Source organism: Paenibacillus sp. FSL K6-0276, assembly GCF_037977235.1.
Taxonomy (GTDB): domain Bacteria; phylum Bacillota; class Bacilli; order Paenibacillales; family Paenibacillaceae; genus Paenibacillus_AQ.
Genome location: NZ_CP150276.1, coordinates 2,420,978 through 2,651,663, shown reverse-complemented (window position 1 = coordinate 2,651,663; position 230,686 = coordinate 2,420,978). Strand labels below are relative to the sequence as shown.

Here is a 230,686-nt window from a genome sequence, read left to right as displayed (position 1 = left end):
AAATCGCGTTCGCACGATCTCTACAGATTCGCGCCATAGCTTTTCTCCATTTTTGATATCGGGGTTCGTAAGTACGATATTCGAGACATAGTTCCGGTCAACCTCAGAAGCAAGCACGATCGGCTTTGACCCGTTGACGGTCAATGCCAAGCGGCTGAGAAACCGCGTATCTTTCGTATATAAACCGAAGCCTTCCTTGGAATCGGTCGATATATCGCCGGACAAATCCGTTATGAGAAACAAATCGTTTTCTTTGATTACGCTGTATGCCACTGCTACACCTCGTTCATTTTCGTTAACTATCCTTTAACCCCGGAAGAAGCCACGCTTTGCTGCACTTGCTCCTGAACAAGCACGTAAATCAAAATCCCCGGGAGAATCACCATCATTAGCGCAGCGAACATTCTTGTATAATTATAGGAGAACGCCTCGTTAAAAAATTCCAGTGCCACCGGCAACGTTCTGTTCTTCTCACTGGTCGTCAATATCAGCGCGTAGAAGTATTCATTCCAATTGTTCAAGAACATTAAAATGCCGGCTGTCGATATGCCCGATTTGGCCAACGGCATATTCACGTTCCAGAAAATTCGCCAGAAGCCCGCGCCGTCGATTAAAGCTGATTCGTCAAGATCTTTGGGAATTGCGATAAACGATAACCGCAGGATGAACAATGCCAGAGCCATTCCGAACGACGCATACACGAGGATCAATGCGGCCTTCGTATCATAGAGATCGAGATTCATGATGATCGTGAAGATAGGCTGTGCGCGGGCGTATCCCGGGATCAGCAACGTAATGGTACAAAGGATAAATAGGAACGATTTGCCGCGAAAATTGAATTTCCCGAAAATATAACCGGCCATCGTGTAAATGAACAGCGCAATCAAAGTCGAGGCTATCGCAATGAACATAGAATTCATAAAGTAACCCAAAAAGTTGTACTGTGTGAAAACATCCATGTACGCTTGAAAGTCGATTTTTTTCGGCAGCGAAAAAGGATCATTCAATATTTCTTTGTTTGATTTGAAGGAAGACAACAGAATCCATACAATCGGGAATATCGACACCAAGACCGTAAACGTCATGACGCTGTAAGAGACAATGAGTTCAGGCCATTTTCGGATGTTTATTATCACTTTTACACCCCCCTCAATAAGTACTCTCGTTCATCTTGAACACCCTGTTGATCAGCAGAAGGACCAGGATGCCAAGCAGAATCATGATCGTCGCTGCCGCGTTGGCGTAACCATAGTTGTAATTAACGATGCCGTCATAGAGCATCAGCGTTATGTTATAGGTATCGTTGCCCGGCCCTCCTCGGGAGGTAAGTGCCACTTCCTCGAAGCCGGCGATCCGCGCAGTGACAGACAATATGATGCCTGTTCCGATCGCTTTTTTGACAAGCGGCAGGTTTATGTGCCGGATCATACCCCACTCGCTCGCTCCGTCCAACAGCGCAGCTTCATGAACTTCCTTGGGAATGGCCATCAAATCGTTATAGACGATCAAGGTAACGTACACGGCATAAAACAACCAAGTGAGCGTAATAGCGAAAAAAGACGCAGGGGAATCGAAAAACCAATTGACATGAAAATCCGAAAAGCCGATGCTTCTGATCATATGGTTCAAAATGCCGATTTCATCGTTGAAGAACAGTTTGTAAATGATCGCCCAAGCAGCGGCGGAGATGACCATCGGCACCATGAACACGCCCCGAACGAATCTCCATCCGATATGTTTCTTGTACAATACAAACGCAACCAGTGTGCCGAATCCGACGTGCAGCGTAGCCGCCATAAGCGACCACAGCAGAATATTACGCAAGGCAATGAAAAAGGTGTTGTCATACGTAATGAGATGGATATAATTATCTAAACCGTTAAATTGGGGGGCGCGTAGACCATCCCACTCCATAAATCCCGTCACGAGCACCGTTCCAATCGGGACGATGTAAAACAAAGCCAGCACGAGAACCGTTGGCGCCAAGAACGCCGCAATCCATACATTCAACCACTTGATTTTCATTCTTTCACCTCTTTTTCTGCAATGAGCCCTCTCACTGCGAGTGGAGGGCTCATCCGTTGCGGCTTATTTTTTGAATTGTTGCGCTTTCTTCGTTAAATGTTCGGCGAATTGCTCCGGCGTCATTTTGTCTTGTGCCAGCAGCGGTAGATAACCGCTAAACTCTTTGGACGAAATCTGATCCGGCCACACATCCGCCATGGATTGAGCGATCATCTTCAGATCACTGGTCACGGACCGGTTCATCTCGGCCAAAATCGGATTCAGCTTGGAAGTGAACTCGGCGGAAGTCTGAATATTAGGAGCTTGCCCGCCTTCGGCAACCATATATGCTTCGATTTCCTCAGGAGAACGGATGAATTCGATGAACGCAAGCGCCGCTTCCGTCTCCTCCTGCTTCAGCCCTTTCGGAATCCACCAAGAGTACTCGGCTGTCGTGGCCAGCCCAATGCCGCCGGGATACAGAGAAACGCCGACCTTCTTGTCAAAGCCTTCCGGCGCTTTCGTCGTATCCGAGAAGTCGCCGACCATCCAAGTCCCGTTCGCGATAATCGCCGTTTTTTCGTTCAGGAAGTTGTTGGCGGAATCGGCGTAAGCGGCGCCGAGCGCATTGTCCGTCGTGTATTCCTTGAGCCATTTTTGTACTTCACCGAATGCCTTGACCCACATCTGGCTCGTATAATCGAATTCCTTGTCTGCGCGGTTGCTCTTCAGCACTTCTTCAGCTCCTGGCTCGTTAGCCATGAAAGCGGATGCAAGAAGCATCGTGGTCCAGGCGTTTTCCCCTGTCATTAGGGAAAGCGGTGTGATGCCTTTGTCCTTAAGTGCTTTGAGCGCCTGATCGAATTCTTCGAAATTCATTTGCGCGATTGGTTTCGTAATTCCCGCATCTGCAAACATTTCTTTATTGTAGAACAAGCCGATCGGACGAACTACGGAAGACGGCATGGTGTAAATCTTACCATTTCTTGTATTGAATGCGACGGAATCCTCGATCAGAGTTGCTTTCAATTCCGGCTTCGAATCCAAAAATGGCTTCAGATCGTAAATCTCGTCTTTCTCGATCAGAGTCTCGACAAGCTCATTGGCTCCTTTTTCGATGAGTGCTGGCAGCTCTTTTTGCTGCCAAAGAAGCTTGATTTTGTCATTATAGTCATCGTTCGGCACTTCTTCGATTTGAATTTCATATTTGTCGGCATACTTTGTGTTGAAGCGCTCTACTTGCGGCAGGAAAAATTTTGCCCCTACGTTCTGACCTGACTTATAATGCGGAATTTTAAGTACAACTTTTTCTTGTACAGCGGTTTCCGCCGGTTTGTCGGTGCTTTCCCCCGACGAGCTTGGCGTACCCGATGCGTTCCCTCCCCCGTTGTTGGACCCACATCCTGTTAAACCCAGTGCCATGGTCAAACACAGCATCGATACGATTTTGAATCTCTTCATAAGCCCATTTCTCCCCTTTTAGTCAGTAGTTTTTATTTAAAGATTTCCGAAGGAAATCCTTAAAACGGTGTCTGACGAAGTTTTCCGAAACGTTTCGGAAAAAGGCTGCAAAAAGGTCGTTAGCCTTTTTGCAAACGATCCGCGCTTTCACGGATAATGAGCTGGTTGTCAAGCACGATTTTATGCTTGACATTGCGCCCTTCTATCATGTCGATGAGCATTTGCGCCGCTTGATAGCCCATCTCGTATTTCTCCTGGCGTACAGTGGTCAGTTTGGGCGTGGTGTAGGAGGCTATTGAGATGTCGTCAAAGCCGATCACCGAAATGGAATCAGGTATTACCCTGCCCATCTGCTCCAATTCTTTCATCACACCCAGCGCCATGATATCGCTAGAGCAAACGACGGCTGTTGTTTCGGGGTGGCGCGACAGGATTTTGCTAATGGCATCCGCCCCGCCCTCTTCCGAAAAGCGGCCGTCTTCAACTCTGCTGACATCGTAGGCGATGTCAGCCTCCTGCAAACCCAGCATGTAGCCTGACAAGCGATCAGCACAGATAGCCGCTTCTTTATAACCATTGATGAAAGCAATGTTACGGTGTCCCAGCTGGATCAAATGCCGGATAGCATCCCTGACTCCGCTTACATTATCGGTCGTGACGTGTCCGACCCCCTCGCCAGCGACAGGGATGTCTATTAACACGGAGGGGAACGATGATTGATCGATGACCTCTCTTAAATAGGGATCGGTCGTCTTTAAACCCTTCAGGATGACGCCGTCAACATTGCGCTCCCGACAAAGGTCCGAATAGGTTTTATTCATTTGTTTGTTAGGGTTGGTACTGAACAAAATGATATCGTAATTCAGTTCGCTGGTCCGGTCGCTAATGCCGCACAGCACCTCGAACGAAAAAGCGGCTTTGACGCTGTCGCGCGTAAGCTCCGATATGATGACGCCGATCGTATTCGTTTTTTTCAGTACCAGACTTTGTGCCTGCGAATTCGGATGGTAGGACATTTTTTCGGCCAGCTTCTTGATCCTGCTTCTTGTTTTTTCATTGACGTCGGGGTAGCCGTTCAGCGCGCGTGATACGGTTGTAATGGATACGCCCGCCGCTTTGGCGATATCTTTGATTGTGGGAGACATATAAAAACCTCAAACTTTCCAAAACGTTTTGGTAGTGCTACAATCAATATAGCATCTCGTGAAAGCGATTGCAATCCTTTATTGGCACTTTTTGGATGGACGCATTTACGACAAAATAACCGGAGGTTGAACGGATTGGCAAAACTAGAAATTTACCTAATCACGCAAGGTGACGATTTGGGAGGAAGCTATTCTGCCAACAAAGCCATCCACCAGGCATGGCAGAACGGCCAGCTGCGCAATGGTTCATTGATGGCCAACGGCATAGCGGTACAGGACGCCGCGAAGCATTTTGCCCGAGAGGATGGATTTTGCATTGGTCTTCATTGTACCCTACATGCGGAGTGGGACCACTTCCGCTGGGGTCCGATACTGTCTCCGGACCAGGTTCCGAGCTTGGTGCTCAAAGACGGCACTCTTCATCGGTCTCCTGCGGATTGGAAGACGTCGGGATTTGAAATCACGGAAGTGATGGCCGAATTGCAAGCTCAACTGGAAGCGGTCAGAAATCTGGGCTTCAAGCCTTTTTACGCCGATACGCATATGGGCTTCGAACGAATCGATGAACGGCTCACTCACCTATTCGACGATTGGTGTGAAAGCGAAGGACTGATGTCTTACCGAAATGTTTGCACAGATATCAGGTATAACGGGCCGGACCTGGGAGAGGATCCCGTATTGAACGTCATTCAAGCATTGGAATCCGTCAACCCCGGCATTTATCGCCTAGTCACGCACCCTACGTTTATGGATGAGGAAATCCTAAAGTTCGGAAACGCGCAGCATTCCGGCGAACAAATCGCCAGGGAGAGAGACGCCGACCGCAGGCTGTTCCAAGACGAACGGCTCAAGCAGTACTTTGCCCAGAACGGGATTCGCGCAATTCGTTACGACGAGCTCTGGAAATACCGCTAAACGCATCAAGACCCAGTTACGGCGAATTTGCTGCCACCAAATGTTAAAACTGATACATAGCAAAGGACTTGACTTCCGGTTGGAGCTCCCTTACATACTTCCTAACCTTGCCGGTACAAACTACTTTAGCGTTAATAAGAGAATGCGGGTCGTCCAGTATAATCAAGGTTATAGGGGCTATCGGATTAGCTTCAAGTTCAATCGCCAAGATTTGAAGGGCTTTAACAGGTTGCCGTGTGGCAGGCTATTAAAGCCCGTTTTGTGCTTGAAATTTCATCAGACATCGGAGAGTTCCATTCCTTCTTCTGATTTTATACGTCCAACATGGGATGAACATAGTTTCGAACAAGATACGATTCGATTGGAAAATTACTGCACCATTTTTTGTCGGAGGAAGGTTAACCTGTATCGTTTGGCGGCAGAGAAGTTTTTGACTTACCTATCAAAACTGAAAAGAACTCTCAAAATTCCGGATTAATTCATGCGGATTCCATATCGGTTGATTTAGCGCATTTATTTATGGGAGGGCTCTTCCCAATACATCGGCAGATTGTATTTCAAGGATACGAAAGCATCAAAAAATATGAGCTGCCGCTTGCAGAATGAAAAAGGATTAATTAATATTCCTTTACGGGAATATTCCCTGTGTGGTATATTCTGATCAAGAATAGGAAATACCAGAAAGGAGGCGCTATAGAGTCGTAGTGTACGTCTTAAGAGAAAATGAATGAATTAAATGAATCGAAGTGATGTTATTTATGAATGCTAACGTTATGAGTGCCTTAGCTGAGCCTAACCGCCTGCAGATTATTGAACTATTGCGCGAGAGTCCCCTAACTGTTGGAGAAATCGCCGATAGACTCCAGCTTCGTCAACCTCAAACGTCTAAGCATTTGCGCGTTCTTAGTGAGGCCGGCATGATTGAGGTAGAGGCCGTAGCTAACCGGCGCATTTGCAAGTTACGTTCTGAGCCATTTAAGGAATTAGACGCTTGGTTAGAATCGTACCGGCATTTGTGGGAGGAACGATACGATCGACTGGATGATTATTTGCTAGAGCTGCAAAGCAAGGAAAAAGATACAGAAAATGTAATCGAGGAGGATATATCAAATGACAAGTTCTAACCAAACTAACAAATTGGTTTCCAAAGTTGAAGGCAGTACACTAGTATTAGAGCGTATATTCCAAGCTCCACGCGAGCTAGTATTCAAGGCTTTTTCTGAGGCGGAGCATTTGAAGCATTGGTGGGGACCAAAAGGTTGGACTCTCCCCGTTTGCAATGTTGATTTCCGTCCAGGTGGTATATGGCATTATTGCATGAAATGCGAGGATAAGAATCAAGGTGATTTCTATGGCATGGAGTCTTGGGGCAAGGCGCTTTATCGGGAAATTACGATTCCGGAGCAAATTATTTACACAGACTGCTTCTCAGATGCAGAGGGCAATATTTCAGAAGATCTGCCTGAAACGCTAGTCCAACTAGATTTTATCGAGCTGGATGGTCAAACGAAGCTGGTTAACACCGGGAAATACGCATCTCCAGAAGCGGTACAACAAGTGATCGATATGGGTATGCTACCGGGTATTTCACAAACATTTGATAATCTGGACGTACATCTTGAGAATTTACAGAAGAGCAACTAAAGATATTAGCAAAAGCGAAAGATCCCGCGTCTAATACGGGTTCTTTCGCTTTATATTCTACTTCATCGCATTCACTTTCACGAAAGCTTCCGGCACATATTTCTCAGCTATGCTGGTGACATATCCGTCTTTTGTAGTTATCACACACGGTGGTACAAAATCAGTATATTGCTTGAAATATTCAATAAACTCCTGTTTACTTACCTCTTTTTGAGCACCCGCATTAGCGGTATCCACTATAGAATATCTCGTTTCATCTGTAACCTCTAATGGATCGGTATACGTATATTTGTTGAGAATATAAACTCCATTGGGCATATCCTCGTCTGGATTAATATTCAACCCCTTAAAACGAGCGGAATCCTCCATCGTTAACCATTCTATGTTATCAAAATCAAAGGAATGATTATCCATATTAAGATTTAAAACGTATCCCATTAACGTACTTTCGGGGGTGGATGCAAAGTCCTCAGCTGTAGCCTTTTTGTTGACAACAAGCTGATCCAGCTTTACATGTTGACCCATCCCAATATTATTGCTTATATAATTCATGGCGACCTGTAAAGGATCAAGAAGAGCTGGCTCCTCCCCTTGATCAGCCAACGTCTGCTGACGGGCATAATATTCGGCTATCGTAACATCGGTTTGGGGTGTATTGTAATATTCATTTCCATTCGTATCCTTCCAACGTTCAACGCACCAAATTCCTGAATCTCCTTGAACAACTGGCTGGGATAACAACAATTGACTTGTTTCGCCTGTCGTTAAGGGGAATTTCACTAGCATGTGATTCCCACTATAAGTTTCATGTGGAAGCTGATGGTTTGACTCAAGAAATACACGTACTGCCATTTCCTGACCGGCTGGTGTTGACATATCATTCTCTCCGCTCCTGATTACGCCCAAATAGTGCGGTGTCGAATTTATAATGGAGAATAATAGCATTGGCTTTCCCATGCTTCCTTCTTCGGTAATGAAACCATCGACCACATTTTCCGTCATCGTCAGCTTACTTGGATCATCCGGTTTCAAGCGATATTCAAGGCTCCAAATTTCCAAAGGTGTGGCAAGCAGATCGTCGAACGACGCTATTTTTTCAAGCTTAGTAATTTGACTGTTAATTATTTTAATATCAGAACCGTTCTCATAGCTCGTAATGTTCTGGTTCATGAATTGCTCGGCGTAATCCTTTACCGTTAATGAATCATTTTTCGGATTGCTTATGAGTCCCACACACAGCGCTAACACGACAATGATTGCGACTAGAACAACCCAAAAGGTAGGCTTTTTGTAATTTAAAACATTCTTAATTCGCCCTTTTGTGTTGCTCTCGCCAAAGGCAAGTGGTGAACCACCCATAAATCGTTTTCCGGTAGATAATGACAAAAGCGAGGTCGAATATTCCTTTTTGATTCCACTGCCCATCTGTCTTATGACTCTTTCGTCACAGGACTTCTCCATATCATCACTCATCAGATAAAAAGCAAGCCACACCACTGGATTAAACCAATGTATACACAAAACAGTGAACGCGAGAGGTTTTATGATGTGATCGTACCTGTGGATATGCACTTGCTCGTGTTTGATGATATAAGCTTTTTCATTATCGGAAAGACCGCTCGGAAGGTAAATTCTAGGCTTAAGGAAGCCGAATACAAAAGGTGTGGTAATGCCAATGCGCTCATAAACATTTTCGAAAAGAGGTGTTGCAGCTCTTAAGTTTCGTAAAAGTCGAACAGTGGCAACAATGCTGTAGATGAGCAGCAATGCAATTCCAATTAACCATATATATTGGCCTATGATCATCCAAGTGTCCGTAGAATTTACAGGGGGCATACCAACTGAGGTAGCAGATGTAGCGGGTATAAGTACGGTTGATATATTATTTACGGCTTGATCAGATGTATTTATTACATTTTGAATTTGAGGCGTTTGTATATATTGCTTGTTCAGAGGTGAGTTCTGCACTTCAGATGGAATAAAACTAAATATACTCTCAATTGAGTACGGACACAGGAGTCGGAACAAAACCACAGACCATAAAGCATAGGAGAATATTTTGGGAACTTTTCTTAAGAACAGCCGTGCCACGATGATAAACACAATCACATAACTTCCCGTAATGCTCATGTTTAAAATATGTCCAAACAGCTGTTCCACCGTTACTCCTCCTTATGCTCATGGATTAGTCTTAGAACATCATCTATTTCGCTATCGCTTAATTTCCGACTCTTTGTGAAGGCAGCTAAAAATTTGGGTAACGAACCGCCGAAGGTTTCCTGCACGAACTCCTTGCTCTGCTCCGCATAAAAGTCATCCTTTTTGATAAGAGAACCTATCACACCATTGTCATTGATAAAAATCTCTTTAGCTTCAAGTCGTTTTAACATCGTGTATGTCGTTGATTTCTTCCAGTTCAGCTCGGATTCACATAACTTCACCAGATTCCCAGACGGGATCGGTTCATGGTCCCATATTAATTCCGCAAATTTCTCTTCCATTTCGGTCAGTCTGAGATTCTTCAACCTTGCACCTCCCGTTGGTCTACAATTTCTAGACCTTCCATTTGAATTAGAGTTTACAACTTGTAGACCATTTTGTCTATAATAGAATTTTCAGGACAAAAAAAGAGACCCTGTCTTTTCAAACATCGTCTCTTTGTTATCTTTATTAAGGATAATACACAGATAAGTCACGGAACAATAGTCCGCTCTCTTCTAGTCTGTTAAGCTCCTCCTCTACATCAGTTACAATATGGCTTTCTCGCTCATGGGCTGTATTGATTAACCACGGTTGCCCCTGTCTTAAAAAACAAAGATCATCGGGCACTCTAGTCTGCACCCATGAGTACAAGCTCGTGGAATAGGATAGTAGAATATCGACTGCATCCGGTGAACAATGAAAAAAATAAACATCTGCATAATGCCCCATAAGCCGAGTCCCCGGCCAATAATCATCTTTGACGATCTCTTTGAGAAAAGGCTGTAACCGTTCCAATAGTTCATATCCTTCTGGCTCTAACTCCATCTGATCACGTTTTACCAAAATAAATTCATCACACACTTCCATGGCTACCTGTACCAGCGTCTTGTAGGCCTGACCCGTTGGGTCCTGCAAAATAGTATTTATAATAATGTCCGCCCTCCTACTTATTTGTATTATTTAAATACTCCTGATGCATCTTTACCCAGCCACACATGCTATCCAAAACAGTAATTAATGATTTACCATGTTCTGAAATACTATATTCCACCCTCAGTGGAAGCTCATGAAAAATCACTCGATCGATAAGTTGATCCTCTTCAAGCTCCCGTAATTGCTTAGTTAATGTCCCTTGAGAGACATCTGGAATGATCCGTCGCAGTTCACCAAATCGTTTGGTGCCATCTATCAATAAAATAAATAAAATGAGCGGCTTCCACTTCCCACCGATCTTTTCAAGCGTTGTAAGAACTCCCGTCAATCTGGGCTCCAGCAAATCCATTTGATCCCCTCTTTCGAAAGTTATTCTATATCACAGCTAGTACGAACAATCGTACCTAGTACGAAAAAAGTGCGAACTGTGCAGAAATTCTTTTATAGCTAATAATAAAAAACAGAAATAATAAGTCCATTCCACTATGAACGGAGAAGATACACATGTCTACTATTTCATTAAAAAATCAACGCATCGTCATCATCGGTGGAAGTTCGGGGATCGGTCTAGCTACTGCCAAACAAGCGGTTGAACAAGGCGCGTATGTCATAATCGCTGGGCGTTCACAAGATAAATTAGAGAAAGCTCAACAATTTCTAGGGATCGAATCTGTCGAAATTCATTCACTAGATAATCAAAATGAAGAAGACTTGAAGTCTTTTACGAGAAGATCGGAAAATTCGATCATTTATTTACTCCGGGTGCCTCCTATGTTAGAGGACCGATTACTTCAAGCTTAGAGATTGCTCATAGCTGCTTTAATGCAAAGTTTTGGCCTCAATATAATGCTGTGAAATATGCGATCTCATATATAAACCCAACAGGCTCTATTGTTCTGATGTCTGGCGCGTTCGGTCAACGACCTCTTGCGGAAGGTGCCTCCTATGCAGCTTGTAATGGCGCGATTGAGAGTCTAGGAAAAGCATTGGCTGTAGAATTGGCTCCGATTCGAGTAAATGTCATCTCCCCAGGCACCATTCATACCAACTTTAATTGGGTAGGAGCAGAACAAGTAACTAGAGACAAGGCTTACGATGAATATACGAATATGAATATCCTTGGCAGAGTTGGCCATGCGGACGAAGCAGCACATACAACCATTTATTTGATGACTAATAACTATACAACAGGAAGTACTTTGTTTCCGGATGGGGGTTATATTTTACGATGAAAAATAAAAAAGCCAATATTTGTGGGCTTTTTTTAATAAACTTACTTTTTATTAAAGACTATAAGTATTGAATCTTCCTGAACTTCCTTAATTTTATAGATACCCAGATTTTCTGCGGATTCTAGCAGTTGTGTGAAATACTTCGTTGTTGTTTTCAATTTTTCAGCGGAAGACTTCAGGTGGATTAGGATCCCATCCCCTTGCTCCTCTGTTACCATAGATTTCAGATAGTATTTCAACACTTTTACATAATACTCATAGTTTACTTGATGCTCTACGGTGACACCTTCAAAGATAACATTTACATTCAATGATTCCGGCTTTAGGAAGCTCACCCTACCGGTCTTATCTACCTGCCCCACTTCAGGATTAAGCACTTGATATTCAACACCTTCAAAAACTGTATAATCCATACCATTATCCATCGTTATTACTGGATTCAGACGAATATTGGCAGCATCTGGACTGAATAAGTTCAGATAGTCACTTATTTCAAGCTTTGTCGGTTGTCCTGCCTCTTTCCCTGCGAACATGAGTAACGGACTATGTACACGTCTGTTCCAGGACTTCTCATCATGTGTACCTAGAGGATCCATCTGAAAAAATAAGTCTTTCCCAAGTACAAATCCCTTCGATTGCAATATATCCAGAAGTGGATCGATAGGCATACCTTCGGTAACACCCATGTCGATCCAGATTTTCATTACAGGTTTTCCGGACACGCTCACCAATGTTCTAAATAGAAGACCATTTCCCACTATCGTGGTAGGAGATAAAACCCCAATTGATGAAAATACCTCAGGATGCTTATATCCCATCCATAACGCTTGTATTGCACCATATGATGATCCCATGATCATACGATGATCTCGATCAGGAATGGTCCGGTATGTACTATCAGCATAGGGAATAACCGTATCAATAAAATAATGAATAAATTCCTCTGCAGTCGAACCATCCGTAGGAATGGACTCTTCCGGAAATGGAACATACTCCTTTCCTCGTTCTGAGCCATCACTTGATGCGACTGCCACTACAATAACCTTCTCCATTTTCTTATCCGCAACTAGCTGGTCAATATTCTCCTCTACTAACCATTCTTTTCCGAAGGAGCTGGTATTTGTATTGAAAACATTCTGCCCATCATGCATATACACTACAGAATAACGCTCACCGTCGATTTCATACCCTGCAGGCAAATAAACAAATATTCTCCGCTCACCTAGTTTATCTATGTGCACAGTACCTTTTGCCGCAACCCCATGGGTTGGGCTCTCCGATGCCTGAGAAGTATTGCTTATCGTTGGATTGGTGGTTGGTGATGTAGCACCATTTACATTTCCTTTCGTACTACAGCTCGAGAGCGCTACCACAATTAACGCGACAAGTCCCCAAATGCTCCATTTTATTAATCCATTTGGATGCATATAACCCCTCCTGTTCAATAGTTCAAACGTTTTCACATCTACCATTATATAGGTTTAATATGGGATTATAAACATTTTTTCACAAGTAAGAATCCACTATTAGACATCATTTATGGCTTAGGGATATTAGTCTGTAAAATTCCACGTAATCCTTCGTCCAAGACATGATACTATAGCTTATATAGCAAGCCTTTATTGTAAAAGCGACACCCTTTCTACATTTTAGAATAGCCTATTCAATAACCAACCAAAGGTGGTACGAAAATGAACCAGAAACTAGAAACAACAAATTCTAAGCATCGCGTTCTCCCCTTTAAAGGCATCCTCAATTTCCGAGATATGGGCGGATACGCCACCACAGATGGTCGTAGAGTCAAATACGGTTTGTTTTTTCGATCAGCCGAATTAACAGGAATGACCGATCAAGATATAAAACTTTTTAAATCCCTTGGAATTAAGACCATATTTGATTATCGAGGAATAGAAGAAGTTCGTATAAAACCAGATCCAGTCATTCCAGGAGTAAAAAACATTTGTGTACCTGCTCTAAAGCAAGAGGTTCCTGGAGACATGAGAGATGTGGTTCGTTCTGGATTTCTCGAACATTTTACGACAGACTTCCTAGTTAATATGTATTTGGACATGGCATTTAATAACCCTTCCTTTAAACGACTTATGGCAACAATTATGCTTCCAGATGAATTCAGTATCCTGCATCATTGTGCCGGTGGAAGAGATCGCACTGGAGTTGGATCGGCGTTCATCTTCCTAGCACTTGGAGTTCCGAAAGAAACGATTATAGAAGACTATCTGCTCTCCAATCAGACACTTGGTCCTATGAATGAACAAATAAAAAAGCAAGCCTCACAACATCTATCACCGAAGGAAGTAGATACTGTTATGGCTGCGCTTATATTACGTCGAGAATTCATGGAAGCCATTTTCTCTGCCATCGACGAGCGATATAAAAGTGTTGAGGCTTTCCTCGAACAGGAATTCGGCATGACAGCTGATAAGCGCAAGCAGTTACAAGCATACTGTTTAGAAGCTTAATAACTTGTTGAGCGATGAACTAATTCATTCAAATAGAGATAAAAATGGAAAAAAGCGCAGCTCTCAAAGAGCTACGCTTTTTTTCCATTTAATACTGACGTTCTTCCTCGTAGGATACAAACAACATTCTACGCTGTACATCCATCAGCATTCGAATCACCCAATTTGCGATCAGGGCGAAGACAAGTCCCGCTACAACATAAGATATATATTGCTGTGATAAAGTCCAGTCGATATTAAATAAAGCAAATACACTATTCTCCAAAATGTTCAAATCCATCGTTTGCAGGAAAATCTGATGGAGCACAGGTAGTGTAATCAGACCCAGCGCAGCCGCTACGACGGTTATCGTTAGTGAAAAGAAGATGATGCTTGATACGAATCGTCCCATAATCAGCATGATGTTACGTGCAAACTTTGCACCATCAAAGCCTAACTTCATCCGTTGCAGAAAACCTGCTCCCTCTTGCTTCATATCCGCTCTACGCTCTTCACTCGGTCTAGGGATATCCAGCAATGATCTTACTAACTCTTGCTCAAATTGTACGATGTAATCCAATCCTTTGGCTACTGCGAAAAATAAGGGAATACCGATGAAAATGGGTGTTAACCCAATGGATAACGCTAGCCCCGTCACCATAAAGACGAAATATACAATCGTAATCGGTAAAGAGATTATAAAATACAAAATACTCCGATAGGTCTTGGGACTTGTTCGACGTTTGCCGGGTTTAGATTGTGATTTCGATTCTACGGGAATCTGCATGGAATCTAACCCTCCGATCGGCATTGTATACAATTTATCGTTCATTTCTTATGTCCTTCCTCTCACGTTATCAATTAATCTCATTATACGTGGTTAAGAGAAGGCTCAAAACAGTCTTAAGACCGGAGTCTTACCAGACTAAAGGCTAGGATTGATTTACCGAGAAATAGCTACAGCCCTAGTTTATTCCCCCCTTCTCTACCATTCGAAGCAACTCATCTACAACAACTTCCGGCTGATAACTATGAATATAGTGAGAACTGCCCTGTACGATGATTTTCTTCCCAGAGGTGGACCAAGCGGGAAACTCCGCTTGACTGTCCTTCCATGATCGATCTTCATCCAGCTTGCCAAAATAGTCAGCCGTCAAAATGGTAATGGGGATATGGAGTGGCTTTCTACCAGTCATAACGACTTCGGCATTCTCTCGACTTAGTTGTAACTCATCCACCATGTTCCTGTTTCCAATCTTGAGTAATGTACCTTTACGATTTAGTGCCTTTAGCCCCTCAGGCAAAAGCTTATCACCGTTACTTTGGTCAGATACCCATGCCGCGAATCCATCGAAATGATATAACATCCGCAGAATACCTGTCGTTCGGAGTCCCTTATATATCCAAGGAATAACCGTTAGCTCTGGGCTTTTTTTATAATATTCTGGACTTCCACCATCAATAAACACAATCCCCTTCACTTCCTCCGGGAAGCGCTGTGCGTACCGAATCGTTTCTAGAGCGCCGAGTGAGTGACCGACAAATAAATAAGGTGGCTTCTGTTTGGAGACTTTAAGGAGCTCATGAATTTCGTCTGTAATCGTATCGATATCTCGTGGTCTGTCCGTCGCATCGCTGTAGCCGTAACCGAAGCGATCATACACTGCAATCTTTACGTGCTGCTTTAGTCCTTCATACAAAGGATAAAAATCAGCATACGGATTTACCGTTCCCCATCCAGAAGCGAAGACTACTGTAATATTGCCTTCGCCTTCCGTATAAAGGTGCATCTTGTTGCCCTCTACCTCATACAGTTTTCCAACAGGTCTATAAGCTTTTCTGTCTTGTGTTGAACCATACCATTGATACAAGGCTCCAATCCCTATTAGCACCACCAGTACGAGGAGAATACCTAACACCATTTTACGAAACCGCCTCCACATGTTCTTCACCTCCCCTTCAGCTATTCCACAAAAAACTTTCATGAGCCTCGGTTCACATCCCAGAATGAAAATGTTATTTGCTCGTTGCCACCTATGTCTTAATCCAACCATTTCTGTCTATTCTATGAATAGAGGGACAGAAGAAACACGAGGTCTTTAATGGTGGTATAACCCCGTACAAAAAACCGTCTACGGCTGGTCATGAGCACAACCCATTGTCGCCATCTTCGGATGAGCACGTGTAAAAAAATCCTTACTTTCTCAGCAGCCTACTCTGTCCCTCCACACATTTCGTTTGGAGGGTTATTTCATGGAAGCAATTTTAGAACACTGTTGTGGACTCGACGTCCACCGGGATACGGTCGTGGCTTGTCTCTTAAGCGGCAACCTCCAAGATCGTCCCCACAAAGAAATTCGCACCTTTTCAACAATGTCCAAGGGCTTGCATGAGCTTGAGGCCTGGATTCAAGCTGCTTCCTGCACCCACGTGGCTATGGAAAGTACAGGGGTTTATTGGAAGCCTGTTTATCATGTGCTCGAACAGTCTTGTGAGATTAGACTCGCCAATGCTCAGCGTATCAAGAATGTTCCTGGACGTAAAACAGATATCTCCGACGCGGAATGGATCGCCAAACTCCTTCGCTCCGGCCTTATTGAAGGCAGCTTCGTTCCGCCTCAAGCCGGGAACTTCGCGAACTTACGCGCCATCGGAAGAAGTTGGTTCATCACATGACCGCAGAAAAAAATCGTATCCAGAAGGTACTGGAATCTGCTGGCATCAAACTTGCTTCCGTAATCTCCGACGTGTTTGGTGTGACGGGACGCGCCTTGCTCCGCCAACTCATGGACAATGGCAGACTGGATAAGGAATCCGTACGTTCCCTCGTCAAGGGACAAATCAAGAACAAAGTCCCCCAACTCATGGATGCACTGCAAGGTAAACTTTCTTCCCATCATCGTTTTCTTCTCGCTCAATCCTGGCAGCATCTTACTCACCTGGAGCATTCCATTCAGGACTTCGATGAAACCATAGACTCACATTTAGCACCCTATCGTGTCGAAATCGAAATTCTCCGAACTCTTCCAGGCGTGGATGTGACTGCCGCTTCCGCCATTTTAGCTGAGATCGGTGCGGACATGCTTCAGTTTCATTCCGAGCGCCACTTGGCTTCTTGGGCCGGTTTATCCCCTGGCAACTACGAAAGTGCTGGAAAAAAAAGTCCTCACGTATCCTCCATGGCAACCCACACCTAAAATCCATCCTTGCCGAGTCCGCGTGGGCGGCATCCCGAACGAAAAAAACGTATTTAGCTTCGAAGTACTGGAAGTTAGCTGCCCGTCGTGGTAAGAAAAAGGCGCTGATTGCAACGGCACACAAGATGCTCACCATGATTTATCACATGCTCCTTCGACAGCAACCTTATGTAGAACTAGGTGTAGATTACTTGGATCATCTGAATCAGCACGTCAGAGCAAGACGGTTAGTCAAACAATTAGCATCTTTGGGCTACAATGTGCAGCTTGATTCGGAGCCAGAAGGCTCTTAATTCTTGTCACTCAAGCTTTAAATTTTTTTCAATAAGTCCCGGGCATCCTATTGCCTTTTTTCCATCCTCTCTTCATACTCTTGTTCGTGTGCATCCTTACATTTACGTAAAAAAAGTGCGTAAGTTCTACGCACTCCATTGTTCAAACTATTCTACAACCCCAGCTTATTCCCCTTCTCCAGCCGCACGATCTGCTGTTCTCCGCTATCTGCCAGCTCTATGAACTGGTTAATGGTTTCGCGCATTTTAGGGAGTGCTTCCTGCTTATACGTGCTAATTGAATCTAAAGCCGATAATACATCAGTGAATGCCTGTTTTAGTGTATCTACCGAGATACTAGATTCAAGAGATTGCTTATGGATTGCCGCCCCCTGATCTTTCAACATTTTTGAAGTGCCGCTTATTAGCGTGTTGGTCGTTTGATTTAGGAGTTCAATCTTTTTCAGAACGATTCGTTGATTATAGAGTGCACTTGCTACAGTAACGGAAATTTTCAGAGCTGAAACCGTAACATTTCTAGCTCTGTCCACCCCTCTAATTAGCTCTTTATTATTTCTTATAACCACTTCAATGGCCATGATTCCTTGCTGATTCACTACCAGCATCTGTTGCAGATCCATCACACGCTGACGCAGAGGAAACAACACCTCCTCTGTTATGAACCTTACCCTTTCTTCGGACTCATTCCGAAGCTTGGCTGCTTCTAGTTGAGCCTCAATCTCCTGATCCATCAGCATACCGAGTTGAATTTCCTTCTGCAGTTTTTTAGTGAGCTCTCTAAGCGATTGCTGCTCAAACTCTAATGTAGTGTTATCATTTTTCAATACGGTTTTGCCTTTATCTAAAGAAATGATAATATCTGAGATTACAGCATCTGCTTTTTGATACTTCGCAAAATAACTCCGCAATGGGTTAAAGAACTTCCCTAGAAGACCACTTTTGGCAAAATCCACTGCACTTGGGTCCAGATCTTTCAACTGAAGGTTGAGTTCTGTTAAACCCTTGGCTACTTGACCCCCTTCATCCCCAGTCTTTGATAAATTCCCTACCGAAACTTGCAAAAGGGAGTTCTTATCTGAAGATGATCTCATGGTGCTCATCCCGAAGCTATCGATGGATTGAAGGACCTCTTTTCGTTTATCCAAAGATTCTAAATCAAGCTCCAAGATCGTCGAGACATTAGTTATCGCCATTTCCTTCAGTTGCGTTACTTCCTCTGGCTCAGGTTTAACCTGTTCTTCAATCGCCGATTTCAATTTCTCCGGACTTACCACTTCCATAGTAAAAGACATAGAACCCCTCCTAAAAGTTGTAACTTACATTTGAACATTAAGCAGGTTTCCGATTTTATAGACTACGTCGTCTGTATCCGCGTTGATGTTAGCCGCTTCATTAATACTTGAAATGCTCTCCAGTGCTTTAATATTTGCGTTGTAGCCAATGGTGTAAATCGGAATTTTGTAGGTTTCAATTAAGCCTCTGATATCATTCAGTGAATGACCTTCATTCGTCTCTCCATCGCTTAATACAAAGATTAAAGGTTTGATTTCCGGGTTTATCTTCATTTCGTCTTGAAGCATTTTGAGTGCCACCACAATTCCATCAAAAGTCGCTGTCCCCCCATTCGCCTGAAGACTATCTATCGCCCCTACAAACATCGACTGCTGATTCGTGTCGTACTTACCAATAGGAAGGTTTATCGTAACGTTGTCGGAATAGGAAACAAAACCAATACTATTATCCTTGCCCAAGTACTTCTGTCCCGTTAATAATGATTGCTTTAAGCGATTTAAAGGCTCCCCGTTCATGCTACCTGAGACATCAGCTACAAATACTGCCGCAATTGGCTTATTGCCGTTTTTCTTCTCCTTCCACAACTTTTGTGCCGAGGATAATAGACTGCCATCCACTGGATTAACCTCCGAATGATAGTCATTTAGTCCGTTAAAACCTTTTTCCTCACCCAAACGCTGATATTTATCCTGTTCAACAAACTCCGCAAATTTCTTAATAATGTCCAGCTTCTCTTGTGGTAGATCACCTAATGCGTAAAGGGGGCTGTCATGCCTTACACCAAAAGGAGTAAATACATAACTACCCTTTAGTTCGGGCGCATTTGCGTAAATTTGGTACTCTAAGACAAAAGCATCCAGCTTCCCAGTTTTAGCCGCATCACGCATTTGTAAAGTAGTCGACGCGATAAAAGGTACATTCGCTTGGAATTTCTCAAAGCCCTGAACCGCTTGTTCTCCAAGCAAATCAGAGCTGTCAAACGTCCCAAGGGCAGTCACAAGAAAGTTCAAACCTGTTGAGCTAGCAAAAGGATCTGTATAGCCCATAGATAATTCATTATTTGCTATCGCATCTGTAATCGTCTTGACGTTTAAAGAACCGTACTTCTCGACTAACTCATCATATTTCGTTTTATTCGTAACAATACCGGCTACATTGCCAATAAGACGATTAGTTATAAGCTGCGTGTTAATTCCGTTCGCTTTTACCATCTCGCCCCATAACTCATTGGATGGTGTGAAAGCATCTGGTATATATTTACCAGACCTTATGTAATCCGTCGCTGTACCTGAAGCAATATTGCGAATCTTAACCGAAGCAGGTATTCCGTTCACCTCAATATTGGAATTATTGAAATCTGTCGCCACTTCATTCAACCATCCATCATTACCTGTACCAGATTTCTCTGTGGATGAGAAGATTTCGACAAAGCTATCCGTTGTATTGGTTACTGATATAGGAAACTTAGAAATATCCGGTAAGGAATCACCAATCGCTACAGGATCGAGGTCGATTTGACCTTTGACTTGCTCCGCGGTATCTACTTTAATCTTTTTATAAAGTTTATCCAGTCGTTTCCCTGCATCTTCTGACGAGACCTCACTAGTGGTTTTGCCTAAATTAGAGGTTAAAGTGATCCCAAAATAAACAAGAGCAAAAACGACTACTGTTATAATCCCAAGTGCTACAAATGTTCTCCCTTTCCTAGCCATACACATCTTCCTTTCATTGCTTATAGAATTTCGTCTGTTTGATCAATTCATCGATCTCCTTCATACATGGCATATCTTCAACATCTTTATAATTCGTACTGTCCAGTAGCGATATTTCGAGTAGTAATTGATCTAACTTCAGCAGAATTTCTTCGTTTGCTCCGAGATACCCTGTTACATAAGCCAAGTATTCATTGTATAGCGCCGTTTTTTTCTGCACCAATTTATCCGAGAACTGCGCAGGTCTCTGCTGACTGGCAAAAAGGGAGAATTCCGAAGCATCAAAAACACTTAACTTATTAAGTATTCCTCGGATATTCAGATAGAAAAGCTTCTCTACTTCATAACTGACCGCACCAAACTTCTTGAAGCTTAGCTCCGTCTGCTCAAATCTCTGACTAAGGACAACCACTAACGTATTTTTCTTCTTCTCCATCCGAGTTACCTGATCCAAAGCCAGACTAATGTCCTTCTTCAGCACCTTTACATTTCTGTATTGCGTGAGTGCTGATATATAATCCTCATGCGTCTTTATCTCTTTTACAGGTGGAACCACCGAAGATTTAAACAACAAATTATAACTTCCATAAAGGACAACAAGAAGACTAATCACTACTAATGTCACGCCAAAGGAAGTCTCTAAAACACTTACTCCCCCAATTTCGACCCCTAATAACCCTGGTGACAAGACTATAATATTCAGTAACACCACGCTAACTATAAGCCCCAGCAGCTTTATGAATTTTGCACCTTTCAACATACACACCTCCTAACGCATACGAAAAACAAATTATATACGTTGGACTTAAAACATTCTAAAAAGAAAGGGTGGCGGAGGGGAAGGTTGGAACTGTAGGAGCGATAGCGCCCGCCTGAAAGCTTTCTGTAGGAAAGCTCGCTTCGGAAGCATAGGTTGTCACCGGATTTCAACCGTGAAACAGGGTATATGATCAAGAAATCTGGGGACAACAGCGGTCGGAAGTCCAAACATTCACCGCAGTCACGTACTTACCTTAATAGAAAAATCTTAAGTTCAACTAATATTGCGTAGATCATATATACAGCAGCTCTAATTCACTTCTATATATATGGAAGTTTTTCTGTTATTACGTCCGTAATCACAAAAAAACCTTAACAGGCGCAAAGCCCATTAAGGTAAAAAAACTTATTTATACCCAAGCGTCATTCGAATATCCACGTTGCTCCCAGTATCCCGTATGCTCTCCCTCGATCAATTCGATCCGATTCAGCCACTTCACTGACTTGTAAGCGAACATTTTCGGTACAATTAGCCGAACGGGTCCGCCGAGATCGCTAGGTATCGGTTTCCCATCATGCATGACCGCGACCATAACATCGTCCATATCCGCTTGCTCCAGCGTAAGAGTATCTGTATATACCCCATCCCCTGAGTAGAATTTCACCGTCTTTGCTGTGGACTTCACACCAGCCTGTTGTAGAAGATCCTTCAGCTTGATGCCCTCCCAGGTATTCTTGTAGACGGACCAACCTGTCACACAGTGAAAATCACTCACTTGAACCGTCCGTTGTAATTGAACGAATTGCTCCCAATTCCACGTAAAGCTCTGATCAACAAGTCCATCTACCTTAAAGGACCAATTATCGTTCGTGAACTCCGGAATGGGGGTTACTGTATAGACTCGGAATTGCCCCTGCGCCCCACCTCCAAGTGGCGGTGACGATGCAGATAGCGGCTGGGGTGCAGGTAACAATTGATTGCGATTATTCTCGATTAATTTATCGATCGTTTCACTACCACCGATATTTCCAATCGAGCCGCCGAGCCATTTTATAAATGACGGACCGATTGTAATGGCAAGCCCTACGCCGATCGTCCCCCGAATGAACGCTCTACGTGTATAGACCGGCTGTGGTGTATCCTGATGTGTCGAATTGGTGCTCAACTCACTCCCATTCTTTATAGTCCGGCGATTCGGCTCCTTCAGCCATTTCACACGAGTCAGCGAGTGATAGATAATGTAAGGCAGACCCGCCCATGTCAATACATCATGAATGATCAAAGCAAAGTTAGATACATGCGGTCCCACCCTACGGAACTGCCACAACAACACTCCTGAAACGAACCAACCGAGCAACAAGAAGAGCACGACAAGTACATTGAAACGCTGCCAAGGTTTCTCCTTTAGCTGTTTCCAATGTTTACTTGCCAGCAGAAGATAATAGATAACTGGAAAGATAGATGCGATTCCTATCACAATATGCAAGCCTTTAATCCATACTCTGCCTTCACCAAGGAAACCTCGCCAGAAACCACCTACTAGCACAAGCCCCGTCAAGGCCAATATCACGACGATCCAGCCGTTCCAGGTGTGAAGTGATCGCAGCTTTTTCCCATATCCCTTGCGTAGCCGACCAAGCATACCACTCATAGCTTAGCCTCCTCCTCATGTGTATGTTTCTGCACCTGATTTTGTTTTAATCCAATAAGGTTAGAAAGGACTTTGATGCAGCAGAGAGTGGAACCCCCCGAAGAGTCGCTATCCCTATATTACGCTCTGGAAACGGCGGATCTAAAGGGATTTCTACAAGTTCGCCACTTTTTAATTCTTCCGTAACATAATCACGAATAACAAAAGCAAGGCCAAAGCCACGCAAAGCGAACTGAACAAGAAGATCTACACTGCCTAGTTCAAACTCTGGTGTTATTGTCACATGATTGGAGGCAAGAAACCCATCAATATACTTTCTTGTGCTGCCTCCCGGTTCTAGGAATAACAATGGGTACTGCTGAATGTCTGAAATCGGCATTGTCTTGTCCGCCAGATGACGGAAACCTTTGCCACCTACAAGGCAATCTTGGAGCCGTGTACTCTTGCGAAATTCGATCTGTTTGTCAGATGCCGGTAAGCTTACGATGCCGAAATCGATTTTTCCTTCTTTTAATAGGGCGAGCGTTTCCGGTGTTGTTCGATTCGTAATATGAATACGGACATTGGGGTATTGTTCGTGATATTGCTCAAGATAAGACAACAAGTAATATTTGCAGAGGGTATCACTAGCTCCGATATGAATCTCCCCGCTATTCAAGTTGTTCATTTCAGCAATTGCTCGCTCACCCATCTCCACATTCTGAAAGGCTTGCTCAATAAACCGAAGCAGTACTTTGCCTTCCGTCGTTAGATCCACCCCTCTAGAGGTGCGAAAAAATAAGGGGCCGCCCATCTTTTCTTCCAATTGCTTAATCGTGTGACTCACTGCTGGTTGTGTGATATTCAGTCGTTCTGCTGCCGCAGTTAAGCTGCCTGTTTGTGCTACCCAATAAAAAGAGCGATACCATTCCAAATTGATGTCCATTCCCAAGTCATTACCTCACCTTATAATAGATATTACATATATCAATTTTTCTAATGTTATATCTAGCATTATACTTAGATCTGTAGCCAATCACAAGCTTGGGAGGTAATCGTGTGACCGTAATCGCAATTGTAGGAGCTAACTGGGGAGACGAAGGCAAAGGAAAGATGACAGATGTACTAGCCGCTCAATCATCCTATGTAGTTCGTTTTCAAGGTGGAAGTAATGCTGGGCATACCATCATTAACCAGTATGGAAAATTCTCACTTCATATGCTGCCTTCTGGTGTGTTTTACCCTTCAGTTACAAACATTATTGGACCAGGAACAGCTCTTGATACAGAAGTATTAGTAAAAGAATTACAAGCATTAGCAGATAGAGGGGTTCCAAAGCCGAAGTTGTACGTATCTGAGCGTGCTCAAATCGTACTCTCGATCCATCGTTTGTTTGATGAGCTGGAAGAGGAACGACTTGGGTCACAAGGGTTCGGTTCAACCAAGCGAGGTATAGCACCATTCTACTCGGATAAATATGCGAAGCTCGGCATACAGGTAGCGGATTTGTTTGATCCCGTCCAACTTGAGAAACGTCTCGAACAATTACTTGCTTCAAAAAATGTATTGCTGGAGCATTTATATAAGAAAGCCCCTATCCAAGTCTCGGAATTAATGGCTCAGTTGCAAAAGGAAGCTGCACAATTGGTACCATACGTAGCCAATACAACAGAAATACTGCAAGAGGCTTATGCAAAAGGAGAAACGATTTTGCTTGAAGGACAATTAGGCGCTTTGCGTGATCCTGATCACGGTATTTATCCTTACTCTACCTCATCATCGACACTTGCCGGATATGCACCTGTCGGCGCAGGTCTTCCTGCGGCTGCCATCACGAATGTCATTACTGTAACGAAGGCATATTCCAGCTGTGTAGGTGCCGGACCTTTTGTATCTGAATTAGAAGGCCCTATAGCGGATGAACTTCGTACACGAGGTGGCGATGCTGGGGAATTTGGAGCAACAACCGGTCGTCCTAGACGTATGGGCTGGTTTGATGCGGTAGCTACACGTTATGGTTGCTTGATGCAAGGTGCAACGGAAGTTGTGTTAACCAATCTGGATGTTCTTGGCTATTTAGATGAGATTCCGGTTTGCGTTGCCTATGAGCTTGAAAATGGGGAAATCACCGACAAGTTTCCAGCAACAAATAAGCTAAACGCAGCAAAACCGATATTAACGCATTTATCTGGCTGGAACTGCGATATCTCACATATCACTAACTTCGACGAGCTACCAGAGCAAGCTAAAAGTTACGTGGATTTTATTGAAACGTCTATTGAAATACGTGTTTCTACTGTTTCTGTGGGACCTAGACGTGATCAGGTCATTCATCGTACGCTAAAATAATCTCATTACAAGCATAAACGCCTTCGGCGTCCTTATAAGGACGGTAAGTGTTTAAGCGAGAAATATAAGGATAAAATATAGTGTGAAACTTATACTTTCTTATATTTCAAAATAAGGATGCCTAGTTGTACTACATGCAATATGCATATAGCTGCAACTAGGCATCCTTGCGTTACTCTTTACACCAATACTGCATCCACTTTCGTCTGTGGTGCCTTGTCACAACGCTTACAGACCTTGATGACTGCTCCGTCCGTTTTTTTCTTGGGATAAAGCAGTTTAATACGCGTGTTCTGACAAATCGGGCAAGTTCCTCTTCCTTTGGATGGTAAATTCCAAAGTGCATGTCCACGTTTTGACTTTGCCATGAATAAACCCCTCATTTCGGTCAACAAATAGTCAACACTTCGTTCTGAAAGTGCTTCTCCCAAAAGATATGCTTCAGAGACAGGCTCTATGACTAAAACAATGCCGAAGAGGTCGAATATATGAAAAGGACGCCTGGTGATTAACCTGAAGGCGTCCTTTGATTAATATGAAGTTATAGTTCCCTTACATTAATTCGTATAAATCATAGAAACAACACCATTTGTAAAGGTAACGTAATTATAATTTCTATACTGCCAAGTTTCCACTTTAATCCCACTGCCGGATAGACTGGATTTATTAATTGGAGTGCCCCAGCTTAATTCTACTTGCTGCTTCGTCATCCCTGTCGAAATTGTACCCGCCTTGATCTTCGCCCAAATCGCATTAGACCATTTATAGATTTTGGTAGGATCAGACGTAAAGAAATACTCTTTGGTTCCCAGAACAGAAGTAACCTGATCGTATGCCATATAATAAGTATTCACAACTTTACCTGATGACAATTGAAAAGAAATTGCAAACTCATTATCGTCGTTCACTAGAATATCAACAATCGTTGCTTTTTGGAATTTATAGCCGGAGTCAAACTGGTTGAACCAATAGGTCTTCCCAATCAGCTTAGCGAGATCTCCTTGAGACTGTTTTTTGAGTATATTAAACGTATTTTTCGTGTGTGCAAATAACTCTGCTTTGCCGAAATAGATATTCATAGTCTCATAAGGACCAGTGAAGTCCAGCACTGCTCCCAATGCAGTTTTTAACAGGGTCGAAGGGAATACTGCAACTCCATCCACAGTCTGCACTTTACCATTCATTTTCACCTTATTACCATTCACCATAGCAATATCGCTTCCTAGTTGAAGCTGAATCGGCAAATCTCCCAGACGAATACTAAATGTCTTAGTGGCTGTATTAGCCTGAACAGAAGCGCCCAAGCTCTTGAATACGGATTGTACAGGCAAATACATCGTGCCACTTATTATTACAGCTTTATCGATGTACTTGTCAGCACTGATAGAGACACTTAAAGTTTTGGAAGCTGATCCTGAACGTACTGTTACTTTTGTTTCACCAACGGCTAATGCTTTTATTGTACCGTCCGCTTGCTTTTGCAATAGGTAAGGCTTCTCAATCACCATATCTGCTTGCGCAAGTGGTACGCGTTCGGATGAGCCATCAGGCCCTTTTGCATAAATTTGCACTGGAACCTTATCCCCAACGTTCATTTCCGTATAATCCATTTGAAAAATCAAATCATCCGTGCTTGAAATCGACTGTTCGTTCACTACATTTGTGCTATTCGCATCTGCTGCCTTCGCTGTATGAATTGGACCATACATAGATACTGCTAGTACTGCTGCAATACTCCATTTAATAGCTTTCATTTTCCAAAATCCCCCTCTAGTAAATAAACCACTATTACTGTATCACAATTCCACTATTTTAGTAGATAAAAATGGAAGGATAGTGATCTTATATTTTTATAATGTGTAATTATTATGAAAAATAAAGGGAATCACATGGATCTACAAGAAGTACAGAGTAAGCATTACAGAGTCTACCATTTATAATATTGAATTGGGAGTGATCGACCGAGATAACCATTAACAATGCCTTACAGGTGAGATTAGTGATCGATATGGAAAAAGCGTTATCCCGTGGACTGGAAAGGTCCGACATTTAGCTGGGATACTTACAGTTATTCAGACTTTGATGGAGTGGAGTCTTTATATGAAGAGTTTTTATCCAAAGGCGCCTTCATTGTATATGAACCACAAATCGAAGAAATGGGTAACAAAAAGTGGAAAGAGTTTGCCATCAAGGATGTAGACGGTTATGTAGTCGTATTTCGAGGTAGCAACTGAAGACCAATCAAAATCTTAGACTAGGAGTGTTATATTCGTGGAAATAATAACCGACAGATTAATTTTAAGAGATTATACAAGCGGTGATAATTCTTTTTATAATGAACTAGAACAAAATCCTTTATCCCATAAATATGAGAACACTGCACCTGATGCACAACAAATTAAAGATGACTTCCTTTCGATTTTGTCTCACATTACAAGCGATCCACGTGAACATTATGATCTTGCAGTATGTACAAAACAGGATATGAAGCCCATCGGTAATGTGAGTATAAAGTTAAACTGGGAAGAAATCAGAGAATGGGAAATTGGTTGGGTCCTACTCCCGGAATATTGGAAAATGGGATATGCAACTGAAGCCGTAAAGAATCTGATAGGATACGCCTTTAAATCCCTTAATGCACATAGGGTTGTTGCTTATGCCAACGCAGAGAATGTGCAATCTGAGAAAGTAATGATTAGAGCAGGGATGTGTAAGGACGGGGTTCTTAGGGAGACTAGATTCTGTAATCAACAATGGTGCAACGAGATCATCTATTCCTCTTTGGAGCAAGAGTGGACTAATTTATAAAGGGAGGTGCCTCAATAGTAGTGAATGCTACTTATGAGGCAGCTTCTTTTTTATAGAATATTCCATAATAGGTTCTCACTTAAGCATTAGACTTTTGAGGTTGGGTGTGGCAGTGGGTGATGTGCTGTATGCGGAGTGGGATTAACACTAATTAAGGAAAAGCTCCCTATAAATAGTCGATATTAGCTAATAATGAATGAAATTAGGGAATTTCTCCCTATATATCAGGCTAATCCCTTTGATTTTCATCAAATCAGACGAATTTAAGGGATATTTTCCCTAATTATAAGTCTGGCGACCAATAATCTCATAATTACAGGGAGAAATTCCCTAATTATTCAATTAGAGCTTCACTTGGATCATCAATTGGAGCATCATTTACAGGATAACAAGAATAGAGCCGCTCCCAAGTAGTTAAAAAACACTTTTGGAACGGCCCTTTTCTTTTTACACTACCAACTCTCGTACAACTTCAACCTCATCCCTGCTTACTTCAACGAATCCAAGGGATGTATATAAGTTCGAAGCACGTTCGTTCTCTATTCGATGCCCAATAACGATTTTGTCGCAGTGATGTTCGGCTTTAATATATCGAATCAAGGCATCCATCCCGGTTCTACCGAATCCTCTATTCTGATTTTTGTGATCAATCATATAAGCCATAATCCAATAGCTTCCATCCTCAGGATCTACGGCATATACTGAGAAGCCTACCAATTCTTCATCTGCGTATAAAGCTAATGGAGTCATTCCACAATAAGCCGATTCTGCCAACCAATAGACTACCGGTACAGGAAAAATAGATTTTTGCTCTTCCGATACCTCTAATTGAGTACAGGCATACCAGTTATTCTCCTTGATTGTCTTCAGCACGACATGAGGATGAAAGCCATCCCGAATACGATCACAGATGCCTTCCAATTTAGATTTAAGCTGTAGTGCCCATTCAGGGCTTATAGAAACGTCAAACTCCTCTAAACTCCGAAGCAACCTGGCGAAACTATATAAGTCAGAAAACCTTTGAAATTCAGGTAATAGCCTGATATATTCATCATCCAGCCGTTTTACGGATCTATAACCACTAATAAAAAGATCGATGTTCCTCTTGCTCTCCTCATCATTCTGCTTGGATAGATCTCTTAAGGCTGACGTGATATCCATCGCAAACCAGTGATACATAGAGTCATCGAAGTCAATCGCACTAAATCGTGATTTTTCTTTCATATAAAAGATATTGTCTGTCTCAAAGTCAAAATGGATTAGCCCCGTATGTCCTACGCCAAAAGTGAGCTCACTTAGCCATGTCTCAATGCGTTCGTATTCCTTAAGCGCTTTATGCTCCTCTGGGTGCCTTCTTAATACGGATAAAATAAATTGAAGCGAATCGACCCAGCTTTTACGCGCGGGCGTGCTCGGAGCATAAGTTTCGGATAAATTATGCAATCGCGCGAGTGTTTGACCCCAATGTTGGAACTGCAGCTCCGACATCTCTTCAAGTGGAACGTACTCCCCTTGGGCTTGTTCAAAAACAACCCCGTGATATTTGCCTTTTTCAGTTGAAAGGGTCTCAATCCAATTCCCTTGCTTGGAGCGTACTGGCGCTACGGTCTCATAGCCCTGTTCCAATAAATACATCATAAAATCTAGTTCAGCTTGGATATTCTCTGCGGTATTATCCTCTTCGTGAGTAAACCTTAAATAATAATGCTTACTATTCCATTGAAACGTATAAATAAAATTACTGCTAGCCCTCACTAACTTCATAGTTCCAGGCTCATGATTCCAATACTTGATCATCTCTTTGGCGGGTAGATCGTTCTCTGTTCCCCGTACCATGTTCATTAAATTCATCATTTCCGATAGTGCCTCCCGTAGTCATTGAGAGGTGTTCTTCCCTTACGAATACTGACCTCTCTCGGACTTCAATGTGGTGTTGTTCGTACTCAAACATCATCACTCCTTATAAACGGATTAGGAACCCAAAAGAAAAGACGTTGTCGTCTTTTTACTCTCATCCCCTTTAACATTATCGGTAAAATATTCTATTTAATCAAGAGATTTCGATGGATCCTTCAGTGTAAGAAGAAATGACTGAGACACCGTACTCCCAGATCTGTAACCCTGCACCGATCATTCCACATGAATTGCCACGATAGGCTGCTTCAATCCGAACGTTGCTCTGTATCGAGGGCATCGTTCTCGTAGTCACTTCTCTTCTTATTCCTTCGAATAATAACCCACCTGCTTCAGCTACTCCACCACCAATAACAATAACCAGATCCAAGTGCAGCGATTGTTTCTTCCATTACTTCTATAGCTAGAGGGTCTCCTTCCCTCCATCTCGCGATTACGTCTCGTGAGTCTAAGTTATCAAATGGCAGCTTGTTTAAAATTAGTTTCTCCTGCATTCGACGAGCAATGCTTGTGCCTGACGCATAATGTTCTACGCAGCCTTTTCCTCCACAAACGCAAATAGGTCCTTTGAAATCTACAGACATATGCCCTAACTCTCCAGCACACCCCAAGTTCCATGAACAAGGCGTCCATCTACGACAATTGCCCCTCCCACACCCGTTCCAAGCGCAACACAAATAAAGTCATTCACATCTTTGCATGAACCTAGATATTTCTCCGTCAATGCTAATACATTCACGTCGTTATCTACGATCCCGACTCTAAGCGACCTTCCCGATTTGTAACATCTAATGCAACAATGTCCGCATTTGCAGAGACAATTGCTTTCACTTCATCTAGGGTTGGCGTAATAAATATAGCTGATCCAGGAATATCCCGTTTAATAAGTCCATAACCGGTACATTTACTTGCCGGAAGGTCAAGCTGGTGGGGATGGAGAAACTTTGATGTGGATTTGTATAGTGATCGTCAAGATGAGTTTGGTGTTCTGTATAATGGAATCCGTAAAAATGGTGAAAGACCTCCAAAATTATATTGAGAGATCTTCAATGGCCAAAGCACAGCAAAAAGTAGCCCAGTACGGCGCCCTCAAAAGCCAAATCAATCCGCATTTCCTTGCGAATGTACTTGAATCTATTCAGATGAAAGCCATCATCAATGGACAGCGTGAGATTGGCGAAATGGTGGGGATTGTAGGTAGATTGTTTCGGATTCATATCCAGACCGGAAAGATAACCGTAACCCTGCGAAAAGAACTTGAGCACGTCCGGCTGTATGTAAAGATCCAATAATTACGTTTCGGGGACAAAATTCAATATGTTGAACAGCTAGAACCTCATAGCGAAATGGTTAAAGTCATGCACTTTTCCCTTCAACCCAACGTTGAGAATCTATTGTCCATGGACTGGAGTGTCGAAGTGAACCAGGTCTCCTTGAAGTATCCTCAATGATATCGGGGGATGACATGCTAATTATCGTTATGGATAACGGGATTGGCATCGATGAAGAGAAACTTAAACAGCTACGTTTCCGTCTCTCTCAACCATCAGACACCCTAGATGAAGCTCATATTGGTATAAAAAATGTTCATGATCGTATTCAATTTCATTTTGGTGAACAGTTTGGGATTGAAATCACCAGTCAAGTAGGGAAGGGACGACCGTGGTCATCCGACTCCCAGCATAATCCTAGACATTCTGCTCTGTGATCCCTACTTCAGGGTCAAAGGTAAGCATTTTGGTAGCTATTTTATCGATGAAGAAGCGGTCATGACTGACGGTAACTACGGCTCCAGGGAAATGAATGAGCGCCTGCTCCATCACCTGAATACTCGTCAAATCCAAATGATTCGTTGGCTCATCCAAAATAATGACAGCCGCGCCAGAGAGAAGGCATTTTGCTAACGCTACTCTGGCCTGTTGTCCTCCTGACAGACTGCCGATCGTTTTGCTTAAATCCATTTCTGAGAATTGCAGCATGGATAGAAATTTGTTCACTTTTTTCCGTGGAGCGTCGAGTCCCAGCCCATACACATTTACAGCATGACTGACAGTATCCTTAACATCCAGTTCGTCCCACATCTGATTGAAATAAGCATAGCTAACCCCGCGTTCCCAAGTTACTTCACCCGTTTCAGGCTCTTCTTGCCCAGTCAATACCTTAATAAGTGTCGATTTCCCGCTGCCGTTAGGCCCCACGATAGCTATCCGATCTTCCTTTTGAATATCGAAGCTGATGTTCTGGAATATCGTCCGACCATCATAGCTTTGTCCAATTCCTTTCACTTCACCCAGCTTGTCCGGAAAACGTAAATTACTGTAGATATCGGTGATCAGTACGTTCACTGGATGAGGCTCCACACGCTTTTTCATATCTGTTAGCTTACGTGATAGTCGATCCTTAGAAGACTTTTTATTACCACGGGTTTCAATTGCCTCCGACTCCATAAGCAGAAGCTCTTCTTCCCACTCAAACTGACGGTCGAGCACCTTTTTGCGCATCTTCTTTTTACGAACATAATCGGTATAATTGCCTTCATATTCCTGAAAATGATAATTCTCAATTTCAATCGTCCGCGTGACTACCCTGTCAATAAATTGCCGATCATGTGAGACCAGTATCATTGCCCCATTAAAACGGTGCAGCCACTGCTCCAACCATACGATCCCATCTATATCCAAAAAGTTAGTTGGCTCATCGAGCAATACGACGTCGGGCATTTCAATTAAGACTTTAGCCAGTGCTGCACGGTTCCTCCAGCCTCCAGATAACTCATCGACTGGTTGATGCCGTGATCTTTCATTGAAGCCCAACTTGGTCAGGACAGTGTTGATTTCGACGGATACATTCCAGCCATCCAAATGATCCATTTGTTCAAAAAGCGCCGCTTGCCGCTCTAAAAGTGTATTCATCTGTACATCATCCGTCACTAGTCCAAGCTGTTCCCCGATTTGGTTAAGCTCCTGTTCGATAAGCGCTACCTGCTCAAAGCACAATTCTAACTCTTGCTGTACAGACAAGGAGCCGGAAAGCTCCGAGAATTGAGAGAAATAACTGATCTTCACATTGGGATCTAACTCTACTTTCCCTGCTGTTGGCTCCTCTTTACCCATCATCAGTTTAAAAACAGTAGACTTCCCCGCACCATTTCGTCCGATTAACCCAATCCGTTCGCCCTTACTAACTCGAAAATAAATATCTCGAAAAATCAATGTATTCTCATATTTCTTAGTTACGTTCTCCATACGGATTACGCTCAAATCTATCACCCCTAGTTCATATAGATCAGAATTCAGCTCAGCACACTCAAAGAGTTATTATAGCATTATTTAAAAAAAGGACATTTAATAGGCGCAACAGAATTCGCAGCGATAATGCGCTTCTTTCTGTGACCCTCCATCACAACTACTATAAAGATATTCAAGATCGTATGCCTCGTCTTCGGAGCGGTAATGCACATGCCTATAATATTGTAATAGGTTACACTACAGAAGATCTAGCGAATCAAACAGGTGCCTCAGACGGCGGTAACTCTGCACTCTACGGGCAAGCATTCAATGAATCGGACTCAGGAGCCCTTATTTCGAAGATTCGCGGCAATTCGTTGTGCGAACGGACTCAGATGCAGCTATTCATCCAAATTTGCTCAATTCCAGTGTGAATATAGACTAATAAGCGCTATACAGTCCGATAGATCAGCAAAATGGTCTAAAAAACACAAATAGCTGCAATACGGTCCGCAAGGTTCGTAAGGTTTAGTGATAGAGTATTATCAAAATTGCATTCTGTTTCAAAATACACAAAAGGCCGCTATTAGCGGCCTTACGTCTGTATTCCGAATTCTGATACAGTTTTTGCACATTCAGCTCGAAGCTCTTACTTCTCATTTTTTCAGAATATCAATATACTCATCATTCTCGCGATCAGATCCCGCATCAAGCTTCAATCGAATGGATTTCGGGTGATCCAATACGTTGCTACTAAAGTAGCTTTTAAATCCATCCTCACTACCCCTTCCACCAATCGAATTATTTTCCACTTCGTGCTTCCCAACCCGCGATGTAAGCTCACTCGGGGTCTTTCCAAATAATTCATTCCTGATCTCCCAATTAGTTTTTAAATCCTCACTTAGCGTATATTTGACTACTATACTTAACGGAGAAAGCTCCACTTGTGCAAGATTCACTTCATGCCCATCCATCATAAAAGGTTGATTTAGAACTAGTGTCTCTGTCTTCTGCTCCCAAAATTTCGAATCAATCGTGAAGTTTATCTTTAAACGATCAGAATATCGTATGTCCGCTAGATTAGTTCCCGTTTTCGGTTTTGCTAGCATTCCTGGGTCCACTGACGCAATCTGAAAATTAGCAACCACCTCTTTTGGAAATGCTTTATTCTTATCTAGTGGATATATTGTTTTTCCGAGCCATGTATAAATACTATCCTCAGCATGTGATCCCATTCCATTTCTATAGCCATTTTCATCTATTATGCTCTGCCCTGATACAGCATCTGTCAGCCACACACTATTCACGCTGTAAATTTCCTGCCCATCGCTTGTAGTCCCTGTATACAGCATTATGATTTTATTTTCATCAGCGATCACAGCATTCAGAGTGATTTTATACCCATTTTTCTCAGTACTTTTATTCACGATCTGCACGTAATCATTACGGATCGCTGACTCTAAAGTAAGAGCATCTATATCAGACGAAGCTACTTTCTTAAAAGATTCCAGCTCGCCCCAGTCACTGAATTCATTACTTGTTGTGGCTTGCTGTGGTAGCAATTGGGATGGATTGAAGAATAGTAATCCTGCGACCATAACTGCAGCAGTCAATACAGCCATCGCGCTTTTTGCGAATATTAGCTTTTTGCCACGTTTCTTACCTAGTTCGAGTCCTGCTTGTATGGCATAGATTTGTGCGGCCGCACTCTCCATTTTTTGCTCCTGCGGGATCCGTTCAGCATCGATTAACAAGGCAAGCTCCTCCTGACTACTCATGGTTCCAATCACCCCGATTCTTAATGATGGTTCTTAACTGCTTTAGTCCTTTATGCTGCCATGTCTTAACCGTACCCTCGGGTTTATTCATAATGTTAGCGATCTCGCTCAAAGTCATATCATTGTAGTATTTTAACAGCAGCACATGGCGATACTTGGGCTTAACCTGCTCGAGTGCCCACAGCATTTCCATTCGATGATGGCCAATGTGCGTAATCTGCTCTCCTATTCTTTCATCTACCAGCGGCATGGAACGTTTTCTTCGTCTTTGTTCATCTATACAGACATAGATCAGAATCCGAATAATCCATGATTTGAACGCTTTGGGGTCCTTTAATGTTTTTCTTTTAATCCAGGCCCGGCAGGTCATTTCCTGCATTGCTTCCAGCGCATCGTTTCGGTTACGCAAGTAGCTATAGGCAATACTGTATAATTGTTCTCTATGTATCAATAAAGAATCGTAAAAATCCGTCTCGCACCGAGTATCAAGAATCGTTACTTTCTTCATTTCTGCATTAGTCATCGTCATTTCCTTCCTTAGCCCCCTCTCCTCAACCTTTCATAGATTAAGACGGGGAGGGTATAGAAACGGTTTTTATTTGTATTAACTTTTTTGGAGCTGAGCACTTTAAGATTATAACATTCTATAAAAAATGAATGATAAATGTTATGATAGTTAAAATTGGACATAATCAATAGTACGCACTTAAAAGTACCATAGGCACTAAAAAGTACCTATAGATTGGAGGATATCATGACAACCATCAAGAAAAAATACAATATTTCCGTTGAGGCCACACTCGAAGTCATTGGAGGGAAATGGAAATGTGTGATTCTCTGTCACTTAACACATGGCAAAAAACGCACTTCGGAACTAAAACAGTTGATGCCCGGGATTACTCAAAAAATGTTAACACAGCAGCTGCGAGAGTTAGAGGCCGATGGAATCATCAACCGAATCGTATACAATCAGGTTCCACCAAAAGTGGAATATGAACTTAGTGAGTATGGTGATAGTTTAAGCGACATTTTGACTTCTCTATGTAATTGGGGAGAACAACATATCATTAAGCAGTATGGCGATAAATATGCTGTGTTAGAGGACAATATTTTAAATAAATAACAAGAGGAGCCATAAGTTCACTCTTTTAAGAACCCCTTCCTTAATGGTTGGGGTTTGTTTGGAGATTTATGCCGCGAGAGTTGAGGTTTTAATTATACGCCCATGAAAAAAAGGACAGTTAAATCAGATCGATTCAACTGTCCCATAACTTAAATTACGCCATCTCCCCCAATAGCAGTTGCTGTGAATGATATGGGTCCAAATAGATTTATAGGTAAGTTGCTATCATTTTGAATGACCAATTCATAGTTGTGGACTCCAATATAAGGGCCATCCACCCACAGAACATTTAATTGAATATCATTAGTTGCAGTAAAACTAAAAAAGGATCTATAAATATCGACTCCAGCACGTCGGATTAAAACAAAAAATTGACTATTAGCAAGTGCAGTAAGACTAAAACTACCATTTAACTCGACTCTACTGGAGAAAGAGGCTGGATTAGCCGGACTAATATTTACTTGCGCTGTGGCTAGTCCCGCTCCAGCTCCAGGAATCCCTGCAACCGTTGTAACAGTAGTAAACGGGTCTAAGGGGATTTTTGCCTGTGAACCATAACTTATAATTGTCGCCATTTATCATCACTCCATTTCAAGGTTATACAGTATTATATTGAAAACCCGAAGTGATAGATTGGACTTAATTCCTGATGATTATATACAATTTAAGTTATACCTTGCTAGATCATATAAACCTAGATACTTCGTCTATCACTATCTAGTTTCCACCTATTGACAGAATCCTTCTTCAGAATTATAATAATCCAAATATCATGAACAACGCTGACAAAGGGTAAGTAGACAACCGAACATGGACTTCAGAGAGCCGGTGGTTGCTGCGAACCGGTGTCCAGCGCTTGATCGAATGGCCTTTAGAGTTGCTCTTCCGAACCATCTTGTTAGGATGTTGTAGGGATAGCCGGGATTCCCGCCGTTATCAAGGGACCTGTATCCGAGATCATTTATAACCCTCTTTCGTACAGGTAAGAGAAGATCGTAAAGCCAACGAAACGTATGGTGGTGACGCGATCATTTAAGGTGGTACCACGACAACTTCGTCCTTATTGGATGAGGTTTTTTTGTCATTTAAAGGAGGTGATGGCCATGGATGATGGCTGGTGGTGGCGACTCAATGTTAATCAGAAGCAACAAAACAGGAGGAATTTAAATGATAAAAGAACGTGTATTAACTGGAGATCGAGTGACTGGAAAGCTTCACCTTGGCCATTACGTGGGCAGCTTACAGAACCGAGTGGCGCTACAGGAGCAATATGATACTTTTGTGTTTCTAGCAGATATTCAAGCGCTAACGACTCACTTTGATCGGCCTCAACTCCTTGGTCAAAACTTGAATGAAATCACATTAGACTATTTATCAGCGGGTATAAATCCGGATAAAGCTACAATATTTATTCAATCCATGATCCCAGAGATCGCTGAGCTGACCGTCCTATTCTCCATGTTTGTCACTGTGAATTCGTTGCGGCACAATCCTACAATTAAAGCCGAATCGAAGAATTCCAGCTTAGATGAGCTGTACTACGGTTTTCTTGGTTATCCAGTTAGTCAGGCTGCGGATATAACATTTTGTAAAGCGACGATTATTCCTGTAGGAGAAGACCAGCTCCCCCATCTGGAGTTAACTCGCAAAATCGTACGTAGATTCAACGAGTTGTACAGCCCCATCCTTGTGGAGCCCAGAGCGCTCATCAGCGAGACGCCAAGACTAGTGGGAACAGATGGAAACGCTAAAATGAGTAAAAGCCTTGGCAATGCCATCGAGCTGGACTCCACGAAGGAAGAGATCACCTTCAAGATCCGTAAAGCCACAACCGACCCAGCCCGTGTTCATAAAAATGATCCTGGGCATCCAGATATTTGTCCCATTTATGCTTATCACCGCGCTTTCCGTTCACATAGCGCCCCAGAAATTCGCGAAGGTTGCGAAAGCGGCAGTATAAGTTGTTCTGCCTGCAAGCAGCTTATCACGACGGCTCTAGACCAGCTAATTGAACCTATGCGTGAGCGTCGCTCCTATTATGCTGCTAGACCCAAGGTTGTTGAGGATATCTTATTATCCGGAACTAAACGTGCCCGCGACATCGCACAAGAAACGATGAAAGAAGTACGTGAGGCCATGTGCCTTAATTATTTTTCAAAATAAAAGTGATCAGTATAAACAATAAAAACGCCGGACTCTCTATTGAAGAGCGCTCCGGCTGTTTTTTTGAGAAAGTATTATTTAATTAGAGCATCCTCTGACATCAACCGCTTCAGGGTATTAAATTGCTTCGCATCACCTGCAGCTACAAGCGTCGATCCCTCCTTGAAGCAATACTCTGGACCAGGGTTTAGGACTTTACGTTTGTCCGCTTCTACAACAGCGATGATCGCTGCGCCCGTACGTTCTCTGATCTCAAGTTCCCCTATGGTTCTACCAATCAAAGGACAAGAAGGATTAATCCTGAGCCAGTCTACAATCAGGTCCTCAAACAAACTCTCCTCGACTTCGACTGCCTTAGGCTTATAAGTAATACCAGCAAGTATTGCCGATACAGTTCTTGACTCTTCATCATCCAACGTCACATTGGACAGGGTTTCGTTACCTCCATCGGTCACATGATACAATTCACGCCGTTCATCATTATGAATCACAATGGTTAAGCTCTCTCCCGAGCGTGTGTTTATGCAGTATTTACGACCAATACCAGGCAAATCCACTTCTCTAATATCCATTTTACTTCCCCTTTCTCCTCGACCTGTTCCAAAAAAGCTATGGCTCATAGTAGATTTCCCTCCCATCAGCAATCCGTCCATCTCTAACAACTAGTAAAGGCATATGATTCATGGCTGAAGTCTCCTTTGCATAACAATATAGGCCTTCTAGAAAGAAGGTCTACTATAAGCTTACCAGTTTATAAAAAGGACACAACCCTAACCGATAATACATGGCAATTAAAATACTTTCTATTACATAAATCCTTTCACCAAAGAAAAAGGCCGCAACCTCCTAAAGCGAGATTACGACCTTAAATTTATACCTTACAGCACCCAATTTCCCATACGGAATACCGGTTCAATCGTGCCATCTGCTAACTCTCCATCAATATCCAGCTCAGCAGAGCCAATCATAAAATCGACATGCGTTAAGCTGACATTAGCACCTCGTGCCACAAGCTCTTCATTCGTAAGCTTTGTGCCGCCTTCAATATTGACAGGATAGGCACTTCCCAACGCGAAATGGCAGGAGGCATTCTCATCAATCCCGGTATTATAGAAAATCCGGTTCAGACGTGAGATGGGAGAATCATGCTGTACCAGGGCCACTTCTCCTAAATAGGACGCGCCTTCATCCGTTTCCAGCAGCGAGGTCAGATGCTCACGTCCGGATTCAGCTTCATATGCTACTACTTTTCCATCTTTAAAAGTAAATGAAAGTCCTTCGACCAGACGTCCGTTCAGATTCAGTGGGAGTGTGCTTCTTACCGTACCGTTAACTCCTGTACGATGGGGCATAGAATAAATCTCTTCTGTTGGCATATTAGCCACGAAATAGACGCCCTGATCATTCTCTCCGCCGCCTCCACGCCATAGATGGCCTTCCGGAAGTTCCACATGTAGATCCGTTCCCGGAGCGCGGTAATGCAGGCTTTGATAACGCTTAGCGTTCATTCTATCCTGACTTTCTTTCAATTGACCGATATGTTCTCTCCAAGCGGCTACCGGATCATCGCTACCTACACGATTCATCTGGAATACCGCTTCCCACATTGCCTCCACTCGCTCTTCCTCTGGAAGATCGGCAAACACCTTGTTCGCCCAAGCACGCGTTGGAGCCTTGACGAGGGACCAGCTGATTTTACTATTACGAGTATATTTGGAGTAGTTCTTACGAGCAACAGCTGCCGCTTTAACCGCTCTTGATACTTTGGAAGAATCAATACCATTGAACAATTCCGGATCTGGTACTTTAATATGTAAGATGGCGCCGTTCTCTTCCGCAAACTTCTCCATCATTTCTGCTTGCCACTGTGGATAGTAATCAAAGGAATCTTCTGGAGCTTTTTCGTAACGAATACGTGTAGTCGCTTCATCGTCCCAATCAACAATTACATATTTTGCTCCTGCTTCATAGGCTTTACCTACAATCAAGCGAGTAAGCTCTGCAGTTTCAATAGGTGCATGCACCATTAAGACTTGTCCAGGCTGTACATTTACCCCTACTTTTACAACCAGGTTCGCATATTTCTCTAACATTACATCAAAATCTTTCATGATTTCTTTTCCTCCATCTCTATGGTCGCTTTACTGTCGCACCAAAGCACCGGAGCTCCTTAATTAGCAGACGGTCAGCTTCACTTCTTATTTTAACGCAAAATGCTAAGAGTTGCGATTCGATAAAATAAAGCGGCCCCCATTAAGGGACCGCTCATGTAAACCCTTATTTTTTATCCACCTGCAGCAAAGTTACGGTCTTTAAAGAATAGGTATGCATAATCTTGTCCTCTGAGATTACGTTTAGCTTGGTCAAACTTGCCACCTTCGCCGGGTCTGATTTCGAGAGCATACGCCACACTTCGGGGTCTGACAAGGTTTCATATAACTTCAGATCATCATATTCTTTGCGATTTTGCAGCACTAGCTTCACTTTGTAGCTTCCGATTTCAGCCTCAGTTGCCCCTTGCTCACTACAATAACTTAGAATGTCTTGACGAAGATCCGCCAATTCTTTTTCGATTTCCTTTTGCTTTTGCTTCAGTCGATAATACTGCTGCACCTTTTTCTCCATCATCTTCACGCTCCTCTATAGACATGTGTATGCCGGATGCGTGGAATAAATAAGTTGAGTTCCCTATCATAAAATTTTATAATGAGCCGGTAAAGCTAATTTACTAGTGACAATCAATTCTTTTTACAAAAAAAAATTCTACGGCAGGTGACCTATGTTTCATTCGTATGTATTCCCTATTTCTTATGCGTTCATGATGTTTCCTATAGCAGCGCTGATCTTCACACTACCTTTTCTCATCGTTCAATACCGTAGACACGGCTATATCCATAAGCTTAGAGCCTTAATCCTATACTTACTGCTGCTCTATCTGATGAACGCTTATTTTCTCGTTTTGCTGCCATTACCTTCATCCCGGCACAATGTGGCACCTTCTGGAAGTATCTTTCAGCTCAACCCTCTACAATTCATACAAGATATAGTGGATGGTTCATCGATCATACCTGATCAGATCTCAACTTACTGGTCGATACTGCGTGAACCCGCTTTTTTACAAGTTATATTTAACATCGCTATGACTGTGCCGTTTGGAATGTTTCTGGGCTATTATTTTCGAACGCGTTGGGGCGTGTGTATTCTATTGTCCTTTTTTCTTTCGTTATCCTTTGAGATCACTCAGGTTACAGGTATCTACGGATTCTTTGACCATCCCTACCGTCTATTTGATGTCGATGATCTAATTACCAACACTCTGGGAGGTATCTTTGGATTTCGAATTGCCATTTGGATCAACGGGTTGCTGCCACGTATAGAACAACTGGATACGAATATCGATCGATCTGCCAAAAGAGTCTCCTACACCCGCAGAGGGATTGCTTTTCTCATCGATAGTATGGTGTGGATCATTGGATTCGGTGTACTTTATGGATTCGATATAAGAAGTGCTTTCTGGATTGCAACAGGTATTTACTTCATGCTAATTCCATCTCTCACAGGTGGGCGGACTTTAGGCAAATGGATTGTACGTATTCGGGTAACGAACAGCTGTAATCGGGCATCTTTCTGGGCTCTTTTGATCAGATATGGTCTGCTATATTGGGTGATGCTTGGAGTTCACGTTCTCCTCATCAATTCTGCCGTGACGGGACACCTGTCATCCATATGGAATATGATTGTTCATCTCCTTGTTCTACTGGTAGACCTAGCTTTCTTTATTCATTTGGTCATTAAGATATTCAAAAAAGACGATCAGCTAATTTATGAGAAATTGAGCCGAACCTCGCATGTTATTTCATGGCCAGAGAAAAGACGTATCTCCGATGCCTCAAACAGCAGCCCTATAGAAGATTAAAAATGCTCTCTTTTATATGGTGTTTATAGATTGGAATTTATAATAGAATAGGAAGGTAAGGATTCTCAAAATTTAGGAGATGAATGAATGGAAACTACAAGTAGCTTGCAGTTAACTAGAAGTCTTCCAGAAGAGCAGGGCATTTCATCAGCCGCAATATCCAACTTTATTAGTGCAGTAGAGAATCAAAATTTAGGTCTGCACAGCTTTATGTTCCTTCGGCATGGTTATGTGATCTCTGAAGGTTGGTGGTCTCCTTATAAGTCTGACCTTCCACATATGTTATTTTCCCTTAGCAAAAGCTTCACCTCAACCGCTATCGGACTTGCGGTTACAGAAAAGTTAATCACGCTCGACGATTCGGTCATTTCATTTTTCCCGGAAGATGTACCTGAAGAGATTACGGACAATTTATCCAAGATGAGCATTAAGCATCTATTGATGATGGGAACAGGGCAAGTCGTGGATACTATGGATTCACTTCATCAAAGTGCAGATGGAAATTGGGTGAAAGCCTTCTTCACGGTCCCTGTGGAAAAAGAACCTGGAACGCACTTTCTCTATAATACCGGCGCTACTTACATGTTATCCGCAATTCTTCAAAAGGTCACCGGCGAAACGCTGCTAAAATATTTAGAACCACGACTCTTCACGCCTCTTGGCATCCGTGGTGCAACTTGGGAATCATGTCCACGTGGAATCAACACAGGCGGATTCGGTTTAAACATAACCACAGAGGATATCGCTAAATTCGGTCAGCTATACTTGCAGAAAGGCATCTGGAATCATCAGCGTCTTCTGCCTGAGGAGTGGATCTATGAAGCCACTTCTAAACGCATTTCAAATGGCGAAGGCGATCATGACTGGACGATGGGCTATGGATATCAATTCTGGCAATGCCAGCACGGAGCTTACCGGGCAGACGGTGCATTCGGTCAAATCTGTATCGTGCTTCCAGAAAAAGATGCTGTAGTTGCTATCACTGCCGGAACAAATAGTATTCAGGGTATATTGAATGAAGTGTGGGAGCATCTACTACCCAACATGAAGGAAGCCCCCCTTCAGGAAGATCAAACATCAACAGCCAATTTGATTGACAAATTACAGAATTTATCCATTGATCCTCCACAATTGCAACTGTCATCTATTCTAGAAGAGCAAATCAACGGCCAAACATTTAAGTTCGAAAACAACCAATTTTCACTAGCTACCTTATCCATATCTTTTAACAACAACGAAGCTGAACTTACTTTAGTAGATGAGCATGGTGAGCAAAAAGTTATTCGTCTTGGCCGAGGGCAATGGGTCGAAAGCTTTGCACATATCCTTGAGTCTTCTACGAACCGGATCATGTCCAGCTTTACTTGGTCTGCAGAAGATCAGCTTCTATTATCCTTGCTGTTTGTTGAAATGCCTTTCTTGATTACACTTGATATTAAAATTCTAGAGAACATGCTAATCCTTAAGCAGCGGCTAAATGTAAATATGGGCCCGCTTGAATTCGTTGAGATCGTTGGCAGAATTTAATACACAATAGGTTTACTTTCATAAAATAAAGGCCGCTTCGTCCTCTCTCAGGAACTTAGCGGCCTTAACTCTCTTTATTTAGTTCGTAAAATCAGCAAGTTTCAAGATTACTGGGCAATGATCACTGCCCATGATATGACAATCGATTTGAGCATCAAGTACATTAGGCGCAAGTCTAGAAGAAGCTAAGAAATAATCAATCCGCCAGCCTACATTCCGCTCTCTCACCTTCGGCATATAAGACCACCACGAGTATACTCCTTCTAGTTCTGGGTGAAGATATCTAAACGTATCTATGAAGCCGGACTCTAGCAGCGTATTCATTTTCCCTCTCTCTTCATCGGTAAAACCGGAGTTACCTCGGTTAGCCTTTGCATTCTTGATATCAATATCCTCATGGGCTACGTTTAGGTCTCCGCAGACAACAACTGGTTTACGCTTGTCCAGCTCTAAGAGATAATTGCGGAAGCGGTCTTCCCATTCCATTCTATATTCCAATCGAGTCAGATCTCGTTTGGCATTAGGTGTATAGACATTGACCAGATAAAAATGTTCGAACTCTAATGTAATGATCCGACCTTCCGCTTCTTCATCTTCTTCCATCCCATATCTCACAGAGATCGGTTTGATTTTGGTGAACACTGCCGTGCCTGAATAGCCCTTTTTCACTGCGTAATTCCAATATTGATCATATTCCTCGGCATGCTCTAAAGTAATTTGCCCTTCTTGCAACTTCGTCTCTTGAACACAGAAAATATCTGCTTCTGCTTCTTTGAAATAGTCATTAAACCCTTTTTTGACACATGCCCGAAGGCCATTAACATTCCAAGATACCAGCTTTATCATTGACTTTTCTCCTTGCATTTTGCTTTAATTATTTTCAGTTTATCATAGATTTATATCCTAATCATTCAACATCCATGATACAATAACCAAATTGACTCTAAACAAATTTTATTTAATATGTGAGGTAAAGAGACTTATGAATGCACCAACACTATTACGAGGGTTTAACTTTTTGTATTTTGCGCTACTGGCTATGTTTATTCCTTTTCTGCCAGTCTATCTAGGTGAGCAGGGTCTAAACCCGGCGCAAATTGGATTCATTATTGGTACTGGAGGTTTTGTTACCATTATCGCTCAACCCTTATGGGGGATGATCAGTGACAAAACAAGAACGATCCGCAAAGTACTACTAGTTCTACTGTTATGTTCTGCGGTGACGGGATACTTTCTATTCGATTCCAGCAGCTATGTGGGACTTATTCTTTTTACTATGCTGCTCTATTTCTTCTTGATGCCTATCGATCCGCTAGCTGAAAGCTTGAATTTCCAGATCTCCGAGGCAGCTGGAATCAGCTACGGGTCCATACGTACATACGGTGCGCTGGGGTACGGTGTAATGGCCTTGCTCACAGGTTATGTGATGAGTTTTTTCGGCTCCCATGGGATGGCCATGTTGTTCGTTGCGATTAGCCTTACAAGCTTTATAGTCAGCTGGTTCATGCCAGATGCTCCAGTCACCGGTAAACCGGTTACACTTGACAGCCTGAAGCATTTTCTTAGTAACAAAGAAACACTGCTGTTTCTAGTGCTCATATTTATTAGCTCCGTTCCTGCACGAATGAACGATACGTTTCTTGGTGTTTATATCCGCGAGCTTGGTGGCAGTCCTGAATTAGTAGGTCAATCTTTCTTTATCGCCGCAATGAGTGAAATTATTGTTTTTGCCCTAAGCTTTTGGTGGTTGCGAAAAGGAAAAGAGTTAATCATTATTTCGATTTCCGGTGCCTTTTATTTTCTTCGATTCTTTATTTCAGCTTGGATTACTGATCCGCATTTGCTAGCTTATCTACAGATTCTTCAAATCCTTACCTTCCCGGTATTCTACTCCGCAGCTATTCAATATCTGTATAGTATTGTGCCTGAGGAATGGCGTGCTACGGGTCAAACTGTACTGGCGCTGCTGTTCTTCGGTGTATCAGGCATTCTCGCTTCTTATGCTGGCGGAGCATTATATGAAGCCTTTGGTGGTAAGGCCCTATACTTAACGATATCCGTAATGTCATTTATCGGTATGCTGTTCGGATTGATATTGTGCCGGATTTATAGCAAAAAGACCCATGCTTAGCTTGGATTATTATATAACTACAAATAAAAAAACACGGGAACATCACAAAATGTGAGGCCTCGTGTTTTTTTATCTATTACTAATTAGCCTCCGATAGCAATCGCAGTGAAGGTAATCGGACCAATCACTCGTGCTGTAGATGCTGCATTACGATTCTCTACTATTAATTGATAGTTTTGCGTGCCAAAAGGAGCTTGCTCTATCATTTGCAGAGAAACAAGTGAATACTCGTCATCACCATTAAATGCATCTCCTGCTAGTGCATAATAAATTTCGGTGCCTGCACGCCATAGACGAATAATGATTTCTGGATCCCCCACGATCGAACGATATCCGAATGTTGCAGTCAATTCCACTCTATTCGTTGCAGAAGCTGGGTTAGCAGGATCAATAAAGACCGAAGTGGTCGCAATGGATACACCTGCAGGACTGGTTGGAACAAGGATATTCACACCATTCGCAATAGGTGTTACTACGGTTGCATTATAATCAATAATTGTTTTGGCCAATAATCTCATCTCCTTAATTGTGATACTCTATTTTATGAGATCTATAAGAAGATGCTTGGACGAATAGATTGACCAAAAACACATAATATTTAATTTTACTATCTTTGTTACTTTATCGTATGTTCCATAAGCTGCTGCAGCTTAAGTTCAGTATTCGAATCTGGGGCAGGAGTATAAATACTACAACGTAAATCGGCACTGCCATGAACCTGTAGCGAGGTTAAATGAAATAACATCTTTCCTGCCTTGGCATGTCTAAATTCGAGTAGAACATCTGGAGCAGAACTTACCCGACTTTGTTCCCACATTTCATTAAAATCCGGATGCAGCCCTTTTAATTCCTCAATGAATTCATCGTACCAACGATCCTCTACATATTGTCCGTAATAAGCTCTGAAAATGGAAAGATAACCACTTACGAATTGTGCCCAATTTACGGCTAAACGTCTGAACTCCTTGCGAACAAATAATAAACGAATCATGTTTCTCTCTTCGATTGGTAGCTTAGAGAAATCGAGAAACACATGTGCTGCAGCCTCATTCCAACCTACAATCCCGCAGCGTCGGTCCGAAATAATCGTAGGACAAGTCTTAAGCTCTTGTAATATTTTCTGAAGAGAAGGACTGATTACAGAGGATTCATCTTGCTGAAATAGAACGTTTCCCGTTCCTGTTTCTAGTGCTAGTGCAAAAAGATACTTCCGCTCATCCGGAGTCAGCCTGAGTGAAGTCGCAATACAGTCCAGAACCGATGACGAAACTTTTATATCCCTACCCTGTTCTAGCCACGTATACCAGGTGCTGCTTACCCCCGCTAGCTGTGCAACTTCTTCCCTGCGAAGTCCAGGCGTTCTCCTGCGTGTGCCTTCTGGCAGTCCAACAGAGCTGGGTGAGATCGCTGCACGGCGTGCTTTTAAGAAATCTGATAATGCCTGTAGTCTCATCTGATTAGCCATAGGCTCACTCTCCTCCCTGTTACATTTCTTAGTATAGTACAAATTATACTAGGATAAACGATAACTTGTAATAGGATAAAATAAGTGGAAAAATACTAATATACACAAGTCGAGGAGGATCATTATGGAACGCGTAGTTATTACAGGCATGGGCTTAATCTCGCCTCTTGGAAATACAATAGATCAATTCTGGGATCGTCTGGTTTCTGGTGAGTCGGGTATATCCCCAATCACTTCATTTGATACTTCTAACTTTAAGTCAAAGATTGCAGGAATTGTGCATGATTTCGATGCGGAGGCCAGATTTGGCCGTAAAGAGGCACGCAGAATGGATAGATTTAGTCAGTTCGCACTCGCAGCCGCTGAAGATGCGTGGACACATTCCGGTCTACAGCTTGATCAGATTGACAAGGAACGAGTCGGTGTATATGTAGGCTCAGGCGTTGGAGGGATTCAAACCTTGATAGAGCAAGGGAGTGTGCTAAAGGGCCGTGGACCGGATCGGGTCAGCCCCACTTTAATTCCCATGATGATCTCCAATATGGCTGCGGCGATGATCAGCATTAAATTAGGAGCTTTAGGTCCTACGATGTCTCCAGTAACTGCCTGCTCTATTGGGAATACGGCGATCGGTGAAGCCTTCCGGTTGATCCGTCATGGTGGTGCCGACATAGTAATTGCTGGTGGATCAGAAGCAGCCATTACTGAAATCTCCTTAGCCAGTTTCGGCAATGCCACCTCCTTATCCTCTCGAAATGAGGAGCCTATTAAGGCGAGTCGACCTTTTGACGGGGGGCGGGACGGATTTGTCATCGGGGAAGGAGGAGGCATTGTCATTCTGGAGTCACTCTCTCACGCGCAGCGTAGAAATGCCAAGATTCACGAAGAGGTCATCGGCTATGGTGCCAGCTCTGATGCCTATCATATGGTCGCTACCCATCCGGAAGGAATCGGTGCTTATCAGGCAATGAAGCTTGCACTGAATGAAGCTAATCTCCAACCTAATGATGTGGATGTAATCAGCGCTCATGCCACAAGTACAGTAGTAGGTGACCGCTCCGAAACTCTTGCGATAAAGAAGTTATTCGGCGATCAAGCGCATCGGATTCCTATAACAGCTAATAAGTCTATGATCGGACACGCTTTAGGGGCGGCTGGTGGCCTAGAGGCCATAGCCCTGATTAAGAGTATACAAGAAGGAATCATTCCCCCTACTATTAATCAAGAGATCAAGGATTCCATCTGTGATCTAGATTATGTCCCGAACATTGCGCGAAAAACTGATCTTAATATAGGAATGTCTAACTCCTTTGGTTTCGGTGGGCATAATGCTGTCATTGTAATTCGGAAGTTTGAAGACTGACCGTTCATAAATAAAATGAGGTTCCAGCTTAGTCATTCTCAGGACTAATTGGAACCCCATTACTTGCTGTAGCTTCATTCCACTCTTTCTGGAACACACCTTTATAAGTAGAACCGTCAATAGTAAGCTCTGAAGTAGGATCATCGATAAGCTTCCACTTCCCCTTTACAGCGCCCTTGATCTTACCACTCTTCGTCAATTGAATCAGATAATACTTGCCATTCTCTTCATCATAAAATGCTGAGTTATTACCTGGTGATACATATCCTTCACCACTCACTGGCAGCTCGTCATCCGTATTCAGGAATTCGAATTCCCCATTAGTTTAACTCCGTAAGGAGCATATGCTGGATCATCGAACAATACGGTAGGCGATCCTTGTGCATTAATCATATCCTGACCCTCTGAATCTTCGAAAGGTCCATCCGGCGTCTTTGAACGAGCTACACAGATGTTATATCCACCATCTGCAGTCAGACCACCATATGATAGGAACAGATAGTAGTAATCCGTTTCAGGACTATACAACATATATGGGGCTTCTATCCGAGCATGATTCGCACCAAGAAGCTTTTTGCCATAACCTTGATCTGGTAGTGGGAATCCTGTATTAGCATCTAGTTCCATAATGAAAATACCACCGGAATAAGAACCGTAAACCATCCACAATTTTCCTTCTTTATCAAAAAACACATCAGGATCCACTACATTCGGCTTTTGAGTGGCATCGTAAATTTCTCCGTCATCACCAATACCTGCCATACCTGACTTCAGAATGACACCCTTATTCTTGTAGGTCCCTTCAATATTGTTCGATACGGCTTTTCTCATTGTTATACCCCCTATGTATGCCTTTTCATCTTGAAACGAAAAAAAAGTCTATCCTTTCATTTAATTAAGTTCGTATTATTTCACATCCATTTAAATCGTAGTGAATTTTTTCCCATAAAAAAAACGCCAAGCCATCGAAATGGCCTGACGTTATTAATTTGAATTTCACATAAGTTAAGCAGCTTATTTAGCGTTATTTTCCACTAAAACAGGCTCTGGATAAGTGTTCTTAAGCACGCGTTGTCTCTTCTTAACGACTTCCGGCGGCTCAACCTTAGGAGCCATCGGATGCAACAGCCAAGACTTCACCATATGTGTATCCGAAACTTTATACATAGGTGGCTCTTTTTCCATGTCGATCTGCATAGCATAAGTGCTACGTAGTGCAAAGGCATCACCCTTTGGCGGTTTGATCAGATCGGGTGGTGTACCTGGAATCGCTGTGAGCAAAGATCCTTTGCTTTCCAAACTTGGCATGGAAGCTAGCAAGCCCCAAGTGTATGGGTGTCTTGGATCATAGAAGATCTCTTCCGCTGTTCCCATTTCAACAATTTGTCCGGCATACATTACTGCTACGCGATCTGCCATTCTTGCTACAACCCCGAGATCATGGGTGATAAAAATAATAGCCGTATCAATCTTCTTCTGCAATTCTTTCATCAAATCAAGGATTTGTGCCTGAATGGTTACGTCGAGCGCTGTAGTCGGCTCATCCGCAATCAGAAGTTTAGGGTTCGCAGCAAGCGCCATTGCTATAACTACACGTTGACGCATACCACCACTAAATTCATGTGGATATTGATTAAAGCGACGTTCTGGTGAAGGAATACCCACAAGATTAAGAAGCTCAATCCCACGTTTATTCGCATCAGCCTTGGAAATATTCTCATGTTTGAGCAGCACTTCAGTAATTTGTCTACCGACCTTCATCATCGGATTCAGTGAGGTCATCGGATCTTGGAAGATCATACCGATCTCTTTACCACGAATTTTCTGCATCTGCTTCTCAGTCTTGCCAATCAAATCTTGTCCATCGAAAAGAATCTGTCCGCGTTTATATTCACCTGGTGGAGTAGGAACTAGCTTCATAACTGCTTGTGAGGTTACACTTTTACCGGAACCTGACTCCCCAACAATCGCTAGAGTTTCACCTTTATCTACATGGAAGCTAACACCACGGATTGCTTGCACTTCTCCGCCGTGTGTTTTGAATGATATCGCTAAGTCTTTTACCTCTAAAAGGCGCTCCATCTTGTCACCCTCTCATTTCCTCGTCAATTATGATAATGATTCTCAGCATGTTGTAAGCAATAAGTATTATTTTATCTAGTTTTAAGGGTTCTAGTCAAGATTTTTCTGAAAAAATATGGCTAGCAGCAGACTTTAGTACTAGTTCTGTTTATTGCGTGCTTATTATTCACTAGCTGCGACTGATACCACGCTGTCATCCAATAGTCGATAATACGCATAAATAGAATAAGGAAGAACTCCTAGTACTATTGTAACAACGCTAGGTGTATACATTTCCAAATAAATAGTCTGTCCAAGATGAGTAAATAAATGGAAGAAGAACCCTGCAAGTACTGCTAAATACAATAAATGGTATGAAAAGAATACTGCGATGCAGGTTACTGCCACTATCAAAATATACACGAATAACACATCCAAAGCAAAATTACGTGTAGTCATGTGCATCATCGAGCGATACATTTTTCGCATAAATGATCGTGAAACATAAATAGTAACGGCAACAGCCACAGTAAATTTACCTCATTTATATGTACACTCAGCCATTCAAACATGAGCGTCCCCTTCCTCCTGTTCTTCCTCCTAATCTTCTATATTGTAGTTGTGCCAAAAATGTGTTAAGCCATGAACCGATCCCAGCCCTCTAGCAGATTATCATGTGCCCACTTAAGGTGGTCTTGGCTGTCGTACTTGCGCGAATAACACTCGATGAAGTAAATTAAGTCGATATATAAATCGTAGAGTTTTTTGCGAGCACATTCATTAGGGTTGTCGAAGCTATTCCCGTAACCTCTGCAGAAATGCTCGGAATTCTCAATATAGCGAAAATAATATTCCATAAGCGGATCGCCCCACAGTGCCCGTTCCCAATCAATCAATGCGACAATGCTGCCCTCTCGCACAAACACATTGCCGTCCCATAAATCCCAGTGTACTAAACGAGGCTCAGTGACCACATCCATAACATGTAGGCGACTTATGATCTCTGCCTCAACGGTTTCTAACGGAATGGGCATCTTTGCCTTTAAACGACGTGCATCGTCAAGCAAGTTCATCATTAAATGCTTAAATGTTTCCCGCCACGAAGTCCCTTTTATCTGTGTGGACGCATTGAATAATCCGAAACGCTCACCATGAATCTCATTAATTAACTGGCAATAACGACCTAACTCTGCCTCAATACTTATTCTCTGCTGCGGACTCAGTTCTTCCTTAATTTCATTATAGGGCTGGCCGATTATTTTCTCCATGAAAAAAAACTCACTCGAAATCAAATTTTTACTGTTATCATAAGCGTATACCTCAGGCACGGGTACTGTCCCTTTAGACTTCATCAGTTGCATCGCTGCAACCTCAGTAGCCATGATATCGTGCTCGTAACTAAGGGTGTCTGTCTCATCTGATGGCGCTATCTTTAGGATCATGGCTCTACCATCTGACAATAGAAGGTCATATGCTGCGTTAAAATAACCTCCCGTCAGTTCCGTACTTCGAATAATGTTCACATGACTTCCAAAAGCAGCACCTACTAGAATGCTCTGCTGATCTGTCGTTAATTTCGTTTTAGTAAAACTTTCCAAGCTCTCACCACCATTAAGATTTAGTATTAACGATAAACAATCCTTCTCCAATTGAATGAAAATTGTTAAAATTAGAACTAACGAGTATCATTAGCCTGCTTTTTATGAAAGAGAGGAAACCATTATCATGATTATCAAACCTAGAACACGCGGCTTTATCTGTACTACCGCCCATCCGCAAGGTTGCGCTCGTCAAGTAGAACGGCAAATCGAATATATCCAGACACAACCCGAGATCAAAGGACCACGCAAGGTGCTTGTCATTGGCGCCTCTACAGGATATGGCCTCGCCTCACGGATTACAGCCGCCTTTGGGGCTGGAGCCAGCACGGTGGGTGTCTACCGCCAGAGCAGCAGCAATGGAACCCGTACAGCCTCTGCTGGGTGGTACAATTCAGCAGCTTTTGAAGAGCTTGCAGAGAAATCTGGTCTTCAATCCTTCAGCGTAACCGGTGATGCCTTCTCCAAGGAGACCAAGGATAGAACCATACAACTGATTCTCAGTGAGTTGGGACAAGTTGATCTAGTCATATACAGTGTGGCTTCTGCTCGCCGAACAGATCCTGTGACGGGTGAAATTTATAACTCCGTAATTAAACCTATAGGAGATACCTACACGAATAAAACCGTAAACTTTCATACAGGTGAGGTAAGCCAAATCTCCATCGAACACGCTACCGACAAGGAAATCGATGATACCATTCGAGTCATGGGTGGTGACGATTGGCAGCTTTGGATTGAAGCACTCCTGGAAGCTGGAGCATTAGCTGATCATGCCACCACAATCGCTTTCTCTTATATTGGACCAGAACTCACCCAATCCGTATATCGCAAAGGCACGATTGGGCGTGCAAAAGATCATCTCGAATCAACAGCACATACGCTTAACGAAGAACTTTCTATTATAGATGGTCGGGCATATGTAGCGGTTACGAAAGGTCTCGTCACACAGTCTAGCTCGGCGATTCCTGTCGTACCCCTGTACACTTCTGCGCTATACAAAGTCATGAAAGAGAAAGGACTTCATGAAGGCTGTATTGAGCAAACCTATCGGTTGTTTGCAGAGCGTCTCTATGCATTAGAAGGGACTCCAGTGGATGAAGAAGGCCGTATCCGAATAGATGACTGGGAGATGTCCCCAGCTGTACAGAATCAAGTGACTCAGATCTGGGATGAACTCACTACAGACAACATCTATGAACTGACAGATCTACAAAGCTACAAACTGGAGTTCTTCCAGTTATTTGGTTTCAAGACGGATGGTGTAGATTATGAAGTCGAGACTGATCCAGAAGAAGTTACGATTACAAATCTGCGATAAATATTAAATCGTGTCGCGGGTTATCTTTTCCCTAATGTTAATGGTTGCTCGAGAGCATACATTTCTTCTTCTATGGAAATCATCTTTTGCTCAATCACTTTACGGGCGTCTGCCAGTGCCTGATTATAAATATAAGGCGAGAGTTCTTTGAGCATAAAATCGAGAAGATTCTCACTTGCTAATTGGCCAATTTCGCTAGATAACTCCGTATCAAAATAATCCTGAATACTGGATGTAATCTGAAGTTTGTGTTCTCTCTGTATTTTTATCGGCTGCATGATCGTCCTCCAATTTGTATGGTTTAAGATTCAGATTATCGATACAGGAAAATGACGTGCTTGCGCACGTCATTTCTTATATCTATATAATTGATTCACTACTGCTTTCACCAGAAATTACAGCTGTTCATCAATTAATTTAAACCCACCACATTTCTGTCAGTGGCTCCTCAATCAACACTTGTTGAAGATTACTTACAGCTTTGGAGAAGCCTTCTTCCACAGACATCAATCCATCTTCATGCTCAATACTGACTACATAATCATAACCCACCAAACGAAGAGCGCTCATAATGTCAGCCCAAGTCTTAAGATCATGTCCAAAGCCAACCGAACGGAACTGCCATGCACGGTCAAGCATTTTGGTATAGGATTGCATATCTGTTAAGCCATGCATATTGACATTGACTGGATCAATGACTGTATCTTTAGCGTGGAAGTGATGGATTGCGCCTTGGCGCCCCAAAATATGAATCGCTTGCACCGGATCAATCCCTTGCCACCACATATGACTCGGATCTAGGTTAGCGCCGATCACTTCACCCGCAGCTTCTCTGAGTCGCAGCAGCGTACCTGGTGTGTGGACGGAGAATCCACCGTGCAGCTCAAGACCAACCTTCACATCATGCTTTGCGGCAAATGCTCCCCATTCGGTCCAGTAAGGAATCACTTTATTCTCCCATTGCCAATCCAGAATTTCTTGATAATCATTTGGCCATGGAGCTACCGGCCAGTTCGGATACTTGGCACCCTCATGATCACCTGGACATCCAGAGAACGTATTAACGACTGGAACACCTAGCTTTTGCGCCAATTTGACCGAGTTCACAAAGTCCTCATGATCCTTTTGGGCAAGCTCTTTTTGTGGGTGTAGCGGATTTCCGTGACAACTCAGTGCACTGATCGTCAATCCACGGGATTCCACGGCATGTTTGAATTCTTTCAATGCTGTCTCATTCTCGAGAAGCATCTTAGGATCACAATGACTGTTACCAGGATTGCCTCCTGTACCGACCTCTACCGCCCTTAGACCTTTGGATGCTACATAATCAAGAGCATCCTCCAGCTTGCGACCACCAAACAAGACCATAAATACTCCAAGTTTCATTGTAAGTCACCTCTTTTGCAAATAGTTTACTTACCTTCACCATACATATCGAAGTCTTTCAGCACTTGATTCTTCTCAGCAGATTCAAAAATAGCTTCAATCAAATTCTGAACACGTATTACTTCAGCATTCTTAACGATTGGTTCGGCTGTTCCCTCAATAACGGCTGCGAAATTGTCATAGAAGCTAGAGCGTAGTTCCGCTGGTTGAGGTAAAGCTTCTGTAATGGTAGCCCCTTCCGAAGGAGGCGCCATAGTTTTGGTTAATCCTACACCTGCACGAATAGGCTTCGGCTCGATTTTTTCACCTTCATTGTTTCTAGTTACTAATCGTCCAGTTAAAGACCAATCTTCAATAATTCCAGTACCTTCAATACCCTTCACATACCATCTAGGTAGCGTAATAAAGTTGGTTGTGCCAACCTCAACGATAGCTTTAATCCCATTCTCAAATTGCAGAATGGCTTCAAAACCATCATCTACATCATTGCCTAGAATAAAGCTCAGACTGCTACTCACACTGGTGACTTTGCTGTCGATCATAAATAAGAGCTGATCCAATAAATGAACGCCCCAATCCAGCAGCATTCCTCCACCTTGCGCCTTGACATGGCGCCAGTCTCCTGGAATACCATTCGCCCCGTGTACGCGAGATTCGATCTGGAACAAAGAACCGATGGTCTCTTGATCATACATTTTTTTGATAGTTAAGAAATCCTCATCCCAACGTCTGTTCTGGTGAACCATGAACACACGTCCTGCTGCATCTGCAGCGGCCAGCATTTCTTGAAGCTCTTGCTTCGACATAGCGACCGGCTTCTCACAAATAACATGTTTGCCAGCTTGGAGCGCACGTATAGCAATTTCTTTGTGCACATCATTTGGTGTAGCAATAAGAACAATCTCAACTGCAGGATCTGCTAATACTTCTTCATAACTCTCATAAGCCTTGTAACCAGCTTTGATGGAGTCCGTACGACGTGCTTCAAGCACGTCATATGTTCCAACCACTTCTAGGGAGTTTGTCTCCTTAATCAATTTTGCGTGATAACTTCCCATTCCTCCAAAGCCAACGATGACTACGGAATGTATGTTTGAGCTCATGACGTCCACTCCTGTTTCCATATTAATTATCTGATGTGCCTTCAAAATACACAGCGCGACCTGTACGTGAAGATTCATAAATAGCTTCTAAAATTTGAGTAACGACGAGGGCCTGTTCAGGTTTAACTACAGGTTCCTTGTCTTCTCTAACCGCTTCAAGCCAAAGGCGAGCTTCACGATCGGATTCGCTCTCTTGACCTCCGTCATAGAAAGCTACACCGCCAGCAGACAAATCTACTTTGGTCTCATACAGACGTCCACCACGGTCACCGTTTAGGCGCAGACCATCCTTCATATCTGCACCACCTTCTGTACCTGCAAGAAGCGTCTGAGCTTCTCGAAACTCAGATACATTAAGCGCCCAGCTGGATTCAAGTACAATTGTAGCACCATTTTCCATGGTAATAAATCCAAAAGCCGAATCTTCTACTTTAAATTGCTCAGGATCCCAAGGACCAAAAGCGTTTCCAGCGTTCTTTCGGTTACTCAGCTTATGGAATGACGAACCCATAACACTGCGTGGTTTGTAATTATCCATCATCCATAAGGTGAGATCAAGCGCATGCGTACCGATATCGATCAGTGGACCGCCACCTTGCTTTTCTTCATCCAGGAACACGCCCCAAGTAGGAACCGCACGACGACGTAGGGCAATTGCTTTTGCATAATAGATCTCACCAAGTTCGCCATTTTCGCAGATCGCTTTAAGGTACTCACTATCCGAACGATAACGGTTCTGGTAAGCGACAGACAACTTCATACCCGTACGCTTGGCAGCATCCAACATTTCTTGTGCTTGGGCTGTGGTTTTAGCCATTGGTTTCTCGCACATTACATGTTTACCAGCTTCCAATGCTGCAATAGTAATCACGGAGTGACTGTCATTTGGTGTACATACATGAACAATATCGAATCCTCCAGCTTTCAATAGCTCAAGGTAATCTGTGTAAACAGCCGCGCCTTCAGCACCATAGGTTTTTGCTGCTTCCTGTGCACGTTCTTCAACGGTATCGCAGAAGGCTACCATTTCAGCATCTTTTTGACGTGACAAACTTGGCATATGTTTTCCATTCGCGATACCACCGCAACCTACAATAGCAATTCTCAACTTATTAGACATGAACTTTTCCTCCTTGATTTGCGTATGCTTTTACCCAATTCAAACTATCTTCTACACTTTCTAATGGTGAACGACTGCAGAAATCCTGCTCTACTACCGCCCACTCCACATTTGCCTGTACAGCTGCATCTAAAATTGCAGTAAGGTTCACTTCACCTTCACCTAGCACAACAGTTTCCGGTGTGCCGTCTTCATGTTTCTTCAAATCCTTCAGATGGATGATCGGCAGTCTACCTGCGTATTTATGGATATATTCAACCGGATCATAGCCTGCATGATGGACCCAGCAAGTATCCATTTCCACTTGCAGTAGATCAGCCGGCACCTCTTCAAACAACCCATCAAAAGCAGTGCGGTCACTATCACCATATTTATCCGTTAATTCGAAATCATGATTGTGATACAGAAGAACCGCTCCGCCTGCTTTGCACTTTTCTCCAATGATCTTCAGATTCACTGCAATCTCTTCATAGTTACGTTGTTCTTCTGACAGATAAGGAACAATCAAATTAGGATTTCCAATTTCAAGATTGTATGAGATCTCTGCCTCTGTGTCATTCAACAATGCGTCATAGGGACGATGTGCGCCGAGCGCGACCAGTTCAAGCTCATTTAGCAATTGTTTAACTTCTGATGCGGTACGACCGAAAAAGTGAAAAAACTCTACGCCTTTATATCCAAGGGCTGCTACCTTGCGCAGTGTTCCTTCAAAATCCTGTTCTAGTTCTTCTCTAAGCGTGTACAATTGCAGACCTATCTTCAGCATTTCTAATCACTCCAATGGGTTTAGGTTAGCTTACTAATTCATTCAAACTTCACTTCGCTGCTCGTCCCCTAAGAGATCAATAGCAGCAATCACTTGAACAATAATGCTGTTTCAGAATTGATTAATCTGATTCTCATCAGTTTCCTTAAACTGTCATTCTTGTATGCATAGCTTATATCGACTCCGTATAGCGTAGATGGTCGATTTCTTTCTTTATTGCTTAGGTACATAGTAATATGAAAGCGTATATAATAAAATGAATAATATGATTAAAACATGAACAATCTGATTATCATTTCAAGACATCAAGGAGGACCTATGACTCAATCAACTACCTGTTACGTATTATCAGCTGGATTTTCATTTCATCGTAAACCTTTTCATATGTCTCATAGTCATGGAAATCAGAACTATTTAATTCGTCTGCAAACGGAGGGCCGAAGCCGAGCTATGATCGACGGTGTGATGACTCCAGTGGAGAGCGGCGATATCATGCTGTTTGCTCCTAACGATCCTTACTATTTAATAATAGATAAGGAAGACTATCCTGTAGGTAAACCGCGGATCGAAAGCGGAGATTATCATATTTTTTGTGAAGGAACTTGGATTGTTGAATGGTGGCAACGCGCTCAGAGACCCTCTCTCTTAAGCGTGCCATTAAGCGAGAATTTCCTCGGCTTGTTTCGTCAGCTCATTCTTGAGCACAGACGTCTTTCGGATTTCTCACCAGCGATATCCGCCTGTTATCTGCAAATCCTATGTATGGAAATCGACAGACTCATTACAGATCAGCCAGCAATTACTCCAAAAGGTTATCTGGCCTACCGAATGAAGCAATATGTTGAAGAGCATGCAACCTTACCTTTTCTGTTGGAGGATGTTGCAGCTCATGTAGATATTTCTGTCTCCCGTGCCGTTCATTTATTCAAGGAAGCCTTCGGTACTAGTATTATTAAATATGTAAATGATGTCCGACTAGAGATGGCGAGAGAACGGATAACCTTCAGTCCCATGCCGCTGGAGCAAGTAGCAGAAACCTGCGGTTTCGCGAATTATACTTATTTTCACCGCGTATTCCGAAGTCATTTCGGCATGTCACCTAGACAGTACCGTGTACACAGCAGAACACAAGTATGAATAAGGATAAGGCGTATAAATGAAAATAGGGCTGTCCCTTTAGCAGAAAACCTACTTCTAGGACAACCCCTGTTTCTATATTCAAACAAAACTCATGTTAATGAGATGATTATTCTTTTACAGCTGAAATGATTAGGAACATCGGTCTTCGATCCTCGTCCTTCATCCATGGATCATTTTTCATTTCATCGGAAGGCATAGGCTCCCTTACAGCTTTTATTGCAAATCCCTCTTCAATCAGGTCATTGAAATAAGTTGAGATCGTGCGATGATATTTAATCACATTTTCTGTTAAGAATGTGGTTTCACGCAATCCCTCAGACTGATAATGATCTACAGGCCAATGGAGACGATTTCCTTGTTCATCCACGTACCAGTCCTGTTCATTTCGAGAAGTAAAGATGGGATGTTCTACTGAAAATATAAAGCTGCCACCTGGCTTAAGGTAGGCATGAACCTTGCTACAGATGGCTTCAAAGGACTCGATATAATGTAAGGCCAATGGACTAATGACCACATCAAATTGCGAGTCGGCGAATTCAATGTCCTCAATAGGCATTTGGATATAGGTAATGGCAGGGTCGTCTGTTTTTTCACGCGCTTCTTGAAGCATTTTTTCAGAGATATCTACACCAATGACTGAACTCGCCTGCTGCTCACGTGCATACAGACAATGCCATCCGAATCCGCATCCTAAGTCAAGTACACTTTTATTATGTAAGTCTGGGAGAAGTGACTTTAATACATGCCATTCCCCTGCAGCTTCAAGTCCACCAATGGAACGAGGCATTTGTTTATAGGCTGAGAAGAAATTCGTATCATCGTACTTATTTTGTTTCATCAGATATACATCTCCAATCCATTATGTCTTCAAACACTATACTCTTAGTGACATATTCTTTTCAAATGGCCAATAGAAAAGGAGCATCATCTTGGAAGATCCGCTCCTTGTGTTTACTCTTATTCAGTTGCTCCTGCTTGCTCGGCGTTAACCGTACATGCTGTGAAATGGCGCCGTAATCCCCATTGGATCTTCGACTTTGAGCTGCGCACCAGGTTCCTGAGCGCTCTGCCTTTAGCAAGGCTTTTTGTGTCTTGGTTCGTGCCATGTGCACCACTCTCCTATTAATTGGTGAATAATTCTTAATCTTATATACATGAGACTTTGAGACAACTATATTTTAACATAATACAGACTATGAACACAGCCAGAATTCCGGTACACTTATAAAAAAGCTAGTATTCTATCCTATCTAAAAAGATTCGGAGGTTTAAGTTATGAATTACGAGGTTTTGTATGAGGGTGCTTTTGCTATGTTGAAGGTACACCTGAACCCAGGTGAGAGCGTGAAAGCTGAGATGGGCGCAATGGTCGCAATGTCACCTAACGTAGAATTAAAAGGAACCGCTGATGGTGGTATAATGCGAGGTCTGGGCAGAATGCTAAGCGGAGAAAAGTTTTTCTTTCAGGAACTCAGAGCTACACGTGGTCAAAGCGAGGTACTGCTATCTCCTGGCTCATTAGGTGATATCCAAGCTATCGAATTAGACGGATCATATAAGCTGTTAGTTCAGAAGGACGGATTCTTAGCTGGAACTGAAGGCATTCAAGTGAATACCAAAATGCAAAATTTGACGCGAGGTCTCTTCTCCGGTGAGGGCTTCTTTATTGTTGAAATCAGTGGTAAAGGAACTGTGTTCTTGTCCTCCTTCGGAGCTATCCACGCCATTAATTTAGCACCTGGTGAAGAGATGATTATCGATAACGGGCATCTCGTCGCATGGCCAGATTATATGGACTACAAGGTAGAAAAAGCGGCCGCCGGCTGGTTAAACAGTTTAACCAGTGGTGAAGCACTCGTCTGCCGATTCCGCGGAGAAGGGGTAATCCTTGTTCAGAGCCGTAACCCTGGCAGCTTCGGGACGTGGATTAAATCCTTCGTACCTACTCGAAGCTAAGAAAAAAGACGCAGGCTATTCCATAAGTGGATTTCCTTTAACAATCTAAAACGTATCGTAGCGCTTCTCACGTTATTTAAGAAGCTGCTTTGCGTGAAGATTAAGGAATATCTCCCTATAATTCAGAGATTTCTGCGCATTTGACTACTAACTAGGGAATATCTCCCTATAATTCAACTGATTTGTTGTGAAATATAGCTATTTCGCCGACTTATAGGGAGGATTTCCCCATTTCCACTCATAAAGGTCAATTATCAGTTATTTTTAGGGAGTTTTTCCCTATTTACTTTTCCGAAAAAGAAGCTGCCCCATAAGTAGCATTTACTACTTTTGAGACAGCTTCTTTTTTAGTTAGAAAGTGGACCTTACGAAACCGCTTTGTTTGCTTTTTCTTTTTTGCATCCAGTACGTTTACATGTGCCATAAGTGCCCTTAAAATCAAGGCGGTGATCCGTGACGTTAAAGCCATATTCACGTTCCACTCTCTTCTCCAGCTCCACCAGCCAGTCATCCTTAATTTCCTCCAACCTGCCGCACACGCTGCATATCAAATGATGATGCATGTGAGAATGATCATTCCCGCGCAGATCGTAACGAGCAACTCCATCTCCGAAGTTCATCTTTTCTACAATGTGAAGCTCGCATAAGAGCTCAAGTGTACGGTATACCGTTGCCAATCCAAGATGCGGATAGCTGAGCTTAACTAGCATATATACTTCTTCTACACTTAGATGATCTTTCTCATTGTCCAGCAATATGTTCACTATGGCCTCACGCTGGGGCGTTAATTTATATTTTTGCGCCGCAAACAGCTGACTGATATTTGAAATTTGATTCATTTGATCTCCTACCTTCCCGGAATGCTTTAACATCCTTACCCACTGAGATGCACCCATTTATGCATCAGAATATAAAACGTAAATAGTAATCGTTACGATATAATCACAACAAAATTAACCACGAATGAATAGAGCCTGACATTATTATAACATCTCAGCCCATTTATCCAAAGTTACTTCACCCAATCAAGCCCATATTTCTACCGAAATCTACTTTTCCGTGAAATAATGTATGTTTGAGCGCAACCTTTCCATATTTTTCTGCGTTAAAGGAATTGATAGCGGCCACGAGGCCTATCCATACAACGAGGTGAAATGAACATGAATATGAAAAAAAGAACGTTAGCAGCGATTACAACAGTAACCATTCTCTCCTTCTCTTTGGGTGGCCATATGTTTGCAGCTGGAAACACCTTTAAGGATATTGACAACATAAACGGCAAAGAAAAAATCATTTCTTTAAAAAACCAAGGCTTAATCAAAGGGGTTAGTGAATCCCAATTCCTACCCAGCTCCAAAGTAACAACAGCACAAGGCATCCAGTTCATTTCAGGTGGTCTCCAGCTTAGCCTCGCGGCAATTGATTTCAACAAAGCTCCCGTTGCTAGCGGTTTGTTCACGAAAGTCACAGATAAAGCATGGTACGCTGAAGCCTTCATCAATGCTTACTACAATCGTGTTGAGCTTCCCAAGGATATCGATCCTACCAAAACAATGACCAAAGAAGAGTTCACTAACTACCTAGTGCAAGGGGTAGAAGGCATTGGTAATCTGCCGATGATCAAATTAGTGCCAGTAGACATCACTGACGATGCTGCGCTTAATCCCTCTTATCAAGGAAGTGTTCAACGTTCGCTTAAATACAAGATCAATAGTTTAGACGCAAACGGGAAGTTTAATCCGAAAAGTGAACTCACCCGCGCCGAAGCCGCAATAATGCTCTATAACGCTTTGGAATTTCTGAAGACTGGTATTATATCCTAACTTATAAGAGGCACTCCACTGTTCTGAATGATGTACACGAAAAAGCAGCCCAGGCATAGTCCTGAACTGCTTTTTTTTGCGTGTTGATCGTCTTCTATACTTCTTCACCACTAATTCTGTTCAGAAATTGCAGAGCACGAGGATGCTTTGGATGCTCAAGAACTTCTTGTGGAGTCCCTTGCTCTAGAATATGGCCTCCATCCATCAGAATGATCCGATCAGCCACATCAGCAGCAAATTTCATCTCATGGGTCACAATCACCATCGTCATTCCCTCTGCCGCTAACTGTTTAATAACCTTAAGCACTTCCCCCACAAGCTCAGGATCAAGCGCAGAAGTAGGCTCATCGAACAACAGCACCTCTGGATCAACTGCCATAGCACGAGCGATGGCAACCCGTTGCTGCTGACCACCAGACAGTTGGTGCGGATAAGCATCCGTTTTGTCCGCCAAACCTACTTTAGCTAACAACTGAAGGGCACGTTCGCGTGCTTCGTCCTTAGATCGTTTCTGAACAGTCACCTGCCCCTCCATCACGTTGCCAAGTGCAGTCATATGGGGAAAAAGATTATAGGATTGAAAGACCATCCCTGTTTTTTGACGTAACGCCAAAACGGACTTCTGCGGGATTTTCTTATTATCCGTAAAATTAATTTTAATATTACTGAGCGATAAGCTTCCTTGATCAGGGATTTCAAGCAGATTAAAGCAGCGTAATAGTGTAGTTTTACCTGAACCCGATGGACCAATAATAACAAGCACCTTGCCATGCTCCATTTTGAGATCAATGCCCTTTAATACCTGTAGCTCACCGAAGGATTTATGCATATTAAGGATTTCAATCATAACTGTCTCTCCTTTAGCTCGCAGAGTAACGACTCAGTCGTTTCTCCAAGTAATTTTGCAGTGCTGACAACACAGAGCAGAATAGTAAATAGAACAATCCTGCTTCGCAATAGATCAGCAGTGGCTCATAGGAGGTGGAAGCAACCTGCTGTGCTGTTCTGAACATCTCCGTATAGGTAATGGTCGCTGCTAGTGAAGTGTCTTTGACCAAGCTAATAAAGGAATTCGATAACGGCGGTACAGAAACACGGGCAGCTTGTGGCAGTATAACACGGCGCAGTGCTTGCGCACGAGTCATCCCAACGGAGAAGGCCGCTTCCCACTGACCTTTATGTATCGACAGGATAGCAGCACGTACAATTTCTGATGAATAAGCTCCTACACTAAGCGTAAATCCAATGGTCGCGGCTATGAATGGGTCGAGTACAATTCCAACTGCGGGCAAACCATAGAAAATAATGAATAGTTGTACCAATAAAGGGGTTCCACGAATGACCCATACATAAAAGCGGGCGATTAGCTTCGGAAGCACCCATGGGGAGAGACGAGCTAGTGCAGTCAATATCGCTAAAATCAGTCCCAATACAAATGAGATCAATGCTAAAGGAATGGTAAAAGCCACCCCAGCTTTTAGCAGAGGTAGCAGTGAATCCAAGAAAATTTGTATTTTGCGGTCATCCATTTTCAGGCATCCTTTTTTGGCTCCAAGCTAGGTTAGCTTCCGAAACCTTGTATTATTTTGAAACGTCAGCACCAAAGTATTTCTCAGAAATCTTTAAGTACGTTCCATTGCTCTTCATTTCAACAATCGCATCACTGACTGCTTTCACCAACTCGTCGTTGCCTTTCAGGAACACAGCGGCACTTTGCGAACCGTCAGGAATCTCATCTACCACTTTAATTTTCACATCAGGTTTCTGTTTTTTCAGATCCAGATAAGACAAGCCATCATTGACAGTCGCATCTATTCGGCCTGAGGTCAGTAGGTCCATCGCTTGATTAAAGCCGTCTGTAGCTACAATTTCAGCGCCGTTCTCACGGGCGATATCGGACAGGTTGCTGGTTAGAGATTGTCCAGCTTTTTTCCCCTTAAGATCTGCAAAAGTCTTGATATCCTCATTGTTTTCACTTACAATCAATACCGCTTTAGATACGATATACGGTTCAGAGAAATCATATTTCACTTTACGATCTTCATTTATGGATACTTCGTTAAAAATAACATCAAACCGTTTCGCGTCCATTCCGGCAAAAATACCATCCCACTGTGTCTCAAAAAATTCAGGCTCAACACCCAAACGCTTTGCTACTTCCTCAGCAATTTCTACGTCAAAACCTGTCAGTTTACCCGATGCATCATGGTAAGTAAAAGGTGCATAGGTCCCTTCCGTTCCTATCCGCAATTTGCCGCTAGCTTTAACAGCTTCCAGGCTGTTTTTAGCTGAAGATGTACCGCCATTAGTTACAGCTGAAGAGTTCCTAGAAGTATCGGTATTCGAATGATTGCCGCACGCCGCTACAAACACCACGGTTAACGCCAACAGAATAGTTAAACTTATTTTTCTCATTATTAATTCCCCTCTCTTTACCCGGAATATATCCGGTAAATTGTATACTACACTGGCATCAGGTTACCGTCAATGGTTTTTTCCGATTATATACATCGGAATTGTAATATTAGGTAAATCTCTACCCTTATATTACCCATTCTTAGAATAATCCTTCACAAGATCCTCTCTTTACATCTCAGAAAGTTATGGTATATTTATAAACAAATTAAATATGGATCTGTTATTTCACTAGGGGAGTCGGCCGACTGAGACGGAGCTTCAAGCTCCGGACCCTTGGAACCTGATCTGGATCATACCAGCGGAGGGAAGTGGAGCAGAATTTTCATCCCATGCATTTTTAGTGTTCCTATGCTGAATGAACTTTTTGACCCATTTGTTTCCCACCGGAAATGAATGGGTCTTTATTTGTTTACATTCAATCACAAAACTTAAGCACATGCTTACGAAGCGAGTTTTGTACGAAGCTTCTCAGGTAGCCTATGCTATACAAAACTTTTAGCGTATGCTTCCGAAGCTAGTTTTGTTTGAAGCTACACAAGAAGTATATCTATCACAAAACTTTTAGGAGGTTAGATCATTACAACAATCCTATCCATTCAGGAACTAACCTACTCTTTTCCCGAATCTAAACAGCCCCCTATATTTGCAAACATAAACATGGATATCAGGCAAGGGGAGTTTGTCTCTGTCATCGGGGCTAGCGGATGCGGGAAAAGCACACTTTTCAAAACTATAGCAGGCTTGCTCGATCCCACTCATGGGAAAATAATGATTCATTCGAGCCCATCAGCATCTATACGCTTAGGTCAGATCGCTTACATGCCGCAGCAGGACTTGTTACTGCCGTGGAGAACAGTGCTCGACAACTGTCTATTGCCCTGGGAAATCAAGCCAAGGTTCAGTAAACAACAGACGATCTCTCATATTCGGGAAATGCTGTCACGCTTCGGTTTAGCCGATGTAGAGAAGGCATACCCCCATGAGCTATCGGGTGGCATGAAACAGCGAGTCGCATTTCTGCGAACGCTTGTGGCTGGTGGCGGGGGTGGTCTTATGCTGTTAGATGAGCCATTTGGAGCGCTCGACGCTATGACCAAACGAGAGATACACCGTTGGCTATTAGAGCTTTGGGATGAACTAAGTCAACCGGTGATGCTCATCACCCATGATCTGGAAGAGGCGGTATTGCTAAGCGATCGAATTTATTTATTGTCTGGAGGCGCGCATAGCGAATTACAGGAGATCATTGTTGATTTACCGAGGCCAAGACATTACAAAATGAACTATGAACCCCAGTTTATAGCATTGCGGGAAGAGTTGGAGCGGAGACTTTATGCAGCCCATACCTTTTAAAAAACATCTAGATAACTATGGTCCCTTTATTCTACTGGTGTTGTTCATTCTTGTGATCTGGGAGTCAGCTGTTCGTCTTCACTTGATTCCAGCCTTTATCCTCCCTGCACCTTCTTCAATATGTATCGCTTTGATTGAGCACAGACAATTACTACTCGGACAGCATCTATTGGCGACGCTGCAGGAAATATTGGTAGGTTTTGTACTTTCAGTTATCTGTGGTGCACTGCTGGGCACCGGAATGTTCTTGTTTCGACCGCTTGAAAAGGCCATCTATCCCTTCCTTATTATCAGTCAGACGATCCCGTTAATCGCGCTATCCCCCATTTTTATTATGTGGTTCGGATATACGCTGTGGAGCAAAGTGGCGGTTGTGTTTCTAACTGCATTTTTCCCAGTCGTCGTGAGTACATATGATGGACTTCGTACAAGTGGTCAGGCATACAAGGATTTATTGTTAACATTTGGTGCAAACCGCTGGCAACTGCTTGCTAAAACTCAAATTCCGCTGGCGCTGCCCACATTTTTCTCAGGACTAAAGCTATCCATTGTGTACTGCGTGATTGGAGCAACCATCGGCGAATGGCTCGGCGGCAGCAAAGGACTCGGTTACTTTAGCCGAAGGATGGCAGGAAATATACAAAGTGCTGAAATGTTCGCCGCAGTATTTCTGTTGTCCGCGCTCGGTATGGTGCTGTTTCTGATGATAGCTCTGCTCGAAGCACTATTTTTAAAGAAAAGAGGATCTAAGCGATGAATGATTTGAATACCAAAAGAAAATGGCTTATTCCCGTGTTTCTTATCTGTTCAGTTCTAATCTTCACCAGCTGCGGAAAGGCATCCAACGTAAGTAATCCTTCTGCTAATTCTTCTAATAACGAAAATAAACAAACGCATAAGCTGACGATTATGCTCGATTGGTATCCCAATGCCGTTCACTCTTTTTTATATGCTGCTGAGCAAAATGGGTATTTCAAAGATGAAGGTATGGACGTAGAGATCCAAATGCCCGCAGACAGCAATGATGCACTGAAACTTGTGGCAGCGAATCAAATCGATTTAGCGCTTAGTTATCAGCCTCAGGTGCTCATGGCACGTAGTGAGAACATTCCAGTACGTTCGATTGCAGCGATTGTGAGGCATCCACTTAATCATTTAATGGTACCTCAAGCTGGAGACATACGAAGTCCCAAAGATCTCACTGGTAAACAGATTGGGTATTCTTCCATCCCTCTTTATGAGGCCATGATTCGTACGATGATTCATAACGATGGGGGTGACTCTAACGCCAGCAAATTAATCGACGTAGGCTTTGACCTTATTCCAGCGATTGCAACCGGGCAAGTAGATGCCATTATGGGTGGGTTCATTAACCACGAACAATTAATCCTAGAAAAAGAAGGTCATCCCGTTAACTCGTTCAATCCCACGGACTACGGAGTACCCGATTATTACGAGCTAGTACTTGTCGCCAGCGATCAGGGAGTACAAAATTCTGAGTCCTACTTCAAAAAGTTTCTAAACGCCATTACTAAAGGACAGCATTATGTGCAGGAGAATCCGGAAAAAGCATTAAATTTACTGCTTGCACACGAAGATGCGACCTCTCCACTCGATAAGCAAATTGAAGAGAAGAGTCTGGAGATTCTACTACCGCTAATGAATGCGGGTGACCATGAATTTGGATATCAAGAGCCCGCGTCTTGGGAAAAGGTACGACAATGGCTATCGGACAATGATTTACTGTCTACTGACATCAAAGCTGAGGATGCTTTTATCAATCTTTAAACATTAGCTATTCGCTCATAAAACTTGAGGAGGAATTATCATGAGTTATCTATCCAAAGTACGGGAATCCAATCCACTGGTCCACAATATCACCAACATCGTGGTAGCCAATTTCTCAGCAAACGGTCTTTTGGCGCTCGGTGCCTCCCCCTTTATGGCGGATGCTCACGAGGAAGTGGTAGATATCGCCGCATTTTCGGCTGCCGTTGTTCTAAATATCGGCACACTGAATGACTACGCCATTCAATCCATGGTGCTCGCAGGACAATCTGCGAATAAACATGGCGTTCCCTTAGTTCTTGATCCAGTAGGTGCGGGAGCAACTTCTTATCGAACCTCTGTCACACAAAAGCTCGTAAATGAGATGCAAATTACCGCTCTACGTGGCAACGTGGCTGAAGTCGCGAATGTAATTGGTGAGAGCTGGTCTATTAAAGGTGTGGATGCTGGCGAAGGGGATGGCGATGTAGTCGTCTTGGCTGAGACTGCCGCGCGGAAGTTAGGTTGTGTAGTTATCATCACTGGAAAAGACGATGTGATCACCAATGGAGAAAGAACCTTTATCGCCAGCAACGGTCACCCCATCCTAACCAAGGTTACTGGAACTGGCTGCTTGCTCAGCGCTGTCGTGGGTGCCTTTCTAGCGGTAAGTGAAGGAGCATCTCTTGAGGCCGCAGTGGAAGCTCTCTCCTTCTACGGAGTGGCTGCTGAAATCGCCGCTGAACTAACCGCTGGTCAAGGTCCGGGGAGCTTTCAAATCGAGTTTCTGAATCAATTGAGTTTGGTCATACCTGAAACTTATAAAGAAAAATCATTCATTAAGCAACTCAGATAACGACCCAGAAAGGAGTGAACACAATGATAATATCCAAAGCTTTAACCATAGCCGGCTCGGATAGCGGCGGTGGTGCTGGAATTCAGGCAGATCTAAAAACCTTTCAAGAACTTTCTGTATATGGCATGTCCGCACTTACGGCTGTGACAGCCCAGAACACACTAGGAGTTCAAGGTGTATATCCGTTGACACTGGAAGCTATTACTCAGCAGCTTGATTCCATTGGACTTGATCTGAAGCCGGATGCTGTGAAGACCGGGATGCTTTTTAACAGTGACATCATACGTATCGTAGCAGAGAAGATCCAGCAATACGGCTGGCGTAATCTTGTAGTTGATCCTGTAATGGTTGCTAAAGGTGGTTCCACGCTGCTACAACAAGAAGCTGTTCAGTCCTTAATCAATCATCTCCTCCCGCTAGCATTAGTGACGACTCCCAATATTCCAGAGGCCGAAATGATTACAAACAAAAGCATCACCACAATCGACGAACGTAAAGAAGCGGCTGAAATCATTCTTGCCATGGGCTCTAACTATGTAGTGCTTAAAGGCGGGCATGATACCTCGACTAAGGTAGTTGTAGATCTCCTATATGATGGTCACGAGTTCATCTTTATGGAGAGTCAACGAGTTCAGACCAGACACACTCACGGTACAGGCTGCACTTATTCAGCAGCTGTTACCGCCGAGCTTGCCAAGGGTAAATCTGTTCCTGAAGCTATACACACAGCTAAGGCTTTTATACAAGCGGCGATTGAAGACGAGCTGGGCATAGGGGCAGGACATGGGCCTACGAATCATTGTGCTTATCAGAATAGATTGCGAGGGATGAACAATGAAGCGAATCGACAGTGATAAACTGCGGGATCTTTTAAAAGTCTATTTCATCATGGGCAGCGCGAATTGTCGTATGTCCCCAGCCAAGGTACTAAAAGAAGCCGTCGCAGGAGGCATAACGATGTTCCAATTTCGTGAAAAAGGAACAGGGGCATTAACTGCCCAAGTTAGATTTAATTTAGGAAGACGGCTCCAAAAGATATGTCATGCTAACGGAGTCCCTTTTATCGTTAATGACGATATTGATTTGGCTATCGCCCTTGATGCGGACGGCATTCATGTAGGACAAGATGACACCCCTGCGCTAGCGATTAGGCAGCTGCTTGGGGAGGATAAGATCGTTGGTGTGTCCGCTCATTCGCTTGCTGAAGCTCAGCAGGCGATCGCGGATGGAGCCGATTATCTGGGCATTGGTCCTATTTATCCTACCTCTTCCAAGGAGGACGCCCAAGCTGTTCGAGGCACATCAGTTATTGAGGAAATACGAAACAGCGGCATTACGATTCCTTTAGTAGGCATAGGTGGGATCACGGTGCACAATGCAGCACCAGTATTAGCTGCAGGTGCGGACGGTATCTCCGTTATCTCAGCTATTGCGGGTGCTGAAGACATCACCTTGGCAGCCAGAGAATTTGTTCACGAAGTTAATTTAAGCGGGATATAAGCTCACTCAGCTCTTCACCGCTCAAATGCCGCCATTGTCCTCGCTCTAAACTATCAAGCGTAATATTCATAATTCTTATGCGCTCTAGCTTTAGTACTCTATATCCTAACTCCTTGCACATTCTACGTATTTGTAGATTTAGGCCTTGAGTTAGGATAATTCTAAACTCATAATCAGTGATCCGATAAACCTCGCAAGGTTTAGTTGTGACTCCAAGTATGTTTACACCGCTGGACATCCCTTGTAAGAATTCTGACGTCACTGGCTTATCCACAGTAACTACGTATTCTTTTTCATGCCCATTTTCAGAACGCATCATTTTGTTTACGATATCTCCATCGTTGGTTAACAAAATGAGGCCTTCTGAGTTTTTATCTAATCTACCGATCGCAAAGATTCGTGAGGGATAACCTACAAAATCTATAATATTCCCAGCTACATTTGGGGCAGCTGTACAGGTGATGCCTATCGGTTTATTCAACGCGAGGTATACCGGCTCCCCTTTACTGCTTGTTATGGGCTCTCCATCGATCCATACGATATCCTCTGGCTCTATAAGAATATTTGCGTCACAGACGATGCCATTAACAGCGATTCGGCCTGCGGCAATGAGTCGTTTCGTTTCCCTTCTGGAGCAGAAGCCTGTCTCACTTATATATTTATCGATTCTCACGATGAACCTACTTTCCATCTGCGTACTTATTCTTGCTTATATCCATAAAAAAACACCTGATTTTAACGATCAAAATCAGATGTTAACCTTCAGGAATAACCCAGTTCAAGGAAGCTATTTCGTGCTTCCGCTTTTTTTCACGTTATTGCCCTTGCTTCCACTTGCATCTTTAGCGCCTGGACCCGTGGTTGGAGCACCTTTTGCAGGTTTAACTGGCTTTGCTGTTTTGTTCCAGCGTGTCCAGCCTTTACTCCCCGTACCTCTGCCCGTGCCGCCACCTTTACTTTTTGCACCCATTATATCACTCCGTCAGTCATTCAGAATTCGTATAGTTTATACACTTCACCTATCTTACCACACTCTCAAGCTTTCTGTTTAAGCATCTTAATTCATTTCATAAATACTAAACGAATCTTCGTGTATTTCGATGGCGATTATGGTATCCTCTTTTTCAAAAAATTGCACATCCCCAATCGCTTGTCTTCCAGCTCCAGCCATCCTGAATCCCTTAATTTATTAAAATAACTTTCAGGTGGAAACAGACCTTGTTCTCCCCCTATATTATCCAATTCGTAATTCACACTTATTTTTATATTAGGGTTACTTGAATTTGTCGTGACTTCGATTTCTTTGGTATTCTTCGGGATAGGAATTTCACCGTTTATGGAAGATACACCATAACCTATTTCCTCGGAATTCGAAGGTGTACATCCGTTTACTAATATTTCTTCAATCGAATTCCTCCTTATCAGCCGATAACTTATTTTACCAAAATATGCTTAAAAATAAAAACACCCCATCAAAGCTATGCTCTGACGAGGTGTTCCATTTAACCTTAGCTTGATAGCTCAGGGATACAACTATTTAGGCTGAATATAACCTTCAGCTTTCAGAAGCTCGGCGATCAACACGGCACCGCCAGCTGCTCCACGCAGGGTGTTATGGGAGAGACCTACGAATTTGTAATCATAGATGGCATCTTCGCGAAGTCTGCCCGTCGATACGCCCATACCCTTCTCAATATCACGATCCAGTTGGGTCTGTGGACGGTTCTCCTCTTCGAAATAGGTAATAAACTGTTTAGGTGCGCTAGGCAGTTCAAGCTCTTGAGGACGTCCTTTAAAGCTCTTCCAGAGATTCAGAATCTCCTCTTTAGAAGGTTTTTTCTCAAAAGAAACAAATACAGCAGCCATATGCCCATCAGCTACAGGTACACGGATACACTGCGAAGTAATGGTCGGCGCTTCACTTTTTACGATGCCTTCCTCTTGAACACTTCCCCAAATCCGCAAAGGCTCTTGTTCGCTCTTCTCTTCTTCGCCACCAATGTAAGGAATTACGTTGTCCAGCATTTCAGGCCAGTCTACAAAAGTCTTGCCCGCACCTGAAATCGCTTGGTAAGTTGTGACTACGACTTTAGATGGGTTGAATTCTTTAAGCGCATGAAGTGCAGGTACATAACTTTGAATGGAGCAGTTAGGTTTAACCGCAATGAAACCTGTTTCTGTTCCCAAACGTTTTCTTTGCTGTGCAATAACCTCAAGATGCTCTGGGTTAAGCTCAGGAATGACCATAGGCACGTCAGGCGTCCAGCGATGCGCTGAGTTGTTGGAGATTACTGGAGTACCAGTACGAGCATAAGCTTCTTCGAGCGCTTTAATCTCATCTTTTTTCATATCTACTGCGCAAAAGATCAGATCTACATCCGCAGCTACTTCCTCTACCTTAGAAGCGTCTTGAACCATAATATTCTTCACGTTCTCAGGCATTGGAGTGGATAGCTTCCATCTGCCCTTGGCCGATTCTTCATACGTTTTCCCAGCAGATCTCGTACTGGCAGCAATCGCAGTTACTTCAAACCAAGGATGATTCTCTAGAAGGGCAATAAAACGTTGACCTACCATACCTGTGCCGCCAACTATGCCGGCTCTTAGCTTTCTTGACATCAGAAAATACACTTCCTTTTGATTAACTGTCCTATTGTGATTAATAGGCCGATAATTAATGATATACGGCTCGCGAACATTTGGCGAGTGTTAACATCAAAATAACATTAAAAAATTAAATTTTAACTGCTTTTATTGTGTTTCATTAATGCTCATGAACCAAATAACTGCACTCAGTACAATTATAAGTGGATATTCTGCTTAGACAAATTCTTTAATTGCATTCTTTACAACTATTTCCCGGCAAAATAATGAAAATGTGCTCTACGTTAACTGATAGTTGTATGAAATGCAGTTAAATCTCCTCTACTCAGCATTTTATTGCATATAGTTGTACGAAATACATCTATTTGCAATTTGCGTTTGCAATCTGCTTCAACCAAACTAATCGTCATTCGCTGATACTCATTTAAACCAGCCTTTTTCCTTAAACCGAGTGATCGCTTCAATGCGATTGCCCACGTCCAGCTTATCGAGGATAACCGAGATGTAGTTCCGTACCGTACCAGTGGTAATGTACAGCTCGCTTGCGATTTCTTTCGTATTTTTACCGTCGGCAATCAGTCCCAGTACTTCCTTCTCTCGTTGAGTCAATGGATTCACTTCACCGCTGTAGGCTTCATCCATCAGCTCCGGTGCATACATGCGTCTGCCTGCCATTACATTACGGATAGAGAGTGCAAGCTCTTCGCTGGGACTGTCCTTCAGCAAATAAGCGTGAACACCCGCCTTGAGCGCACGTTCGAAATATCCCGCCCGAGCAAAGGTCGTTAATATCATCGTTTTGCAGCCGCTATTCTTCAGGGCTTCTGCAGCGTCGAGACCACTCATCGCCGGCATCTCAATATCCATAATACAGATATCCGGTTTAAGCTGCTGAACCATTGCTACAGCTTCTTCCCCATTGCTAGCCCGGCCCACGACCTTCATATCCTCTTCTAAATCGAGCAAAGAAGCCAGCGCCCCGAGGAGCATTCGTTGATCCTCAGCGATTACAATTTTAATCATTATAGGATGACCTCCTGTTCCTGATGATGGAATGCATTGGGTACTTTAATCACAATTGTAGTACCGCCATCTCTCACGATATCCATACAGCCATTTACAAATTCAAGACGCTCTCTCATGCCTTGCAGCCCGTGACCTTTGAAATAAAGATCATTCCCGGGTATCCCGGTCCCATCATCTTTCACTTTAATGACTAGATCCGTCCGAGAGGGTTCAATCAGAATAGAGCATGACTTGGCCCCACTATGCTTCACAACATTAGTGACAGCTTCCTTTATACACATGCTGAGTACATTCTCCGTAATCAATGAGGTGTTTGTTAGCTTCGGGTTCCCCTCCAGCATATAATCAATCTCCGCAGCCGCAAGGAACTGCTGAATATGAATCAGTTCATCTTCAAGCCGAATGCCACGCATTCGCGTAACCATTTCACGAACCTCCTTCAGCGCACTTCTCGCCGTCTGTCGTACATCATTGATCTCGGCTTTTGCTTGCGAAGGATTAGAGTCGATTAGCTTTCCTGCCAAATCACTCTTAAGACCAATTAATGAAAGCTTCTGACCTAATGTATCATGAAGATCTCGCGAAATCCGTTGACGTTCTTCAATCTTAACGAGATCGGATATCCGCTTATTCGCATCCTCCAATTGGTCTTGCAGCTTCTCTTGATTATTTCGGTTATAAGTATTGATTGGGAGTAGAATCACTGCAATCATACTAACAAGCACGAACGGAAGCTGACTAATAAACACGGAATTACGCGAGAGCAGCTCATAATTGATTGTAATGATCGTAGTTAACAGATGAATAGAGTACAGTGTGAAGAATCCCACTCGATTCTGTATGTTCCCAATAAAGAAGGCTAAAAAAAGCGCAAAATACATATATCCGAAGAAAAGTGTCATCGTTATAGAAACTAGAATTTGAACACTCGTCCAGAAATAAACCAGCCAGCCCTTAGAAACAAAAGAAAGTACATAACAAACAAAAAATACAGCGATCATCACGATTCCCGAAACTACTTGATAGGTAGAGGAGGAACGAAATATAAAATAGAAAGGTAGAATGTAAAAAACGACCCACACATAAGGGCTGAGACCTGTGCTTTTATGAAAAATATGATGCCACTTCTGCATGTCCGCTCTCCTTTTTGCCATACATACTCTCCTTATTCTAGCACAAATTCAGTGAAAATCTGTTGAACCACTACCATAAATAGAAAAAGATTAGAGCGCGATTGATTTCTCCGGCTCTAACCTTCCTCTGTACTTCTATTTTGTTCGAACCTAAGATTATTATTCTCCCTGGAGTCTAGTCTTATGAACTTGTAGGACTTCTCCTGCTACCTTCGGTTTGCTTAGTCTCGATTTCACCTCTTTAAAGCTGATGAAGCACTTATTCTCCTCATCCCAAAGACGGAAGTGTAGAGCCTTCAGGCTAGAACTAAGCGTTATGGTCGTCGCCTTTTGCAGAGGTGGTGTAGCGTTATGTGCTTTTTCTAAATTATAGTTGGGTACCTTCGGACTTAAGTGATGGACATGGTGGAACCCGATGTTCCCTGTGATCCATTGCAGCAGCTTAGGGAGCTTGTAATATGAGCTTCCTTCTACTGCAGCCATAACATAACTCCACTCCGATTCATTCTCGAAGTAGGAATCCTCGAACTGATGCTGAACATAGAACAACCATATTCCGAGAAAACCAGATACAAAAGCTATAGGCAACTGCACCATGATAAAGGCTTGCCAGCCGATGGCCCAAATAAGCAAACCATAGAGAGCCGCGATAGATATATTCGTTAAATAGGTATTCATCCGCTCTTTACGTCTAGCCCCTTTAGCATTAAACCGATACTGAATCATAAATACAGCAATAGGTCCTATTCCGAACATCACGAGTGGATTACGGTAAATCCGGTAATAAAGGCGTTTCCAGAATGAAGCTGCTTCATATTCGTCGACAGTCATAATCCATATATCGCCAATCCCTCTTTTATCGAGGTTACTGGAGCTGGCGTGATGAATCGAATGGCTATGCTTCCACTGCCGATAAGGAACAAGTGTTAATACACCTGTAATGGTTCCGATAATGTCATTCGCTCTACGGTTCTTAAAGAACGATCCATGAGTACAATCATGGAAAATAATAAAAGTTCGAATTACAAATCCTGCTGCAGGAATGGCCAACAAAAGTGTGAGCCAATAAGAAACGGATAAAGAAAAGTAAGCTCCGCCCCATAACAGGACAAGCGGCCCTAAAGTATTGATGAGCTGTCTTATGCTCGCGTTTCGGTCATTTTTTTCGTATGGGGCAACACTTTTTTTAAGACTGGAGAGCTGTGATGTCTGTTTGGTAGTCATCTTTATCGTTTCCTCCTTGATGTGTCTTGCTAAGGATCCATTTATCTATCTTCAGTATAGATAATAAAATGTCATTCTATAAGTCATAAACATCAAGTAGGAGGTATGACAAATGTCATACTCCTTCGTTAATTGGCCTGCTTCGCGAACTCTTCCCGGTATTCCGTAGGTGTCTGACCACTAACTTTCTTAAAGACCTGGGTAAAATATCGTGGGTCCTGATAACCAACAAGCGGAGCGATCTGATACACCTTTACGTTACTACTTTGCAATATATATTTCGCCTTCTCCATTCGACAGTGAGTAACTTACTCCAAGAAGGTATAGCCTGTTATTTGTTTAAATAAAGTACAAAAATGACTGACACTAAGATCGGCAAGTCCGATACTTCTTCAATACTCAAGTCTTTATGGTAATTACTCTCAATATAACGTTTCGTCTTCTCTATGGCGCTACGTGCGTCCTCGCGATTCACGGGTTTACTTCCTTGATCCAATCTCTCCCCAAACTCTTCCTTCAGCGCAGACATCATTTCACTCAAGGTACCCAAATGGTGTAGCTTGCTTAGCAATCCATGGAAAGACCAATCCGAATTTAGATTCAAATGTTCAAAATGTCTGTACAACACGACTACCATCTCCACAAGAAGACGTTCTGCAATCTCCTTAGGAATAGCTTGTGCTTCAATGTATAGCGCCATCTCATCGAATAAGGACGACATCCGGTTTCTATTTAAGGTACGAATACTCTCTATCAGCAAGCTCTCAAGTTCTTTTGGATATTTCACTTCTTTATTGCCTCCCAATGTTGTTTCCTCATCTATAAACACCCCGGCAAGACCAGAATAGAAACGCTGATACAAAGCCTTAGCAGCCAAAGGATAAACCGTACTTAATTGATCAATGCCTTGTGTACAGCGGCTGATTCCTACAGAACAGCTTAGCTTGGAGCATCTTTTGATCCCTGAAATCAAATGTTCACCGAGTTCTCTTCTGCTCGCGCTTAAAGATCCAGGAAAGAGCAATACCCACTCTCCGTTATGAAAAGGGAAAACTGTAAGCACTCCATGCTCCAGCGACCACTCTTCAACAATATTACGGATCGCAAACAGCAAAATCGTTTTTCTTCCACACTCCACTGCCCGGTCAGCGTGGAATAATCATCCAATTGGACAACAGCCATGAAATATCCACCTTCAAGTTCACTGTTCTCCAGCCATTTGAGGTGCTCAAGCGGCCGTGCATTCCCCAAAGTGATTTCAGCAAACATCCGTTCACGCGCGAGCATCGACAGCATCTGCACGGAATGCATCATCTGATCGTTCTCTTTCTGCTCATCCAGCCTAGTTTTCGCTCGTTGTAGCATTTCAACCAGTTCGTCATGGTCGATAGGTTTCAGCAAATAATCAAAGGCTCCTTGACGCAATGCTTCCCTTGCATATTCGAACTCTCCATAACCACTTATGAAGATAAATACTAGTTTAGAATTCTTTGGTAATACTTCCTTCATTAAAGTGATCCCGTCAATCACTGGTATGCGAATGTCGCTGATTATAATTTGCGGTGCGGTTTCTTCTATTAATCGGAGGGCCAGTTCTCCATTACGAGCCTCTCCCACAATCTCCATCTGAAGATCATCCCATGGAATAGCTACACATTCATAACTATGTTAAGTCTAAGTTGAGATTATAGAATTTTGTCCAAATGTGACCCTTACAAAATGTTCGTTAGCTTCACAGAGATTGGATTTCTTGTGCTTCCACAGGTATACTATTTTTATTTCTAACTTCATTACATAATCAAAAGGAGTTTAACACCTATGCCAATTAACCGTCCTCTGCTAACCGACAGCGATTTCCAAGAAGCCGTTGACCGCAAATTACCTGTCCGTGTATTTCAGGACGATCATTTGGTGAATTCAGGGGCCACTGTTGTTCGCTTCACCGATTCTGATGTTGTTATTCAGTCGAGGGTTAGCGATCTGACTTACTACGCTCGAAAGAGTTGCCAATTCTATGAGGTTAGACCTTGAAAAAGCCGGAACGCTGTGACCCCTAGGATCATTGCGTTCCGGCTTTTTTAGCAGACATATATAGCAGCATTTCTACTTAATGTTTTTTGTATGTACTGTGCGCCACTTTCATTTTCTCATTCAAAACTTCCTGAAAACTCTGCTTCTTCTTTTTAGATCTCTCTTGCTTAGGATTGACCACGGGCTGAGGTCTAAAAAACTGATGATTGTAAGCCATAAGATTATGTACCACCACATTCATTGAATTCCAACCTCCTTCGGTAATCATTTCCTGTTATTTGCGGAGCTACTTATAAACTACTTAACAGTTCATTACCCAATATCACCTACACCTAAACAGTTATTTCATATTCTGATATCAAAACAACCTCCAAGCTGTATAAATCAGCTGGAGGTTATTTGGTTTCTTATCATTTTCTTAGCGCTGTGATGGAAATCTAGCATTCCTATTCCCTTCATTACTATGATCAACTTGACCTCTCATCAGTTCAAGCAAATATTCGGGATCTGAGTTCATATGTAACATATTCAGCGCATTTTTTGGAGCAAACCCTTCGCTTACACTATGAGTGATCATGGCTAGCAGCGGATTAAAATAACCTCTTATATTCAGCAGCCCTACGGGCTTCTGATGAATCCCAATCTGCATCCAGCATAGGATTTCAAATAACTCATCAAAGGTTCCAAGGCCACCCGGCAAGGAAATAAACGCATCCGCCATACCGCTCATAACTGCCTTACGTTCATGCATAGTAGAGACCTCAATCAGATTCGTTAGCCCGGAATGCCTGATTTCATCTTTAAAAAGATCCACCGGCATGATGCCAACCACTTCACCACCATTTGCCAACACTCCGTCCGCCACCTGTCCCATAAGGCCATTTCTTGAACCTCCATAAACCAACCTACAACCTTGTGCAGCTATATGATAACCCAATTCTCTAGCCATTTCCGTATATTCTGAGTTAAGACCTGGATTCGATCCGGCGAACACACATATTGTAAAAGCCATACCTATCACTCCAGACTGGTTATTATGGTTCAATTGAGATAATTCACTTATTGTACATCAGAATATTAAAATAAGTGTTAAATGAAAGTCATCTTTTTGTTTGTAAAGTTAATTGGTACAGTGTACTATTCCACTCTGCAGTAACACCTAGTGCCTTAGCCAAAGCTGCCGCTGGAACAAGTGAAGTATAACTTACTTTAATAGCCTCCTCCTTAAAGATGATTTTCTTGCCTTCTTTCGAGAGCGTCATATCTCCGTCCCATGAGAGGGTATAGCCCAGACTTTCCGCCACTTCCCTGATGGGTACTCTTACACTTCCATCCAAGAATATAGCAGACTGCGCGGAGTCGATTTTCTTCCCATCCACGATTACAGTAACAGGCTTCAATATAGGAGATACAGTAAAAGGACGTGAATCAAGCGCACTGATTCCAAGTTGACCAAACATATTCGTCCCCCAGGCCACAGCTGTTCCATCTTTCAATACTGCATATTTACTATTTTCCCCCGTGGTAAAAGAAACCGGATTACTCAAGCCTTTGATTTGCTTAGGCTGAGTGAAGACCCATTTTCTGTCGGTTATATAATTAGTACTCCATGTCCACACGGTGCCATCTTTCTTAACCGCTACAAACCCACCTAAATCCAGCGTAAGTTTGGAGATCGGCTTTACGAGTGTGATCTTTTGCAGCCCTTGCATTAAGGTACCAGCTTTCCATACCCAGTATTCTCCTTTTTTATTGGCAACAAGGTTGAACCCGTCTTTTGTCTGAACAGATACAATTCCCGAAAGACCCGTCATCTTTTTCATCATTATTTCGTTATTATTGTTCACATCAACCGTTGCCCAGACACTTCCAGTCTCAGTTAACGCCAGTATACTCCTCCAGCTCATAGAAACGGACTTCACATGATATAAATCCTTGACTGGGGTCGGCTTCTTCACCGCTTTTGTATTCTCTATTTGTGGGTTAGCGCTCCAAAGCCAAAGGGTACCGTTAGTGCGAATCGCGGCCTGATAGTCACTGTTACCGACCCACTTTACCTCACTTAAACCCTGAACCTTGGTAGCAGCAGGCAACTCTGTAAAACCTACATCAGTGGTTTCTGGAGGATTCCACTGGAGTACGCTTCCATCCTTTCTCAAAGCTAAGGTATTGTGTATGCCTGAAGCTATACTGACTACATCGGTCATCCCAGAGATAACCTGAGGAAGCAGCACCTTATGCTGTTTAGCGCTTACCCCATTGCCTGCTTCTGGAGCACTCTTGTCCCGGTAATCTCCCCAAGCTTTAACCGTCCCGTCTTCGTTCAGCGCTACAATATAAGCTCCACCGATCTCTAGTTGCTTCGTATGTTCAAGCTTTGCAATGCTATGGGGAGTAATCGTCCAACCTTCAGGACCTGCAGTTCCATTTGCAAATTGTCCAAAAACATTGCTTCCCCAAGACCAAACGGTTCCGTCGGTTCCCAGTGCGAAGGAGCTTCCGCCCCAAAAGCCAGGCGTAGCAACGATCTCCTTAATTCCACTCAGCTTAGCTGATGATGGAGCCGCACTTATCACTTGCGGGACTGACATAACAGCCATAAAAGTAGAACAAACAACCAAACTAAACAGCTGTAGCTTCCTTGCTAATAAGTTCATCTTGTTTTTCCCTTCTTATGATATTATTGTAATTATTATTCATCTTACACTAAGACGCTATAAAGCTGCTCAAAGTTGTATTATTTTTAAATCCCGGGATTCAGATTGCTTTGAATTATGTTATAATTACGCTGCCTTAGATCTACTCTTTTCAATCGCAATACCGGAACCAAATGATTATGGAGGGAAGTTATGCTTAAATTTATAGGTGTTTTACTGCTCTTCAGATTAGTGGGCAACCCTTTTCTGGCTATATTCATCCTGCTTCTTATCTTGTATTTCTTGGATCGGCGATATGTGGGCATCTTCCCCAGCATTACAAAGCCCTTCAAAAGAATGCGTCAAATTTCCAAGCTGCGTACAACCATTTCTTTGAATCCTAATGATGTCTCATCCAAATTTGATTTAGCGCGGAGTTTGGCAGAACGTAAAAAATACAGAGAAGCGAAAGAACTCCTACTCCAAATCGAGGACCGTTATGAACAATCTGCCGAATATTGGGTAGAACTTGGACATGTGAATCTTAAGTTAGGCGCTTTGGAGGAAGGCGAGGCACAGATGCTTCGAGGTCTGGAGATCAACCGTAAGGCTCAATATGGACAGCCGTATCTTTGGTTAGCTGAAACTTTCCGCCATACGAATCATGATAAAGCATTACATTACGTTACTCAGTATCAAGAAATCCAGTCTTCTTCTTCTGAGGCGTATTATCTAGCTGGCTCGATGTATAAAGCGCTTGGCAGATCAGAGGATGCGAAACGAGCTTTCGAAGAATCCACCGCTGTTTATCGTTCACTGCCGAAATATAAAAAACGACAGGAACGCGGATGGGCGTTGCGCAGCTTTTTCGCCAAGATGAAATAAACTATTCGACTCTCAACCTAAAAATACGGAAATCATTTCTGATTATCAGAAATGATTTCCGTATTTTTTATAATTAACTCAACTTTCGCACTTAATAAATCAGTCTAAACGTTTGCTGCTGTAGGAATCTAAGGAGAAAAACATTTACACTTGACAAAAAAACACCCAACTTGTTTGGTATCATGGAAGTATCGAGCAACCATGCAAACTAAGAAAGGTGTTGGTAAACCCTATGTTACACCAAAAACTCTTGTCTGAACAGGCAAAAAAACGCTTTTCCATCTTGTTTTCAACCTTACAAATCGGCCAACTATTAAGGAATGCTGGAATTACCAAGTCGTTCGGTCTCTCTAGTTTGGCTGTGTTACAAATCTTGTTCTCTCTCGTGTTTGAAGGTCGAAATTGGTTTCGTCTCTTGGAGAGCGAGCGCGGTGAGTCTCTACCTAGGAAAGATGTTATCTATCGTTTTCTAAATCAAGCGGCATTTGCTTGGAGAAAGTTCCTCCATAGCTTTGCTTTGAAAATCGTTGAGCACTTTGAATCGCTCATTTCATCTTCTCGCACTCGTGTATTCGACCATACGACAGGTCGTTTTATGAAAGGATTTACCATGCTGACGCTTGGATGGTCAGATGGATTTAACTTTGCACCGATTGACTTTGTGATGCTTTCTTCAGCCAAAGGGACGAACCGGATTTGTGAAATGAAGGAGGGCCTGTCCAAGCGAAGCCATGGTTATAAGCGTCGCTTAGATTCCCTTACCCGCAAACCTGATGCCGTCGTAGATTTAATGAAACGTGCACTGTCTGCTGGGTTTACCGCAGATTATGTACTCATGGACAGCTGGTTTACACAAGCACCTTTGCTTCGTCAGTTGAATGCAATGGGACTTCCGGTTATTGGTATGGTCAAAGAAATGAAGCAGCGCTACCATTTGGATGGCAAGCTCATAACTCTAAAAGAACTTCATGCTACACTTCCAAAAACAAGACCAATGAAATTCTCGGATCGGCTATCGTCAAGACCGCATGCGGGTTACCCGTTAAGTTGGTGTTCGTTCAAAATCGTAATAAACGTCGGGAATGGCTAGCGATTCTTAGCACAGACCTAACGGCGACCGCAGCCGAAATCGTTCGAGTTTACGGCATGAGGTGGAGCATCGAAACATTCTTCAAATTTACGAAGAGCTATCTGAAGCTTGGCACTGAATTCCAAGGTCGTTCATTTGACATGCTGATCAGTCATACAACGGTAGTATTCCACAAGAATATTCATAGTCATATCTTCAATCCGAGCAATGTGCCAAAGATGCCATACAATAGGATTTTTTGTACCTTAGGATACGGTAGGGTATTTACGGAATGTCTCCTCTGTAATATTCTTTAACAATTCGTCCTCTAAAGTATTAATCTGAGAATCATCCATTTTCGAAGAATATAACAAGGCGTGTTGTTTTAAAAAAAGTTCAATTGTATTCTCATGTTCAATTGGTTTTTGAATAATACTTGTTAATTTTTTGTGATTTTCATTCCATAACTTCCTTTGTTGCGTATCCATCCCAATTTCTATTTTTGGCAACGTTTTTTGGGATTGTTGCGTTACCCCTTTTGGGGCTGAGGTTGCCTGTTTTGCTAATGAAACTTGAGGTGTACCGATGCTTACTGCACAAATGAAACCTGCCAGCGCTAAAAAAGGAATTTTCTTTACGTACTGCTTTTTCATTTTCTAAACCTCCGTTTATGCTTGTTGTCTCTTACATAAGTAAGCCGTATGAGCTCCCCTAAAAAGTTTGTTTCGGGTTGGCGGAGAAAGAAAATTCGCTTTATTTGCGACGGGTTTCAGGACATCAATGTCAGAAACAATGAACGGATAGTACATGGAGCAAATGAAGGTAAATTATCATCGAGGTTAAGACCTGTCTGGTAAATATAAAGTTTATTCGTCTCCTTTCAATATGTTTACACTATAGCCTAAAATTCCATGTCGACTGCATACAAATCAAAGTAAAATACGACACCATTTTCTGTGTTATGAACGCCATAGTTGCTGTAATGGAGATCCAATATTTGTCTTACGATCGCTAGACCCAAGCCTGTCCCGCCAAATTCTTTACTTCTAGATTTTTCGATTCTGTAGAACGGATCCCAGATTCGGTCGATTTCTTCATGGGAGATACGGGTATTTTCATTTTCAATTTTGAACATATATTTTTCTGTACTGTCATCATAGATGATGTTGATGTTAATAGGGCTGTGCTTTGGTGTATATTTTACGGCATTCACAAATAAGTTGGTGATGACCTGCTCGATCCTTTTTATATCCCCTCTAACATAAGCTTCCTCATCGATTTCAAACCGAACATTCAATCCTTTTTCATCAGCCATCGCTTTGCATTTGTCGTAAACCTTCAAAAAGATATGCCATAAGTCAAAAGTGCTCTCCGTAAGCTGATAGGTAGGCGACTCCAGTCTTGAAATATCAAGCATCTCTTGTATCATTTCTGTCATTCGGTCGACCTCATCCAAGATCACATCATAATATTTCAAAGCATTTTGCTCATATACCCCGTTCTTTATGCCTTTTATATAACCGTTTATTATGGTTAAAGGTGTCTTTAACTCATGAGATACGTTGGCAACAAACTCTTTTTCTTTGTCCTGTAATTTCATCTGCATTTCATAATCTTGTGCCAGTTGTTCATTGGCATGAACTAGTTCTGTAATTTTCTGTTCCAGATTTGTAGAAATTTTGTTTAGAGCTTCGCCCATTTGACCTAACTCGTCCTTGGACTTCACGATATATTTTTCGCTGAAATTTTGATTTGCGATCTGATTCGCGATGACGCTCATTTTAACCAGAGGCTTGGATAATGTCTTGGAAAAAATAATAGCTATCATAATAACGATCATCAAGGTGAAAACAAATAATATGATATAATACTGGTTTAAATTACCGATAACCTCATCTACGGATTGGAGAGACGTGACCGCCAGCAATACTAGATCTGTTCCTTCCATATTTTCAGCTAACACCAAATTATTAATGTCCGTTTGCGTGTCCCTAACCGTATGTATTTGATCGGGTATCGGTTGCCCTTCATTTCTGTTGGTCATGCTGATCATTTCTTTGATGAGGACATTCTTTTGCGCTGTGAAGGATTTATTTTCCGCTGGTTTGGAAACCACTTTCCCTTCAATTACAATAGGCTTCGGCTGCTCATTCATCATGTCGTGATCACTTCCAGCGATTCCTTCGAAAAATATCGAGGATATCTGGGATGGTTCCAGGATTCGTGTGCCGAGGCGGATTTTATTCGGGAGAACCAAAGATTCTTTATCATCCAATAGAAGACCGTCGATGGAGATGTTTTCTTCTTCGTTTATTTCTTTATATGAGATTGTATAAAAGTCATCAATGATTTTATACTCCCTGTTGTCTTTGGTCCTTACTACAAATTGCGAGTAATTATTGTTTAATCGTGATCCGTAGCTAGGCTGCAGACCGGAATCCATTACCGAAATGATAGCGTTGTTATTCTCCGACATTTGGGTAATATACTTATTGATCACGTCAGTCTGCTCATGATTTTTAATTTTCGATTCGATTGTACGCGCGATCTCTTTCATATTTTGCTTTTTCGTATGTACATAGTATGGCTCGAAATATATCGATTGAAAGACGATTTGGATGATAAATATGGCGGCAAATAAGACGACATGCAACAAAAAAAGCTTATAAGCAATCCCTCTCATCCGCATTACTCCACCTCGAATTTATATCCTAAACCAAATACGGTTTTGATTAGATAGGCTTTATGCTGCAAGTTTTTTCTGAGTTTTTTGACCTGTGCGTCAACCACTCTTTCGTTGCCGAAATAATCATATCCCCATACTTCATTCAGGATTTGATCTCTGGACAAGACGATATGCTTGTTTTCCATCAAATACAGCAAAAGATCAAACTGCTTCGGCTCTAGTTCAATGGATGTACTCTCGATCCATACTTCCCGGGTAAGCTTGTTGATGGTAACTCCTTTTAAAGTTACGGTTTCTTTGTTTCCATCTTCTTCTTTTTGGGCGGAATGGATTCTTTCGAGAAGGACATTAGATTTTGCCACAAGAATCTCAGGGTTGAACGGCTTGGTCACATAATCGTCCGCTTTAAATTCATAGCCCATCAACTGATCCTCGACTTCCGAGCGTGCTGTCAGCATGATGATGGGCACATCCGATTTTTTTCTAATTCTTCTGCATACGGAGAATCCGTCTATTTCCGGCAGCATAATGTCGAGAATAATCAAATCGACGGCTTCCTCCTCATAGGCTTGTAGACCAGCCTTCCCATCCGTCGCGATCAGGGTTCTGTATTCATTCATTGTAAAATAGTCAGCGATAATATTCGCAATTTTCTCTTCATCTTCAATAATTAGAATGGTTCGCATCATCAATGGTCTCCTTGTCAAATAAAAGCAGGCATCTTCAAAGTAAAGTGACTTACCGTACGAATGAAGATGCCTGCTCCAATGCATGGATTCGTTATTTCGTCAATATTTGATACTCTCCGTCTTTTTCCTCATACTTGGCGTCAAAGATGAGAAGATCATCCCTCTGGATCGTCAGCAGCTTGTCCTTGCTGATTTCGATGTCTTTTTTAGGAACAAACACAATCGTATAACCCATCACCATGTTGGGATCCATCTTCATCGGGTCTTTCTGAGCTTCCATAGGACTCTCTATGAACAATGATTTCATTTGGTTGAGCTTAATCCGGGTATCTCCAAGTACGATTTCCCTTGTTGCTGTCTGTATTTCTGCCGGCTTACCTTTATATTCATATTGCACGATCATATCCTGGAACGTGCCCGAAGAGTTTTTGATTGTCACAGGAATTCTAACTGCGGCATAATTATCATCCTTCTGTTTGGTTGCAATATCATCTACATATGATTTTAACTTATTATTATAAGAAGTGTAATAATCCTGATTCGCCTTTTTAATATTTTCGTGGCCTTCTGCTTTTTTGCTGCCGAATTTGGATTTCAACAATCCTAAAGGAGAAGTTGTGAATATTGCTTTACTATCAAGCCCCAAATCCACAGCGGCAGCCATCGCCAAGGATCCAATGTCATAGAACTCTCTACCTTTGTCCAAGAGCAACTTTTCTTTATCAGTCAACATAACATTACTTACAATACTTTGTGCAGTCAGATCGTTCAACTCTTTTGCAGACGCATCGGGATGGTTAAGCAGCTGATAGGCTTTTTCCTGTAAATACGTGGCCATCCCTTCAATATTATCATAACCATCTTGCTCCTTATTCTTTTTGTTACTATTTAAATACAATTCATAAAAATATACCGCTTGCTGAATCTGATCGATCTTCTCATCTTTGTTCTTGGTTAAAGCAGCTGCTTTCAGGTACTGATACATTTCATTTCGGTAATATCTGCTGTTGATATCTTCTGGATACGTTTCCGCTCTTGTTCCTTGACCTTCCACGGAGTTTCCGCTCTGCAACAGGATATGAACCCCCTCATGCACAATGAGGTTAAACGTATCCTCATAAGCTTTATCACCCGACATAGGACCGAAGCTTGCGGCAATGTCAACGTTAAATACATATGTAGGATGATCGTTGAATGTCGTAAGTTGAAACGGCATGACCAACAATTGGACATCTTTGATAGAATCCGTACTATACTCGATCACTTCGTCTTTGGATCCAATATCAGATTTCTGGTTGTTGATCAGATAGGCCATTTTGTTCGAAGGATTCAACAATAGTATCTGCTTGTCCGCATTATTGAACGATGGCCATAGCTTGCCAGCATCGTCTATCATCGTCTTTTTAATATCTTTCACTAATTTGGGCATCATTTCTCTGATTTTTTTACTGTTTTCAATCGGGTTGCTCTCCATTGGATTCCCTTGAGGTTTCTCGTCCGGTTTCTGGTTTTCTTCAACCTTCGTGATTTCTTGCGTTGCAGCAGTTTTTGTCTTCTGATCCGTCTCTTTCGAATTGTTTTGGCCGCAAGCCGTGAATACCGTTATGATCGAAATGATGAGCAGCAAATACGTTATTTTTTTCATGACTATCACCCTGTTCTTTAAATTTATTATTCCTGCTTAAGCAGTTGAATCGGATTTAACTTCGCGGCCTGGTTCGCAGGGATCGTACCTGCTACGACATTGATCAAGATACCAAAACCTATCGATATAAGTATCGTAAATACGTTGATACTCAGTAACTGGAAATGAATCCTTGGCTCCAGCGCCTGGTTCAAAATAATCTGCACGACGATGCCGAGCACGGTCCCGTTAATAGAAGCCATGCCTCCGAGCAGAATCGCTTCCGAAAAGAAAATCCAGCGAACTTCTCTTTTTCTTCCGCCGATCGCTTTGAACAATCCGATTTCTTTTCTCCGCTCCAACACGCTGATAAATAGAATAATTCCTACCATGATGGAAGAGATCAACAGGATTAGGATAGACACCCCCGTCATGGCCAGCTGTATATTTTTGAACGTTTGGGTTAACTCTTTCAATACGTTTTCAGGCGTTGTAATGGTGTAGCTTTGTTTCAACTGATCAACGACCGATTGGATCGAGCTTTTATCGTCCAAGTACACTTCATAGCGGTTGGTTGTGATTTCCGAGTCTTTTCCGATAAATCTGGAACGCTTGACGACGTCGGTATGTACATCGTAGGGAATATATGAATACTCTTTGCCGATAAAGGATCGTTCCGAAATGGCTGAGATCTTCATCGTTTGCGTGTCCCATCGGGAGGGATAGCTCGTAATTTCGTCGATGGACAGAAATTTGATGGTGATCTCTTTGCCGATTAAGTCTTTCAGCTTTTCCCCTTCCTGCAGCAGTTTTTGAGCTGTGCTTTCTGACAAGGCAATGCCGTGCTCCTCATCTTTCGGAAGTTGGCCGTACATCACCTTCGGTGCGGCGTATTCGCTCCTGTTTTTTTCTTTGTGCAAAGGCTTGACGTCAAAGCTGATGATGTCCGGATTTTTCTCAATTCTTGCCGAAATATCAAATTCAGGCTGCACCAATTTGACATGTTTATTTTTCTTGATTGCATAATAATCATCACTGACCATATAATCTTGTTCTTTTTTAAAATCCAGCTTTTTACTGTCTATCACTTTATCGGATGAATACTGCATGTAATTGTCTATTCCGTTCCCAAACGCCAATGCCAGGAAAAATCCGCATATCCCCATGGAGATGCCTATGGACACAAGGAAATATCGCCACTTCTTTTCCTTGATCCGGTGATAAGACAGCCTGAATGCGGATTTCAATTGAAAAGATCGTTTCCGGGGCGGTTCGGCAGTTACCGTTGTTTGCACGGAGTTCCCTCGGCTTTGCTTTATGTCCTCGATGATCTCTCCATCTTTGACTCGGACAATTCTCGAGGCTTGCTTAGCAACCGATTCATCGTGGGTGACGACAACGACTAAACGGCCTTGTTCAGAAATTCTTTTCAACAAATCAGTAATTTCTTGTGACGTATGAGAATCCAAAGCACCTGTCGGTTCATCGGCCAATATGATGTTTGGCGACTTGACCAATGCTCTAGCAATCGCAACTCTTTGCTGTTGTCCTCCCGATAGCTCACCAGCCTTATGGTGAATTACTTGTTCCAGACCGACTTCCTGAATGGCTTGTATACATTTTTGGTGTGCTTCATTTCTCTCATACGAGCTCATGGCCAAAGCCAACTCTACATTTTCCAACACGGTTAGGTGAGGCATCAGATGAAAATGTTGAAATACAAATCCGACATTATCTTTCCGGTAATCGGAGAACTTGTCATCGTCAAACGTTGACATGGGGGTCTCGTTGATGTATACCTCTCCCGAATCGGGTTTATCCAAACCTCCAAGAATGTTAAGTAGTGTGGATTTTCCCGAGCCCGAAGCTCCGACGATCGCAACGAACTCACCATTATGCAACACTAAATCCACATCTTTTAATGCCGGGATCGGAGTTGATTTTTCCGGATAATACGTTTTGCGGACATTTTTGATTTCAATCATAGGAACACTCCCCTCTTGTTGATGATGTTATAAAGATACAGCCTGCTTATGATGACCCCATGAATATGTTGTGACTTTTTTGAGACTATTGTCTGGAAGACGTTTTAATCTACCTTCCCCAGGATAACAAAGGGAGTTCAGAATCTGGCTTCTTGCCTAGATCCTGAACTCCCTTGACTATTGCATTTATCCGACTATTCGACTAGCCAGCGCCGCCAGAATAGCCAAATCCCCTACAGTGATCTTATTCATGTTGATAACATGAAGCGCTACACTTTGAACTTAGAAATGTTCGTTTGTAGTTCTTCAGCCATGTTAGATAGGACAGTTAAAGAAGCTGTTATTTCTTCCATCGTCGCTAATTGTTCTTCCATAGCTGCCGAAATACTCTGCGTACCGCCGGTGGAAGATACTGCTTTATTATTAATCTCCTGGATCATACCTAACATCTGCTCGGTGCAAGAAGCCAAGTAATCTACCGCTGCAGATACCTCTTGAATTTGACCTGTAACAAAATTCACCGCCTGCTGCACAATCCGGAAGGATTCACCTGCTCCGTGAATCGTGACCAAACCATTGAAAACTTCAGTCGTTGCAATTCGGATGTGGGACGTCTTATGGAAGTATTGCGGAACCTGATTAATCGGGGGAATACGGTACTAGTCGTTGAACACGATTTGTCGGTTTTGATGAAATGCGATTGGCTTATTGAGTTGGGACCTGGTGGCGAAGATGAAGGCAGATTGGTAATTGCAGAAGGTTCACCTGAAACACTTTCGCAACTACTGACCTCCATTATCGGTCCATACTTCAGAGGAGGAAGGAACTAATGATAATTCGTTCTAGATTTGGACTACCGTAATTCCACATGAAAGGGTCGATGGATGCTTCGATGTTGGAACTTGCAGATCGCGAGATATTCACGAAATATCCAAATTTCTTGAGCATGCTGATCGTGAGAAAAGGTTCCATTGTGTACGAGCGTTATTATCGGAGTATTGGTCCGGATGATGCAGCTTCGGTTATGTCGGTCAATAAAAGCATCCTATCAGCACTGATCGGTATTGCACTTGATAAAGGAGTATTATCTAGCCTCGACTTTAAAGTGTTGGATTTTTTTCCAGAAACAAATATTAATGATATCGATCCTCACGTTTCAAACTTAACTTTGGGACATCTACTACCATGAGTTCAGGCTTTTATTATCCCCGTTTAAGTGGCTTATTTGAATCGCTATTTGAATGACATACTTATCTGGATCCCCCGCAGCTAAATAACTCACTCAACTTTCGCACTTAATAAATCAGTCTAAACGTTTGCTGCTGTAGGAATCTAAGGAGAAAAACATTTACACTTGACAAAAAAACACCCAACTTGTTTGGTATCATGGAAGTATCGAGCAACCATGCAAACTAAGAAAGGTGTTGGTAAACCCTATGTTACACCAAAAACTCTTGTCTGAACAGGCAAAAAAACGCTTTTCCATCTTGTTTTCAACCTTACAAATCGGCCAACTATTAAGGAATGCTGGAATTACCAAGTCGTTCGGTCTCTCTAGTTTGGCTGTGTTTCAAATCTTGTTCTTTCTCGTGTTTGAAGGTCGAAATTGGTTTCGTCTCTTGGAGAGCGAGCGCGGTGAGTCTCTACCTAGGAAAGATGTTATCTATCGTTTTCTAAATCAAGCGGCATTTGCTTGGAGAAAGTTCCTCCATAGCTTTGCTTTGAAAATCGTTGAGCACTTTGTCGTGTATTCGACCATACGACAGGTCGTTTTATGAAAGGATTTACCATGCTGACGCTTGGATGGTCAGATGGATTTAACTTTGCACCGATTGACTTTGTGATGCTTTCTTCAGCCAAAAGGACGAACCGGATTTGTGAAATGAAGGAGGGCCTGTCCAAGCGAAGCCATGGTTATAAGCGTCGCTTAGAGTCCCTTACCCGCAAACCTGATACCGTCGTAGATTTAATGAAACGTGCACTGTCTGCTGGGTTTACCGCAGATTATGTACTCATGGACAGCTGGTTTACACAAGCACCTTTGCTTCGTCAGTTGAATGCAATGGGACTTCCGGTTATTGGTATGGTCAAAGAAATGAAGCAGCGCTACCATTTGGATGGCAAGCTCATAACTCTAAAAGAACTTTATGATACACTTCCAAAAAACAAGACCAATGAAATTCTCGGATCGGCTATCGTCAAGACCGCATGCGGGTTACCCGTTAAGTTGGTGTTCGTTCAAAATCGTAATAAACGTCGGGAATGGCTAGCGATTCTTAGCACTGACCTAACGGTGACCGCAGCCGAAATCGTTCGAGTTTACGGCATGAGGTGGAGCATCGAAACATTCTTCAAATTTACGAAGAGCTATCTGAAGCTTGGCACTGAATTCCAAGGTCGTTCATTTGACATGCTGATCAGTCATACAACGGTAGTATTCAGTCGGTACTTGCTGATGGAATTTGAGCGTCGGCAGGAGAATGATGCCAAATCGCTGGGTGGTCTATTCTTCTTATTTGCCGATGAAGTCAGAGACTTGGACTACCAAACTGCATTACAGAAACTGATGTTGCTATTTTTGCGATTAACCCAATCAAAGACGAAAAGAGAAAATTCTTCTGTATTTTGTCAACTCCACGAATGGATCTCGGGTTTGCCCTTTTATATTAAGGGTTTATTCTATGATCTCGGCTGCGAAAGTTGAGTAATTAACTTGAAATTAGAGGGTGAACGATGTTATTAGTTCGTTACTGGTTTCCACAGTGATAATGCCGGCTCAGGATTCCAATTGGTATCACCATAACTTCTAAATGTCACTCGCGCTTCATAAAGGTTACCCTTGTATTCAACTTTTGTTCCTACAATGTACAAACCGGTTGCATTCCAAGCTGCTACTTCTGGTAATACGGGTTTCACAAGCGTTATAACTGTAAACGAAGAGCTCTTATCTGAAACATTACCAGCATCGTCTACAGCTCTCACATGATAAATGTACGTTGTGGAAGCTTGAACCGTTAAATCCGTAAAGGAAGTTCCATTGGCTTGGGTCAATTCAACTCCATCTCGATACACAACATAATGATCTACACCTACAATATCTTGGGAGGCGTTCCACATTAAATTTACACTATTGTGTTTTACCGACATGGTATGCAACGCATCAACCATCGAAGGTTTCACTGTATCTGGTATGTCCACTGGAGGTATTACCTCTTCCGAGGTTGGAGTATTAACAACGATAATATTACTTGAATTGGTCGTGTTTCCTGCACGATCCACCGCAACGATATAAGATGTATAGATTTTACCTGGTTCTACAGTTATGTCTTTAAAGCTCGTTGTTGAGGATGTTCCGATTTGTTTTGCTATACCGACACTATCACCGCGGTAAATCATGTAATGATCTACGCCTACGTTATCTGTCGCAGCATTCCACATAAGATCTACACTGCTCGATTCTGCACTCATCGTATGTAACCCTGCTACAGTTGACGGCTTCTCTGTGTCTGGTTGTACCCCAGATCCTGAATCACCGTTCTTTAGATTCACGTCAATCACTTGGTAGAAAGCATTCGCCGTATCATCAATATCCCACACCGCCAAAATAACATGGTATCCGCTGCGGTCTGTTGGGACATTCACTTTATGTGTCACAGAACGCTCAGGCTATTTACCGCCATTCTCAAAAGTTCCAATAAGCTCTAAATCAGAACGTTTAATTGGTGCATTAGGGTTCCATCCTTTTTTCGTGATATAGTAATGCCATTTTGTTGTTCTATGTGGTGCTGTATGATACCAAATGATGTCATTTACACCGTCAACCATATCATGCTTAATCCAGCGATCACTTGATTGTTGATCTAGAATTCCTCCGAACATGCCACCCGCTGATGCAATCTTCTCGTCAGCAGGCCCCACCAATGGGAAGCCCTTTGGTGCTTCTAGACACTGTGGCTCATATTGAACAGAACCCACATTGTTCGCTACACCAAGTTTCACACGACTTGCTGGTTCGGATACATAACCGTGACCTTATGCTTTATCAGTATCGATAAGTCCTACACCGGCAATAACACCCGCCGTAATAACAAATGGAGCAACCTCTTTACGATAATGCTGTTCTTCATGCTTACTTTCATCATTCGTCATCTCGCTTTCTAGTTGTAATTTGGTTGCTTTGAAAACGAATTCAAAGTTATTATAAATTTCAAAAAATACTATAACAAGAACCTAAAGAACCAGTGGAAAATGGATAAAGGACCTATTCCACTAAGCAGAAAAAACCAGTCACCGATAGATTTCCGGCAACTGGCTGCATAAACTTGCTAAGTATTTTGATCCCGTCTCACAAAAGATTACATATTTAAATTCTGTTTGTTAGCTTCTCCGCTCTGTTTAACTGAAAATGGCCACCAATTTCCTCTGCCAAAGATCCGTACCATAACAGGGACAAAGAACGGCAGGAATATTAGAGCATACAAGGCCAATCCTACGAGCACCACTGTAGCAATCTGCATCATCGACAATACCCCTGAAGGATACATCGAAGCGAAGGTACCGCCTAGAATAATTACAGCCGAAAGGATAACTGAACCCATATTGCGCATAGCGTGCAGAATCGCTTCTCTTACATCCCAAGTTTTATATTCGTTAAACCGGGCCATTAAGAAAATGCTATAATCCACACCCAGCGCGATCAGCATAACAAAACTAAAGAATGGCGTCGTCCAGGTAATCCCTTCAAAGTGCAGAAGGTTAACGAATATAGCCTCTGTAACGCCCAACGCTGAAAAGTAAGTGATCAAAAGTGAAATAATAAGGTAAATCGGCATTACGATTGAACGAAGCAGCAACACTAATATGATGAAAATACCGCTCAGCATCAAGATAACTGTACGCGTATAGTCTTCATTGGAAATGTTCCGCAAATCGCTTTGGCTGCTTGTAACCCCGCTAATAGCCGTTTCAGCATTTTCAAGCTTCGTACCTTTAACCGCACGATCTACTGCTGCTTGAATATCACCCACACTGTCTATAGCCTCTGAGCTGTAAGGATTCTCGGTGAATACCACGTCCAATGTCATCACCTTACGGTCAGCAGACAAGTACGTATCAAATACCTGCCCTATGCCTTCAGCTTTAAGTGCCTCAGCTGGTACGAAGAATCCGCTCAGCTCATCATCCTTAGCCGCTTGAATCTGATTCAAGTATTCTTGTGCCGAGCCCAGACCGCTTGTAATTTTCTTCAATCCATCAGCACTATCGCTTAGTCCAGTGGTTAAGGCTCCAATCTGCCCTGTCAATTCACCAAAGCCATCCGCGAGCTGCTTCTGTCCGCCTTGCAATTGATCAAGGCCACTTGTGATAGATGGAATCTTATCTACGATCTGCCCTTGACCTGCTGCCGCCTGATCGAGTCCAGATTGCAGTTGACCGATTCCAGCTACAAGTTTAGCTAAACCTTGCGCGAGCGCAGTTTGCCCAGCCGCAGCTTTGGCATAACCGGCATTCGCCTCATTTAAGCCAGAAGCTGCACCTTTAAGCTGTTCTGAAACCTGACCAAGACCAGCTGCTAGCTGCGCTACACCCGTACCACTTTGTGCTACTGTACCTTTGATCGTCAAATAATTTACATCCTGAACAATTTCCGGATAACTGCTCTCTAGGCCGGTGAAGGAACCGTCCAGTCCTTTTAATGCCTCTGCAACACCTTGTAGCTGCTTCGGAAGCTGCCCGAGTCCTTCATCCAGCTGGGTTAAGCCGCCACCGATTTTTTTATAGCCCTCAAGTAACTTCGCATTAGCATCTGCTAACTGTTTAGCACTTGTTGCTGCCTGCTGAAGACCGGCTTTGATCTCTCCAGCACCCGATGAGCCACTCTTTATCCCGCTCTCAATACGGGTGAGCCCAGCGCCTAAAGCAACGATTCCGTCTTTAAGATCTGCTGTGCCCTCTGTCAGTTTAGCACTCCCGGCAACAGCTTCTGTAAGTTTAGGAGCATTATCGCTAAGCTGTTTACTTGCTTCAGACAATCCGGTTTGGATCTTGGTCAGTCCTTCGTTACTCTGATCCAGTCCATCAGAAAGTGTACCAACCTGATTTGGAATCAAGAAATCACTAATCAGTTCACCTGTTGGACGTGACATGCTACGAACAGATTTTACGCTATCCACTTTTTCCAGCTCGCGGCTGATTTTCTCCGCAAGTCCCAGATATTCAGAATTGTCCATGCGATCATCATTCTTGATTACGATCTTGCCAGGCATCGATTCACCTGGTCCGAAGCTCTCCGAAATGATATTAAAACCTTTTACCGAAGCATATTCCGAACCAATTTCCTCCAAACTGTTAAAGGACAGCTTACCGCTATAGGTGACTAGGAATGGAGATACGATTACTGCAACAATTAGAAGAGCGGCCCACGGTCTTTTTAAAGAAAAAGAACCTGCCCATCCCCAAATACGGCTCTCACTATGCTCCAGCTTGCCACGGGAAGGCCAGAATAGCTTTTTACCAAGAACAGCCATAAAGAAAGGAACAATCGTCACAAGTGCCAGTAACATAACCGCAATTCCAACTGCAACAGCTACTGCTGAACGATAAAGGATAAATTTCGAAAATCCAATCGCTACAAAACCTACGAACACCGCTAAGCCAGAATAGAACACCGTTCCTCCAGCTTTTCGATAAGTTGCAATGATAGCACTTTTGGTATCTTCTGCGGTCATCATTTCTTCCTTAAAACGGCTGATCAGCAGAATACAATAATCCGTACCGATCCCGAACATGACCGCAACCATAAAGATTTGAGTAAATGTAGATAAAGGAAAATCATAACGATCCACCAAAAACGCCACGACAGATTGGGATACAATATAGCTGAGACCTACTGTCAGCAGCGGTACAAAAGGCGCTACGAATGAACGAAACACGACGAATAGAATCAGTAGAATAAAGACAACTGTAATATACTCCGACTTCTTTAGCCCTGCTTCTGAGCTTGCGATCATATCCTCTGTAATCAGACCTTCACTGGTCAAATAATGATCTGCTTTAACACCAGAGAGCAACTCATCCACTTTATCTGGCAGTGCAGTAACAGCCTCTCCTTCACCTTTTACGGACAACGCCACCATAATGGTCTTGCCATCTTTGGCAATCAGCGTATCCTTAAGCTCGCTTTGTGAAAAAGGATCGGTTATGGAATCTAACTGGAGAGCCTCCTTATTTGCAGCTAGCTTCTCAACGCCCTGCTGAATACTTGCTGTTTCTTCGGCTCCTATTCCCTTTGGGTTATTGAATACAAGAGCTACTTGATGGAGTGATTCTCCACCCTTGTCATTTGCCGCTTCCTTCATGATTTGTGCTGCTCTTGATGAAGGGTATCCATTTGGAACAGTAACCTGCCCCTTCTCACGGACAAGATCAGAGAACGATGGGGCCGTCATAACTAACACTACCGCTACAGCGAGCCAGATTGCGATGACCGCCCATCTTGCTTTTAGAATTGTCTTCATTGATTCTTCCCTCCATCATCTTGAATTAAGTTCGCCAGTTTCTCTAACATCATGACGAACATCTCAATATCCTTCTCTTCAAAATGTAACAAATACTGGGACATTACTTCATGTACTTGCGTCTCTGCTGCTTCAAAAACTCTTTTGCCGTGTTCAGTCATCGATAAATACACCTGACGTCGGTCGTTCTCGTCACGTGTTCGCTCGATGATTCCCGCCTGCACCAGTCTGTTGATTATCGCTGTAATGGAACTTTTACCAACACAAAAAGATTCAGCTAGATATGTAGACGTACATTGATTCTGAGCGTTGATCAGACGAAGAATTTGATACTGATCATTCGTTGTATCCGCAGCAATACTATCTTTGATTCTTGCTGCCGCTTGTCTAGCCACAATCAAATAAGCATCCATATAGCGATTAATCCAATGTTGCACATCATCATCCAAAACTTCATACCCCCCAAAATATAGTTCACCTGTAGAACAGTTTCATTATCAAACTATAATCCCGTTTTTATCAAAAGTCAACTTTCAATTCTGCTGAACAATTAAAAGTGCGACCAACAAAAAAAAGGCCGAGATTTCATCTCGACCTGCCATTATATGTCTTCTAAAAACTCTTTATTCCTCATCCTCGATCTCTTCTACTTCATAGACACATCTCAGCGTTTCAATTCCTGCTGCATTTTCTCCAAGGCTATACACCATGAACCCAAGACTACGGTAGAAATCTGCAGCGATCTCATCCTCAGTTTCAGCTACCAGATAACGCGGCTGACGAGTAGTAAGCAGCTCCAGAATCATCCCACGTGCATAACCTTTTCCTCTGTTCTCTGGCAATACAGCAATATGCCGAATATCCAAAGAGCCATCTTCTGTTTCTTCGAAGCCCACGAGACCAAGCAGTAATTCTTCCTCTTCCCAGCCATATAACTTAAGCCCGGCTTGTTCGCTATACTCAGACGAAGTCTGCTGTAGGGCATTCGGATCATCAATGACCGCATAGGTCAACAGTTCATTCACCTCAGGTGTGCCAATGAGGGGTTTAAGATCAATCAACATTCTTCACATTTCTCCTTATATGTTACTTCTAAAGCTAACCACTCGGAACAATCCGTAGCCAATCCACACACCCAGCATGTTTAATAGTAAATCATCAATATCGAAGCTTCCCACATGCAGCAGCATTTGCAAACACTCCAATAGCAGTATGCAAGGGACAGCATATAGCGAGATCCTAAGCGAAGAAATCGGACGTGTCTTTACTAATGGCGAAAGAAAACCAAATGGAATAAAAACCACAACATTTCCTAGCAGATTTACTAGCCGATTGATCAGCGATAACCCGTTATCCAAGTTGAAATAAAGTGACACCGTACGAAATGGAACCAGATTGTACTGAAGAGGTCCTCCTGTGTGGGCCTCTCGTCCAAATCCGATAAACATCCAATAGATAACAGTAGCACTATACAGAGTTAGCACTACCCGTGTCAATCCTCTTAGCGGCCGTGAACTGCTAGTTTCTCTAAGTCTGCGGATAATCAATTACTCGGCTGAGCTTCTATAATTTCAATAGTTCCATCATTTTTACCAACGATAGCCATAGCTGCAATTCCAATAAATAGGCCGTGATCTACAGCACCTGGGATATTTTGGATGGTCAGTGCAAGCTTCGGAGCAGATTCTATCGCTTCAAATCGGCAGTCCGCGATGTAGTTACCATTATCCGTCTTGTACAACTCATCTCCGTTGCGACGCAATTCAGGTTGGCAACCCAGTTTAGCAAGCTCTGCTACGGTCCATTCCCATGCGAAAGGAACGATTTCCACCGGCAGCGGAAATTTGCCTAATGTGCTTACGACTTTACCTTCATCGGCAATCACAATCATACGTGTACTGTTACTAGCTACAATCTTCTCACGAAGCAAAGCACCGCCGCCGCCTTTAATTAGCTGCAGACTGCTGTCTAGCTCGTCCGCTCCGTCAATGGTCAGGTCCAGACTTTCAATATCTCCAAAAGCTACTAGTGGAATACCTAGTTCTCGTGCCTGCTCTTCGGAAGCGCGTGAGGTAGCTACCGCGGTAATCTTTAAACCTTCACTGACGCGTTCTCCAAGCTTACGGATCGCCCAGTAGGCAGTTGATCCCGTACCCAGACCTACCTTCATTCCATCTTCTACATATTCCACTGCTTTTTCTGCTGCTAATTGTTTAACATTGATACTCATTTTATTACCCCCATGTTATCCGTTATAAAGTTCTATAATAAAATTGAAATCACCCATTATTCAGGAGGATTCCGGTAGAGCACCGACATCCAATATTTTGCCGTAACAGAGACTATCCGGATCACCTATATAGGGTCCAAACAAATCAATCGGTTGGTAGCCATGCTTCACGTAAAGCGCAATCGATTCTGGCTGCTTGATTCCGGTCTCCAATCTGATCTCTCTGTACCCCGCTGCTATTGCCTGCGCTTCAAGGAAGAGCAGCATATTTGTAGCTATACCCATTTTACGATAAATGGAGTCTACATAAAAGCGCTTCAACTCCATCGCAGCAATCTCTGATCCGATGTAATCCAATGGTCGAAGCCCTCCGCAGCCCACAGGTTTTCCATTAAGATAGGACACTACGTAAATAGTCTCATGCGGATAACGTACTTTCAGTTCCTGATCCAGATACGTAATAAGCTCTCTTAAATCTGCGTTCTCCGGATCAACCACCACAAAATTCACTTCCGTTACAGGTAACACTCTATTACCCTCTTTTCTTGTGTTCAATTTCGTATTATCCTTCTTACAGCCGAAAAAATCAATAATGTTTATCCTGCATTATGTATATTGTAATTTCACTACATCCTCTAAATTTAGGATCATCTCTTTTTCAGCGTGGTTAGCAGCCCTATGTATGTAAGCTTTATGCTCAATAAACGCATCCGAGGGGGCTGCCAATTTAATGTGCTCCAGCACACTACGTTCGACATCTGCCAGAACTAAATCTCCTCTGCCTGCACTAACTCTACATAGAATAATTATTGCTAAAGGCTTGTTCACAACTACCTGTCCGCCGGGTTCCACAAAAACGGTGTACTGAAATAAAGGAATTACGTCTGGATCTTCAACACTAGCTGCACAAGATTGATCAAAGATAGAATACATTAGTGATGGATTTCGTGATAAAGATCCTAATTTCTTCTGATTAGATACCAATTTGCTGTTCTGGTAGGCAAGGAATCCGGCAACTGACAACACAAGCACAAGCAAAATAACCAATATCGAGTACATCATCATCACGTCCCACCCTATACTCCATAATAACAATACCGATTATATATTATCATGGATGGGAGCCTAGACCAATCTCATATTATCTGCAATTCATCGAGTGTAAGCAATAAGACTCTATAAAGTTATTTTGAAATATTCAAAATAACAGTTGAAACTTTGTATGGCATGTCTCATAATGTAAATGTGAACACTGCTTGTCAATCCATTTGGAAATCAAGGGAGGAAACTTAAAATGAAGTTTTTCTTGGATACCGGAAATATTGAAGAAATCAAACGTATTACTCGCCTCGGATTAGTGGATGGCGTAACGACTAACCCGTCGCTCATCGCTAAAGAAGGAAGATTGTTTAAAGATGTCATCAAAGAAATCGTTGCAATCGTTCCAGGTCCCGTAAGTGCAGAAGTAATCGGACTGACAGCAGAAGAAATGCTTAAAGAAGCATACGAAATTGCTGAATGGGCTCCAAACGTTGTAATTAAACTCCCAATGACTGAAGATGGCTTGGAAGCTTGTTATGAGCTTACTAAAAAAGGTATCAAAACTAACGTAACGCTTGTCTTCTCAGCGGCTCAAGGCTTGATGGCTGCAAAAGCAGGTGCAACTTACATTTCTCCTTTCGTAGGTCGTCTGGACGATATCGGTGTTGACGGAATGAAACTGATCAAGGATCTGAAGACCATCCTGACCAACTACGGCATGACTTCCGAAATTATTGCAGCATCCATTCGTAACATTGCGCATGTTGAGCAAGCCGCTCTTGCTGGTGCTCACATTGCTACCATCCCAGGTTCGCTCCTGCCTACCCTCTGGAAGCATCCGCTGACAGATAACGGTATTGAACGCTTCCTGAAGGATTGGGAATCCGTACCACAAGCATAAGAGTGTCTTTCATTCTTTTATCAAGAGGGCTATCCCGCAAGCTACGGCAACGTAGCTTAAGGATAGCTCTTTTTTCCATCTAAAGACATTGCAGATGTTTGACGAACACGCTTCGACCAGAGACGAGGATTTATCTGCTCTGTTTCTTTTACGCCAGATTCTCCCTTGTTCCCCTTGCTTGGGGTTACTGCAAATAAGGTAAGTAAACCACCGATTGCGCCGACTGTAGCCATCAAGGCGAATAATACCCAGTGCCCCCTGCTCATCAGCAGCGAGACTACCGGTGGCCCCAAAGATACCCCAATGAACCTCATACTACTGTAGAGAGAGGTTATTGTGCCACTATTCTCCTTTTCAATCCCCTCTATTATCAAAGCATCCATACAAGGAAGCACAATTCCGATTCCAACACAGCCTAAGCCCATAAACCCTACTAAGAAAAAAATGCCTTTATTGAAGCCCGCAAAGATCATTGCCGCAGTCAGTAACACCATACCTCCAAAGCCCAACCATTTCATTAACGTTTTGTTCTGACCAATAATCTTTCCTGTTCCGTATGAGGACAGACATAAGAGCGCAAGCGGTATCGCCAGCACAAATCCCTTCATCGCCCCATGCATTTTATATTTAAATTCCAGCATTTCCGATAAATAAAATTGAACGCCAAAGGTCACAAACATACAGATGCCTCCTATGGCAAAAATAGCATAAAGCCATCGTCCCTTTTCACGTAAAACGCTCACAATTCCAGATAAAAATTCTCGTATACTCTGCTTCTCAGGTTGCTCCTTCTCTTCCGGCTTTCGAACCAGAAACAGGACTAAACCAAATGAGATTAAACATAGAATAGGAATTGCAATAAAAGGAGCAAACCAGAGCCATATTCCGAGATAAGCGCCAAGAATCGGACTTAGTACTTTACCAAAGGTATTAGAGGTCTCAATGATTCCCAGACTTTTGCTTACATCCTCTTCATCCTTGAACAAATCTCCAACAAAGGGCAGCACAATGGGAAAAGCACCTGCCGCACCTATCCCTTGCAACAAACGTCCGGCCAGAATGACCCAATAGGCACTAACGCCCTTCATAAACCAAGCCGCCACCACGCAGACAACACCACCAATAGCAGCTATGATCAGACTTGGAAGAATAACTTTCTTTCGTCCATAACGGTCAGACAGGTAACCTGCAATAGGGATCATCACGATAGCCATCAATCCATAAACAGTAATCAGCATACTAACTTGAAAAGAGCTAATGCCGAGTTCTTTAGAAATCTGCGGCAAAATAGGCAGCAGCATGGAGTTACCGAGGGTCATTATAAGTGGAATGGATGCCAGTGCAAGCAGATCCCATTTTCTTTCCTTCATGAACTGACCACCTTTGTCATTGTTTACAACTCTCTATATTGTGGTTTCTTCATCCCTCTTTATTCATACATACAAAAAGACCGTCCTCTGCAAATGCGAAAGGACGATCTTAAGAATAAAAGATTAACTTTACAGCGAACCCGCAATAATGGGCTTCGCGTTTACGGATGAAAGGAATCGATTCGGTTCTCCTAGACTAAAAATATGCAGCAAGTGCATTGCCCGAGTGCAAGCTGTATAGAACAGTTTACGCTCACTTTCTCTGCCGTATCGTTCAGCTGAACCATCGTAGATGATGACAGCATCAAACTCCACACCTTTAGCTAAATAAGCAGGTAGCACCAGTGTTCCCTTTTGAAAATTCGGTGTTTCCTTCGTGACGAGTCTTACCGGCAGCTTACTATGTAGTTCAGTATAAACTCGTGCGCTTTCCTCTGCTGTTTTACAGATGACAGCCACATAATGATACCCCTTAGATTGCAGATTCCGGATATCCAGTTCAACTGCATTCAGAAGCTCCTCCTCGCTGGACACCACACTTAGCTGAGGTTCTTCTCCTCTCCGATTAAACGGTACAATTCGTTCGCCTCCAGGTATCATTGCCCGCGTAAATTCCACAATCTCATAAGTGGAACGATAGCTTCGAGTTAGCGAGATCACTTCTGTATTCTCTTCGCCATATATGCTTACCAAACCAGACAAATCACCCAGCACCTCACCTTGTGCATAGATCGCCTGATTCAGATCACCCAAAACGGTCATTTTAGCCCTTGGAAATAAACGGCGCATGAACTCTAATTGGAAAGGTGAGTAGTCTTGTACTTCATCGACAATCACATGACGAATCAACGTGTTGGTTCGAAAGCCTTGGCTTAGCTCCTTCAAATAAAGGAATGGTGTTGCATCTTCATAGGCGAGCTCATTCACCGCGATAGATTTCAGCGTTAGGTCACATATCTCATCCCAGACCTCCGGAAGAGGATTGACACCATTTAGACGTTCCATAAGCTCACGGTCAGTGAACAACGTACTGTACAATCCCTTAACATCCACAAAACGACCTCTCTTAGTCCAACCGCGCAGTGGTTTTAATCGTTGGCTGACTACATAACGGGAAAGCACTTCTTTTTCTGTATCAAAATCGTCAAAACTATCCTGCGTAGCTTTCTTCTTGCGTCGCAACATCTGATACGCACGGTGATAATCACTGGATTCCAGTAACTCAATTTGATCTTCAACCCATGCAGCATTTCTTTCCTCATGGCTAAAATCCGCGATCTTCTTGAGCAACCAACGTGTCATCAGGTCTACACGGTTCGCAAGCTTAATGGCTGGATCATAGGCATAGAAGTGGCGTTCCATTTCTTCTTTACTGACTACAGCCCTTCCTTGAAACATTAAGGGTTTGAAAAGCATACCCTCATGTTCCAGCATCGTAGCATATCGACGAATTACATCGAGGAAAGGTACGGACGATTTATAGGCGATGCCTTCTCTACGTATAGCCACCTCAGGGCCATCAGGTGCATTGAGTAGGCTTTCTGTCTGACTAAAGACATCCTCTAGCTGGAATTCATGTCCAAGACGATGCTCCAGATACATTTGAAAGGTAGTCTGCTGCATATTCTCTTCACCTAGCTCTGGAAGCACGGTGGAAACATAGCTGTTAAACAGCGGGTTCGGCGAGAACAACAGCATCTGGTCTGCTTGCAGAACTTCGCGATATTTATACAAAAGATAAGCTACCCGCTGCAATGCCGCAGAGGTTTTCCCGCTCCCTGCAGCACCCTGAACAACCAGCATTCGGCTTTTGTCGTTGCGGATAATCGCATTTTGCTCTTTCTGGATGGTAGCTACAATACTCTTCATTCGATCGTCAGCACTATGGCTAAGCACCTGCTGCAAAAGCTCGTCACCGATCGTTACACCGGTATCAAACATGACTTCAATAACACCATCAGCAATCACAAACTGTCGCTTAAGATTCATCGTGCCGGAAACAAGACCCCCAGGTGTTTCATAAGCCGCGGGGCCAGGGGCTCCGTCATAATACAAACTCGATATGGGCGCCCGCCAGTCATAGATCAAGAATGTGCCATCATCCTCCATCAATGATCCAATCCCCAGATAAATCTTGTCCGTTTCACCATTTGGTTCTTCTGTGAAATCAATACGCCCAAAGTATGGAGAGACGAGCAGCTTTTTATATTTTTTTAGAGCCTTGCTCGACTGCAAGTGATGGCGTTCTCGTTCATTCAAAATTTGGGACTGTTGGCGAAGACTTGTTGAGGTTTCCCCCAAATCATCTGGACTACTGAAATTTACCGTTACCTCTTCCCAGAAGTCTTTCCGCATATCCACTACATCACTGCGATGAAGTCCGAGTTCCTCTGATAAACGCCGGATATGAGCAGACAAAAGCTTAGTCACTCCGTCTACCCGCTGCTGTTCCTCATTCCACTGAATTTCATTGTTCTCCACTACATTCATCCCCTTTTGGAAGGTTGATATTTCATGTGAGGATACTCTTAATAGATGAATCCGGCCCCTCTGGGACCGGATTTTTTTAAAATATAAGAAGTATAAGTTTCACGCTGCACATAATCCTTAAGCTTATATGTTGCTCTTTACAAGGTTATGTTTCATGCTTCGCGATCAGTTTCTTTTTCCTCAGTCGCTATACGATTCATCTGATCTGCCACTTTATCCAGTCGTTCTAATTGATATCCGTAATCATAAATAGCGGCGGCTACAACATATAAACGTAGTTGACCTAATTTCTCCGCATTATACCCCAGGATCGTTGAATTCAAAAATCCATCGTTCTCGTCTCCCAAAGGTTCGGATTCATTGGTATTCGGTTTTAGTTTATCTTCAAATTTCAGTAAGATAAGTTGATGGTATTTGATTAACTGCTCCAAATGACTATCAAACAGTGCATCTGTCTCTTCGCTTCGATCCGCTTGAAAGTAATGCCGATCCACAGCTTCAAGAACCTCGAAGCCTTTCTGCAAAGAAGATAACAAGTTCTTATAGACAACCATTTGTCTAGTCTGGCTGTACTTCGCCCTCTTTAACTGTTTCTGCTCCTCCTCAAACAAAGCATACTTATCAGCTAAAGATTTAATGGATGACTCCAGTGCAAGTTTTTCATCACGAAACACACTTTCCTTCATCTCATGAGATACAGCCGTTCTTAGCAGCAAGGAGAGGCTGGCAAAGACGTTCTCAATTTGCTTGATGTATTGCTTACGTGGTTTCGGAGGAACTACTATAATATTGATTAGAAATGCAGAAACAATCCCTGTCAATGTTAATAAGAAACGGTTCAGTGCGAACTGCCATTCACCAGAAGCCTCCATCACTGTTATAACAGTTACTAGTGTCAGACTAATTGTATCCGCTCGGTTAATTTTCATACTGATCATAATGACAAGAATGCAGACCAAACCAACTGCAATTGGACTATTGGATAACAGCATTCCACCCAGTAGAGCAAGTACTGCACCCATTGTACTAGTCGTGAGCTGGTCAAGAAAATAACGCCAAGAGCGATAAATCGATGGCTGCATAGCGAAAATCGCTGCAATCGCAGCGCCCACAGAAGATGGAAAATGTAGCAGTTCGGCTAAATACAAGGCAAGCGTGACTGCCATTCCTGTTTTAAATATGCGAGCTCCAAAAGCCAAAAATATCCCCCCTAAAAATTGGCCCACTCTGCAATATGGACATCTGCGAATCCCTCATTCTTCTAAATAAGATCATTTTAGCTCTCACTCATGGTTCTTTCATCTTTCAGGGAATACTAATTCCAGTAGTGCTTATCACATATAACATACGAGGTGAGTGAATGAATAACAACATCAAAAAATTAGCGACCATCACGGCTGTTCTTTTTCTCAGCCTATCTCCAGCTCTTGCTCCTACTGGGAGAGCGGCAGCTGAGGATGTAACCTCCACTGCACCTGATTCTCATCCTGCGGAAAAAGGTCATAGACCCCATTCAGGAAAAGAGGGAACATTCAGAGCCGGTGGACATTTCATTATTTTCGAATCGGCCAAGCTTCTTGAAATGGATCGTACGGAGCTAATCAACAACCTAAAAGCAGGTAAAACGCTCCCCGAGCTTGCCCACGAGAAGAAAGGCTGGACGGAAGATCAATATATTCAGAAGCTCAGCGAATCAGCAAGTCAAAGGCTGGATCAAGCCATCACCGAAGGACGTCTAACAAAAAACGAAGCCCAAAAGCTTAAAGCTGGACTTCCTTCTATGCTGAAGCAAAGAATAAGCAAGATGGGTCATTTCCAAGATCGTAAACCTTCGGAACATCATGTGATGAACCCTTAAAATATCCTCACAAAGTGGTGCTTTGCTTCGATGCGAACTCAGGTACTTTGCGGGGGGCCCAAAATATATACTTTCTGAACACTTAACTAATAGTCGGGTATCTTCATTCTTATGAAGATATCCGTTTTTTATAGGCTTCAAATAGACCGATAGATAACATCAGCCACGCACCACTTGCAGCAAAACCACTAATTACGTCACTTGGATAATGGACACCCAGGTAAATACGACTCCAGCCAATGCCCACAGTCATGAATACTGCAAACATAATTAATATGATTCTTTCGCTTCTTCGCGGTAGATGACGCCACAGTAAATAGGCGATTACCCCATACAAAGAGAATGCTGCCATAGAATGTCCACTAGGAAAACTATAACCGATCTCTTGGACAATGCGATGGAAATTCGGACGCTCCCTTTGAAACCATAACTTCATAAGTGTATTCAATAACTGAGAGCCTAATCCAACCCATAGGAACAGAATCAGCTCAAGCCGATGTTTCAGTAGAAAATAAAGCAGCGCCATCGTACCGATAGATATTCCAATCGCTACCTTGGATGAACCAATCAGAGATAATCCTTTTGCGAACGTGGTCAGCCCAGGTGATTCAGCGGATTGAACAAATTGAATAATATAGTTATCAAATGATGATGCCTTATTCATATGAACTAGTACCGCTATAGCGACGAAACAAGCAGCAAACCCTATAAAATAACGAAAACCTCTAGACCAGTTCTGATAATAAAGCATAAATACCTCCGTGTCTATTTTTGTGACTGTCGATCTCATTTCCTGAGAAGGTCTTACCCGTGCTATAATTATAGAGAAATAAATACACAAAAAGATGGAGTGCTGCCAAAGTGGAGAGTCTAAAATTGCAGGAGCGTTTGTTGAACCAGTTCATTTCCACAAAGGTGCCCGTGACAATTTTTACAACGAATGGTGTGAAAATGCAAGGAGTCGTAACCTCGTATGATGCATTCACGATCACTTTACAAGGTCAAGGTGATGGCAGACAGAATGTTCTCTTCAAATCTGCAGTATCCACTATTGTACCTCTTAAGCCCGTCTCACTCAAATAGTTCTCTAGCTCATTACACTTCTTCATCCTAATTTCAAATAAAGGGAACACCGGACTTCATATCCGGTGTTCCCTTTATTATTTTCTTAAGTTGTCTTATTCACTCTTGTAAACGCGAGTTTCTTTTTAAACAGGAAAAATCACAGGCTTCACACATACCGGCTTGGATACCTCGGCCGTATTTCCAGTAAATACGAGACGTCCAGTAGCCACTTCGATAGAGAACACAACCAAGTTATTGGAATCACGATTCGCAACAATAAGATAAGCCCCATCCGGAGTTAAAGTGAAGTGTCGTGGATGCCCTCCGCGAGTAGAAACATATTCAATTAGTGTAAGCTTAGCAGTAGCGTTATCCACCGCAAACACTGCGATGTTATCAGCTCCACGGTTAGAAGCGTATAGATATCTTCCATCTAATGAAATAGCAATTTCGGCACAAGTATTCTCTTCATTGAAATCTTCAGGCAAAGTTGAAACTGTATCTACAGTGTGTAGAGTCCCTGTAGCACTGTCATATGTAAACGATGTAATAGTGGAATCCACCTCGTTAATTACATAAGCAGACTTTCCATCCGGATGAAAAGTGAAATGACGAGGTCCAGCTCCAGGATGAAGTGCAGTATCACCGTGAACTTCAAGTTTGCCCATGTCACTATTGATTCTGTATGACCGAATTAAATCAAGCCCAAGATCAGAGACGAATAGATACTGCCCGTCCGGACTGAAAATAGCCGAATGGGGATGCGGGCGATCTTGACGTTCAGGATGTTGACCGTGGCCGGAATGAACCGAGACATCCGTTAGTTGATCAGCGACTTTATCTTCATTTAATGTGATCAAGCCTACACTTCCACCATGATAACTACATACAACAACGTATTTATCGTTCAGGTCTCTAGAAATATGGCATGTGGTCGTTTGACGATTACCTGAAGCAGGCATAGAGGCTATTCGGTTCAATTCACTCAATTTTCCACTCTTTGAATCGATAGCAAAGGTAACTACTTCTCCTTCTTTACCACCCTCACCATTTGGCTTTTCTCCTATGGCATATAAACGCAGGGCTGCAGCATCCACATTTACAAAGGTGGGGTTGGTTAATCCCTGAACCGAGTCGATTAACTTTAACGTACCTCCTGCTTCGCCATCGAATTCAAATACCTGCACTCCGCTTTCCGCGGCACTTGCATAGGAACCCGTAAACAGCAATAACTTAGTCTGCTCTTTCATCTCTCTATTCCTCCTCCAAAGTATTGCTATTATATAATTTACAATTTTTAAACGTTAATGACAAACGATAACGTAAAAAGTGTGACAAATAGTTCAAAAATAAGGCTTTCCAACGATTAGCTATTGTGCTATAATGAAAGCGCTAACATTAGTCTTTTATTAAGTACAAAGGGGGAACATGAATGAGTAGCATCCTGCTGGAAGCCAGAAATGTATACGAGGACTTCGAGGTGGAAACAGACATTCTGTTCTTTAAGGTCGGAGACCATGATTTGGTCATTTTTCACGGCAGAAACTATAACATAAAAAAGAGAATGACTGCCGAGCAATTGAAACGATTGTTATCTAATTCAACTTACTATCATGTGTACGGTGGCTGTTATGTCAATCTGAACAAGATAAGTTCTATCGAAGACGACTGCATTTATTTCGGAGAAAAGGGCCTATTTGCTAAAACCGTACGTGTCCCAAGACGAAAACAAGAAAGTATTCGTCATCTATTGAAAGGACTAAAGTAAACATCTTATTCCCATAAGTCGGAAGGGCATGTTACCGATGCCATTTCCGGCTTTTTGCTTTTTATTAAGAGAAACTTAAAAAGATCCTATCTTTTTTTATACTTTCTTAAGGTTTAGGATCAGGATTTCTGTTAAAGTTGTAAATAGACAAGCAACACCTATATTGAAGGGAGTCATTACTAATAATGGACAAAAAAGATCTGAATGGAAATGAGAACTTAGAAAACAACGGTACTACGGAAGAAGAGTTGAACACTTCCGAGAATATCAATGAAGGAACTGAAGTGGAGGTCTTAGCTGCTGAAGAACCTGTGAATACAACAAAAGAGGACAGTATTCCAGTAATGAATAAAGTCGGCAGTTCCAACAATACGACCCCACCTGCTCCACCAGTTTCTCCCAAAGGTAACAAGGGCTGGATGATTGCCTCCGTTGTTCTGGCTGCGGCACTCATTATTGTACTAATTAAGCCTCCTTTCCAAAAGGACGACAGTAAAACAGCTGTTGCTACTGTTAACGGAACGAACATTACTAAAGCACAACTTTACGATAAATTGATCGAAGCAGGCGGAGAAAGCACGCTGCAAGCTATGATTACTACAGAGCTCGTTGACCAAGAGGCTAAGAAAGCTAAGGTTACAGTTACCGACGAAGACATCAATGCTGAATTAAAAGATCTTCAAGCACAATTTGGTGGAGAAGCTGCACTTACCGCTGCATTATCGCAAAGCTCAATGACCGTTGATGACTTGAAGAAGCAAATGCCACTGCAAGTAAAACTGCGTAAGATTCTTGAGCCGCAAGTGACTGTAACTGATCAAGAAATCAAAGATTACTATGAAGCAAATAAAGCTACTTTCAATGAAGAAGAACAAGTTCGTGCTTCCCACATTCTCGTTAAGACTAAAGAAGAAGCAGATGCAATTCTGAAGCAATTGAAAGATGGAGCAGATTTCGCTGAACTTGCTAAAGAAAAGTCATCGGATACTGGCTCCAAGGCTAATGGCGGAGATCTAGGCTTCTTCAAACGTGGAGATATGGTACCTGCATTCTCCGATGTAGCCTTTAAACTTAAAGTTGGGGAAACAAGTGATGCTGTGAAATCCGATTACGGTTATCACATCATTAAAGTATCCGACCACAAAGACGCTAAAAACTACACCCTGGAAGAAAAGAAAGATGACATCAAAAAGACACTCGTGTCTCAAAAGGTTTCCACTCTTTCCTCCACTTGGTTGTCAGAAACAACTGCAAAAGCAAAAATCACAAATTCACTTACGGATGCAAAAAAAGATGCAACAACTTCTCCTGAGCCATCTGCAAGTGCAGAAGCAGGAACTAAGTCTTCTAAATAATTCGACTGTAAAAAGCAGGACAAGCGTTAATAAGCGCTGTCCTGTTTTTTTTGTACCTATTCCGAACTGCTAATTAGTGTCCTTTTTACAGCTTATTTAAAGACTTTAACTCGATCTTCAACTGGTTGGAATTGTTTCTCACCTGCTGGAGTTACTGTCTTTCCAAATGGCATTTGTGCGATTAGTTTCCATTCTTGCGGGATGCCCCAAGCTTCTTTCACTTTGTCGTCAATCAGTGGGTTATAGTGCTGAAGGGATGCGCCTAAACCTACTTCAGAAAGTGCGGTCCATACTACGAATTGCAGAATGCCTGAAGATTGGTTAGACCAAACTGGGAAGTTCTCAGCATATAATGCGAAGTTCTCTTGAAGGTTCTTCACTACGGTTTGATCTTCAAAGAACAATACGGAACCGTAACCTCCTTTGAAAGATGCTAATTTTTGCGCTGTTCCTTCAAATTGTTCAGCTGGAACGATTTTGCGCAAAGTTTCTGTAGTGATATCCCATAATTTATCATGCTGTTCACCTAAAAGAACAACGGCTCTGGAGCTTTGGGAGTTGAATGAAGTTGGGCTATGCAAAACCGCTTGCTCAACAATTTCAATAATTTGAGCATCGGTTACAGTGGATTCTTTACTGATGGCATATATGGAACGTCTTCCTTTAACAGCCTCAAAAAAATTGTTAGACATAAAATAACTACCTCCATTTATTTAAGTAACTTACTTTTGTACATCTTAGCACTTTTTTTCTGAAAATACAACATCAATTTACAACTAATTTTGTCGGATATATAAGTTCCTCCGGTTAGTAACATCTCCCCTTCACTTTTCCGATATACATTACGGTTAAAAATAAGCTACAATAATGCAGCAAAAGTATAGAAGGAAGGTTATATAAATGAAACTCACAACGGATAAAGTTCTCCCCCTACATAAAAAAACTGTCATTTTCTCTTTTGTGGTGCTCCTTTCCCTTAGCTTGGTTCTAACCAGCTGCAAAGACACAAATTCGTCTAATTTAAACTCTGCGGAACTTGATCAAGCTGAACTTCAACCTGTATCTTTCTGGGTGGCTACAGATACTCACTTTTTGGATAAGGATCTTCAGGATGGGGGCCAGGCTTTTCAGACCTATGTCACTGGAGGCGATGGAAAAATGCTGCCCTATAGTGATGAAATGGCAGAAACTTTAGTCTATGACGTTGAACAGAAAAAACCTGAGTTTATCATCCTCAGTGGCGATTTAACCAATAATGGAGAACGCAGCAGCCATCAAAAATTAACCGAGAAGTTAAAGCGAATTGAACAAAAAGGAACCTCTGTATATGTCATTCCAGGCAATCACGACTTATTTAATCCTTGGGCTAGATCCTTCAGCGGTGATAAGCAGCTCCTTACGGATTCTATTACAGACAAGGACTTCGTCAAAATGTATTCGGATTTCGGCTACAAAGAGGCTGTGTCACGTGATAAAGAATCACTAAGCTATATCGTCAAGGCAGCACCTAATTTATGGCTTCTCATGTTAGATAGCAGCCAATACCTTAATAATCAGAAATACGGATTCCCTCAAACGGATGGACGTATTGCTTCCTCTACTCTTTCTTGGATGGATGAATCTGTTAAGCTTGCAGCCAAAGAACATGCTTCTGTGATCACGGTGATGCACCATAACTTATTAAGCCATACCTCTATGTCTGTTTCAGGATTCAAGCTTAATAACAGTCAGGAAGCTATAAAGTCATTAAGGAAGAATGGGCTTAATCTAGTCCTCTCAGGACATATTCATATGCAGGACATTCAAGTAGATCCAGCAGACGTGAATCATGACTCAGCATCATCTGAGCAAAAGCCAATTTATGATATCGCTACAAGTGCTATGGCCGTCAATCCGCATCAATATGGAGCTATGACCTTCGATCCCCTATCCCGAACCGTAACTTATGAAACGGCGTCCTTGAATGTAGAAGGATGGGCTAAAACTAACGGGATTACAGATCACAATCTTTTAAACTTCAAAGCTTATGCCGAAGACACCTTTGCTACTAACTCCTACAACAAGGCTATGGATAGTCTCAAGGAGAGTACCTATACGGAGTCTGAAAAAGAATCCATGGCGAAGGTGATGTCCATGCTGAATGTACGATACTTCGCAGGAACTGCGGGTACCTTCTCTAAAGATATTAAAGAGCTACCGGGCTACAAGCTTTGGGAGGGACAACAGGATGGTTTCTTGGGAGGGTACGTCCAAAGTATGGCGGAAGACAAAGAGTTAAGTAACGTAGCTTTAGAGGTGATTTTAACGAAGCAATAAATGAATGGCATCTTTCATATAAAAAAACCAGCCTCCACTCACATTTCTGCGCAGATGGAAGCTGGTTTTGGTTGTATTAATTGGCCGATAAAGATCGAACTAACTATTTCCGTGTAACAGTAATCCAACCCTCTTCATCTACATATACAGTAGCATGAAGTGCTTCAGCAAGCAGACGTAGCGATACATAGGCATCGCCATACTCGTCAACAAATACTGGCTCTGCGAGCTTCACTTTTTCACCGTTAATCGATGCTTCGGAAGAACCGATTTTGAAAACCAACTTATCTCCGTACACACCATCAGTAACGTTAATGGCACGATTGACAGTATCCCATTCCACAGTAGCATCTAAATCTTCTGCAAAATACCGTAGAGGAACGTAGGTCGTATTATTGTCTACGATCGGATAATAATACTCGTCGTCAGGCTCGATGACAATGGTTCTCTTCGTGATACCAAGATCGTCTTTCAATATACGATAAACATTAGAATTTGGATCAAAATTGTTCAAAGTCTCTGCAGGAGTCAGATAACCGGAAGAAACATCAAGTGCTCCTTCAGTGCTGATTGGATCTGCCGTTACAGCACCACCAATGTTCCAAATCTGACTAGAAGCCTTAAGCGAGAAACTCTTTAATGGCATATCTTCAGTACCTGGAAGCGCCACTTTCAGATCAACATTCTGTTTACGAACATGTAGTCCACTGTCTACAAAAATGTCGACAGCAAGCTTCGTATCCTTACTCAAAACCGTCTTAAGCTCAGGGGTAGATTTGTAAAGACTGTCTAGCTGATTGTCATATACTAGTAGCAACGAATCAACAGCCAATTTAGCTGCATCATGCAGTACGGTTACGACAGCTTCTTTATCATCTAGTGGGATTTCGCCAAAACCAAGATCTAGCAAATCACCGGAGCCTTCTTCGTCCATAGCTTTGATCACTGGGTACAGATAGTCGTATAGACCACCAACCAATTCTGTAAAACCTTCTGTATCTTTAGAGATCGATTTTAGGAATCCTTTTAACAATGCAGGAAGCTCATCACCAGTCACTTCGGTATGTAACTTCGTCATATTTACCTGCTGACCATACACAGCCTCACTAACTGGTGTAATGCTAATTGCGCTTGGATTAGGCAGATTCTTTACCACGAATTTCGTTAGCAGCTTACTAAGGTCCTCAGCTTTAGTCAGATCCAATCCGACTTCAGCAAAGATCTCATCATCTCCTTGAATCGGGAAGTAAAACGGTTGTTTTGCTCCTTCAACAGTAAAGACTAAAGTTTGTTTGTCCATAAACAATGCGAATGGAATATTTAATTGTTTATAGCCGATTGTTCCTTTAGCAGATAAATTACCATTATCTTGTAACTTAGCATTGCTAATACTCAGGGAAAATGAATTTATAAGATCTACCATTTCCTTATCTTCTGCGCTAATTTCTTCTGAAGGCTCAGCGTTCATAGAAAACGTCATGCTTGATTCTGATGATTTAACATCGACATCCCCTATCAATGCCTTGTTAACATCGAAACCTCCAACCGATTGACAGCCTGCCAGAACTAGCAGCAGTGCGACAAAAGGAAGAAACCATTTTATTCTAGCTTTCATTCTCCTCATTGCAAGTCTCCTTTTTTAAGAATTTTTTTGAAATCAATCCATTATCTCAGCAAAGGTAACATTTGTAAATCAAAGTTTAAGTTTTTATTAAAATACTATAAATTCAACAAATTTCGCCATTCGATAGAAACCCATTCATTGTAAATCAGACCCCTAAATATCGCCAAAATCAGTAAATGCGCAGGATAAAAAGACCACCACACCCAGCGTGGAACCCGGTGACGCTCTACATATCCCCAAAGTGCAGGAGTCAAAGTAATCAACAGCGTCGGTAAAATACTGAGCATTTGCACACTCCAAAAATTATAGTACATGTAGAATAAATTCAGTGCCAAATGTGCTCCAACAAGCCAGTACGACTTCGTATAACGGAATATCAATACTAACAGCAGGCCGTACGCATTATAATCTATAGGGAAATAATCCATTAACATGATAGCTACAATGACGACAGGTGCACCAAGCCATGGTGAAGACAGTTTATCCAAAATAACCAATACGATTGCTGATAACAAAAGCGTAAACACTACGTTCCATCCACCAGGATTAATTGCTAAATTGTATGGAATCTGAGCAATAATAGCGATTAAGAGCAGTCGGAACAGATATTTCGGTCTGGATGATGTATGTATATGGCCCTGCACAAGCCCGTAACAGTAGATTGGAAAGGCTATTCTCCCTACATATCTCCAAGCAATATCCTCTGGAAAAAAGATATAGCCAATATGGTCGATTAGCATCGTCAGCATGGCGAGAATCTGCATATCAAACCTCCTTAATTAAGTTGATATCATACATTCGCCAACGAGCACATCATCTCCTTTCCCAATACACAAATGAAGACTGCAAAAAAAAGATCCGTATTTCTGGTTTCTTGCCTCTTGACTTTATGGGGTGCAATTGAGTACTATGAACGAGCAACATCATATGGCAATGATCAAAGACATGATTTCCTATACGAACTGTCCAGAGAGAGAGGTCTAGGCTGAAAGCTTCTCCAGTAGACGATTGTGAAGTTACCCCTTTGTAGCTGTGGCGCTGAATCCGTTGATCTAAATTTCGCGGTAGTATGTGGCACCGATTTATCCCCGATAAAGGATACCAATGAGGTCCTATCCTTATGATAGGTCGAATTAGGGTGGAACCACGAGCTGAACGCACTCGTCCCTTTCTGGGAGAGATGCGTTTTTTTGCGTTCACCACAAACAATTTTTGAGAAATGGAGGCTAACAATCATGGAGATCAAGGTAGCATTGCAAAACGGAACAATTAGAGAGGTACTTCAAGGTACGACGATTAAAGAAGCAGCAGGTGCCATAAGTACCAGTCTGAAAAAAAGTGCTGTAGCTGGAAAGATCAATGGCAGATCCGTTGATCTAAACCAAACGATCGAACATGATTGCCAGCTCGAAATTGTTACGTTGGATAGCAAAGACGGCCTGGAAATTTATAGACACAGTACAGCACATATCATGGCGCAGGCCATAAAACGTATATATGGAGATAAGGGTGTCCAGCTCGGCATAGGTCCAGTAATCGAAGATGGCTTCTATTATGACATTGATATTGAGACACCTTTATCCACGGATGATCTTGTTGCAATTGAACAAGAAATGGCGAGAATCATTCAAGAGAATCACCCGATTGACCGCCGTGTGGTTCCGCGCGTTGAAGCAATTAAGCTTTTTGAAGCGCTGAATGAGCCCTTAAAGCTGGAGCTTATTCGTGATCTTCCGGAAGACACAGTATTATCTATTTATGATCAAGGAGAATTCTCGGATCTCTGCCGAGGGCCACATCTTCCCTCTACTGGCTTGGTCAAAGCCTTTAAGCTGTTGAATGTAGCTGGTGCCTACTGGCGTGGAGATTCCAATAATAAAATGTTGCAACGCATTTACGGAACTGCTTTTCCTAAGAAAGCTCAACTTGAAGAGCACTTACTCTTTCTTGAAGAAGCTAAAAAACGTGATCACCGTAAGCTCGGCAAGGAACTTGAGTTGTTCATGTTCTCTGAAGAAGCTCCGGGCATGCCCTTCTATCTTCCCAAGGGAATGACCATCCGTACAGAGCTTGAGAATTTCGCCCGTGAATTACAAAGACAGAGAGATTACGATGAAGTTCGTACACCGCTGATGATGAACAATCGGCTTTGGGAGCAATCCGGGCACTGGGATCACTACAAAGACAATATGTATTTCACAAATGTCGACGAAACTAAATTTGCGCTCAAGCCGATGAACTGCCCAGGTCATATGCTAATCTACAAAAACAATCTGCATTCCTACCGTGAGCTGCCTATCCGTATTGCGGAATTTGGTCAAGTACATCGCCATGAGTTCTCTGGGGCACTTAACGGGATGATGCGTGTTCGTACTTTCTGTCAGGATGATGCCCATCTCTTCGTATTACCCGAGCAGATTGAGGATGAAATAAGCCGTGTAATATCACTAATTGACCATATTTATCAAGTGTTTGGTTTTGAGTATAAGATTGAATTATCTACTCGCCCGGCAGATTATATGGGATCTGAAGAATTATGGGATCAGGCTGAACAATCTTTGCAAAATGTATTAGATAATCTCGGGATTGAGTATCGTGTGAATGAAGGTGATGGTGCGTTCTACGGACCTAAGATTGATTTCCATATCTTAGATGCGCTAAAACGAAGCTGGCAATGTGGAACAATCCAACTAGATTGGCAAATGCCAGAGAAATTCGACCTTACTTACATCGGCGAAGATAATCTTAAACATCGCCCGGTCGTAATCCATCGCGCTGTTTATGGGTCGATCGATCGTTTTATGGGGATTATTACAGAACATTTTGCCGGCGCATTTCCTCTATGGCTAGCACCTGTTCAAGCGAAGTTATTGCCCGTCTCTGAGAACTACGTTGATTATGCATTTCAGGTGAAGCAATCCTTAGAACAAGCTGGCATTCGTGTAGAAGTTGATATCCGAAATGAGAAGCTAGGATACAAAATTCGTGAAGCTCAGCTGGAAAAAGCACCCTACATGCTCGTTCTCGGTGAGAACGAAAAGAATTCCGACAGCGTATCTGTAAGAAAACGTGGTGAGGGTGATCTTGGTTCAAAGAGTATCCAAGAGATTATTGAGCAGATTAATGAAGAAATAATTAGCAAAAGATAACGTCCTGCTTCCTTAATTAAGTTCGCAGATATCCAACAGTTAAAGGGCTGTCTATCGTAGAAATCTACGAACAAGACAGCCCTTTCTTTGATTACATATTAATAATCACATTAATGCTATTTCACGTACAGACGGCTGCTCTCTTCCCAATATTCGCCTGGTTTCAGGCTGAACAAGCCGATCTCATCCGCTGGTAGATCCACCAATGGTGCATTAACCAAGTTAATTTGTGGCTCAGGGCAGAAGAACTGTTCTGAAGCACCATTATTCCAGATCATCCACTGTTTGTACGAAGTCCCTACATCATAAACTAAGGTTACTCCAGCTTTGCTGTCGGTAAGCTCCATCCGGTTACGTCCGTTCTGAGCTACAGCCGTGTAATGGTTGTCCATCGAAGCGAAATAGGGATTTACACCTTCTTCACGAAGCTGTACTTCTCCCGGCTCCAGCTCTTGGAATTTACCTGTCGGCAGCATACGGTCATTCAGTTCCCAGCGATCACCGATCGTAGCTTTTACAAGGTAATCTTGCGGTGTGCTTCCCGGTGCGAACGGAGCATTAATCGCGGTATGGAATGCCAGCAAGCAAGGCATCACATCATCTCCATCATTGTGCACTTGCACCTGTTGAGATAATCCACCTTCACCAAGGGTATAACGTAATTTCATGGTGTATTTATGCGGCAAGTATTGATAAGAAGGATGATTCTCATCCACCTTAATGAATACGGTTACGAAGCTTTCTGTCTTACCGCTACCGAACTCTTCCACTTCCCAAGCTGTCGTATGTAAAAATCCGTGTAAATGGTTGCCCGTTGCAACTTCATTTACTGGGAATTGATAAGTTTGACCATTCCATGGAAATTTGCCATCCTCATAACGATTCGGAGGAAATAATACAGGAATACCGTGGATGCCTGGGCTTGCCTTGAAGGCTTCCATTTCCTCAGCTCCCGGTTCATGCAAGAAACGGTAACCGTTTTCGGTATCACGAAAACAGATCAAGTTGCCACCAATACCTGGTAGAATAGCTGCCTCATAACGACCAGCTTTCAACCAGATGGCTGCTTCTCCTTCATATTGTCCTTCGTATGCAGTGATAGACATAATTATGTGTTCTCCCTTCAAGTGTCTGATAATTGTCTCTACTTGTTAGATTACCACATCTGGTCATGACGTGACATGCCCTTTTTTACAGCTGTTCCACTTCTACGCTCATTACATGATCAATTTTCTTCACATCATAATAGATTTCTGTAGCGTAATCTTTATCTGGTGCTGAGATCACCATATCGATCATTTGTCTTCCATCTTCCAAATCCTTGATTTTCATTCTGCGGATCGCCCGGGATGGACTTCTAGTACTTCGTTGAGTACTAACCTGAGGTCTCTCGATTTTTTGGATCACTTCAGTAAGCACAAAATTAGCTTCCATGATGATTTTCACCGAAACTTCATGCTTGTTAAGCACTTCAGGGCCAATCGAACGAATTAAATGAGGAACCAAATTCACCGCAAACATCAGAAGAATAACCGCATATGCTGCTTCAATATAGAATCCTGCTCCCACAGCTATACCAATTCCCGAAGCTGTCCAGATGAGTGCAGCCGAGGTGAGACCTGATATCGCATCACCGCCTCTACGCAGTATAACACCAGCACCCAAAAATCCTATCCCACTAACGATCTGAGCTGCAAGCCGCATCGGATCCATGTTCGGATGCTCTGGACCTGCAAACTTATCAAAGGCATGAATAGACACTACTGTTACAAGACAAGATGCAATGCTTATGACCATACTGGTCCGAATCCCCAGCGGTTTCTGCTTGATCTGTCGGTCAATCCCGATGAACAGCCCGAACAGCATGGCCACTAGCAGCTTAATTAATGATTCAATATGAAAATCCATTGTTCATTCTCCTTTCTCCAGAGATACTCCATTATAACGGAAAATGGAGATAATGATTAGCTTTATTTTACAGCAAAAAACGGCATTCCTATCCTCAATGTATATGCGCAGACAGCTAATAAAATCCGCATAACGAAGAGGATAGAATCCGTTTTGATGAAAAGATTATTTAACCATGCAGCAACGATTCTGCGCCGTCACAATAAATCTCAGTTCCAGTAATATGATCCGAATCCTCAGATGCCAGAAAAAGTGCCAACTTCGCAACTTGATCAGGACGTCCCGGACCTTTCTCTAGCGGTTGATCTCCCTCCGGAAACTCAACAGGAATCTTAACCTCTTTCAAATCATCGGATGGGAATGTATTGTCATCTATATTCGTCTTAATAGCTCCCGGGCAGATGGCGTTAACACGAATTTGGAATTGTGCTAGCTCTAATGCTGCCATTTTCATAAAAGCAACCTGCCCCGCCTTTGTTGTACTGTAGGCTGAGAAACCAACGTTAGAAAACACTCGATTTCCGTTAATGGAACTGTTAATCAGAATGCTGCCCCCGCTCTCTTTAAGATGCGGTATCGCATATTTAACGGTCGCAAAGGTACCGCGAAGGTTGATGTGAATGGTCTGGTCCCAAGACTCAATATCCATCGTTTCAATGGGAGCCATTGCTCCATTAATCCCTGCGTTAGCAAAAACAACATCAAGACGCCCCCATTTCGCGGCCGCCTTGTTTACTGCTGCTTCCACTTGCGTTGGTTCCGCAACGTCGCAATCAATTACGAGGGCTTCTCCACCTTCTTTTTCCACTTGTTTTCTAACCTTTTCAGCGTTCTCAACGGTTCTATCTAATAATACAACTTTGGCCCCGTTTCGAGCGAACTCAAGCACGGTTGCTCGCCCAATTCCAGAACCACCACCAGTTACAATAGCTACCTTGCCTTCCAACTTCTTATCTGCCATGTTTAAATATCCTCCTTCTTGTCATTCAAGCCTTCCAGTTAAGTTCTTTCCTTAACCTTAACCTCGCATACAGAAGTTGAACCGGCAGATCTTTACTTATCCTAAAGGACAAAACATAAGCATCCTCCAATTCACTCCAAACCCTTATTATAGGAAGTAATATTCATTATCACTCTATCCTATCATAAATGATATTGAAACATTTGGTAAAACATACAATAAAAAGGACTTGAAATGAAATCCAGAATCAGACTTCACTTCAAGCCCATATAACGAGCTCCTGTCACTGCTACCGAAGACTAACCAAGCATCATTCGATCATCTGCCAGCTTATGACCACTGATGGTCTCAAATTCTCCCAGTAGGCGTTCTACCGTAAGATCCTTTTTCCTTGTTTCATCAATATCAAGGATAATACGTCCCTTATCCATCATTATAAGACGATTGCCAAGACGGATGGCCTGCTCCATGTTATGGGTAACCATAAGCGTAGTCAGCTTCATCTCACGGACGATAGACTCTGTCAGTTTAGTGATCAGCTCCGCTCGTGAAGGATCAAGTGCCGCTGTATGTTCGTCTAACAGCAAGATTTGCGGTTGGGTAAAGGTTGCCATTAGCAAACTCAGCGCCTGTCTCTCCCCACCAGATAATAACCCTACCTTAGCTCGTAGACGATTCTCCAACCCAATCCCGAGGCGACTTAACTCCTCACGAAACATCGATCGTCTTGCTGCGTTTACACCAAAGGACAATCCTCTGCTCTTCCCTCTTTTATAAGCCATCGCTAAATTCTCTTCAATCGTCATACGTGGAGCCGTACCTGCCATAGGATCCTGAAAAACCCTTCCGATCCAGCGACTGCGCTGATATTCTGCTAAATGGCTGATAGAATTCCCTTCAATACTTGCTGAACCGAGATCCGGCTTCATTACACCAGAAATAATATTCATGAGTGTCGATTTACCAGCGCCATTACTTCCGATAATGGTGACAAAATCGCCGGGGAGAAGTTCCAAATCAATGCCGAGCAGCGCGATCTTCTCATCCGGTGTCCCAGGATTAAACAGCTTTGATACGTTATCAAGCTTAAGCATCGATGGTGCCTCCTCTCTTGTTGCTAAGCGCTTGTTCAGCTAATTCAACTGAACGCCTGCGCGCCATATTCTTCTGCTTCAAGAAACGCTGAATCGATGGGAATACAAGTGCGAAAATAACGATAATCGCAGTAATCAGCTTAAGATCCGAAGGTCTCAACCATGGTACATACAAGGCTAGCGCAACTACGATTCGGTAAACAATAGATCCCAGAACAACTGCCAATGTCGCACGGAATACATTTCCAGCACCAAATATGGCTTCACCAATGATTACTGAAGCTAAGCCGATCACAATCATCCCAATACCCATTGAGGAATCCGCAAAAGTAGAATACTGAGTGATCAGCGCACCTGAGAGTGCCACCATTCCGTTGGATAAACTGACGCCGAGAATTGTCGTATTATCCGTGTTTACACCCAGACTACGGATCATTCTTGCATTATCTCCGGTAGCCCGTAAAGCAAGTCCAAGATCGGTACGCAAGAATAAATCCATTAGTATCTTCACAAATAAAACAACAAAAGGAAGAACAAGTAGAGGATTGATAGACGTGAACAAAGTGGTATCACCCATTAGTGACCAATTAGGCTTACCGCCAAATATTCGCAGATTAATGGAATAAAGTGCGATCATCATTAGAATCCCGGATAACAATCCATTAATCTTGCCCTTCGTATGTAGTAGACCCGTACACATTCCTGCCAGCATCCCACCTGCAATAGCAGCTAGTGTGGCCAACCATGGTGCATAGCCATTGGTAATCATAACAGCGGCAATGGCACCGCCAGTGGTAAAGCTTCCATCCACAGTCAAATCAGGAAAATCCAAAATGCGAAAAGTAATATACACCCCTAAAGCCATAAATGCGTAGAGCAGACCCATTTCCACGGCCCCGAGCATTGATTCATACATAGAAGTTTTCCTCCTTCAAGCGGCAAGGGGCGTCCTCACGGAATCGCCCCTATATAATGTCTTATTGAATAATATTGTTAGCTTGATCAGCTACTTCTGCTTTCATCGCATCCGTCACTTCTATGCCTTGTGCGGCAGCAGCTTTGAGGTTAAGGATAAGATCAAGCTTTTCTTGCATAGTTACTTTCATATCAGCCGGCTTTTTACCATTCTTCAAAATGTCCACTGCCATTTGTCCAACTTGATAACCATGATCGAAATATTTGAAGCCAACGGTTGCAAAAGCGCCTTTCTCAACGGTATCGCGGTCACTGGAGAAGAACGGAATTTTCTTGTCATTAGCGGTTTGAATCATGGTATCGACTGCACTTACCACTGTGTTATCCAAAGTAATGTAGAACGCATCTACACGACCAGCAAGTGATTCAGCAGCTTGCTTAACTTCAGAAGTATTCGTAATAGCTGCCTTCACAAGCTTAATGCCATGTTTATCCAGCTCTTTCTTAGCAATATCCGCCATAATTACAGCATTCGGTTCACCTTCGTTGATCACAATACCGAGCTTCTTCACATTAGGAAATTGAGTTGCAATAAATTGCATTAATCTATTGATAGCTTCGGGATTCGTGTCAGATACACCTGAAACATTTCCACCAGGGTGCTCTAGATCTGTGACGATCTTTGCATCGAGTGGATCCGTCACTGCTGCGAACAGAATCGGAGTATCCTTACTAGACTTGCTAAGCGCTTGAACAACCGATTGAGCGGAAGGTGTTGCAATAGCCAATACCAAATCATTAGTGTCTGCAGCAATCTTCTGAGCAATGGACAAGTTATTAGCTTGGTCAGCTTGAGCATTCTCAAGGTCTACCTTCAGGTTCTCTCCTTCAACAAGCCCTGCATCCTTCAAAGCGGCGAGAATACCTTCGCGTGTAGCATCAAGTGATGGATGTTCTACATATTGCGAAATTGCGATTTTGTAAGTTTTGGAATCTGAGGCTCCAGCATTTGTTGATGTATTACCGGTGTTTGTTGCATTGCCTGAGTTTACAGCGGCATTATTGTTGCCACAGCCAGCAGCTACTAGCATGAAGCATAAGCTTAAACCCGCCAAAATGTTTCTCTTTTTCATCAAAGTACCCCATTTCATTAGATTATTAACGCGTGCATCAAAGTGAGCGACTCAGTATTATCACTTTTAACGGTTAAAGCATTAAAGCGTAAGCTTACACGTACCTCACAATAATGATAGAAATCTATTAAACCTATATTATATGGAGGTTGTTTATCCGTCAATCACTTATCCTACTTCCATAGATTACAATTTCCATAGAGCATTACTCACCAATATAGGAAGTACTTGGTTATGTCTTACAGTGATTGCCTTAGTCCACATTACATAAAAAAAAGCCCCTTGCACAAACTTAACCTACAGTTTGAACATGGAGCGTGTCATATGCCTAATAAACACAAAAAATTACTATCCACTGCTACTGTACTGCTCGCTGTCGTTTTATCAAGTACCGCTTGCGGTTACTCTTCACAATCGCAAAAACCTAAGGTAAACGCTGTAACTCCTGATGGAATGCAAGCCTCTAGTTATTATGAAAAGTCCGCCATAACCGACGCTCAAGGGAAGTACTGGATTCCACTCAAACCTGCTATTGCTTCACTCGGATATCGGATGAAAGATGATGCTACTCATGGGGGATACACCAAAATTGGCTACAGTGATGTTATGTATATGCTGCGCCCTGGCTCTACTCAGGTCTTCTCCCTCGGCCAAAAAATCACACTGCCGCAGGCACCTAGACGACAAGAAGGTCAAATCTATATCACACCTTTAGCTTTATCCAAATTTCTTCAAACGGAAGTAGGTTGGAATCCACAGTCAGGTGAAATCAACATTACCACACCGACCGAACATGAAAATATTATACAATCTCCATCTGCTAAATCATTGAATGGATCTAAGCCTTTTCGCATTCAAAGTATTTCTGAAGCAGACAAGAAGGAATTAGTTTCTTATGCCAAAAAATTCTTAGGTGTGCCTTATGAATTCGGTACCGGACCTTATGAAGAGACCAAGAAATTTGATTGCTCTTCCTTTACAAGGCATGTATTTAAACAATTCGGAGTAAACCTACCGCGCCTAGCCAAGGATCAAGATAATATAGGTACTCGCGTACAACGCAGTGCACTAGATGTAGGCGATCTTATATTCTTCACCGTCCCAGGTCGCTTTGAAAGTGACGCTATACCTGGGCATGTCGGTATTTACATTGGGGGTGGTAAATTCATTCACACCTGGGGTGATCCCGGGGTTCAGATCAGTGAGGTTGACTCAGGGTATTGGAGCAACGTAATCCTGCACATGCAGCGCATTCTGTAATCCACTTTTACGGCCTATAAGCATATATAAAGAAAGCCTGAATCCTTCGCTATTGAAGAGTTCAGGCTTTCTTTGCTGCAACATAAAGCGAACTCTTAATCCCAGTTCTTACCCTTACCGCTTAAACGAACAAACAGTTTTACAAGCTCTACGATCACAATAATCGCCAGCGCCGCAGCAACTACGATTCCCCACTGTAACCCGCTCAAATGTGAGACACCAAACCAGTCATTAAGTCCTGGGATGATGATCACAAGCACCAACATTAATGTAGAGATCAGTGATGCCCACAGCATATACCGATTGCTGAACCAGCCAATCTGGAACAACGATTTCGTATTGGATCTGACGTTAAACGCATGAGAAATCTGCAGTAATCCTAATGTGGCGAATGCCATCGTAACCGCAATGCCCTCATTGTAATGCGTATGTGCCCACTGGTACACAAGCAGCGTAAGCGCCGCCTCAAGTATACCCTGATAGACGATTCCGATTCCCACGCCACCAGCAAAGATACTGCTACTTGCTTTGCGTGGTTTCTTCGACATTAGATCTTCCCCCGCTTTTTCAAGCCCAAGGGCAAGTGCCGGTAGGGTATCGGTAACAAGATTAATCCACAGGATATGAATCGGCTCGAGAATACGCCAGCCGATCATTGTCGCAATGAATAGCGTAAGCACTTCCCCAAGATTGGCTGAGAGTAGGAACTGGATTGCCTTACGGATATTGCTGTAAACCTTCCGTCCTTCTTCAACAGCAACAACTATGGTCGTGAAGTTATCATCTGCAAGCACCATGTCTGAGACGCCCTTGGCCACATCCGTTCCTGTGATTCCCATTCCCACGCCGATATCTGATGATTTAAGCGCAGGAGCATCATTCACACCGTCACCAGTCATGGCAACTACCTTCCCTTTTTTCCTCCAAGCCTTAACGATACGAACTTTATGTTCAGGGGATACACGTGCATAAACCGAATAATCAGTGACTTTCTCAGCAAATTCCTCTTCACTGAATTTATCCAACTCACTACCGGTTAATACACCTGTTTCATCTTCGATAATACCTAATCTTTTGGCTATAGCCGCTGCTGTATCCCGATGATCTCCTGTAATCATTACAGGTCTTATCCCCGCTTTACGACAGATGGCTACCGCATCCCGCACTTCCTCACGTGGAGGATCAATCATACCGACTAAACCGATAAATACAAGCTCTTTCTCCGTTGTTTCCGGTGAGAGATTAGTCGGTAGCTGCTGCTCGTCTCTGAAAGCAAATGCCAACACTCGCAGTGCATCATTCGCAAGCATTGTATTACTATCCATGATATGTCGCGAATGTTCATCTTTAAAGGGTACGATCTGTCCATCCACGTAGATATGGCTGCATTTGGACAATAGTACATCTGGTGCACCCTTTGTTAACACACGATAACGTCCAATCTCAACTTCATGAATCGTCGTCATCAGCTTGCGATCGGAGTCAAATGGAAGCTCATTTTTACGTGGGAATTTCTTTTCTAAATCCCTTTTGTCAGTGCCTATACTTAGCGCGTAATCCACTAACGCAGTTTCCGTAGGATCGCCAATAATCGCTTTACCGCTCTTGGTTTGTGGGTCCTTAACCCCTTCATTCCTTCCATTTTCTTTAGGGGACTTTCCTTCGTCAATGCTGGAATCATTACAAAGCGTCATGGCCTGAAGCAATAGTTCACCACCCGGTGTCCCTTCAAGTCCTTCAGCAGCTTCTTTCGTAGTTCCATTGACATGCACTTTTTCGACAGTCATCTTGTTTAGTGTCAAAGTACCTGTCTTGTCAGAGCAAATAATTTCGGTGCTTCCGAGCGTCTCTACAGCAGGGAGTTTGCGAATGATCGCTTTTCGTTTAGCCATCCGTTGCACTCCGAGTGCCAAGATAATCGTAACAATCGCTGGTAGCCCTTCAGGAATTGCTGCTACCGCAAGTGAGATCGAGGTGAGTAGCATATCCAGCAGCTCTCTACCCTCAAAAATACCGACGGCAAAGATGACCACACAGACACCAAGAATAATAAAGGTGAAATATTTGCCTAGTTCATCCAGTTTCTTTTGTAGCGGTGTAACATCATTCTCTTCCTCCGAGATATACCCGGCAATCCTTCCGACTTCTGTCTGCATTCCTGTAGCTGTTACTACACCAACCGCTCTACCATAAGTCACATTGCTGCTCATGTAAGCCATATTGGTTCGATCCCCGATAACAATATCGCTTCCCTCAAGCACACCAGCCTTCTTTTCTGAGGGCAATGATTCTCCGGTAAGTGCGGCCTCCTCTGTTTTCAAAGAAGCGGCTTCCAAAAGCCTAATATCCGCCGGAACTACATTTCCAGCTTCCAGCAATACGATATCACCTGGTATGAGGTCTTCACTTTTGATCTCAGTGACCTGACCTCCACGTCGTACCCTGGCATGCGGAGAGGACATGCTTTTCAGGGCATCTAGCGCCTGCTCTGCCTTATTCTCCTGAATAACGCCAAGAACCGCATTCAGGATTACTACCAGCAAAATAATGACTGTATCTGTCCATTCTCCCAAAATCCCAGACAATACTGCTGCCACGAGCAAAATAAAGATCATTACATTTTTAAATTGTTCAATAAATTTTCCTAGCAGAGATTTGGTCTTAGCCTCTTGAAGTACGTTCTTCCCATACTGCTCCAGAAGTTTAGCAGCTTCACCGGAAGACAAGCCTTCTTTCCGAGTCTCCAGCCTTTTGAGCACTTCTTCTTCGCTTTGTGTATGAAAGGGGACCTGCCCCTGCGATTTTGATTCATTTGAATTCAAGCCAATAGCCTCCTTCCGGGATTGAGATTCTGGTAAAACCTCTCATATGAGTCTTACCCAAAAAAGGCATGGTGATTCTAGAACGTTTTGTACAATTTTAGAAATTCAGCTATTCAGTCTTCAAGATCCGATCAAACCCTTTAAACCTACTCCCCTGATAAGAAAGTTCTCCTCTATCTCCCTCTGTAATCAAGCCATATTCCTGGTCCATTACATGTAGCTCCAACCGATTGCCTCCATCAATCTCGAACGTAACAAAATAACTGGGCTTTGTGCTCGAATCGCCTGATCCACCGCTGACTTCAGACCGTATCCAATTTCTTACCGATCTTATGATCATTAAGGCAGCGAAAGTAACAATAATAAAAGTGAATATTTTGAACAATAAGGGCATTTCGTGAATGAAGTTATCATAAGGACTTCGCTGAACAAAACCGTTAAAATCGCGCCATTCGCTCAAATTTATCCCTCCTGACCTAAACTTGATAACAAAAGATATATTTGCTACGAAATACGTCAATTATCCCCGTCGGTTTCATGTTTTCTTCACCTTTGAAAGAACTTTTTTCACAAAAAAATTTGGAATCATGCAAAAAGGTATGTTATGCTTTTTATACTACATGCAGTAAGGAGGTGTTATTTCGGTGCAATATATAGCGCGTATGTCATTGCTTTGGCTTCTTCGTATACTCATCGTTCTGGGGTTGATATTCTCTTTTTCAAACACTTGGTCTGGAGGTTTATACACTACGGAGCTAGATCAAATGACACCGAAATTGAACGCTATGAAAGCAAATTTATACCTCCAGTCCGGACAGCCTCCAAGATCACTTCACAAATAGGAGCTATCAGAATACCTGAACATTGGGGACCTAAATCCATTGCGTTAGCCGCAATACTCCCTTTACTTTCAATACTATTCCGTCCTGTGATTTATAAATTTATGCTTCGACTGCGGTTGTACCTGCTAAAATTCACTTCTCATTTCGTGGCTTTAGCACATTACTCAAATTTTTTTGATAATAAATCAACATTAACGAGATAATTATAAGACACCTAATTGGAGGCTAGACTTTCATGAATTATAGAGAATCGGATTTGCCGGGAATCGGTAAGAAATTTGTTATGCAAACTCGCAGCGGCGATAAGCTTGTTATCATCGTGCATGATGACGGTAGACGTGAGCTGTATCACTTTGAATATGATGACCCAGATCAGAGCATTTCCATGGTCACACTAGATGATGATGAGGCAAGACATATCTCTGCGATCGTTGGCGGGGTTACCTATAAACCTAAAGCGCTTGAATCCATTGAGGTTGCGCTTGATGATCTAATTATTGAGTGGTATAAATTGGAGCCTGGCTTTAAGTGTGTTGGTCGCAGCATCGGCGAACTAAACATACGTGCCCAAGCAGGAGTAACCATCATTGCCGTAATAGAAAAAAATCACAATAAGCAAATCAATCCTGGACCAGATGTAATTTTTAGCGCGGAGTGTACGATTATTGCTGCCGGGGAAAGACATCAACATAAGCAATTTAAGCACATTTTGCGGAATGGATGTGGTTAATTTATGAGTCATTACATTGTTTTTGAAGTGGGTCTAGCTATTGCCCTTATCGCGATGGTAGGCTTCATAGCCACGAAACTCCGCTTTTCGGTTATACCCTTTTATATTCTAGTCGGTATGGCGGTTGGACCCCATGCTTTCAAAATATGGCACCTCGATTTTCGCTTTATCGAAAGTGCAACCCTGATTGAGTTTCTAGGTCGCATTGGCGTTTTATTCCTCTTGTTTTATCTTGGGTTGGAATTCTCCGTAGGTCGATTAGTCAAATCCGGCCGCTCAATCGTCACAGGCGGTACCATCTATCTTCTTATCAATTTCACTTTAGGACTTATTCTAGGATGGTCGCTTCAATTTCCTATCGAAGAAATATTTGTCATCGCTGGAATTACAACCATATCCTCTAGTGCTATAGTCGCTAAAGTGCTAGTCGATCTAAAACGAACCGCAAATCCAGAAACTGAAATGATTCTTGGTATTATTATGTTCGAGGACGTCTTCTTGGCGGTCTATATTTCTATCCTCTCAGGTCTAGTGCTTAGCGACTCTTCCTCACTAGGTGGAGTATTACTTTCTGCACTAACCGCTCTTGGTTACATGCTTGCACTGCTCATAGTCGGCAGAAAGCTTGTACCTTGGCTGAACCGCGTTCTAAACATCCGATCCGGTGAATTGTTCTCATTAGTAATATTTGCAGCACTCTTTCTTATTGCAGGATTCTCCGAGACCATTCATGTAGCAGAAGCTATTGGAGCACTCCTAGTTGGACTTGTCCTTGCTGAAACCGAACATGTGAAGCGGATAGAGAAGCTCGTTATCCCGTTCCGTGATTTCTTCGGGGCTATCTTCTTCTTCAGCTTCGGACTGACGATAGATCCACTCACATTGGGTGGTGAAGCCCTCTGGTACTCACTCGCAGCAGTTATTGTTACGCTGATCGGTAACTTCGTTGCAGGCATGCTGGCCGGTCGCAGCGCTGGTCTCAGCCCGCGTGCTTCATCCAATATTGGATTAACCATAGTCTCGCGTGGCGAGTTCTCGATTATTATGGCCAATTTGGGTAAAGCAGGCGGACTGCTGGCTATCCTACAGCCATTTGCAGCTATGTATGTACTCATGCTTGCTATCCTTGGACCTCTTCTAACGAAGGAATCTAAATGGATCTATAAAATATTGGATAACGTATTCAAATTCGAGAAACGGTACGCAGCAAAAATGTCCAAAAAAGCTGTCTTAGCAAGCGAACATGAATAAAGTTGTTTCCCCTGTTAAAGGAGGAAAAACTATGCATAATAAGACAAAGCAACATCAACAATAACGGTGAGAACTCGGTATTCCGAGTTCTCACCGTTATTGTAGGAGCACTACTTGCCGCTGTAGGGTTAGAATTATTTCTCATGCCACATGGGCTTGTTGTTGGTGGAATCACAGGTTTATCAGCATTATTCGCTCATACCACTGAAATGCAGCTTGGATTGTTTCTGTTTCTATTCAATCTACCCTTTATATTTATGTCTCGAAAGCAAGTGAATCTTCGCTTTGCTCTATACACCGTTCTGGGCTTAACTTGCTTGACCATTGCTACTTTTGCTCTCAATCGTTTTCCTGCAGTGATTAGTGATCCTTTACCTGCTGCAATGGCAGGTGGTATCTGTTTAGGGCTCGGGCTCGGTATCGCTGTGCGGTTCGGTGGGGTAAACAGGCACGCAAGTGACCAAGGATATTCACTGCTGAGTGGTGGACCGCCAAAGTCAACCGAAGTCGTCATTATGATTCTGAACTGTGCTATTTTGCTTATTGCAGGCACACTGTTTGGCTGGGAGCAAGCAATGTACTCCATTATTGCCTACTTATTGGCCTTCGAAGGCGTCCGGTTCTCACTCCGAGGTCTATCCGATTCCCGTGTTGCATGGATTACCAGCAGTCGTTGTATGGATATTCAGGAAGCGCTCGAGACCTCACTAAGTCGAGAAGTTGGACATGCTGAAGGCTCAGGACAAGATGGAGAACTTAGCACTTTGTTCTGTCTCACCAACAAAATGGAAGAACATAAACTACGGGCAATACCTACACTAATAATACGAAGGAGCTGTCCCATAAGTAGATTTTCTATGATTGAAGACAGCCTTTATCATTCTAAAAACCACAAAAGTAAGCAAAGTGGCGCTTCTCCCGTTTTTGGAGAAGCGCCACTTTACATTTTTGCTCCACTATGGCTTGCTTCAGCACTTTATGGGGAAGCGATAGCCAACCGACCTAGCGATTGGAACAACGGTCAGTTCGCAGTGCGTCCTCACCAAGGTTAACGTCGATCCTACTCAAAAACAACAAGGGCTGAAGAAGAGAAACGGAAGCTCGGATCGATAATTAGGGAATATCTCCCAATAATTTCACTGATTCGTTGGCGTACTCGTTAGCACACTTTCTTAACGGAACATCCCCCATAAGCGAATCAAATGAAAGGTGTTGCTCGGATCAATTTTCTGAGCGATTATAAATTTCACAATTTGGTCTTCCTGTGTCGAGGTCAATTTCTCGTTCAGTACACCTGACGCATTCCGTACCAATCTGCGCACAACCGCAACGTCCTGTAACTCCTGTTTCGAGATGCCGTTAATCATATTTTTGATACGATCTTTGACAGTCGAGTTTTTCATCTTCAGCTTGATGCGTTCCACGAGCTGAGGGCTAATTCCGAATTGTTGATAACCCAAGTGTAGCACCTCCCGTCATATCCAATCTTTCACAGTATATGAGGCTTCGGCGCTACATGTGCCTAGTCTAGTCAATTAATTCTCCTTGAAAAATCTGCTCTCCTTGCAAATAATGCCGAAGGGGTGCATATTCAGGAGATGTCCAGAACTTCTCATCCTTAAGCAGCTCTGCCACATCATCGCGTGCCTGCTCCAGTACTTCAAAGTCAGCCGTCATATCCGCCAAGCGGAACTCCGGTAATCCACTCTGCTTGGTTCCAAAAAAGTCACCTGGACCACGCAGTTCCAAATCTCTCCGAGAAATCTCAAATCCATCATCAGTGTCGGTCATGGCAGTCATTCGTTCACGCCCGATTTCAGATTTGGGATCAGCCACCAGTACACAATAAGAAGCGTGCTGGCCTCTACCAACCCGTCCACGCAGCTGGTGTAGCTGAGATAACCCGAACCGATCCGCATCCATAATAATCATCAGCGTGGCATTGGGAACGTCTACACCAACCTCTACAACCGTTGTGGACACTAGAAGTTGCAGTTCATTGTTATAGAATGCTCGCATCACTTCATCTTTTTCAGCTGGAGTCATTTTCCCATGCAAAAGCCCGACTTTATAGTTTGGAAAAGCTTGTCCCATCTGAATATGTAAATCGATTGCATTCTGTACATCCAATTTCTCCGATTCTTCAATAAGCGGACAGATCAGATAAGCCTGGCGTCCCAGCTCAATTTCACGCTTAATCAGATTCAACACACGATCCATGAGATCATGCTTGACCCAATAACTGGTTATTGGCACTCGACCTTTCGGTCTTTCCGATAAAGTGGAAACATCCATATCTCCAAAAACAGAAATCGCGAGTGTACGTGGAATAGGAGTTGCAGTCATTGTCAGTACATCCGGATTATATCCCTTACGCCGCAATACTCCTCGCTGGTTTACACCAAAACGATGCTGCTCGTCAGTAACTACAAGACCCAGATCACGAAAAAATACATCCTCCTGAATCAAAGCATGCGTTCCTACAACTATATCGAGCATCCCCATTTGCAGAGAAGCTAACAATTCTTTACGTTTCCGTCCAGTTACACTACCCGTCAGAAGCCCAACCGTAATCCCAAACGGCTCAAACATCTTCGTAAGTGAGCGCATATGCTGCTCCGCTAAAATCTCGGTTGGGACCATAAGTGCTCCCTGAAAACCAGATCGTACTGTAGCAAAAAGTGCCACGGCCGCTAGAACCGTTTTGCCGGAACCGACATCACCTTGAAGCAGACGATTCATGCAATATGGCGATCGCAAGTCATGTAAAATCTCCAGCTCTACACGTTTCTGAGCATCTGTAAGCTCAAAAGGCAGGCTGCGAACGAACTCGCGAACAGTTGCGTTATCTACTGTGTGGACTACACCATCCATCCTACCGCGATTCAGCACCCGGAATGCCTGCATTTTCAACTGGAACAGGAATAACTCCTCATAAACCATCCTGCGGCGCCCCTGCTGCCCTTCACGTGTATCCTCTGGCCTATGAATGGTAGCAATCGCCCGCTTACGGGGCATAAAATCATATTGCCGCATAATAGAATGCGGCAGTATCTCGGGAATTAAATCTCCATACTGCTGAAGTGCCTGATTAATACTTTTCCGGATCCAAGACTGCGTGATCTTCCCTCCGACGGAATAGACCGGCTGCAATGTTCCCGTCTTCCCTTCACCACGATCAGGAAATTCATAATCCGTCACCGTAATTTGATTTCGCTTCTGATCCCATTTTCCTGTGAGTACAATTTCTCGTCCCACAGTAAGTTGCTCTCGCACGTAATGGCGATTAAACCATGTTGCTGTGAACATCCAAGGCTCGGCAACCATTTTACAACTGAGTCGTGTCTTGCCTCCAAATCGCTGCAGCACAGGAACGCCGATCACTTTAGCTTCTGTAGTCACTTTATCCCCATGTTTGGTTTCACTCAGCGAGCGGGGTCGATAGTCCTCATAACGGAACGGATAATACTCTAACAAATCCTTTACTGTAAAGACGCCAAAGGCGTGAAGCTCGCTTTGCTTTTGAGCACTCACGCCAGTTATATTTTTCACTTCAATTTGATTTAATGACAGTGTCATATTCATCCCTCATTTTGCAGGCCAAATGAATACGGCTAACGTACCGTTACCGACATGGCTGCCCACGACAGGGCCGACGTTCGTCAGCACTTTCTCTTCTAGTGTGAAGTGTCCTGCGAGCTCTTTCAGGAATTCTTCACCGGAAGCCGGTTCAGCCGTATGACCCACGGCCACATTGATTTTGTCTACTCCTTGTATATCCTTCTTGAACAATTCAATCATACGGGCAACAGCCTTCTTACGGCCCCTAACTTTCTCCACTGCATAAATTATTCCTTCTGCATCAATAGACAGTATCGGCTTAATATTAAGAAGTGTTCCAAGAATGGCCGAGGCTTTTCCAATCCTCCCGCCTTTTTGTAAATATTCAAGTGTATCTACTAAGAAGTAAAGCTTACGCGATTGGCGCAGACTTTCGACAGCTTCAAGAATCTCTTCTGGACTCTTGTCTTCAGCAGCCAATCTGGCGGCCTCCACCACCATAAATCCAAAACCGTAAGAAGCGGAGAGAGAATCAACTACAGTGATCCCTTCTCCCTCTTCCTCCAACATCGATTTAGCCAATAGTGCAGATTGGTACGTACCGCTCAGTCCTGAAGAAATATGAAACGAAAGTATAGGACTTCCCGGGTAACGTTCCAGAATACCGCGGTACACATTCATGTATTCAACCGGTGAGGGTTGAGAAGTAGTCGGCAACTGTGACGAGCGGGGAAGCCGCTCATAGAACTGCTCCGGAGTCATATCCAGATTGTCCCGGAAAGCCTCTTCGCCGAACATTAAGGTCAAAGGGACGACCTCAATGCCATACGTTTCCGCCATTGCTGGCGGGATATCAGATGTGCTGTCGGTGACGATGATGGTACGATTCATGGATTATCTCCCCCATACTATAATTTTGCCAACTACGTAATTAGCAGGTTGCTCTTGAACAGTTACAGAACCCTCAGCATCTGCCTATGGCTCTACGGAGAAAAGATAATAATAAAGGGGTTGGCCACCCTCATGAATCTCTACTTCCACATTAGGGTAAGTCTCTTCCAGCCACTCACTTAAGGAATTTGTAGCCTCTGGATCTGTTTCAGCCCCAATAAGGATCGTAACGATTTCATCGCCATTCTCAAGCATGTTGGATAGTAGCGCCTGACTTGCAGCAAATAAATCATCTGCGGCAGCGACAATTTTGGAATTGGAAATCCCGATAAATTGCCCGGATTTAATCTCCAGATCATCAAAGCTTGTGTCACGAACAGCATTGGTTACTTGTCCAGACTTGACCTGAGAGATTGCTTCTAACATATTTCCAGAATTAGTCTCCACGGAATCCTCTTCTTGGAACGCGAAGGCTGCAGCAATTCCTTGAGGGATGCTTTTACTTGGAATAACTGTGATCTCACGTTCACCCTCCAAGAGCTCTTTAGCTTGTTGTGCAGCAAGAACAATATTGGAGTTATTCGGAAGAATGTAGACATGCTTCGCCGATATGGAAGAGATCGCATTCACAAAATCCTCTGTACTAGGATTCATGGTTTGACCACCTGCAAGCACGACATCCACACCTAAGCTTTTGAAAATATCAGAAATGCCTGCTCCAGAAGATACTGCGATAAAGCCGTATGGTGCCAAATCATCTGCCGGTGGTTCAGCTGGTGATGAATGTACACGGCTCTTCTCATCCGGCATATCAGCGAAAACATCTGGCATAGGCGCAATATCCATGCCTGCAGTTAGCAAGTCCCTGTGTTGCTCACGCATATTAAGAATGTGAATCTGTGTAATCTCCCCATAAAGGAGAGCCAGATTCAAAACTTCACCTGGAGACTTGGAATGCACATGCACTTTAATCGTTTCATCATCCGAAATTACAATTATAGAATCTCCATTTACTGACAACGCTTTCCTAAAGGATTCCTCATTAAAATCCGTTCTCACGGTGCCCAACTGGCGATTAATGAAAAACTCCATATCATATAGAAATTCAATGTCTTCTGTAGAAAGCTGGGATTGCGCAGAAGACTGTACGGAAGACAGTTCACTTTCAGGTTTCTTTAAAACCGGTACAGACACATGGACGACCGGTGCTTGAGGTTGTCCTTTTACAGCTTCAGACACACCTGAGCTTCCGTTCGTAAGATGCTGGTGAAACCCTTCATAAATGTAGACCAGACCTTGACCGCCAGAGTCCACAACACCGACTTGCTTCAGAACAGGTAATTGTTCAGGTGTATAAGCTAAAGCTTCTTTCGCTTTGGCCAATACCTCTGTCATCAGCTCTGTAACATCTGTAGTCCGGCGAGCATAGTACACAGCATGTTTGGCAGCCTCTTTAGCCACAGTAAGAATAGTTCCCTCTACAGGCTTTACAACTGCTTTATATGCAGCGTCCACTCCGGTTTGCAGCGCAGCGGCAAACTGCTGCGTGCTCAGTTCATCATGTTGAGCCGCATACCTGCTAAAACCTCTGAACAACTGGGACAAAATAACACCAGAGTTCCCTCTAGCGCCCATTAATAAGCCCTTGGAGAGTACACCAGCACATTGACCAACTGATGTGGTGTTATTCTTCTTTAATTCGTTAGCACCTGCGGTCATCGTCAAATTCATGTTTGTTCCGGTATCTCCATCTGGGACCGGAAAAACATTTAGGGAATTGACGTGTTCTGCATGCTGTTGCAGCTTATCCGCTCCAGCCAATACCATCGCGGTAAAATCTGTTCCGTTTATAGAACGCTTACTCAATTGAAAATTCCCCTTCCTAACTTCAAGCCTAATCATTCCATGATTAACAGGACATAATGCACTAATTTACATTGTACTATAAGTATTAAAAGAAATAAATGTTTTTGAATCGGTTGACGTAGCAAAATTTGCTGTGATATTATAGATAAGTATTGTTTTATGCAGGTGTTAGGAATAAGGAGGTGTAATCTATGTCCCGCAAATGTGCAGTAACAGGCAAGAAACCGAGCAGCGGCAACCACGTGTCTCACGCTAATAACCGCAACCGTCGTACTTGGGGAGTTAACGTTCAGAAGGTCCGTATCCTCGTGAACGGTAAACCAAAACGCGTGTACGTCAGCACCCGTGCTTTGAAAGCCGGTAAAGTTGAACGCGTTTAGTCTTTTGCAATTTTAAAGACCGAGCGATCACTCATATGAAGCAAAAAGCACCCTTTACATTTGTAAGGTGCTTTTTTTCATGTTTTCTTTTCTGTTCCAAGCTCAGCTCTTCTGAAATGTGTTCAAAATCGCTTTAACAAAACCTCCCAAAAACCTTGGCAGCTTAAACGTGTAAAATTTCATGGTTTACCCTCCCATCAATTCATGCCGTACGCAGGAGACTTTCTTCTTGTTCTAACGGTAACGTACTGCAGTCCTCCCTGCCAAAACAAAAAAAGGCTACATGAGATTTCTGCTCATGTAACCATATTTATGCGTCAAGGACTTGGCCTATACCTTTAGTCGCAATAGCCTATTTTTTTAACGAAGTGCTGCTTCCGCTGCTTCTCGAATCTCAAGGATCGCTGCAGCACGATCACTCCGGCCAAAGACAGCATTTCCTGCTACCAAAACATCCGCTCCTGCAGCGACAACCAATGGCGCTGTAGCTTCCGATACACCACCATCTACTTCAATAAGTAAATCTGGATTTATTTCGTTCGCCCATTGACGAATTTGAGTGATTTTGCGAAGTGTGTTAGGAATGAATGCTTGGCCTCCAAAGCCTGGATTGACGGTCATCACGAGAACCATATCCACATCCTCCAGCACCTCACGTATCGCTGAAGCCGGAGTGCCCGGATTAATAGCTACTCCTGCTTTAAGACCCAGTTCCTTGATCTGATGCACCACACAGTGTAAATGAACGCAAGCCTCAGCGTGGACAGTGATCACACTAGCGCCTGCGGCAGCAAAATCAGCAATATAACGTTCTGGAGACTCAATCATTAAGTGAACGTCAAGTGGAAGTTTGGTATGTAACGAGACCGCTTTTACAATTGGTGGACCAAGCGTAATATTCGGTACAAAATGACCGTCCATTACATCCACATGGATCCAATCTCCACCACAGACCTCAGCTTCTGCAACTTCTGAACCTAAACGCGCGAAATCGGCCGACAATATAGATGGTGCTATTCTTATCATGACTTAGTACCTCCGCTTTTTATCTTTCATTTCATTAAAAAATAATTTGTAATGTTCATACCGGCTATCCGCGATAGTCCCAGCTTTCCATGCCTCGATCACTCGACAGCCCGGTTCATGCTGATGACTACAACCACGGAATTTACAGTCCCCTGCATAGTTAGCAAATTCACGGAAACAAGTAGAGAGTTCTTCAACGCCCAGCTCAAGAAAATCAAGTTGACTAAATCCTGGGGTATCCGCCACAAAGCCGCCCCCACCAATATCCATCAGTTCTACATGACGAGTAGTATGACGACCACGACCCAGACGTAGGCTAATCTCTCCTGTCTCCAGTTTTAGTCCTGGCACAATACGATTCAATAAGGTCGACTTACCAACCCCCGATTGTCCGGCAAATACACTGATACCACCAGTAAGCCGCTCTCTCAGTGCATCACTTCCAGCTCCTGAAAGTGAACTTGTAACCATCACTTCATAACCAATGTCCTCATAGAGCTCTTTAACATATCGGGTAGCTTCACCATCATCTTCAGCCAAATCTTGTTTGGTCAGAACAATTAGGGGTTCCAGTCCTGAATGCTCAATATGAACTAGAAACTTGTCCAAGAGATTCAGGTTCATATCAGGCTCCCGCACAGAAAATAGCAGAACGGCTAGGCTAACATTCGCTACAGGTGGACGGATTAACTCAGATTCTCTAGGAAGAAGCTCATCCACCATCCCTTCACCATGCTCAGTCAGCATATAGATCACGCGATCACCCACAAGAGGAGCGATCCCCTTTTTCTTAAGAATACCTCTGCCTCTGCATTGAACAGAATTTTCTTCTGTCGCTATTAATCCTTCACGAAGCGGTTTTACATAATAATACCCGCTTAACGCCTTTACTATTATTCCTTCAGGCATACATAGTGAGCCTTCCTCTCCTGATTTTGCGAAAATGACCCAAGTTTGAAATCCTCGGGTCACTTCGCTGCTACAACTGTTCAAGCACTTCTATCCTGATTAGTTATCGCTTTAATCTTTAGATTTATCGTTGTTTTTATTATGCTTACTGTTGCCATTATTAGTCGATTCATTATTCACTGAACTGTTATTAAGGAATCCCGTCTGATTCACTGCTCCAGTATTAGATCCTTCATTGTCTGAACTTGGAGGCAGAATCTCTGGTTCAATGGTCGGTTCAGCAGTAGGTGTAGGTTCCATCGGTGTTTGAGTCGGCTGCGGAGTCGGAACCGTCGATGGCTCAGGTTCTTGCACCGTGCCATTCTTCGCATCAATATACGGGATCACATAAGTGTCTAAAAGCACACCATCTCGGGTAACAATAACAGAACCATCTTTATTCGGAGCAAGCACCAGATTAACGGACAACACTTGACTCTTTCCGATGGTACGCGTTCCCCAATCTTGTTTCTCACCATTATTGCGTGCATCAACGTACTCGATTCGAATCTTGCTCTTCTTTCCATCCTGTGCAGGAGCTACTGGCACATTAAAGGTATAATTCAGGGCTTCAAGTGGATAACCTGTACTTAAGTAAATCGTAATCGCTGTTCCAGGAGGAACAGCCGTACCTTTTTCAAAAGCCCAAGTCTTCGTTACCTTACCTTCTTCAACTGTGAAGCTGGATTCTTCCTTTACATCACCTAATACCAGCTTGGCGGCTTCGAGTGTTGCCTTTGCTTCGCTCTCCGTTTGACCGATGAGGTCTGGCATTGTGACACTTTCTTCCCCTTTGCTAACGTAGAGGGTGATTGAAACCGTCTCTGGATCAAACTCGCTGTCAAAGGCTGGGTCTGATTTTATAACCTTACCCACCGGCGTATTTTCATCGAAGAGAGGTTCATTCTTAATTTGATTCTGGGGTACACCCTTTGCCATCAGCGCTTTAACCGCTTCGTCGAAAGTGGAATTCGATACATCTGGCATCTTAGTTAATGGTTTCGCCGTATTCACAGTTAGTATTAGGGAGGCTCCCTTTTTCACTTTGGCGTCCTTTTCCCTACTTTGCTTCATGACCACGTTCTCTTCAAAATTCGGACTGTAGTCATACAGTATAGGATCAGCAACCTCAAGCCCCAAATCCTCAAGTTCAGTCTTCGCTTGTTCCAGCTGTTTACCGACCACGTATGGAACCGATACCTCTGGAACAACTAATTGGGATTTAACGTACCACACGACACTGGCCATAGCCAGCAATAAAACTAAAGTAAGCCCAATCCATATTGCGGGCTTAGCCCATTGTTTTTTTCCTTTTTTTACAGGTATCGGATCGTCATCTTCATCGTCATCATTATCCATCCGGTCGTGGCGATGATTACGATTTCCATTGCTTCTTTGGATCGGTTTAATCGCTGGTATTACTCGCGTTCGATCCTCATCTTCCTCATCGTTAAAAAGAACTTTCGCTTCACTACGCCGCTCAGGCAACAGACAGGTTTCTAAGTCCTGCAGCATTTGCTTTGCAGACTGATAGCGCTCCTCCGGATTTTTACGCATCGATCTTAGAATTACATTCTCAACACTTTGCGGGATGAGTGGATTCAGGAGCCTTGGCTCTTCAAACTCTTCTTGAAGATGCTTTAGAGCTACACTAATCGGACTCTCCCCTAAGAATGGAAGACTTCCGGTAAGCATTTGATAGAGTACAATCCCTAATGAATACAGGTCGGACTTCTCTCCAGTTGAGACACCTTTAGCATGTTCTGGTGAGAAATAATGCACGGAACCTATAACAGAGCCTGTCTGAGTAATGGTTGTAGATGTAACCGCACGAGCAATACCGAAATCCGTTACCTTCACCCGGCCATTGCGCCCAATCAATATATTATGTGGTTTAATATCCCGATGAATAATTTGATTCTGATGAGCGTGATCAAGGGCATCACAGATTTGTGAAGCGATCCTTACGGACTCGTCAACCTGTAATGGCGCTCGTTCTTTTATAATTTCATTAAGATTCTTACCCTCAATATACTCCATGACAATATAATGAATTTCGTCTTCTTGTCCTACATCGTAAATACTAACAACATTCGGATGGGACAAAGATGCAGCTGATTGCGCCTCACGCCTAAAACGGCGGATAAATTCCTCGTCATGAACAAATTGATTACGCAATACTTTAATGGCGACGTTTCGGTTTAAAAGAATGTCATGTGCTCTATAGACGAGCGCCATTCCACCTCCGCCGATCCGTTCGATGACTTGGTAACGGCCGCCCAATTCGTGACCGATCATCAATCCCACTCCTTTGTTTCGGGCACAGCGGCCTCTCCATGATGTTCTAACAAAGCGACGCTAATATTATCGCCGCCGCCAGCAAGCAGTGCCAACTGAAGTAAGCGGTCCGCTCTTTCTTCTAACGGTATCTCATGTATACCCGCTACCTTGCCCAAATGCTCATTCGTAACAAAATTACTTAAACCATCACTGCACAGAAGCAAAAGTTCCCCAGGCAGCAGAGTAACAGGGGCTAAATCAGCCACAACCTCCGCATCTGTTCCAAGTGCTCTCGTTAGCACATTACGTCGCGGATGATTATCTAACTCCTCCACACTGATCTGACCGTTCTTGAACAGCTCATTGACTAGCGTGTGATCCTCGGTTAGTTGAACTGCCGCACCGTCTTTTATTAAATAGGCTCTGCTATCTCCGATATGGCCAATATATCCGTTTGAGCCATTCATCAGGGCAGCAACAACAGTAGTACCCATATTGTGATACTTTTCGTCGCTGGAAGCCTCCTTGAAGACAGTGCTGTTAGCTTCCAAAATAGCAGCTGACAACGCATCACGCAGGGCTTCGTCCTGAAGCTCAGGTTGCAACCCATCTAGGGTATTCCTCATCGTCTCCAAAGCAAGCCTGCTCGCGGTTTCACCAGCCTGATGTCCACCCATCCCATCGGCAATTATGCCGAGTGTATAACCGTGGCGCGTCGCGCCGATCCAGACCGAATCTTCATTGACAGAGCGCACTCGGCCAATATCGCTGGCATGAACTGTTCTGATCAAATATCCTCACCCCAACTCCATATGTTTGGCACGCAGCTGGCCGCATGCGGCCGCGATATCATGGCCCTGCTCACGGCGAATGGTAACATTCACGCCGTTGTCAGACAAAATACGTTGAAACTCAAAGATATCATTGCGTGAAGTACGTACATATTTCCGCTCTGGCACGTGGTTTACTGGAATCAAATTGACGTGGCACAGCATGTTCTTAAGCACACCTGCTAATTCCTCAGCATGCTCCGGCTGATCATTCACCCCACCGATCAAAGCATACTCAAAGCTGACACGTCGACCCGTCTTAGCTTGATAATAACGTAAAGATTCAATTACATCATCAAACGGAAAGCGACGGTTAACTGGCATTAGCTTCGAACGCAGCTTGTCGTTAGGTGCATGAATCGAAATTGCCAAATTAATCTGTGTATCTTCTTCTGCAAATTTATAAATGCTCGGTACAATACCGCTGGTAGAAACGGTAATATGCCGCTGTCCAATATTCAAACCTTTCTCATGAATCATCAGACGAAGGAATCTCATCGTTGCATCATAGTTCTCAAACGGCTCACCAGTACCCATGATAACAATGCTGCTGACACGTTCGCCGCGCGCATCTAGGATCTGTTGGGAGCGAACTACCTGAGCTACAATTTCACCCGCCGTCAAATCCCGTTTCAATCCGCCAAGCGTAGAAGCGCAGAAAGTACAGCCGATCCGGCACCCTACTTGGGTTGTTACACAGACGCTATTGCCATAATTATGTTTCATGATAACTGTCTCGATAGCATGATCATCATGCAATCCAAACAGGAATTTCACAGTTCCATCTTTCGATTCCATTTTAGTAATCTCAGTTAGTGCTGCAATGGAGAATTGCTCGTTCAGCTTCTGACGAAGTCCTTTAGACAAATTGCTCATGGCTTCGAAGTCACTTACACGTTTTACATACAACCAATCAAAAATCTGTCCACCACGAAAAGCAGGCTCACCATTGTCCTTCGCCCACTGTTGTAACTCTTCTAAAGAAAAATCATATATTAAAGGTTTCATAATTATTAGCACCTGTTCTTTCATAAGGATATGCGTATTATTTCTCATTCTTCCTATTTTAACACAAATTTCAGAGACGGTAAAAGAAATAGCCCGCCGTACGGTAGCCCGGCGGGCGAAAAACACAACAATTGTCAGTAAATTTGCTATATTACAAGACTCTCTGAAGCCGTGAGATATAGAACCCGTCACTGCCATAATGATGTGGCAATAACTGAATTCCCTCACCTTCAGCCAGCGCGGTACCTTCCATTCTGTCCCACAACGGGGAAGCAAACGTTACAGAAGTGAAGTCAGGATTCTGCTTCAAAAAGGCAGCTACTACTTCGCTATTTTCTGTTTGTTCAGTCGTACAGGTACTATAAACCAGAATACCACCCGGTTTCAACAGTTTAGAAACTGACTGCAGTAGTTGACCCTGCAGTGACGCTACGCTTGTAACATCCTCAGGCCGCTTACGCCATTTGAGATCTGGCTTACGGCGGATTACGCCAAGCCCAGAGCAAGGAGCGTCTAGAAGAATTCTATCGAAGGAATTATGCTCTAATGTATGTTCCAGCTCCAGCGCATCTGAACTTCCTGTCACTACACAATCAAGACCTAACCGCGCAGATTGATCCGAAATTAGTTTAGCTTTATGTGGATGCAGATCGTTAGCGAAAATATGCCCTTCGTCTTTCATCAGCTCACCCATATGGGCTGTTTTGCCCCCAGGCGCGGCGCAGCAATCAAGCACTCTCATTCCAGGTTCCGGTGCTACCGCTTCAGCTACAAGCATGGAGCTCTCATCCTGAACGGATAAATAACCATCCCGATACCAGGAAGAGAGGGCCAGATTGCCGCCACCTTTTACAACAATTCCATATGGACTAACTTCAGATGCAGAAGCTTGCAGACCTTGCTCTTTCATCTGGCTCAGCAGAGCTTCACGACTAATCATCGTTGTATTCACGCGGACACTGACCGCTGGCGGCTCATTGTTGGCAGCACAGATAGCTTCCGCAGTGTCGACACCATACTCAGTAATCCAGCGCTCCACTAACCACAAAGGATGGGAATATTGAATGGATATCCGCTGCGCCTGACTTAATCCATCAGGTATAACCGGCAGATCTCCCGCGCGCAACACACTGCGAAGTACACCGTTAACCATACCCGAGATTCCCTGATGGCCTTTTTTCTTAGCTATATTAACAGCCTCGTTTACAGCTGCATGAGACGGTATACGATCCAGATACATAATTTGATATAAACTTAAACGCAGTAAATTACGTACCCACGACTGTAGTTTAGCTATTCCTTTGCTAACAAATCCTTCGAGTACATAATCCAGTGTATTCATCCGCGAAATAGATCCATAGACGAGTTCTGTGACTAGTCCGACATCTTCCCTGCTAAGTGCAGACTTCTGCAGACTGCTGTTTAACAATAAGTTGCTATAAGCGCCTTGCTGTTCGACCTTAACCAGAATATCAAGTGCAATATCCCGAGCTGAAGCAGGGGTAACCTTACCCTTATTTCCAGTCCCACCCTTTTTACCAACTGCTTTAGGACTATTACCATTTCTGTTGCTAGAGTTATGGCTTACTGCCGATCGATCTGCACCGTTACCGCCCGCGCTCAACCTAGCACCGTCCCTGGCTTCATGACACCGCCACGGCTAAAATCCGCAGCACTCATCGCTTTCTTACCAGCAGGTTGAACAGTAGTTAGTAGCAGACTTCCGTCACCAGTTTTCACTTCTACACCATGCTCAGTTACCGATAGCACCGTTCCTGGTGTATTGTCGCTCGATTTCAGCTCAGCAGGCAGTTTAGAAGCCCATACTTTAAAGGTTTCACCATTCCAGAGCGTGAATGCACCGGAAAAAGGAACTAGACCACGAATTCGATTATAAGTATCACGCGAACCAGCGTTCCAATCAATTCGTTCATCCTCACGACTGAGGTTAGGCGCATAAGTTGCCTCACTATCGTCTTGCGGAGTAGCTTGAACCCGTCCGCTTACTAATCGCTGCATTTCAGACTTCAGTAGATCTCGTCCAGCAAGGCTAACCTTCTCAAAGAGAGTACCTGATGTATCCTCATCCTCAATAGCCACTTCGACACGCGAAATCATATCGCCAGTATCCAGTCCTTCAGCCATATACATTAAAGTAACGCCAGTTACTTTCTCACCATTAATGATACTCCGTTGAATTGGCGCGCCACCCCGGTATTTAGGAAGCAATGAACCATGAACATTCACACAACCATTCCGTGGTAAATCCAGTACGGCTTTAGGCAAAATCTGGCCATACGCAGCTGTAACAATCAAATCGGGCTCATATTCAGCTAACTCTGCGACAGCCTCAGGTTTACGCATCCGTTCAGGCTGAAGCACAGGTAACCCGAGAGATAATGCGGCTTCCTTAACTGGTGAAGGAGCCAAAATCTTTTTCCGTCCCTGCGGACGATCTGGCTGGGTGACGACAGCTACAACTTCATAGCCTTCATCCATCAGCATTTGCAAGCTTGGCACCGCAAAAGCTGGAGTACCCATGAATACAATCTTCATTTCCTTCACTCCTCAGTCTCGTTACGTTCAGCAGTCATCTCGTATACCTTTTCGGCGATATCCGTAAACAGAACTCCATTCAGATGGTCAATCTCATGTTGAAAAGCCCGTGCAAGCAAACCACTGCCGGTAATAGTAATTTCTTTACCCTCACGGTTAAGACCACGAACAGTTACTGTTTCCGCGCGGCGTACATCACCATTCAAGCCGGGAATACTTAGACATCCTTCTGGTCCTAGCTGTTCGCCTTCTGTACTGATGATTTCCGGGTTAATCATTTTGATCAGCCCGTGCTCTTCATCCGCATCCACCACAATTAGGCGCTTCAAAATACCAACTTGTGGCGCTGCCAGCCCTACGCCTTCGGCGTCATACATTGTATCAGCCATATCATCAAGCAATTTTTTCACATTAGGTGTAACTACAGTTACTTCTTTAGCTATCTTGTGCAACACTTCATCCGGTTCCTTAACGATCATACGTATCGCCATTACAAACACCTTCCCGTTCTGTACATCTCTATATTTAGAGTTTATTGATCTAGCTCTTTTTTACATTGTAACATGATAACGATTTACATCAACATTTGCGGATCAACATCAATACTGATCTGGAGCCCTGTATCCCGTACAGAATCCTCCAACTCCTCAGCCACTTGCCGAACAAGTCCTATCACATCGATGGCGCCGCGCCATTTTATCATACACTGGAATCTATATCTACCCTTCAAGCGAGGGATTGGAGAAGCTACGGGACCTAACAGATCTAGTACATCGGTGGTTAGCTTATCTAGACTCCCATACCATCTTAGATTTCTGGCCTTCCCCTGCAGATTCATAGCGTAATTCTCTGCCATCCGGAGTAGTAGTGGTAACTGCTCATGGGACAATGTAACGAGTATTAATCTGCAATAAGGCGGATAATGCAAACCCCTACGATGCTTCAACTCTTCACGGACAAAGGAGAGGTAATCATGCCCGCTAGCATGAATAATAGAATAGTGCTCCGGTGTATAGGACTGAACAACTACCTCACCCGGAAGCTGATGCCTACCTGCTCTTCCAGCAACTTGTGTAAGCAATTGGAATGTCTTCTCCGCTGCACGAAAATCGGGCAGGTTCAACGCTGAATCTGCTGTAATTACGCCGACAAGAGTTACGTCAGGGAAATCCAAGCCTTTTGCTACCATCTGAGTGCCTAGTAGAACATCTGCTTTTTTGTCTCTGAATTGATTCAGCAGCTTTTCATGCGATCCTTTTTCAGTAGTTGTATCCACATCCATACGAATTACCCGTATGCCTGGGAACAGCTTTCCAAGCTCTTCTTCCACACGCTGCGTTCCCGTTCCGAAGAACCGGATATGCTCACTCCCGCACTCTGGACAAAGTTTAGGTGCTGGTTCTGCATGACCACAATAATGACAACGTAGATTGTCACTACGACTATGATACGTTAGCGAGATATCACATTCCGGACAGCCTGCTACATATCCACAGCTCCGGCACATGACAAACGTAGAGAAACCTCTACGGTTAAGCAATAGCACCGTCTGTTCTCCACGTTCCAGTCTTTCAGTCAGCGCAGAATGAAGTTTCCGACTGAACATGGAGCGGTTACCTTCTTTAAGCTCTTCCCGCATATCCACTACATTTACCTTCGGCAGCTCGTTGCCAAGCGCGCGAGTAGGCATCTCTAGAAGTACTGGTGAAAAATGAATATCACTCTGCGCTCTGGCTGCATGATAGCTTTCTAACGAAGGCGTGGCAGAGCCTAAAATCACGGCTGCCCCACACTGTTCGGCTCTGCGAATCGCAGCATCACGGGCATGATATTTCGGATTTTCCTCCTGCTTATATGAGGTCTCATGCTCTTCATCCATAATAATTAACCCTAGATTTGAGAACGGCGCAAACACCGCTGATCGGGCGCCAACGGCAACCGTAGCCTTTCCTTCACGGATTTTGCGCCACTCATCGTAACGCTCACCAACAGATAATCGGCTATGCATTACTGCGACACCAGTTCCGAAACGCCCTTTGAACCGCTCCACCATCTGCGGCGTTAATGCAATTTCTGGGACGAGAACTACGGCCTGTCTACCCTGATCCAAACAACGTTTGATACATTGCAAATAGATTTCTGTTTTACCGCTTCCTGTAACGCCATGTAACAGAAAAACTTCATGGAGCTGCTCTTCTAACGTTCGTGAAATACGAGTGTAAACAATCTCTTGCTCTGCTGTAAGTGGCAGAGGCGTAGTAGGCTTAAAATCACGTCCTTGATAGGGGTCACGATAGACTTCAATTTCACTGATTTCGATAAAGCCTTTTTCCTCTAAAGCCTTCACGGTACTTGCCGTAACTTGAAGTGCTGACAAGACTTCCTTAAGCGCCATTGGGAGCGTAGCTTCCCTTTCAATTAGAAAGCTTAGTACTTCCTTCTGTCGCGCGGATTTTTTGGGGAATTTGCTCAACGCTTCACGCGCAGCCGTAATACCTATCGCAAGATCTACCGCCTTCAGCTTCTTCTTGCCCATTTTATCTTTGATCGATTGGCTCTCTACAAGCACTCCACGCCGCAGCATGAACTTCACCGTCTCCGCAGCCTCCGGAAATGCACGGGTAAGTTGCTTCATGGAAACTTCGCCATTACGTCCAATAAATTCAGTAATTAGTCGTTCCTCATTCCCTGTATCAGCAAACATAGGGAATAATTCATCATCAGGAAATGCTGTCTCTTCTTCCACATCTCCTAGTGAAATCAGTCGTTCTGCCTTCCCCTTTAGAGCGGTGGGCAGCATCGCCTGCAGAGCTGAAATTCGTCTGCATGCATATCTTTTACTCATCCAGTCCGCTAGCTCAACTAATTCAGGAGATAAAGGTGGAAGCAAATCCAGCACTTCTTGAATAGGTTTCAGCCCAGGATTCACGACTGCTTCTCCTGACTCCAGAGAAACGACAAAACCTTGCACCGTACGGTGTCCAAACGGGACTGCTACTCGGCTACCTACTTCTATCCATAACTTCAGTGATTCTGGAATACTATAATCAAATGGCCGGTCAGTGCTGCGTACAGGCACATCCACAATGACCTTGGCGATATCCATTATAATGAAGCTCCAGTAATTCGCTCTGCCGCGATTGTCAGCAAACGACGAGCAACCTCATCCTTCGACAATTGCGGCAATTCAAGCACCAATCCATTCACATCATATATCGAAACGATATTCGTATCCGATCCAAATCCGGCTCCTGCAGCCGCTACATTGTTAGCAACGATGAGATCGCAGTTTTTTCGGACCAGCTTGTCCTTTGCATAAAATTCCGTATTGCCCGTCTCCGCAGCAAAGCCGATCAAGAACTGCTTATCCTTGTTCTTACCGAGCGTTTCCAGGATATCCGTTGTTTTGATTAGCTCAAGTGTCATCGTATCTCCACTTTTTTTAATCTTAGAAGGCTCACTATGCTTAGGTCGGTAATCCGATACAGCAGCAGCTTTGATCATGATGTCGCAGCTGTTCCACAGCGCAGTAACCGCTTCATACATCTCTTGTGCAGATTGGACACGAATAATAGAAATATCCGGGTCCTGCGGAGGTGCTTCATCTGTTCGCGCAGCAATCAAGGTAACTTCAGCTCCCATAGCCCGTGCAGCACGTGCCAACGCAAAGCCCATTTTACCGGAGGAATCATTCGAGATATAACGAACCGGATCAATCCGTTCTACTGTGCCTCCTGCTGTGATAACGATTTTCTTACCTTTGAGCGGTGCTGATGCGGCACTTTGTTGTAATGCAAAGAAATTCTCTACACAACTAACAATGGCTTCTGGTTCCTCCAACCGACCTTTACCCACATAACCACATGCCAGCAGACCTTCCCCAGGCTCAATAAACTGAACACCACGACTAGCGAGGATATCCAAATTACTAAGTACAGCGGGATGCTGATACATATGGACATTCATAGCCGGTGCAACCATTATAGGTGCAGTAGTAGCGAGTAATGTAGTGGATAACATGTCATCCGCAATCCCATGCGCCATTTTGGCAATAATATTCGCAGTTGCTGGTGCTACTAACACAAGATCTGCCGAATCAGCCAAATCAATATGGGAGATGGAGGATGGGTCCCGTTCCTGGAAAGTATCGCTATATACTCGTTGCTTCGATAGTGATTGTAGAGTCAATTCTGTAATGAACTGCTTCGCTGAAGCTGTCATAATGACATGAACCTCGGCTCCTTTTTGGACAAGCTTACTGGTCAGGGACGCTGCTTTGTAAGCGGCAATTCCTCCTGTAATCCCAAGTAAAATAGTCTTCCCCTTCAAGCTCTTCAACATGATCTCCCTCCTTATTCCCTACTCTTACAACGAATGATTTATATGTTCTTTCTTATATTTCGAGAAAAAAATAACAACCTTCCGGTTGTCATAAACAGCCCGGCTCTGGGCTATCATCATAAATTAAAGACCCATAATTGCTCCATAACCCAAGAAGAAACGGCATCGCCCATAACAAATAGGCGGTATCCGTTTCTACAAAAGGTCATATCTAAATATGCTTGAGACTACTCTTCACCGCGGGTAAGAGTAATGCGATCTTCGTAAATTTCTTCAAGAGCAACACCGACAAATTTGTGTGATCTAGGACTCTTAACATCAGTCTTACCACCCTCACGCAATTGTCTAGCACGACGTGCTGCTGCGACAACGAGCGAATACTTACTGTCAACCTTGGTCATCATTTCATCAATTGATGGATATAGCACAGGGACACCTCTTCATAGTTTACTGTTAATACATTCAGCCTTGCAGCATAAATTATCTGACTTTACAATGTTCGGCGATAATAATGCTTTCTATTCTCTTACAGGCCAGATCAATCTCATCATTCACAACAGCATAATCATAATGCTGCATTAGGCTAATCTCATCCTCCGCTACAGTCATGCGGTGATCGATCACATCTGGATGTTCCGTACCCCGTCCGCGTATGCGATCCTTCAACTCGTCCATGGAAGGTGGAAGAAGGAACACAAAAATACCTTCAGGAAATTTCTCTTTAACTTTGAGAGCTCCTTGAACCTCAATTTCGAGAATAATGTCTTTGCCGCTATTGAGAGTTCTCTCTACAAAATCACATGGAGTACCGTAAAAATTACCTACGTACTCCGCATATTCAAGCAGTTGGTCGGCTTCTATCATAGCCGCAAACTCCTCTTTGCTTTTGAAAAAATAGTTCACACCGTCTTCCTCACCCGCACGCGGACTGCGAGTAGTAGCAGAAACTGAGTAGACAAGTTCGGGCATCTTCGGTCGTAGCGCAGTACATACAGTACCTTTTCCAACGCCGGAAGGTCCGGATAATATGATGAGCAATCCTTTTGACATAATACACTCCATTTAGTTGTTATTCGTCGTTGTCGTCATCTTTACTGGATAAGCGATGCGCCACGGTCTCCGGCTGTACAGCCGACAGAATGACATGATCACTATCTGTAATGATTACGGCACGAGTCCGTCGGCCATAGGTGGCGTCGATCAACATATGTCGATCTCGAGCCTCCTGGATAATACGTTTGATTGGTGCAGATTCCGGACTGACGATGGAAATAATGCGATTGGCAGACACAATATTCCCAAAGCCAATGTTGATAAGTTTGATTGCCATGTTCCGGTAGTTCCCCCCATAAAGTTCTATGCTATTACCTGTTCCCGGTTACTCTATGTTTGCCGCTTGTTCACGAATCTTCTCCAGCTCTGCTTTCATGTCTAGCACAAGACCCACGAGAGTTAAATGATTGCATTTCGATCCGATTGTATTCGTCTCCCGATTCATCTCCTGAATGAGAAAATCCAGCTTGCGTCCTACCGGCCCTTTCCCCTTCAGGAGGGTTCTACATTGTTCGAAATGACTATACAACCGGGTCAACTCTTCATCAATATTACAGCGATCAGCAAAAATAGCGATTTCCATCCCGAATTTATGCTCATCAAAAGCGAACGTCCCATCATTTAACTCATTTAATCGATGACGAAGCTTGTCACGATATTCAATGATTACAACAGGTGCAAGTTCAACCATTTCAGCATGCATAGTTTCCAGATGATTCAGCCGCTGTTCAAGATCAGCGGCTAGAAAACTGCCTTCACGGGCGCGCATCTCTAGCAGAGACTGCAAACTCTGCTCAAGTCCCGTCTCTAACATTTCAGAGTAGTCTTCTAAGGCCGCGGACACGGCACCCGCAGCCTCATCTTTGCTTTCCATAATACCGGGTATAGAAAGTATATCACGTAGAGTCAACTCACCAGACAAACCATACTCGTTCTTAAGCTGATCTGCTGCCTTAAGATAAGTCATGACAACAGATCGATTAAGAACCGGCTCGGAAGACGTCTCATCGTGCTCTCTATTGATGGTAACATCTATCCTTCCCCGTTTGACGTGCTGCTGAACCTTTCTTCTCAGCACATCCTCATAACCCGTCCAATCCCGGGGCATCCGCAGTACAACTTCGCAGTACCGGTGATTCACCGATTTCACTTCGAACATAATCTTGTAGCCGCCGAATTGCAGGGACGATTGACCGTATCCGGTCATACTAAATGACAACGGAATCACATCCATTACACTATTGTAATTGATTATTACTAGCGAAACAAGGGGGACAATTTGCGTCCTAATTTCTCCCATACATACTCCATCAGCTGTGCGCTCATATCATAGAACATGAATGGTGTCATCAGATAGATCCCATTGAAATGGGCTGTAGCAACATCTAGCAGTTCCTTAGCGATGGCGACGCCTTCAGTTCTTCCAGCTTCCCCTTCAAGTCCCTTCATGCGGTTCCGGACTTCATCCGTAAGCTGGATGCCTGGAACCTCATTATGCAGGAACTCTGCATTACGTCCGCTAGCCAGTGGCATCACGCCAATAAACACGGGAATATCCAGATGTGCTGTTGCTTCAGCGATCTTCACGATAAGTTCCTGATCATAGACAGGCTGGGTCATAATATAATCTGCACCAGAGGCGATTTTCTTCTCCAGTCGCTGTACTGCCTTATCTAAATGTTTAACATTCGGATTAAAGGCGGCACCGATTACAAAATTTGCTTTCTGCTTCAAAGGTTTACCTGAGAAGGAAATACCATCATTCAACTGCTTAATCATTCTAATAATCTCAAAAGAGGTTAAATCATAGACCGAGCTTGAGCCAGGAAGATCTCCGAATTTCGCTGGATCTCCAGTCACGGCCAACACATGATCAATTCCAAGAGCGTCAAAACCCATCAAATGCGATTGAGTACCAATCAGGTTACGGTCCCGACAAGCAATATGCACTAATGGACGAAGTCCAGTTTTAGCGTGCACCAAATGGCCCAAAGCCATATTGCTCATCCGTGTAACAGCCAGTGAGTTATCGGCCAAGGTCAGTGCATCTGCACCTGCTCTTCGAAGCACTTCTGCTCCCTGCATGAACTTGGCGATATCCAAATCTCGTGGCGGGTCAAGTTCAACAATAACCGTGTGCCGTTCCTTTACAAGATCAACCAGGTTCGGTTCACGGCCATCTCTTCCTTCATCTTCGCCAAAATGCTCTTGCAGCGATACACGCTCCACTGTCGGAAGTGTCGGTTCTGGAAGTGGCTGTGGTACGTAACCTTTCAACGCTGAAGAAATTTCAGCAATATGCTGCGGGGTGGTACCACAGCAGCCGCCGATAATTCTGCAACCCATTTCTGCAAAAGTCACTGCCATCTGTCCGAAATATTCCGGTGAAGCCCCATACCGATATTCTCCGTCTACATAATCCGCAACACCTGCATTGGGATACACTGAGGTTGGTAGAACTAGGTTACCCTGTACAGCTTTTAGTGCTCTCTTAATTCCATTTGGACCTGTATTACAGTTAAATCCGATGATATCTGCTCCGTCACCTTCCAAAATACGAAAAGCCTCTGGCAGCGTCAACCCATCTAATGTACGTGCCGATTCATCCACAGCAAATTGGCAAATCACTGGGAGTGTACTATGTTTACGTACTGTTTTTAGAGCAAGATGCAGTTCCTCGACATCGTAGAAGGTTTCTAGCATAATGCCGTCTACTTCTTCTTCTAACAATGCTGTAATCTGTTGTGTAAAATACTTCTTCAACTCTGTTGAAGAGAGATTTGCACGCTTACCGGCGCGTATAGAGCCCACAGCACCTAATACATATCCATTATCTCCAGCAGCTTTACGAGCGATTCTTACTCCGGCGCGATTAATTTCTTCAACCTTGGACTCCAAACCATATTTGGACAGCCTGTCAAAATTCGCTGAGAAAGTGTTGCTTTCCAGCAGCACTGCCCCTGCATCGATGTAGCTGCGATGGACATCTTCGATAACTCCTGGAGAAGTCAAATTTAATTCTTCGTAGGAAATGCCGACAGGGAAACCCTTCTGATATAAGTAGGTACCCATCGCTCCGTCTCCGACCAATACTTTGTTTCCCCATGCGGAACGTAAATCCGGCTTCACTGCAAGATCCTCTCCTGACACATTAGTTTCTACTTTAGTTTCATACTAATGTAACATAAATCGCTATGGATGATAAGCTTTCAAAAGAAGAAACGGTAGTCGTCCATAAAAGACGACTACCGTTTCTATTAGAAATAAAAAAATGATATATAGTGTGAAACCTATACTATCTTATTTTTCAACAAAAGACAGTCCAAGAATGCTCTCTTGAACTGCCTTTTATAGTTTTTTTCTATAGTGCTACACTTCCTGTGAATACAACCTCAGCAGGCCCCGTCATATACACATGGTTATCAACTTCATTCCATTCAATATAGAGATCGCCACCCTTTAGACTAATCCAAGCCGCTCGGTCTGTCAGACCATTTAGCACAGAAGACACTAGAGTTGCGCAAGCTCCAGTCCCACAAGCAAGTGTTGGTCCAGCACCACGTTCCCATACCCGCATATCTACTCTGCCTCGATCCAGAACTGTCGCGAACTCAACGTTTACCTTTCTTGGAAACAGTGGATGTACTTCTAGCTTAGGTCCCCATGTCGCAAGATCAAAAGATACGGCATCTTCTACATAAATAACGCAATGAGGATTACCCATAGATACTGCAGTAAACTTAAATTCGGTTCCGTCCGATTCAATCGCCTCTGACAGCACTTGTTCTGCATCAATAGCTACCGGAATTTGAAGACCGGACAATACAGGTTCGCCCATATCAACTGTTACAGTTTCCACTACACCGTCTTTCACATTCAGGGTAACCTTTTGTTCTCCGGCACCAATCGTTTCAATAACAATCTGCTCTGAGTTTACCAGGCCATGATCGTAGACATATTTGGATACACAGCGAATGGCATTTCCGCACTGCTCCGCTTCCGAACCATCAGAATTCATAATTCGCATCATAAAATCACCATGTTCAGATGGAAGAATGTATACAAGTCCGTCAGCACCAATTCCGAAGAACCGATTGCATAGCGTTACAGCAAGATCCGCTGCATTGTTTGGTAGTTCTTGCTCGCCGAAAACTACGATGAAGTCATTGCCGAGGCCGTGCATTTTTGTGAATTCCATTGAAAGTCCACTCCTAAAGGTTATGTTATGTTAGCATTCGCTTAAGCTTAATATTCTGTGTAATGTAGCCCTGCACACGCATACGAGCTGTTAACTGCAACAAGTATACCTTTAGGAATGGAGCAATACTATTAACTTTATGCCGAAATTTTTGTACTTTTTATCATCGAATTACTACCGCTACGACCACGATTACGTTTACCACCCCAAACACTGCCAGCACCCATCAAGAAGGTCGGGATCCCCGCTGTTACGAATACTAGACACCATTCACGGAAATGAAGTGGTACCGTTTTGAAGACGGGCTGGAGAAATGGTACGTACATAACAGCCAGCATCAGAAGAACGGATGACAATACAGCAAGAACTAGGTACTTATTCTGGAACGGATTTCGATGGAACACCGAGCGAGAACTGCGGCAATCGAAGACGTGAATCAACTGGGCCATAACGAGTGTCGCAAAAGCTACGGACTGTGCCCGAATCAGCTGCGCTGGATTCTCTGGTGCTACACGTAAGGTTAGCCAAAATGCACCTAACGTACATAAACCGATTAAAAATCCACGACTAATAATCTTCCACCCTAACCGGCGGGCAAAAATATTTTCCTTCGCACCACGCGGTTTATGCTCCATCAAATCCTTCTCAGGCTGGTCAACGCCTAGCGCCATCGCTGGCAATCCGTCTGTCACCAGATTGACCCATAAAATTTGGATAGGCACTAACGGTAGAGGCAGACCGAGCATCATAGCGAAGAACATGGTCAAGATCTCCCCTACATTCGATGCGAGCAGATAACGAATGAATTTACGAATATTCTCATAGATGTTTCTACCCTCTTCAATAGCAGCAACAATTGTTGAGAAGTTGTCATCTCCTAGAACCAGTGAAGATGCTTCCTTGGTCACATCTGTACCTGTGATCCCCATAGATATTCCTATATCCGCCGCTTTAATGGCTGGAGCGTCATTGACTCCGTCTCCGGTCATAGCCACAACATGACCCCGACGCTGCAGGGACTTCACGATACGAAGCTTATGTTCTGGAGATACGCGGGCGAATACATACACATTGTCCGATACTTTATCCAGCTCATCATCATCCATCCGAGTCAGTTGAGCCCCTGTTAGTACAGTACCACCACGTTGCAGAATTCCTAATTGGTGAGCAATGGCCTCTGCTGTCGTTCCATGGTCTCCGGTAATCATTACGGTCTTAATCCCTGCTCGGCGTGTGATGCTAATGGCATCACGGACCTCACGCCGTGGTGGATCAATCATTCCAGCCAATCCGACAAAGACGAGCTGGCATTCCGCATCCTTTTCACTATTCAAATTTTCACTTGGACGCATATCACGATAAGCCATACCTAGTACACGAAGTGCCCCCGAAGCCATTTGTTCATTGGCATCGAGAACCTTCTGCCGCAAAGTTGGCGTACATGGCACAACACCGCCCTCCCAGAGCATATATGAACAACGATTAAGCAGTACATCAGGCGCTCCTTTGGTACATACCATCCGCCCTCCGGGATGACCAACAATTACCGACATCAACTTCCTCTCGGAATCGAATGGGAATTCTTTTTCTCGGGAGTAGGTTACAGCAAGAGTTTGGGCGGTCAAACCCATCTTACCTGAAAGTGCCACAAGAGCTCCTTCAGTTGGATCTCCCTTGAGTTCCCAGACGGATGAGCTGTCAGATGACTTATCAACTACACTGTCCTTATCTTTCCCTTTACGCTTACCTCGTACTTCGGATGGGAAGGTCTCGATAATCTCCGCATTACTGCACAGAGCACCTACCTGGAGCATCCGCCGTAAACTTTGATCATTTTTCAGATCTACAGGTTTACCTTTCTCCAGAACCTGTCCATTCGGATCATAACCCTCACCTGTGACTTCAAGCCCACGTCCGCCCGTCCATAATCGGGTCACCGTCATTTTGTTCTGAGTTAATGTTCCCGTCTTGTCTGAACAGATTACTGATGCGCAGCCCAAGGTTTCCACCGAAGGTAATTTACGAACAATAGCCTTACGTTTGATCATCCTCTGCACACCCAGCGCAAGTGCGATGGTTACAATGGCTGGCAGTCCTTCGGGAATCGCAGCGACTGCCAAGCTTACCCCAGCCAAGAACATAGCTGTGGCAGGCTGTCCATGTAAAATACCGGCTGCTACAACCACAATAGTTAAACCTAGTGATACATAGATCAAGATTTTCCCTAACTGCTCGAGCCGATGCTGAAGCGGGGTTTCCTGAGATTCTGTGTTCTGGATCAGATCCGCAATCTTACCCATCTCTGTGTTCATACCCGTACGAATCACGATAGCTTTTCCAGTACCCCTAGTTACCATAGTGCCCATGAACCCGAGATTCTTCTGATCGCCTAACGGAATCTCCTCTGCGTGGATCATCTCCGAATGCTTCGAGACAGGCAGTGATTCCCCTGTAAGCGCGGATTCTTCCACATATAGAGAACTGCATTCCAGCCATCGTACATCGGCGGGAATTCGGTCACCACTCTCCAACATGACAATATCACCAGGCACTAACATCTTAGCTGGAATGACCTCGCTATTCCCCCCACGCAGAACTTTGGCAGAAGGTGCGGAGAGCTGCTTTAAAGCTCTTAGCGAACGTTCAGCGCGAAACTCCTGGACAAATCCAAGGGCTCCGTTTAGAAGGATAATCGCGATGATCGTGATGGCATCCAAATATTCGCCAAGCAAACCGGATACGAGTGTCGCACCCATGAGCACGAGCACCATGAAATCCTTGAACTGGTTCAACAGCAAGGTAAAGGGGGATACGGTCTTTCCTTCGGACAGCTCGTTAAACCCATTCTGCTTCCGTCTCTCCGCGGCATCCTCTCCACTGAGGCCCGTCCTCGGATGGACATTGAACATTTTCTGCAGCTCTTCTGCACCGAGCCGGTGCCAACTGTTTTGTTCCATGACTTTTCTTTCCCTCCCGGTCGTTTCTTGACTTCCGGCGGCGCACAGCTTTTCCACCTGTTCATGACCAAGTGTATTCAGGGTCGTCCAATAATATCACCGTCTATTCAATTCCCCTTTTGCGCGAATGTCCTAAAGTATGGCATCATAGAGAGGTAAGCATAAACGCCTTCGGCGTCCTTTTAAGGACGGTAAGCGTTTAAGCGAAAAATATAAGACATAAAGTATTGTGTGAAACTTATACTTTCTTATATTTTAAGAAATTCATTTCACGGCGACAGGAGAGCTTTATCATGGCATTAGACGGCATTGTTACCCGAGCTATCGTGCACGAACTGCAATCATTCATAGGTGCGCGCATAGGCAAAATATATCAACCAAACAACCACGATCTTATCTTCAACCTGCGGGGCGCTGGCGGTGGTGGCAAGCTATTGCTCTCTGCGAATCCGACATATCCGCGTCTGCATCTTACAGAAAGAAGCAGCATAAACCCTTCAGAGGCGCCAATGTTTTGCATGCTCATGCGCAAGCACTGTGAAGGTGGGACTATCGAGAGTATCACCCAGGTAGGCATGGAACGAATTATTCACATAAATGTTAAGACTAGAGATGAGCTTGGAGACGTCTCCGCCAAAAAGATCATCATAGAGCTCATGGGACGACATAGTAATATCATCCTTACAGATCTCAGCACTGGAACGATCATAGACGGCATTCATCATGTTACTCCATCGATCAGTAGCTACCGGATCGTGATGCCCGGCGTCGCCTACACAGAGCCTCCGCAGCAACACAAGCTGAACCCTCTGGAAATCGGCAAAGAACAATTTCTCAATTTGATCTCGGCTGCTGAAGAAGCCGCTCTGCTGGAAGACGATGAGAAGGAGACTGAACCGGAGGAAATCATAGAGGGTGAGCTTGCTAACCTGATCACAAAAGAAGAAGTTGAGCAGAAGCCAGACGGCTCAGGCGGTCCCTCCCCATCGGCTGAACCCGTGGGCTGGATGGTACATGCCTTCAGCGGAATGAGTCCACTAGTTGCTGGAGAGATTGATCTTCGTCTTAGAACCGCCCTAGCAGTAGGCGATACACAGGAAACTACAGCAGAATTTTCAACAAAGTTATGGGAAGCCTTCCAATCTGTAATGGGACTCGTGCGTGATTGCGAATTCTCTCCTGTTGCAGGTCCGAATGCAAAAGGCAAGATGATTTTTTCCGCGATTTCGTTAACTCTATTGGGTGAGAATGCGAAGCAATACAACTCCATCAGTGAGTGTATGGAGGATTATTACGGGGATAAAGCCGAACGAGATACCGTGAAACAACGGGTGAGTGATTTGATCCGATTCCTCAGCAACGAACGTAGCAAAAACGTGAAGAAGCTTGCCAATTTACAGAAGGATCTGGACGAAGCCCAGGACGCAGATCGTTATCGCATTTGGGGTGAGTTGCTATTCGCATCTTTACACGCTGTATCCAAAGGAGATAAAGAAGCCTCATTGGTCAATTATTATGACAAAAATCAGGCTGAAATGGTCATCCCACTCGACCCTTTATTAAGCCCATCGGATAACGCACAACGTTATTTTAAAAAGTACAACAAATATAAGAACAGCCTTCTTGTTATTAATGAGCAGTTGATTAAGACCCATGAGGAAATATCCTACATGGAAAGTTTACTCCAGCAGCTTGCGCATGCCTCACTGAATGATATTGAGGAAATCCGCGATGAGCTTGTAAGTCAAGGATACCTGCGCGACCGAAGCAAAAAAGGAAAAAAGAAGAAAAAAGCAACCAGACCTACATTGCAGGTCTTCACCTCATCTGAAGGCATCGACATTTATGTCGGAAAAAACAATTTACAGAACGAATACGTCACCAATCGACTGGCTTCACCTAATGACACTTGGCTGCATACCAAGGATATCCCTGGTTCTCACGTTGTCATCCGAAGTGAGGAGTTTGGAGATGCCACACTAGAAGAAGCAGCTCAGCTTGCCGCTTATTTCAGTCAAGCGAAGCAGTCAAGCAGTGTGCCTGTAGACTGCACACTGATCCGCCATGTACGTAAACCGAGTGGTTCCAAACCCGGATTTGTGATCTATGATCATCAGAAGACATTGTTTGTCACACCGGACGAGGATCGGATTAAGAGTCTCCCAAATACTTTGAGAAGCTAGTAATAAACATACAAAAGCCTCCAGAATGATGATGTTAACTCATCATATTTCTGGAGGTTTTTTGAGTTACTCTGTATGTCAGTAAGTTACAAGATTTATTTCTTCAACTGATCCAACACATGAACAGGAACAGTAACGCTACCGATATCTCCATGGAATATAACACCTTGGCGGGCACCATGAAAATCTGAGCCGCCAGTTATAATCAAGCTATATTCTTCAGTCATTGTTAGGTAACGCTCTGAATCAGCGGGTTCGTGATCCGAATGATAGACCTCAATCCCTTTAAAAGCACCCCGCTCCAATATCCCTCGTACCAACTGATCATCACCGTACAGGCCTGGATGGGCTAACACAGGAGACCCACCAGCCTCGATGATCCATTCACAGGCCTCCTCGGGCGTGATTCGTGGAGGTGACACGTAGGCTGCTGCACCTTCGGCCAAATACTTATTGAAGGCATCCCTCATATCTGTAGCCGCTCCAAGCCGAACCAGCTCATCGGCAATATGCGGCCGACCAATGCTCTCATCAGGCTTTAGTTCACGCCCTATCCCTGCAATAACCTTATCCAAGGTAATGGAGATACCAAGGTCTCTCAGCTTAGAGATAATCGCTTCATTCCTAAGCGCCCGAGTATCTCTTAATCCTTCCAAACGTGACAGAAATAGTTCATTCTCAGAATCAACATAGTAGCCAAGCACATGAATATCCTTGCCACCAGCACGAGTGCTGATCTCTACACCTGGTACCACAGTAATTCCGTACTTCTCTCCTGCTTCACAGGCTTCCTTCACGCCAGCCACAGTATCATGATCCGTAATGGCAACAGCGGCTAGTCCTTTCTCTTTAGCGAGACGTACGTTTTCCTCCGGTGGCTGCATGCCGTCAGAGGCTTGAGTATGTGTATGGAGGTCGCATCGTCCGACGCCAACATGCTCCGGTCTGTCGCCCTTCAGTTCATCTAGTCTTGTTTCAGTATCCAATTTTATCACCTCTACCGCTAGTTTCTAAGTTTCCTTTCTTTAGCCATTCAAGCTTCAGTTATCATTCGAATGCTCCCGCAAAAAAGTCAGGAATGTCACCGCAGAAATCGGCAGCAGTGTCGATTTTAAATGAATGGCGTAGAACTGTCTTTTAAATGAGGCATTCGAGATATTCACAATCTTCAGAAGTCCAAGCGCCACTTCATGCTTAACCGAAGAAGTCGATATTATCGTAATGCCAAGGCCTGCCTCAACAGCCGACTTCACGGCTCCTGTACTCCCAAGTTCCATCACTATTTTCATATTTCCTGGATCAAGCCCTTTCGAGAACAACTGCTCTTCCATGACACGGCGCGTTCCTGAGCCCTGCTCACGCAGTACGAAAGGATGCTGAAGCACTTCGTCTAAAGTAACCTCTTGCTGCTCTGCAAGCGGATGATCATGGGGTACGATCAGCTTCAGCTCATCACCCATCACAGGCTCGATCACCATATCAGGATGTGTCACCGGCGCTTCAATTAAACCGAAATTCAGCTGATGCTTGAGGATTTCCTCCATAATTTGCGAGGTATTCATGACTTTCATCATGATTGAAATGTTCGGATATTGCTTCCCAAAAGGGCCTAACAGCCGTGGCAGCACGTACTCCCCAATTGTAAGACTTGCTCCAAGCTGCAGACGACCCTCCAACATTTGCGCAAACGCCGACATCGCTTGATCCGTCTCACGCATCAATTGAATACTGCGCAGCGCGTATGGCATTAGGGTATGACCTGCTTCGGAGAGCACGATTTTTTTGGTAGAACGGTTGAAGAGCTTAGTCCCAAAATAATCCTCTAGCGCCTGTACTTGCATGGTAACTGCCGGTTGAGTCATATGTAGTGTCTGCGCCGCCGCCGAGAAACTCCCTCGCTCTAAGACAGTATAGAATATATGTAACTGATGAAAGTTCATGCTCTACAACTCCTTGTACTATCTATAAAAGAAATTTAAGGATTATGTATGGTGTGAAATTTATATTTTCTTATATTTTCAAAAAGGACATGCAGCCACCGCTGCATGCCTCCTGTCCGTTCTTTATATACTATTTGCGTTTACGTTTCTTCTTCGTTATCTTGTTGCGGCGGGAATTGCGCAGCTGCGAAAAGTAAGTCTTTAAATCTCTCAACTGTGGTGTCACAGAGATTCTCCCAAGAAACGAAACGATGATCATAGAATATAATGGCTGACCTGAAATAGCTTTCTCACCCGTCAATTCCGTGAACTCAGCGATTACTACAGAGTCATCGTCAATTAAATACGCGTTAAAATCACTGTCTGAAAAGGGCTTGAGCCGATTCTGCATCAGGCACTGCCACATCCATGCGGCGACCTCTTCGTCATTGCTTACACCTTTACTGATCCGGTCCAAATAACGACTCTTCGCATGATTTGTTATAACGATGTCAGTGACCCTGTAGTCGTTCAGCATGATGTGGAAGGGCTCGTAAGTGCTGGGCCAATCCGTCCCTTTGTTGCGCATCATCATCACACTCCACCATAAGGGTCTTTGTATGCACTTAATGTTGTCATCTTACCTCATTGCTTAAAGTTGTACAAGTTCCAGACCACGAGAGAAACAGTGTTTTCTAGAGATATCTACGCATAAAAAAACAGGCGCTGCTAAAGCACCTGTTCATCTCCAAGAATTACATACCGTAATTACGGGACTTGTCCGGTCCATTACTGGTATACTCTGTCTTAATTTCGTTACGATAGGATCTTTCAATCTTACGAACGTAGGAGAGTCTGCGGACATTCTTCATAACTTCCTCGGCACGTTCCGCATTTACATACATCACTGCATAATGCATTTTCCGAGAAACATAATGCAGTGTTCCGTATTTTTCAAGGTTACGTGCTGCTTTAACGTCACTTACCCATATGATGTATCCTGTCCGTTCCGCAAACATAAGCTAAAACCACCTTTCTCTCTCTAAGTCCCTTAGGGAAGCTTATCCGCAGGAGCATTTTCCCCCGCTGCCGCATCCACCTTTAGGGGAAGGATCATTACTTGGTACTTTAATGCTATCCGATACTGAAAAAGCAATCGCTTCCGACATGGAATGCAGAATGTCATCAAGGGTCTTCTCAGCTTGCTTGAAACGAGCGACCTCTTCGAACTGTTCCAATTCCGCTTCTACTGCCGCAACCTCATCCTTCGCTGAATGATAGTTCGGATGAAAATGTCCGAATCGTTGTGTTTCTTCAAACAACTCCTTCTTGGCTTGAAGTCGTTTGACCATGGCCTGAATTTCTGGGTTCGTATCAACCCGTCCTTTCCAGTATAAGTAATCCGACACCTCGGCGGATTGATTAATCATATCGCCTAATTCATAGGCGTATGTCAGCACTTCAGCCATATCGACCGTATTTAATTCCGCTACGCTCATGAACTCAGCTCTTTTCTACGTTAATGTTCTACCGAATTCAGTAGACTTTTCTATCATAACATAATCACTCGCTTCAGCAGAAGAGGAATTTCTTCGCCTTTTGGGAATAACTAACTTCATTTCCTTCCAGTCTTCAGGACTTAGCTCTATTTCTTCAACCGTTTCACCATCGTTATACAGTAGATGCCCTGCCACTTTCCAAGGATTCCCTTTAATTCGGGTGGGGATGAAATCTAACATTTGATCCTTTAAGGAAAAACGCACCTTGACTCCCCATTTCACCCCTTGCTCCATTACTTTCTGCGCCGTTGAGCTGTGATAATGGCGCCATTCCTTGCTCCAGATCTGTGGCACATTTTCTCCACCTAACAAGAAATCCTCCTCCTGCTCAGGAGAAATAACAGGTAAATTTAGAAAGGGATTCCCGCTACGAAGTAGACTTAGTTCTGAATTTAAGACTGGGAGTGAATATATATCTTGCTGGGTCTCTGCTTCCTGGTGAAATGAGGACCAACCAACGTCCATCTCCACCTCACGTCCTCCAATAATCCTTGAAGGGGCCAATCCCGCTAAGAACAACTCCTCACGCATTTGCTCCATAGACTCCGGAGACACAAGGAAATGAAGTGGTCCGATACGCTTAAGGCTATCTTGGAGACGCGGGTGGGCTGCGATAGCCGCTCCATCCTCTTCCGTCTGGCATGTCAACAGGATCACTTCAGAGAGTGATGTTCGGCCAATGCTTTTTCCCCATTGCTCTAAAGACAGCTCAACCACAGGTGGCAAACCACCCAGTGCATGATCACCAATCCAAGCAATCGCTTCTTCCGGAGGCATCCCTCGCTCTGATGCATGCACCAGCATCTCCCGGGTCAGCCGTAAGCTCCACATCGTATCCGTTTGCAGTAGTTCAGCGCATTCAGCCAAAGTCCAGCGCACTGTATAGGGAACCTCTGGTGGAATCAGGACTTCAAAATCGGGCTGTACAATAAACAGCTCATTCGAATTCTCAGCCACAGAATCAGGGAATGAATCACTACCCGATAATAGCTTCGGTTTTGCAGCAGTCCAGCGAAAACACTGGATGCCTTTAGAAGTTTTCCCCAGTTCACACCACCCAAAGCCGGTGAGACAACGAAGCCAGATCAAGCTTGATTGTTCCAGCTCAATTCGGGCCACCGTTCCGGTTAGATTCATATCCACCATCCAGTCCAGAAGCTCAGGCAACATCGTCCATTTCTCCGGTACAAAATCAGCGCTGGAAATCAAATAACGAAAATGTTGATCGGCAGGCCCTATGCTTCCACAACGATGAATGACAATCCCATATAGAATGTCATTCATCCTTGTCTCAGGAAGTTGCAACCAACGATACAGCATATCCTTGTCGAGCCTATAACCTGTACTCAGTCTGTTAATAAGCCCAAGACAAAGCATGATATCTACTGCAAGAGCCGCTGATAGAGCATTCTTTTCATCCGAAGGAGAACCCATAGAGAGCCCCAGTAAATGTTCCTCCTGAAAAGAAAGCTGAGCAACTAAGCGATTTAGATTCTTTTTATGGATGATTCCCTTGGCTGTCAGTGGCAGTCCTTCGCGAGCGGTGAACAGCAGCGCCCGAAACAGATCTATTGCCAGGCCAGCACCCGCCTCCACCGTTAGATTCACTGAATACCTCTCAATGAACTTTGGTTGGTACGGGAAGAATTTTTGTTCTAGCTTTGATAGTTGTTCAACCGGAACCTGGTACAGCTTCTCCCCCAATATTTTATGCCTAGCAGTTAGCATACCCGCGCGTCGCAATTCATTCATTGCAAGCTTTTGCTCCGCACGACAGAGCGCCGTAGGGCGCAATTGCTCTTCTTTCCCTTCTTCAAAAAGCTGGGCCGCGTAAGCAGCACATAATCGCTTTAAGACCTCTAACGATTCCGGTGATAGCTGGTTCAATGGATGGTTCGCTCCTCTCCGCTCGGCACCATTTTAACGACATATTCATAACCCTGTTCAGTCAAAAACATCCGGCGTCGCATAGCGAATTCCTGCTCCCGACTATCACCAGATACTAGCGTATAAAAATACGCTTTGTTCTCGCCCGACTTCGGACGCAAGATCCGGCCCAGACGTTGAGCCTCTTCCTGCCGCGATCCAAAAGCTCCAGAGACCTCAATAGCAATCGACGCGTCTGGCAGATTCACCGCAAAATTCGCTACCTTGGACACAACCAACACCTGTATCTTCCCTTCGTTAAAAGCCGCATACAGCTCATCTCTTTCTCGCTGCTTCGTTTTCCCGGTAATCAGAGGTGCTCCGATCGCTTCCGCCAATTCAGTTATTTGGTCGAGATACTGGCCAATAACCAGAACCGATGATCCCTGATGGGCTTTTAGAAGCCCGACTACAACTTCAGCTTTGGCAGGATTGCATGAAGCCATACGAAATTTTTCTTTCGCTTCCGCATACAAGTACTTTTGTCTAAGCTCCGAGTTCATAGGCACAATCATCTCCACACATTCCACCGCTGCGATCCAGCCCTGCTCCTCAAGCTCCTTCCAAGGTAAGTCGTACCGCTTTGGTCCAATCAAAGAGAACACATCACCTTCCTTCCCGTCTTCCCTAACCAGAGTTGCTGTTAGTCCTAGTCGTCTTGTAGCCTGAATATCTGCTGTGGCCCGAAATACCGGAGCTGGAAGCAGGTGCACCTCATCATAAATAATCAACCCCCAGTTACGTTCGTTGAACAGCTTCATATGGTGAAAAGGGCCGCCTTTGGATTGGCGATGCGTTAATATCTGATAGGTAGCTATAGTAACAGGCCGCACTTCTCTTTTTTCACCGGAATATTCACCAACAGAGCTATCATCCAAATCGGTTCGCTCAAGCAGCTCATCCACCCATTGCCTTACTGAAGTTGTATTTGAAGTTAAGATCAGCGTTTCGCATTGAAGACTTTCAAGAACGGCTAATCCCACTACCGTCTTACCCGCTCCGCAAGGCAACACAACTACTCCGCTGCCTCCGTGTCCTTCTGTCCCTTGAAACAACTGAACGGCTTCCTGTTGGTATTCACGTAGTCCAAATGAGTCTCCTTCAGCTCCATCCTTTGAGTTATTGCGAGTCTCCTTCCAAGCCAGGCTTAGAGCTTGTCCCACATGATATCCTGCATAATCCAGTACTGGATAGCCCAATCTCATCAGCTCTTGTTTTAAAAGCCCCCTGTACTCCGCACGGCACGAACTTTCTAGTGGATTTATTCTCTGCAAGCCTAATTCCTTCAGGCCTGATTCATTACCTAATTCATCCAAAAGCTCAGCCGTGTCAACCCTAAGCGTGATGAACTCATTCGGAATCTCTTGTCCATGAAGGGTCAGCTTCCCATACCTGGAGAGAAGAGTTCCGATCTCTTCCTCCAGCCCGGCAGGAACACCCCAGCGCGCGAGATGATGCAGACTTGAGATAATCACCTCAGCTGTATAATTAAGTGACGCAGCATTCCAAAGTGATAATGGAGTGATTCGATAAGTGTGGTAGGCCGGAGGACTCTTTACGAGCTCTGCAAAGGCCCCCAGCACTTTCCTTGCCGTCTCAAATCCGGGATGGGCGCATTCCAGTAGAACTGTCCGGTCCCTGCGCACGATGCAAGCCCCTGTTTCATTCATATCGTTCCCTCCCCAATAGTTAATTGCATACAAGCAAAAACGCCTTCGACGTCCCAAAAGGACGGTAAGCGTTTATGCGAGAAATATAAGGATAATGTATAGTGTGAAACCTATATTTTCTTATATTTGAACAGGAAAAAGCCCATCCCCGCTTAACGGTCATGAGCTTCCCTATCTAACTATTTAATGTAAATGCTGCTGCGAGATATCATGAAGCGCTTCGCCAGCCTCATCCGCAAAAATGTTGCGCACCGCCAAGTCACCGATAGATACTACACCAATCAGCTTCTGACCACTGGTCACAGCCAATCTGCGAATTTGCCAACTCGACATCAGTTCTGCAGCCTCATCTACAGATGTATTCTCTGAGACGGTCTGAATTTCTCTACTCATTACCTTTTCCACAGCAGTTGATCCAGGGTGCTTAGCCGCATAACCTCTAATCACTAGATCACGATCTGTAATTACACCGAGCAATGTCTTATCGTCCTCATTATCAATTACAGGTATAAATCCAGTGTCATTATCTCTCATTTTAACAGCGACTTCATACACATTATCCTGTAGTGTGACTGTTACAGGCTCCTTCGTCATAACCTCTTTCACTATCTTCAAGAATAACCCCTCCTAATCATGATCTCCATGTTATGGAATAGGTTCTCCTCTATGAAACGAAATTATACGATTGTCTTCTCATGCAAACAGGAATTCGCCATAGCGATCAGTAATTTCATTCCATGCAGCATAGCATCCTCGTCAAAATCAAATTTGCTATGATGATGCGGGTAGACTGCATCTTTATCTGGATTACCCGCACCTACGAACATAAAGCAGCCAGGAATCTCTTTTACATAATAGGCAAAATCCTCAGCCGGCATCAGCCTTTCCATCCGAATCACTTGAACAGATTCTCCAAGTGCTCCTGAAGCCACCTCGGAAAAACGCTGATATTCACCCTCGTGATTTACGAGTGGCGGATATCCCATGACATAGTCTATCTTAGCTTCTGCGCCGTATGCGCCAGCTATAGAAACTGTCATTTCTTCAATCCTGCTGCGGATCAAATGACGGGTCTCCTCGTCGAACGCTCGCACGGTTCCTGTAATCCGGCAATGCTCAGCAATGACGTTCTGGGCGAATCCCCCTTGAATGGTCCCTACACTGAGAACAGCAGGCTCCAGCGGGTTCACAGAACGGCTTACGATGCTCTGGAGCTGAGTCACAAGCGCCGCTCCGGCCACAATGCTATCAATCGTACGGTTCGGCATGCCGCCGTGTCCACCCTTGCCGATGATTTCAATGAAAAATTCGTCAGCTGATGCCATAAGTGGTCCTGGTGCACTGCCTACGGTTCCTATTGGAAGCGGAGTCCACAAATGCAGACCATACACCGCATCCGCTCCTTCTAACATGCCTTCGGAAATCATCCCCTGTGCACCACCAGGGCATACTTCCTCCGCAGGTTGAAAAAGAAAACGCAGCTCCCCTTCTATCTCATCAAGGCGGCTGCTATAGTAAGAGGCTACACCCAGCAGTATTGAAGTGTGTCCATCATGCCCACAGGCATGCATAACCCCTTCATTTTGCGAAACGTAGTCATTCTTATTCTCCTCTTTAATAGGTAGTGCATCCATATCCGCGCGAAGGACTACCGTTTTCCCCGGCCGTTGTCCTCGCAATATACCCGTTACACCATACCCAGATGTGCTTCTTCTAACTTCAATTCCGAATTCTGCTAACTTGTCTGCTATAAATGCTGACGTTTCCTTTTCATGAAAAGACAACTCCGGATGACGATGCAAATGGCGTCTCCATTCCACAATCTCCGGCATGAGCGAATCAACCGCTAAGCTCTTCATAAGTTCTCCATCCCCTTCTCGATAAACCCGCATCCCAAGCAAGCGATAGCAGTGCTGTTCACTTTGTTCCAGCCGCGAACAACTATAATTCTTTTATTGTAGCAGAAACGCAAAAAACTGGGTATCGTTAGGAGCTGCCTACTCTTGCACAACGTTTAGAAACATACTATCATGAGGTAGAACATCAGCAATCGGATCAGGAATTCATCATTAAACTTCATAAGGGGGATATGCGTGCTATGATTTTTGAGAACACGGGCCTCGTAGGATTGAAGAGTGATCTTCTCTATCTGGACGAGAGTGCCACAAAAGCTGGCTTCATCCGCTGGCAATGGGAATATTATCGTGCCACTTACGACTGCAAAATTGAAGACCCACAGGATGGCGGCGAATACTTCCTCCGCATCAACACTCGCGCTGTCGAGGGTAAGTTGGAGAAGTCTGATGCCGTACTTGCAATTGAAGCCGTATACTTAGGGAAAGCAACATTCCCCCATGGCCTGGATTATGAATCTCCGGTGCCTAAACCAGTATTGGATACTGCTGCTACTCGGATTCTCGAATTAAAGCAGCTGTTGGAGGCTTGAGTAACAGAAAGGGAAAGACGAAACAAAATGTCAGCCTGCCCAAAAGAGGAACACCCGACTTCCAACTACTTATCTTAACACTACTACTTGTGGGTTTCGGTCTAGTCATGATCTTCAGTGCTAGCTCCAGTTTGACTTTAGCGAGCTCGAAGTTCGGTAATGACCCTCTATATTTCATGAAACGCCAAATGATCTGGATCGTGCTTGGAACCGTTGTTATGTTTACAGCCATGAACATTCACTACAGTAAATTCAAGAAGTGGTATGTGCCTATCTTCATCATCACCGTTATCCTCCTGCTAATTGTAGCCTTCTCCGAAAGAATCAATGGCGCCAAGAGCTGGTTAAGTATCGGGAAGCTAGGGATCCAACCTACAGAACTTGCCAAAATATCGATCATCCTGTATCTCTCAGCACTAATCACCAAAAAAGGTGAGCGGTTTAGAGATTTCCGTACAGGATATATCCCTGTAATGGTCATCGTGGGTATAGTTGCCGGACTTATTATGATGCAGCCAGATTTGGGCTCTTGCCTTATTCTCGTGGCTACCAGTGGACTTGTCATTTATGCAGGCGGTGCCAGCATGAAGCATATCCTAGGCTCTATCGCACTCTTGGTATTGGGTGTAGGACTAGTTATGGGTGCCAAAGCGGCGATTGATTCCCTATCCCCTGCAACCGACAAAGTAGCTGCCACTCAGGACTATAGAAAAGGTCGTATCCAAGCTTTCTTAGATCCTTATCAGGATGCTGAAGGTGAAGGGTACAATATTATTCAGTCTTTGACCGCTCTCGGACAAGGTGGAGTCAGTGGCTCTGGATTTGGCAAAAGCATTCAAAAGCTGGATTATCTTAAATACCCTTATACGGACTTTATTTTCCCTGTGATCGGTGAAGAATTCGGCTTTGTAGGAACGGCATTATTTCTGATGCTATACTTGTATTTTATCTGGCGAGGTATTCTAATCGCATTAAGGTGTAAGGACCCCTTTGGCACACTCGTCGGAATTGGGATTATGGGCCTAATAGCCATTCAGGCCTTTGTCAATATTGGCGGTGTAACGAAGACGATTCCGCTTACCGGCGTAACCTTGCCATTTATCAGCTATGGCGGCTCTTCACTCCTCGTGAGCATGCTGTCCATGGGAATTATGCTGAGTATTTCAAGAGAAACCAATCTTCCAGCTAAAGAGGAAGTAACGAAATCTGTAACTACGGTTAGACAAGTTCGTTCCCGGTGAGATTCATAAAGCCGGATGTGATGGAATATATAAAAAAGCAGTCCAAGTTAAAGTTCTTGGACTGCTTTTTTGTGTACAAGTTCTTTTGTATTAAGCGATTTCATCGTTCTTAAAGGCTACGCCTTCAACTTTGACATTTACTTCAACAATATGAAGTCCAGTCATGCTCTCCACAGCTTCGCGTACGTTCTGTTGAAGCATCCGGCACACTTCATGTATCGGTGTTTCATAGAGAACAATAATACGCAGGTCCACTGCTGCTTCTAGCTGTCCTACTTCAACGGTAACGCCCTTTTGGACGTTCTTACCACTTAGACGCTTCGCCCAGCCCTCTGATAGGCCACCTGACATGGCTGCAATTCCTGGAGTTTCCAAGGCAGCCAATCCGGCAATTTTCGAGACGACGTCATTTGAAATTCGTATATTTCCCATTTCCAATTGAAGTTGTTCTGTCATGCCATATCCCCCTTTAACTCATTATCAATTATTGTAATTCCTAAACAGGCTAAAAAGCAAATCACTTTCTCGCTTTCTCGTTTACATACAGGAACATTTTGGGTATATTGATTATGAATTGATCCTGAATACATAGATTGGAGTGTGTACTTTACATTGAAAAAATGGATTTCACCAGCCTTGCTGGTACTCACCTTTATCCTTAGTGCCATCGGCCACTATGCAGATTGGGACCATACGCTTCAGTTTGTTCTCTCTGCGGTCGCCGTTGTGTTTGTGGCTGGATTTCTGGGCCGCGCCACAGAAAGTGTGGCTCATTATGCTGGACAGCGGTTAGGTGGCTTCCTAAACGCTACCTTCGGAAATGCCGCTGAGCTAATCATTGCCTTTTTCCTAGTTAAGGAAGGACTGTTCGACATGGTGAAAGCCAGTCTTACCGGTTCCATTATTGGCAATCTGCTGCTTGTCCTAGGTTTAAGTATTTTCGCTGGTGGGATGAAGTTCAAAGTGCAGAATTTCAACGTAACCCTTGCCGGTATGAACGGCTCCCTAATGATCGTAGCGGTGATCGCCTTATTTGTACCGGCTATGTTCTTCAACACCCACTCCATAACAGAGAAAGATACAGACGTGCTCAGTTTAATCGTTGCTGGGCTGCTTATCACTTCGTACATGGCTTGGCTAATATTCTCCATGATTACGCATAAGAAACACCTAGAAGACGTTACAGAAGCGGGTAAGGAAGAGTTAGCAACTGAACATGCGCCTGCATGGTCTAGAAATAGATCCATCCTTTATCTACTACTTGCTACCGTAATGGTAGCCTTTGTGAGTGAATGGCTGGTAGGGACGCTAGAAACATTAACTGAACGCTTTGGATTTAGTGAACTGTTTGTAGGCGCCTTTCTCGTGGCAATCATCGGTAATGCCGCAGAACATAGTGCAGCCATTATGCTAGCCATGAAGAACAAAATTGGTGCGGCAGTAGAAATTGCTGTCGGAAGCAGTCTACAAATTGCCCTATTCGTAGCACCAGTACTTATCTTCGCCAGTTATTTCATGGGTGATACTATGGATATTGTGTTTACGACGATCGAAATTGTCGCCATTGGTGTAGCCGTTTTTATTGCCAAATCGATTACTCAGGATGGTTCGACCAACTGGTATGAGGGCCTCCTACTATTAACGGTCTACCTAATTCTCGGAGTCTCCTTTTATCTCGTATAATATTTCATCATTTACGCAGCATATTAGTTCTAATATTTTAACAAAAAACGCACATGCGGACGATCTGTCCTCATGTGCGTTTCTATGGATGCATAAAAAATTAAAATCTATTCCTTTGCTTTGTTATTCAAAGCCTCATAAAGTACGGCTAAATTCCGCTCCAGCTTACTCAGCACCATTTTACCGGTAATCTCTGGCACCAAACCTGCTCTAACCGCAAAATCGACCTCTCTTGAGAAACCGTACATTTGGGTATCCAGCACTTCCTCATAGAGAGGGCAGTAGCGTGTTGCCAGATTTTCCATCTGCACTTCAATAAGTTGCTGAATTTTATCGGCATCTTCTTGTAGAAGATTGATCGCTTTAAGATTAAACTGTTCCTGTAATTCCGACGAAGTCATGCCTCTTCCCCCCCATGTCCAAAAGTTAAGCTGCTTTTACTATTTTACTTAATATTAGTCGAAATCGGATATCAATACAACAATTCTGTTTATACTAACCATTTATTTAAAAGAAGCAGCTATGTTGTTCTATAAGGGACGGAGTTAGTTCCTCATCTATTTCTAGAAAAAACGCCCCACCGTAAATCGGTAGGACGTCCTTACATACAACTATTACTCAGCTACAACTGTAAAGTTCAAACCGTGTTTAGCAAAAACTTCACTCATTGCCTTCTTAGCTTCTTCTGCATCTGTTCCGTGAACATGAAGCTCGTAGCTTTGGCTTGATACCAAAGTCGTGAACAAACCAAGGATACTCTTAACATCAATGTACTTGTTGTCCGCTTGAAGAACGATTGAAGAGTTGAACTGACCTGCCGTTTGAGCAATATCAACGATTGCCGCATTGTTACTGGACATAGAAATCCCTCCGGAACTTGATTATGAAACTTAAGTCATTTGTAATCATTTCTTATGATACCTTGAATCCGCTTACTTGTGCAAGGTGTTTTCTTACTTTTACATTCTATTTCAAGTTTTCTGGATTCAGACCTTCCAGTTCTGGTAACACGAAGATTCCATCCTTACGGATCAATACATCGTCAAAATAAATCTCCCCACCACCATAGTCCGGACGTTGGATCAGCACAAGATCCCAGTGAATGGAGGAACGGTTTCCGTTATCGGTAACATCATAGGCTTGTCCTGGTGTAAAGTGCATGCTGCCTGCGATTTTCTCATCGAACAGAATGTCATTCATTGGGTGCAGAATGTAAGGGTTAAAGCCTATGGCAAATTCGCCGATATGACGTGCACCGTCATCTGAATTCAGGATTTCATTCAAGCGAGCAGAGTCATTGCTTGTTGCTTCAACAATTTTACCGTTCTCGAATTTGAACTTGATATTTTCGAAAGTCACTCCGTTATATACAGATGGTGCATTATAGCTGATCGTTCCATTCACAGAATCACGAACTGGGGCGCTATAAACCTCGCCATCCGGAATATTCTTTTGCCCAGAGCATTTTTCTGCACCGATTCCTTTGATGGAGAACTTAAGATCTGTTCCAGGACCTGAAATATGTACCTTATCCGTTCTGCGCATGAGATCAGCTAATGCATCCTGAGCCTTGTCCATTTTAGCGTAATCCAAATTGCACACTTCGAAATAAAAGTCCTCAAATGCTTCTGTACTAATATTTGCAAGCTGAGCCATACTCGCATTAGGATAACGTAGTACTACCCACTTCGTATGCTTCACGCGCTGTTCACTATGCACTGGATGGGAATAAAGGGAGTTATACAATTTCATATTTTCTTCAGGAACATCGGACAGGTCATTCACATTCTCGCCTGCACGGATGCCGATATAACAATCCATTTGCTTCATCCGGTTCAAGTCAATTTCAGCCCATGCCTGAAGACTCTCGCGTGTTGCATATTTAAGCATGCTGCGTAGGACTGTACGATCTGTCAACTGTACAAAAGCATGCCCACCGGCCTTGCCGATTTCCTCAACAACAGCTTTGATTAAATCTCTTTCGTTGCCAATCATTTCTACAAGCACGTTCTCGCCTGGCTGGACATCTACGGAATAACCTACAAGGTTAGCCGCCAGCTTTTGAATTCTGGGATCCTTCATCGTGTATTCTTCCTTCCTCTATCTGAAAAATAAGCATGCTGTTCTATTGTAGCACGCCCGTTATGGAGCGCAAGACCTGCCAAACAATGTAAAGATCAACGGTAACCTGTGAAATCTACCTTAGACACATAAGTTTCATTTTCAGATTTATTCGTCATTTCACTGGAATAACTTACTTTTCGATTCAAGGTAAGCCTTCTAGGCAGGTTATGTTTCGTATCAACCGTTAGGTGGTAAACCGTTTCTACATTAGCTTGTTTCAGCTTTTGCTGTAATTCATTATTTTTCTTCTGCCACAGCTTCTCCAAAGCTTTCGTCACTGCCTGATCAGCCTCTGTGTTGTTCTCAGCGGATTCTGGAACTTTAGGTCGAAGGTTCTGCATATCTCTCTCCAATTCAGTAGACAGCTGCTTTCTAGCCTCTGAAGGCGTCAATTCGATTCGCAGCACACTTGTCCCTCTGCCAGCCCCAGCTTCTTCGGTTACACTCTTCTCCATGGACTCAAGCTCCTCCAGTTGTTTCAGCGGATTAAGCGCAGGTAATGGATTTCCCTCCTCCGTGGAATTTCCAGTGGTCTGAAGTTCCCATCTGCCCTCTTTTTTCTCTAGCTGACTGTAGTAAGGTTTCTGAGAATAAGTACTACTCTTTAAATCTTTAACGCCATCAGCAGCTGTTTTTTGGGACAAGGATTTATCTGGAAGAAGTGTGTACAGTTTTACTTTTTTATGATCCTCCACTGTACCTCCATAGAAGAATAAGGATTCGGGAACCGCCTTTCCGCCTCGTGTCAGCATATTCGACCCTTCAAAAGCAACCTCATCACTTCCAGCCATACCTGCCAACGCCAAACTAAGATCTTCCTTCGCAGGTTTGTCTCTTATGACGCTACAGCCGCTGCATAACACGCAATACAATGTAAGAACTAGAGGGACTCCCCCCTTCAGTAATAATAGCTTTCTCACGGTCCTCAGGCCTTTCTCGGAGTATTTTACTTATACAACCCACTTATAGGGTTCTCCCTTCCTCCAAGCCTTATACCGCATTTAGAGCCAGAATAACTGTGCACATAAAAAAGAATCCTTGATGCTTGCCTCAAGGATTCTTCGCAGTGTTTTCATTTTCTTACTTATCAACGACAACTTGGTTACGCCCATTATGCTTAGCTTTATACAGCGCCATATCCGCTCGATAGAACAATGACTCGACGCTTACTCGATCGTCCATCCAGCTCCATTCCGCTATACCGCAGGATACAGTTACACTAGGTTCGGTTTCTTCCATCACCCGTTTGCGAATACGCTCGGCTACATAGCCTGCCTGCTCCACTCCCATTAACGGTAAATAAACGGATAGCTCCTCCCCACCCCACCTAGCGGCAATATCTCCTTGACGGATAGAGGACTTCACAATATCACTAACCTCTTTTAGGATCTTATCGCCTTTTTGATGACCGTAAGTATCATTCACAACCTTGAACTGATCAATATCTACAACAATTAAACAACCGCAAAAGTCCGTAGACTGTCTTTCTTTTATCTCTTCGTCCAGATAATGACGAGCATAAAGTCCTGTTAGACTATCTCTGTTCGCAAGGCGTTTGACTTCAGCGTGTAACCTGGCGTTGCCTACCGCTAGTCCAATATGCCCCGCCATCGCCTGCAACAACCTATAATTGTCATAAGAAAAATAATGTGAATCTCGATGTGCCAACATGATCGCACCACGTATTTCACCACCCACACTAAGAGGTGTTGCAATCAGCGATTGCGAACCAGTAGCACTCATTAGAAGCGAAGTTGTCTTAGGATTATCGATGTAGTCAGACATGATCAGTGATTCACCTGTGGAATATACCTTTCCACCTAAACCTACCCCTACTTCTAAAATTTCGTTCTGCAAAGAGGGATGGTTACAGGCAATAACTTCTAGACCACCCTTTTCCTCATTCATATGTAAAATGCAGCAGTAATCTGCACCAAACATTTCAAGTAACTCTTCAAACGCAAATTGAAAAATATCGCCTAAACGCAAGCTTTGATTCAGACGCTGGGTAAGCTCATTACTCATGCGGAGCTCGCGGATAAGCTGATTGGAGCGCTCATATAACTTGGCATTCTCAAAAGCAGTCCCTGCCGTATCGGCCACCATTGTGAGAAACCGCAAATCAACATCCGGAAAGATTGGATTATCCATCACCATATGGAATACCCCGTAAACCCCCTGCTTTCCACCTAACGGAAGACCAATCTCTACATTACGGTGATCTTCATTACTAGTGTGCAGTGCAACACGTCCATCCTTAAACGCCCTAGCACAGACATCATCGCTGGACATGTGGAATGGTAATGGTTTGACTTGCGGATGAGTGCTGCGGTGATCTTGTGACATAAACAGCTCGAGCCTGGCCCCTGGATACATCGCAGAGATGCTATCTATGACCTCCGAAAGAACAGCATTCACATCAATGTTGTCATGCATCCGCTGGACAATCTGAAATAGCAAAGAGCGACGATTGCTTTCGCGTTCAGCATTAATATGAATACTTGCAAGATCAGCTACAAATATATGTTCAAACTTATGATAGAAACAGGTACGGTAATGCAACGACATTGCTTCAGCGGTATCTCGTCCACCCATTTCATATTGTTGCGTAGACATACAGCAACCCAGAAAAGCAAAAATTTCATTATCGACACGAGTGATAAGCGGTATTGTAAAAAAACTCAGACCCTTGCCCTCTACTGTTAATTGAACTTCAGAGATTGTTCTTGAGATCAGGCTAGTAGCTGCTGCCTGTTCCCACTGCTGCCTCCATAGTTCTTGTTGATCCTTTATGTTTCTTAAATACTTACCTTCAAAATTCAGCACACACCATTCCCAGGATCTGGAGAACGGAAGGTCATCGAGCCCACCAAACCAATCATTGAAACTGTCTGTAATCAGATTTGCTAGATAAGGGAAGTCATGAGTTACTATTTCCGTTTCCCTAAGCCAGGCGGTGGGATCTTCGGAATCTCTACTAGCGTGTATGTTGTCCTGTAACAGCATACGACTGTCTTTATGAACGTATGCTTTCTGCTCTGACATAACGAAGATCCCCTTTGCATCTTGATTAAGAAAACTATCTTCCCTAGTTACAACTAATTAACTATATTTTACTCTCTTTCTTTGTGTAATGCATTATATTTTCATCATTTCCGGGACTTTTTTTTAGGACCAAAGAACTATCGACAAAGATTGACAAGAACTCTTTTAATAAGCACTTGACTTTATATACTGTATTCATATAATATTTATTGTTGAACAAGACTGTAACAAGTCTTAATTGGGCGTAACGTTGTGTCACCCTCACGCATTTCGTTACTGCCAGGGCAGCGGCTGAACTTCCCTGGCAGTGTGGAAGCCATTAATGCTAATCACGGATACGAAATGCGGCGCAAATAGGCCCTACCCTGAAATTTCAATTATAAAGGAGTCTACTATAACATGGCACGTTACACCGGACCTAAATTCAAACTCAGCCGCCGTCTGGGCATTTCCCTTAGCGGTACAGGCAAAGACCTGAAACGCCCTTTTCCACCAGGACAACACGGAGCTAACCAACGCAGAAAAGTAAGTAACTACGGAATGCAGCTTTTGGAAAAACAAAAACTGCGTCACATGTATGGTTTGGGAGAGAAACAATTCAAAACTCTCTTCACTAAAGCACAAAAGCTTCCAGGTCTTGCGGGCGAAAACTTCATGTTCTTGCTTGAAAGCCGCTTGGACAACCTAGTTTACCGTCTTGGATTTGCTAACTCCCGTGCTGGTGCACGTCAGTTGGTATCCCACGGACACGTAACTGTAAACGGCAAAAAAGTCGACATCGCTTCTTACCGTGTAAGCTTGGGCGACGTTATCGGTCTTCGTGAAAGAAGCCAAAGCATGGCTTCCATCAAAGAAGCTCTTGCTAACCGTTCCCACCTTCCAGCTTACCTGGAATATGCTGAAGGATCTTTCGAAGGTAAATACATTCGTTTGCCAGAACGTTCCGAGCTTTCCCAGGATATCGATGAGAAACAAATCGTCGAGTTCTACAACCGTTAATATCTCGCTTATAGCGAGTATGACCAAAGCCTCCGGATTTATCCGGAGGCTTTTTGTTATTCTAATTCGTGATGGACGCTCCGACTGCATTCAAAATCGCCAATTTGTGCTATAATAATTCCGTTAAAAGGAGGAATTATCGTCGATGGTTCAAGAGAACAAGAAAAAAAACGTAAAGAAGCCTTCACCCCGCAGATCTGGGCTTAGCAGGTTCGGTTCTGTAGTTAAGTGGATGTTTATTCTTGGCATAATAGGCATTCTATTCATCGGTGGTGCAGCAGTAGGATATGTCACTTCCATGGTGAAGGATGAACCTGTTCGTTCCGAGGAAATGATTCAACAGCAAGTCGGACAAAATGCTATCACCGGATTCGCATACTTCCGTGATGGCGCACCAATCGGCCAGCTTCGTACAGAAGAAGACCGAAGGCTCATTGAATACAACGATATCCCCCAGCTTATTATTGATGCAGTTCTCGCTATTGAGGACAATAATTTCAATGAGCATAATGGCGTGGATTTCAAAGGTACTTTACGTGCCGTCAAGCAAAAGTTATTAAATGAATCCGTTCAGACCGGAGGCAGTACACTAACTCAACAGCTCGCAAGACGTGTATTCCTCAATCTGGATCGAACAGAAGATCGCAAAGCAAAAGAAATTCTACTCTCGCTTAGACTTGAGCGCTTCTTGACCAAGCAAGAGATTTTAACGGCTTATCTGAACAAGGTTCCGTTCGGTAATGGCTCGAATGGCTATAACGTATTTGGGATTAAAGCTGCATCCAAAGGTATATTCGGTCTGGATGATCTAGACAAGTTGAATATTGCCCAAGCAGCGTATTTGGCCGGTCTTCCACAGCTCCCATCCGCTTATTCAGCATTCAATGGCATTGGAAAATTCAACGAAAAGGCGTTCAATAGAGCTATGGATCGTCAACAGCTTGTACTTCGTCGGATGCTAGAGGAGAATAAGATCACTACCTCCCAATATGATGAAGCACTTAAATTTGATATTAAGAGTTCTTTGGCTCCTCACACTAAAAAAGCCTATGCTACATATCCATACCTGATGATGGAAACGGAGCGTAAAGCAGCTGAGATTATTTTGTCACTAAATGAAGAGAAAAACGGTACAACTGATACTGCTAGCTCTAGTGATAATGCCGTACTTCTTGAGGAAGCAAGACAACAGTTAATGACCGGTGGTTACCGAGTCTACACCACGATTGATAAGAAAGTATACAGTGCAATGCACAGTATTTCCGAAGATAGTAATAATTTCACCAAGGATAGCAAAACAAAAGGTATAGAACAGACGGCTGGCATATTGATCGACAACAAGACCGGAGCCATTCTCGGTATGATTGAGGGTCGCGATTTTAATATCGAGCAAATGAACTACGCAACCCAAATGGTCCGGCAACCTGGCTCAACGATGAAGCCGATTTCAGCTTATTTACCTGCCTTGGATGCAGGACTGATTCAACCTGCTGGGATCTTGGATGATGCTCCAATCATTTTGAAGGATGGCGGAAAAGGATTCCATATCCCTAAGAATGCTAACAATCGCTATCAGGGCTTAGTTACGGCTCGCTATGCGCTTAATAAATCCCTCAACCTACCGGCGCTTAAACTGTTTAACGAGAAGGTCGGAATAGAGGATGCTTGGGCCTTTACTAAAAAGCTAGGGATTACTACCCTCACCGAAGATGATTACAGAGCGCAGACTGGGGTTATAGGCGGTCTTCGATACGGTACATCCGTTGAAGAATTAACCAATGCCTATTCTGCCATTGGCAATCAGGGAGCATTTAATGATGCTTACATGATCGAGAAGATTGTGGATTCGGAAGGCAAGATCGTTTACCAGCACAAGGTTAACCCTGAACAAGTATTCTCTAAGCAAACTGCTTATCTAATGACCGATATGCTGCGTACAGTAATCACAGAAGGTACTGCAAGTACAGTAAGAAGAAATTATAAACACTTTAAAGATGTTCCGATTGTAGGTAAAACTGGTTCCACTCAGAACTATGGAGATGTCTGGTTCATGGGCTACACACCTGATGTCACACTTGGCATGTGGGTTGGTTATAAAGAACAAATCAATACCCTTACAGGAGATACACAAAAACGACAAGCACAGACCTTATGGGCAAAAGTCTTGAATGCTGTTATTGATAAGCAGCCAGACTTGTTTGTTACAGACAAATTCACACAACCTGAGGGAATTACCAAAAAGACAGTTTCCGCATACAGCGGTAAACTACCAACGGGTCTGACAGACAAATTCACAACGGATATATTCAATGTGAAATATGTACCTACAGAGAGCGACGATGGGATTTCCAAAGCCAAGTATATTACTTACAATGGCGTCAATTATATCCCGCTCGAAGGTACACCGGAGGATTTCCTGAAAGAAAAAATCGTAGTTAAACGCGAAAAACCGATCCAGGAATTAGTTAAGGAGCTCTTGGCAGCCTTCCCTAAGATGAAGGAGCATAAATCGCTAGAGTATTATATGCCAGCCGATGCTAAGACAGATTTCCCTACTGAAGTCGATCCACGCGTGGACGATGGCGCTGCCCCTACTGCTCCTGGAAATGTTAGTGCCTCTTATAGCACTGGAAAAGCTGTGATCAGCTTCTCTCCAAGCGGCTCTCCAGATGTAGTCGGATACCGCTTATACCGTTCTTTAAACGGCGGGTCTTTCCAGAAGCAAGCTGTAATTATGGCTGACGAGAACAAGCTGTTCTCGCCAGGAACACCTGCGAGTGCTAATGCAACATTCTATGTTACCGCCGTTGATGTCGCAGGTAATGAGACAGCTTCTGGTAGCGTCGCTGGAGGTACTACACCAACACCGGAAGCAACACCAACTCCAGATCAGCAACCGGAGACAACGCCTCCTACAGACTCTGAGAGTACACCAGGAGAGGATATTGAGGTTCCAGGAACCATTTTACCTACTCCTACGGAAACTCCATCTGGCGGAGGTAACAGTAACGGAAACAGTAATAGTGGTACAGCCGGCAATACGACTGGAAACCATTAACCGGTAGTCAACAGAATAACTTCACACAGCAAAACACCGTTCCCTTGAATTCATTAGGGAACGGTGTTTTTTTATGATCCATTCTAATCTTCTATTGTTGATAAATCGCCAGTTGGTAGATGAAGCTCCCAAGCCTTTAATACACGCCGCATGATTTTACCTGATCGTGTCTTCGGGAGTTTATCCTTAAATTCGATCTCTCTCGGTGCAGCATGGGCAGACAGCCCGGCTTTAACAAATGCTGCGATCTCCTCTTTGAGAGCAGCAGTAGGAGTATAGCCTTCTCTGAGCGAGATGAAGGCCTTAATAATTTCCCCCCGCACAAGGTCTGGTTTACCAATTACGCCCGCTTCTGCCACAGCTGGATGCTCTACCAGTTTACTCTCCACTTCAAATGGTCCAATACGTTCACCTGAAGAGTTGATAACGTCATCAATCCGTCCTTGGAACCAGAAATATCCATCATCATCCATATAAGCGGAATCACCAGAAATGTACCAACCAGGAATACGGAAATACTCATCGTACTTCGTCTGATTGTTCCAGATCGAATTCATCATGGATGGCCAAGGGGTCCGTATCGCAAGATTACCCATAGAGAATGGCGGGAGAACATTACCTCGATCATCCAGAATCGCTGCTTCAATGCCCGGCAACGGACGACCCATAGAACCTGGTTTGATATCCATTCCAGGATAATTACAAATCAGTTGTGCCCCAGTCTCTGTCATCCACCAAGTATCATGAATGCGCTGATTGTAAAATTTATCTCCCCACCGCACTACTTCAGGATTTAATGGCTCTCCAACAGACAGAACATGGCGCAGACTGCTCAAATCGATTCCCTGTATTGAACTCTCCCCTGCCCCCATCAACATGCGAAATGCTGTAGGTGCACTGTACCAAATGCTTACCTTATTTCGTTCAATCGTCTTATACCAATCCTGAGGGCTAAAACGCCCCCCTCTCACAACATTAGTTACCCCATTTAACCATGGGGAAAATATTCCGTAAGACGTTCCAGTCACCCAGCCGGGATCTGCTGTACACCAGTAAATATCATCTGGACGTAGATCCAGCACCACTCTACCTGTATAATAATGTTGAATCATTGCTCTTTGTACATGATAAACACCTTTAGGTTTTCCAGTAGAACCAGATGTATAATGCATGATAAGGCCATCGTCCAGGTCAAGCCATTCCAATTCAAGCTCAGAAGATGCGTCAGCCATCTCCTCTGCGAAGCCTAAGTTACCTTGCTCAATATCAGAGGTGCCGCCTACTAGAAAAATATGACGTAAATTCGGAAGCTCATCTCGCTTTACACGATGAAGTAGTTCAGGCGTAGTAACTATAGCAATGGCTCCGCTATCTTCCAGCCGGTCCTTAACTGCTGTCTCCATGAAGGCTTCGAACAAAGGGCCTGCTATAGCCCCAATTTTCAAAATGCCTAGTAAACTAAAATATAGTTCCGGTTGTCGAGGCATAAAAATAAATACCCGATCTCCTTTACCGATACCATATTTACGCAATACATTTCCGAACCGATTCGACCGTTCCTGCAGATCGGCAAATGTATAGGATTCATCCCGCACAGCATCACTGTAGAGCAGGGCCGTTGTCGCTCCCCGTCCTTCTTGAACGTGGCGATCCACTGCTTCATGTGCCATATTAACCTTGCCGGTTTCATACCATGAGAAGTTACGTTCAACATCCTCCCACTTAAAATTGGCTACTGCCTCAGTGTAATCAGACATATTGGAGCTCTGCACACGGCCCGGCAAAATTTCGCTATGGACTTGACCCATCACTCTTGCCTCCCTCACTCGTTTGATTTAAGCTTTAAGGGTAAGACTCTTCTCTTAGATAATGATGTCAATGCAATGAATGTGAATTTTTTATGTCTGAATTAGTATACCATAGCAAACGTTTACATTCCATATTTTATGACCTGAAAGGAGCACAGCTATGGAACATCGTAAAATCCCTGTTTCCCATACGCTATCATATAAAGGTAGAACAATTACAGTAAGTGGCCCCCGATCTCCAGAGGACCTTGAAGCCCTCCACATGCATCTTGACCTTGATGCCTTTCGCAGGCCGATAGAGCAGCATGAGGCTCTCGTAGAGATTGCTAGCTTGCCAGAAGGACGTGTGATTACGGCTGTAGAGAACGGCGCTATTGTAGGCTATGTGACCTTTCATTATCCGGATGAAATGGAACTATGGTCACAGGGTGGAATGATGGATCTAATTGAGCTTGGGGCTATAGAAGTGAGTAATGATTATAGGGGAGCCGGACTTGGCCGGCTGCTGATTTCCACTGCTTTTGAGCAGGAGCAATTGGAGAATTGTATTGTCTTTACAACAGAGTATTATTGGCACTGGGATTTAAAAGGCAGTGGGCTTGATGTATGGGCTTATCGTCAAATGATGGAGCGGCTAATGAAAACTGTAAATATGGTTTGGTATGCTACAGATGATCCCGAAATCTGTTCACATCCAGCGAACTGTCTAATGGTCCGTATTGGACAAGAGGTACCTATGGCTTCACAGGAGACATTCGACAGAGTACGCTTTAGACAGCGCTTCATGTACTAAACGAGCACTAGAGGTATCGTAGCATAAATTCTAATATGGAATGCGAGCGATGCGAAGATTCCACCGTGAATTCCTTAAAATTCACCTCTGCTGACCCATCAGACTTATCAGACATTGAACGAATAATGACAAAGGGAGTGGCGTTCATCTCACATACTTGAGCAACCGCCGCCCCTTCCATCTCCACACATGCTCCGTCCAACTCCCCTCTTAATTCGGCTACAATCTCCGCATTAGAAATGAATTGATCACCTGAAAGTACCTTGCCAACCAAGTACTTTTGGCCTAGCTCGTTACAAGCCCTCTCAGCAAGCAGCACCAATTCAGGGTCTGCCTGAAAGACGGAGTTTCCCTGATAAGGTATTTCACCTCTTGAAAAGCCAAGCGCCGTAGCATCCATGTCATGCTGTATACAAGTAGACGATATAACAATATCTCCAATATTCAGTTCAGGATGCACAGCTCCAGCAACCCCAGTAAACAGCACACGTGATACACCAAAGGTATCGATTAGAATTTGTGTCGTAACTGCGGCATTCACTTTGCCTACCCCAGATTTACAGAGGACTACGGACTTACCTAATATATTTCCTATGTAATAATGTATTCCTGCTTTGACTTTCGTCTCCTTATTCTCCATTCCTTCTTGTAGTAGCTTAATTTCTTCATCCATCGCACCTATTAATCCAATAATTTCACGCAAAGATAACGCCTCCTTCGAAGATTTTCTCTGTAAAAAGCATAAAAAGCTCCAAAAGGAGCTTTCTACGGAATTTCTGTTTAGTTCTTAAATTACTTATTAAGATGATTGACAGACAAACGGAGAATCGTTTCATGAGGCAGGATAACCCGCGGATTCTCAACAGTCTCTTTCTTCATGAGTTTCGTCAAAAGTCTCATTGCTACCGCGCCTAGGTCATACATAGGCTGAGCTACAGTTGTCAACAATGGACGAACCATCGAAGCCATACGGATGTTATCCACACTAATAATGGAGAAGTCATCCGGTACCTTCAGGCCTTCATCCTGAATACTGTGAATTGCACCAATAGCCATCTCGTCTGTTGCGGCAAAAATAGCAGTTGGCTTCTTCTTGAGTCCAAGGAAATACTTCATGGCTTCGACACCAGATTCATAGCGGTAGTTACCGATACGCACCAAGTCCTCTTGGTACTCAATTCCAGCCTGTTCAAGTGCCTTCTTATAACCATGGAAACGCGCATATCCATTCGCAGGATCCTGTAGTGTGCCACTGATCATTGCGATCTCACGGTGACCGTGACGAATCAGCGTATTCACAGCGTCAAAAGCAGCGGTTTCATGATCAATGTCAACTGAAGGATAGGTTCCCTTCTCATCGCGCGTAGCACATAGGACAATCGGAACTGCAGAAGTCTGGAATGCTTGAATGTGTTCTTCAGTTACCGTACCACCCATGAAGAGCAGACCATCGACCTGTTTCTCCAAAAGGGTATTGATGACACGGATTTCCTTTTCTTTACGCTTATCCGCGTTACACAATATGATATTGTAATGATACATGTTCGCGATATCTTCAATCCCGCGTGCAATTTCTGCAAAAATCGAGTTTGAAATATCAGGGATAACAACCCCAACGGTTGTCGTTTTCTTACTGGCAAGTCCTCTCGCCACGGCATTGGGACGATATCCCAAACGCTCAATCGCTTCAAAAACTTTCTTCCGGGTCTGCGGTTTCACGTTAGGGTTATTATTCACAACCCGTGATACCGTAGCCATAGATACGCCTGCTTCTCGAGCTACATCGTAAATGGTTACCGTCAAATTACTCTCTCCATTGCGATAAATTTTATCGTTCGACTAATTAAAAATATGATACGACACTTTGTACATTTGTGCAATGATAACGCTTCATTTTCCTTTCAAAATTTCTTTCAAGGCTGAAGACGTAACCCTAAATTACAATTTGTGACTAGTGCTGGTTACCCAATTCGCGAGCACAATAATGTAACTTCTATCTATCGTAACAAAAAGTGAGTGAAAAATCCAACATTCCGTGAAAGTTTTTCATTATTTTCACAGAATATTTTAATAATTTGCGTTTTTGGTCGTTTGGAAGGTTAATTGAGACAGTCTTCGACTAGTTTCTTCCATCCAATTCTGGTCGGTAAGTACTTCTGCTAATCGATATATATCGAGCAACATATCCACTCTACCCTGAATCGCACCTCGGATAGCCAACTCCAATTCTTGAAATTCCCCGATAATGACCTCAGACAAGGATTCCTTTAAGACACTGGCCAATTCATTTCTTTCTGTAAACGAAAAATCTTGTCTAGGCACATCCGCATTCAGTTCTTTCACTAACTTTCCTAGATCTGCTTTAATAAATGACAATGGCTCATAACTAGTACATTTCGGACAAGTATAGACAGGTACATGTGTAATCTTCACCTTCGTATTAAAAATCAATGAATGCATATGTAAGGTCATGAGGCCACCACAGCTGCACAACTTTTCCATTAAGTTATCTCTATACATCTTCTACACCTCTTGCAAGAAATTAATTAAGAACAAAGTATGACTTTTCAACTTCTATATTCGACTCTCTTTTATTAAATCCCTCCTTAATTGCATATAATGATTAAATTGGCAATTCGCCTATAATTTACAACCCCCTAAGATGACTTCGTATTTTAAATTTGATAGAATATGAAGGATCATGTGGTACGAAAGGAGCTTAACAAAATGAGACTAGCTGGCAAAAAGGTCATAGCACTCGTAGACGATGAATTTGAAGATTTGGAGCTCTGGTATCCCGTGTACCGAGTGAGAGAAGAAGGTGCTGAGGTTCACTTGGCAGGTTTGGAAAAAGATAAGACGTACATCGGCAAATACGGTGTACCTGCAAAGGCAGAGTACTCCTGGGACGATTTAAACGCTGCTGATTATGATGGTATACTAGTTCCTGGCGGCTGGGCTCCGGATAAAATCCGCAGATACAGCGCCGTTCTAAAGCTCGTGCAAGATTTCAATGCAGCTAAGAAACCAATCGGGCAGATCTGCCACGCAGGTTGGGTGTTAATCTCCGCTAAAATTCTAGAAGGTGTAACGGTCACCTCCACGCCGGGCATCCGTGATGACATGGAGAATGCCGGAGCCATCTGGAAGGATGAAGCAGTGGTTACAGATGGACATATCATCTCCGCTCGTCGCCCACCAGATCTGCCGCCTTACGGTAAAGCTTTTTGTGATGCACTAGCTGGGGAATAGAATACTGTACAAATATATTGGTTAAAAATTAAACAAGCCCTGTTTCTCACCAATGTGAGGAACAGGGCTTTTGTTTTGGTCCGCTTAAATCCAGCTTGTTATCTGATCCGAATGGACGCATTCTCCTTGATTACGTTTGGATAAGAATTAAACCAGAAAGTCAACGGTTGGGGTAGCTTTTCCTTGCCTACATTGAAGAAATAGGTTATTGAAGTTCCCTTACTACCTTCATTAAACTCTTTATATCCCGAGTAACCATCTTTGACAGGTCCCATCATATGCCCACTTCCAGTGCTATCCTCAAAATAATCGCCCAGTGCAAAACCTCTATCATCAAGCGACTCCTTATCTTCTTTAGGAATAAAGTAATCCAATACTAAAACCCCCTGCTCTTCGTTCTCCATTCGTTTGGAAATCGTCAGATTGCTGTTTGGCACCTTCAGAATCTGCTGTGTTTCGGTGTTAATCACAAGCTCCATCTTTGATTGATCTAGAGCAGAGATTCCTTCAACTTCAAGTTTGATTGGATCATCAGGTCTCATATTGTCATTGTGGAAATTCGAACCACTTGCCCACATTAATTCCTCTTGAAGATCCCCTTTCCCGATAACTAGCTTAGGCGAAAGCATATTAAAAATCCTCATTGTATTCTCTTTGTCAAAGGTTTCCCGCATGTAAATACCCGTAGGTCCAATATAGACATTATCCAAATTGATTTTCTGTCCAGCAACTGACAAGCTTTCCTTCAGATCAACGACCTCACCTTGAAAATAATTGTAATCAATCTCCAGAGGAATCTTAACACTCATTTTTTTTATATCCTTATTATTAAAAACTTGACCAAGAGCATCTGGAAAAAGCGATAATGTGATATTCAACTCCTCTGGTATCTCATCCTGATGTTTATCCCAGACGATTTGCTCATACATACGAGTCGTCCCAGGGGACCCAACCTCTTGTGCATTAGAAGTGCTAAACCCGCTGTATCCGCTAAGGTGGTATTTATCCTCTGGAGTCTTTTTCAAAGACAAGCCAGCAAGCTGCATCTTCTGATCTGTATTGTTCTGGATTGTATAAAGTACAGCAAGACCTCTACGATCAGCGATTATTCCGTTAACAGTCCATGTTATCCCATCCACCTCAGGAGAGGAGATATTTACTTCCTTCATCATACCTGCATCAAGTGCTGATTTAATCGTCAGATTATTAGCAATAATGGGTCTAAACACTTCAAGCTGACCCCAGCTTTTTGGAGGTAATTGCGCACGTACGGGATTTATCACCTGATTTGCCCAAGGGACAATAATCAATAAGGCGATAGCTAGGACCGCTAACGCAACAACAGCGTATCTTTTTCTAAAAGACAACCTTTTGCGGTTACCTAGCTGCATCCCTTTGCGAATCGCTGCGTCCAGTTTAACTTCCGGGATTTCCTCAGCCTCGACATCGATTCTCTTAAAATAATCGTTAAGCAGCTTTTCTTCAGACTCAGCCATAAAATAGATCCCCCTTCCGTTTCATTCTGTCACGCAGTTGTTTCAGTCCTTTATTGAGCCAAGTCTTTACGGTGCCCTCCGGTTTATCGAGCACCTCTGCAATTTCTGCAAGGGTCATATCCTTGTAATATTTGAGTACAAGCACCTGGCGATACTTTAGCTTTACTCCTTCCAGTGCATGTTCCATGTCCAATTTGCGGTCGCTTTTCATCTCCATGATCCCTACATCACTTCGATCAGCTTCTGTGACTGTATTCCTCTTTCTGCGCTTCAACTCATCATTACAGCAATTGATCAGAATTCGTGTTAACAGGGAGCAAAACGCTCCGAGTCTTTCAAGCTTTTACGTTTAATCCATGCGCGGCAGGTTGCCTCTTGCAGAACTTCCAGCGAATCTGCTTCATTCCGCAAATAGCTGTAAGCAATACTGTAAAGCTTTCTTTTTTGTTCAGCTACAAGCTCGTAAAATGTTTCTTCATCCGTAGTGGCAATTTCCATTTCGTCATTTATAATGTGTTCCATGCTTGTTCTGTCCTCCCCCTTGCCTTCGCCAGATGAATCAGCTCTGTAGTTCTCTTTATATATTGACTGCGCCGAACGGCAAACGGTTTTGTTTTTTTAAGTTAATGTTGTACAAATAAAAAGAAAAAGGCTCGGCAAGAATGCCGAACCTTGATGTGAGTTTAATGAAGTGGTACTCGCTAACTAAGAAGAAGCTTTCTCCTTTGTTTCCCCGCTCGCTCCAAGCGTAATACCGCTTTTCTGAGCAAAAGCACTCAGGATCTCTTCCGTCTCCGAGCTTGTACGATGATGGAAGCAAGCTTTGGCAACCCTTCTGGCATCCATAGCCAGTGTATTCAGTGTACGATGTTTAACTTTCAGCAGTGACTGCGGCGACATGCTAAGATCACTAATACCTAGCTCCAGCCAGAGTGGCAAAGAACGCTCATCTGCCGCCATTTCACCACATACACTAATATCTATTTTTACATTACGCGCAGCTTCTACAGTCATACGGATCATTCGTAGAACCGCGGGATGATAGGGATGATACATATGCGCAATTTGTTCATTCATACGGTCTACTGCTAGTACATATTGCACTAAATCGTTAGTGCCGATACTGAAAAAGTCTACTTCCTCAGCTAGCAGATCAGCAATCATCACCGCTGCCGGGACTTCAATCATAATACCGACAGGAATATTCCGATTAAACGGTATACCCCGTTGCTCCAGCTCAGCCTTCACTTCTTCCAATACAGCTTTTGCTGCCTGTACTTCTTCTACGGAAGATATCATTGGGAACATTAGCTTTACATTCCCGTATGCACTAGCCCGCAAAATAGCGGTTAGCTGGGTTTTGAACATATCTTGTCGATTCAAGCTGATACGAATGGCACGATAGCCAAGGAACGGATTCTGTTCTTCTGGTAGCTGGAAATAATCCAGATGCTTGTCCCCGCCTATATCCAGCGAACGGATCACAACCATATTGCTGCCTACCTTCTCGACAACCTGTTTATACACTTCGAATTGTTCATCCTCAGTCGGGAAAGAACTGCGATCCATATAAAGAAACTCTGTACGGAATAGACCTACACCCTCGGCTCCATATTTGAGCGCTAAATTCAGTTCTTTAACTGAACTGATATTACCGGCCAATCGCAGGTTAACGCCATCTTTAGTGACGGCATCGACTGTTGCAAGCAATTCCAGTTGTTCTTTCTTTTTATGCTGCTTATTCCGCAGAGAAACATATTCATTGATCGTTACCTCATCAGGATGAATTTGCACAGATCCGGTGTCTCCGTCTATCACGAGCATGTCTCCGGTCTGAATAGGGTTAGACAAATTATTCTCCAATCCTGCTACGAGCGGAATGCCCAGCGCACGAGCCATAATCGAGGAATGTGAGGTTTTACCGCCCATCATAGTAACAATACCAAGAACATAAGTTGGGTTCAAGTGAGCTAACTGGGAAGGAGACAACTCCTTCGCAACGAGAATATAAGGCTGTGTATCCGATGGCAACGTGACCTCAGGAGCACCTAAAAGATGCTTTAACAGACGGTTGCCGACATCCTTGATGTCAACCGCCCGCTCCTTCATGTATTCATCATCTAGCAGATCAAACATCGCTACAAAATGATCAATAGCTTCTTTGACAGCCACTTCCGCCGCCTTATACTGGCGCTCAATAATCCCCCGGATTTCGCTCATGAACACCGGATCATCCAATATCGCCAGATGAGCATCAAAAATGCTGGATTCCTCTGGACCGACCACTTCTCTGAATTCTTTTTTGATGAATTCAATCTCGTCCTTAGAGGTACGGATACCTTCGTATAAACGCTCAAACTCCTTAGCTAGATCCACTGGGTTCACTTGTGTGTCTGGTAAGCTCCACTCCCAGTTCGGTAAGACAAAGGCCTTCCCGATAGCTACACCTGCTGCTGCGCCTATGCCTTGTATCATCCTTCTATCCCTCCAACGTTACTTTCATGTAAGACTACGGACATTACTGAAGATTGCCCCTTTTTAACATTTTTAAATGGAGCGTAGCTCCATGATTTTACTCGATCAGGATTCGTAATCACCATTGGTGTAGCCAATGAGGCCGCATGTTCACGCAAATAAGCGAGGTCGAATTTAACAAGCAATTGACCTGGCTCCACGCTGTCGCCTTCTTTTACAACCGCCTCAAATGGCCCCTTAAGCTGCGATGTGTCGATCCCAATATGCATGAGTACTTCCAGCCCTTCCGGCGTAGCAATACCAACGGCATGCATTGTAGGGTAGACGTGCATGACTTTCCCGAATACAGGTGAAGTAAGTTCCCCTTTTTCTGGCAAAAATGCAACACCATCCCCCACCAGCTTCGCTGCAAAGATGTGATCCGGTACTTCCTCAATGGGCATCATTCTACCCTGCATTGGAGAACTGAACAGCACCTGCGGCAAATCACGAAGCATCAGCTTATTAATCTCCTCGCGGATCAGCTCAGAATACGTACCAAATACTACCTGAACATTCCCGCCACCGAGCTTGATAATCCCAGCAGAACCAAGACCTTTAAGCGCCCCAGTATCAATAAATCGATCATTGTGGACGGTAAGCCTCAAACGGGTGATACAAGATTGTACTTGTACAATATTCTCCTTACCACCAAGCGCCTCCAAGATCAGTGGTGCCTGATACGGGATGTTGCCTGCCCAATCACCGAGTTCCGAACCTTCTTCACGTCCTGGTGTTGGGATCTGAAAACGACGAATCGCCCAGCGGAACAAATTATAATATATAATCCCATAGCCAATACCGATCGGAATCAAGAGCCAAGCCCTCTGTGACAGATGCAAATTCAAAAAGAAGTCAATGGCACCTGCGGAATATGAGAACCCGTGATGAATCCCAAGCATATAGGTGAGCACCATAGCGAGACCGGACATTACAGTATGTACCGCGAATAAATACGGAGAAGCAAACAAAAACGCGAATTCGATCTGCTCCGAAACCCCGGTTAGAAAACAGACCATAGCCGCCCGCATGAAAGTCTTTTTAATCTTAGGCTTCAAATCCTCACGCGCTTCCTGAATAATTGCAAAAGCAATGGCAGGCAGTGCGAACATCATAATTGGAAACAAACCGGCCATAAAAATGCCAGCCGTAGGATCACCTGCAAAAAAACGTGGCAAATCCCCCTGAACGACAGTGCTACCATCAGGAGTTGTAAAGTTTCCTAACTGAAACCAAAACACATTGTTAAGAATATGGTGAAGACCGAAGGCTGTTAGTACTCTATATAGCACTCCATAAATAAAGACGCCAAATCCGCCAGTCTGCAATATTCCTTGAAAAAGATCATCCAGTCCTCTCTGCAGAAGTGGAGATATCCCTAACATCACCCATGCAAAGCCAGCCGAAAACAATCCCATGAACAGCAAAACAAAACGCGACCCTCCAAAAAACTGGATCGCCTCTGGAAGCTTGATATTTTTAAACCGGTTTTGAGCGATACCGGCGACTATACCCAGCAAAATTCCGATAAGTGTTGCAGGTTGTACAAGCCCGTCTCCCATATGGGTAACAATCCGGTCGTAAGTGAACATCCCAGCCAGTGCTGCAAGACCCGCCGTTCCAGCTTGATTGGATAATCCCCATGCTACACCCACAGCGAATAAATAAGGCATAAAATAAAAGATTCCCTGCCCAGCGTATGTAGCCACTTCGGATACCGAAGAAAGTCCCCATGCAGACCAAGGTAAGCTGCCCAAACTAAGCAAAATGGCTGCCGCCGGCAGTACCATGGTAGGAAGCATTATGGCTCTGCCCAATTGCTGCAATGATCCGAGCCAATTCAAGGCTACCCTCTCCTTTCTTTCTATATTGAATGGTACGCGCTGCGGGGGTTTTTGTCAAAATAAACTGAGGGAAAAGATCCGGTTACATTTAAAACAAATACACTCTCACTCCGCTAAACATTTATTCATTAGAATTCATAGAACAGCAGGTATTCACAAAGGGATATGAAGTGAACGATACTGTAGTTTTCTGGCAATCTTGAAGTGGGAATTCCACAGATGGGATTCCACACCGGGGATTCCACATAGGCTAACATCGAGATTAAGTGTATTTTGTACAACTATTCTTATCGACGTAACTCTACGCACTAATTTAGCTGCACTTCATACAACTATTTTGGACAATTTCATGCTAAACCTTATCTTTAACACCTTTTAAGTGTACAAAATGCATCTATTTCGCATTAGCATTTCGATTTTAGCCATTTAGTTGTACGAAGTGCAACTATCTTACTTAGCTGCCCCCTATAATAGATACTCCTACCAAATTTGATCTGGTCTCATAGCATTCACTTCATAATACCGAACTCTTTCTCCCAGATTAGCTGGCTTTAGCAACCCCTTCTCACTTAAAGATTGCAGCAATCTGCGCGCCGTCCGAAAGTTAATGCTGAAATGCGTGGTCACATCCTTTGGTCGAATCGCCCTACCCAGACGCCAAGCCAAACGCAGTACCTCCTTCTCCTCGGACAAAATATCCACGCCTGCAGATTTTCGCGCCAAATAAGGTGCAAGCACCAATTGTAAAAGCATCCGGCACACCTCGGGACGATGCTGAAGATCGTCAACAGAAAAATGAATCATCTTCCATCCCATTCCGGTCAGAAAAGTGTCCCGATTAACTGCATAGTTGAATCTTTCGCGGTCTATGTCCTTCACATGGCTTTGAAACCCGTCGCACTCAATCCCGAGGCTGCTGCCGCTCTGCGGAAGAAAAGCGAAGTCCAGAAACTGAGATTTACGGTTCCAGTCGTATACTTCGTATTCTGGATGCAAATCATCGAGGCTCTCAAACAATGGCCACCATACATTCTGCAAGAACAGCTTCTCAGCATAATTATGCCCTCTAACAAGCCTCCCCCTTCTTTCTCCTGATCTTTCCGTCAAGTGCTTATCAATGAACAAACCATGCGCTTCTTCAAAATCCATAATGGTATCCTCCCCCGGTAAAATAAAAAAACGCCCTTCACCGCAATCATGCGGATAAAGGACGTTCTTCGTCTAACTTCAGTATAACAAGCTCAGTTGGTGATTTGCATTAGAAATATACAACCTGTCGTAATCGCATGATACTGCTTCCCTTGACTGTTCATCAATATGGCTTCAATTTCATCAGCGCCAAAATTATAAGCTTGTTGGTTCGTCTGTTGTTCGTTTGTCGGTTCGTATGCTCGTCGGTTCATTGTTCGCTCGTTATTGTTTCGCTTGTTGGTTCGTCTGTTGTTCGTCTGTTGTTCGTCTGACAGTTCGTACGCACACCGATTCATTCGTATGAATGACGTCGACTACACTCTCTGATCGCACACTTTATCGGTAACCGGATAAATGTTTAACTACCGAACCCTACGCCCGACTGCGCCCATGCATCGTGATCGCTTCTTCGACCTTGATGCAGCGGTCCATAATCGCCGTCATACCGTGCTCAGCGGCGATTTCAGCGGCTTCTTGGCTGATTATCCCCTGCTGGAGCCAGAGCACACGTGCGCCGATGTCAGCGGCCTCCTGTGCGACCTTTGCGCAGTGTTCGCTTCGACGGAACACGTTGACAATGTCCACCGGCTCTGGTATTTCCGCTAACGTATGATAGCACTTCTCTCCCAGTATTTCACCGTCAACCAAAGGGTTTACAGGGATGATCCGATACCCCCGACTTTGCATAGCACCCGCGACCATATAGGAGGTACGGTCTGTTTTGTCAGACAGGCCAACAACAGCAATATTACCTGCGGAAGCAAGGATATCTCCGATCTGCTCCCGACTTGGGTTCTCAAAGCTCATACATAGTGCCCCTTTCCATAGTTACACTTAATGATCCTGTTTAACTGAAGCTAAATGCGCTAGCTCCCTTACTTCTATTGTACCCACTCCACATTCGCACCAAGCGCGCGCAGGTGATCAAAATATTGCGGATAAGATTTAGCGACATGATGAGCATCTTTGATCAGGAGCGGCTGACGAGCACGTAAACCTACTACTGACAGTGCCATAATTACACGGTGGTCGTAATGCGCATTGATGGTCACACCACCTTCGACGCCTTCCGGCATGCCGTGAACAATAATTTCATCGCGGCGTTCCTCAACATTGGCCCCTGCACGGGTTAACTCTGCCAAGTAATCGGTAATGCGATCACATTCCTTATACCGCAGATTCTCAACATTGTAGAATCGTGAGGTACCTTCAGCAAATACAGCCGCAGCTACCATAGCCAGCACTGCATCGGTGGCAGCATCTCCGTCGAATTCAACAGCTTTTAGAACACCGTTCCCTTGGACATGTACTGTACCCTCTTCATGAGTAAGAGGAACTTCCATCATACGCAGCACATCGACAATGGCTCTTTCTCCTTGTTTACTCTGTTCCACAAGTCGATGAACCTTAACATCCGACTTTGTAACAGCAGCCGCCGCAAGAATAGCCGCAGAGCCAGGATAGTCACCTTGAACGGTATACGTCTTAGCCGCATAGTCTTGACGCCCCGGCACTTTAAAGGACATATAATCATCCGCTGCATGGACCACAATTCCCGCCTGCTCCAATACTTCTAGCGTCTGACCTACGACAACCTTCGATTTCAAATCATCAAGGACAATAATTTCACTATCTTCTTCAAGCAATGGTGTCAAGAACAGTAGAGCACTTAGGAACTGGGAGCTGACTGCACCGGAAACTGTAATTCTACCCCCAACAGGTTTACCTCCACGTATCGTGATCGGCAGCTTTCCTTCATTATGCTCTACCTTCACACCAAGCTGCTCTAGAGACACGATCAGGTCGTCATGCGGACGTTTGCCTAATGAGTCAGGATACGTATTTACAAATGTTACCTCAGGGCTTAGAGCAGCCACAGCCATTAGGAAACGTAGTACCGCTCCAGCATTTCCTACATTTAGCTCTTTAACGTCTTTTGGGTGACGGCCGAAGCCTTGAATCACAATCTTTTCCTCATCCTCCGTAAGCACAGCACCCAAGTCTGCTATACAGCGGCGGATGGCGTCGCTATCTTCACTATGTGCCGGATGATAAATCGTACTTACGCCTTCTGACAATGCGGCAACCAGCAAATAACGAGTGGTATAGTTTTTGGAAGAGAGGGCCCCAAATTCTCCTTGCAGGGATGGCGTTGGCCTAACAATAACGTCCATAATATAAACTCTCCTTAGTAGATATAATTTGTATGTAGTGCTCGTTTGACAGGGTGTTCCACGCATGTGTTATCATTAAACCATTCTTCTGATGAAAAGAGGTCACAACCATGTATAATGTTCCACAAATCACACCGCAAGAATTGCGGCAGTGTCTAGAGACAGGTGAAGACCTTGTACTCATCGACGTTCGTGAAGACGAAGAGGTTGCCTTCGGGATGATTCCCGGTGCACAGCATATCCCCATGGGAGAAATTCCACATCGCACAGAGGAAATTCCAAGCGATGCCAAAGTAATCTTTATCTGTCGTTCCGGTGCTCGAAGCCAGCGCGTCTGCGAATATCTACAACAGTTTGGCTTTAACACTACAAATTTAAGCGGCGGTATGATCGAATGGAATGAGACACTCTCTTAAAAGCTCAGCCGCGGTAATGCATTAAAATATGTTGCGACACTTCTGCCGCAGTCAGTCCCGTTGTATCGACCGTGTAATGCGCGAACAGGTAAGCATCATGGCGATCTTGCATGATTCGTCTAACCCGTTCTTCTGCATTGCCGGCGAGCAGCGGACGATTCTGATCTCCACTAACACGAGCAATAATCTCTTCTTCCGTTGCCGTTAGCGCAACCACATGCCCTTTACTCAGCATTAACGCTGTATTCCCCGGCGCCAATACCGTACCTCCACCAGTAGATATTAATTTATTCTCGGACTCTAGCATTCGCTTTAGAGCCGCGGTTTCCACGCTTCGAAAGTATTCCTCGCCATCTTCTGCGAAGATTTCCGCAATGCTTCTGCCTTCAGTTTCAATAATGACATAATCCAAATCAACCAGCTCATAGCCTAGTTCCTCGGCCAAAATAGCACCTACCGTTGACTTTCCCGTTGCCATCATTCCTACTAAAATAATGTTCTTATTTCTTTGCTCTTCGTTCAACTCTTTAAATGTTTCTGTATCCCCAGCCATGTCTATCCTCCAACCGCGATATTTGTCATATCATAACACAGGGTCAAAACATTAAACAATCTGCTTCACATAGTAAACACACATCAAATCTCCAACAAAAAAGGCCCGAAAGCCTCCCCATTTCTGGTGAAGCAATTCGGGCCACTTTTTTAAAATATAAGAAAGTATAAGTTTCACGTTATACATTATCCTTATATTTCTCGCATAAACGCTTACCGTCCTTTAGGGACGTCGAAGGCGTTTTTGCTTGTAACCGTAACAAACTAAATTATTCTGCTGACATCCAGTTGTGGTGGAAGACGCCTTCTTTGTCTACACGTTTGAACGTGTGTGCTCCGAAGTAATCGCGTTGAGCCTGAAGCAGGTTTGCAGGCAGTCTTTCTGTACGATAGCTATCATAGTAAGCCAATGCGCTGGAGAATCCAGGTACTGGAACACCCATCGTTACAGCTGAAGCAATGACTTTACGCCATGCGGATTGATAAGAATCCATAACATTCTTGAAGAAAGGATCAAGCAATAGGTTCTTAAGATCTGCATTGTTCTCGTAAGCATCAGTGATGTTTTGTAGGAAACGGGAACGAATAATACAGCCGCCGCGCCAAATTTTAGCCAGCTCGCCATATTTCAAATCCCAACCGTATTCGTCGGATGCTACGCGCAGTTGAGCGAAACCTTGAGCGTAGGATACGATTTTGCTCGCGAACAATGCTTTACGCACGTTCTCGATGAATTCAGCTTTGTCACCATCAAATGGTGTAGTTTCTGGTCCGTTAAGCACTTTGCTTGCTTCTACGCGCTCATCCTTCATTGCAGACAGGAAGCGAGAGAATACGGATTCGGTAATCATGGACAAAGGTACGCCAAGATCCAGTGAGCTTTGGCTTGTCCATTTACCAGTTCCCTTTTGGCCAGCGGAATCAAGGATCACGTCAACCATTGGTTTACCAGTTTCTTCATCATACTGAGCAAAAATATCTGTAGTAATCTCGATCAGGTAGCTGTCGAGCTCACCGCTATTCCACTCTTTGAAGATGCTGTGAAGTTCTTTTGCATCCAGACCTAGAACGTCTTTCAACAACTGGTAAGCTTCACAGATCAATTGCATATCACCATATTCGATACCGTTGTGCACCATTTTAACATAGTGTCCCGCACCGTCTGGTCCGATATATGTACAGCAAGGCTCTCCGTCAACTTTGGCTGAGATTGCCGTTAGGATTGGCTCTACTAGCTTATATGCGCTTTCTTGACCGCCAGGCATAATGGAAGGACCTTTAAGTGCTCCTTCTTCTCCGCCGGAAACGCCAGTACCGATAAAGCGGAAACCTTTTTCTTCCAGCTCTTTGCTACGACGAACCGTATCAGGGAAATAAGCATTTCCTCCGTCGATAATAATGTCGCCTTGATCAAGATGCGGCAGCAGTTGCTCGATGGTAGCATCAGTAGCTTTACCAGCTTGAACCATGATCAGAATTTTGCGCGGTGTTTCCAGCGAAGCTACAAATTCCTCAACGGAAAATGTGCCTACGAGGTTCTTACCTTCCGCCTCAGCAAGAAGATCATGTGTCTTCTCCGGTGACCGGTTAAACACGGATACGGAAAAACCTTTGCTTTCGATATTTAGAGCCAAATTCTTGCCCATTACCGCCAAGCCAATAACGCCGATTTGTTGTTTTGCCATCTGGTCCTCCACCCTTTGCACCCTATATTTTTTGGAAATCCATTTCTCGCAGTATAAGAATACCACCCTTTATCAGAGACAGCAAAGCCTGCCCTGCGAATAGAGATCAAATTCATTGACAAAACCATTGCCAACATGAAAATGATCACAATGACTATTTTAACGTTTTTAGCGTCAGAAGTGAACCCCTGTCAGCAAGTTCTCATACAAATCTAAGACACCCCGAAGTTCGGGGTGCCCCTAAGCAACTTTTTTGGTACCTTGTTTACCATTCCAACATATACAATTCCTTCGTCAAAAAGGTAAGCTGAGCTCGGCATTTCTCCGCGCGAACCGTATCCTCAGCCTTAAGTGCATCATTTAATCGATCTAGCTGCTCATCCACCTCAATCTTACGCTGGCGAATCCGCTCTTCCCCTTCAACAGAATAATAGAGCTTGGTCAGCTCCTCATCTGTGAGCATAGGGCCTTTCTGGTATAATACTCGCTGCTGATAACCCGAGATTTCGACAAGACGAATCACTTCGCCAAACAAAATATTTTCAATAATGATCTGGCGATCCCGGAAACGCTTTACAATGGCATGGCCCCGCATGTCCCCAATCAATTTCTCCATCCATTCTGACAAGCGAGCATCACGAATCATATAGTCACCCACGAGTTTATAGCCATCTTTGATCCTTTGAAAACGTAATTTCACCAGTTTACGACCCGTACGGACCGAAATCACAAAAACCTGTTCGTTCTCGCTCCAATATAGGGAATAACCTTTTTGAATCAAATCCTTGATCAGGTCCTGGATATGCTGTCTGTCGAAACGCAGCTCCAGGTTACAATACTCCACCTCGTCGTTTTTGTTCACGGCACTCCCCCCTAACTGCTTCACATCTGCAAAGCCAACACCACTCGTTCAATTCCAGAGTATTTATGGCTGCCGGACCTCTTCTTGTAATAAATTACTTTTTCGTTTGTCTTAGTCTTATTTTATACTTCAGTTTATGTAGCGGTAACTTGGTTTATTGACTATTTTTACCCGCAACAGTCATTCTCCAAACGCCGATCGGAATTTTTTATTCCTTTTAGTCCTTTTAATTCCTAAAAAGCCGCCGACAACTAATTCCAGGTTGTCAGCGGCTTTTTACATTCCAGGTCTCAACTAGGTTTAAACTTCAGCTTCGTTCTGTGCACAATTAGCAAATGCAGTCCGAAGAGCATCAGCATTACAATTGCACTTGCCAGGAACGGGACACCATGGCCTACATGGTCCCATAGTCTCCCTGATATCACTGGTCCTGCTACCATCCCTGAGCCTTGCAAGGTCAAGAATAGCCCCCACACAGTCCCTCGTTCCCCCTTAGGGACTTGCTTGGCCAGAAAGGCATTCCACGCCGGGAGGATAAGCGCGTAGCTTATACCGACCAGTGCCACTGCGATAAAAGCAAGCGGTAGCCAGCGAACCTGTGAGAACAGGGCAAGGGAAAAGGCGGCGAGCAAAAAGCCTATGTTCAGAAACACTGTTGTTCCTATACGGTCCACCAGCTTGCCTGCCGGAATAAGCGCAAGCACCGTAATTCCCCCACCTGCAATCAGAAGTAGACTAAACTGATTTGGACTAACATGCAGCTCCGTACGTGCAAATAAGGTAACTACAGGGGTCATCAAGCCAATCGCAAAAGCCTGAAGGAACAAGGCTGGATAAAGCCATCGGCTGACTTTAAGCGTCGTTCTGACTTGATGCAGTGTTCTTTTTATACTTTCTAACGGACTAATCTTTTTACGCTCAACGACTCCGCCGAGCCCCTGCATATCCCTTACGACTGCATGAGTTCCACTTGACGAGATTCTCTTAGGTAGAAATAGGGCAACCACAACTACAACGGCGGCACAACCTAGCAGGACCAAAAAGGCCACACGATAGCTTTGTCCCCCTTGATCCATCAAAAAATTCACTACAATCGGACCGATTCCCGTTCCTGCGAGCGAGGCCATCTCGACAGCCCCCATAGCTGCACCACTGCTGCCGCTTTTGGTAGACCCTGCTAATTCGGTTATTCCGGTCATCACACAAGGCCAAAGCGGAGATGTCCCGATCCCAAGAATAAGACATGCAATCGATAGCGTAACTGCTGTTTTGGCATATATTATCATTCCAACAGCTACCAGGATCAACAACAAGGCACTTGTCATTGTCCAGCGAAATCCTATACGCTCCATGACCCAGCCAGAAGGACTGCGGAAGAGGTTATCCCCCAAATATTGGAGTGCAAAGGCAAAGCCTACTACCGTCACCGATAGGCCCAAAATATTCTCCATATACACCGGTAACAAAGCGACAAGTAGCGACCCTTTAACAAATTCAACTAAAAAAATAATTACCCACATCTCCATGATAAATGGCGACGTCAAACTGATATGCGTGCGTTGCACTGCTTTCGTGGACATTCTATCACATCCATATCCTAGTATTCTGTAGATTGTTTTGTTATACTGATGCTTGCCTTAAATTTTAATATTCGCGAAAGGTTGTGACAGCATTAAATGAATCAACACCGTACTCCCCTCTTCACAGCTTTAAAAAAGCATGCCGCCGGCAATCCAGTTCAATTCCATATTCCGGGGCATAAGAAGGGGCTAGGAACCGATGCCGAATTCCGTGAGTTTATCGGCGATAACGCTCTATCCATCGATCTAATCAACATCGCACCGCTTGATGATCTACATCAGCCAACTGGCGTAATCCAGGAAGCTCAAAAGCTGGCTGCGAAGGCTTTCGGCGCCGACTATACGTATTTTAGCGTACAGGGCACGAGCAATGCCATCATGACGATGATCCTCTCTGTCTGCTCACCGGGTGATAAAATAATTGTGCCGCGTAACATTCATAAATCTGTGATGTCGGCCATTATCTTTTCCGGAGCCAAGCCTGTGTTTGTCTCGCCTGTTCAGGATGAGAATCTCGGGATAGATCACGGCATAACGACCAGTTCGCTGGAACGAGCGTTAAAGCGTCATCCGGACGCTAAAGGAGTTCTAGTAATCAATCCCACGTACTTCGGTATATGCGCCGACCTGCGTTCGATTGTCGACCTGGCTCACCGTTACGGTGTACCCGTATTGGTGGACGAGGCACATGGAGTACTGATTCATTTTCATGAGGATCTGCCGGTATCGGCCATGCAGGCCGGTGCGGACATAGCTGCCACTAGTGTGCATAAGCTTGGCGGCTCCATGACGCAAAGCTCGGTACTGAATCTAAATGCTAAGACGGGTCTGATTAACCCACAACGGGTACAGACCATTATGAGCATGCTGACTACAACATCCACCTCATATATTTTATTAGCGTCTCTGGATACATCAAGACGTAATCTCGCGCTGAACGGTCACGAAATGGCAGAAAGAACCATCAGACTGTCCAACTACGCACGCGAAACGATCAATACTATTGAGGGCCTGTACAGCTTTGGAAAAGAAATACTTGGGACAGAAGCTACATTTGATCATGACCCAACCAAGCTCAACATTCATGTTCGCCATTTAGGGATCACAGGTTACGAAACCGAAAACTGGCTACGTGAGAAATACAATATCGAAGTAGAACTAAGCGACATGTATAATATTCTTTGCCTTATTACCCCAGGTGATACCCAAGAATCAGTAGATAAATTATTGGCTGCACTTCGGGTGTTGTCCGCTATTCATTATAGCAAGGGTGAAATCTACGAACTTAAGGTTCAGGTTCCAGAAATTCCACAACTTGCTCTGATTCCAAGGGACGCTTTTTACGCTGATACGCAGTTAGTTCCGTTCCGTGAATCTGCTGGCTACATTATTGCAGAATTCATTTATGTATATCCGCCTGGAATTCCTATTCTTCTCCCTGGCGAAGTGATCACTCAGGATAACATCGATTATATTATTGACCATGTGGAGATCGGCCTCCCGGTTAAAGGTCCTGAAGACCGCAGCATCACTAACATAAAAGTAATTGTGGAAGCCGATCCAATATCCTAAGACCCAACATTTCCCTGAAAAATTTCATTCATTTATACAAAAACCCGATACCATAATAAGTATCGGGTTTCTGTATATAAACATCAACTGTCATATACACAATAGAACAGCTTAATTTAGTCGCTAAAATCTATTCTTGCTGAGCAAGCAGATTGTTGTAAGCTTCTTCAACAGCTTTCCATTCTTCTTCATCTTCGATATTGTACAATACCATTTCTTCGTCTTCTTCTTCCATACGCAGAATAATACCATCTGCTTCTGGATTCTCGCGCTCTAACAACAGAGCGTATAATTTCTCGCCTATGTCGAACGTTTCTACAAGCACCATTTCTACATCTTCGCCCTGCTCGTTCGTCAAGGTCAGCACAAACTCCTCGTGCTCATGGTCGTGATCATGCCCGCAACCGCATGCTTCACCATGCTCATGTTTGTGATCGCTCATTGTAATACCTCACTTTGAATTGTATTATCTTACATCTGGTATCGTACCACGTTAGATTAGTTCAGGTCAATTTAGAACCCTTAATTGAGAGCTGTAATTACCTTCTCTGACACAAGAACGTAATCCGAATTTTTGGAAGCTTTCATGTAGAAGCCTACCCGATACTTCCCAATTTCTTTAAAATCATAAGTGAACTCCGAGGTCGGAAACCAGAAATTATCCTTCTGCGAGCCTTCAAGCTCCTGCGACTGAATATCCTTAACATTACCGGATGGGTCCGTTATGGCTACTTTTACTGCTGAAACTTCTTCTGTTAAGCTATCAACTTGGGTTAATATCTTAATCTTGAGCTTGCCAACGTTGACATTTCCAAAAACTGTATCCCCTTTAAAAAGCACAATATGAACATTTGGCTTAAGAATCGTCACTTTCCCAGAGCCATCCCAATTCACAACCCCACCTGCCTCTCTAGCAGGAATATACGTTTTTCCATCAATTAAATAACCGCCGTCCACAATTTCTGTCCCGTTGTTCCATACCCTGATTTTCTTACTCACAGAATCGGCGAACAATAAGGAGCCACCCATCAAGGAAAAAGCAAACACACATAAAGTGACTTTTTTCCATCTATTCATTTGAAACCCTCCAAATAATTCATACTGTTAATGTATACTTACTTTGTCTCAGCAAGTTGCGCTGAATGTAGGTAAATATTTCATTCATCTTCCGAAAAATGATATTATGTACTTGTTCAAAGTTGATCTATTAGCTAACAGCGATTTCAGGAGGGTACTTTCTTATGAGTCTAAGCCTACAAATGCTAGGAACTGGCAATGCTTTTGCAAAAAACTATTTTAACAACAATGGCTTGCTACTAGCTGATGATTATACCCTACTGATTGATTGCGGGATTACAGCTCCGCTTGCCATGCATACCATCGGGAAATCCTTCCATGACGTAAACGCTACTCTAATTACACATATTCATGCGGATCATGTTGGAGGTCTGGAAGAGCTAGCACTCACGCTAAAGCACGTATACGGGAAAAAAATGAGATTACACTTGCCCGAGACGCTTGTTGAGCCTCTTTGGAACAACACCTTAAAGGGTGGATTATATCAAAAAGATGCAGTAGCTTCCCTGACCGATATCTTCGAGGTTACACCTATGAAACCCGGAGTTACGTACAAGCTCGCTCCATCCCTTTCGCTCGAGATCATACATACGCCCCATATTCCCGGCAAAGATAGCTATTCTCTTCTAATAAATAACGAGATTTTCTACAGCGCGGATATGACTTTTCAGCCGGATCTACTTATAAGCCTAGTACGAGAGCGCGGCATCCGAATGATTCTGCATGACTGTCAGCTTGGTGGATCAGGCGTTGTTCACACCACTTTGGACGAGTTGATGTCTCTACCTGATGATGTTCGACGCATCATCAAGCTCATGCATTATAGTGATGAACAACCCCAATTCGACGGGCTTACAGGAGAGATGGAGTTTATAGAGCAACATGTAATTTATACACTCTGAACATAGTGTGAAGCTTATACTTTCCTAATTTTTTAAAAAAAGACCGTACATTGACGTCTGTTGACGTATGTACGGTCTTTGCCTTTTGAACTATGAGAATGTCGGAAGATTATCCAGATTGTTAGTTGGATCCCCATCCGCGTCGCCACGAATATAAGTTTCTCCATCTTTACCTTTAAAAGCATTCACTCCGGCAATATTTCCAGCCTGTACTTCTTGAAGCGCTTGGTCATATGCCAGGACACGTCCTGTAGAGGTCTGGAAACTGGTTAAATCTCCATCTCCATTTTTCTGTACGGCTACGAAACTTTCACGTTCGTTATTTGGCACTTTATTTCGCCCCTTGCAGTAGAATTTGCCATCATAAGGCACATCCTAGCTTGCGTAATGGAACGGTAAATTATGTGTGCAAACCTTAAAGAGTTTTCTGCATCCGCACATGTAAAATACCTGCGTCATAAAAAGGTTCCGTAGAAATCACTTCATATCCCAGCTTCTTGTAGAAATTCTCTGCTTGACACTGTGCATCAAGAATTGAAGCTTCCAGTCCAAGTTCCCGAGCAAGCTCTTCCATAGCTAGCAACAGAACACGTCCATATCCTTTGACTCGATAATCTTTCAGTACGGCGATACGCTGCATTTTGGCTGTACCTGTTTTGTAATAAATCAATCTTCCCGTAGCCACAGGCACTCCTTCATCTATAATCAGAATATGGTGCGCATTCGGACTGATAACATCGTATTCATCAATTTCTTCCTCAACCGGGACCATTTGTTCCTCAACAAATACTTTTGTACGAATATCCAGCCCTAGCCGGAGTTGTTCCTCTGTAGTTACCCGTAAGATTTCTGCCGCCATGTTAGTCGCAAACTCCTCTCTCTATGTATCCAACGATAGTTGTCTATTATATAAAAAATTGACTAGAAAGAAAAGCCTGAGCACGGGAAATCGTATTCTGTTGCTGGTCTAATCTACAGAATATACTTCTTCAGGAATCGAACGATTGTATGTGTCTTTCATCACAGGTGACAATTGAGGATACTGACCTTTCGGCTTTCCATCAAAGTTAGTTATCTCATTGATTTCCATGACCTTTGTTGGTTTCGCCTCGGAACAACCAGTTAAACCGAACAATAATAATAAACAAACTCCCGTTTTCCATTTCAATATTTTAGGCATCGTTTTACTCCCTTCACCGTTCAAATGCCGGTATTCTCATAACAGTTTTGACGGTTCAGGAGTTTTATAAACAATTGGAGAACTTCATTCCCCGATTCTATCCCTTAAAGATTCACGTTTCCAACTATATGGACCATGTACATCATTCCTCCAAGAAAGCCAGCTAATACAAAATAAGCGATGCCGTATTTCCAGCGTGAGCTGGCTGGCACATCGTAATACTTATCATTCTCGTAGACGGTATAACTGATATCACAATGCATCTTAAGATGAAGCCCATTCTCTAGGGTCACAGGCTCTAGCTGCGAGATCCGTACCTTTTCAATTATGCATTGCTGCGGGAGCGTAGCTCTACCAATGTAGTTCAGTTGATCCCATCTCACCCCTACATACTGCTGTCTATCCAAATCACTGTAGGTGGTAAAAGGCAAATCTCTTCTATGCTCTGGTCCTGGAATCATGTAACCCGCATCTCTGAGTGGCTCTACTGGGATTAAGAAACCCTTGGTTACTGAAAAAAGACGATTGTTAGTACGTCTTTTGACATATTTGTTATACAGATCGTAAGCGAATAACGCCCAGATAATAAAGAACAAAATAGATCGCAAATAGATGATGATGGCTAAACCGCCCACGAGACCCACAAGCCACAGCCAGCGCGTAACCGCGGTAGCAATACGTCCACCATCTAGCGGATGAATCGGCAGCAAGTTGATCAGATTAAGCAAAAAGCCTATATAAGCCAAGGAATAGAGCAGTGGACTATCCATGTAATAAGCCACCCCAAAAACTGCGGTAGCCCCTATGGTTCCTAAAATTGGACCTCCAAAAGCAATATAAGCTTCTGTCTGGGCATCCAGCGGCTGTTTCTTCATTGTAATTAAAGCTCCCAAAAAAGGTATAAACAGTGGAGCGCTGACTGGAAGCCCGATTCGTTTGGCTGCTATTACATGCCCTAATTCATGGACTAGCAAGAGCAGGACAAAACCCACTGCAAACCCCCACGGATAAATCAACGCATACGCCCATATCGAAATCATCATTGAAATTAGAGGCCCAGCAATTTTACCTATTTTCAGAAGAGACAAAATCGCCTTTCCTTTAAACAGCAGCATCGCCGCCCCGCCCCCCAACCATTTCAACGGAGTGGAAGAATTCTTTTTCTGCTCATTTTGCGGCAAGATCTCAAGCTCCTTTTTCTTTCGATTTTTATCTAACTACTGTACATTACCATCCATTTTATCATAAGAGCTTGGGGAGTAATTCCACAAAAAATCTCTTGGCTAAATATACGACGCAACTTTTAGAATCGTTTCAGCGTCAAACAAATAGCTAATGGATAAATTTTACTTCTATACAAAGAAAGGGATGGTTAGTTTGAACTCTACATACTTAAAATCATTGTTATCGGCTATAATGCTCTCTACTCTTCTTCTCCCTACAACAGCATCAGCAAGTTCTTCATTATCTTCATCTGAACACCCTATGGTCGTCGCAGCTGCTACAGCTAATTCTTCTCAAGTTTACTATCAATTCGGTATTCCTGGTGGAACCATAGGAGGCCCGGCGCTGCTCAAAAATGGAGTGGTCTACGTAGATGTTCGAGGGATCTCTGAGAATGCAGGTCTAAAGATGGAATGGGACAAGTCCAGCAAACGAGCCTTATTTAAAGGCTGGACCAAAAGCTTCGCGGTTCGAATTGGAAGTCAAAGCGGAGTTCTTGACGGGAAAACCGTAGATCTCGGCGGTATCCCTTTCAAATCTAAAGAAGACGGCATATATGTGCCTGCTCGCTTCATCGTTAAAGCATTCGAAGGTAGTAATCTCCATCTGGATTCCAAAACAAACACACTATCCGCGAGCGGTCTGAAGACCTACAACGTATTTACAGAAACCTATGGTGGGCGTACTTATACTCTCGTTAAAGGTAATGGAGACCTATATGTCTCTCAAGGAAAAGATAAAGTAATAAAGCTCACCTCACTTGAAACTGCTTTTGACTGGGTAGGAATGCAGATTGAGAAAACACCAGGTGGACTGCTCGTCATTAAGATTAATGACTCATTTGGAGAACCCCATATCAATACACGCATTGTCACTCTCGTATTCAAAAATGGTGCGTTACTACGCAAGGCTACTATCGCCTACCAGTTCAGAGGAGATGCAGATCTTAAACCTTATGACAACAATCTACTATTGCATGATGGTAATACCCTACGACTCATTCAGGATGGCACGGGCAATATAACAGCTACTCTAGATCTCTTGAAATTAGGGGGCGATGAAGATGCTTACTATATAGAAGGCATTGATAACGATATCCTTCTGCTCCGTGGTAATCAAAAAGGATTGCTTACTTTAATTGATCGCAACACAGGCGAGCGAACGCTTTTGTACAAGGAGCTTCTTACAGCAGAGGATCAGGAATACGCAGAAATGAACGACACCCCTTATAAAGGTGATACTTTAAAGTTCGTAAAGCGTAGTGGTGATAAGCTATTTTTCACGAATGATTCCCCTCTTACAGGCAAGACAGAAGTGATCTATACGCTGGGACAATGATTTCGCTTCAATAACAACCTCCACTCTCACACAAAAGAGCCCGAATTTTATTGTTACTCTCTAGGCTAATGCCGTGAACGTTATAGGCTACGGACCATAGACTGTTATCAAGGGTTATTCAATTGAGGAGGTTATTCATGGATACAAATTTTCATCAACAGGTCTGTTGGAATTGTATGAACAAATACGTTGGTATTGTAACAACTGACGGTCAATCATTTGACGGATTTATTGCTCATGTAGATCAAAATTATGTTACCCTTGCGGTTCCCAGCAATGAAATGGTAGAACGTTTGAACGGAATGCCTACACAAGAATCGTCGTTTAGACAATTTGGCTTCCGGCCTGGCTTTTTCCCAAGACGTCGCTTCTTTCAACGACGCATCCCATTTTTCGGGATAAGTGATATATTTCTACTACCGTTCTTTATTTAGATATGGTGCAAGGGGATGGAGGGGCGTCCCCTTTGCTTTTTTTATAGAAAAAGCTCAAATCTTAATATGTTGCATGAGCAAAAAAAGAATTGCCATCCTACTCTATCGTATGGTATTATGAAATTCGTCGCAGGACGGTAGCTCAGCGGGAGAGCACTATCTTGACAGGGTAGGGGTCATGGGTTCGAACCCCATCCGTCCTATACGCAAAAAGCCTTGATATTCAAGGCTTTTTCTTTTGTTTAGGGATGTTTAGGTCTTGAGTAAAATAGGAATTGGTGCCATTATGGTGCCCTGTAGTAGACTAAAGCAAAAGTGGTGCCATAATCGGCACCACTTTTTTTACCCCTGTAACCATTTTAGAAATACATCCTTGGATACTTTTATCATCTTTCCGACCCGCACGATATGAAATTGACCCGAGTTTAATAGTTCATATGTTTGACGTTCACCTATACCGAGTATTTGTTGGATTTCCTTCGCTGTAAGTACTGAGGGATAATCAGAAGTAGTCTTATATATTTGTTCAATCACCCTTCTCTTCCTCCTTCTCGATCACTAGATTCAAATCCAAAGCCAGCTTATAAAAAGCCTTCCAACGTATCTTGCTATAAGTTCCCGAGCTAATCGGCGGCTGAAATTTAAAGTTATACACTTTCTCATGAGTAATATAATCATGCTCTGTTGTCATATATCGTTCTTTAATCAAGAACCCTTCCATCTTAGGCATGCGATTCACCACTCGTTCTATCCGTTCACAAAAGTTTTTGCGGTGTGCTTGGGTATCTACATTATGAATAGCTATGTTGGAGGTTTGATCAGTTGTAACTCCAGTAAATCCTTTTGGGGAGTCTGACCAGGCTGCGGTTGTCACTGCCTCTCTCTCCTCAAAAGACAAAAACTTAAATATCCTATATTTTTCAAGAGCGGCTTCAACGGCAGCTTGCGTCCGTTCTCTATCTATCTCAGGCAGGAAGCTTTGTTGCACCTGCTATCACCTCACTGTAAAAGAATCCCCCGACCGAAGCCGGGGCGTGTACCATCTTAGAACGGCAGATCGTCATCATTATCAGGAATTACCGGACCACCCTTATCTCCTGCAGCAGCTACATCCTCCAGAGTGAGTTGATCCTTGTCCTCCAGTTCAATCGTACCGTCTGGATTAACCTTGCCTCGTACACCCTCTCTTCGCTCCTCATGATCCTCGTCATCTTCACCACGGAACTCTTCAATGCTCATTTGAGATTCAGCAATTTCCAAGACTACATCTGATCCAGCCTTCCGATAGAATTCATAGGAGTGTTCAGAGTATGTGTCACCCTTGACAATAAACTCCAACACAGTTTTCTTAGCATCCTTCGTACTCTTGCTGAACTCGGTTGTCAGTGCCTGTTCAACACCTTCGATGTTCAATACAACCACCGATCTCGTCATAGCATTAAGCTCTGGCTTCTTCTCGTCATCACCCTTTACATGGAACTGCACAAGCTCCTTTTTGGAGTCCTTTGTTTGTTTATTGAAGTGTGCTGCTATTTGAATTTTCATGTATAATTGCTCCTCTCAAATTTGGGTTTATTGGTGTCGCTGTATCTTCGTACTGTGCATCAACGTTTCAAAATAGAGTTAATTACATAGTTTCAATCCGCTGCTTTCCTTGTGCTGCAAAAGTAGGATCTTTTTCGGCAAAACAAAAACATACATTAATATTTTGGTTCTGGGCATAATAACTCTGTAAATAACTACAACGAGGAGCGATCTAAATGGGTATTTTAAGTGGAAATTCAAAAGATGAACCTATGCACTACGGCGAAATTTTTGGTGTATGGGCGGCCTCGGTGGCTGCCAGAGGCGCCGTATCATGCTACCAGACATATTTAAACCACGCTGGTGACAAAGACCTAAAAAAAGTACTTAATGATCTAATCGATCAAGCTAAACTGGAAATTAAAGAGTGCGATAAATTACTCAGTGATAACGGGATTCCATCAGCTCCGATTATGCCTGAAAAACCACCCGTTAAGCTTGAAGACATTCCAGCAGGTGCAAAATTTAGTGATCCTGAAATAGCTGCTAAAATTGCTGTAGATACTTCCGCTGGATTGGTTGCTTGTAGCCAAGCTATGGGTCAATCAATTAGAGAAGATATCGGTGCTTTATTTGCTAAATACCATCTCACTAAAACTGCTTTAGGACTTAAAATATTGAAATTGAACAAGGAAAAGGGCTGGCTTATTCCTCCTCCTCTACAAGTAAAGAGACCCGAGTCTGAATAATTTCTTAATCCAAACCCTGCTCAGTGAGCAGGGTTTTATTATTTAGCGAACAGCTATATACGTGTATCTTTCCCTCGTCATTTTAACAACAAACCATGCTATTCACGTATTCATTTCCCTATGTCTCTTTTTGTGTCTTCGCACTACGCATTGACAATCTGAACGCCTGGTCTAAAACATGAAGCCATACCATGATCAAATTCTACGTTTCCGCTCGGGTCTATTTTAGTGATCACATGAGGTTTGTTCCATTCAAATCCAGCTCTTGAGTGATTGCTTTTCGGATCAATAATCAACACGGTATCCCCAACATTTGCACCTATTCTTTCGACCTCTTCAGCAATTTCTTGAGCATAATAATGTTCTTCGTCGATTTGATCAGTGAGCAATCTATATGATTTACCACTATCGTCCTTTACCTGATACAAATCTGGGCGACCACCTTTATGATAGATATCGTAATAGATTATTCCTCCCTCAACTTCTTGACCAAAAAGCGGATGTTTTGGATCTATAACTTTTACTTTCATCATGGAATCTCTTTCTTCACAGTTTGAGTCGAATGTTCAGTATCTTCGTACTGCGACATATTGTTTTCTATCTATTACCTCACCAATACGTTAAAATTATCCATAACGTGTGGTAGTTTCATGTGTTTATTGCGTTATGTCTTCTGAAATAGTCATATAGCACTTATCAATCTTCGCAGAGCAACTTTTTCCTTTTAATCTCCTTGGGAAAGAAGTGAAAAACACCCTTCTTATGTTGAAATTAGCGAATAATTAAATCACAGAAGAAATGAGATGATGTTGAATGGATAAGGAAATTAGACTCTTAGCTATTTCGGGGAGTATTCGTCAAAACTCCTCAAATACAGCACTAATGAAAGCTATCATCGGATTAGCCCCAGAAAATGTGAAATTCACCATCTATGGCGGGTTGGGTGACCTTCCACATTTTAACCCTGACATCGATATTGACGAAGGACCTGTTCCGGTCAGAGGACTAAGAACACAGCTTAAGGAAGCAGATGGTGTGATTTTATGTACACCGGAATATGGGAACGGTGTGCCTGGTGTTTTGAAAAATGCCCTGGACTGGCTCGTATCTACAACTGAGTTTATGAATAAGCCTACAGCGGTAATCAGTGCCTCACCAACTCCAATGGGCGGGGATAAAGCTCATGCTTCACTTCTGTTGACACTTAAAATGATTAATGCTGAGATTGTAGAAAGAGGAACATTGATAATACCGCACATCACTTTGAAACTAAATAAAGAAGGTATTATTACGGATCCACAACTAAAGCAGGAGTTATTATCCGTGCTTCAGACACTTGAGCAGGCTTGTTACTAAAGCTAAAAGATGCAAACCATGAAATGAGAATTGTCAAACACGAAAAAAGATAGGTTAGATAAACCGCCCCTTCATTCAGTGGGGTGGTTTTCTTTTGGTCAAAAATCAATAATAAATGAAAACAGAGCCTAAAATTAAAAAACCAGAGAGATTTTGAGCCATCAAAACGGGCTTTTTTAGACTTCACTAATGAGCAGTATGTGTCTACTGCGACACTGCTCTACTCTTTAACACTGCTAATTGTAATATATGCCGCTTTCACTGAATCGCTCATATGACCTTACCGCCATGCCGTTGCGACCGTGTTGCATTGTAGGCCATCTTCTCGCGGATAGCTTCTTCCAGATTGATGCCATACTGACCACAAGCATCAAACACACGGATTACAATGTCAGCCAGCCCGGACGGGATGCCACAGGGTTTCCAAGTATCGTCTGCCATTTCCAAGCGAGTGAGCGTCATCCCGAAAGCTGACTTTTCTTCGTACCAAACCTCTGCGGGCTTCTTGCCCGTGCGGTAATCCTCCAGCGCCTCAGAAGCTTCCGAGTGAATCAAGGCGATAACCTCTCCAAAGCTTGGTTCCTTATTCCACCAGCCTTTGTCTACTGCGTTAGCGTGGGCTTCTTTTACAAGTTCATTGATTGCTTTCATTTTTCATCATCCCATCCGAGCTTATAGCCCTGTAATCTGTAACCAATCTTGACCCATCCGGAGTGTCGCTTACGCTTCTGGCGGACCAACACTTCCCAGCATTCAATGTTTTTATATCCAGGGAGATTGACAGGGTATAAGCCCCACCCTCCCCGTTCTTCGTAGTATCCGTGATGCCTAACCTCACCCATCGTTGTTTCCTCTATCTGCAAAGGCTGTCCGAAGTACCCCTCAACGGTCATTGTGATACGAGTTCCGTCAGGCAACTCTTTAATGTCATCGGCTGGGATCATGTCTTTGCCGCCTCTCCATCATCATCTAAAGCAATCACTGACGATTCCCTAAGATTCCATCCGCTGTCTTTACCTTGGCTGATATAAAATCCTGAGGTTTCCACGTTGTATGCAATAACGCCTTCTGCCCATTGTTCGTTTTCGGAAAATCTGCCTAGTGAGAGGTTGGTGAATTTGACTCGTTGCCCTTCATAAAGTTCCTTGCCTTCATCATCACCACGGCCGATGTATTGCCCCTCGGTACCCTTGATGATTTCCTGCAGCTTAAGATAGCCTTTATCATCTAAGGCAGCTATCGCCAAGGAACCTGCACGGCTCACCTGTACCAAACTGCCATATATAAACTCATTTGTTTCCGTAGACTTACCGCGAAACTTAATATCTCTGTTCATACTGGTTATCTCCTCTCATGATATAAAGCACATGTTACATAACCCTTAAAATGGTAGTATTTGATAAACGGGGGTGATAATTTGACTACTGAAACATGGATAGCGATCTTTATAATTTTTGTTAGTGCCTCATCGCTCACGCTCACCGTTGTAAACAAGCGCAAGAAAAAGTAATTTCAGGCGTTTTAGGGGAGAGGGTGGTTAACCCTCAATCCTCATCATCAATATCAAGTGGCTCGTATTCCTCGTCCTCAACCATCATCCGAGCGTCAGCCCATTCAGCTCCGCATCTGCTACATACCAAGTCTCCAGTATAATTTGTTGGTGGCATTGGGTTATCGCAATATTTACATTCAGGGTGCATCCTTTATCTCTCCTTATGGGCTATGCCCGATTGATTTGTCTTTACGGCCCTCCCAAAAGGTAGTTACGTATGCCATAACAATGACTAACTGCTTAGCCATGTTTTGCAAATGGGCTACTGCCCAGAACATTAGCTAGGCATCAGCATAGGATGACATATAACCAATTGGGAGGTAATATGTTGAACTATCCAATGAACCAAATGAATTCAATGAATTCAATGCACCAAATGCACCAAATGCCACAATCCATCGTGGTATACCCTGTTGATGCGTATGTTGTAGAAACCTTAAAATCCGTTATGGGAAAACAAGTTATGTTAGAAACTACTCGTGGTGGAATCAGCGGATGTGTAGTTGATGTCAAACCAGACCATGTTGTATTAGATGCTAGAGGCAGAAAGTACTTTGTCCGGATAAGTGAGATTGTTTGGATCATGCCCGAGTAATTTTCGATTTAGGAGGAGCTGTGAAAACAGCTCTTTTTTCATATCTTGTTGCCCCTTGCAACTAACTGTTCAGCCTTTTCGTTCACATCGGATACCCACCGATCCAACGCCTCTTGTCCTGGACCGGGTTTTCGTACGCATACTGGTCTGAGTGGGCAACGATGGCAGTTACTCTTATAGTTGTCCTCGCATATTTGCTTGGCTGCTGGATTGAGCTCTGTCATGTGCCTCCGTCCTTACTGCTAGCAGCCTTATGATCATCCAACTTACGTTGTACTCTGTCTCTCTCCTCTGCCGCCGATGCCCAACGTGCATTTGCAGTTGTTACTCTTGCCCAAGTTGATCCAGGCGGTAAACTACGCCGAGCATCAGAGGCTTTCTGTAGTCGCTTTTCTGCGAGTCGGAGGTTACGTTCTAACTGCAATTGGCGTTTATCTGCCGTTTCCATTAGATAAACCACCGCCTTTCTTTTTCTTGTATTTCCGCATTGGACCGCCCAGGTGTTTGCTAAGCTCCTGCAACTCTTTTCCAACTGGACAATCTTCAATGCAATACGTCTGCAATAAGGTGTACTGTTTTGGATCAGAGCCACCTTTCATCTTTGCTCGGCGGTCACAGTTGCGGCACTCTCAATCAATGATGTCTCCTATTTCATAAATTGCTTCGGTCCGGTCCAACTGATCTCCCTCCTAAAACAAGCACGCTTGTTCTGTATTTTGGGTGTGACTACCCGCCACCGCAGGCTTCCCCGGGCGTTTGTGTGTTTTATTCGGTTTCTTCTTTTTCGTTTTTTCGTACTCTTTATACGCGACCGGATCAATAATTGACCATATAACTTCATGCTGGTAAAGAGGATATGAGTCCATAGGCCTGCCGTTCCGCACCCTATAAATCGCTTCGCATATCTTTGCGATGATATAGGCATCTACAATGTCATGACTTGGATTCACGTATCCGAAGTGCTTCACAGCTGCTGCAGCCATTGCTTCCTTTTTGGCTTTGCCTTTAAGCAATACCTTCGATCCTGGCTCCCCTATCCAGCTTTGTACCGCCACATATTTTTTTACCGCCAGCGGAGCTATCTCCTCAAAGGTTAACCCCTTTCGGGTAATCATCCCTTCCAATCCGCCGTGTATTTTAGCAGTGGTTATGAGCATTTGAGAGCCGTTTGCTACCCCTTCCTTCAGGATTACATCCTCGGGTTTTAGTACGTTATAGAGCTGGTTCTCAAGCGACATACGTTGTTCTGGAGATATACCACCTTTAACGTCCTTCCCTTTTCCTCGAAAGGTCACTTCAAGAACTGGATTCCCATCTTCATCGAGAGCAACAACGGCTGTTTGAGTGGCTGGATCAATACCTATGAAGCGCATTATCCCACCGTCCTAATTGGCACCTTACCATCTGGAGTCCAGTGCATGAATGTCCTGAGTGGTAACCCGTCCCTGTGCAAGCTTCGCAACTTATCTTTAATGCCTTGCTTCGATCTCCCAAAGCGTTGGGCGATATCACACAGCATGTATCCACCCTGATAAAGTTGAGTGATAATCTCCTCTTCTCGCTCGTCATACCGCTGATATGTCTCGGGATAATCAAATCTTGCTCGTCGCTGCAGTTCCCTAGTTGCTAGATATTTAAGTGACAGTTCGCAGGGCTCGTGAATTGCAATCTGAAACAGTTGCATCTTTGTCGCATTTTTTAAATTCAAGGAATCTCACTCCTTTCAATCATCCAGCCAAGCCGATAAATTAACTGTCGCCTTCGGATTCTCATTTTGGGATGCTGTTGGCTTCACTGGCGGCGTTTCTGGCTCAGGTGGTGTATTTATGACTGGTTTTTCTAATGGCTGTATATCAAGCTCAGAATCGCTAATGACCGGTTCGCGCTCTTGGACTGTCCATCCTAGAATCTTATAAATTTCTCGTAGACCTGGGAATAATTGAACCAGCTCACCACGTCGATATTCCAGTAATCTCTGTTCAACAAAATCATAGGTCCGCTGAAGCTTGGCCTTTTCCTCCGGATCAATAAGAGGATCCTCCAAGATCATCGCTTTCTCTACTAGCCACCCAAGTGATTTTTGATACCCTGCTTCATCGGTTATTTTTCCGTTGCTGCTCATGTGCTTTCACCTTCTCCGCCAGCTTGTATTTATCATCAGGCGTTAAATTTACGAATCTACCGATATCCATTAGAAAGGCCATCTCAAAGGTTCCCGTTCCAATATCACGACCTTTGGCAACGATGAATTCCACAATGCCTTTCTTTGGGGTATCTGCGTTGTAATAGTCATCCCGGTAAAGGAAGACCACCACATCAGCGTCAGACTCAATGTTTCCTGACTCTCTCAAATCCGACATCATAGGTCGCTTATCCGGTCGCTCTTCACATTTCCGGCCGACTGCTGAAATAGCAACCACACAAACATCAAGTTCCTTGGAGATTCCCTTTAGTTCTTTGGTGATGTACCCAACTTTTTCAGTGTTCTTCGAAAAGTTTTGTTCCGTCTCTATGAACTGGAGATAATCGATATATACAATGATATTAGGATGCTTTTTTCGCAGCGCTTTGACCTTTCGGCGGATGTATTCGACTGTAGCCCCGTGTTTGTCATCGATGTACAAGCTTCGCCCCGTGATGATAGTGATCGCTTTGCTATAGGAATCCCAGTCATTGTCTGACATCATTCCGGATTTAATCCTTTTACTCTTGATCCCTCCGACAGCAGATACAAGTCGTTCTACAACTTTCAAGGAGCTCATTTCAAGGGAAAACATTACAGCGGTCCATCCGTCAGCCGTCACAGCATCAATATCGTTCATGACGTATTGAGTTTTACCAATGCTGGGTCTTGCCCCCCACACCTCTAAATCACCTTTTTGGTGACCTCCGCTAAGCTGGTTGATATCTTCACAGGCCATCCTTGCTCCAGTAATCCCACTGATGCTGGCACGAGAAGCGACTGTATGAGGGTGTCCTTCCAATAAGGAAAACACATGGACAGGACCATCTTCGTCTCCTCCATGTTGCAGCTCTGCAAGCTCAACCATCTTGGCTTGTATGTCTGCTACATCCCCACCATTTGTAGCGATCTGCTTACCAAGCTCCACCAAATCAGCCTGTACCCTATCGACACGTACTGCTTTTTGATAATAGGCAAAGTTCGAAGCGTGGGGAGCAGATTCTCTTAGTTTGACGAAATGAGAAATACCACCGATCTGCTGCAAGTTCTTGCCCCACTTATTTGCAATCAGCACCATGTCGAAAGGGTTCGAAGCTTCTTTAAAATGCTCCTTCGCATACTGCAGGACAGTGAATATCTTTCGGTTATGCTCTTCTTCGCTGAAGTCATCTTTGCTTAAATAACAGTCGTCCATTAACTCAGGATCTTTCAGCAGAGCCCCTAGCACAGCACGCTGAGCTTCAAGGTTCATTGGCATTCACCTTTGTTTTGGAAAATAGTTGTTTAAGGTGCTTTGCAACACGTTCAGGCATTGGTTTCACATTTTCTGTTGCGTGATATTCCATCAACTCTAAAGTGGCCAGCTCTTGCTCCTGACGCTGAATCTCGTAAATGGTCAACGGCTGATGCAGATCCTCTCGGATCACATCTGCTATTCGTGGAGCAAAGCGTGATTTGGCTATATGATCTCTCAAATTGCGCTGTGCTCTTTCATAAGGAATCTCTTGAAGGAATAAGTGCCAGACCTGAATAACTTCATTACTAATTGCGAACTCAGGAAACGCCGTTTTGATTACCGCCAGTAAGCTGGAGGTCTCCTGATTGTTCATGTGGCATCCCTCCTCCTTGGCTGAACTGTTTCAGTAGCTCCATTTCCTCTAGCTTCTTTTGATCTTTGGTTTTAAAGGCGGGCTTTTTCTGATCCTTTTTGATCCAGACTCGAAGCGTCTTATTATGATCCTTCTTGTGCTGGCTCAGCTTCTTATTGCTTTGCCATTCATCCAAAGCTTCTATCGTGTCATCTACTGTTGTTTTCCCGAATTCTTCACAGAGCTTTTTATATTGCTCTTGGGTAAGGAAAACTGTGTCATGAAATTTGATCTTTTCAGAAGGGATGTCCATATCTTTTATTTCTTCTTTCTTTATAGTTTTCTTTTTAGTTATCTTGGGTGGAGAACTCTCCCCCACTAATGCTATCTCATCCATATATCCCTATCCCTTTACAGTAATCATTCTCGGTGCAAATAGGCTAACGGGGAAAACCCAAAAGGATTGGCCAAAGCAATTTATAACGGCATACGAGCAAAATAAACACCCACGAAAACCATCGGTCTAAGGTGCCCCCAACCTTCCAATAACCTTCTTTGATGACCTCAAATTCGCGCAGCGTTGATTTCCATTCTTCTGGAACCGTTTATCTCTCCTTATGGGGCTATGCACCTATTGATCTATAAACAGATTCCAATATGCGGACGAACACGTTTGAACTCTTCATTCAATGCAAAAAAATCCCTCCGGGCGTGAATTTTAACATACAAATTTATCCCTCATGCCTATGATTTGTTTTATTAACGTACTTGAACTAAATAGGAACAATCTCTCAACATTGAATCTCCTATAAATTAGCATTAATATAAAATAATGAGACTTACTGAAAATAGTTAATGAGTATCGTTTTGAGCATTATTGCATTTTCGCAAACTCACTAAGGAGTAGGAGTGTTTTTTATATGTTATAGGGGAAAACGAATATTGGGACCAATGACTGAAGCTGATGCTCTGCGTGAATGGTTTACTCTTTCCGGTACAGTGAAGGACATTTATATTATTGAGGTTGATGAGAACAATAAAGTAAGGCGCCAGATCGGACCCACAAAGAAGAAAAAGAAATAAGCACAGCCTGCAGCAACCTGCTATAACTTGATTGAAAAAGAGATAAAACGTAAAAAAGCCCCACCGACCTTTAAGGTTGATGGGGTATTTTATTAAAAAGGAAATTGAGTAAGCGAGAACCGAAAAATAATGGGCTAATGAATTTGCAGCTTACTCGATATTACAAGAAAAAATGTGGCCAATGGGCCACATAGCAAAGAAATTAGAAACCAGTTTAACCCACTCCTATTTTTACCTTGCGCTAACCCAGCATTTATTAATGCCAACGTGCCCCAACCCACAAAATATCCGTTATCCATCACGCACACGACCTTTCAACATCATTTTATAGGAATACGAATATCCAATATAATGGTTTCATCATACATAGATTACCATTCCTATATCTGGTAGAATTAATTAGTATTTACTATCAGATTTAGGGGGATATAAGATTGAAAATAAAGGCTTTTTTATGTATCGTTGCAACTATTGTACTTCTTACAGGATGTGGTAGTTCCAAATCAAATTCAGAGGAAAAGAATACGACATCTACAGAAGTTACTCAGTCTGAAGCAACAACTAACTCTTCAATAACAGCTGCTGCAACACCAGTGCCAGAGAAGAAACTTTCAAAATCCGAGAAATTAGCTCTCGATTACGTGGAAATTTTTCTGAATGGTTCAGATATCGAAGCGAAAAAGAAGTTCGTATCCGAAAATATACTTCCTGATGTACAACCAATTTTTCAAATGACTGAATTTACCGAGACACCTGAGAATAACAAACTTAAGAACGCTTCAGTAATAGAATCAGCTGATTATACAGACAAAGATGGCGGAAAAGACAAAATCGTCCTAATTCAAGGTGAAAAGTCATCCTCCAGTAGTGAACTTATAATTTTTATTAAGGATGATAAAATTGGTTGGGGATATTCGTCTAATGACAAGAATAAAGAACCCTTTAACGAAATGAGAAAATTCTTCAAAGAACCTGTAAATAACACCTCTGATTCAGGTACAAATGAACAGTCTCCTGAAGCGACACTTAAAGAAATTAGTAATTTTGTCATTTCAGATATTTGGAATGTTGGATTTGTTGATATTAGTTGGTATGCAAGTTCAGGAACTAGCTCTACAGGTGAAGCCATAGATATAGATTTTACAATTGAACAATTAGGAAAAGCGATGAGTACAAAATTAGAATACGATAATTACATCAACAACTTGGATGCAAAATACGTTTCAATTAAAAACATCTGGTCTAAGCTCTCTGGTGAGATTGATCGTATGTACAAGCAAATCCAAGACACTCCTCCTATAGCAAATGATGCTACCACCAAATTAGATACAGGAATATTCAATCAGTACCTGGATGCTTTTACTGAAGAGGTAGATAAATTATCCAATTCTTAGATAAAACAAAATCCCTGCCAACCACACTGGTTGTAGGGATTTTTTATACATGCTGAGATTTCAACAACTACTTTATTCTTGTGGCAATAAGCTGGATCGTTTCATCAGAGTCTTTTACAAGACATTTCAAAGTAATGCCCAGGACAAGTGAAAATAAAGAGATCATAAAACTAATGACTGTAATCATTGCCCCTCTTAAGTCATTTGTGAAATTATAACGTAAGATTTCTGAGAAGCTGCTAGTAGAAAAGAAAATTATAGTCAAAATAAAAAACAATCCAAAAACACATAATAAAATGTTTGATATTTTATTAACTCTTTCAAAATAGCTCATATATTCAACTCCTCTGATCAAGATAATAATCCACCAAGACATAAATGGAACCGGCAATACCAAAAAGGATAATGGCTATACTACTATTCAAATGATATTCCTGTATAAAGCGTTCATCGTATGCCTTGTAAAAGAAAACATATCCCCCGATACCACTCAGAAGCAATATCATTATGCGGCTAATCAAAGGATTTGCAATCATTCGAACAACCCAAGAGAAAGGAAAAATTATAATTGGGTAAAGAACGGCTGAAAAAAGAAATACTAAGAAAATAAAAACAAATCCTATATTTTGAAACCCGTAATATTCAGTCGTACTGATCTTATTTCCTTCCAAGAGCTCTAATCCAAAAGAGGCCAACGTGAACAGAATCGTCGAAACAAACCATAACATGATATGCTTAACTACACGCAAAGTAATCCCACCTGTTTTATGCCTTTTATATCAGCCGTTTCATAAGTTCTATTGTTAAATCCGCTTCCAATAGTCATTTAGCACTTGGTTCTATTGAAGTTAAAAAAGGTTTTTGCCCTATTCTACTGTTATAGGAAACAAAGTACTCCTCATTTATATTAATTAACTTAAATATTCCTTTTGGGATTGTGACTGTAGTTTGATCACCGCTCATATTTTGTACTACTATTTCTTTTTTATTTACTGACACTACATTAACAATAGCAGATGTACTTGCCATCAAAAGGTACCATAATATAAATAAAAAAATGATCAAAGGAAGTAGTGAGAATATTTTACGATTATTCATATCTTTCACCTCAGAGTAAGGAGCATCTAATGGACATGATAGTTACCTCTTATCCATTGCCGAACAATTCTTGTATGTATTTTTCCGACATATATTCTCTAAACTCTTTATCTAATAAGTATATTTCATCTTGCTTTATCCACTGGTAGTTAAAAACAGTTCCACAGTCCTCTCCTTCACCCTCTCCAGTGAATCTCCACTTTTCAGGTAATTTTGTTTCTGGAATTAGAAGGTAGTCATGTCTTTCAACATTTGCATCTATATAATCCTTATAATAATATTGTGTTCCTATTTTCTTTACTAATTTAAATTGTTTAAGTCCACTTTCTTCTTGAATTTCCCTGAATAAGGCTTCTTCTTCTGTTTCCCCGGATCGACATTACCACCTACCAATCTAAAGGGTACTTCTGGTACATTAAGATAAACTAATAAGGTCTTTTCTCCAACTTCATTGTCTTGCAAAATAAATCCGTATACCTTCTTTTTAATCGGTTTCCCTTTCCTCATCGTATCCCCCTATTTAGCTTCTTATAAACGAAAATAAAAAAGTATTTGATCATTGATCAAATACTTGCTCAGTCGTACGGCGTTATGAATATATGCTCCCTTGTGGTCATCTACGTTTATCGCCATTCGAACATACCAGAAATTTACTTTATTGTATTCTGAAAACCTAAATTAAACAAGAGTAACTCTTTAATTCTCACCGCTAATCAAATTAGCTATTTTATGTAGTAACTGATCCTTACATCCTCCCACTCACTCCGCTTCTGTTTAGCACATTACAATCTATTGTGCATTTTATATAGAGAAGCTTAATAGAAAGGGGTAGATCAGAATGGCAACGCGTCAGCCTGATTTAGTATTGATCACATGGAGCAGAAATCCTTTGGTTCGTGGATCTGCACGTAGGATTATTTCTGTCAGCTTCATTGGAAATGCCGAGCCTTGTCGACCTAGCTTGAGACCCAATGGGTAACTTAACACCGCCTTAGCTTGTTTGCTAGACAATGACGTTGGTTTTAAAGTGGTGTTTCGTAAAAAAACTTCAAGTATTAGCGGCTATTTGCTGTTACAACGCCATTAATATTTTTTAGAGGGCAGTTAAGTTGCTGCTCTTTTTTAACGTTGAATAGAACCTGAATCTGTTGAAATTAGGTGAGTCCATGAAATTACAAGATGTGAAAATAAGCTATGATTTAATTGTAAGCTTAGGTATGTCTTGTGCTCCTGCTATAAATATGCAAAGAAATAACTTGAGAATATTCTCCATGCCTCTCGACTGGATGATTTCTTATTCATTAACAGATGTTAATAGACTTTATAAGAACAGATATCAGAATTTCATGGAGTTAACAAATCTGCAAATGCTCGAAGAGACACATTTTTTTCTAGAGGATGGATTACCCGTCTATCCTAATGGGAACAAGAATGCTTTAGTGAAATCCTATTATATTCGGGATACCTTTTATAACATTATCTCTGTACATGATTTTCCAATCACCTTGGGTAAACATTGGTCTACGACCTATCCAGCTTATAAAGCAAAGCTGGATTTACGAATTAAGAGATTTTGGGACAAATTATTAAGCAGTAAAAAAATTCTATTCATTAGATGGTTCGCCACATACGAACAGGCTGTAGAGCTACAAATGATTTTATCTGATATTTTAAAAGCGAACGAATTTACTGTCCTTATCCTTAATCCTGTGAGTGAATTAACATCGGTACGAGAAATTAATTGGGATATTAATAATATTTGTGTATTAGAATTTCCTGATGATATGAATGATTATGATAGCTGGGATTATATTTTGAAAGATATACAGATAACGAACGATTAACTTATCCCCTGAAAAACGGCCCTCGTATGGATCATTTGTGTTGACCGCTTCGATCAATCAAATGATTAATCATTTCTTGCGCTGCAAAAACATATGGATTCAGATACAACCTACTGATACTTACAAATATAGCAATAGGGTTACTGACTCCAAAATCAGTTTGACTCCAATGTTCTGCTGGATTTGCGGGTTCAGGCTCTACAAGATCATACTTTTCCATTAGCCTTTCCTTTGTTCCACTATCCATTACAGCTCCTTTTCCTTTATCCGCAAAGACTGCTCCTGATGAAAAACACGTCATGATTAGAACAAAGGAAATGATGAGTATTGCCAGTTTCTTTTTACGCATAATACAGCTCCTAATTCTTTATATGGTCTACTCCAAACCTTGTACCAACTCAAATATTTCTCGGGTAATCGCAGGAAATCTATGTATTCGACAATCTTGATCAGCTCTAGATCATATTCCATAAAAATAATGGGATAAAAAGTATTAAATTCTATAATACACCTTTCGCCATATAAAAACAAAAGCACCCCACAGCTAAAATTAGTAGGGTACTTTTGAATAATTCTCCGTATTTACAATACCAACATTCCATTAAATATTCTATGGGGTTGGAGTTCCACCATTAGCATTCAGTGTCTCGCCGCTGATATAGCTCGATTCTTGGCTAGCAAGAAATACATATGCCGGAGCCATCTCTGCAGGCTGTCCCGGACGACCTAGTGGTGTGCTCGCACCGAACTCCTTCAGCACTTCCTCTGGTTGCCCACCCACCACCTGAAGAGGTGTCCACACGGGACCCGGTGCCACTACATTGACTCGAATCCCCTTATCAGCAACTTGCTGAGCGAGTGATTTACTGAATGTATTGATCGCAGCCTTGGTCGTCGCGTAGTCCAATAGGATAGGCGAGGGGTTATAGTCTTGAATGGAAGACGTGTTGATGATGGTACTACCCGGCTGCATATGCTTCACAGCTGCTTTGCACAGCCAGAACATGGCATACACATTCGTCTTAAATGTATCGTCAAAATGCTTTGTGGTACGATCAGCGATGTCTGGGACGAATTGCTGCTTGCCCGCGATATTGGCTAAAATATCAATCCCACCTAACTGCTTAACCGCAGTATCGACGAGTTGTTCACAGTAATCCTCATCTTTCAGATCGCCTGGGATGGCGATTGCGGTACGTCCTGCTTCCTGCACCAACTTGAGGACCTGTTTAGCATCCTCTTCTTCCTCTGGCATGTAGGATAGAACAACATCTGCGCCTTCACGAGCAAAAGCAATCGCAACAGCACGACCTATACCGCTGTCCGCTCCGGTAACTAGCGCTTTACGTCCAGTCAGACGTCCGGTACCTTGATAGGTATCTTCACCTGTATCAGGTACGGGATTCATCTTCTTCTGGAGCCCCGGCTCTTGTTGCTGCTGTTGAAATTCAGTTCCAGCCTTGGTGTATCTCATACTCTATTTGATCATTTAATGGCCTTAAGTTTCATCTGACCTACCTTGAACCGACTCATAACGGGTACGTATCTCACGATTTTTAGCGTAGATATATAAGTCTAAAGCCACTATTCCTCTACGTGCCAGTTTTACAAGCAGTACAAAAAAGTAGATCCCCAATCCAATTGATATCAACCAAATTAAAAAGAACAAAACACCTACTCCCCCTCCGAAAAAAAGACCTGTATGTCCCATCCGATTTATCCGCTCCTTAAGAAATTTCATTTTTTATCAGTCTATATTGCTTAAGCTTAAATAAATATATGGAAACTCACACAAGAATCGGGACACCCTCCATACAGTCTCGCGTATACATTACATAAAGGAGTGATAAATCATGGACTTTTTTATTTTCCTCTTTGTTCTGTTAGCGCTACTTAACATCTTTTTCCCACGAATCGGATGGTACATGAGATACGGTTGGATGGTCAAAGGTGACGTTGAGCCGAGTGAGGCTTATTTATTAATGACCCGCGTCAGCAGTATAGTGGCACTTATTGTACTCTTTTTTATCTGGTCTAGTTTCTGACTTATCCTAACGCTCTTAATACATCCTCAATTTTACGCTGATGCGACAATACACCGTAATTCATCCAGGCCATGAAATCCACCTCATATACGCAGCCGTTACGTACAGCAGGCAAGCTGCGCCAGAGTTGTGTATCCAGCAGTTCCCGTCCTCCTCCTTCAAGCCGATCAAAGGTAATGAACAAATGATCCGCAGTCAGACTTGCAAGCTCTTCTTTTGTCAGGTTCACTCGATTCTTTCCACGGGTCAGCTTCCGAACCAAGTTATGGGGCTGCAAACCCAAATCATGATGGAGCACGCTTCCTGTATACCCCAAATGCTCACATCCATAGAGAGTGATTCCGTAGACTGAGATTCTTAAACAAGCTATGGTCTGACTATGGACGGAACGGGTAAGCACCTGCTTGGCTTGCTGTGCCTGATGCTCATAATTGCCGATCACTTCCTGGACACGTTCCGTTCTGCCAAAGACCGCTGCTGCGGAATACAATGTGGCACGCCAATCCTCTTGATGAACAGGCAACTTGAACAACGGAGCGATCCGGCTGCACTCCTCCAGATGCCAACGATGAAAGCCATTATCCAGCAAGATCAATTCGGGTGTGTACCGGGAGAGTTCCTGCCAATTACGAGTCGAAATATCTACCGCAGGAACATTGTGAAGAGCCAGGTACTCTTGTTTCCCCCACTCGGCATGAGAATATTGCGCCACAGGAGTAATATCCAGAGCCAATAGGTAATCTTCCAAAAAAGGAGCAAACACCCTCAGTCCATCCTGATGGAAGCTTCTGTATTGACCGGGAGTAACACCAACCGATCTTTTGAAACGCCGATTAAAATAATACTCATTACTATACCCGACGGATAACGCGATATCATGCATACGGTCATTCGTTAGCAGTAGCTGCTGCTGCGCCCTTTCGATACGAAGCCCGTTCAAATGTTCCAAGGGAATCCGCCCTGTCACTTCTTTAAAAGTTTGTGTGTAGCGTGCACGTGTAATGCCTGCAACTTCAGCCAATTGATCGACGGTTACAGCTTGATTATAATGTTCCTCCATATAGTGAATGGAACGATGGATTGCCTCATGATCACCCGTGATCTGAACGACAGAGGAATTTGCACGCATGATTAACAGCAGCAGCTCCTGAAAGCGCGTATGGCCTGCGAACCATTCGATCTCATCTGTACTTCTACGGCTATTATAGATAGCCTCTAGCAGTAATTTACATTGTGAAAAGGGTCTGCAGCTTAGCAAACCAGATCGAAGGATGTCCTCTTTAGTCCTTCTTTCTATTTCACTCTGCCTGTTTTCCCCGGTTTCGATAATTTCAAAAGTAAGCCGATAAAAGCTAAGTCCCCGCTCTTCGGCGTTGATTTGCTTAATAGCCCTGGTTCGAACAAGAACCCAGTACCTTTTTCCAGTGGAAACTGCCTCATCTCGGCCTCAACAAACCCCAGTCCTTCCGATACAATGATTAGGGTGTGATCCTGAAACACCTCACTCTGTCCGCTTCCTGACAGGGATTGGGTTTCTATATTAATCAAGCTATAGAATAGCCTTCTTCTATTGCTGTCTTGCAAATCTTTTGCCATTCTTCCGCCCCCAATTGAGAACCATTTTCATTCACTTCAGTTTAAAACAAAAAAGGAGGTCTATCAAGGGTGCTGATAGACCTTCTTTTTGCTTTTCCTTACGGCGGCTGCCGTTTATTTCACCATAGCTTCCAGCAGGTCATCAAGCTTCATTGAATTGGCCGTGATGGCACCAGTCTGCCAGTGGGAACGTTCCATTCTATAAATATTCCCGTTCTTCACCGCCGGCAGGCTCTTCCACAACGGGCCATCAAGGATTTGGATCGCTTCCTGATTCCCTTCAGTATCCCAGCCCCCGTTGTCAGGGAATACGATGATATGATCCGCTTCGAGCTGAGGAATAAGCTCTTCGGAAATAATAGATTGATATTCGGTCATTTCTGCAGCCATAGGCACGGGTGTCAGGCCAAATTGAGAATAAATCACACCGATA

Annotated in this window: 236 protein-coding genes, 1 tRNA gene, 6 pseudogenes, 1 riboswitch and 1 other annotated feature (2 of these 245 cut by a window edge); of the genes and pseudogenes, 67 read left to right on the top strand and 176 right to left on the bottom strand. The window is 43.4% G+C overall.

Annotation, left to right across the window (positions count from 1 at the left end):
* From MHH52_RS12255 to MHH52_RS12235, 5 genes are all read right to left on the bottom strand, one after another.
* Positions 1 to 273, bottom strand: partial view of an amylo-alpha-1,6-glucosidase gene (locus MHH52_RS12255; RefSeq protein WP_340008872.1) — the 5' portion only. It extends 1,845 nt beyond the left edge of the window; only the first 273 of its 2,118 coding nucleotides appear in the window; it begins with the start codon at positions 271 to 273; the stop codon falls past the left edge of the window.
* A 26-nt stretch (positions 274 to 299) separates the two neighbouring features.
* A complete protein-coding gene (locus MHH52_RS12250; protein WP_340008869.1) occupies positions 300 to 1,136 on the bottom strand; it encodes a carbohydrate ABC transporter permease in 837 nt (278 codons plus the stop codon).
* 13 nt (positions 1,137 to 1,149) lie between these two features.
* Complete coding sequence (locus tag MHH52_RS12245) at positions 1,150 to 2,025, bottom strand: sugar ABC transporter permease (RefSeq protein ID WP_340008868.1); 876 nt, start codon at positions 2,023 to 2,025, stop codon at positions 1,150 to 1,152.
* Positions 2,026 to 2,088: 63 nt separating this feature from the next.
* Entirely contained in the window at positions 2,089 to 3,465 is a 1,377-nt protein-coding gene (locus tag MHH52_RS12240; protein WP_340008866.1) for an extracellular solute-binding protein, read from the bottom strand.
* Positions 3,466 to 3,584: 119 nt separating this feature from the next.
* Positions 3,585 to 4,610, bottom strand: coding sequence for a LacI family DNA-binding transcriptional regulator (locus tag MHH52_RS12235; RefSeq protein WP_340008865.1), 1,026 nt, complete (start codon positions 4,608 to 4,610; stop codon positions 3,585 to 3,587).
* Positions 4,611 to 4,745: 135 nt separating this feature from the next.
* Here MHH52_RS12235 and MHH52_RS12230 point away from each other — a divergent pair, with 135 nt between their 5' ends.
* The 3 genes from MHH52_RS12230 to MHH52_RS12220 all read left to right on the top strand — a co-directional run bounded on the left by MHH52_RS12230 (position 4,746) and on the right by MHH52_RS12220 (position 7,169).
* The gene (locus MHH52_RS12230) at positions 4,746 to 5,525 is read left to right on the top strand and encodes a ChbG/HpnK family deacetylase (RefSeq protein ID WP_340008863.1); all 780 of its coding nucleotides are present in this window, start codon (positions 4,746 to 4,748) and stop codon (positions 5,523 to 5,525) included.
* A gap of 758 nt (positions 5,526 to 6,283) precedes the next feature.
* On the top strand, positions 6,284 to 6,649 hold the full coding sequence (locus tag MHH52_RS12225; RefSeq protein ID WP_313641854.1) for a metalloregulator ArsR/SmtB family transcription factor: 366 nt from the start codon (positions 6,284 to 6,286) through the stop codon (positions 6,647 to 6,649).
* The gene (locus tag MHH52_RS12220; RefSeq protein WP_340008861.1) at positions 6,636 to 7,169 is read left to right on the top strand and encodes an SRPBCC domain-containing protein; all 534 of its coding nucleotides are present in this window, start codon (positions 6,636 to 6,638) and stop codon (positions 7,167 to 7,169) included. The genes MHH52_RS12225 and MHH52_RS12220 overlap by 14 nt, the downstream gene beginning before the upstream one ends.
* Positions 7,170 to 7,226: 57 nt before the next feature.
* On the opposite strand, the gene MHH52_RS12215 is transcribed toward MHH52_RS12220, so the two are convergent.
* The 4 genes from MHH52_RS12215 to MHH52_RS12200 form a co-directional block, all read right to left on the bottom strand.
* Complete coding sequence (locus MHH52_RS12215) at positions 7,227 to 9,329, bottom strand: M56 family metallopeptidase (RefSeq protein ID WP_340008858.1); 2,103 nt, start codon at positions 9,327 to 9,329, stop codon at positions 7,227 to 7,229.
* A gap of 2 nt (positions 9,330 to 9,331) precedes the next feature.
* Positions 9,332 to 9,694 carry a BlaI/MecI/CopY family transcriptional regulator gene (locus MHH52_RS12210; protein WP_340008856.1) on the bottom strand — a complete coding sequence of 121 codons (363 nt, stop codon included), beginning with the start codon at positions 9,692 to 9,694 and terminating at the stop codon, positions 9,332 to 9,334.
* A 145-nt stretch (positions 9,695 to 9,839) separates the two neighbouring features.
* A complete protein-coding gene (locus tag MHH52_RS12205) occupies positions 9,840 to 10,286 on the bottom strand; it encodes a hypothetical protein (RefSeq protein ID WP_340008854.1) in 447 nt (148 codons plus the stop codon).
* Positions 10,287 to 10,314: 28 nt separating this feature from the next.
* Positions 10,315 to 10,653: a winged helix-turn-helix transcriptional regulator gene (locus tag MHH52_RS12200; RefSeq protein WP_340008852.1), complete on the bottom strand. Its 339-nt coding sequence runs from the start codon at positions 10,651 to 10,653 to the stop codon at positions 10,315 to 10,317.
* Between the two features lie 155 nt (positions 10,654 to 10,808).
* Here MHH52_RS12200 and MHH52_RS12195 point away from each other — a divergent pair.
* A pseudogene (locus tag MHH52_RS12195) lies at positions 10,809 to 11,536 on the top strand (SDR family oxidoreductase).
* 41 nt (positions 11,537 to 11,577) lie between these two features.
* Here the strand turns inward: MHH52_RS12195 and MHH52_RS12190 are convergent.
* Positions 11,578 to 12,963: an alpha/beta hydrolase-fold protein gene (locus MHH52_RS12190; RefSeq protein WP_340008851.1), complete on the bottom strand. Its 1,386-nt coding sequence runs from the start codon at positions 12,961 to 12,963 to the stop codon at positions 11,578 to 11,580.
* Between the two features lie 264 nt (positions 12,964 to 13,227).
* Here MHH52_RS12190 and MHH52_RS12185 point away from each other — a divergent pair, with 264 nt between their 5' ends.
* Positions 13,228 to 14,016, top strand: a complete 789-nt coding sequence (locus MHH52_RS12185) for a tyrosine-protein phosphatase (protein WP_340008850.1) — start codon at positions 13,228 to 13,230, stop codon at positions 14,014 to 14,016.
* Positions 14,017 to 14,104: 88 nt separating this feature from the next.
* Here MHH52_RS12185 and MHH52_RS12180 read toward each other — a convergent pair whose 3' ends face one another.
* Positions 14,105 to 14,827 (bottom strand): sensor domain-containing protein, encoded by a 723-nt coding sequence (locus MHH52_RS12180; RefSeq protein WP_340008848.1) that lies wholly within the window; start codon positions 14,825 to 14,827, stop codon positions 14,105 to 14,107.
* A 133-nt stretch (positions 14,828 to 14,960) separates the two neighbouring features.
* A complete protein-coding gene (locus MHH52_RS12175; RefSeq protein WP_340008847.1) occupies positions 14,961 to 15,938 on the bottom strand; it encodes an alpha/beta hydrolase in 978 nt (325 codons plus the stop codon).
* Positions 15,939 to 16,248: 310 nt separating this feature from the next.
* On the opposite strand from MHH52_RS12175, the pseudogene MHH52_RS12170 reads away from it, so the two are divergent.
* Positions 16,249 to 17,485 (top strand): annotated as a pseudogene (locus MHH52_RS12170) (IS110 family transposase).
* 152 nt (positions 17,486 to 17,637) lie between these two features.
* Here the strand turns inward: MHH52_RS12170 and MHH52_RS12165 are convergent.
* The 5 genes from MHH52_RS12165 to MHH52_RS12145 all read right to left on the bottom strand — a co-directional run bounded on the left by MHH52_RS12165 (position 17,638) and on the right by MHH52_RS12145 (position 23,826).
* A complete protein-coding gene (locus MHH52_RS12165) occupies positions 17,638 to 18,777 on the bottom strand; it encodes a toxic anion resistance protein (protein ID WP_340008846.1) in 1,140 nt (379 codons plus the stop codon).
* Between the two features lie 24 nt (positions 18,778 to 18,801).
* The gene (locus MHH52_RS12160; protein ID WP_340008845.1) at positions 18,802 to 20,490 is read right to left on the bottom strand and encodes a VWA domain-containing protein; all 1,689 of its coding nucleotides are present in this window, start codon (positions 20,488 to 20,490) and stop codon (positions 18,802 to 18,804) included.
* Between the two features lie 13 nt (positions 20,491 to 20,503).
* On the bottom strand, positions 20,504 to 21,250 hold the full coding sequence (locus MHH52_RS12155; protein WP_340008843.1) for a hypothetical protein: 747 nt from the start codon (positions 21,248 to 21,250) through the stop codon (positions 20,504 to 20,506).
* Between the two features lie 409 nt (positions 21,251 to 21,659).
* Complete coding sequence (locus MHH52_RS12150) at positions 21,660 to 22,901, bottom strand: molybdopterin-dependent oxidoreductase (RefSeq protein ID WP_340008841.1); 1,242 nt, start codon at positions 22,899 to 22,901, stop codon at positions 21,660 to 21,662.
* A 46-nt stretch (positions 22,902 to 22,947) separates the two neighbouring features.
* The gene (locus MHH52_RS12145; RefSeq protein ID WP_340008839.1) at positions 22,948 to 23,826 is read right to left on the bottom strand and encodes a LysR family transcriptional regulator; all 879 of its coding nucleotides are present in this window, start codon (positions 23,824 to 23,826) and stop codon (positions 22,948 to 22,950) included.
* A gap of 113 nt (positions 23,827 to 23,939) precedes the next feature.
* Here MHH52_RS12145 and MHH52_RS12140 point away from each other — a divergent pair, with 113 nt between their 5' ends.
* Positions 23,940 to 25,229, top strand: coding sequence for an adenylosuccinate synthase (locus MHH52_RS12140; protein WP_340008837.1), 1,290 nt, complete (start codon positions 23,940 to 23,942; stop codon positions 25,227 to 25,229).
* A gap of 179 nt (positions 25,230 to 25,408) precedes the next feature.
* Here the strand turns inward: MHH52_RS12140 and MHH52_RS12135 are convergent, their stop codons facing one another.
* A complete protein-coding gene (locus MHH52_RS12135; RefSeq protein WP_313638373.1) occupies positions 25,409 to 25,597 on the bottom strand; it encodes a hypothetical protein in 189 nt (62 codons plus the stop codon).
* Positions 25,598 to 25,786: 189 nt separating this feature from the next.
* Positions 25,787 to 26,983 carry a stalk domain-containing protein gene (locus MHH52_RS12130; RefSeq protein ID WP_340008835.1) on the bottom strand — a complete coding sequence of 399 codons (1,197 nt, stop codon included), beginning with the start codon at positions 26,981 to 26,983 and terminating at the stop codon, positions 25,787 to 25,789.
* 273 nt (positions 26,984 to 27,256) lie between these two features.
* Between MHH52_RS12130 and MHH52_RS12125 the strand changes: the two genes are divergently transcribed.
* Positions 27,257 to 27,463 (top strand): hypothetical protein, encoded by a 207-nt coding sequence (locus MHH52_RS12125; RefSeq protein ID WP_340008833.1) that lies wholly within the window; start codon positions 27,257 to 27,259, stop codon positions 27,461 to 27,463.
* A 37-nt stretch (positions 27,464 to 27,500) separates the two neighbouring features.
* Positions 27,501 to 28,037 carry a GNAT family protein gene (locus MHH52_RS12120; RefSeq protein ID WP_340008831.1) on the top strand — a complete coding sequence of 179 codons (537 nt, stop codon included), beginning with the start codon at positions 27,501 to 27,503 and terminating at the stop codon, positions 28,035 to 28,037.
* 447 nt (positions 28,038 to 28,484) lie between these two features.
* Here MHH52_RS12120 and MHH52_RS12115 read toward each other — a convergent pair whose 3' ends face one another.
* The 4 genes from MHH52_RS12115 to MHH52_RS12100 all read right to left on the bottom strand — a co-directional run bounded on the left by MHH52_RS12115 (position 28,485) and on the right by MHH52_RS12100 (position 30,836).
* On the bottom strand, positions 28,485 to 29,891 hold the full coding sequence (locus MHH52_RS12115) for a GNAT family N-acetyltransferase (RefSeq protein ID WP_340008829.1): 1,407 nt from the start codon (positions 29,889 to 29,891) through the stop codon (positions 28,485 to 28,487).
* Between the two features lie 196 nt (positions 29,892 to 30,087).
* A complete protein-coding gene (locus MHH52_RS12110; protein ID WP_340008827.1) occupies positions 30,088 to 30,321 on the bottom strand; it encodes an ROK family protein in 234 nt (77 codons plus the stop codon).
* A gap of 219 nt (positions 30,322 to 30,540) precedes the next feature.
* Complete coding sequence (locus MHH52_RS12105; protein ID WP_340008825.1) at positions 30,541 to 30,690, bottom strand: ROK family protein; 150 nt, start codon at positions 30,688 to 30,690, stop codon at positions 30,541 to 30,543.
* An 8-nt stretch (positions 30,691 to 30,698) separates the two neighbouring features.
* Positions 30,699 to 30,836 (bottom strand): hypothetical protein, encoded by a 138-nt coding sequence (locus MHH52_RS12100; protein WP_340009608.1) that lies wholly within the window; start codon positions 30,834 to 30,836, stop codon positions 30,699 to 30,701.
* Positions 30,837 to 30,946: 110 nt separating this feature from the next.
* Between MHH52_RS12100 and MHH52_RS12095 the strand changes: the two genes are divergently transcribed.
* Positions 30,947 to 31,243: a histidine kinase gene (locus MHH52_RS12095; RefSeq protein WP_340008823.1), complete on the top strand. Its 297-nt coding sequence runs from the start codon at positions 30,947 to 30,949 to the stop codon at positions 31,241 to 31,243.
* Positions 31,244 to 31,416: 173 nt separating this feature from the next.
* On the top strand, positions 31,417 to 31,659 hold the full coding sequence (locus MHH52_RS12090) for a hypothetical protein (RefSeq protein ID WP_340008821.1): 243 nt from the start codon (positions 31,417 to 31,419) through the stop codon (positions 31,657 to 31,659).
* Here the strand turns inward: MHH52_RS12090 and MHH52_RS12085 are convergent.
* From MHH52_RS12085 to MHH52_RS12075, 3 genes are all read right to left on the bottom strand, one after another.
* Positions 31,640 to 33,211, bottom strand: a complete 1,572-nt coding sequence (locus tag MHH52_RS12085) for an ABC-F family ATP-binding cassette domain-containing protein (protein WP_340008819.1) — start codon at positions 33,209 to 33,211, stop codon at positions 31,640 to 31,642. The two genes, MHH52_RS12090 and MHH52_RS12085, sit on opposite strands and share 20 nt — an antisense overlap.
* Positions 33,212 to 33,834: 623 nt before the next feature.
* On the bottom strand, positions 33,835 to 34,956 hold the full coding sequence (locus MHH52_RS12080) for a DUF4179 domain-containing protein (RefSeq protein WP_340008817.1): 1,122 nt from the start codon (positions 34,954 to 34,956) through the stop codon (positions 33,835 to 33,837).
* Entirely contained in the window at positions 34,949 to 35,485 is a 537-nt protein-coding gene (locus MHH52_RS12075; RefSeq protein ID WP_340008815.1) for a sigma-70 family RNA polymerase sigma factor, read from the bottom strand. Before MHH52_RS12075 ends, MHH52_RS12080 begins: the two co-directional genes overlap by 8 nt.
* Positions 35,486 to 35,710: 225 nt before the next feature.
* On the opposite strand from MHH52_RS12075, the gene MHH52_RS12070 reads away from it, so the two are divergent.
* Positions 35,711 to 36,079: a winged helix-turn-helix transcriptional regulator gene (locus MHH52_RS12070; protein WP_042187569.1), complete on the top strand. Its 369-nt coding sequence runs from the start codon at positions 35,711 to 35,713 to the stop codon at positions 36,077 to 36,079.
* 149 nt (positions 36,080 to 36,228) lie between these two features.
* On the opposite strand, the gene MHH52_RS12065 is transcribed toward MHH52_RS12070, so the two are convergent.
* Positions 36,229 to 36,654, bottom strand: coding sequence for a hypothetical protein (locus MHH52_RS12065; RefSeq protein ID WP_340008813.1), 426 nt, complete (start codon positions 36,652 to 36,654; stop codon positions 36,229 to 36,231).
* Positions 36,655 to 36,852: 198 nt separating this feature from the next.
* Positions 36,853 to 37,144 (top strand) — a binding site (T-box leader).
* A gap of 102 nt (positions 37,145 to 37,246) precedes the next feature.
* On the opposite strand from MHH52_RS12065, the gene trpS reads away from it, so the two are divergent.
* A complete protein-coding gene (gene trpS, locus MHH52_RS12060; protein WP_340008811.1) occupies positions 37,247 to 38,242 on the top strand; it encodes a tryptophan--tRNA ligase in 996 nt (331 codons plus the stop codon).
* Between the two features lie 74 nt (positions 38,243 to 38,316).
* Here trpS and MHH52_RS12055 read toward each other — a convergent pair whose 3' ends face one another.
* The 3 genes from MHH52_RS12055 to MHH52_RS12045 form a co-directional block, all read right to left on the bottom strand.
* A complete protein-coding gene (locus tag MHH52_RS12055) occupies positions 38,317 to 38,862 on the bottom strand; it encodes a cation:proton antiporter regulatory subunit (RefSeq protein ID WP_340008810.1) in 546 nt (181 codons plus the stop codon).
* Between the two features lie 258 nt (positions 38,863 to 39,120).
* Positions 39,121 to 40,353, bottom strand: coding sequence for an aminopeptidase (locus MHH52_RS12050; protein ID WP_340008808.1), 1,233 nt, complete (start codon positions 40,351 to 40,353; stop codon positions 39,121 to 39,123).
* Positions 40,354 to 40,519: 166 nt separating this feature from the next.
* Positions 40,520 to 40,867 carry a hypothetical protein gene (locus MHH52_RS12045; RefSeq protein WP_340009607.1) on the bottom strand — a complete coding sequence of 116 codons (348 nt, stop codon included), beginning with the start codon at positions 40,865 to 40,867 and terminating at the stop codon, positions 40,520 to 40,522.
* A 154-nt stretch (positions 40,868 to 41,021) separates the two neighbouring features.
* Between MHH52_RS12045 and MHH52_RS12040 the strand changes: the two genes are divergently transcribed.
* Entirely contained in the window at positions 41,022 to 42,158 is a 1,137-nt protein-coding gene (locus MHH52_RS12040) for a VanZ family protein (protein ID WP_340008807.1), read from the top strand.
* Positions 42,159 to 42,245: 87 nt separating this feature from the next.
* Positions 42,246 to 43,685 (top strand): serine hydrolase, encoded by a 1,440-nt coding sequence (locus MHH52_RS12035; protein ID WP_340008805.1) that lies wholly within the window; start codon positions 42,246 to 42,248, stop codon positions 43,683 to 43,685.
* 78 nt (positions 43,686 to 43,763) lie between these two features.
* On the opposite strand, the gene MHH52_RS12030 is transcribed toward MHH52_RS12035, so the two are convergent.
* A complete protein-coding gene (locus MHH52_RS12030) occupies positions 43,764 to 44,528 on the bottom strand; it encodes an exodeoxyribonuclease III (protein ID WP_340009605.1) in 765 nt (254 codons plus the stop codon).
* A gap of 139 nt (positions 44,529 to 44,667) precedes the next feature.
* Between MHH52_RS12030 and MHH52_RS12025 the strand changes: the two genes are divergently transcribed.
* Positions 44,668 to 45,816 (top strand): MFS transporter, encoded by a 1,149-nt coding sequence (locus MHH52_RS12025; RefSeq protein ID WP_340008803.1) that lies wholly within the window; start codon positions 44,668 to 44,670, stop codon positions 45,814 to 45,816.
* Between the two features lie 83 nt (positions 45,817 to 45,899).
* Here MHH52_RS12025 and MHH52_RS12020 read toward each other — a convergent pair whose 3' ends face one another.
* Both MHH52_RS12020 and MHH52_RS12015 read right to left on the bottom strand, forming a co-directional pair.
* Positions 45,900 to 46,325, bottom strand: coding sequence for a hypothetical protein (locus MHH52_RS12020; RefSeq protein WP_313638353.1), 426 nt, complete (start codon positions 46,323 to 46,325; stop codon positions 45,900 to 45,902).
* A gap of 107 nt (positions 46,326 to 46,432) precedes the next feature.
* On the bottom strand, positions 46,433 to 47,281 hold the full coding sequence (locus MHH52_RS12015) for a helix-turn-helix transcriptional regulator (protein WP_340008801.1): 849 nt from the start codon (positions 47,279 to 47,281) through the stop codon (positions 46,433 to 46,435).
* Between the two features lie 124 nt (positions 47,282 to 47,405).
* On the opposite strand from MHH52_RS12015, the gene fabF reads away from it, so the two are divergent.
* On the top strand, positions 47,406 to 48,644 hold the full coding sequence (fabF, locus tag MHH52_RS12010; RefSeq protein ID WP_340008799.1) for a beta-ketoacyl-ACP synthase II: 1,239 nt from the start codon (positions 47,406 to 47,408) through the stop codon (positions 48,642 to 48,644).
* Between the two features lie 28 nt (positions 48,645 to 48,672).
* Here fabF and MHH52_RS12005 read toward each other — a convergent pair.
* The 4 genes and pseudogenes from MHH52_RS12005 to MHH52_RS11990 form a co-directional block, all read right to left on the bottom strand.
* Positions 48,673 to 49,466 (bottom strand): annotated as a pseudogene (locus MHH52_RS12005) (glycoside hydrolase family 43 protein); the annotation flags it as partial.
* A gap of 192 nt (positions 49,467 to 49,658) precedes the next feature.
* On the bottom strand, positions 49,659 to 50,726 hold the full coding sequence (locus tag MHH52_RS12000) for an ABC transporter ATP-binding protein (RefSeq protein WP_340008798.1): 1,068 nt from the start codon (positions 50,724 to 50,726) through the stop codon (positions 49,659 to 49,661).
* A gap of 162 nt (positions 50,727 to 50,888) precedes the next feature.
* A complete protein-coding gene (locus tag MHH52_RS11995) occupies positions 50,889 to 51,233 on the bottom strand; it encodes an HXXEE domain-containing protein (RefSeq protein WP_340008796.1) in 345 nt (114 codons plus the stop codon).
* Positions 51,234 to 51,340: 107 nt separating this feature from the next.
* Complete coding sequence (locus tag MHH52_RS11990) at positions 51,341 to 52,303, bottom strand: aminoglycoside phosphotransferase family protein (protein ID WP_340008794.1); 963 nt, start codon at positions 52,301 to 52,303, stop codon at positions 51,341 to 51,343.
* A 127-nt stretch (positions 52,304 to 52,430) separates the two neighbouring features.
* Here MHH52_RS11990 and fabV point away from each other — a divergent pair, with 127 nt between their 5' ends.
* A complete protein-coding gene (gene fabV / locus MHH52_RS11985) occupies positions 52,431 to 53,624 on the top strand; it encodes an enoyl-ACP reductase FabV (RefSeq protein WP_340008792.1) in 1,194 nt (397 codons plus the stop codon).
* Positions 53,625 to 53,644: 20 nt separating this feature from the next.
* Here the strand turns inward: fabV and MHH52_RS11980 are convergent, their stop codons facing one another.
* The 5 genes from MHH52_RS11980 to MHH52_RS11960 form a co-directional block, all read right to left on the bottom strand.
* Entirely contained in the window at positions 53,645 to 53,902 is a 258-nt protein-coding gene (locus MHH52_RS11980; protein WP_313638344.1) for a DUF2164 domain-containing protein, read from the bottom strand.
* Positions 53,903 to 54,041: 139 nt separating this feature from the next.
* Complete coding sequence (locus MHH52_RS11975) at positions 54,042 to 55,010, bottom strand: sugar phosphate isomerase/epimerase (RefSeq protein ID WP_340008791.1); 969 nt, start codon at positions 55,008 to 55,010, stop codon at positions 54,042 to 54,044.
* 26 nt (positions 55,011 to 55,036) lie between these two features.
* Positions 55,037 to 56,113: a Gfo/Idh/MocA family oxidoreductase gene (locus MHH52_RS11970; protein ID WP_340008790.1), complete on the bottom strand. Its 1,077-nt coding sequence runs from the start codon at positions 56,111 to 56,113 to the stop codon at positions 55,037 to 55,039.
* A gap of 22 nt (positions 56,114 to 56,135) precedes the next feature.
* Complete coding sequence (locus MHH52_RS11965) at positions 56,136 to 57,233, bottom strand: Gfo/Idh/MocA family oxidoreductase (protein WP_340008788.1); 1,098 nt, start codon at positions 57,231 to 57,233, stop codon at positions 56,136 to 56,138.
* Positions 57,226 to 57,999 carry a sugar phosphate isomerase/epimerase gene (locus tag MHH52_RS11960; RefSeq protein ID WP_340008786.1) on the bottom strand — a complete coding sequence of 258 codons (774 nt, stop codon included), beginning with the start codon at positions 57,997 to 57,999 and terminating at the stop codon, positions 57,226 to 57,228. The genes MHH52_RS11965 and MHH52_RS11960 overlap by 8 nt, the downstream gene beginning before the upstream one ends.
* A 318-nt stretch (positions 58,000 to 58,317) precedes the next feature.
* On the opposite strand from MHH52_RS11960, the gene MHH52_RS11955 reads away from it, so the two are divergent.
* Positions 58,318 to 59,136: an AraC family transcriptional regulator gene (locus MHH52_RS11955; protein WP_340008784.1), complete on the top strand. Its 819-nt coding sequence runs from the start codon at positions 58,318 to 58,320 to the stop codon at positions 59,134 to 59,136.
* Positions 59,137 to 59,245: 109 nt separating this feature from the next.
* Here the strand turns inward: MHH52_RS11955 and MHH52_RS11950 are convergent, their stop codons facing one another.
* The gene (locus MHH52_RS11950) at positions 59,246 to 59,977 is read right to left on the bottom strand and encodes a class I SAM-dependent methyltransferase (RefSeq protein ID WP_340008782.1); all 732 of its coding nucleotides are present in this window, start codon (positions 59,975 to 59,977) and stop codon (positions 59,246 to 59,248) included.
* Positions 59,978 to 60,038: 61 nt separating this feature from the next.
* Positions 60,039 to 60,245, bottom strand: coding sequence for a hypothetical protein (locus tag MHH52_RS11945; RefSeq protein ID WP_313638337.1), 207 nt, complete (start codon positions 60,243 to 60,245; stop codon positions 60,039 to 60,041).
* Between the two features lie 169 nt (positions 60,246 to 60,414).
* Here MHH52_RS11945 and MHH52_RS11940 point away from each other — a divergent pair, with 169 nt between their 5' ends.
* The gene (locus tag MHH52_RS11940) at positions 60,415 to 61,095 is read left to right on the top strand and encodes a TIGR00266 family protein (protein WP_313638336.1); all 681 of its coding nucleotides are present in this window, start codon (positions 60,415 to 60,417) and stop codon (positions 61,093 to 61,095) included.
* Positions 61,096 to 61,460: 365 nt separating this feature from the next.
* Here the strand turns inward: MHH52_RS11940 and MHH52_RS11935 are convergent, their stop codons facing one another.
* Positions 61,461 to 61,934: a transcriptional repressor gene (locus MHH52_RS11935; protein ID WP_340008780.1), complete on the bottom strand. Its 474-nt coding sequence runs from the start codon at positions 61,932 to 61,934 to the stop codon at positions 61,461 to 61,463.
* Between the two features lie 321 nt (positions 61,935 to 62,255).
* On the opposite strand from MHH52_RS11935, the gene MHH52_RS11930 reads away from it, so the two are divergent.
* Positions 62,256 to 62,918, top strand: a complete 663-nt coding sequence (locus MHH52_RS11930) for an S-layer homology domain-containing protein (RefSeq protein ID WP_340008779.1) — start codon at positions 62,256 to 62,258, stop codon at positions 62,916 to 62,918.
* Positions 62,919 to 63,012: 94 nt separating this feature from the next.
* Here the strand turns inward: MHH52_RS11930 and MHH52_RS11925 are convergent, their stop codons facing one another.
* Genes MHH52_RS11925 through MHH52_RS11915 form a run of 3 tightly spaced genes read right to left on the bottom strand, consistent with a single transcriptional unit; the run spans position 63,013 to position 65,333 of the window.
* Positions 63,013 to 63,765, bottom strand: a complete 753-nt coding sequence (locus tag MHH52_RS11925) for an amino acid ABC transporter ATP-binding protein (RefSeq protein WP_340008777.1) — start codon at positions 63,763 to 63,765, stop codon at positions 63,013 to 63,015.
* A 13-nt stretch (positions 63,766 to 63,778) separates the two neighbouring features.
* Positions 63,779 to 64,447 carry an amino acid ABC transporter permease gene (locus tag MHH52_RS11920; RefSeq protein ID WP_340008775.1) on the bottom strand — a complete coding sequence of 223 codons (669 nt, stop codon included), beginning with the start codon at positions 64,445 to 64,447 and terminating at the stop codon, positions 63,779 to 63,781.
* Between the two features lie 52 nt (positions 64,448 to 64,499).
* Positions 64,500 to 65,333 carry an amino acid ABC transporter substrate-binding protein gene (locus tag MHH52_RS11915; RefSeq protein WP_340008774.1) on the bottom strand — a complete coding sequence of 278 codons (834 nt, stop codon included), beginning with the start codon at positions 65,331 to 65,333 and terminating at the stop codon, positions 64,500 to 64,502.
* A 223-nt stretch (positions 65,334 to 65,556) separates the two neighbouring features.
* Positions 65,557 to 65,660: riboswitch (TPP riboswitch) on the top strand.
* Positions 65,661 to 65,993: 333 nt separating this feature from the next.
* On the opposite strand from MHH52_RS11915, the gene MHH52_RS11910 reads away from it, so the two are divergent.
* The 6 genes from MHH52_RS11910 to thiE are packed head-to-tail and all read left to right on the top strand — an operon-like array spanning position 65,994 to position 70,812.
* Entirely contained in the window at positions 65,994 to 66,689 is a 696-nt protein-coding gene (locus MHH52_RS11910; protein WP_340008772.1) for an ABC transporter ATP-binding protein, read from the top strand.
* A complete protein-coding gene (locus MHH52_RS11905) occupies positions 66,670 to 67,446 on the top strand; it encodes an ABC transporter permease (RefSeq protein ID WP_340008770.1) in 777 nt (258 codons plus the stop codon). Before MHH52_RS11910 ends, MHH52_RS11905 begins: the two co-directional genes overlap by 20 nt.
* The gene (locus MHH52_RS11900; protein ID WP_340008768.1) at positions 67,443 to 68,477 is read left to right on the top strand and encodes an ABC transporter substrate-binding protein; all 1,035 of its coding nucleotides are present in this window, start codon (positions 67,443 to 67,445) and stop codon (positions 68,475 to 68,477) included. Before MHH52_RS11905 ends, MHH52_RS11900 begins: the two co-directional genes overlap by 4 nt.
* Positions 68,478 to 68,517: 40 nt before the next feature.
* A complete protein-coding gene (gene thiM / locus MHH52_RS11895; RefSeq protein WP_340008767.1) occupies positions 68,518 to 69,312 on the top strand; it encodes a hydroxyethylthiazole kinase in 795 nt (264 codons plus the stop codon).
* 23 nt (positions 69,313 to 69,335) lie between these two features.
* A complete protein-coding gene (gene thiD / locus MHH52_RS11890; RefSeq protein WP_340008766.1) occupies positions 69,336 to 70,166 on the top strand; it encodes a bifunctional hydroxymethylpyrimidine kinase/phosphomethylpyrimidine kinase in 831 nt (276 codons plus the stop codon).
* Positions 70,147 to 70,812 carry a thiamine phosphate synthase gene (thiE, locus tag MHH52_RS11885; RefSeq protein ID WP_340008765.1) on the top strand — a complete coding sequence of 222 codons (666 nt, stop codon included), beginning with the start codon at positions 70,147 to 70,149 and terminating at the stop codon, positions 70,810 to 70,812. The genes thiD and thiE overlap by 20 nt, the downstream gene beginning before the upstream one ends.
* Here the strand turns inward: thiE and MHH52_RS11880 are convergent.
* The 9 genes from MHH52_RS11880 to MHH52_RS11840 form a co-directional block, all read right to left on the bottom strand.
* Positions 70,793 to 71,485, bottom strand: a complete 693-nt coding sequence (locus tag MHH52_RS11880) for a pseudouridine synthase (protein ID WP_340009603.1) — start codon at positions 71,483 to 71,485, stop codon at positions 70,793 to 70,795. The genes thiE and MHH52_RS11880 overlap by 20 nt on opposite strands.
* A 114-nt stretch (positions 71,486 to 71,599) precedes the next feature.
* Positions 71,600 to 71,782, bottom strand: a complete 183-nt coding sequence (locus MHH52_RS11875) for a DUF3934 family protein (protein ID WP_060622334.1) — start codon at positions 71,780 to 71,782, stop codon at positions 71,600 to 71,602.
* A gap of 563 nt (positions 71,783 to 72,345) precedes the next feature.
* Positions 72,346 to 73,431 carry an aspartate-semialdehyde dehydrogenase gene (gene asd / locus MHH52_RS11870; RefSeq protein WP_313638325.1) on the bottom strand — a complete coding sequence of 362 codons (1,086 nt, stop codon included), beginning with the start codon at positions 73,429 to 73,431 and terminating at the stop codon, positions 72,346 to 72,348.
* A gap of 405 nt (positions 73,432 to 73,836) precedes the next feature.
* On the bottom strand, positions 73,837 to 74,439 hold the full coding sequence (locus tag MHH52_RS11865; protein ID WP_042126995.1) for a response regulator transcription factor: 603 nt from the start codon (positions 74,437 to 74,439) through the stop codon (positions 73,837 to 73,839).
* Positions 74,439 to 75,575, bottom strand: a complete 1,137-nt coding sequence (locus tag MHH52_RS11860; RefSeq protein WP_340009601.1) for a sensor histidine kinase — start codon at positions 75,573 to 75,575, stop codon at positions 74,439 to 74,441. Before MHH52_RS11860 ends, MHH52_RS11865 begins: the two co-directional genes overlap by 1 nt.
* Before the next feature lie 159 nt (positions 75,576 to 75,734).
* Positions 75,735 to 76,799 carry a fatty acid desaturase gene (locus MHH52_RS11855; protein WP_340008763.1) on the bottom strand — a complete coding sequence of 355 codons (1,065 nt, stop codon included), beginning with the start codon at positions 76,797 to 76,799 and terminating at the stop codon, positions 75,735 to 75,737.
* Positions 76,800 to 76,927: 128 nt separating this feature from the next.
* Positions 76,928 to 77,092 carry an AraC family transcriptional regulator gene (locus MHH52_RS11850; protein ID WP_340008762.1) on the bottom strand — a complete coding sequence of 55 codons (165 nt, stop codon included), beginning with the start codon at positions 77,090 to 77,092 and terminating at the stop codon, positions 76,928 to 76,930.
* Positions 77,093 to 77,130: 38 nt separating this feature from the next.
* On the bottom strand, positions 77,131 to 77,913 hold the full coding sequence (locus MHH52_RS11845; protein WP_340008761.1) for a hypothetical protein: 783 nt from the start codon (positions 77,911 to 77,913) through the stop codon (positions 77,131 to 77,133).
* Positions 77,802 to 78,425 (bottom strand): response regulator, encoded by a 624-nt coding sequence (locus MHH52_RS11840; RefSeq protein WP_340008760.1) that lies wholly within the window; start codon positions 78,423 to 78,425, stop codon positions 77,802 to 77,804. The genes MHH52_RS11845 and MHH52_RS11840 overlap by 112 nt, the downstream gene beginning before the upstream one ends.
* 192 nt (positions 78,426 to 78,617) lie before the next feature.
* Between MHH52_RS11840 and MHH52_RS11835 the strand changes: the two genes are divergently transcribed.
* Positions 78,618 to 78,830 carry a hypothetical protein gene (locus MHH52_RS11835; RefSeq protein WP_042187476.1) on the top strand — a complete coding sequence of 71 codons (213 nt, stop codon included), beginning with the start codon at positions 78,618 to 78,620 and terminating at the stop codon, positions 78,828 to 78,830.
* A 76-nt stretch (positions 78,831 to 78,906) separates the two neighbouring features.
* Here the strand turns inward: MHH52_RS11835 and MHH52_RS11830 are convergent, their stop codons facing one another.
* The 3 genes from MHH52_RS11830 to MHH52_RS11820 all read right to left on the bottom strand — a co-directional run bounded on the left by MHH52_RS11830 (position 78,907) and on the right by MHH52_RS11820 (position 81,430).
* Positions 78,907 to 79,071, bottom strand: coding sequence for a hypothetical protein (locus tag MHH52_RS11830; protein ID WP_340008759.1), 165 nt, complete (start codon positions 79,069 to 79,071; stop codon positions 78,907 to 78,909).
* Positions 79,072 to 79,248: 177 nt separating this feature from the next.
* On the bottom strand, positions 79,249 to 79,842 hold the full coding sequence (locus tag MHH52_RS11825; protein WP_340008758.1) for a TIGR00730 family Rossman fold protein: 594 nt from the start codon (positions 79,840 to 79,842) through the stop codon (positions 79,249 to 79,251).
* 88 nt (positions 79,843 to 79,930) lie between these two features.
* A complete protein-coding gene (locus tag MHH52_RS11820; RefSeq protein WP_340008757.1) occupies positions 79,931 to 81,430 on the bottom strand; it encodes a stalk domain-containing protein in 1,500 nt (499 codons plus the stop codon).
* A gap of 249 nt (positions 81,431 to 81,679) precedes the next feature.
* Between MHH52_RS11820 and MHH52_RS11815 the strand changes: the two genes are divergently transcribed.
* Positions 81,680 to 82,351 (top strand): tetratricopeptide repeat protein, encoded by a 672-nt coding sequence (locus MHH52_RS11815; RefSeq protein WP_313639363.1) that lies wholly within the window; start codon positions 81,680 to 81,682, stop codon positions 82,349 to 82,351.
* A 232-nt stretch (positions 82,352 to 82,583) separates the two neighbouring features.
* Positions 82,584 to 83,623, top strand: a pseudogene (locus tag MHH52_RS11810) (transposase); the annotation flags it as partial.
* A gap of 63 nt (positions 83,624 to 83,686) precedes the next feature.
* Here the strand turns inward: MHH52_RS11810 and MHH52_RS11805 are convergent.
* The 6 genes from MHH52_RS11805 to MHH52_RS11780 all read right to left on the bottom strand — a co-directional run bounded on the left by MHH52_RS11805 (position 83,687) and on the right by MHH52_RS11780 (position 90,976).
* Positions 83,687 to 84,073: a hypothetical protein gene (locus tag MHH52_RS11805; RefSeq protein WP_340008756.1), complete on the bottom strand. Its 387-nt coding sequence runs from the start codon at positions 84,071 to 84,073 to the stop codon at positions 83,687 to 83,689.
* Between the two features lie 248 nt (positions 84,074 to 84,321).
* On the bottom strand, positions 84,322 to 86,103 hold the full coding sequence (locus MHH52_RS11800; protein WP_340008754.1) for a HAMP domain-containing sensor histidine kinase: 1,782 nt from the start codon (positions 86,101 to 86,103) through the stop codon (positions 84,322 to 84,324).
* A 5-nt stretch (positions 86,104 to 86,108) separates the two neighbouring features.
* Complete coding sequence (locus MHH52_RS11795) at positions 86,109 to 86,795, bottom strand: response regulator transcription factor (RefSeq protein ID WP_313639361.1); 687 nt, start codon at positions 86,793 to 86,795, stop codon at positions 86,109 to 86,111.
* 91 nt (positions 86,796 to 86,886) lie between these two features.
* Positions 86,887 to 88,440 carry a hypothetical protein gene (locus MHH52_RS11790; RefSeq protein WP_340008752.1) on the bottom strand — a complete coding sequence of 518 codons (1,554 nt, stop codon included), beginning with the start codon at positions 88,438 to 88,440 and terminating at the stop codon, positions 86,887 to 86,889.
* Between the two features lie 26 nt (positions 88,441 to 88,466).
* Positions 88,467 to 90,404, bottom strand: coding sequence for an ATP-binding cassette domain-containing protein (locus MHH52_RS11785; protein ID WP_340008751.1), 1,938 nt, complete (start codon positions 90,402 to 90,404; stop codon positions 88,467 to 88,469).
* A 269-nt stretch (positions 90,405 to 90,673) separates the two neighbouring features.
* Positions 90,674 to 90,976 (bottom strand): hypothetical protein, encoded by a 303-nt coding sequence (locus MHH52_RS11780; RefSeq protein ID WP_340008750.1) that lies wholly within the window; start codon positions 90,974 to 90,976, stop codon positions 90,674 to 90,676.
* Between MHH52_RS11780 and MHH52_RS11775 the strand changes: the two genes are divergently transcribed.
* The 3 genes and pseudogenes from MHH52_RS11775 to MHH52_RS11765 all read left to right on the top strand — a co-directional run bounded on the left by MHH52_RS11775 (position 90,962) and on the right by MHH52_RS11765 (position 93,108).
* A complete protein-coding gene (locus MHH52_RS11775) occupies positions 90,962 to 91,234 on the top strand; it encodes a hypothetical protein (protein WP_340008748.1) in 273 nt (90 codons plus the stop codon). The two genes, MHH52_RS11780 and MHH52_RS11775, sit on opposite strands and share 15 nt — an antisense overlap.
* Before the next feature lie 38 nt (positions 91,235 to 91,272).
* Entirely contained in the window at positions 91,273 to 91,593 is a 321-nt protein-coding gene (locus MHH52_RS11770) for a hypothetical protein (RefSeq protein WP_340008746.1), read from the top strand.
* 247 nt (positions 91,594 to 91,840) lie between these two features.
* Positions 91,841 to 93,108, top strand: a pseudogene (locus MHH52_RS11765) (transposase).
* A 35-nt stretch (positions 93,109 to 93,143) separates the two neighbouring features.
* Here the strand turns inward: MHH52_RS11765 and MHH52_RS11760 are convergent.
* The 9 genes and pseudogenes from MHH52_RS11760 to MHH52_RS11720 all read right to left on the bottom strand — a co-directional run bounded on the left by MHH52_RS11760 (position 93,144) and on the right by MHH52_RS11720 (position 101,216).
* The gene (locus MHH52_RS11760) at positions 93,144 to 93,521 is read right to left on the bottom strand and encodes a carbohydrate-binding protein (protein ID WP_340009600.1); all 378 of its coding nucleotides are present in this window, start codon (positions 93,519 to 93,521) and stop codon (positions 93,144 to 93,146) included.
* A 441-nt stretch (positions 93,522 to 93,962) separates the two neighbouring features.
* Positions 93,963 to 94,421: pseudogene (locus MHH52_RS11755) on the bottom strand (lytic polysaccharide monooxygenase); the annotation flags it as partial.
* A gap of 338 nt (positions 94,422 to 94,759) precedes the next feature.
* Positions 94,760 to 97,921: an MMPL family transporter gene (locus tag MHH52_RS11750; RefSeq protein WP_340008745.1), complete on the bottom strand. Its 3,162-nt coding sequence runs from the start codon at positions 97,919 to 97,921 to the stop codon at positions 94,760 to 94,762.
* The gene (locus tag MHH52_RS11745) at positions 97,918 to 98,370 is read right to left on the bottom strand and encodes a MarR family transcriptional regulator (protein ID WP_340008743.1); all 453 of its coding nucleotides are present in this window, start codon (positions 98,368 to 98,370) and stop codon (positions 97,918 to 97,920) included. Before MHH52_RS11745 ends, MHH52_RS11750 begins: the two co-directional genes overlap by 4 nt.
* A 174-nt stretch (positions 98,371 to 98,544) precedes the next feature.
* Positions 98,545 to 98,985, bottom strand: coding sequence for a GNAT family N-acetyltransferase (locus tag MHH52_RS11740; RefSeq protein WP_283911593.1), 441 nt, complete (start codon positions 98,983 to 98,985; stop codon positions 98,545 to 98,547).
* A gap of 15 nt (positions 98,986 to 99,000) precedes the next feature.
* The gene (locus tag MHH52_RS11735) at positions 99,001 to 99,405 is read right to left on the bottom strand and encodes a VanZ family protein (RefSeq protein ID WP_340008740.1); all 405 of its coding nucleotides are present in this window, start codon (positions 99,403 to 99,405) and stop codon (positions 99,001 to 99,003) included.
* 59 nt (positions 99,406 to 99,464) lie between these two features.
* On the bottom strand, positions 99,465 to 100,145 hold the full coding sequence (gene rpiA, locus MHH52_RS11730; RefSeq protein ID WP_340009599.1) for a ribose-5-phosphate isomerase RpiA: 681 nt from the start codon (positions 100,143 to 100,145) through the stop codon (positions 99,465 to 99,467).
* A gap of 66 nt (positions 100,146 to 100,211) precedes the next feature.
* Positions 100,212 to 100,706 carry a GNAT family N-acetyltransferase gene (locus MHH52_RS11725; RefSeq protein WP_340008738.1) on the bottom strand — a complete coding sequence of 165 codons (495 nt, stop codon included), beginning with the start codon at positions 100,704 to 100,706 and terminating at the stop codon, positions 100,212 to 100,214.
* Positions 100,707 to 100,757: 51 nt separating this feature from the next.
* Complete coding sequence (locus MHH52_RS11720) at positions 100,758 to 101,216, bottom strand: hypothetical protein (RefSeq protein ID WP_340008736.1); 459 nt, start codon at positions 101,214 to 101,216, stop codon at positions 100,758 to 100,760.
* 229 nt (positions 101,217 to 101,445) lie between these two features.
* Here MHH52_RS11720 and fsa point away from each other — a divergent pair, with 229 nt between their 5' ends.
* A complete protein-coding gene (fsa, locus tag MHH52_RS11715) occupies positions 101,446 to 102,093 on the top strand; it encodes a fructose-6-phosphate aldolase (protein ID WP_042126959.1) in 648 nt (215 codons plus the stop codon).
* Between the two features lie 56 nt (positions 102,094 to 102,149).
* Here fsa and MHH52_RS11710 read toward each other — a convergent pair whose 3' ends face one another.
* The 3 genes from MHH52_RS11710 to MHH52_RS11700 form a co-directional block, all read right to left on the bottom strand.
* A complete protein-coding gene (locus tag MHH52_RS11710) occupies positions 102,150 to 103,463 on the bottom strand; it encodes an MFS transporter (RefSeq protein WP_340008734.1) in 1,314 nt (437 codons plus the stop codon).
* A 129-nt stretch (positions 103,464 to 103,592) separates the two neighbouring features.
* Complete coding sequence (gene helD / locus MHH52_RS11705; protein ID WP_340008732.1) at positions 103,593 to 105,944, bottom strand: RNA polymerase recycling motor HelD; 2,352 nt, start codon at positions 105,942 to 105,944, stop codon at positions 103,593 to 103,595.
* 161 nt (positions 105,945 to 106,105) lie between these two features.
* Positions 106,106 to 107,152, bottom strand: a complete 1,047-nt coding sequence (locus tag MHH52_RS11700; RefSeq protein ID WP_340008730.1) for an aromatic acid exporter family protein — start codon at positions 107,150 to 107,152, stop codon at positions 106,106 to 106,108.
* Positions 107,153 to 107,313: 161 nt separating this feature from the next.
* Between MHH52_RS11700 and MHH52_RS11695 the strand changes: the two genes are divergently transcribed.
* Positions 107,314 to 107,811, top strand: a complete 498-nt coding sequence (locus MHH52_RS11695; RefSeq protein ID WP_340008728.1) for a hypothetical protein — start codon at positions 107,314 to 107,316, stop codon at positions 107,809 to 107,811.
* 109 nt (positions 107,812 to 107,920) lie between these two features.
* Here MHH52_RS11695 and MHH52_RS11690 read toward each other — a convergent pair whose 3' ends face one another.
* Positions 107,921 to 108,562, bottom strand: coding sequence for a phosphatase PAP2 family protein (locus MHH52_RS11690; protein WP_340008727.1), 642 nt, complete (start codon positions 108,560 to 108,562; stop codon positions 107,921 to 107,923).
* Positions 108,563 to 108,672: 110 nt separating this feature from the next.
* Between MHH52_RS11690 and hfq the strand changes: the two genes are divergently transcribed.
* On the top strand, positions 108,673 to 108,894 hold the full coding sequence (gene hfq / locus MHH52_RS11685) for an RNA chaperone Hfq (RefSeq protein ID WP_042126951.1): 222 nt from the start codon (positions 108,673 to 108,675) through the stop codon (positions 108,892 to 108,894).
* Between the two features lie 125 nt (positions 108,895 to 109,019).
* Here hfq and MHH52_RS11680 read toward each other — a convergent pair whose 3' ends face one another.
* Positions 109,020 to 110,126 (bottom strand): lactonase family protein, encoded by a 1,107-nt coding sequence (locus tag MHH52_RS11680; protein ID WP_340008726.1) that lies wholly within the window; start codon positions 110,124 to 110,126, stop codon positions 109,020 to 109,022.
* Positions 110,127 to 110,308: 182 nt separating this feature from the next.
* Between MHH52_RS11680 and MHH52_RS11675 the strand changes: the two genes are divergently transcribed.
* Both MHH52_RS11675 and MHH52_RS11670 read left to right on the top strand, forming a co-directional pair.
* Complete coding sequence (locus tag MHH52_RS11675; protein ID WP_313639343.1) at positions 110,309 to 110,644, top strand: LytTR family transcriptional regulator DNA-binding domain-containing protein; 336 nt, start codon at positions 110,309 to 110,311, stop codon at positions 110,642 to 110,644.
* A gap of 185 nt (positions 110,645 to 110,829) precedes the next feature.
* Positions 110,830 to 111,999 carry a peptidylprolyl isomerase gene (locus MHH52_RS11670; RefSeq protein ID WP_340008725.1) on the top strand — a complete coding sequence of 390 codons (1,170 nt, stop codon included), beginning with the start codon at positions 110,830 to 110,832 and terminating at the stop codon, positions 111,997 to 111,999.
* 92 nt (positions 112,000 to 112,091) lie between these two features.
* Here MHH52_RS11670 and MHH52_RS11665 read toward each other — a convergent pair whose 3' ends face one another.
* Positions 112,092 to 112,691, bottom strand: coding sequence for a nitroreductase family protein (locus MHH52_RS11665; RefSeq protein ID WP_340008724.1), 600 nt, complete (start codon positions 112,689 to 112,691; stop codon positions 112,092 to 112,094).
* A gap of 208 nt (positions 112,692 to 112,899) precedes the next feature.
* Between MHH52_RS11665 and MHH52_RS11660 the strand changes: the two genes are divergently transcribed.
* Positions 112,900 to 114,315, top strand: a complete 1,416-nt coding sequence (locus MHH52_RS11660) for a metallophosphoesterase (RefSeq protein WP_340008722.1) — start codon at positions 112,900 to 112,902, stop codon at positions 114,313 to 114,315.
* A gap of 103 nt (positions 114,316 to 114,418) precedes the next feature.
* Here the strand turns inward: MHH52_RS11660 and MHH52_RS11655 are convergent, their stop codons facing one another.
* Entirely contained in the window at positions 114,419 to 115,939 is a 1,521-nt protein-coding gene (locus MHH52_RS11655) for a stalk domain-containing protein (protein WP_313639339.1), read from the bottom strand.
* 95 nt (positions 115,940 to 116,034) lie between these two features.
* Entirely contained in the window at positions 116,035 to 116,703 is a 669-nt protein-coding gene (locus MHH52_RS11650; RefSeq protein ID WP_340008720.1) for a TraX family protein, read from the bottom strand.
* 471 nt (positions 116,704 to 117,174) lie between these two features.
* On the opposite strand from MHH52_RS11650, the gene thrS reads away from it, so the two are divergent.
* The gene (thrS, locus tag MHH52_RS11645) at positions 117,175 to 119,088 is read left to right on the top strand and encodes a threonine--tRNA ligase (RefSeq protein ID WP_340008718.1); all 1,914 of its coding nucleotides are present in this window, start codon (positions 117,175 to 117,177) and stop codon (positions 119,086 to 119,088) included.
* Between the two features lie 116 nt (positions 119,089 to 119,204).
* On the opposite strand, the gene MHH52_RS11640 is transcribed toward thrS, so the two are convergent.
* The 6 genes from MHH52_RS11640 to MHH52_RS11615 all read right to left on the bottom strand — a co-directional run bounded on the left by MHH52_RS11640 (position 119,205) and on the right by MHH52_RS11615 (position 125,099).
* On the bottom strand, positions 119,205 to 120,194 hold the full coding sequence (locus tag MHH52_RS11640) for an aldose 1-epimerase (protein ID WP_340008716.1): 990 nt from the start codon (positions 120,192 to 120,194) through the stop codon (positions 119,205 to 119,207).
* An 85-nt stretch (positions 120,195 to 120,279) separates the two neighbouring features.
* Positions 120,280 to 120,996 carry an MgtC/SapB family protein gene (locus MHH52_RS11635; RefSeq protein WP_313639333.1) on the bottom strand — a complete coding sequence of 239 codons (717 nt, stop codon included), beginning with the start codon at positions 120,994 to 120,996 and terminating at the stop codon, positions 120,280 to 120,282.
* Positions 120,997 to 121,165: 169 nt separating this feature from the next.
* Positions 121,166 to 121,957 (bottom strand): SDR family NAD(P)-dependent oxidoreductase, encoded by a 792-nt coding sequence (locus MHH52_RS11630; protein ID WP_340008714.1) that lies wholly within the window; start codon positions 121,955 to 121,957, stop codon positions 121,166 to 121,168.
* A gap of 299 nt (positions 121,958 to 122,256) precedes the next feature.
* The gene (locus MHH52_RS11625; protein WP_313639331.1) at positions 122,257 to 123,051 is read right to left on the bottom strand and encodes an ABC transporter ATP-binding protein; all 795 of its coding nucleotides are present in this window, start codon (positions 123,049 to 123,051) and stop codon (positions 122,257 to 122,259) included.
* Positions 123,044 to 123,967: an ABC transporter permease gene (locus MHH52_RS11620; protein WP_313639330.1), complete on the bottom strand. Its 924-nt coding sequence runs from the start codon at positions 123,965 to 123,967 to the stop codon at positions 123,044 to 123,046. Before MHH52_RS11620 ends, MHH52_RS11625 begins: the two co-directional genes overlap by 8 nt.
* A 61-nt stretch (positions 123,968 to 124,028) precedes the next feature.
* Positions 124,029 to 125,099: an ABC transporter substrate-binding protein gene (locus tag MHH52_RS11615; protein WP_340008711.1), complete on the bottom strand. Its 1,071-nt coding sequence runs from the start codon at positions 125,097 to 125,099 to the stop codon at positions 124,029 to 124,031.
* Between the two features lie 324 nt (positions 125,100 to 125,423).
* Here MHH52_RS11615 and MHH52_RS11610 point away from each other — a divergent pair, with 324 nt between their 5' ends.
* Positions 125,424 to 126,359, top strand: a complete 936-nt coding sequence (locus MHH52_RS11610; RefSeq protein WP_313639329.1) for an NlpC/P60 family protein — start codon at positions 125,424 to 125,426, stop codon at positions 126,357 to 126,359.
* A 95-nt stretch (positions 126,360 to 126,454) separates the two neighbouring features.
* Here MHH52_RS11610 and MHH52_RS11605 read toward each other — a convergent pair whose 3' ends face one another.
* Entirely contained in the window at positions 126,455 to 129,181 is a 2,727-nt protein-coding gene (locus MHH52_RS11605) for a cation-translocating P-type ATPase (RefSeq protein ID WP_340008709.1), read from the bottom strand.
* 109 nt (positions 129,182 to 129,290) lie between these two features.
* Positions 129,291 to 129,641 carry a DUF2500 domain-containing protein gene (locus MHH52_RS11600; protein ID WP_340008707.1) on the bottom strand — a complete coding sequence of 117 codons (351 nt, stop codon included), beginning with the start codon at positions 129,639 to 129,641 and terminating at the stop codon, positions 129,291 to 129,293.
* 617 nt (positions 129,642 to 130,258) lie between these two features.
* Between MHH52_RS11600 and MHH52_RS11595 the strand changes: the two genes are divergently transcribed.
* The 3 genes from MHH52_RS11595 to MHH52_RS11585 are packed head-to-tail and all read left to right on the top strand — an operon-like array spanning position 130,259 to position 133,056.
* Positions 130,259 to 130,753: a cation:proton antiporter regulatory subunit gene (locus tag MHH52_RS11595; protein WP_313639324.1), complete on the top strand. Its 495-nt coding sequence runs from the start codon at positions 130,259 to 130,261 to the stop codon at positions 130,751 to 130,753.
* 3 nt (positions 130,754 to 130,756) lie between these two features.
* Positions 130,757 to 132,004 carry a cation:proton antiporter gene (locus MHH52_RS11590; RefSeq protein ID WP_340008705.1) on the top strand — a complete coding sequence of 416 codons (1,248 nt, stop codon included), beginning with the start codon at positions 130,757 to 130,759 and terminating at the stop codon, positions 132,002 to 132,004.
* Positions 132,005 to 132,006: 2 nt separating this feature from the next.
* Positions 132,007 to 133,056 carry a YitT family protein gene (locus MHH52_RS11585; RefSeq protein WP_340008703.1) on the top strand — a complete coding sequence of 350 codons (1,050 nt, stop codon included), beginning with the start codon at positions 132,007 to 132,009 and terminating at the stop codon, positions 133,054 to 133,056.
* 120 nt (positions 133,057 to 133,176) lie between these two features.
* On the opposite strand, the gene MHH52_RS11580 is transcribed toward MHH52_RS11585, so the two are convergent.
* From MHH52_RS11580 to MHH52_RS11565, 4 genes are all read right to left on the bottom strand, one after another.
* Positions 133,177 to 133,464, bottom strand: a complete 288-nt coding sequence (locus MHH52_RS11580; RefSeq protein ID WP_313642130.1) for a stage VI sporulation protein F — start codon at positions 133,462 to 133,464, stop codon at positions 133,177 to 133,179.
* Between the two features lie 67 nt (positions 133,465 to 133,531).
* Positions 133,532 to 135,583, bottom strand: a complete 2,052-nt coding sequence (gene recG / locus MHH52_RS11575) for an ATP-dependent DNA helicase RecG (protein WP_340008701.1) — start codon at positions 135,581 to 135,583, stop codon at positions 133,532 to 133,534.
* Positions 135,584 to 135,592: 9 nt separating this feature from the next.
* The gene (locus MHH52_RS11570; protein ID WP_340008700.1) at positions 135,593 to 136,456 is read right to left on the bottom strand and encodes a DegV family protein; all 864 of its coding nucleotides are present in this window, start codon (positions 136,454 to 136,456) and stop codon (positions 135,593 to 135,595) included.
* Between the two features lie 84 nt (positions 136,457 to 136,540).
* The gene (locus MHH52_RS11565) at positions 136,541 to 138,322 is read right to left on the bottom strand and encodes a DAK2 domain-containing protein (RefSeq protein ID WP_313641279.1); all 1,782 of its coding nucleotides are present in this window, start codon (positions 138,320 to 138,322) and stop codon (positions 136,541 to 136,543) included.
* 191 nt (positions 138,323 to 138,513) lie between these two features.
* Here MHH52_RS11565 and rpmB point away from each other — a divergent pair, with 191 nt between their 5' ends.
* Positions 138,514 to 138,702: a 50S ribosomal protein L28 gene (rpmB, locus tag MHH52_RS11560; protein ID WP_340008699.1), complete on the top strand. Its 189-nt coding sequence runs from the start codon at positions 138,514 to 138,516 to the stop codon at positions 138,700 to 138,702.
* Between the two features lie 102 nt (positions 138,703 to 138,804).
* On the opposite strand, the gene spoVM is transcribed toward rpmB, so the two are convergent.
* The 18 genes from spoVM to MHH52_RS11470 all read right to left on the bottom strand — a co-directional run bounded on the left by spoVM (position 138,805) and on the right by MHH52_RS11470 (position 159,899).
* Entirely contained in the window at positions 138,805 to 138,885 is an 81-nt protein-coding gene (spoVM, locus tag MHH52_RS11555; RefSeq protein ID WP_020431362.1) for a stage V sporulation protein SpoVM, read from the bottom strand.
* Positions 138,886 to 139,062: 177 nt separating this feature from the next.
* Entirely contained in the window at positions 139,063 to 139,728 is a 666-nt protein-coding gene (gene rpe / locus MHH52_RS11550) for a ribulose-phosphate 3-epimerase (RefSeq protein ID WP_340008697.1), read from the bottom strand.
* Positions 139,729 to 139,731: 3 nt separating this feature from the next.
* Positions 139,732 to 140,637: a ribosome small subunit-dependent GTPase A gene (gene rsgA, locus MHH52_RS11545; RefSeq protein WP_313641277.1), complete on the bottom strand. Its 906-nt coding sequence runs from the start codon at positions 140,635 to 140,637 to the stop codon at positions 139,732 to 139,734.
* Positions 140,638 to 140,748: 111 nt separating this feature from the next.
* A complete protein-coding gene (gene pknB / locus MHH52_RS11540; RefSeq protein ID WP_340008694.1) occupies positions 140,749 to 142,974 on the bottom strand; it encodes a Stk1 family PASTA domain-containing Ser/Thr kinase in 2,226 nt (741 codons plus the stop codon).
* Entirely contained in the window at positions 142,974 to 143,747 is a 774-nt protein-coding gene (locus MHH52_RS11535; protein WP_340008693.1) for a Stp1/IreP family PP2C-type Ser/Thr phosphatase, read from the bottom strand. The genes pknB and MHH52_RS11535 overlap by 1 nt, the downstream gene beginning before the upstream one ends.
* 6 nt (positions 143,748 to 143,753) lie before the next feature.
* Positions 143,754 to 144,794, bottom strand: a complete 1,041-nt coding sequence (gene rlmN, locus MHH52_RS11530; RefSeq protein WP_340008692.1) for a 23S rRNA (adenine(2503)-C(2))-methyltransferase RlmN — start codon at positions 144,792 to 144,794, stop codon at positions 143,754 to 143,756.
* Positions 144,795 to 144,945: 151 nt separating this feature from the next.
* The gene (rsmB, locus tag MHH52_RS11525; protein WP_340009597.1) at positions 144,946 to 146,277 is read right to left on the bottom strand and encodes a 16S rRNA (cytosine(967)-C(5))-methyltransferase RsmB; all 1,332 of its coding nucleotides are present in this window, start codon (positions 146,275 to 146,277) and stop codon (positions 144,946 to 144,948) included.
* Between the two features lie 137 nt (positions 146,278 to 146,414).
* Positions 146,415 to 147,350 carry a methionyl-tRNA formyltransferase gene (gene fmt / locus MHH52_RS11520; protein ID WP_340008691.1) on the bottom strand — a complete coding sequence of 312 codons (936 nt, stop codon included), beginning with the start codon at positions 147,348 to 147,350 and terminating at the stop codon, positions 146,415 to 146,417.
* Between the two features lie 5 nt (positions 147,351 to 147,355).
* Complete coding sequence (gene def, locus MHH52_RS11515; RefSeq protein ID WP_313641271.1) at positions 147,356 to 147,841, bottom strand: peptide deformylase; 486 nt, start codon at positions 147,839 to 147,841, stop codon at positions 147,356 to 147,358.
* Between the two features lie 83 nt (positions 147,842 to 147,924).
* Entirely contained in the window at positions 147,925 to 150,456 is a 2,532-nt protein-coding gene (gene priA, locus MHH52_RS11510; RefSeq protein ID WP_313641270.1) for a primosomal protein N', read from the bottom strand.
* Positions 150,456 to 151,691, bottom strand: a complete 1,236-nt coding sequence (gene coaBC, locus MHH52_RS11505) for a bifunctional phosphopantothenoylcysteine decarboxylase/phosphopantothenate--cysteine ligase CoaBC (protein ID WP_340008690.1) — start codon at positions 151,689 to 151,691, stop codon at positions 150,456 to 150,458. The genes priA and coaBC overlap by 1 nt, the downstream gene beginning before the upstream one ends.
* Before the next feature lie 227 nt (positions 151,692 to 151,918).
* The gene (gene rpoZ / locus MHH52_RS11500; protein ID WP_313641268.1) at positions 151,919 to 152,119 is read right to left on the bottom strand and encodes a DNA-directed RNA polymerase subunit omega; all 201 of its coding nucleotides are present in this window, start codon (positions 152,117 to 152,119) and stop codon (positions 151,919 to 151,921) included.
* 52 nt (positions 152,120 to 152,171) lie between these two features.
* Complete coding sequence (gene gmk, locus MHH52_RS11495) at positions 152,172 to 152,741, bottom strand: guanylate kinase (protein ID WP_313641267.1); 570 nt, start codon at positions 152,739 to 152,741, stop codon at positions 152,172 to 152,174.
* A gap of 19 nt (positions 152,742 to 152,760) precedes the next feature.
* Positions 152,761 to 153,021 (bottom strand): DUF370 domain-containing protein, encoded by a 261-nt coding sequence (locus tag MHH52_RS11490; RefSeq protein ID WP_006209218.1) that lies wholly within the window; start codon positions 153,019 to 153,021, stop codon positions 152,761 to 152,763.
* A gap of 48 nt (positions 153,022 to 153,069) precedes the next feature.
* Positions 153,070 to 153,963: a YicC/YloC family endoribonuclease gene (locus tag MHH52_RS11485; protein ID WP_340009596.1), complete on the bottom strand. Its 894-nt coding sequence runs from the start codon at positions 153,961 to 153,963 to the stop codon at positions 153,070 to 153,072.
* Between the two features lie 38 nt (positions 153,964 to 154,001).
* On the bottom strand, positions 154,002 to 155,873 hold the full coding sequence (locus MHH52_RS11480) for a bifunctional homocysteine S-methyltransferase/methylenetetrahydrofolate reductase (protein WP_340008687.1): 1,872 nt from the start codon (positions 155,871 to 155,873) through the stop codon (positions 154,002 to 154,004).
* A 232-nt stretch (positions 155,874 to 156,105) separates the two neighbouring features.
* A complete protein-coding gene (gene dapF, locus MHH52_RS11475; protein ID WP_340008685.1) occupies positions 156,106 to 156,942 on the bottom strand; it encodes a diaminopimelate epimerase in 837 nt (278 codons plus the stop codon).
* Between the two features lie 137 nt (positions 156,943 to 157,079).
* Positions 157,080 to 159,899 (bottom strand): calcium-translocating P-type ATPase, SERCA-type, encoded by a 2,820-nt coding sequence (locus MHH52_RS11470; RefSeq protein WP_313641446.1) that lies wholly within the window; start codon positions 159,897 to 159,899, stop codon positions 157,080 to 157,082.
* Positions 159,900 to 160,192: 293 nt separating this feature from the next.
* Between MHH52_RS11470 and MHH52_RS11465 the strand changes: the two genes are divergently transcribed.
* The gene (locus tag MHH52_RS11465; RefSeq protein ID WP_340008683.1) at positions 160,193 to 162,082 is read left to right on the top strand and encodes an NFACT RNA binding domain-containing protein; all 1,890 of its coding nucleotides are present in this window, start codon (positions 160,193 to 160,195) and stop codon (positions 162,080 to 162,082) included.
* 95 nt (positions 162,083 to 162,177) lie between these two features.
* On the opposite strand, the gene MHH52_RS11460 is transcribed toward MHH52_RS11465, so the two are convergent.
* From MHH52_RS11460 to MHH52_RS11420, 9 genes are all read right to left on the bottom strand, one after another.
* Positions 162,178 to 163,041, bottom strand: a complete 864-nt coding sequence (locus MHH52_RS11460) for a PHP domain-containing protein (protein ID WP_313641450.1) — start codon at positions 163,039 to 163,041, stop codon at positions 162,178 to 162,180.
* Between the two features lie 81 nt (positions 163,042 to 163,122).
* A complete protein-coding gene (locus tag MHH52_RS11455; protein WP_340008681.1) occupies positions 163,123 to 164,022 on the bottom strand; it encodes a selenium metabolism-associated LysR family transcriptional regulator in 900 nt (299 codons plus the stop codon).
* A 130-nt stretch (positions 164,023 to 164,152) separates the two neighbouring features.
* Positions 164,153 to 164,590: a hypothetical protein gene (locus MHH52_RS11450; protein ID WP_313641449.1), complete on the bottom strand. Its 438-nt coding sequence runs from the start codon at positions 164,588 to 164,590 to the stop codon at positions 164,153 to 164,155.
* A gap of 166 nt (positions 164,591 to 164,756) precedes the next feature.
* The gene (locus tag MHH52_RS11445; RefSeq protein ID WP_042126853.1) at positions 164,757 to 165,020 is read right to left on the bottom strand and encodes a YlbG family protein; all 264 of its coding nucleotides are present in this window, start codon (positions 165,018 to 165,020) and stop codon (positions 164,757 to 164,759) included.
* 42 nt (positions 165,021 to 165,062) lie between these two features.
* Positions 165,063 to 165,500: a YlbF family regulator gene (locus MHH52_RS11440; protein WP_313641443.1), complete on the bottom strand. Its 438-nt coding sequence runs from the start codon at positions 165,498 to 165,500 to the stop codon at positions 165,063 to 165,065.
* Positions 165,501 to 165,515: 15 nt separating this feature from the next.
* Entirely contained in the window at positions 165,516 to 167,447 is a 1,932-nt protein-coding gene (locus tag MHH52_RS11435) for a helicase-associated domain-containing protein (protein ID WP_340008678.1), read from the bottom strand.
* Positions 167,444 to 169,156, bottom strand: a complete 1,713-nt coding sequence (locus MHH52_RS11430; RefSeq protein ID WP_340008677.1) for a DNA repair helicase XPB — start codon at positions 169,154 to 169,156, stop codon at positions 167,444 to 167,446. The genes MHH52_RS11435 and MHH52_RS11430 overlap by 4 nt, the downstream gene beginning before the upstream one ends.
* Positions 169,157 to 169,339: 183 nt before the next feature.
* Positions 169,340 to 169,771, bottom strand: coding sequence for a CBS domain-containing protein (locus MHH52_RS11425; protein WP_340008675.1), 432 nt, complete (start codon positions 169,769 to 169,771; stop codon positions 169,340 to 169,342).
* A gap of 62 nt (positions 169,772 to 169,833) precedes the next feature.
* Positions 169,834 to 171,015 (bottom strand): M20 family metallopeptidase, encoded by a 1,182-nt coding sequence (locus tag MHH52_RS11420; RefSeq protein WP_340008674.1) that lies wholly within the window; start codon positions 171,013 to 171,015, stop codon positions 169,834 to 169,836.
* A gap of 239 nt (positions 171,016 to 171,254) precedes the next feature.
* Between MHH52_RS11420 and MHH52_RS11415 the strand changes: the two genes are divergently transcribed.
* Positions 171,255 to 171,602, top strand: a complete 348-nt coding sequence (locus MHH52_RS11415; protein ID WP_313641588.1) for a YugN family protein — start codon at positions 171,255 to 171,257, stop codon at positions 171,600 to 171,602.
* Positions 171,599 to 172,843 (top strand): putative lipid II flippase FtsW, encoded by a 1,245-nt coding sequence (gene ftsW, locus MHH52_RS11410; protein ID WP_340008672.1) that lies wholly within the window; start codon positions 171,599 to 171,601, stop codon positions 172,841 to 172,843. Before MHH52_RS11415 ends, ftsW begins: the two co-directional genes overlap by 4 nt.
* Positions 172,844 to 172,933: 90 nt before the next feature.
* On the opposite strand, the gene MHH52_RS11405 is transcribed toward ftsW, so the two are convergent.
* On the bottom strand, positions 172,934 to 173,299 hold the full coding sequence (locus MHH52_RS11405) for an Asp23/Gls24 family envelope stress response protein (RefSeq protein ID WP_313641592.1): 366 nt from the start codon (positions 173,297 to 173,299) through the stop codon (positions 172,934 to 172,936).
* A gap of 156 nt (positions 173,300 to 173,455) precedes the next feature.
* Here MHH52_RS11405 and cax point away from each other — a divergent pair, with 156 nt between their 5' ends.
* Positions 173,456 to 174,526 (top strand): calcium/proton exchanger, encoded by a 1,071-nt coding sequence (gene cax / locus MHH52_RS11400; RefSeq protein ID WP_340008671.1) that lies wholly within the window; start codon positions 173,456 to 173,458, stop codon positions 174,524 to 174,526.
* Between the two features lie 107 nt (positions 174,527 to 174,633).
* Here cax and MHH52_RS11395 read toward each other — a convergent pair whose 3' ends face one another.
* The 5 genes from MHH52_RS11395 to MHH52_RS11375 form a co-directional block, all read right to left on the bottom strand.
* Positions 174,634 to 174,927 (bottom strand): YlaN family protein, encoded by a 294-nt coding sequence (locus MHH52_RS11395; RefSeq protein WP_313641594.1) that lies wholly within the window; start codon positions 174,925 to 174,927, stop codon positions 174,634 to 174,636.
* A 213-nt stretch (positions 174,928 to 175,140) separates the two neighbouring features.
* A complete protein-coding gene (locus tag MHH52_RS11390; RefSeq protein WP_042126831.1) occupies positions 175,141 to 175,386 on the bottom strand; it encodes an HPr family phosphocarrier protein in 246 nt (81 codons plus the stop codon).
* Positions 175,387 to 175,492: 106 nt separating this feature from the next.
* Positions 175,493 to 176,608 (bottom strand): aminopeptidase, encoded by a 1,116-nt coding sequence (locus tag MHH52_RS11385; protein ID WP_313641595.1) that lies wholly within the window; start codon positions 176,606 to 176,608, stop codon positions 175,493 to 175,495.
* A 95-nt stretch (positions 176,609 to 176,703) separates the two neighbouring features.
* Positions 176,704 to 177,456 carry a hypothetical protein gene (locus tag MHH52_RS11380; RefSeq protein ID WP_313641596.1) on the bottom strand — a complete coding sequence of 251 codons (753 nt, stop codon included), beginning with the start codon at positions 177,454 to 177,456 and terminating at the stop codon, positions 176,704 to 176,706.
* 274 nt (positions 177,457 to 177,730) lie between these two features.
* Positions 177,731 to 179,695: a sensor domain-containing diguanylate cyclase gene (locus MHH52_RS11375; protein WP_340008668.1), complete on the bottom strand. Its 1,965-nt coding sequence runs from the start codon at positions 179,693 to 179,695 to the stop codon at positions 177,731 to 177,733.
* Positions 179,696 to 180,094: 399 nt separating this feature from the next.
* Between MHH52_RS11375 and rpsD the strand changes: the two genes are divergently transcribed.
* Entirely contained in the window at positions 180,095 to 180,694 is a 600-nt protein-coding gene (rpsD, locus tag MHH52_RS11370) for a 30S ribosomal protein S4 (protein ID WP_042126823.1), read from the top strand.
* Positions 180,695 to 180,839: 145 nt separating this feature from the next.
* Positions 180,840 to 183,752, top strand: coding sequence for a transglycosylase domain-containing protein (locus tag MHH52_RS11365; RefSeq protein WP_340008667.1), 2,913 nt, complete (start codon positions 180,840 to 180,842; stop codon positions 183,750 to 183,752).
* 83 nt (positions 183,753 to 183,835) lie between these two features.
* Here MHH52_RS11365 and acsA read toward each other — a convergent pair whose 3' ends face one another.
* Positions 183,836 to 185,560 (bottom strand): acetate--CoA ligase, encoded by a 1,725-nt coding sequence (gene acsA, locus MHH52_RS11360; RefSeq protein WP_313639554.1) that lies wholly within the window; start codon positions 185,558 to 185,560, stop codon positions 183,836 to 183,838.
* 160 nt (positions 185,561 to 185,720) lie between these two features.
* On the opposite strand from acsA, the gene MHH52_RS11355 reads away from it, so the two are divergent.
* Positions 185,721 to 186,353, top strand: a complete 633-nt coding sequence (locus MHH52_RS11355; protein WP_340008666.1) for a GNAT family N-acetyltransferase — start codon at positions 185,721 to 185,723, stop codon at positions 186,351 to 186,353.
* Between the two features lie 7 nt (positions 186,354 to 186,360).
* On the opposite strand, the gene MHH52_RS11350 is transcribed toward MHH52_RS11355, so the two are convergent.
* From MHH52_RS11350 to MHH52_RS11340, 3 genes are all read right to left on the bottom strand, one after another.
* A complete protein-coding gene (locus tag MHH52_RS11350; RefSeq protein ID WP_340008664.1) occupies positions 186,361 to 187,056 on the bottom strand; it encodes a 5'-methylthioadenosine/adenosylhomocysteine nucleosidase in 696 nt (231 codons plus the stop codon).
* Between the two features lie 89 nt (positions 187,057 to 187,145).
* Entirely contained in the window at positions 187,146 to 188,156 is a 1,011-nt protein-coding gene (gene ccpA, locus MHH52_RS11345; RefSeq protein ID WP_042187330.1) for a catabolite control protein A, read from the bottom strand.
* A 264-nt stretch (positions 188,157 to 188,420) separates the two neighbouring features.
* Positions 188,421 to 188,813 (bottom strand): hypothetical protein, encoded by a 393-nt coding sequence (locus tag MHH52_RS11340; RefSeq protein WP_340008662.1) that lies wholly within the window; start codon positions 188,811 to 188,813, stop codon positions 188,421 to 188,423.
* Between the two features lie 267 nt (positions 188,814 to 189,080).
* Here MHH52_RS11340 and MHH52_RS11335 point away from each other — a divergent pair, with 267 nt between their 5' ends.
* The gene (locus MHH52_RS11335) at positions 189,081 to 189,605 is read left to right on the top strand and encodes a type 1 glutamine amidotransferase domain-containing protein (RefSeq protein WP_042126813.1); all 525 of its coding nucleotides are present in this window, start codon (positions 189,081 to 189,083) and stop codon (positions 189,603 to 189,605) included.
* A 98-nt stretch (positions 189,606 to 189,703) separates the two neighbouring features.
* On the opposite strand, the gene MHH52_RS11330 is transcribed toward MHH52_RS11335, so the two are convergent.
* The 9 genes from MHH52_RS11330 to aroA all read right to left on the bottom strand — a co-directional run bounded on the left by MHH52_RS11330 (position 189,704) and on the right by aroA (position 198,824).
* The gene (locus MHH52_RS11330; RefSeq protein WP_340008660.1) at positions 189,704 to 191,101 is read right to left on the bottom strand and encodes a DUF4179 domain-containing protein; all 1,398 of its coding nucleotides are present in this window, start codon (positions 191,099 to 191,101) and stop codon (positions 189,704 to 189,706) included.
* On the bottom strand, positions 191,094 to 191,375 hold the full coding sequence (locus MHH52_RS11325) for an RNA polymerase sigma factor (protein ID WP_340008659.1): 282 nt from the start codon (positions 191,373 to 191,375) through the stop codon (positions 191,094 to 191,096). The genes MHH52_RS11330 and MHH52_RS11325 overlap by 8 nt, the downstream gene beginning before the upstream one ends.
* Positions 191,376 to 191,407: 32 nt before the next feature.
* The gene (locus tag MHH52_RS11320) at positions 191,408 to 191,623 is read right to left on the bottom strand and encodes a sigma factor (RefSeq protein WP_340008658.1); all 216 of its coding nucleotides are present in this window, start codon (positions 191,621 to 191,623) and stop codon (positions 191,408 to 191,410) included.
* Positions 191,624 to 191,806: 183 nt separating this feature from the next.
* Entirely contained in the window at positions 191,807 to 193,576 is a 1,770-nt protein-coding gene (ptsP, locus tag MHH52_RS11315) for a phosphoenolpyruvate--protein phosphotransferase (protein WP_340008657.1), read from the bottom strand.
* Positions 193,573 to 195,459, bottom strand: a complete 1,887-nt coding sequence (locus tag MHH52_RS11310) for a glucose PTS transporter subunit IIA (protein ID WP_340008656.1) — start codon at positions 195,457 to 195,459, stop codon at positions 193,573 to 193,575. Before MHH52_RS11310 ends, ptsP begins: the two co-directional genes overlap by 4 nt.
* A gap of 480 nt (positions 195,460 to 195,939) precedes the next feature.
* Positions 195,940 to 196,608: a hypothetical protein gene (locus MHH52_RS11305; protein ID WP_340008655.1), complete on the bottom strand. Its 669-nt coding sequence runs from the start codon at positions 196,606 to 196,608 to the stop codon at positions 195,940 to 195,942.
* 92 nt (positions 196,609 to 196,700) lie between these two features.
* A complete protein-coding gene (locus MHH52_RS11300) occupies positions 196,701 to 196,946 on the bottom strand; it encodes a hypothetical protein (protein ID WP_340008653.1) in 246 nt (81 codons plus the stop codon).
* 76 nt (positions 196,947 to 197,022) lie between these two features.
* Entirely contained in the window at positions 197,023 to 197,457 is a 435-nt protein-coding gene (locus tag MHH52_RS11295; protein ID WP_042126802.1) for a CoA-binding protein, read from the bottom strand.
* A 74-nt stretch (positions 197,458 to 197,531) separates the two neighbouring features.
* The gene (gene aroA / locus MHH52_RS11290; RefSeq protein ID WP_340008651.1) at positions 197,532 to 198,824 is read right to left on the bottom strand and encodes a 3-phosphoshikimate 1-carboxyvinyltransferase; all 1,293 of its coding nucleotides are present in this window, start codon (positions 198,822 to 198,824) and stop codon (positions 197,532 to 197,534) included.
* 110 nt (positions 198,825 to 198,934) lie between these two features.
* Between aroA and MHH52_RS11285 the strand changes: the two genes are divergently transcribed.
* On the top strand, positions 198,935 to 199,240 hold the full coding sequence (locus MHH52_RS11285) for a rhodanese-like domain-containing protein (RefSeq protein ID WP_340008649.1): 306 nt from the start codon (positions 198,935 to 198,937) through the stop codon (positions 199,238 to 199,240).
* Between the two features lie 4 nt (positions 199,241 to 199,244).
* On the opposite strand, the gene MHH52_RS11280 is transcribed toward MHH52_RS11285, so the two are convergent.
* The 4 genes from MHH52_RS11280 to MHH52_RS11265 form a co-directional block, all read right to left on the bottom strand.
* A complete protein-coding gene (locus tag MHH52_RS11280; RefSeq protein ID WP_340008647.1) occupies positions 199,245 to 199,793 on the bottom strand; it encodes a shikimate kinase in 549 nt (182 codons plus the stop codon).
* Between the two features lie 268 nt (positions 199,794 to 200,061).
* Positions 200,062 to 201,477 (bottom strand): NADP-dependent phosphogluconate dehydrogenase, encoded by a 1,416-nt coding sequence (gene gndA / locus MHH52_RS11275; RefSeq protein ID WP_340008645.1) that lies wholly within the window; start codon positions 201,475 to 201,477, stop codon positions 200,062 to 200,064.
* 265 nt (positions 201,478 to 201,742) lie between these two features.
* Positions 201,743 to 202,339, bottom strand: a complete 597-nt coding sequence (locus MHH52_RS11270; protein ID WP_313639569.1) for a hypothetical protein — start codon at positions 202,337 to 202,339, stop codon at positions 201,743 to 201,745.
* Between the two features lie 290 nt (positions 202,340 to 202,629).
* Positions 202,630 to 203,919 (bottom strand): MFS transporter, encoded by a 1,290-nt coding sequence (locus MHH52_RS11265; protein ID WP_340008643.1) that lies wholly within the window; start codon positions 203,917 to 203,919, stop codon positions 202,630 to 202,632.
* Positions 203,920 to 204,015: 96 nt separating this feature from the next.
* Here MHH52_RS11265 and MHH52_RS11260 point away from each other — a divergent pair, with 96 nt between their 5' ends.
* Entirely contained in the window at positions 204,016 to 205,491 is a 1,476-nt protein-coding gene (locus tag MHH52_RS11260) for an aminotransferase class I/II-fold pyridoxal phosphate-dependent enzyme (protein WP_340008641.1), read from the top strand.
* A 130-nt stretch (positions 205,492 to 205,621) separates the two neighbouring features.
* Here the strand turns inward: MHH52_RS11260 and MHH52_RS11255 are convergent, their stop codons facing one another.
* Both MHH52_RS11255 and MHH52_RS11250 read right to left on the bottom strand, forming a co-directional pair.
* Positions 205,622 to 205,933 carry a DUF1292 domain-containing protein gene (locus MHH52_RS11255; protein WP_036686118.1) on the bottom strand — a complete coding sequence of 104 codons (312 nt, stop codon included), beginning with the start codon at positions 205,931 to 205,933 and terminating at the stop codon, positions 205,622 to 205,624.
* A gap of 80 nt (positions 205,934 to 206,013) precedes the next feature.
* A complete protein-coding gene (locus MHH52_RS11250) occupies positions 206,014 to 206,568 on the bottom strand; it encodes a copper amine oxidase (RefSeq protein ID WP_313639572.1) in 555 nt (184 codons plus the stop codon).
* 164 nt (positions 206,569 to 206,732) lie between these two features.
* On the opposite strand from MHH52_RS11250, the gene MHH52_RS11245 reads away from it, so the two are divergent.
* Complete coding sequence (locus MHH52_RS11245) at positions 206,733 to 207,470, top strand: MBL fold metallo-hydrolase (RefSeq protein WP_340008638.1); 738 nt, start codon at positions 206,733 to 206,735, stop codon at positions 207,468 to 207,470.
* A gap of 90 nt (positions 207,471 to 207,560) precedes the next feature.
* On the opposite strand, the gene MHH52_RS11240 is transcribed toward MHH52_RS11245, so the two are convergent.
* From MHH52_RS11240 to MHH52_RS11225, 4 genes are all read right to left on the bottom strand, one after another.
* Positions 207,561 to 207,800: a DUF3892 domain-containing protein gene (locus MHH52_RS11240; RefSeq protein WP_036686113.1), complete on the bottom strand. Its 240-nt coding sequence runs from the start codon at positions 207,798 to 207,800 to the stop codon at positions 207,561 to 207,563.
* An 85-nt stretch (positions 207,801 to 207,885) separates the two neighbouring features.
* Complete coding sequence (locus tag MHH52_RS11235; RefSeq protein ID WP_313639575.1) at positions 207,886 to 208,329, bottom strand: GNAT family N-acetyltransferase; 444 nt, start codon at positions 208,327 to 208,329, stop codon at positions 207,886 to 207,888.
* A 108-nt stretch (positions 208,330 to 208,437) separates the two neighbouring features.
* The gene (locus tag MHH52_RS11230) at positions 208,438 to 208,650 is read right to left on the bottom strand and encodes a hypothetical protein (protein WP_340008637.1); all 213 of its coding nucleotides are present in this window, start codon (positions 208,648 to 208,650) and stop codon (positions 208,438 to 208,440) included.
* A 104-nt stretch (positions 208,651 to 208,754) separates the two neighbouring features.
* A complete protein-coding gene (locus MHH52_RS11225) occupies positions 208,755 to 209,831 on the bottom strand; it encodes a site-2 protease family protein (RefSeq protein WP_340008636.1) in 1,077 nt (358 codons plus the stop codon).
* A gap of 154 nt (positions 209,832 to 209,985) precedes the next feature.
* Here MHH52_RS11225 and MHH52_RS11220 point away from each other — a divergent pair, with 154 nt between their 5' ends.
* The 3 genes from MHH52_RS11220 to MHH52_RS11210 all read left to right on the top strand — a co-directional run bounded on the left by MHH52_RS11220 (position 209,986) and on the right by MHH52_RS11210 (position 211,849).
* Complete coding sequence (locus MHH52_RS11220) at positions 209,986 to 211,212, top strand: copper amine oxidase N-terminal domain-containing protein (protein ID WP_340008634.1); 1,227 nt, start codon at positions 209,986 to 209,988, stop codon at positions 211,210 to 211,212.
* A 137-nt stretch (positions 211,213 to 211,349) separates the two neighbouring features.
* A complete protein-coding gene (locus MHH52_RS11215; protein WP_340008632.1) occupies positions 211,350 to 211,646 on the top strand; it encodes a phosphatidylinositol kinase in 297 nt (98 codons plus the stop codon).
* Positions 211,647 to 211,777: 131 nt separating this feature from the next.
* A tRNA-Val gene (locus tag MHH52_RS11210) sits at positions 211,778 to 211,849 on the top strand.
* 139 nt (positions 211,850 to 211,988) lie between these two features.
* On the opposite strand, the gene MHH52_RS11205 is transcribed toward MHH52_RS11210, so the two are convergent.
* Genes MHH52_RS11205 through MHH52_RS11195 form a run of 3 tightly spaced genes read right to left on the bottom strand, consistent with a single transcriptional unit; the run spans position 211,989 to position 213,191 of the window.
* A complete protein-coding gene (locus tag MHH52_RS11205) occupies positions 211,989 to 212,180 on the bottom strand; it encodes a helix-turn-helix domain-containing protein (protein ID WP_076280846.1) in 192 nt (63 codons plus the stop codon).
* A complete protein-coding gene (locus MHH52_RS11200) occupies positions 212,173 to 212,634 on the bottom strand; it encodes an ArpU family phage packaging/lysis transcriptional regulator (protein ID WP_340008631.1) in 462 nt (153 codons plus the stop codon). The genes MHH52_RS11205 and MHH52_RS11200 overlap by 8 nt, the downstream gene beginning before the upstream one ends.
* A 56-nt stretch (positions 212,635 to 212,690) precedes the next feature.
* Positions 212,691 to 213,191, bottom strand: coding sequence for a hypothetical protein (locus MHH52_RS11195; RefSeq protein ID WP_340008629.1), 501 nt, complete (start codon positions 213,189 to 213,191; stop codon positions 212,691 to 212,693).
* Between the two features lie 215 nt (positions 213,192 to 213,406).
* Between MHH52_RS11195 and MHH52_RS11190 the strand changes: the two genes are divergently transcribed.
* Positions 213,407 to 213,919, top strand: a complete 513-nt coding sequence (locus MHH52_RS11190) for a DUF3231 family protein (protein ID WP_340008628.1) — start codon at positions 213,407 to 213,409, stop codon at positions 213,917 to 213,919.
* Between the two features lie 143 nt (positions 213,920 to 214,062).
* Here the strand turns inward: MHH52_RS11190 and MHH52_RS11185 are convergent, their stop codons facing one another.
* Complete coding sequence (locus MHH52_RS11185; protein WP_340008626.1) at positions 214,063 to 214,452, bottom strand: hypothetical protein; 390 nt, start codon at positions 214,450 to 214,452, stop codon at positions 214,063 to 214,065.
* A 280-nt stretch (positions 214,453 to 214,732) separates the two neighbouring features.
* Here MHH52_RS11185 and MHH52_RS11180 point away from each other — a divergent pair, with 280 nt between their 5' ends.
* On the top strand, positions 214,733 to 215,275 hold the full coding sequence (locus MHH52_RS11180; RefSeq protein ID WP_340008624.1) for an NAD(P)H-dependent oxidoreductase: 543 nt from the start codon (positions 214,733 to 214,735) through the stop codon (positions 215,273 to 215,275).
* Positions 215,276 to 215,545: 270 nt separating this feature from the next.
* Here the strand turns inward: MHH52_RS11180 and MHH52_RS11175 are convergent, their stop codons facing one another.
* The 4 genes from MHH52_RS11175 to MHH52_RS11160 form a co-directional block, all read right to left on the bottom strand.
* The gene (locus MHH52_RS11175) at positions 215,546 to 215,926 is read right to left on the bottom strand and encodes a hypothetical protein (RefSeq protein WP_340008622.1); all 381 of its coding nucleotides are present in this window, start codon (positions 215,924 to 215,926) and stop codon (positions 215,546 to 215,548) included.
* Positions 215,923 to 216,219 carry a hypothetical protein gene (locus MHH52_RS11170; RefSeq protein WP_340008620.1) on the bottom strand — a complete coding sequence of 99 codons (297 nt, stop codon included), beginning with the start codon at positions 216,217 to 216,219 and terminating at the stop codon, positions 215,923 to 215,925. Before MHH52_RS11170 ends, MHH52_RS11175 begins: the two co-directional genes overlap by 4 nt.
* Entirely contained in the window at positions 216,216 to 216,611 is a 396-nt protein-coding gene (locus MHH52_RS11165) for a YopX family protein (RefSeq protein ID WP_340008618.1), read from the bottom strand. Before MHH52_RS11165 ends, MHH52_RS11170 begins: the two co-directional genes overlap by 4 nt.
* A 208-nt stretch (positions 216,612 to 216,819) precedes the next feature.
* Positions 216,820 to 216,975, bottom strand: a complete 156-nt coding sequence (locus MHH52_RS11160) for a hypothetical protein (protein ID WP_340008616.1) — start codon at positions 216,973 to 216,975, stop codon at positions 216,820 to 216,822.
* A gap of 210 nt (positions 216,976 to 217,185) precedes the next feature.
* Here MHH52_RS11160 and MHH52_RS11155 point away from each other — a divergent pair, with 210 nt between their 5' ends.
* Positions 217,186 to 217,422: a DUF2642 domain-containing protein gene (locus MHH52_RS11155; RefSeq protein WP_340008614.1), complete on the top strand. Its 237-nt coding sequence runs from the start codon at positions 217,186 to 217,188 to the stop codon at positions 217,420 to 217,422.
* Positions 217,423 to 217,460: 38 nt separating this feature from the next.
* Here the strand turns inward: MHH52_RS11155 and MHH52_RS11150 are convergent, their stop codons facing one another.
* The 8 genes from MHH52_RS11150 to MHH52_RS11115 form a co-directional block, all read right to left on the bottom strand.
* Positions 217,461 to 217,646, bottom strand: a complete 186-nt coding sequence (locus MHH52_RS11150; RefSeq protein ID WP_340008612.1) for a hypothetical protein — start codon at positions 217,644 to 217,646, stop codon at positions 217,461 to 217,463.
* On the bottom strand, positions 217,643 to 217,870 hold the full coding sequence (locus MHH52_RS11145; protein ID WP_340008610.1) for a hypothetical protein: 228 nt from the start codon (positions 217,868 to 217,870) through the stop codon (positions 217,643 to 217,645). The genes MHH52_RS11150 and MHH52_RS11145 overlap by 4 nt, the downstream gene beginning before the upstream one ends.
* A gap of 241 nt (positions 217,871 to 218,111) precedes the next feature.
* Positions 218,112 to 218,795, bottom strand: coding sequence for a hypothetical protein (locus MHH52_RS11140; protein ID WP_340008609.1), 684 nt, complete (start codon positions 218,793 to 218,795; stop codon positions 218,112 to 218,114).
* Positions 218,795 to 219,106 carry a hypothetical protein gene (locus tag MHH52_RS11135; protein ID WP_340008607.1) on the bottom strand — a complete coding sequence of 104 codons (312 nt, stop codon included), beginning with the start codon at positions 219,104 to 219,106 and terminating at the stop codon, positions 218,795 to 218,797. Before MHH52_RS11135 ends, MHH52_RS11140 begins: the two co-directional genes overlap by 1 nt.
* A 39-nt stretch (positions 219,107 to 219,145) precedes the next feature.
* Entirely contained in the window at positions 219,146 to 219,544 is a 399-nt protein-coding gene (locus MHH52_RS11130; protein ID WP_340008605.1) for a hypothetical protein, read from the bottom strand.
* Entirely contained in the window at positions 219,516 to 220,856 is a 1,341-nt protein-coding gene (locus MHH52_RS11125) for a DnaB-like helicase C-terminal domain-containing protein (protein WP_340008603.1), read from the bottom strand. The genes MHH52_RS11130 and MHH52_RS11125 overlap by 29 nt, the downstream gene beginning before the upstream one ends.
* On the bottom strand, positions 220,846 to 221,214 hold the full coding sequence (locus MHH52_RS11120; protein ID WP_340008601.1) for a replicative helicase loader/inhibitor: 369 nt from the start codon (positions 221,212 to 221,214) through the stop codon (positions 220,846 to 220,848). The genes MHH52_RS11125 and MHH52_RS11120 overlap by 11 nt, the downstream gene beginning before the upstream one ends.
* On the bottom strand, positions 221,159 to 221,590 hold the full coding sequence (locus MHH52_RS11115; protein ID WP_340008600.1) for a hypothetical protein: 432 nt from the start codon (positions 221,588 to 221,590) through the stop codon (positions 221,159 to 221,161). The genes MHH52_RS11120 and MHH52_RS11115 overlap by 56 nt, the downstream gene beginning before the upstream one ends.
* Positions 221,591 to 222,135: 545 nt before the next feature.
* Here MHH52_RS11115 and MHH52_RS11110 point away from each other — a divergent pair.
* Both MHH52_RS11110 and MHH52_RS11105 read left to right on the top strand, forming a co-directional pair.
* Positions 222,136 to 222,276: a hypothetical protein gene (locus tag MHH52_RS11110; RefSeq protein ID WP_156113100.1), complete on the top strand. Its 141-nt coding sequence runs from the start codon at positions 222,136 to 222,138 to the stop codon at positions 222,274 to 222,276.
* Positions 222,277 to 222,710: 434 nt separating this feature from the next.
* Entirely contained in the window at positions 222,711 to 223,670 is a 960-nt protein-coding gene (locus tag MHH52_RS11105) for a hypothetical protein (protein WP_340008597.1), read from the top strand.
* Between the two features lie 338 nt (positions 223,671 to 224,008).
* On the opposite strand, the gene MHH52_RS11100 is transcribed toward MHH52_RS11105, so the two are convergent.
* The 3 genes from MHH52_RS11100 to MHH52_RS11090 form a co-directional block, all read right to left on the bottom strand.
* Positions 224,009 to 224,419 carry a hypothetical protein gene (locus MHH52_RS11100; RefSeq protein WP_340008596.1) on the bottom strand — a complete coding sequence of 137 codons (411 nt, stop codon included), beginning with the start codon at positions 224,417 to 224,419 and terminating at the stop codon, positions 224,009 to 224,011.
* A gap of 73 nt (positions 224,420 to 224,492) precedes the next feature.
* The gene (locus tag MHH52_RS11095; protein ID WP_340008595.1) at positions 224,493 to 224,768 is read right to left on the bottom strand and encodes a hypothetical protein; all 276 of its coding nucleotides are present in this window, start codon (positions 224,766 to 224,768) and stop codon (positions 224,493 to 224,495) included.
* Between the two features lie 300 nt (positions 224,769 to 225,068).
* Positions 225,069 to 225,275, bottom strand: a complete 207-nt coding sequence (locus MHH52_RS11090) for a hypothetical protein (RefSeq protein ID WP_340008594.1) — start codon at positions 225,273 to 225,275, stop codon at positions 225,069 to 225,071.
* A gap of 331 nt (positions 225,276 to 225,606) precedes the next feature.
* Between MHH52_RS11090 and MHH52_RS11085 the strand changes: the two genes are divergently transcribed.
* On the top strand, positions 225,607 to 225,747 hold the full coding sequence (locus MHH52_RS11085) for a hypothetical protein (protein ID WP_340008592.1): 141 nt from the start codon (positions 225,607 to 225,609) through the stop codon (positions 225,745 to 225,747).
* 187 nt (positions 225,748 to 225,934) lie between these two features.
* Entirely contained in the window at positions 225,935 to 226,612 is a 678-nt protein-coding gene (locus tag MHH52_RS11080; RefSeq protein WP_340008590.1) for a DUF1796 family putative cysteine peptidase, read from the top strand.
* A gap of 31 nt (positions 226,613 to 226,643) precedes the next feature.
* Here the strand turns inward: MHH52_RS11080 and MHH52_RS11075 are convergent, their stop codons facing one another.
* From MHH52_RS11075 to MHH52_RS11065, 3 genes are all read right to left on the bottom strand, one after another.
* Complete coding sequence (locus MHH52_RS11075) at positions 226,644 to 226,961, bottom strand: hypothetical protein (RefSeq protein WP_340008588.1); 318 nt, start codon at positions 226,959 to 226,961, stop codon at positions 226,644 to 226,646.
* 261 nt (positions 226,962 to 227,222) lie between these two features.
* Positions 227,223 to 228,086, bottom strand: a complete 864-nt coding sequence (locus tag MHH52_RS11070) for an SDR family oxidoreductase (protein ID WP_340008586.1) — start codon at positions 228,084 to 228,086, stop codon at positions 227,223 to 227,225.
* A 24-nt stretch (positions 228,087 to 228,110) separates the two neighbouring features.
* Entirely contained in the window at positions 228,111 to 228,323 is a 213-nt protein-coding gene (locus tag MHH52_RS11065; protein WP_340008585.1) for a hypothetical protein, read from the bottom strand.
* A 142-nt stretch (positions 228,324 to 228,465) separates the two neighbouring features.
* On the opposite strand from MHH52_RS11065, the gene MHH52_RS11060 reads away from it, so the two are divergent.
* Entirely contained in the window at positions 228,466 to 228,657 is a 192-nt protein-coding gene (locus MHH52_RS11060; protein ID WP_340008584.1) for a DUF6199 family natural product biosynthesis protein, read from the top strand.
* A 1-nt stretch (position 228,658) separates the two neighbouring features.
* Here the strand turns inward: MHH52_RS11060 and MHH52_RS11055 are convergent, their stop codons facing one another.
* From MHH52_RS11055 to MHH52_RS11045, 3 genes are all read right to left on the bottom strand, one after another.
* On the bottom strand, positions 228,659 to 229,915 hold the full coding sequence (locus MHH52_RS11055) for an AraC family transcriptional regulator (RefSeq protein WP_340008582.1): 1,257 nt from the start codon (positions 229,913 to 229,915) through the stop codon (positions 228,659 to 228,661).
* 35 nt (positions 229,916 to 229,950) lie between these two features.
* A complete protein-coding gene (locus MHH52_RS11050; protein WP_340008580.1) occupies positions 229,951 to 230,253 on the bottom strand; it encodes a hypothetical protein in 303 nt (100 codons plus the stop codon).
* 114 nt (positions 230,254 to 230,367) lie between these two features.
* Positions 230,368 to 230,686: the end of an ABC transporter substrate-binding protein gene (locus MHH52_RS11045; RefSeq protein ID WP_340008578.1), read on the bottom strand. Its footprint extends 701 nt past the window's final position; only the last 319 of its 1,020 coding nucleotides appear in the window; the start codon falls outside the window, past its right edge; its stop codon occupies positions 230,368 to 230,370.

Bases quoted from the DNA above. Each gene is read 5' to 3' on its own strand.
- MHH52_RS11865 (WP_042126995.1), bottom strand. From the start codon at position 74,439: ATGATTAAAATTGTAATCGCTGAGGATCAACGAATGCTCCTCGGGGCG.
- MHH52_RS11760 (WP_340009600.1), bottom strand. From the start codon at position 93,521: ATGTGGAACGCCTCCCAAGATATTGTAGGTGTAGATCATTATGTTGTG.
- MHH52_RS11170 (WP_340008620.1), bottom strand. From the start codon at position 216,219: ATGATCCCAGCCGATGACATTAAAGAGTTGCCTGACGGAACTCGTATC.
- MHH52_RS11320 (WP_340008658.1), bottom strand. From the start codon at position 191,623: ATGGAACACATTATAAATGACGAAATGGAAATTGCCACTACGGATGAA.
- MHH52_RS11665 (WP_340008724.1), bottom strand. From the start codon at position 112,691: ATGTCTAACAATTTTTTTGAGGCTGTTAAAGGAAGACGTTCCATATAT.
- MHH52_RS12040 (WP_340008807.1), top strand. From the start codon at position 41,022: ATGTTTCATTCGTATGTATTCCCTATTTCTTATGCGTTCATGATGTTT.
- MHH52_RS12175 (WP_340008847.1), bottom strand. From the start codon at position 15,938: ATGTGGAGGCGGTTTCGTAAAATGGTGTTAGGTATTCTCCTCGTACTG.
- fmt (WP_340008691.1), bottom strand. From the start codon at position 147,350: ATGAAGATTGTATTCATGGGTACTCCAGCTTTTGCGGTGCCAAGCTTG.
- MHH52_RS11470 (WP_313641446.1), bottom strand. From the start codon at position 159,899: ATGGAACAAAACAGTTGGCACCGGCTCGGTGCAGAAGAGCTGCAGAAA.
- MHH52_RS11935 (WP_340008780.1), bottom strand. From the start codon at position 61,934: ATGAATCAAATTTCAAATATCAGTCAGCTGTTTGCGGCGCAAAAATAT.
- fabV (WP_340008792.1), top strand. From the start codon at position 52,431: ATGATTATCAAACCTAGAACACGCGGCTTTATCTGTACTACCGCCCAT.
- MHH52_RS11365 (WP_340008667.1), top strand. From the start codon at position 180,840: ATGGTTCAAGAGAACAAGAAAAAAAACGTAAAGAAGCCTTCACCCCGC.
- MHH52_RS11610 (WP_313639329.1), top strand. From the start codon at position 125,424: ATGCCTAATAAACACAAAAAATTACTATCCACTGCTACTGTACTGCTC.
- pknB (WP_340008694.1), bottom strand. From the start codon at position 142,974: ATGATCGGTCACGAATTGGGCGGCCGTTACCAAGTCATCGAACGGATC.
- MHH52_RS11465 (WP_340008683.1), top strand. From the start codon at position 160,193: ATGGCATTAGACGGCATTGTTACCCGAGCTATCGTGCACGAACTGCAA.
- MHH52_RS11770 (WP_340008746.1), top strand. From the start codon at position 91,273: ATGAAAGGGTCGATGGATGCTTCGATGTTGGAACTTGCAGATCGCGAG.
- gmk (WP_313641267.1), bottom strand. From the start codon at position 152,741: ATGTCAAAAGGATTGCTCATCATATTATCCGGACCTTCCGGCGTTGGA.
- MHH52_RS11430 (WP_340008677.1), bottom strand. From the start codon at position 169,156: ATGAATGAAACAGGGGCTTGCATCGTGCGCAGGGACCGGACAGTTCTA.
- MHH52_RS11690 (WP_340008727.1), bottom strand. From the start codon at position 108,562: ATGCTTTATTATCAGAACTGGTCTAGAGGTTTTCGTTATTTTATAGGG.
- coaBC (WP_340008690.1), bottom strand. From the start codon at position 151,691: ATGTTGAAGAGCTTGAAGGGGAAGACTATTTTACTTGGGATTACAGGA.
- MHH52_RS11335 (WP_042126813.1), top strand. From the start codon at position 189,081: ATGAGACTAGCTGGCAAAAAGGTCATAGCACTCGTAGACGATGAATTT.
- MHH52_RS11195 (WP_340008629.1), bottom strand. From the start codon at position 213,191: ATGAAAATTCAAATAGCAGCACACTTCAATAAACAAACAAAGGACTCC.
- MHH52_RS12190 (WP_340008851.1), bottom strand. From the start codon at position 12,963: ATGCATCCAAATGGATTAATAAAATGGAGCATTTGGGGACTTGTCGCG.
- MHH52_RS11830 (WP_340008759.1), bottom strand. From the start codon at position 79,071: ATGAATGTGGTGGTACATAATCTTATGGCTTACAATCATCAGTTTTTT.
- MHH52_RS11385 (WP_313641595.1), bottom strand. From the start codon at position 176,608: ATGAAGGATCCCAGAATTCAAAAGCTGGCGGCTAACCTTGTAGGTTAT.
- MHH52_RS11800 (WP_340008754.1), bottom strand. From the start codon at position 86,103: ATGAGAGGGATTGCTTATAAGCTTTTTTTGTTGCATGTCGTCTTATTT.
- MHH52_RS11395 (WP_313641594.1), bottom strand. From the start codon at position 174,927: ATGACTTCGTCGGAATTACAGGAACAGTTTAATCTTAAAGCGATCAAT.
- MHH52_RS11850 (WP_340008762.1), bottom strand. From the start codon at position 77,092: ATGGAGAAGGCGAAATATATATTGCAAAGTAGTAACGTAAAGGTGTAT.
- MHH52_RS11135 (WP_340008607.1), bottom strand. From the start codon at position 219,106: ATGCAACTGTTTCAGATTGCAATTCACGAGCCCTGCGAACTGTCACTT.
- MHH52_RS11905 (WP_340008770.1), top strand. From the start codon at position 66,670: ATGCAGCCCATACCTTTTAAAAAACATCTAGATAACTATGGTCCCTTT.
- MHH52_RS12200 (WP_340008852.1), bottom strand. From the start codon at position 10,653: ATGGATTTGCTGGAGCCCAGATTGACGGGAGTTCTTACAACGCTTGAA.
- MHH52_RS11305 (WP_340008655.1), bottom strand. From the start codon at position 196,608: ATGGATTTTGAAGAAGCGCATGGTTTGTTCATTGATAAGCACTTGACG.
- MHH52_RS11820 (WP_340008757.1), bottom strand. From the start codon at position 81,430: ATGGCTGTTATGTCAGTCCCGCAAGTGATAAGTGCGGCTCCATCATCA.
- thiE (WP_340008765.1), top strand. From the start codon at position 70,147: ATGAAGCGAATCGACAGTGATAAACTGCGGGATCTTTTAAAAGTCTAT.
- MHH52_RS11095 (WP_340008595.1), bottom strand. From the start codon at position 224,768: ATGAATAATCGTAAAATATTCTCACTACTTCCTTTGATCATTTTTTTA.
- MHH52_RS11185 (WP_340008626.1), bottom strand. From the start codon at position 214,452: ATGATGAAAGTAAAAGTTATAGATCCAAAACATCCGCTTTTTGGTCAA.
- MHH52_RS11875 (WP_060622334.1), bottom strand. From the start codon at position 71,782: ATGGGTGCAAAAAGTAAAGGTGGCGGCACGGGCAGAGGTACGGGGAGT.
- ptsP (WP_340008657.1), bottom strand. From the start codon at position 193,576: ATGATACAAGGCATAGGCGCAGCAGCAGGTGTAGCTATCGGGAAGGCC.
- rpmB (WP_340008699.1), top strand. From the start codon at position 138,514: ATGTCCCGCAAATGTGCAGTAACAGGCAAGAAACCGAGCAGCGGCAAC.
- MHH52_RS11405 (WP_313641592.1), bottom strand. From the start codon at position 173,299: ATGACAGAACAACTTCAATTGGAAATGGGAAATATACGAATTTCAAAT.
- MHH52_RS11245 (WP_340008638.1), top strand. From the start codon at position 206,733: ATGAGTCTAAGCCTACAAATGCTAGGAACTGGCAATGCTTTTGCAAAA.
- MHH52_RS12235 (WP_340008865.1), bottom strand. From the start codon at position 4,610: ATGTCTCCCACAATCAAAGATATCGCCAAAGCGGCGGGCGTATCCATT.
- MHH52_RS11355 (WP_340008666.1), top strand. From the start codon at position 185,721: ATGGAACATCGTAAAATCCCTGTTTCCCATACGCTATCATATAAAGGT.
- MHH52_RS11910 (WP_340008772.1), top strand. From the start codon at position 65,994: ATGGATATCAGGCAAGGGGAGTTTGTCTCTGTCATCGGGGCTAGCGGA.
- thiD (WP_340008766.1), top strand. From the start codon at position 69,336: ATGATAATATCCAAAGCTTTAACCATAGCCGGCTCGGATAGCGGCGGT.
- MHH52_RS11120 (WP_340008601.1), bottom strand. From the start codon at position 221,214: ATGAACAATCAGGAGACCTCCAGCTTACTGGCGGTAATCAAAACGGCG.
- MHH52_RS11255 (WP_036686118.1), bottom strand. From the start codon at position 205,933: ATGAGCGATCACAAACATGAGCATGGTGAAGCATGCGGTTGCGGGCAT.
- MHH52_RS11855 (WP_340008763.1), bottom strand. From the start codon at position 76,799: ATGACTACCAAACAGACATCACAGCTCTCCAGTCTTAAAAAAAGTGTT.
- MHH52_RS11650 (WP_340008720.1), bottom strand. From the start codon at position 116,703: ATGCAGATTCTCGCCATGCTGACGATGCTAATCGACCATATTGGCTAT.
- MHH52_RS11215 (WP_340008632.1), top strand. From the start codon at position 211,350: ATGGATACAAATTTTCATCAACAGGTCTGTTGGAATTGTATGAACAAA.
- MHH52_RS11710 (WP_340008734.1), bottom strand. From the start codon at position 103,463: ATGAAGGAAAGAAAATGGGATCTGCTTGCACTGGCATCCATTCCACTT.
- MHH52_RS11680 (WP_340008726.1), bottom strand. From the start codon at position 110,126: ATGAAAGAGCAGACTAAGTTATTGCTGTTTACGGGTTCCTATGCAAGT.
- MHH52_RS11955 (WP_340008784.1), top strand. From the start codon at position 58,318: ATGACTCAATCAACTACCTGTTACGTATTATCAGCTGGATTTTCATTT.
- MHH52_RS11050 (WP_340008580.1), bottom strand. From the start codon at position 230,253: ATGGCAAAAGATTTGCAAGACAGCAATAGAAGAAGGCTATTCTATAGC.
- MHH52_RS12220 (WP_340008861.1), top strand. From the start codon at position 6,636: ATGACAAGTTCTAACCAAACTAACAAATTGGTTTCCAAAGTTGAAGGC.
- MHH52_RS11190 (WP_340008628.1), top strand. From the start codon at position 213,407: ATGGGTATTTTAAGTGGAAATTCAAAAGATGAACCTATGCACTACGGC.
- MHH52_RS11165 (WP_340008618.1), bottom strand. From the start codon at position 216,611: ATGAACAGAGATATTAAGTTTCGCGGTAAGTCTACGGAAACAAATGAG.
- MHH52_RS12160 (WP_340008845.1), bottom strand. From the start codon at position 20,490: ATGGCTAGGAAAGGGAGAACATTTGTAGCACTTGGGATTATAACAGTA.
- MHH52_RS11155 (WP_340008614.1), top strand. From the start codon at position 217,186: ATGAATTCAATGCACCAAATGCACCAAATGCCACAATCCATCGTGGTA.
- MHH52_RS11230 (WP_340008637.1), bottom strand. From the start codon at position 208,650: ATGCCTAAAATATTGAAATGGAAAACGGGAGTTTGTTTATTATTATTG.
- MHH52_RS11825 (WP_340008758.1), bottom strand. From the start codon at position 79,842: ATGGCTTTTACAATATGTGTGTTCGCCGGATCGAATCCAGGTCTTAAC.
- MHH52_RS12055 (WP_340008810.1), bottom strand. From the start codon at position 38,862: ATGAGCCATAGCTTTTTTGGAACAGGTCGAGGAGAAAGGGGAAGTAAA.
- MHH52_RS12000 (WP_340008798.1), bottom strand. From the start codon at position 50,726: ATGGAGCGCCTTTTAGAGGTAAAAGACTTAGCGATATCATTCAAAACA.
- priA (WP_313641270.1), bottom strand. From the start codon at position 150,456: ATGGATATCGCCAAGGTCATTGTGGATGTGCCTGTACGCAGCACTGAC.
- MHH52_RS11075 (WP_340008588.1), bottom strand. From the start codon at position 226,961: ATGCGTAAAAAGAAACTGGCAATACTCATCATTTCCTTTGTTCTAATC.
- MHH52_RS11175 (WP_340008622.1), bottom strand. From the start codon at position 215,926: ATGAAAGCAATCAATGAACTTGTAAAAGAAGCCCACGCTAACGCAGTA.
- MHH52_RS11980 (WP_313638344.1), bottom strand. From the start codon at position 53,902: ATGCAGCCGATAAAAATACAGAGAGAACACAAACTTCAGATTACATCC.
- MHH52_RS11220 (WP_340008634.1), top strand. From the start codon at position 209,986: ATGGATAAATTTTACTTCTATACAAAGAAAGGGATGGTTAGTTTGAAC.
- MHH52_RS11835 (WP_042187476.1), top strand. From the start codon at position 78,618: ATGCCAATTAACCGTCCTCTGCTAACCGACAGCGATTTCCAAGAAGCC.
- MHH52_RS11160 (WP_340008616.1), bottom strand. From the start codon at position 216,975: ATGCACCCTGAATGTAAATATTGCGATAACCCAATGCCACCAACAAAT.
- MHH52_RS11640 (WP_340008716.1), bottom strand. From the start codon at position 120,194: ATGTCTATCACTGCATACGAAGGACAATATGAAGGAGAAGCAGCCATC.
- MHH52_RS11595 (WP_313639324.1), top strand. From the start codon at position 130,259: ATGAATTATAGAGAATCGGATTTGCCGGGAATCGGTAAGAAATTTGTT.
- MHH52_RS11815 (WP_313639363.1), top strand. From the start codon at position 81,680: ATGCTTAAATTTATAGGTGTTTTACTGCTCTTCAGATTAGTGGGCAAC.
- MHH52_RS11965 (WP_340008788.1), bottom strand. From the start codon at position 57,233: ATGTCTAATAAGTTGAGAATTGCTATTGTAGGTTGCGGTGGTATCGCG.
- MHH52_RS11655 (WP_313639339.1), bottom strand. From the start codon at position 115,939: ATGAGGAGAATGAAAGCTAGAATAAAATGGTTTCTTCCTTTTGTCGCA.
- def (WP_313641271.1), bottom strand. From the start codon at position 147,841: ATGGCGATACGTATGATCGTTAAGGAACCGGATGAAGTGTTGCACAAG.
- MHH52_RS12245 (WP_340008868.1), bottom strand. From the start codon at position 2,025: ATGAAAATCAAGTGGTTGAATGTATGGATTGCGGCGTTCTTGGCGCCA.
- MHH52_RS11945 (WP_313638337.1), bottom strand. From the start codon at position 60,245: ATGGCACGAACCAAGACACAAAAAGCCTTGCTAAAGGCAGAGCGCTCA.
- MHH52_RS11440 (WP_313641443.1), bottom strand. From the start codon at position 165,500: ATGAGCGTAGCGGAATTAAATACGGTCGATATGGCTGAAGTGCTGACA.
- MHH52_RS11125 (WP_340008603.1), bottom strand. From the start codon at position 220,856: ATGAACCTTGAAGCTCAGCGTGCTGTGCTAGGGGCTCTGCTGAAAGAT.
- rlmN (WP_340008692.1), bottom strand. From the start codon at position 144,794: ATGAAACCTTTAATATATGATTTTTCTTTAGAAGAGTTACAACAGTGG.
- MHH52_RS11940 (WP_313638336.1), top strand. From the start codon at position 60,415: ATGAATTACGAGGTTTTGTATGAGGGTGCTTTTGCTATGTTGAAGGTA.
- MHH52_RS11300 (WP_340008653.1), bottom strand. From the start codon at position 196,946: ATGAATCGGTGTGCGTACGAACTGTCAGACGAACAACAGACGAACAAC.
- MHH52_RS11795 (WP_313639361.1), bottom strand. From the start codon at position 86,795: ATGATGCGAACCATTCTAATTATTGAAGATGAAGAGAAAATTGCGAAT.
- acsA (WP_313639554.1), bottom strand. From the start codon at position 185,560: ATGGGTCAAGTCCATAGCGAAATTTTGCCGGGCCGTGTGCAGAGCTCC.
- MHH52_RS11145 (WP_340008610.1), bottom strand. From the start codon at position 217,870: ATGGAAACGGCAGATAAACGCCAATTGCAGTTAGAACGTAACCTCCGA.
- rsgA (WP_313641277.1), bottom strand. From the start codon at position 140,637: ATGCCTGAAGGAATAATAGTAAAGGCGTTAAGCGGGTATTATTATGTA.
- MHH52_RS11060 (WP_340008584.1), top strand. From the start codon at position 228,466: ATGGACTTTTTTATTTTCCTCTTTGTTCTGTTAGCGCTACTTAACATC.
- MHH52_RS11740 (WP_283911593.1), bottom strand. From the start codon at position 98,985: ATGTTGATTGATCTTAAACCCCTCATTGGCACACCTGAGGTGAATGAA.
- MHH52_RS12080 (WP_340008817.1), bottom strand. From the start codon at position 34,956: ATGAGTAGTCAGGAGGAGCTTGCCTTGTTAATCGATGCTGAACGGATC.
- MHH52_RS11235 (WP_313639575.1), bottom strand. From the start codon at position 208,329: ATGGCGGCAGAAATCTTACGGGTAACTACAGAGGAACAACTCCGGCTA.
- fsa (WP_042126959.1), top strand. From the start codon at position 101,446: ATGAAGTTTTTCTTGGATACCGGAAATATTGAAGAAATCAAACGTATT.
- MHH52_RS11840 (WP_340008760.1), bottom strand. From the start codon at position 78,425: ATGGAGATTGTGGGAGAGGCTCGTAATGGAGAACTGGCCCTCCGATTA.
- MHH52_RS12155 (WP_340008843.1), bottom strand. From the start codon at position 21,250: ATGTTGAAAGGTGCAAAATTCATAAAGCTGCTGGGGCTTATAGTTAGC.
- MHH52_RS11085 (WP_340008592.1), top strand. From the start codon at position 225,607: ATGGCAACGCGTCAGCCTGATTTAGTATTGATCACATGGAGCAGAAAT.
- MHH52_RS11625 (WP_313639331.1), bottom strand. From the start codon at position 123,051: ATGCTTAAGCTTGATAACGTATCAAAGCTGTTTAATCCTGGGACACCG.
- MHH52_RS12065 (WP_340008813.1), bottom strand. From the start codon at position 36,654: ATGGCGACAATTATAAGTTATGGTTCACAGGCAAAAATCCCCTTAGAC.
- MHH52_RS11445 (WP_042126853.1), bottom strand. From the start codon at position 165,020: ATGTTTGCGGAACGGACAGGATACATCATATGGGTAAGTGACGTTAAA.
- MHH52_RS11925 (WP_340008777.1), bottom strand. From the start codon at position 63,765: ATGATTGAAATCCTTAATATGCATAAATCCTTCGGTGAGCTACAGGTA.
- MHH52_RS11130 (WP_340008605.1), bottom strand. From the start codon at position 219,544: ATGAGCAGCAACGGAAAAATAACCGATGAAGCAGGGTATCAAAAATCA.
- MHH52_RS11695 (WP_340008728.1), top strand. From the start codon at position 107,314: ATGAATAACAACATCAAAAAATTAGCGACCATCACGGCTGTTCTTTTT.
- MHH52_RS12135 (WP_313638373.1), bottom strand. From the start codon at position 25,597: ATGGCAAAGTCAAAACGTGGACATGCACTTTGGAATTTACCATCCAAA.
- MHH52_RS11790 (WP_340008752.1), bottom strand. From the start codon at position 88,440: ATGAAAAAAATAACGTATTTGCTGCTCATCATTTCGATCATAACGGTA.
- MHH52_RS11140 (WP_340008609.1), bottom strand. From the start codon at position 218,795: ATGCGCTTCATAGGTATTGATCCAGCCACTCAAACAGCCGTTGTTGCT.
- MHH52_RS11265 (WP_340008643.1), bottom strand. From the start codon at position 203,919: ATGTCCACGAAAGCAGTGCAACGCACGCATATCAGTTTGACGTCGCCA.
- MHH52_RS11785 (WP_340008751.1), bottom strand. From the start codon at position 90,404: ATGATTGAAATCAAAAATGTCCGCAAAACGTATTATCCGGAAAAATCA.
- MHH52_RS12015 (WP_340008801.1), bottom strand. From the start codon at position 47,281: ATGGCTAATCAGATGAGACTACAGGCATTATCAGATTTCTTAAAAGCA.
- MHH52_RS11070 (WP_340008586.1), bottom strand. From the start codon at position 228,086: ATGAGATACACCAAGGCTGGAACTGAATTTCAACAGCAGCAACAAGAG.
- asd (WP_313638325.1), bottom strand. From the start codon at position 73,431: ATGTCAAGAAAGCTAAGAGCCGGCATAGTTGGCGGCACAGGTATGGTA.
- MHH52_RS12035 (WP_340008805.1), top strand. From the start codon at position 42,246: ATGGAAACTACAAGTAGCTTGCAGTTAACTAGAAGTCTTCCAGAAGAG.
- MHH52_RS11150 (WP_340008612.1), bottom strand. From the start codon at position 217,646: ATGACAGAGCTCAATCCAGCAGCCAAGCAAATATGCGAGGACAACTAT.
- MHH52_RS11180 (WP_340008624.1), top strand. From the start codon at position 214,733: ATGGATAAGGAAATTAGACTCTTAGCTATTTCGGGGAGTATTCGTCAA.
- MHH52_RS11630 (WP_340008714.1), bottom strand. From the start codon at position 121,957: ATGGCAGATAAGAAGTTGGAAGGCAAGGTAGCTATTGTAACTGGTGGT.
- rpsD (WP_042126823.1), top strand. From the start codon at position 180,095: ATGGCACGTTACACCGGACCTAAATTCAAACTCAGCCGCCGTCTGGGC.
- MHH52_RS11675 (WP_313639343.1), top strand. From the start codon at position 110,309: ATGAGTAGCATCCTGCTGGAAGCCAGAAATGTATACGAGGACTTCGAG.
- MHH52_RS11455 (WP_340008681.1), bottom strand. From the start codon at position 164,022: ATGAACTTTCATCAGTTACATATATTCTATACTGTCTTAGAGCGAGGG.
- MHH52_RS11720 (WP_340008736.1), bottom strand. From the start codon at position 101,216: ATGATGATGTACTCGATATTGGTTATTTTGCTTGTGCTTGTGTTGTCA.
- aroA (WP_340008651.1), bottom strand. From the start codon at position 198,824: ATGGACGTTATTGTTAGGCCAACGCCATCCCTGCAAGGAGAATTTGGG.
- MHH52_RS12095 (WP_340008823.1), top strand. From the start codon at position 30,947: ATGGAATCCGTAAAAATGGTGAAAGACCTCCAAAATTATATTGAGAGA.
- gndA (WP_340008645.1), bottom strand. From the start codon at position 201,477: ATGGCAAAACAACAAATCGGCGTTATTGGCTTGGCGGTAATGGGCAAG.
- MHH52_RS11570 (WP_340008700.1), bottom strand. From the start codon at position 136,456: ATGAATCGTACCATCATCGTCACCGACAGCACATCTGATATCCCGCCA.
- MHH52_RS11115 (WP_340008600.1), bottom strand. From the start codon at position 221,590: ATGGATGAGATAGCATTAGTGGGGGAGAGTTCTCCACCCAAGATAACT.
- MHH52_RS11970 (WP_340008790.1), bottom strand. From the start codon at position 56,113: ATGAGCTCAAACATACATTCCGTAGTCATCGTTGGCTTTGGAGGAATG.
- MHH52_RS12180 (WP_340008848.1), bottom strand. From the start codon at position 14,827: ATGAACGATAAATTGTATACAATGCCGATCGGAGGGTTAGATTCCATG.
- MHH52_RS11420 (WP_340008674.1), bottom strand. From the start codon at position 171,015: ATGAAGAGCTTAGCGGTTGATTCGCTCATGCCGGAGATTGTGGAATGG.
- thrS (WP_340008718.1), top strand. From the start codon at position 117,175: ATGGAGATCAAGGTAGCATTGCAAAACGGAACAATTAGAGAGGTACTT.
- MHH52_RS12050 (WP_340008808.1), bottom strand. From the start codon at position 40,353: ATGAAAGATTTTGATGTAATGTTAGAGAAATATGCGAACCTGGTTGTA.
- MHH52_RS12240 (WP_340008866.1), bottom strand. From the start codon at position 3,465: ATGAAGAGATTCAAAATCGTATCGATGCTGTGTTTGACCATGGCACTG.
- MHH52_RS11295 (WP_042126802.1), bottom strand. From the start codon at position 197,457: ATGAGCTTTGAGAACCCAAGTCGGGAGCAGATCGGAGATATCCTTGCT.
- MHH52_RS11635 (WP_313639333.1), bottom strand. From the start codon at position 120,996: ATGGATTTTCATATTGAATCATTAATTAAGCTGCTAGTGGCCATGCTG.
- MHH52_RS11260 (WP_340008641.1), top strand. From the start codon at position 204,016: ATGAATCAACACCGTACTCCCCTCTTCACAGCTTTAAAAAAGCATGCC.
- MHH52_RS11615 (WP_340008711.1), bottom strand. From the start codon at position 125,099: ATGAAAAAGAGAAACATTTTGGCGGGTTTAAGCTTATGCTTCATGCTA.
- MHH52_RS11900 (WP_340008768.1), top strand. From the start codon at position 67,443: ATGAATGATTTGAATACCAAAAGAAAATGGCTTATTCCCGTGTTTCTT.
- MHH52_RS11805 (WP_340008756.1), bottom strand. From the start codon at position 84,073: ATGAAAAAGCAGTACGTAAAGAAAATTCCTTTTTTAGCGCTGGCAGGT.
- fabF (WP_340008799.1), top strand. From the start codon at position 47,406: ATGGAACGCGTAGTTATTACAGGCATGGGCTTAATCTCGCCTCTTGGA.
- MHH52_RS12115 (WP_340008829.1), bottom strand. From the start codon at position 29,891: ATGATGAATTTAATGAACATGGTACGGGGAACAGAGAACGATCTACCC.
- MHH52_RS11285 (WP_340008649.1), top strand. From the start codon at position 198,935: ATGTATAATGTTCCACAAATCACACCGCAAGAATTGCGGCAGTGTCTA.
- MHH52_RS11930 (WP_340008779.1), top strand. From the start codon at position 62,256: ATGAATATGAAAAAAAGAACGTTAGCAGCGATTACAACAGTAACCATT.
- MHH52_RS11330 (WP_340008660.1), bottom strand. From the start codon at position 191,101: ATGGCTGAGTCTGAAGAAAAGCTGCTTAACGATTATTTTAAGAGAATC.
- MHH52_RS12075 (WP_340008815.1), bottom strand. From the start codon at position 35,485: ATGACGATGACTAATGCAGAAATGAAGAAAGTAACGATTCTTGATACT.
- MHH52_RS12225 (WP_313641854.1), top strand. From the start codon at position 6,284: ATGAATGCTAACGTTATGAGTGCCTTAGCTGAGCCTAACCGCCTGCAG.
- dapF (WP_340008685.1), bottom strand. From the start codon at position 156,942: ATGGAATTCACAAAAATGCACGGCCTCGGCAATGACTTCATCGTAGTT.
- MHH52_RS11450 (WP_313641449.1), bottom strand. From the start codon at position 164,590: ATGCGCAACAAAGGGACGGATTGGCCCAGCACTTACGAGCCCTTCCAC.
- MHH52_RS11340 (WP_340008662.1), bottom strand. From the start codon at position 188,813: ATGCATTCATTGATTTTTAATACGAAGGTGAAGATTACACATGTACCT.
- MHH52_RS11415 (WP_313641588.1), top strand. From the start codon at position 171,255: ATGATTTTTGAGAACACGGGCCTCGTAGGATTGAAGAGTGATCTTCTC.
- rpe (WP_340008697.1), bottom strand. From the start codon at position 139,728: ATGATAAGAATAGCACCATCTATATTGTCGGCCGATTTCGCGCGTTTA.
- MHH52_RS11750 (WP_340008745.1), bottom strand. From the start codon at position 97,921: ATGAAGACAATTCTAAAAGCAAGATGGGCGGTCATCGCAATCTGGCTC.
- MHH52_RS12165 (WP_340008846.1), bottom strand. From the start codon at position 18,777: ATGTCTTTTACTATGGAAGTGGTAAGTCCGGAGAAATTGAAATCGGCG.
- MHH52_RS11960 (WP_340008786.1), bottom strand. From the start codon at position 57,999: ATGCTGAAGATAGGTCTGCAATTGTACACGCTTAGAGAAGAACTAGAA.
- MHH52_RS11090 (WP_340008594.1), bottom strand. From the start codon at position 225,275: ATGAGGAAAGGGAAACCGATTAAAAAGAAGGTATACGGATTTATTTTG.
- MHH52_RS11670 (WP_340008725.1), top strand. From the start codon at position 110,830: ATGGACAAAAAAGATCTGAATGGAAATGAGAACTTAGAAAACAACGGT.
- MHH52_RS11915 (WP_340008774.1), bottom strand. From the start codon at position 65,333: ATGAGAAAAATAAGTTTAACTATTCTGTTGGCGTTAACCGTGGTGTTT.
- MHH52_RS12070 (WP_042187569.1), top strand. From the start codon at position 35,711: ATGACAACCATCAAGAAAAAATACAATATTTCCGTTGAGGCCACACTC.
- MHH52_RS12025 (WP_340008803.1), top strand. From the start codon at position 44,668: ATGAATGCACCAACACTATTACGAGGGTTTAACTTTTTGTATTTTGCG.
- MHH52_RS11390 (WP_042126831.1), bottom strand. From the start codon at position 175,386: ATGTCCAGTAACAATGCGGCAATCGTTGATATTGCTCAAACGGCAGGT.
- MHH52_RS11280 (WP_340008647.1), bottom strand. From the start codon at position 199,793: ATGGCTGGGGATACAGAAACATTTAAAGAGTTGAACGAAGAGCAAAGA.
- MHH52_RS12090 (WP_340008821.1), top strand. From the start codon at position 31,417: ATGCTAATTATCGTTATGGATAACGGGATTGGCATCGATGAAGAGAAA.
- MHH52_RS11620 (WP_313639330.1), bottom strand. From the start codon at position 123,967: ATGTATGAATCAATGCTCGGGGCCGTGGAAATGGGTCTGCTCTACGCA.
- recG (WP_340008701.1), bottom strand. From the start codon at position 135,583: ATGACACTGTCATTAAATCAAATTGAAGTGAAAAATATAACTGGCGTG.
- MHH52_RS11950 (WP_340008782.1), bottom strand. From the start codon at position 59,977: ATGAAACAAAATAAGTACGATGATACGAATTTCTTCTCAGCCTATAAA.
- MHH52_RS11375 (WP_340008668.1), bottom strand. From the start codon at position 179,695: ATGTCAGAGCAGAAAGCATACGTTCATAAAGACAGTCGTATGCTGTTA.
- MHH52_RS12130 (WP_340008835.1), bottom strand. From the start codon at position 26,983: ATGAAAGCTATTAAATGGAGTATTGCAGCAGTACTAGCAGTATCTATG.
- MHH52_RS11920 (WP_340008775.1), bottom strand. From the start codon at position 64,447: ATGGATGACCGCAAAATACAAATTTTCTTGGATTCACTGCTACCTCTG.
- MHH52_RS11250 (WP_313639572.1), bottom strand. From the start codon at position 206,568: ATGAATAGATGGAAAAAAGTCACTTTATGTGTGTTTGCTTTTTCCTTG.
- MHH52_RS11975 (WP_340008791.1), bottom strand. From the start codon at position 55,010: ATGAAACTTGGAGTATTTATGGTCTTGTTTGGTGGTCGCAAGCTGGAG.
- thiM (WP_340008767.1), top strand. From the start codon at position 68,518: ATGAGTTATCTATCCAAAGTACGGGAATCCAATCCACTGGTCCACAAT.
- MHH52_RS12185 (WP_340008850.1), top strand. From the start codon at position 13,228: ATGAACCAGAAACTAGAAACAACAAATTCTAAGCATCGCGTTCTCCCC.
- trpS (WP_340008811.1), top strand. From the start codon at position 37,247: ATGATAAAAGAACGTGTATTAACTGGAGATCGAGTGACTGGAAAGCTT.
- MHH52_RS11490 (WP_006209218.1), bottom strand. From the start codon at position 153,021: ATGGCAATCAAACTTATCAACATTGGCTTTGGGAATATTGTGTCTGCC.
- MHH52_RS12145 (WP_340008839.1), bottom strand. From the start codon at position 23,826: ATGGACATCAATTTGGAATGGTATCGCTCTTTTTATTGGGTAGCACAA.
- MHH52_RS11080 (WP_340008590.1), top strand. From the start codon at position 225,935: ATGAAATTACAAGATGTGAAAATAAGCTATGATTTAATTGTAAGCTTA.
- MHH52_RS11590 (WP_340008705.1), top strand. From the start codon at position 130,757: ATGAGTCATTACATTGTTTTTGAAGTGGGTCTAGCTATTGCCCTTATC.
- spoVM (WP_020431362.1), bottom strand. From the start codon at position 138,885: ATGAAATTTTACACGTTTAAGCTGCCAAGGTTTTTGGGAGGTTTTGTT.
- MHH52_RS12150 (WP_340008841.1), bottom strand. From the start codon at position 22,901: ATGAGTGGTATGCTTGGTCGGCTACGCAAGGGATATGGGAAAAAGCTG.
- MHH52_RS11660 (WP_340008722.1), top strand. From the start codon at position 112,900: ATGAAACTCACAACGGATAAAGTTCTCCCCCTACATAAAAAAACTGTC.
- MHH52_RS11065 (WP_340008585.1), bottom strand. From the start codon at position 228,323: ATGGGACATACAGGTCTTTTTTTCGGAGGGGGAGTAGGTGTTTTGTTC.
- MHH52_RS11860 (WP_340009601.1), bottom strand. From the start codon at position 75,575: ATGCAGAAGTGGCATCATATTTTTCATAAAAGCACAGGTCTCAGCCCT.
- MHH52_RS12045 (WP_340009607.1), bottom strand. From the start codon at position 40,867: ATGGAGAAAAAGGTGCAGCAGTATTATCGACTGAAGCAAAAGCAAAAG.